The sequence below is a fragment of the Pseudoalteromonas sp. JSTW genome (genome assembly GCF_013423925.1).
In the GTDB taxonomy this organism is placed as follows: domain Bacteria; phylum Pseudomonadota; class Gammaproteobacteria; order Enterobacterales; family Alteromonadaceae; genus Pseudoalteromonas; species Pseudoalteromonas lipolytica.
On sequence record NZ_CP058972.1, the window covers coordinates 3,132,844 to 3,363,529 of the forward strand.

The window sequence follows — 230,686 nt, forward strand, 5'->3', positions numbered from 1 at the left end:
CACTTATCGCAGGTGGTCACAGTTTTGGTAAAGCACACGGTGCGAAAAAAGCGACTTGTTTAGACAAAGAACCCGCCGCAGCCGCTATCGAAGAGCAAGGTTTAGGTTGGAAAAACAAGTGCGGTAAAGGTCACTCAGAAGATACTGTTACTTCAGGTCTTGAAGGCGCATGGACCGTGACGCCAACGCAATGGTCAATCAACTACTTACAAAACTTATTTGCATTTGAGTGGGTTAAAACAAAAAGCCCAGCAGGCGCAACACAATGGATCCCAGAAAATGGTCAAGCGTCTAACCTAGTGCCAGATGCGCACATTAAAGGTAAGCGTCATGCGCCTATCATGTTCACAACTGATATCGCGTTAAAGGCAGATCCCGCGTTTCGTAAAATTTCAGAGCGTTTCTTAAACGACCCGAAAGAGTTCGAACTAGCGTTCGCTAAAGCATGGTTCAAGCTAAACCACCGTGACATGGGCCCACGCGCTCGTTACTTAGGTGACTTAGTGCCAGAAGAAGTGCTAATTTGGCAAGATTACATTCCTGAAGTTGACCACAAGCTAGTTGATAGCAAAGACATCGCGTCACTTAAAGCAAGCATTTTAGATTCGGGTTTATCTGTATCTGAACTGGTACGTGTGGCGTGGGCATCAGCAGCAAGCTACCGCGATACTGACATGCGTGGTGGTGCAAATGGGGCACGTATTCGTTTTGCTCCACAAAAAGATTGGCCAGTAAACAACCCGAAAGAAGTGGCAAATGTACTGAGCAAGCTTGAGAAAATCCAAACTAAGTTCAATAAAAATGCAGCAGGTGGAAAAGAAATTTCACTGGCAGATATGATTGTTCTGGGTGGCGCGGCTGCTATCGAAAAAGCAGCAAGTGATGCAGGTTTTTCTATTGCAGTACCATTCAAGCCAGGTCGTATGGACGCATCGCTCGAAATGACTGACGTTGAATCGTTTGAAGTACTTGAGCCTACGGCAGACGCGTTCCGTAACTACTACAGCTCAGCATGGAAATCACCTGCTGAAATGTTAGTTGAGCGTGCTGATTTACTAAGCTTATCGGTGCCAGAAATGACAGCACTACTAGGTGGTATGCGTGCCCTTAACGCTAATACTAACCAAACACAACACGGTGTATTCACGAAAAAACCTGGCACATTAAGCAACGATTTCTTCGTTAACCTACTCGATATGTCAACGAAGTGGTCTAAGTCATCTGAAGAAGGTGTTTACGAAGGCCGTGACCGTCAGTCAGGCAAGCTTAAGTGGACAGCAACACCGGTAGACTTAATCTTTGGGTCTAACTCAGAGCTGCGCTCTATTGCTGAAGTGTATGCATCTGACGATGCTAAACAAAAGTTTGTTGACGACTTCGTTGCAGCATGGACTAAAGTAATGACGCTAGACAGATTCGACCTACGTTAATACCAATACCAACTTGCTTAATTCAGTATTATTGCGCGTTGGTATTCATTTTTCGCAACCGATTAAGCCGCTTTTACAGCGGCTTTTTTTATTTTGGATAAAATTCGCTCGACAATGCAGCTGATTACGTTAAAAATAACACTTTATTACTAAACAATTTAGCCATAGGCACCAAGGATGATCGCACGTTTATTATTGCTATTTTTTATCAGCCACTCCTTCTTTGCCTTTGCACAAAATAGCCCTACCACATCCGTTGACTCCGTTATATCACTCAACAATGAACAGGTTAACTTAACACGTTTCGATATGAGTTATTTTATTGATAAAACAGAAAAAATGACACTATCGCAAATACAAAATCAAACATTCACAGCCAGTAAAAATGAGCTCACTCTGGGCACCAATGCCAAAACAACGTGGTCAAAAATAACCGTTAAAAACAACGACAGCGAGACCTTACGTTTATTTATTCACAACCCCGATGCTTACCATCTAGAAGAGGTAGGATTTTACGAAACCCACAATGGGCAACTCATTAATCAATCTGAAATTCAACTAGATACATCGGGTCCAAAAGCCAATATGTTTGGCGGCAGTGCCGTGTTTTCGTTCTATATTGCCCCACAGCAGCAAAAAACCATTTATGTAAAAAGCGTTACTTTTTCGCATCAATGGTTTGCTCTAAATATTTATAATGAAGAGCATTCAAAACGCGCCCTAGTTGGCAACGGCAACTACATTGCATTACTGGTTGGCATGATGCTAGCGCTGATGATCTATAACTTTTTCTTGTACTTATCGGCACGTAAAATAGAAAATATTGTTTACGCCCTGTATTTAATATCGGGCACGGTATGGGTGGCGCTTTCGTATGGCGTAGCTGCTAACTTTTTTGGCATTTTTAGTGCTGAAGTACTGCAACTTAATTCTAGTTTGCTCAGTATGCCCAGCTTTTTAGTAATTTTTGTGATGCTAATTTTCGAAACTAAAAAGCATTACCCAAAAGAGCATATAGCCCTGTCGCTCATTCTCGTATTACTGGTTGGCGACTTTATCTACAGTTTATTCGATGTCGTTGGCGCACTAAAACCAGCCAGCACCCTTGCCGCAATGATGATGACCGTCACCTTTGGTGTCTCTATTTCACTGTGGCGAAAAGGGGATTCACTCGCCAAATATTTTTTACTTGGCCATTCACTGTTCGTTATATTCAATATGCTGGCCGTGCTTTATTACAAAGGTATCACCGACGCAAACGTGATAAACAGTCATGGCGTCGGCATAGGTATTTTACTCGAAGCATTAATGATGGCGTTTATATTGTCTTACCGTATAAAAACGCTCGAAAAAATCAAAGCACAGCAAAAAGAATTAACGCGCCTTGTCGATACCGACCCAATGACAGGCCTGTATAATCGACGCTACTTTGATAGAAAAAGTGAAGAGCTCATTGCTACAATGGCAAGCAATCATCAAGAGTTAACGCTGATCATCGCCGATCTCGACCATTTTAAAGCCATTAACGACACTTATGGCCATGATATTGGCGATAAAGTCATTATTGAGTTTGCAAACATACTCACTACACAACAACGAAAAGACGATATAGCCTGCCGCTACGGCGGTGAAGAATTTGTACTTTTACTGCATTGCAGCCTACACGACGCCAAAGCCGTGGCCGAGCGCATCCGCGAAAAAGCAGCAAACACCCGCATCAAAAGCAATGATGCTCAAGCCGTAAAGTTTACCGTAAGCCTAGGCGTTCACAGCGTTGCCCATGCCTCAACCACAATAAAAGAAACCCTATCAATTGCCGACAAAGCCCTTTATAAAGCAAAAAACAATGGCCGAAACTGTGTTGAAGTAGCGGTGTAAGCGAGTTCACATAACGGTAATGAACAAGTTATTCACCGTCGGTCATTTTATACAACTGCACGTTTAAAGCACTTCGCACATACTAAGCCCAACTAATAAGCAAAAGCGGAATTGGCGCAAAGCCGAGCGACTAGAGTCTAGTATCAATGATTTCTCATAATTAGACCGAAGACAATAACAGTACATTGTTTTATATAGAAATAATATGATTTCGTATTATATTCACTTTATTAAATGGTAATCGAATTACTGCAAGAGACTATCTTTTAGCGACATTCTGTGAGCAATATCTTAGAAAAACACAGCTAAGCTATTGCGTAAAAAACTCATGCTCTTGCCAATTGTTGGGAAAGCCCATGGGAAACAGAGGTATTTCTGGATGAAGTAATATTAGAGCCTTTACTTTGTTATGCCACTGGCTATCCGGACTAACCTGCTTCATTAAATGTGCGAGCATTAATAAGATCATGTATATACGTCGACTTGGTTGAACTTGGCTTGGCTCTAGTCTATTTGGTAATTGCCAATTATCACCACGAGGTATTTTAGGCTGGATTGCAAGCTCTCTATTCCAAAGGCGACTATGATGGGCGCAACAGTTTCGTATAAAATTTAAAGTGTGAAGCCAACTTTCCAACACTTCTTGAGGTAATTCAAATCGCTTTGCAATTTCTTTTCGATCAATATCTTTAGCTAAGCCTCTATAGAGGTGTGAGATACTACCAAATGTTAATTCTTCAGCCATCGCCCATCCTGGCATTAATCTGGGTACTTCGTATGTATGATGGTAAAACCGTGGGTAACTTTCTCTAACTCTTCTTTCAATTCGCTGTTGCTTTATCTCTGAGTTCGTTGAACTACGCTCAATTTTATTAATATCCCGTTGAAGATCGTTAAACTCTTTTGCTTGCTTATCTTCGACTTCTTTTAGTAAACGTTTGTGTTGGTAAGAACGTTTAAAAAGATTTTCATTCAAGTACCAATGAGAGCCGCTGCATTCAGCTTCTGTTTGATATTTTATACCCATCACATTATTTAGAGTTGCTCGAATAGCTACTTCTACTCGCTCAACAGCATCCATAATAAGGAGTCTTAATTCCCGATCAAAAGCATATAGATCAACTATCTGTTTGAACTCCACACCTTCTTTGAACTGGTGTTCAACCTCTTGTTGTTCTCTACCTTTTTGAAAAGGACGCATATAAGCACTAAGGCGAAAAAAACTTATAACTTCTAAGTATTTTTCTGCTCGTTCTAGTTGCTGAATATTGAGACCGCGATTTTGAAGAAGGGAAATTTGGTCTGTTACACTGATCGCGGGCTTGTTGAATTGAGTCATTATGTCTTCTTAAATTTTAGAAAAGCAGACATAAAAAAGCCCGCACAATTTGAGCATTAGAAAGAGGCTTGGCGGGCGTGTTGAAGACAATACTAGTCTGAAGAGATCACCCCGTCAACCTATTTTAATGAAAATACGTTTCTATAATTAACTCATAAAGATCATAAACAAACAAGCTACCAAGGTAAAACAGTGACTAAAATGATGTTCTGTAAGCAATATCAAGTGCCCACTCTCATATTAAATACATTTTGTCTATTTAGCAGTTTGGAAATACAAAAAGTAGTTCTAACGATTTCTTAGACTGTAAATTAAAAAATATTTCTGTAAGTCACCAAACCTTTCACCTATAACTAAATCAATAGGTTAAATATACTAAAAGGTGATTATATATTGATTATCTTCGTTTTAATTATATTGGATCATCAACAATACTGCCCTGCTGCAAAGCCACAGCTCCAAGCGTATTGGAAGTTGTAGCCGCCTAACCAGCCTGTCACGTCGGTAACTTCGCCGATAAAGTAAAGGCCGGGTGCTTTTTTGGCTTCGAATGTTTTTGAGCTTAACTCATCGGTGTCTACACCGCCTAGCGTGACCTCAGCTGTGCGATACCCTTCGGTGCCGTTAGGTTTTATTTGCCAGTTGTGGATGTAGTCGTGCAGCGCATCTATTTGCGTATGGGTTAGCTGATTAACATTACAATCAGGAATAGCTTTGGTGTCGTGCAGCATCTCTACAAAACGCTTTGGCAATATCGTCGCGAGGGTATTTTTTAGCGACTTTTGGCCTTGGCTTTGACGCCACTCTTCAAGCTGCTGTTTTAAATCGAGCGCTGGTAATAAATTAATATACACACTCTGCCCTGCGCGCCAAAACGAGCTAATTTGTAAAATAGCAGGTCCCGACAAACCTCGGTGAGTAAAGAGTATGTTTTCTTTAAATTGTGTACCGTCTTCACTTGTTACCACACACGGAATACTGATCCCCGACAGTCCATCAAAACGGTCTTTATCGTGCTGGTGCAAAGTGAATGGCACAAGCGCTGCCATTGTGGGTAAAACCGTTAAGCCAAATTGCTCAGCAATTTTGTAGCCAATGGGCGATGCACCCAGTTTTGGCATTGTTAAGCCACCCGATGCAACCACCAGCGATTCACATTGATAAGTATCTTGCTCGGTTATTACCTCGTACCCTGCATCAGTTTTTGTGACGCTAAGCACTTCGTTGCGCAAGGCTATGTTCACGCCCGCCCACTCACATTCAGTCAATAAAATATCAACAATATCTTGAGCGCTGTTGTCACAAAATAATTGACCCAGTGTTTTATGGTGATACGCCAAACCATGGCGGTCTACCAACTCAATAAAGTCGTGTTGGGTATAGCGACTTAAACACGACTTTACGAAATGAGGGTTTGTACATAAGTAATTATCTGGGCTGGCATTTTCATTGGTGAAGTTACACCGTCCACCACCGCTGATTAAAATTTTACGGCCCGGCTTTTTACCCATATCAAGCACTGTAACCGCTCGGCCTCGGTAACCTGCTTGTGCTGCACACATTAAACCTGCGGCACCGGCGCCAATCACAATTACATCTACTTGGGTCATTACGCATACTCATTAAAAAATTTAGCTGATTATAACAAGTTATTTTATACGCGGTGTTAACAGAAAGGTGTTTTTACAAAAAAGATAAACCTAAAAAACGAAATAAAGCAAAAACTCTAAATAGAAAAATTAAAACTTTAGAATGAGAAAACCACCTTAAAACCCAGTTAAAAGTCAGATTTAGCCATCTATACACTTGTTTATAACTAAAATAGAGACAAACATAACAAAACGATATTTTAACTTAATTTACATTTATTTTACCTTTGTCCCCCTTCGCGAAAAACATTGCGAAGAAACTTATAACAATCTAGGGATCATTATGACAACTAACAATAACTTAAAAAAGTGCGCAATCGCACTGAGCCTCACTGCGTTGTTTGGGACGACGGCAGCGATGGCAACGCCAAACCAAATGATGTCACCGTCTATGGCGGAAACAGCCGCTAAGCTACAAGGCCAAGACGGTTTTGGTACACAATTCATCATTAAATACAAAAATAACAATGATGAAATGATGACTATGTCGGCTGCAGAACAAACGCCGATGCTAATGAATAAAAAAGCGCAGGGCTTTGTTAAAAACTTCACAAGTAAAAAAGGCCAAGTGAAAGCACAATACGTGCGTGCAATGGCAATGAGCAATCACCACGTTATGCGTGCTGATAAAAAGCTATCAGCTGAAGAAGCTCAAGAGTTTATGCAAGAAATGGTTGCAACGGGTAACGTTGAATACATCGAAATTGACCAAATGTTAAAGCCATTTGCAACGCCTAACGATCCACGTTATTCAGATCAGTGGCATTATTATGAGCAAGCTGGTGGTTTAAACCTGCCTACAGCATGGGATACAGCAACAGGGAGTGGCGTTGTGGTTGCGGTACTTGATACGGGTTACCGCCCACACATTGATTTAAATGCCAACATTTTGCCGGGTTACGACATGATCTCTAACCTATCGGTAGCAAATGACGGTGGCGGTCGCGATAGCGATGCACGTGACCCAGGTGACGCAATTAGTGCTAATGAGTGTGGTTATACACACGGCGCACAAAGCTCAAGCTGGCATGGTACGCACGTTGCGGGTACTGTCGCTGCTGTGACTAACAACGGTGAAGGTGTTGCGGGTGTTGCGTATGACGCCAAAGTTGTGCCTGTACGTGTACTTGGTAAATGTGGTGGTTTAACATCAGACATCGCCGACGGTATCATCTGGGCATCAGGTGGTTCTGTATCTGGCGTTCCTGCGAATGCAAACCCTGCTGATGTTATCAATATGAGTTTAGGTGGCAGCGGTTCATGTAGCTCTACAACACAAAGTGCTATCAACCAAGCTCGTAATAACGGCACTGTGATTGTAATTGCAGCAGGTAACGATAACGACAACTCAGCTAACTATAATCCTGGTAACTGTAATGGCGTAGTAAACGTTGCGTCAGTTGGCCGTAACGGTGGCCGTGCTTATTACTCTAACTACGGTAGTAATATTGATGTTGCTGCACCGGGCGGCGCGCAAAGCTTTGCTAACGATTCAGAAGGTGTGTTATCAACTCACAACTCAGGCTCAACTAGCCCTTCAAGCGACAGCTATCACTATTCACAAGGTACGTCGATGGCTGCCCCACACGTTGCCGGTGTCGCTGCGCTTATTAAGCAAGCGAAACCTTCTGCAACACCTGATGAAATAGAAAGCATTTTAAAATCAACAACTCGTGCTTTCCCAGCAACATGTACTAGCTGTGGTACTGGTATTGTAGATGCGGCAGCAGCGGTTGCTGTGGCGTCGGGTACTACACCTCCACCGCCAACAGGTAACGTGTTAGAAGATGGTCAAGCTCTTACGGGTCTTAGTGGTGCGGCTAGCAGCCAAACTTTCTACACAATGGAAGTTCCAGCAGGTGCTACAAACGTAACATTCACGATGAGTGGTGGTACAGGTGATGCCGACCTTTACGTTCGTGCAGGTAGCGCACCAACAACATCAACATACGATTGTCGCCCATACAAAGGGGGTAATGAAGAAGTATGTTCGATTGATAACCCAACTGCAGGCACTTATCACGTTATGCTTAACGGCTACTCTGCTTATTCAGGTGTGAGCCTAGTGGGCGATTTAACAACATCTGGTGGTACAGGTGCACCTCAAGCAGGTGGCGGCACGGTTACTGATATTTCTGCAAGTGCGGGTCAGTGGAAACACTACACACTAGAAGTACCAGCAGGCATGGCAAGCTTCACTGTCACGACATCTGGTGGCACTGGTGATGCTGACTTGTTTGTTAAATTTGGCAGCCAGCCTACAACATCAAGTTATGACTGTCGCCCGTACAAAAATGGCAATGCTGAAACATGTACATTCAGTAACCCACAAGCAGGTACGTGGCACTTAAGCTTAAATGCGTATCGCACCTTTTCAGGTGTAACACTTGATGCACAATATCAGCCTTAATGGTTGAATACTCCCGTTTCCCCTGGGACTTTTAGCCGGACTCTCGTCCGGCTTTTTTGTACTTATAGCTTTTCTAAAATAGCCTCAGCACGACTTACTGCAAACTCTTTATCTTGTTCAACAAATAAGCCTGCTACCGTTTGGTTTTCTACGATCATTGCATAACGCGTCGAACGAATACCACCAAAACTCGCGGTGTCTTTATCTAAACCAAGCGCTTTAGTAAAACTGGCATCACCATCAGCTAACATACGAATGTGTTCAGCGTTGTGCGCCTCACCCCATGCCTTCATTACAAACGCGTCGTTTACCGATACGCAGTAAATAGCATCAACACCTTTCGCCATAATTTTATCGGCAAGTGCCACAAATTCAGGTAAGTGTGCATTTGAGCACGTTGGTGTGAAAGCACCTGGCACTGCAAATAAAACCACTTTTTTGCCTGCAAACAAAGACTCTGTTGAATGCGTTTGCATTCCTTCGCTCGTTAGTTCTGTTAGGCTTGCTGTTGGTAAAGTTTGGCCTTGTTCAATCATCATAATTCCTTGAAATTTTAGTATGAGTTCAGAGTATATACCCAAACGATACATTGCAGCACATGCTTCATTTTACGATACACAAAAGTGCGTGATATCTGCGAAGCCATTTTCGGCTAATTACAATCCTAAGCTACGTTTAATGGTATTCATTTGCTGTTGTAGGCGCTGTTGAATATCGCTCACAAGAACATTTGATTCGCTTACTTGGCCTTTCATGCTGAGCATTGACTGACTAAAGTTTTCGAGCAAAGCATTTTGCTGCTTTGCAAGCTCCATGGCATCAAACGCGACTTTATTGGCGTCTTGTGCTTTTTCGGCAACCCCTTCTGAGTTGCGCTTTAACTCTTGGGCATTTTGCGTTTGTAACTCGGCATCACTCGCAAGCGCACTAATTTGTGTTGATACCATGGTTGAGTTTTCACTTAAGCGATTAAGCTGGCTGTTAATATCATCCAGTGAGCCTTGGGTTTGTCTTGCTAATTTACGCACTTCGTCAGCGACAACGGCAAAGCCGCGACCATGCTCTCCTGCCCGCGCCGATTCAATGGCGGCATTAAGTGCCAGTAAGTTAGTTTGTTCGGCAATATTTTTAATGACTTCGATCACGTGGCCAACATCATTTACGCCACTTAATAGTGCTTTTAAACTTGTTAAACCTTGCTCTACACGTTGCTCAGTGTGTGAGCTGGCTATGAGCATGTTGTCAGCAAACCCTAAGCTTTGCTCCATGGCATCAAATGTGTGCTTGGCATTGTCGGCCACTTGGCTATTTATACTGTTAACTTGCTCGCCGATATGCTGAATATCATTGAGTAAAGCTTGATTTTGCTCGACCTGTGTTCGGCTCGCATCAGTTTGCTGACCAATCGTGTGGAGGTGTTCGCTCATTTCTAGCATAAAGTCATTAATGACTTTAAGCATTTGCGCCCGTTCTTCGGCTTCACCGCGTTGACGCTCAATTAGCTGGTTAAAGTAATGTGCTATTTCGCCCACTTCTGTCTTGGGGTTATTACTTTGAATATTTTTTAGTTCGTTGCTTTCAATTAAAAATGCAAACCCATCACGTAATTGACGCAGTGGATTTAGCACTTGATTACGCTGTACAAAGTACACGCCAGCCGCTAACACCACTAACATGCCAATAGCAAAGCAAAACACAATAAAAACCTGTTGCTTAAGTTGCCCTTGTTGCTCTTTTAATTTTTGCTCGGCACCGAGTACCGTACTAGACAGCGCGTTTATTTGCGCACGTAATGCTTGCATGCCTGTTTGGCGTTGCTCTGCTTGCGCGATGGTCGACGCTAAGTCGCGCGGAAAGCGCTTAGGCCAGCTGCTTAGCTCTGCTTTTATGTCGCCTGCTAAGTCTTCAGCCTCTTCGCCAAAAAATAAGGCGTCTTCGTCAACCTCGCTCATGACCCCTAAATTATCAAGTTGCGCTATTTTATTGGCAAGGGTGTTAAGGTTCGCCACACTTTGATTAAGGCTGGTTTTGGTGTCTTGATCAAAACTAACAATGAGTTTGTAAGTATATAAGGCAAGGGTCGTTACTTCGCTGTAGTAATCACTTGCAAGTTGATAATACTCAAGCGCTAATGCAGTTTGTGGCTTGGCTTGTGTTGCATAACCCACTAACGATGATGCCGACCCTGCCATTTGCCTGAGTGAATTATCAAGCAGCGCCATTTCGTTACCTGAAAGTTTCCCCAGTGCTCGGTATTTACCGTTAATGTCTTTATCTAATTCGCTGAGTTGTGCCGTTAGTTGGCTTGCGAGCTCGTTTGGTAAGCTTGCTAAATGCTGTTTTTTAACATCGCTGATCAGGGTAGAGGCTTGATTTAAATGTTGGCTATCACCTTGCTCTAAATAATCATCAAGGTGGCTTTTTAAATCAATAATAATGGTGTTTTTTAGCTTGTTGTAAGCGTTATCTTGTTGCTCTAAGCCGAGTAAGGTTTGGCTTGCCCAAAACAAGGTGGCCGCCAGTAAGATACTGGCAAGAGTGAGTAAAACGGCTAATAACCGAGTAAATGATGACACGCGCATGAACTACATTCCCAAAAGTCGTTACGCGCGTAGAATATTAACCTTTTATGACAATTTGATGTAAACCATCCAAATTAACGTCAAATGTAATCACAAATTAATACTTAATAACTGCACTACACCATGGCAGCTTTTACATACACATCAAAGCGGTTTTTCTTGGTTTTGATTTGCATGCTGGGGGTTTTGTCATTTAAAAAAGGCGCGTAATCAGGTCGCTTAACAACAACCCGCTTAGTAGCTAATGGATACGCAAATTCGAGTAAATCGTCTGCATCGTTGTCCGCACCCACCAGCTCTTGGAATACACGCATTTCTTTTTTAACCAGTGCCGACTTTTCTCGATGTGGAAACATAGGATCTAAATAAACAACATCTGGTACGTTGTTACACTGAGCCAGTAATGTGTGGCTTGAGCCAAACACTAAGCTCATTTTTTCTTTCATCCATGGACCAATATCAGCATCGTTATAGGCTCGCTCTAGGCCATCGTATAATAACGCAGCAACCACAGGATGACGCTCATGCAAAATTACATGACAACCTAACGACGCAAGCACAAAGCCATCTCGGCCAAGGCCTGCTGTTGCATCAAGCACAACGGGAGTGGCTCCTTTATTTAAGCCCACCGCTTTGGCTATCGCTTGACCTTTACCGCCACCAAACTTGCGACGATGCGCCGCCGCACCACTCACAAAATCAACATGAATAGCGCCCAGCTTCGGCTCATCCTTTTTTTTAAGGCTTAGGCCCTGATCGTCATAGTGCAATGAAAAGCCATCATTATTTTTAGCCCATTCGGCTAAACCGAAACGTTGCTCTATGGCGTCTAAATAAGGACGCATTTCTTTAAAAGGACAATGAATTACCACAATTTACTCCGTGAACCGAATGCAACGCAAGTATATACCCAAACGTATTTAAGATACATGGTTCACAGGTGTGCAAAGTAAAAGTTACGTCACTATTTAAATCGCTAAAATAGCTCGATATCTGTTTGCGAGGTGACATCTTCAGTATGGCGTGGCTCTGCAATTTTTTGCAGGTTTTCTAGTAACTCATTACGCGATTCAATAATGTGTTTAAGCTGATATTTAATAAATGCTAAATCATCATTAAGCGATGCAAATAACAACTGGGTTTGCTGTAACTGCTGAAGGTGAAAGACCACTTCATCACTGCTTGATACGTTACTTTGTTCCACTGACTTAGTTAGCTCAACTAATTGTGCGGCAAACTTTTCGACAGCCCGCTCTCGTGAGTCACTATTTTGATACATCTGTTCCGACAGCTCATTAAAAGCATTACCAATTTGCTGTGCTTGGGCTAACGCGCGCTCGTTCACTTCCATATCTTGTACTTTGGCGTTAGTCACTTCGAGAATATGCGGAAACAAATCTTTGTAACGCCCATAAAGCTGCGCATCGTCTAATGGCATGTTTTTTACTAACATCGATATTTTTGGGTAATTAACAATGGTGCGATGCCCAAAATCAACAAAGCGGTTTGCGTCACGGTGTTTTTCAAGTAGCTCTTGCTCAAGCGGACATACTCCACCTTCTGCACTGCAAAATACGCCGATATCTTGATACCAGAATGCAAGAACCACATCGAGATCCATCGGATTAAAAAACTCAAACATGTGTTCAGACAACGCTTTAATATCATGCGCATGATAACTTTGCCCTACGTAACGCATTATACGCCCCATATCGCCCGAGTCTGTCATGGCTATTTCGGCGGTGATCTGCGCACGTTCAACATCACTTTTTAACTTTTTAGAGTGCTGACGATATTGGTATAACACGCGAATACGCGCCATAAGTTCTTCAGCGTTGAACGGCTTAACAATGTAATCGGCTGCACCGGCATTGTAGCCCTTAACCCGGTCGGGCAATTCGGTTTTACCCGATAAAAACATCACCGGTGTATCTTTCGTTTGTGGGTGTGCTTTAAGTTCAGTGCATACTTCAAAACCCGTTTTGCCGGGCATTTCAATATCCAGCAAAATAATATCTGGATTATATTTAAGTGCCTGTCTTAATCCTTCTTCGCCATTTTTAGCATGGATCAATGTGCAAAAGCCCGAGAGCGACTCTTCGATGACATGATGTACGTATTTATCATCATCAATGGCTAACACCAGTTTTGACATGCTTTATTCCTGTAAATGCTTTTCTAAAAAGCATAGTACGCAAGATTGATTTTGCTAAGATTTATTAATAAAAAAAGCGCCTTACGGCGCTTTCATTCAATAATAACTTAGGCTGCAATGCCACTGTGTCTGAGGAGTGCATCGACTTGAGGTTCACGACCTCGGAACTTTTTAAATAATTCCATCGGCTCTTCACTGCCTCCTTTTTCTAAAATGTTCTTTAAGAAAGCGTGACCCGTTTCTTTATTAAAAATACCTTCTTCTTCAAATTTAGAGAAAGCATCTGCCGACAAAACTTCAGCCCATTTATATGAGTAATAACCGGCACTGTAACCACCGGCAAAAATATGGCTGAAACCATGCTGAAAACGGTTAAAAGCGGGGGCTTTAACAACCGCAGTTTTACTGCGAACTTCATCAAGCGTGGCTTGAATATTACAAGGTTCACCCGCTTTGTAATCATGGTGAATGGTAAAATCAAACAGCGAAAACTCTAACTGACGTAGCATTTGCATGCCCGATTGAAAGTTCTTCGCAGCCAATAATTTATCAAGCAGTTCTTTTGGCAGCGGCTCACCCGTTTCATAGTGACCCGAGATAAAGTTAAGGGCCTCTTCTTCATAACACCAGTTTTCTAAGAACTGGCTTGGCAGCTCTACAGCATCCCATGCCACACCATTAATGCCCGCCACTGGCGCAGCATCAACTTGGGTCAACATATGATGAATACCGTGTCCAAACTCATGGAATAAAGTTGTCACTTCGTTATGAGTAAACAGCGCAGGTTTATCACCCACTGCCTTATTAAAGTTACAGACTAAGTAAGCGACAGGCGTTTGTAATTCGCCATTAGCGCGCACTTTACGCCCCATGCAATCGTCCATCCAAGCGCCACCACGTTTACGGTCACGTGCATATAAATCAAGATAAAAACGGCCGCGTAGCGTGTTACTGCTATCGTAAATCTCGAAGAAGCGCACATCAGGATGATAGCTATCAAACTCATGCACTTCTTTCACGCTAATATCAAACAAGCGGTTTACTGTGGTAAATAACCCGTTTAAGACCTTATCGGCAGGAAAGTATGGGCGCAGTACTTCATCAGAAATTGCGTACTTTTCTTGCTTTAATTTTTCTGCGTAATACGCGTAATCCCATGCTGCAAGCTCGCTTACACCATGTTTTTCTTGTGCGTAGGCTGTTAATTCAGCAAGCTCTTGCTCAGCTTGTGGCTTTGACTTAGCCGCTAAATCTTCTAGAAACGAGAACACTTGCGACTCAGATTCGGCCATTTTAGTTGCTAATGACATTTCTGCGTAGCTGCTAAAACCGAGTAATTCGGCCAGCTCATGACGAAGTGCAAGCTCTTCGCTCATGATATCTGAGTTATCAAACTCACCTGCATTAGGGCCTTGGTCAGACGCACGAGTTACAAACGCAGTGTAAGTTTCTTCACGTAATTTACGATTATCGGCATAGGTCATAATAGGCAAATAAGAAGGGAAATCTAAGGTGAATACCCAACCATCAAGCTCTTTGCTTTTTGCTGTATCGGCACCGAGTGCCAGTGCTGACTCAGGTAAGCCTGCTAATTCACTTTCATCTGTAATGTGTTTTTGCCAAGCGAGTGTCGCATCCATCACATTATTGCCAAACTTAGAGGCAAGCTCTGATAAGCGCGCACTAATTTCACCGTATCGTTTTTGTTGCTCAGGCTTTAAGGCAATGCCCGATAATTCAAAATCACGCAACGCATTAGTAATGGTTTTTTGCTGTGCAGTGGTGAGTGTTTTAAATTCTTCGCTGCTATGTAAAGCATTATAGGCATCGTATAAACCTTGATGCTGACCAACAAAGGTTGAGTACTCAGATAACAACGGCAAACATTGCTCATAAGCTTCGCGTAGCTCGTCGCTATTTACCACCGAATTCATGTGCGATACTGGCGAAAATAGTCGTGATAACTTGTCATCAGCCTCTTCAAGTGGAAGAACTAGGTCATTCCAAGTGTATGACTTACTTGCCAATACCTCATCAATTTTGGCACGACAGTGTGCAATCGCTTCTTTTAATGCCGGCACAACATGGGCTGGTTTAATCTTAGAAAACGGCGGAAGCCCTTCTAATCCAATAAGTGGGTTATTTTCTGCAATTGTCATTTTCGTTCTCAATTTTTATGCGAATATGGTGTTGAAGTTGGGGCGAATTGATGAAATACAAGGGGCTTAACCTCGGTCTTTATTATGCTATTATCAACTTATTAATAAATCGATTAATTAATAAAAAACTATCTGTTTTTGAGGACAAACTATGGCTCAGCATTTTGATTACATTGCAATTGGTGGTGGCAGTGGCGGTATTGCCTCTGCAAACCGTGCAGCAATGCGTGGCGCAAAAGTCGCACTTATTGAAGCAAAACACATGGGTGGCACCTGTGTGAATGTAGGTTGTGTTCCAAAGAAAGTAATGTGGCATGGCGCACAAATTGCTGAAGCAATTAATGCATACGCACCCGATTACGGCTTTGATGTCGAATTAAAAAGTTTTAGTTGGGCTAAATTAGTAGAAAGCCGCGAAGCTTACATTGGCCGTATCCACCAAGGGTATAACAAATACTTATCAAGCAATGGCGTAACGGTAATCAACGGTTTCGCGACCTTTGTTGATAACAAAACCGTTGAAGTTAACGGTGAGCTATACACCGCTGACCATATTCTGATTGCCGTGGGAGGTCGTCCAACGATTCCTAACATCCCAGGTGCTGAACTAGGTATTGATTCAAATGGCTTTTTTGAGCTAGATGCCCAACCTAAGCGTGTTGCTGTTGTGGGTGCTGGTTACATTGCTGTCGAAATCGCAGGTGTACTTCACAGCCTTGGCACTGAAACGCATTTATTTGTTCGTAAAAATAAACCATTACGTACTTTTGACCCTTACATTGTTGATACGCTTGTCGACATTATGGCGAAAGAAGGCCCGACACTTCACACTGACTGCACACCAAAAGAAGTGATTAAAGAAAGCGATGGCAGTTTAACAATTCACTTTGAAAATGGTCACAGCCAAAATGTCGATGAAGTTATTTGGGCAATTGGTCGTACACCAACAACCGATAAACTGAATATCACAGCGACCGACGTTGAACTTAACGAAAGTGGCTACGTAAAAGTTGATGAGTATCAAAATACAACCGCTAAAAACATTTATGCCGTTGGCGACATCATCGAACACGGCATAGAGCTCACACCCGTGGCTGTAAAAGCGGGCCGTATTTTATCAGAGCGTTTATTCAATAACGAATTGCCTGATGATTTAAAAATGGACTACGAGCTAGTACCTACTGTTGTATTCAGTCACCCACCTATCGGCACGATTGGTTTAACAGAGCAAGAAGCAATTTCGCAATATGGTGCTGAAAACGTAAAGGTTTATAAATCAAGCTTTGCAGCTATGTACACAGCAGTTACTCAACACCGCCAAGCATGTAACATGATGCTTGTGTGTGCAGGTGATAACGAAAAAGTTGTTGGCTTACACGGCATTGGCTTTACTGTTGATGAAATGATCCAAGGCTTTGCAGTCGCAATGAAAATGGGCGCGACCAAAGCAGATTTTGATGCCGTAGTAGCGATTCACCCTACTGGCTCAGAAGAGTTCGTGACGATGAGATAAACTCGCGTTGCGAGAAAATATTAAAAACCTTGCGGTGCTGCCGCAAGGTTTTTTTATGCCTTGTAGAAAGTCGGCACAAACCTTGTAGCTACGACGTTATACCAACATTTTGCCATTGTTTACTGTGTTATCGAGTAAAGATTACGCAATAAGCTTGGCATTTTTACAAGGAGGCACTGTGTCTAAGTCTGCAATTTTATATCGCATGGTAACCGATGAGCATATATGCCCATTTGGTTTAAAATCTAAAGATTTGTTAGAGCGCAATGGTTACGAGGTTGATGACCGCCACCTCACTAACCGCGAAGAAACAGATGCATTTAAAGAGCAGCATCAAGTAAAAACCACGCCACAAACCTTTATCGATAATAAGCGTATTGGGGGGTATGATGATTTGCGCGACTTTTTCAATCTGCCCGAAGCGGGTCAACAAGGCACAACTTATACCCCTGTTTTAGCGATTTTTGCGGTTACCCTGCTCTTAAGCTGCGGGTTTAGCTACGCCAGCGGCACAGCTTTACTGTCGATGCAAAACTTAATGCTGTTTGTTGCACTGACAATGGCGGTGCTCGCTATTCAAAAACTACAAGATCTGTACAGCTTTTCAAACTCATTCATTACTTATGATTTACTGGCAATGCGTGTTGTGCCTTATGCCTATGTTTACCCGTTTATTGAAGCCTACGTTGCCATAGGTATGGTGGCTAAGCTGCCAGCTTTAGCTGTCGCGCCATTTTCGTTGTTTATTGGTGGCATAGGTGCGGTGTCGGTGTTTAAGGCCGTTTATATCGATAAGCGAGAGCTAAAATGTGCCTGTGTAGGTGGCGACAGCAATGTGCCGCTGGGCTTTATTTCTCTCAGCGAAAACTTATTTATGATAGCGGCAGGTATCTGGATGCTGAGTACACTTTAGCCATTTATGCTAAAGCTTTAGGTGATAATTTTCAGTGGCTTAATAAGACGTTAAGCCACTGTAATGGGCGTGCTACCCGCCATTGCGTAAGTCACGCTCAAACTCAGTTTCTGTTTTAACCGGATGACACGTCGACGTCACTGAACCTTTGCTGCTGTCATCTTCGTCTGTACTAAAAATGGTATAGCTGTAATCGGTTTCTAGTTCACCGCCTAAACACTCGTGCTCGGCATACACTTCATTTGCAGACCCCTCTCTTACTTCCTGTGATGCACAGCCGGTAAGCATGAGTAGTATTAATAAAATTGGCGTTACTTTCATATTTTCACCTTAAAATTATTATATTTACTGCGAACAGTAACGAATATAGTGGTATTGATGGTACCTATATTGATACATTTTTACTGCAAAGTGAAGTGTTATGAAATGAGGCAGGTTAAAAATTTAACCTGCCTTACTGAAGCGGGAAAAAGAGGGCGACTAAGCCGTACCACCGACCGTTAAGTTGTCAATTTTAAGGCTTGGTTGACCAACCCCTACCGGCACGCTTTGACCGTCTTTACCACATACCCCGACGCCTTTATCAAGCGCAAGGTCGTTACCTACCATCGAAATTTGCTGCATCACTTCTGGGCCGTTACCAATCAGTGTTGCGCCTTTGATAGGCTGAGTAATTTTACCGTTTTCAATTAAATACGCTTCAGAAGCGCTAAATACGAACTTTCCTGAGGTGATATCAACTTGACCACCCCCAAAGTTTGGCGCAAAGATGCCTTTTTTCACAGAGCTAATAATATCAGCTTGGCTGTGCTCGCCCCCCAGCATGTAGGTATTAGTCATACGCGGCATAGGTAAGTGAGCATACGACTCACGACGCGCATTACCTGTTGGGTTTACACCCATTAGGCGTGCATTAAGCTTATCTTGCATGTAGCCTTTTAGAATACCGTTTTCAATAAGCACGTTATACGCAGCAGGTGTGCCTTCGTCATCTACATTCAGTGAACCACGGCGATCAGCAATAGTGCCATCATCCACCACGGTACACAGCTCGGAAGCCACCTTTTGACCTACTTTACCGCTAAACGCAGAGGCACCTTTACGGTTAAAGTCACCTTCAAGACCATGACCCACGGCTTCATGCAGTAACACACCCGGCCAACCTGCCCCCAGTACCACTTCCATGCTACCTGCTGGCGCATCAATGGCTTCAAGGTTCACTTTAGCTTGGCGTACAGCTTCTTCTGCGTATTCCATCCAGCGCGGCTTACCATCAACTAACTCTTTAAAGTAGCCGTAATCTAAACGCGCACCGCCGCCTGCACCACCGCGCTCACGGCGACCATTCTTCTCAAGTAATACGGAACAATTTAAACGAATAAGCGGGCGAATATCGGTGGCAAAGGTGCCGTCGCTTGCTGCAATGAGTACCTCTTCGTACACTGCTGACATAGAGCTAATCACTTGCTCTGCGTCGGGGGCTAACTCGCGAATGTAGTTTTCAAGTTCGCGCAATAGGCTCACTTTGTCGTTATCGCTCATACTTTGAATTGGCTGATGCGGTGCATACTGCTGTTTTGCTGCTACATCGCTAAATACTTGAATCGTTTTGCTTTCGCCTGCGTTAGCAATGCTTCGTGCTGCTGTTGCGGCTTTATTCAGCGCTTCAAGATTGATTGCATCTGAGTACGAAAACCCTGTCTTTTCACCGCTTACAGCGCGCACACCCACACCACGCTCAACGTTGTATGAGCCTTCTTTTACGAGACCATCTTCTAACACCCATGATTCATGGTGGCTAGATTGAAAATACAGATCGGCATAATCCACTTGATGTTGATGAATAAAAGCGAGCGTTTTTTCTAATTCTTCTCTATTTAGCTGGCTGTCATGTAATAAATGCTGTTCAACCGTGTTCATAATAAATGCTCTCTAAATCGTTGCTGAGACTGCACAGGCATGTCTTGGCGAATTGTATTCAGTCGGTTTAAATCAAGCTCATGGCTGATAAAACCAGTGCCTGAGGCAAGCTCACTGAGCGTGTTTCCCCATGGCGAAATAATAATGCTGTGGCCATATGTTTGTCGGCCATTTTCGTGCTCACCCCACTGTGCAGCGGCTACCACATAACATTGCGTTTCAATCGCTCTGGCAGCCAACAAGGTATGCCAATGAGCGGCTCCTGTTACAGTGGTAAAGGCACTGGGTACTAAGATGAGCTCAGCCCCTTGGCGCTGCATCGCAGTGAATAAACCACTAAAGCGTAGATCATAACATACTGCTAAGCCGATTTTACCAAAGGGTGAATCAACCACCACAATATCTTTGCCCGCTTCGGTGGCATCAGACTCCCGATAATTACGCGTGCCATCGGCAACATCGACATCAAATAAGTGGATCTTATTGTACTGCGCAACCACCTCACCTTGGTTATTAAATAAAAACGAGGCGGCTAAATATTTACCGTTAGGTTGTGATACCGGCACTGTCCCAGCAGCCAGCCAAATATTATATTGTTTACATAGCGCAGCCAGTGCAGCTGTATACTGTTCAATGTGTAATCCGAGCTGATAACTTGCTTGAGTGTGCTTGCTAAAAATTAAAAAGCTTTCGGGTAGGCATACAAGCAGCGGGCGTGTCGTGGGCAATTGCGCCAGCGTGTCTGCTAAAAAAGCCAAATTTTGCTCCGCATTCATTCCCGAGCACATTTGCACTGCTACAACCTGCGGCTGAGTATTAACTGTCATTGTTATCGAAGCTCGCTGAGGTGGCTGCATCTTTTAATTTAAGCCTTGTTGATGACTGCGGCTGGCTTTGTGCCGCTTGCGGTAAGGTTACTTCACGGCTCTTACGATCAATTTCTTCAACAACCGGATCATTCATACTGCCTGTCACCTTAAAGTTGATTTCTGAGATCACTCTCGCAGAGTGAATTACTTTATCGATTGCAAGCGCCGCAAGGCCACTTACCGGGTTGACCATCCATGCCACGATCACTGGAATACTTGAGGTAACCTGCGGGGCAACGGCTAGATCGTAGTCTATTTCAAAGGTATTTAAGTTAGTGTGGCCTTTAATCGTTAAGTCGGCAGGCACACCATCAAGCTTGGTATCTTGAGTGTAAGCAATCCCTTTCTCTAACTGCATCGTGCCTTGCATCTTGTTATAAAAGAAGCCTTTTGAAAATACATCTCTAAAATCAAGTTTGAGCTTACGTACCAGTGAGTCGAGACTAAGCAATGAAAACACCCTAGCACCACCGTCACTCACTTCCGCTAAATGCCCTTCACCTAAACGCCAATCTAACTCGCCTGCTAGCGTAGGCACATCAAAATTATACGGCGCACCTTGCCAAGCGAGGGCAAATTTTATGTCGGCATCGGAGTCTTTTACTGTAGTAGTAATATCAAACTCATCAAATAAGTCGCCAATATCATCACTTTGTAGGTGACCGTTAAAACGCGTTGAGCCATCAGCAAATTGCCCTTTTGCTCTCAGTATATGGTCGCCTTTATCTATCACGAGCTCAGTAAATATCAAGCTATTATTATCACCACCAAACGTGGCTTTTACTTTATCAAGTTGGTACTCGGCTAGTTTGCAATCTTCACAGTTAAATTCGATGGCTGGAATACGTGTTAACCAGCTTAAGTCTTCAGGTTGTTCAACTTCGTGTGCAGACTCCGTCGCGGTGTCATTAAAGTTAACCCGTAAATAATCAGTAAATATTTGAATAGGCCTACGTGTATCGCCTGTCGGAATGAGTGCATCAGCTCTGAGCTCTTTGGCATTTAGTTTAAGCTCTAAATCGGCTTGCTTTGGTGCTAGCCTAAACTCAACATCATTAAAATCGATATTTTGAACCGCTAACTTATTAAATTGACCCGTTACATTGTTAAATGCAGGCATTACGCCAGGACCATCTGATTTAGCCTTGGTCAAATCGATAATTTGCTCAATCAACCCAAACCATGGCACAAGCTTAGTTTCTGGTAGGTCAATCGATACCGCAAAACCATCTCGATTAAGGCCTAAATCTTTTGAACCTAAAATAAGGTGTGCGTTATTAAACTGCTTTTTGCCATTATCTAAAATAGCATTGAAAAATAGCTGTTCATTGATATTTGCAGTGATCAAATTAGAAATATGATCGCCCTGCACTACCGCTTTGATAGGCCAAGCATTGTCAGCACTTTTTGTGTAAGGTGCGGGTAATTGACTGGTTATACCCACTAAGTTACCGCTGATATCAGCGCGATAGTTGAAGTCGTTGGGTAAAAAGTTAAGGGAGACATTAATAGCAACGTCACTTTGCCCCGTTAAATAACCTTCGAGCAGACCCTGCCCTTGCTCAATTAATGGTTCTGCATCTAAGGCCAATTTAATCGCGATTTCTGCGCGGTAATTATCAGCCACATTTTCGCTATTAAAGCTGGCTGTTAACGGCATACCTAACCAATCAGCTTTGGCATTTTTTAAATCAATTTTGTCGTTATTAAATTTAACAATGCCTGTCATATGATTAAGTGTGATGCCAGGCTGAGCAAGATAAACAGGTAAATTAGCAAGCTCAACTTCGCCGAGGGCATCAACATGGCCTGAATGTAAATCGACAAGCAAATTAATATTTGCTGTGGCTTCACCTTGCGCTTGTACTACTTCAAAAACACTTGCTAACGGTTTAGCGAGCGGTGTGGCTGCAAAAAATGACTGTAATTTATTGCCGTGGGCACGTTTATTTATCGCTACATTTAGAGTATCGGCATGCATTAAATCAGCAATACTTACGTGTACACTGTCGCCAAGTGATAAGTTTACAAGTGTGCCTGACTTGCTGTAAATATCCATGCGTTCATTTTCAAAATGCAAAATCACATTGGCATTTTCAACGCTGGGCCAACTGGGTGTGAACTGGTATTTGGCATTGTTCACATTTGCCAATACTTCGAACTGCCCTTGTTGCTCTTTAAACGGAAAACCGCTAAACGGCCCCGAAAACAACACCTGTGCTTTATTAACTTCGCCGCCTTTAATGGCGCCGTTTAGGTAGTTAACTAAGTTTTCGCTCATTACCGGTAATGGAAAATAATGCCCCGCCACGTTGGCATCAGGTGCGTACGCTTCGGCATATAAATCAAGGCGCGGCTCTGCAGTTAGGCTAAGCATCATTTCTGCTGCAACGGTTACTTCGTCATTATCAAGCCAAATGTTGTCACTGCTAATACGCCAGCCATCGTCGTAATGACGTAAATCAAGTTCAACATTTAACTGATTATAAGGAATGTCTTGGCTAAAACTGCCATTGGTTAACAAACGGTTATTTTCGCCAAATAACGTTATACGCCCCGCAGCTTGGTTAATATTTCCCTCAACCCGAATGGCTTGCCCACCAGGGATCCCTTGTAAGGATAACCAGTTGAGCTGTTCACCTTTAAACCACAACTGCCAGTTATCTTGCGCACCAAATTCAACATACGCTTCGCTTAATTGGCCATTAGGCTGTCGTTCTAAAAATGGCGCTAATACTTCAAAGTTACTCAATTGAGATAATTTTGATAACAATGCAAAGTCAAACTGCTTGAGCCAAATCTTATTTGTATCTCCAAGCTGGGCTTCAAACTGCAATGTTGGCCATTGTTTTAAATCACTTTCAAAAGCAAGTCCGGTACTTTTTAAACGCCAACCATTCTGCCAAGGGAATAAGTGAAAGCCCCCTTCATTTAAACTAATTTGATGCGCTTCTTGGTTTTGTTGCCAATTTATGTAGCTGGGTAACCATTGCACTTTTACGTCACTGATCAGTCCTTTTTCAAGGCTAAACCAAGTTTGCAAGTTCATATCGGAGTGCAATTGTTGTTTGTCTGTATTGATGTATTGTGCCAACCATTTTGAGACATCGACATTCGCAGCTTGCACATAAATATCGCCAGCCATGGTCTCAAGCGTTGAACCATTAAGTGCCATGCGGGCATCAAAGTTGCCGACAGAAATCCCCGGTAAGGCTAGGCTTCCTGAACCTTGGTGCTGTTCTGGGGTATTTTGCCACACAATGTTTTCAAGAATTAACGTACGCTCTTTGCCATCATTAAGCATAAAATTAATGCTACTGTCTTGAATCGCAAAGTGGCCCGTTTCACCCAAAAACAAGCTTTCTATTAACTCTTTTTGCTCAAAACTGTCTGCTTGCTTGTTGTTGCCAAACTTAAGCATGGTTGGCAAATCAACATCGGCATGAAAACCATTGATCACAAAGTAACTTGATTTAAGTTGACGAGTTTTAATCGACTCCCACAGATTTACCTCTAGGCTGGCTTTATCTATGGTGAGTGCAATCGGTGAAGTCTGGTTGTCCTCAAAGGAAATATCTTCAAGGACTAATGAAGGGCCTTTACCTTGCCAACTGGCTGAGATAGCACCTATTGAAAGATTTACATCGAACTGTTCATACAAAAACGCTTCAATGTCGCCTTTATAGTCATTGGCATATGGCAGGGTATACTTTAAAACAGAGACAATAACGGCCAGCAGTACGATAGTAATAGCAAAAACTTGCCATAACTTACGTAAACAAAAAAAGCAGACCGTTTTTGCCTTCATTACATCATTACCACATCAAACTGTTCTTGATTGTATAAACTCTCTGTTTGAATACTGACCTGTTTACCTATAAATAGTTCAAGCTCGGCGAGGTTATGATACTCATCGTTGATCAACGCTTCGCTTACCGAAGGCGCTGCATACACCATAAACTTATCGGCTGCGTAGGCACGGTTAACCCTGACAATTTCACGCAGAATTTCGTAGCATACCGTTTCAACGGTTTTTTGCGACCCTCGGCCTGAACACGCGGGGCACACGTCACATAAAATATGTTCTAAACTTTCGCGGGTACGCTTACGAGTCATCTCGACTAAACCCAGAGCAGATAAGCCATTGATGTTGGCTTTTGCGCGGTCTTTTGCCAGTGCCGACTCAAGTGAGTGTAAAACGCGACGTTTATGCTCGTCACTTACCATATCGATAAAGTCGATAATGATAATGCCACCTAAATTACGTAATCGCAGTTGTCGTGCGATTGCCGATGTTGCCTCGATGTTGGTGTTAAAAATGGTTTCTTCTAAATTACGATGCCCAACAAATGCACCGGTATTTACATCAACGGTAGTCATTGCTTCGGTTTGGTCAATAATTAAATAACCACCTGATTTAAGTTCAACTTTACGGTGAAGGGCTTTTTGAATTTCGGTTTCGACATCAAACAAATCGAAAATAGGTCGCTCACCTGGGTAGTATTCAAGCGCCCCAGATAAGATGGGCACAAACTCTTCAGTAAATTCTTTTAACTCTTGGTATGTCAGCTTTGAGTCAACACGAATGCGCTCCATGTCTTCGCCAACATAATCACGCAGGGTACGAAACGCCAGCGTTAAGTCTTCGTGTAAGATGCTCTCTTTACTGATTTTTTTGCGTTTATTGACAATTTTTTGCCACAGTTTTTTCAAAAACTCTGCATCGTGACGCAGCTCAGCTTCTGAAGCGCCTTCGGCAGCAGTACGCACAATAAAGCTGCCATCTTCATCGCCATATTCAGCGACTATTTTTTTCAGTCTGGTACGTTCTTCTTCGGTTTCAATACGCTGACTTACGCCAACATGGGTCGCGTCAGGCATGAACACTAAATAGCGTGATGGAATTGTGATATCAGTCGTTAAGCGCGCCCCTTTGGTGCCCAAAGGATCTTTCACTACTTGCACCATGATGTATTGACCTTGGCGCACTAGTTCACGGATATCTTGCACCTTTTTAATGGGCTGCTCATCGACCCCTTCAACAATTGAAGCACTATTTACAATGTCAGATGCGTGCAAGAACGCTGCTTTCTCTAAGCCTATATCAACAAATGCGGCTTGCATTCCCGGTAATACACGGCTGATTTTGCCTAAGTAAATATTGCCAACAATGCCTAGGTTGCCGATTCTTTCTAGCTGGATCTCTTGTAGTACGCCGTTTTCAATAAGCGCAACACGACTTTCACTCGGTGTAACGTTGATCAGTAATTCAGTGCTCATGTTACCCTCTTAAAAATTCATTTAATAACTGCTCAGTCTCATATAAAGGTAAGCCTACTACTGCAAAATAGCTACCAGAAATATGACTTACAAACCGTCCACCTTGGCCTTGAATGCCATAACCACCCGCTTTATCGTGCGGTTCACCAGAGTGCCAATAAGCGTCGATTTCATCATCGCTAAGCTGTTTAAAAGTGACATCGGTAATTACAAGGCAGCTTTTTACGTGCTGTGTATCAGCAATTGCAACGGCGGTCATAACTTGGTGAGTTCGGCCCGACAAACGTTGCATCGTTGCTACAAAGTCGGCTTTATCAAGCGGTTTGCCAAGGGCTGTGTCATCAATAACCACAACCGTATCACTGCCTAACACGGGCCTGTCGGTATAGCCCATTGCAACGCCTGATTGTGCTTTGAGTTTGGCTAAACGTTCTACGTAATGACGTGGCGATTCGTTCGGAAATTGGCTTTCATCTGCATCAACGCTAAATTGAGAAAACTCAACGCCGAGTTGGCTGAGCAACTCTTTTCGGCGCGGTGATGCAGACGCCAAATAAATTGCGGTTTGCATTATCTAATCCTGAAATGACGGCGGTATTTACGCAAAATTAAGAAAATCCACCACCAACACAGCATGCCAGTCAGCACGGGCCACATATAATGAGGGCTGAAGTAAACTCCCATCAAAAAGTGATTAAGCCAAAATTGCATTAAGTGGTAAAGCGTTAAAAACAAAGCAATTAATATACTTTGCTGCCATAAAGAAAAGTTTCTAATTTTTTGAAAGTTACTGGCGGTAATAAAAATACACACCGAATAGGTCAGCGAGTTCACGCCCAGTGGAGAGCCCGATGCTAAGTCCATTAATAAACCCACAACCCACGCTGTGCCAATGTTTAAACGGTGCGGCACCGCTAACGACCAGTACATAAGCACCAGTAACACCCAGTCTGGGCGGTATGGCTCAAATGAGATAGGTAACGGCATTAATGCCATGACCAGTGCAAAAAAGATACTAATTGCAATCAGCAAAGAGTGACGGCTATTCATTGCTTATGCTCTCCTGCTGATTACGCCACAGCACAACCAATAAACGAATTCGGTCAAGTTGGGCAATTGGCTCAGCATACACTTGTGCGAATGGGTGCCCTTCATCACGATTAATTTCGGTTACCACGGCCACAGGATACCCCTCAGGGAAAGTCCCCCCTAGACCTGAAGTCACTAAAATATCACCAATACGTACATCAAGGCTATGCGGCACATGCGACAGCTTCACGACATTTATTTTGCCAATCCCTTCAACCACAGTGCGAACATCATTGCGTAAAATACGTACCGGTGTCGCATGGGTTGTGTCGGTCATAAGCAAAACGCGAGAAGTGGTTGAACCCACTTGTGTAATTTGCCCGACAACCCCCATTTCATCAATCACAGCTTGGCCTTCGCTTAAGCCATCTGTAGTGCCACGATTGATCACAACCTGATGGCTGTATGGATTTGAATGAACAGAGAGCACTTGGGCAATTATTTTACGATTTGATTGCTTTGCAGACGAACCGAGTAACGCACGCAACTTGTCGTTTTCACGCGATAAAAATTGCAGCTGTTGTAGTTGTTCGCTTTGTAAAAGCTGTTTTTTCTTCAGTGCTTCGTTTTCAGTAAGAAGCTGATCGCGAGTATGAAGATTCTTCGCACCAATACTAAATAGCTCATACGGCAAATTGGCAAGATAGATGAGTGGGCTAACCAGTGTATTTAAACTGGTGCGGATTGTTGTACCACCTTGTGTATATCGATCGCCCACAATCAATACGACACTCAAAAGCACTGCGACAAAGAGTCGCAGTTGCAAAGAGATGGTACGACCAAACATTAACTTCATTAGTCGTAACTAAATACGTCACCACCGTGCATATCAATCATTTCTAATGCTTTACCGCCACCACGAGCAACACAAGTTAGTGGGTCGTCAGCAACAACAACAGGAATACCTGTTTCTTCCATTAATAAACGATCTAAATCTTTTAACAGTGCACCACCGCCTGTTAATACCATGCCGTGTGCAGAGATATCAGAGGCAAGCTCAGGAGGTGATTGCTCAAGTGCAACCATAACCGCACTTACAATCCCCATTAGAGGCTCTTGTAATGCTTCTAGGATTTCATGTGAGTTAAGTGTAAATGAGCGCGGCACGCCTTCAGCAAGGTTACGACCACGTACTTCAATCTCAACAGGCTCATCGGTTTTGAATGCCGAACCGATCTGATGCTTGATATTTTCAGCAGTTGCTTCACCAATTAGGCTACCAAAGTTACGACGGACGTAGTTGATAATAGCTTCATCAAATTTATCACCACCAATACGCACAGATGATGAGTAAACCACGCCATTAAGCGAGATAATGGCCACTTCTGTCGTACCACCACCGATATCTACAACCATTGAACCGGTTGCTTCTGATACAGGTAAGCCTGCACCGATTGCCGCAGCCATTGGCTCTTCAATCAAATACACTTCACGTGCACCTGCACCCATTGCTGATTCGCGAATAGCGCGTTTTTCAACTTGTGTTGCCCCACACGGCACACAAATTAAGACACGTGGGCTAGGACGCATAAAATTGTTGTTATGTACTTGCTTGATAAAGTGCTGGAGCATTTTTTCGGTGACATAAAAGTCGGCAATAACACCGTCTTTCATTGGACGAATCGCTTTAATGTTACCCGGTGTACGGCCTAACATTTGTTTTGCTTCCGTACCTACAGACGCAACACTTTTAGGACCACCAGCTCGCTCTTGACGAATAGCAACTACTGAAGGTTCATTTAATACGATACCTTCTTCTTTTACATAAATAAGGGTATTGGCTGTACCCAAGTCGATCGATAGATCGTTTGAAAAAATACCACGAAGTTTTTTAAACATGAGGCTGGATGACCTTTGATAATACGTTCTTATACTAGCTGCTCTCACTCTACCATGCTAAGCACAATAAAGCGCAACTGCCTTTATTAAATTGCTAAAAAAGGAAGCCTGCTTTGCTTCCTTTAAAAATTTTTATCGCTCGCGTACTAAACGAAACCCGATATAGTTTGCACGAAAATCTGGCGCTAAAATTAAGCGTGTTGATACACGTGCTAGGCTCGGAGCGAAATTCCATGCCCCACCACGAACAGTCACATCAGACTGCCCCGGTTTTTTGTTTGTCCATTCCCATACATTACCTACTGTGTCATACAGACCAAATGCATTAGGAGAAAACGACCCGGTTGGTGCAGCGCTTTTGTTTGACCATTCACTACCACACCAGCCACAGTTCGCTAAATTTTTACCTATCTCGTTACCCCAAGGGTATTCAGTTTCTTTACCTGCGCGTGCAGCGTACTCCCACTCAACCTCATTCGGTAAACGAAACAACTGCCCTGTTTGCCCTGATAACCAATCTGCATATGCTTTGGCATCATTATACGTTAAGCAAACAGCCGGGAAATCACTGTCTTGCTCAAAACCTGGGTTGCGCCAGTTTAAGGTCGCTTCCCATACTGGCTCACCATTTAAGTAATAAGCACAGCCACGATTCTTTTCGGCTTCTGTTTTATAACCTGTATTAGCAACGAATTGCTCATATTCACCCACACTGACTTCTTTGCTTTGCATGGCAAATGAGTTAGCAATGGTTTTTTCAACAACAGGGCGCTCATTAGCTAAGCCATTACCGTTAATGTCACCCATTTTAAATGTACCCGCTGGGATAACCACAATACTCGCTGTATTGGTTTTATTAACAATACTTGCCACTGGCGCTGCTGTAGGTTGCTCTGTTGCGACAACGGCAGCGACAATTGGTTCAGGCTCTTTCACTAATTTTGCATTAATAGTTTGAGCTTTACGCAAGTCTAAACGCGCTTTATAGCTTTTATAACCACGCTTGCGTATCTCAATATCATGAAAACCTCTTGGTAATGATGTCGTTAGCTTGGTTGACCCAAAGCTCACACCATCAATAAACACTTCATCATCATAAACATTTGAACGAAGCGTTAATTCAACCATTTTAGATTTTTTTAGATCAGGTAATGGTTCAACCCTTACTGGCTTTTTTACTGAGTAATCACTTACAGGTTGTTCGCTCATACGCGAAACCGATACCACCTGACTATTATCCTGAGAGTCACTGAATGTTAACTGACTATCAGAGTAAGTGGTGGTGTAATTGGGTTGATAGTTTCCAGCAAGCGGTGAACCATAATCTGCGCAAAAACGGTTGTCTAAGTTAAGCAGACTACATAAACGGCTGCTGTTCACATCACCGCGCATCGTTACGCTTAAGTTCACGTTATAGTTACCTTGTCCGCTAAAGGCACTATTTACAACATGACTACTTAAAATTTTAACTTGTGCACCCGCTAAATTGCGTTTCGGCTCAACTAAACGTTCTTCTGTTAAGTTAGCAAAAATTTGATCTACAAAGCGCTTGGTGGCTTTTTGTAATCCCATTTGCTGACCACGTTGCTCACACGCTGCTAATGTTTCAGTGCGCTTACAATTAATCGTATGATTAACTTCAAGTGTGCCTTCACGCGTAAACTCATTGCGCAAACGTTCAACACGTGCTGTTGCGAGTTGCTCTTTTAAGCTCTCTAAGGTGTTTAGTTGGGTATGCTTAGCAACACGAATTTGCTCAATATCTTTTCTATGCGATGCAATTGCCGCCAATTGCATCGAAATGTCATCTTTGTTCTGTTTGTGATCCACCACTGCTTTTTGATAGCGCGTTTGTGCATTGCTAATATCTAAAGTGGGGTCATCAATTAATCGACGATACATCTCGTTCATTGCATCAAGCGCTTGGTTTTTTTCTTTGTCTAGCTCAGCTGAGCGGGCGCGCAATAATTCGAGTTGTTTTTGTAACTGACTTTCTTCTTTTAGGTGTTTTTCGAGTATTAAGGTCGAGTTATCGTATTCGGCTTGTTTTTTACTGATCTCTGATTCAATGCCAGTTACCGTAGCAGTATCTTGTGCAAATGCACTCGATGCTAGCAAACTAACTGAAATTAACAGAGATAAAGGAGCAATTCGCATATATTCCATTCCCAAAAAGCGGCAATTATTTGGTCATTATTATTTTTTATAATTAAACTCTTATGCTATGTACTTGCAAGGCAAAACACAAGCTTTGTTCAATTATTATCTGAGTTTACAACTATTACCTTAGTTGATGCCAGTAAATAACAAAATCATTTTAGTTTAATTGACTAATTTCTATCTCTATGACGACTTTGCTACAATTAAGCGTCTTTTTTAGCGTAAATTAAACCGTGACTATTATTTCTGAATCGCCTGTTCAAACCATCAACCACGAACTGTTATCAGCACAAAAGCTGACATTACAGATTAAACGTGATGATCTTATTCACCCACAAATTAGTGGTAACAAATGGCGTAAATTAAAATTTAATTTACGGGCTATGCAACAACAGGGAAAAACTGAGCTACTCACTTTTGGCGGCGCATTTTCAAACCATATTCATGCCACAGCAGCTGCGGGTCAGTTATTTGGGTTTAAAACGCACGGTATTATTCGCGGACCTGAGCTTGATGAACACAACCCCACATTGCAGTACGCCAAACGCTGCGGGATGACATTGCACCCCGTTAACCGTATTACTTACCGTTTAAGAGGCGAAAGCCGCTATTTGGCAGAATTACAAAAGCAGTTCCCGCATGCTTATATTCTACCCGAGGGAGGCACTAACCCTGCGGCGCTGCTGGGGTGCCAAGAATTAGCGCAAAGCTTACCGACGAGCGATGTCATTATTTGCCCAACAGGCAGTGGTGGCACGCTGGCAGGCTTAATTGAAGGCAGCCCACACTCCACAACCGTGCTCGGTATTGCAGTATTAAAACAGGCCGAATATTTAATTGATGACATTAAGCAACTGAGCCGTAAAGCAAGACAACAAAAAAATTGGCAGCTATTACTTGAACATCATGATGGCGGTTATGGCAAATTCAGTCATGAACTGTGGGAGTTTTGTCAGACATTTACGCAACAACATGCCATCCCACTAGAGCCTATTTATAGCGGTAAAATGATGTATGCGCTGTGGCAATTGATAGAACAAGGTTTCTTTGCAGAAGGCACGCAGATCATGGCTATCCATACTGGTGGCTTGCAAGGGTTAGACGGCTTAAAGTACCGTCGTTTAATCTAACTAAAAGGCGTTATATCGGCAAGCTTTTGTAGGGGTTCAGCAAAGTAAAAACCTTGCGCTGCGATGACGCCTAGGTTTTTTAATGTTGCAAGCTCGTTGCGTGTTTCAACGCCTACAGCATAAACAGGAAAATTAAGCTCATTGCCTTTCGCTATAATCTGTCTAACCACTTTTTGTTGCTGCGTATTAGTATCAATATTATGAATAAGCTCGTATGCCAATTTAATACTACACACATTATTAAGTTGCTTGTATTCAACAAGGTTTTCGGCACTGCGAACATTGTCAATCACAATACCTGCGGATAATTTTTCTAAACAAGCAAACTGCGAGCTTAATTGTTTATGCTGTTTTAAATAATCGTCTTCACTGAGCTCAAATTGTAATTTATTAGCTGCATCAAAGCCTTGCATTTGCGCTTTAAACCAATGCCAAAACTCATCATTAAACCAGTTCATCGCATGTAAGTTTATACTTACCATCATCGCACCTGATTCGTTATCAAGCATTTTTTGTACTTGTGTCACTACGGTCTGATCTAACAATAAAACATCTTTCTTGCTGGTCATCTGTGGAATGAAATGACGAGCAGCAAGTAATCCTAAGCTTTTATGACGAATTCTAATAAGCGCTTCATGCTGTAAAATTTCCCCTGTTTCTAAGTCAAACAACGGTTGAAAGAACAGCATAAAATGCTTTTTCTTAATGTACTCAAACAGGTGCTCATTACTATCAGTGAGCATACTAGATTGCGTATGCCCAAACGGTAAGCGGTGAATGTGTTGCCACGCACTTTGCTTAGCTAAAGTCAGTGCCGATTTAGTAAGCTGATACACCACAGCCTGATCAGCACCAGTACGGTAATTACATACACCTATTTTTATATCACCACGCGATAAATCGCTGCGATAATTAAGGCACGCTTGATATACAACGTGATGCAAACGCTTGGTGTACTTATCAACTTCGGTGGCAGGCACACTGTTTAGTGTTACAGCTATACCGCCCGAGGGAAGTAGTTTTACCGAACGGTTAACAAGTTCCCCAAACCCTTTGGCAATCACTACTTTAAAGTAATTATCGACATCAAGATTCGCCGGAAACGGGGTTTTCCAAAAAAACAGAGCAAATAAATGATTGTAGTTTGTTGGTACCCCATACAAAATATTTAAATCTTGATGAGGCAGCGGCTTTGGCAGCTCTCCTTTTGTAAGTACCGGCTTGACCTGTTTTTCAATAGGCTTCACCGGCGGTGCTGCGGCTACCAATACTTTTTTAGACAGTACCCGCCACCAGCGAAATCCCCAATACCCAGCCCCAATTAGAATTAAGTTTAAAAAGATAAATAAATGACTTTCAACGACCCATGAAGGCCAGTGAAAAAGGCGCAAACTCACAGTGTGATAACTAAATACCTCCTGCTCTAAATCAATAAAGTTGGCAAAATTATGTGGCACATCTGTCACGTTCATAGCAAAACCTTTACTTTCAACTAAGGTTGCAATGATATCTTTTGACGCAATGGGGTCTAAGTTTAAGTCGTATACTTGCCTTGCAAGCTCAGTACCTGTGCGATGCACTTTCTCGTGTAATACGTCACTTAAAAAAATATTAAAAACAACTAATAACAAAAAAGCGGCCGTCACATAAATGACTTCCGGTTGCTTTATTTGTGATGTTAGGTCTTTTTTCATTTCACAAGTTAGTTGCCCAAATATACACAAAGTGTTGTTCAAGAACCCTATAAATACAAGGCTGCAGCGCGATTTAAAGAAATTTCTGATTCATCCCCTGACCAACGCTGTCAAAAGTTACGTAAATTTAAACACCTAGCAAAATGCCTTAATGAGAATTATTTTGTAACCGAAACATATTCGAAGCCATCCCCATTCGTTTATACCATTGTGCTTAATTAAGTGGTCTATTTTGAGCAATAAAAAACCCAGCACCAAGGCTGGGTTCTTAATACAATCTTTATATAAAGTATCTTGCTTAATACTTTAACTTTTCCCCGGTGCTAAAACGGGATATCGTCGTCAAAATCGATTGGTGGTTCCATTGGGTTTGATGCGCCACCTTGCGGTGCATTTTGTGGCTTAGGAGCAAAACCACCTTGCTGTGGTGCGCTGCTTTGCTGTTGGCCATAACCACCGTATTGGTTGTTATTTTGCTGCGGTGCAGGTGCAGGCTGTTGTTGTGGGCGCTGTTGTTGTGCTGGCGCCGGTGCTGGCTGCTGCTGAGGTGCATAGCTGTTGCTTTGCGCTTGCTGCGAACCGCCACCATAGCCGCCACCTTGTTGTTGACCACCTTGGTAACCGCCTTGTGATTGGCCACCTTGATAACCACCACCCTGTTGGTCGCCACCACGGCCACCTAACATTTGCATTTGACCGCCCATGTCTACCACGATTTCAGTGGTAAATTTTTCTTGGCCAGATTGATCAGTCCACTTACGTGTTTGTAAACGACCCTCAATATAAACTTGTGAACCTTTACGAAGGTACTCACCCGCTACTTCAGCTAGCTTGCCAAATAAAACAACACGGTGCCATTCTGTACGCTCTTGCATTTGCCCTGTGTTTTTATCTTTCCAGCTGTCAGTCGTAGCAATGCTGATATTCGCTACACCATTGCCATTAGGCATATAACGTACTTCTGGATCTTGGCCTAAATTACCAACCAAGATTACTTTGTTCACACCGCGTGCCATGGAACTTCTCCTTTAAACGTTAGATTAAACCAGCCGCTTTTCGTGCTTGGTCTAGGTCAAATTCTTTATCATTAATCTTTAAATAGCTGCGATTTTCATCGCAAACAACCGTTGCTTCTATTACGCCCGGTAAAGCAACTAGACGAGAAGCAAGCGCTTGTGCCTGCTGCTCGGAACTTAATTCTGTCATTAAGCTAATAATTTTACTTCTTGGTGGGACTTGCATATTCCAAGCAAGGATAAGCCATATTACCCCAACAAGTGCCGCCGCCGCAAACACTGCTTGCGCACTTAGCGCTTGTGCAACATAGCCCCCCAATAAACCACCTAAAAAGGCACCAAAAAACTGCGTAGACGAAAACACGCCCATGGCAGAGCCTTTCTGGTTTGCAGGGGCAATACGAGACACTAATGCAGGCATAGTGGCTTCTAAAAAATTAAATGCGACAAAGTAAACTAACATACACACACCGATGCCAATCACAGAATCAACCCAGAATGACATCGCCAGCATGCTCAATACTAATAAAGCGATTGAACCAATAAACGCCTGTTTTTCTTTTTCTTTGCGGATAGCCACTATCATCATTGGCGCCATTAAGAAAAACGCTAAAAATAAGACTGGAATATATAAATACCAATGATGATCAGCAATTAATCCATCTTTAATTAATTGACCCGGTAAGGCTACAAACACCGTGGTTAACGTAAGATGAAGTAACATAACCCCAAAATCTAAACGTGCTAATTGCGGGTGTTTAATTAATTGTTTTATGTCATCTAAGGTGGCAAGCGTGTCGCCTTTGGGTGCCTTGTTTACTGCATTTGGAACCAAAAACAAGACAATAAAAATACCTAAAATGGCCAACCCAGCTGTTAGCCAAAAAACGCCAGCAACACCCCAAGATGCCGCAACTATTGGCCCTAGTAGCATCGCAACAGCAAAGCTCATACCAATACACATACCAATAACAGCCATCACCTTTGGACGCTGCTCATCTCGGCTTAAATCTGAAGCCAAAGCAAGTAACGCACTGGCAATCGCGCCCATACCTTGTAATGCACGGCCAAACGTCACCATTTGTACCGACTCGGCGGTGGCAGCAATAACGGAACCAAGCGCAAACACGCACAGGCCTCCAATAATCACTTTTTTACGGCCTATTTTATCCGACAACCACCCCATTGGAATTTGTAACACGGCTTGCGTTAAACCATACGCACCGATTGCAAAACCAATCCATAGCGGCGAAAAACCTTCCAATTGCTGACCATAAATAGCCAGAACTGGCATCAACATAAATAGGCCAAGCATACGGAACGCAAACACGCTCGCTAACGAAACGGCAGCGCGTTTTTCTCGGGAGTTGAGTGAAGATGCTGTCATGAATTACTGAATCTTGCTGTCTATTAAAATGTAAGCGTGGATTCTACCACAAGCGAAAAATAAATAATCACCTGTAAGTGAGGATTTTTTCTTTGATCAAGGATTAATCTTGTCGCGTATTGTGAGATACTGAAATAATCACTTGGTAATAAAACGAGATAGCATGGAAAACATTGAAGTCCGAGGCGCCCGTACGCACAATTTAAAAGACATCAGCCTAACCATTCCCCGTGATAAGCTGATAGTTATCACTGGCCTATCTGGTTCAGGGAAATCGTCTTTAGCGTTTGATACATTGTATGCAGAAGGGCAACGTCGTTATGTAGAATCACTCTCAGCCTATGCAAGACAATTTTTATCGTTAATGGAAAAGCCTGATGTTGATCATATCGAAGGTCTTTCACCGGCTATCTCTATTGAGCAAAAATCAACCTCGCACAATCCACGTTCGACGGTTGGCACAATCACCGAGATATACGATTACCTGCGTTTACTCTTTGCCCGTGTTGGTGAACCTCGCTGCCCTACCCACGACCTACCACTGGCAGCACAAACAATTAGCCAAATGGTCGACACGGTTTTAGCTCTGCCAGAGGGCAGTAAACTTATGCTACTCGCCCCCGTGGTTAAAGACCGTAAAGGTGAGCATGTAAAGCTACTTGAGCAACTAGCAAGTCAAGGTTTTATTCGTGCCCGTATAGATGGTGAGGTATGTGACTTATCAGATCCTCCCACGTTAGAGCTGCACAAAAAGCACACGATAGAAGTGGTTGTCGATCGTTTTAAAGTGAAAGATGGTCAGCAGCAGCGCTTAGCCGAGTCATTCGAAACAGCCCTTGATCTTTCAAGTGGTGTTGCGCACGTCGCTGCAATGGATGACTCACTTAGCGAAGACATGCTTTTTTCAGCAAACTTTGCCTGTCCAACATGTGGCTACGCTATGAGCGAGCTTGAGCCTCGCCTTTTCTCGTTTAATAATCCTGCTGGTGCATGTCAAAGCTGTGATGGTTTAGGGGTTCGCCAGTACTTTGATCCCAATCGTGTGGTGCAAAACCCAGAGCTAAGTTTATCGGGCGGTGCGATTAAGGGCTGGGACAAACGCAGCTTTTATTATTTTCAGATGCTGCAAGCAGTGGCTGAACACTATGGCTTTGACCTAGAAGCCCCGTTTCAAGAATTAAGTAAAGATGCCCAAAAAGTCATTCTTGAAGGATCGGGTAAAACCAAAATCGCCTTTAATTATCGAAATGACCGCGGCGACCTTATTACTCGTAATCACGAGTTTGAAGGTGTATTAAATAATATGAACCGCCGCTACCGCGAAACCGAGTCAAACTCAGTTCGCGAAGAGCTGGCAAAATATCAAACCAGCCAAGCATGTCCAAGCTGTCATGGTTCTCGTTTACGCCAAGAGGCTCGTCACGTATTCATAGGTCAAACTAATTTGCCTGCCATCACCACCATGAGTATTGGTGAAAGTATGGCATTTTTTGAAGGCCTAGCGCTTACAGGTCAGCGTGCTCAGATTGCCGATAAAATCTTAAAAGAGATCCGTGATCGCTTATCGTTTTTAATAAATGTTGGCTTAAACTACTTATCACTTGAGCGCAGTGCAGACACGCTATCGGGCGGTGAAGCGCAGCGTATTCGCTTGGCAAGCCAAATTGGTGCTGGGCTTGTTGGTGTTATGTATGTACTGGATGAACCGTCAATTGGTTTACACCAACGCGACAACGACCGCTTGCTAAAAACCCTTATTCACCTTCGCGATTTAGGGAATACCGTGATAGTGGTTGAACACGATGAAGATGCAATTCGCGCTGCAGATCACATTATCGATATTGGTCCAGGTGCCGGTGTTCATGGTGGTCATGTTATCGCACAAGGTACGCATGACGATATTTTAGCGAGCAAAGACTCTATCACCGGGCAATACTTATCGGGTGTGAAAAAAATTGAAGTACCAACCACTCGTCATCCAACGAACGACAAATGGCTTGAGCTATTCGGCGCAACGGGTAATAACCTAAAGAATGTTGATTTAAAAATTCCATTCGGTTTGATGACCTGTATCACTGGTGTTTCAGGCTCTGGTAAGTCAACGCTTATCAACGACACCTTATTTAAACTCGCTCACACTGAACTTAATGGTGCAACGACCGCAGAGGCCGCACCGTATAAATCGATTAGTGGTCTTGAACACTTTGATAAAGTAATTGATATTGACCAAAGCCCGATTGGCCGTACGCCACGTTCAAACCCTGCCACATACACCGGTATTTTTACTGGTATTCGTGAACTGTTTGCTGGCACCCAAGAAGCCCGCTCACGAGGTTATAAAGTCGGTCGCTTTAGCTTTAACGTGAAAGGCGGTCGTTGTGAAGCGTGTCAAGGTGATGGCGTAATCAAAGTAGAAATGCACTTTTTACCAGACGTGTATGTGCCGTGTGATGTATGTAAAGGTCAGCGCTACAACCGTGAAACACTTGAAGTACAGTACAAAGGTAAAAATATTCACCAAGTATTAGAAATGACCGTGGAAGACGCGCGCGAGTATTTTGATAAAATTCCCGCGATTGCCCGCAAGCTACAAACCCTAATGGATGTTGGCTTGTCTTATATCCGTTTAGGGCAAGCAGCAACAACCTTATCAGGTGGTGAAGCGCAGCGTGTAAAACTGGCACGTGAGCTATCAAAACGCGACACGGGTAAAACACTCTATATACTTGATGAACCTACAACAGGTTTACACTTTGCTGATATTCAGCAATTATTAGTGGTGCTTCACCGTTTACGCGACCATGGCAATACCATTGTAGTGATTGAACACAATCTTGATGTGATCAAAACTGCTGACTGGATTGTCGATTTAGGCCCTGAAGGGGGCTCTGGCGGCGGTGAAATTTTAATTTCGGGTACCCCTGAAGAAGTGGCCGATTGCGAACGTTCACACACAGGCAGATACTTAAAACCACTACTATAAAAAAGGACGTTGGGTGCGTAGGTATTTAAAAATAGCGAAGTGGCGCGCTAATAAACAGTTTCAACAACAGCAGCGTAGCTGGCAACCTCATAAAACAAGGTTGGTTGAACGTATACAAGCCATTTGGTTTAACTTAAGTACCGCACAAAAGCTCTACCTTTTAGCATTAAGCAGCCTGATTGTTCTGCAATCAGGCTGGCTAAGTGCCACCATCACTATCATTGCCCTCGTTATTGAATTTTGGCCTAAGTTTAATCAGCTGTGGCACTCTTTAGCGGGCAAAGCACTCATCTTAATTTTCTATGCCAGTATCGCAAACTTTGTATTAGCTGGGGCCAGTGGCATTGTTAATGACGTTACCCATGTGTCGGCCAACCACTTTAACTATACCCATAACTTTGCCACCTTACTGTATTTGCCCCCTTGGGCAATGGGGATCACATTAGGTACCCTGCTGTTGTTTCAACTTTTTTTACCCTTCTATATCTTCATTTTATTATTAATAAAACCGTTTGGCTCAGAGCGAATAAAATTTATTAGTCAAAGTTATTCACCATTATTAACGGCTATAGTGCGCTTTATATTAGCGTCAGTGGTCTTTATTAATCTGACTTCGTTCATTAATGACAAACCACCTGAAGAGGTGCTTGATAATATTCTTACAAGCTTTGTTGATGGCCAAGCGATAGCAAAAGAGTCACCCTCTGAGCAACAAAAAGCCGTTGAAGAAATCAGTGAAAAAATAGAACAACACCTTCCAAAGAGCAGCGCAGAAACGCCCCCATCTAAGCGCAATGTTGAGATAGACAGTGAGGGTGAGAGTGATGGTGAGAGTGAAACCGTTGAAAACTTACGTCAATTTTTAAATACCAAGGGCTACTTTGAGCGCAGCAAACGTCTCATTGCCATGTTTGCTTTTAGCTTTGAGGCTGATAGTTACTCTCGTTGCTTAAAAGATGAGACGAGTAAAGCTGTGGAATTGAATGATTATGAGATTGTTCAAATTACCCCCGATCACAATGCGCCGTATGGCTATCGCTTTTCGGTGATCGCTTGTGATTCGCCTGGCGTTACGCCCGTTAAAAAATAGCGGCTCAAACACGCTACTCACTTAGCTTACTGCGTTTTTTGAAACCAATGAAAGAAAGCGCAGCTAAAGCAAAGCCTACTAAGCAATAAAAAACACTAAAAAGTACTGATTAAAAGCTTATTTCCTTTCATAAGGTTTAAATATAACCCACTGATAAATAAAAGATATCAATTAAAAAACCTTATCAAACAAATTGCTCATATCTTGATAAGCGACATTCCCCCTCTAAGGCCGTTATTGTAGCGCTATCAACAGGTCACCAACCTTTATACCTGAAGATATACCCAACCAGCTTTGATGAAAATTGAGTCATATTTTAAATGTGATGAGGAACGTAGAATGGAAAAAACAGATAAATATGCTGTGTCACTCATTTGCCTATTTAGCGCCTTAATGGCATTGAGTTTCTGTTAGACGCTTAGATATAAAAATACCGCTTATAAGCGGTATTTTTATATCTTTAAACGCCCTTGTTATATGACTACGGGCGAGGAATAAAACCCACCGCGTCGTACACTGCTTTTAATGTTTTTTCAGCACGAATACTCGCTTTCTCAGCGCCAGACTTCATGATGCTATTAAGTAACGCTTGATCATCACGAATTTCATGAAAACGCGCTTGGATAGGCTCAATCATGCTAACCACGGCTGCTGCTGTATCTTTTTTCAGGTGACCATACATTTTATCTTCGTACTCAGGCACTAAGTCTTCGATTGAGCGTTTAGTGGCAACTGATAACAAGGTAAGTAAATTAGATACGCCTGGTTTTTCTTCACGGTCGAAGTAAATACGTGCTTGCTCGTCTGAATCAGTAACGGCTTTTTTCAGTTTCTTTTCAATCTTCTTCGGTTCATCTAACAACATGATGTAGCCGTTTGGATTTTCATCTGACTTAGACATTTTCTTTAGTGGGTCTTGCAAGCTCATTACACGTGCACCAAATTCAGGAATGTATGGCTCAGGAAGCTTAAATACGTCTCCGTACAGGTTATTAAAACGCGTCGCAATATCACGAGTAAGCTCTAAATGCTGCTTTTGGTCTTCGCCTACTGGCACTTGATCTGCTTGATACAACAAAATATCAGCGGCTTGTAATACAGGGTATGAAAATAAGCCCACGTTTACGTTATTAGCATGCTTTGATGACTTGTCTTTAAATTGCGTCATACGGTTAAGCTCACCCATTTGCGCATAGCAGTTTAAAACCCAACTAAGCTGAGCATGCTCTGGCACTTGAGATTGAACAAATAACGCAGATTTTTCAGGGTCGATACCACACGCCGCATACAATGCAATACCATCTAAAACACGTGAGCGCAGCTGCTCAGGATCTTGACGTACAGTAATGGCATGTAAATCAACCAGCATAAAGAAACTTTCGTGGTCTTCCTGTAGCTTAAGCCACTGGTTAATAGCGCCAACATAGTTGCCTATTGTCATACCACCGGTTGGCTGAATGCCACTTAACACTACTGGTTTACTCATGATGTTCCTTTATTTTACTAAACTAATAAGACTAAATTTAAAATGCACTTACCTTTGCGTAAGAACAGGTATTATATCTAAGAAATTATCACAGAGGTACTCTGGATTGAAATCAGCAAGGTTTTCACCTTGGTTATAACCATAACCGAGCGCGATAACATCAACATTAGCAGCTTTAGCTGCTAATACATCGCTTTTAGAGTCACCGATCATAATGGCTTTTTCTGGGCTTACATTAAGTTGTCTGCAAGCAAATTGTAACGGTTCAGCTGATGGTTTTTTTGTCATATCATCGCCGCAAACAATAAACTGAAAATGATGAGTAAGTGCCAACTTATCAAGTAGTTTTTCAGTAAAGCGGCGTGCTTTGTTGGTTATGATGACTTTGGGTATGCTTGCCAGCGCTGCAAGACCTGTCTCAACGTGCTGATAAAGCGCGCTATAATCACCAACAACCTCATCATAATGCTGATAAAAAAGAGTGATAGCTTGCTGTGCCAACGCATCATCTAAATGCTCGCTTATTTGCATATCACCGCTCAAGCCTCGCTTAACAAGCGTTTCTATGCCATTACCAACCCAACCTTCCACTAATTTTTGTGTGACCACTGGGAACGCTAAATCTGTTAGCGTTAAATTCATGGCAATATACAAATCATAAACACTGTCGACTAATGTGCCGTCGAGGTCAAAAAAGGCAGCATCGTATCTCATGAATTAACGTTTCCTAGCTCTGCACGCATTTTATCGATCACCTCTTTGTAATCAGGTTGGTTGAAAATAGCAGAACCGGCAACAAACATATCGGCTCCTGCCTCAGCGATTTCTGCAATGTTATCCACATTAACACCGCCATCCACTTCAAGGCGAATATTTCGACCTGATTGTTCAATAATTTTACGCGCTTGACGTAACTTGTCTAAGGTATGTGGAATAAAGCTTTGACCACCAAAACCGGGGTTTACCGACATCAATAAGATCACATCAACTTTGTCGAGAACATGCTCAAGGTAGCTCAGGCTGGTTGCAGGATTAAACACCAATCCCGCTTGGCAACCACAATCTTTAATTAGCTGTAAGGTGCGGTCAATATGTTCACTGGCTTCTGGGTGAAAACTAATAATTGACGCCCCAGCTTCAGCAAAATCAGGAATTAAGCGGTCAACCGGCTTCACCATTAAATGCACATCTATCGGTGCGGTAACACCGTAGTCACGTAATGCTTTGCAAATCATGGGGCCAAAGGTCAGGTTTGGCACATAGTGGTTATCCATTACATCAAAATGTACAACATCAGCACCACTGGTTAAGACGCGATCGACATCTTCGCCTAAACGCGCAAAGTCGGCCGATAAAATAGACGGGGCAATTAAATACTTTTGTAATGTTTCCAGCATGAGAGATCCCTTAAAATTTGCTACAGCAATGAAAGTGCGCTTAATGTAACCCAATCGTTAGCTGATTTAAACACCGGCACGAAAGCGCAGCGCCCGACAAAATAATAGAGTCAGTCTTTTAGACTATTGAATCTAGGTAAAAAGAACGAACCCATTGCGTATAACCTCTTTTTTAATAACAACTAAAAACAAACAAAAATTAAACATTTCATTTACTTCAAGCTGCTAATTTTACTAAAAAATCATCTAATTCAGCATTAATTAAGTTTGTTATTTGAACAACTTTTATGTATGCTTGTCTAAATAACACAAACAAAGGTTATTACAATGCGTGCTTTTAAAACTGGGATCTTAATCGCGTCCGCACTTTCAGTTACTGCTTTTGTATCACTTTCTTCAAATGATGAAGATACATTTCTAGCAGCCACATCAGACTGTCAATGCAATACGATTACTGTATCGTCTTCGACTAATCAATGTATTCAAACTAATAAAGAAACGGGTTGGTTTTCGTGGATAACGGGCGATAGCCGTAGTGCTCAATTTCATTACTTAGATTTACTTGAACTGTTAACTAGCAGCGAAGAATCAAAGAAAGTTAGCGGTTTAGGCTCAACGTTCTAAATCGCATGAAAAAATTCTTTAGTGCATTACAAAGTGTCGTTGCGGCATTTTTTGGTGTTCAATCAGAAGACAAACGTCAAGCTGATTTCAAAGAGCATTCACTCAGCTCCCTCGCTGTGATTGCCCTCATCTTATTTATTCTTTTCGTCGCTGCTATCTATTTCACCGTGTCTTTGGTGCTAAGTACATAGCCATTAACTCATTGACTTTATTGCGTGAACCGCCTTTAGGGCTGATTGTTCGCTTAACTTGAATTTCGTCTAATGATGCTTGGCTGTATATTTTACGCGTCCAGACCGTATCATGATTCGAGATAAGCACTGGTGTATTGTTTTCAAAAGCAGCTTGCTCGGCTAAATTTGCTAGGTTTGCTTGATCATCTAAGTTAAACCCCCCTTTGGCATATGACGTAAAAGACGCGGTTTTACTGAGCGGCACATACGGTGGGTCACAGTACACAACAGCGTTTTCAGGAATAAGCTTAAAGACTTCGTCATAGCCTAGGCAGGTAAACGTAGCTTGCTGTGCTTTCTCAGCAAAAAAGCTCATTTCTTTTTCAGGGAAATAGGGACGTTTATATTTTCCAAAGGGGACGTTAAAAATCCCCTTCAAGTTATAACGGCATAGACCATTATAACCATGACGATTCATGTATAAGAATAAAATAGCACGCTCATACACATCGCTACTTTGATTAAACTGCACACGATATTCATAGTAAGCTTCTGGGTGGTTGTTTAATTCAACAAACAACTTTTTAGCGTCGCTAATAAACTCATCTGGCGAGCGCTTTAACTCAGTGTATAAATTGATGAGATCTGCATTGATATCATTCAAAATATAATGCTTAAAATCAGTATTTAAAAACACTGAACCCGCACCAACAAAAGGCTCAACTAAGGTGTCTGCATTCATACTCGCTTGTTTTAAACGGGCGTGAATGTCCTCAACTAGGCTGTATTTTCCGCCTGCCCATTTAAGGAAGGCCCTGGTCTTTTGCTGCATCTGCTCTTAACTTCAATTCAGTGTTGCGCGATTTTACACTAATCAGTTTTAATTTACTGATCTAGTGAAGCGATTTCTTGTTTAATTTTACTTATTTTTTTATAAAAAGGCTGATTTTTACGCACATTTTCAGAAAGTGATAAGGCTGCTTTCTTAGCATCACTTAAGGTCGAAAAACTGCCATAAGTGACAATCCACCATGGCTTGCCACTGCGCATGCTTTTATAAGTATTCACTTGCCCTTGTAAGGTATTTTCAGCGATAAATTTCTCGCTGATCTGTGGGTTCGTGACAGCCAATAGCTGAATAACAAAATTATTGTCTGGCTGTGCTAAATACCAAGCATTACCGCTAAGTAGTGGCGGTTTGTCATTCACAGGCTCTTCTATGAATGAATCAATGTTATCAGTATTTTTCGCATCAGATGTAAGCGCAGCGGCAATTTCATCACTGCTTGGCGTTTCTATTGGCTGTGATGGTTGCTCAATCGTTTTATCTGGCGCGAGGCTATCAACAATTGCAGCAACATTATTTTCATGCTTTTCAGCGGGTTGCTTAATAACCTCTGCGGTTTCAACTGTTGGCGATGGCAGCTCTGGTGCTCGTTCTGGTTCTGGCTGCTCACCGGCGTTAAGTTCGGTGTCTCTTTGCGAGTTAACAACAGCGTCAGTAGAAAGTGCCGTTTCCACAGGTAAGGCGGTATCTTGTTGATAATGCGCTTTCCACCACTGAGTCATATCAGCTTTGTATAAAAAGCCAATAATCAACAGCATGGTCGTTAACAACAATAAAATGATATACAGCAGCTTATAACTTTTTTCTGGCGCACGAATATCAGCAGTTTGTAGCTCAGGTTGCCATTCAAGTAGCAACGCAGGATTGCCCTGTGCTTCTTGTAAAAAAGTACGAAATACAGGGTCTTCCTCAACAGGTAAGTTATCAAAGAACCAGCGCATTAGCTGCTTACTTTCACTTATGTTCAATGCTTCAAGATGAATTTCAACCGCTTGCGTAAACTGCCCCGATGATTGTGAGGCAAGCAAAATATATAAAGTTGTTGGGCTTTGTTTGGCTAACGTTTCTAACTGTTGGATCATTTCATCTGATAAATGACGGCCGCCATCAATCACCCACAAACAATTACCGCAGGGTTGTTGTTTATAAAGCTGATAAAAGTTTTCAGATAAACTGAGGGTGTGATCAATCAGTGGGTTACGAAAGTTTTGTTCGAGTAGCTCAGTGATGAACTGTTGATCAGTCATCTTGCCAGAAAGTTGTACAAATGCTTTGTTGAACTCAAGATATTTGTCGGTAATAAACGTTTCCAACAAATAACTTTTTCCTAATCCTGATGCGCCTAATAAGCATATTAGGTTCTGCCCATATTCGAATTGGAGGGCAATACGATCAACTAGCGCTGCACGGCTAGGCAATATTTGTGATTGCATTAGCGCGCTATTAAATCACAGACCTGCTGATCGGTTACATCACTGACCAGCGCACATTGACCAAATTGTGTAGGAAGAATAAAGCGAATGGTGCCTTTTTTATTTTTTTTATCTTTGCGCATATGAATCAGAAACTGCTCACTGGTCATCTCGCTTGGAATATCCACAGGTAAATCATACTGTGATATTAACAGCACAATACGCTCAACCTCAGATGCTGATAAGTCGCCTCGCGTGTGTGCCAGTCGGGCTGCAAGCACCATACCTGCCGCCACGGCTTCTCCATGCAACCAATTACCGTAACCCATTTGTGCTTCAATAGCATGACCAAAAGTATGGCCCAGGTTTAGGAGTGCACGTAAACCAGCTTCTTTTTCATCTTCTGCAACAATAAGTGCTTTGATTTCGCAGCAACGATAAATCACATGCTGAAGCGTTTGCTCGTCAAGTGACTTTAGCTTTGCGATATTTTGCTCAAGATAAGCAAATAGCTCTGTATCGTAGATTAAGCCGTACTTGATTACTTCTGCCATACCGGCTGCAAACTCGCGCTCTGGCAGAGTATGCAATGATTTGGTATCAATAAACACAGCTTGCGGTTGGTAAAAAGCACCAATCATGTTTTTACCCAGCGGATGGTTAACCGCTGTTTTACCGCCCACAGATGAATCTACTTGCGACAACAATGTCGTCGGTATTTGAATAAACGGCACACCACGCTGATAACACGCAGCTACAAAGCCCGTTAAATCACCTACAACACCCCCGCCTAATGCAATTAAGCAGGTGTCACGACCACAGTTATGCTCAAGTAAAAACGCTGAAATCTTTTCAAACCAATCCAGTGATTTAAATTGCTCACCATCAGGAATAACAAAAGATAACGGATTAAGATCAGCCAACGACGTCATTACATCATCTAAATACAAAGGTGCAATGGTGTCGTTGGTGATAATGATAGGTCGACAATCGCCAATGTGCTCGCGGAGTCGACCTGTCTGTTGAAGTGCAGATTGACCAATATAAATAGGATAACTTCGCTCGTCCAAATTAACAGTTAATTCAAGCATCGCTAATTTCCTTTTTATTATTGGTTTTTAAAAATCTAATTTCTCAATGATTTGATTAGCAACAACTTTAGCGCTTTGCTCATCAGTGCGGACAACAAAATCAGCCACTTCTTTGTATAACGGTTCGCGTTCTTCAGCTAAGCGCTCTAATACATCGCGCGGTGCTTCTTCTGTTTGCAATAATGGGCGACGCTTGTCGCGCTGTGTGCGTGCAACCTGCTTTTCGATCGGTGTCTCTAGGTATACAACGATACCTCGAGCAGAAAGCTTATTACGAACTTCTTTACTGATCACAGAACCACCACCAGTAGCAAGAACAATGCCTTGCATCTCAGTTAAGTCTGAAATAACAGTTTCTTCACGAAGTCGGAAGCCCTCTTCACCCTCAAGATCGAATACCCAAGCAATATCTGCTCCTGTACGACGCTCGATCTCTTGATCTGAATCGAAAAATTCAAGGTGTAATTGGTCAGCAATGTGACGACCAATTGTGCTTTTGCCAGCCCCCATAGGGCCCACTAGAAATATATTACGTTTCTCAGCCATATCTTTTTAGTACAAACGAACTCTAAAATTTGAAATAAAACCCCGCCTAACGACCTGGCCCCAAAATTAAGGAGGGGATTATCTCAGTAATTGATTGGTCATTTCAAGTCAATTAGCGTAAAAAGCCTCATAACGAGCAATTAAACCTGCGAATTGCTCGTTGCTTAAGAAAAAAACACTTAATCTATCTGAATTTTTGGTGTTACGAAGATTAGCAACTCTCTTTTTTCATTAAATTCACTCGTACTTCTAAACAGCACACCTAAATATGGAATGTCACCTAGTAGAGGTACTTTCTTTGTTGAGTTCACAATTTGTTGTTGAAAAATACCACCGAGTACGACGGTTTGGCCATTTTCAACCAACACTTGTGTTTGGATCTGTTGCGTATCAATAGCGACTGCAGGGCCTGTTGGAGTCTGTACCGTATCGCCTCGTGTATCTTGAGTGATAATAAGGTCAAGAATCACCTTGTTGTCTGGCGTGATATGCGGTGTCACTTCAAGGCTTAATACCGCCTTTTTGAAACTCACCGTTGTTGCACCACTTGAAGCAGCCTCTACATAGGGAATTTCAGTACCTTGCTCAATACGGGCTTTTTGCTGGTTTGCTGTGGTAATACGAGGGCTGGCAATGATTTCACCTTTATTTTCTTCTTCAAGCGCAGTCAGCTCGAGATCAATTAAAGTGCCATTGGCAAGTTTCGCAACATGCATACCAATGCTCCCTGCTGGGTTTGAGATTGGTAAGTTAACATTTAGACGATCAGCGACGTTCGGGATCAAACCATTTGAAATCGTTTCAGCGCCTTCAAGTGTTCCCGCTAAGCCATCAGTGCCTTGCTGGTCACTAAAGCCCCAACGCACACCTAAGTCTTCTTGTACGTTATCACGAACCGTCACCATACGAGACTCAATAACAACTTGTCGCACCGCAATATCAAGCGTATCAACCATACGGCGAACACTCTCTATGCTCTTAGCGGTGTCTTTAATTAATAGTGTATTGGTGCGCTTATCAACCGACACGCTGCCACGTGCAGAAATGATGCTGTTAGTGTCGGTTTTTAATAAATCGGCGAACTCTTCCGCTTTCGCGTAGTTAAGACGAATATATTCACTGTATAAAGGCTCTAGGTCTTCAACTTGCTGTTTTGCTTTTAACTCTTTCGCTTCGCGAGCAGCCAATTCTTCAGACGGTGCCACCATTAAAATGGTGCCATCCATGCGTTTGTCTAAGCCTTTCACTTTTAACACCACGTCGAGTGCTTGATCCCATGGCACACCTTCTAGGCGTAATGTGATGTTACCTGACACTGAGTCGCTGGTGACAAGGTTAAACTCGTTATAGCCTGCGATAATTTGCAGCACAGCACGGACCGGAATATCTTGAAAGTTTAAGGTCATTGGGCGACCTTGGTATTCAATACCGCCATCAAGGTATGCGCGTTGTGAGTCATCTTTTTCGACGGTCAAAGTAAAGATATTTTCGATCTGCTGATGCGTAAATTTAAATGCGGCATTAGGTTCAATTACAATGCGCGTCAAATTATCTTCTTTAAACGTTTCTATCGTGCTAACAACAGTGCCAAAATCAAGAACATCTAATTGATATAATAAATCGTCTAAAATGTCTGTATGGTGAAATTCTGCAACAATTTTACCACCGCTTTCATGTACATCGATTGCCGCTTGCGTATCTTGTAAAAACACAAGTAAGCGCGCTTCGCCTTTATCACCGCGACGAAAATCAATTGATTGCACCGTATTAATGTAATTATTTTTTGCTGATAGCGGATCAGCCGACTCATCGGTGGTGATTGGGTTGTCTGATACGTGTAAAGTGACGATGTTATCTTTCGCAGTCGTTTTATAAATTTTTAAACGCTCTAAAGAAACGGTTACTTTCAAGCCTTGTGATGTCATTGTGCTGCTGACATGTTTAATACCCGCCTGATTTATTTCAACATCGCGGACATTGTTATCTACACCGACATCGCTAAATAACATCTCAATGCGTGCAGGCGAATTGTACACTTGCACTTTTGGCTCAAAGGTAAGGGCCTCATCAAACACTAACTGTAATTGCGTTTCGCCTTTCATCAAGGGGTTATAACGCACATCATAGAGAAGAGGAGCAGCAATCGCTGTCTGCGTCATTAAGAGTGCCAATGCCGCCAACATAAATTTGTGCATGTGTACTAACCAAGCCATTCCTTTATGCATCTTATTTTTACCTTTCATACGATTAACTTGCACCATTTGTATCTGCCTCTAACATTTCTAGTTTTGTCAGACGCTCTTTCCAACAACCAGACCCATCAGGAATTAATTCTAATAATTGTATATAATTGTCGTGCACTTCTTTTATTTCACCATGATACAAACCTAGATAATTACCCTCTGTGACACGATATAGCGTGTCGTCAGCGGCTTTGATCAATGCCCAGGTTCTCCCTTTACTACCGATAGTGCCTTTCATTGACAAGTTATCGAGCGGGTATTTTTCAAGTGGTTGACGAACACGGTCAGGGTCTGGGTGTAAACAGTTTTTAACTTGAACCAAGTTATTTTGAATTATTTCTGGTTTTGGAGCGACAAACGGACTACGTAACTCACCTGCACTGTATTCAAAATATTCAAACTTTGCCATTTGAGGAATAGGCTCAACCTCAGGGGTCGTGCTCGCTTTTACCTGATCAATAAACTCTTTTTGTTCTGAAGTATCATCATTACAGGCGCTGAGAAGCAAGCTCATAACAATAATTAACGGGAGCTTTCTCATTTCTTAGGCCCCCCTTCATAACGGTAGGTTTTTGCCACAACGCTAAAGGTTAATTCATTCTCGTTAGACGTTTGAATGGTAAAATCATGCAAACTCACAATACGTGGTAACTGTGCCACTTTGCCAACAAAGTCACCAAACTCATGATAGGTTCCTATTACCTCAATTTTAATGGGTAATTCGGTGTAAAACTCTTTTTTAATTTCCGGCAACCAGCCAATCTTCAAAAAGGTTAAGCCGCTCGTTGTCCCCACATACGATAAGTCGTCAAGGAGCCCCGGTGTTTCATTCGACGTTGGTAAGCGTTTTAAAAGCTGTGAAAACTTTTCTTCCATGTCGACCATTTGTTGACGATATAACTCTAATTTACTGGCTAAAGCGTATTTTTGTTTGTACGTATTGCGCAGTTCGGTTTCTTTTGCAACCGCGGCGTGATAGCTGGTTATTTCGTCTGACACTAACAAGCTATAGCTGAAATACAACACGATTGCCGCAACAAACGCACAACACAGTGCTTTTACAGCAATGGGCCAATCGCCCATGTTTTCGAGTTCTATTTCATTCCAATCTATTTCAGTTAACGATTTGATATCAAGGCTCATTAGGTGCTTCTCCTATTTTATCAAACGGTTTAACGTAAAAATCCATATTAAAATCACTCAATAGCCTAGATGTTTGTTCACCTGCAACAATGCCTTGCATTACGGGTCGCTCTAACAAATAAGAGCTTTGCACTTGTCGTAACATCGTCGATAAGCGATTGTTAGATTCACTGCGACCAATCACATGAATACGGTCATTTTGGCGCTCAAGCTTGGTAAGATAGACACCCGCTGGCACTATTTTTGCCACTTCATCCATAATCTGCGTACCAAGGTTACGACTACTTTGTAGCTCTTCAATGAGTCGCATGCGTTGTTGAAGGCTTTCTTTTTTCTTATCAAGATCATTAATCTCGCGGATACGCTGATTAAGCAAGGCAATTTCTGTATTTAAGAAATCATTTTTTATATTTTGCCCTTCGCGTAAACCACTATAAAAAGAGCTTAATATATACATACTTAAGAAACTGATAACCACAACTGCAAAAAGTACTGTCACAAATTTATTCTGTGATTCTTTACGTTGTTGTTCGCGCCAAGGCAGTAGGTTTATATGTGGCATGATGAAAAGCTCCTTAACGCCAACCCAGTAGCTATCGCAAACTGCGTTCGGTGACGCTGCAGCACATTGCGATCAACTCTTGGAGAAACCTCAATGTTTGCGAAAGGATCAGCAACCACAGTATGAATTCCTAATTCTTCAATGAGTAAGCGATCTAACCCTTCAATCATCGCCGTGCCACCGGTTAAAACGATATAGTCAACATGATCTTTGCCACTTGTGGTTAAGAACATTTGCACCGCACGTCTTACTTGCTGTAGCAACGATGTTTGGAAAGGTGCCAATACTTCAAAGGTGTAATTAGGCGGCAAATCACCGGTTGTTTTGCCGATTTCAGCTTCATCAAAACTTTTGTTGTAGTAAGCAACAATGCTATTTGTATATTGATCACCACCGAACACTTGGTCACGGGTATAAATAGTTTCACCCGCTTGTACCACGCTCACTAACATCAGCACGGCACCAATATCAACCACAGCAACACACTTATTGTACGCATCGCTTGGCAACTGCTGGTAGTACACATCCATCGTTCGACTAAGTGCATAACTTTCTACATCGACCACTTTAGCTTTTAAATTAGCCGTTTCTAAAGCACCAACGCGTGCCTCAACACTTTCTGTACGGGCAGCTGAGAGCAATACATTAACCTTGCTCGGATCGGCCTCATTAATGGCGAGTTTTTCAAAGTCTATATTTACTTCATCAAGTGGGTACGGTATGAGGCTATCTGCCTCAATTGCAATTTGCGACTCTAATTCAGCATCAGTTAATGATACATCCATGAAAATCACTTTGGTGATCACGGTTTGACCAGACACGGCTACTGCCGCAGCCTGAACAGATTTAGGTATTTTCCTTTTTAATTTAGCGATAACATTGCCAATCGCTTCAATGTCTTGAATTGTACGCTCAGACATTGCTCCCTTTGGCATTGGCTCTATAGCTAACGCCTCAAGTCGCAAACCTGTGTCTGTCTCCTGCAACAACACTGCTTTAATGCAGTGCGATCCAATGTCGATCCCTACCATCATAGATGAAGGCTTTTTAAATAGCTGACTTAGCATGTTTGCAACTTGGCCTTTGTTTTAATAATAAACAAGTTATAATTTTTATCTGAAAAAATATTATTCATTTTTTAATCAATATATACTAGCAGTCTCCGATTCTAATTGGGAGTCCATTTAGGGAAAATATAAGTGATTTTATTAAAACGAACTTTACAATTTATTATCATCTGCTCATTTTTAGGACTAATCACTTTAGTCGGTCTATACTATTACGTTAAACCTGATATTCCTAGCGTTCAGGTACTGAAAGACGTTCAATTACAGACACCTATGCAAGTATTTTCTAGAGATGGTTTATTGATTAACCAATTCGGTGAAAAACGCCGCATTCCGGTCACAATCGATGAAATTCCCCAGCCTTTAATCGATGCTATTTTAGCAACTGAAGATAATCGATTTTATGAACATATTGGTATCGACCCTATCGGTATCATCCGCTCAGCCATTGTACTCATATCTACAGGAGAAAAGAAACAAGGCGCAAGTACTATAACAATGCAACTTGCCCGTAACTTCTTCTTAACTCGTGAAAAAGCATACATCCGTAAAGTGAAAGAGATCTTCATTGCTTTGCACATAGAAAGCATATTAAGCAAAGATGAAATTCTCGAATTATATTTAAATAAAATTGAATTAGGTAACCGCGCATTCGGTATAGGTGCTGCTGCACAAGTGTATTACGGTAAAGAACTGAATGAGCTTACACTGCCTCAAATGGCAATGATTGCAGGTCTCCCCAAAGCGCCTTCGGCTTTAAACCCCATTCGTAACCCTGCACGCGCAAAAAGTCGACGAAATGTTGTTCTTGGCCGTATGTTAACCGAAAAATATATTACCCAGAGTGAATACGAAGAAGCCATTAACGCACCAATTACCGCTAAATTTCATGGGGCAGAAATTGAAGTCTATGCACCGTATATCTCTGAAATGGTGCGTGCAGAAATGGTGGCCCGTTACGGCCACGAACGTGCATACAACACCGGTTTTAAAGTATACACCAGTGTTGAGTCTAATATTCAACAAGCAGCCCAAGATGCGCTCGTCGACAATCTACATGCCTACGATATGCGCCATGGATACCGAGGCGCCACCGCGCAGCTTTGGGATAGCAATACGGATAGTCCGCTTAGCGAAGACGCTATTTTAGATAAACTAAAAGACGTGAAAGAGTTTGGCCCTTTACGTGCGGGCGTAGTCACTAATGTTGCTGAGCAATCTGCGCAGGTATTACTAAAAAATGGCGAGCATATAACCCTTGAGTGGGATGGCCTAAAATGGGCACGTAAATACATTACCCGTTATCGCCAAGGTTTTGCACCGAAAACGGCCACCGAAATTCTCAATGCTGGCGAACAAATTTGGCTACGTAAGAATCCAGATGACAGTTATATTTTAAGCCAAGTACCCGAAGCATCAAGCGCCTTAGTATCACTTGACCCTCAAGATGGTCGCATAAAAGCCATTGTGGGAGGGTATAGTTTTGAGCAAAGCCAATATAATCGTGCAGTACAAGCTAAGCGCCAAGTAGGTTCGAATATTAAACCATTTATTTACTCAGCGGCGTTAGAAAATGGCTATACCTTAGCCTCAATCTTAAATGATGCCCCCATTAACCAATGGGACAAAAGCCAAGGTGTTGCATGGCGTCCTAAAAATAGCCCAGCAGTTTACAATGGCCCTATTCGTATTCGTCGTGCTTTAGCACAATCTAAAAACGTTATTTCAGTTCGGTTATTACGCGGTGTTGGTTTAGAGCGCACAGCAGATCATTTATTAAAGTTTGGCTTTTTGAATAGCGACATTAACCGCAGTGAGTCGCTGGCATTAGGGAGTGCCTCTATTACGCCTCTTGAGCTTGCACGCGGCATGAGTGCCTTTGCAAATGGAGGGCACTTAATTACGCCTTATTACATCTCTGAAATTCAAGATTCTGCTGGAACAACTTTATATAAAGCCACACCAGAGCTTGCCTGTGATACCCCAGAGCAAAAGGTCACGCCCGATTTTGCAACACTTGATGATAGCCAACTGGTGGCCACAGAATTAGAACACAATGCTCAGCCTCGCTGCGCGCCTCGTATCATCTCAAAACAAAATGCTTTCTTAATTTCGCAAGCAATGCACAGCGCAATTTGGGGTGGCGGAAGCTGGGCACATAAAACAGGTTGGAGTGGTACTGGCTGGCGTGCACAAGCGCTTGATCGCCGTGATCTAGCAGGTAAAACCGGAACCACGAATGACTCTGTTGATACATGGTTTAGTGGTTTTAATCGCAATGTACTGACCTCTGTGTGGGTTGGCTTTGATAACCCAGGCAACCCACTGGGTCGTTCAACCTACAACAGTAACCTTGATAAGTCACAAATATCAGGGGCTGAATCAGGCGCAAAAACGGCTCAACCAGCTTGGGTTGATTTTATGCGAGTTGCTTTAGATGGTATGCCTGAGGCACCGATTGAGTTTCCTGAAGGCTTAGTGTCTGTGCGCATTGATTTAGCAACAGGGTTACTGAGCCATAAAAATGATTACACCAGTCGTTTTGAGTACTTTATTAAAGGCACCGCTCCGACGAAGTATGTCCTTGAGCAACCGACTAATGTGTTTGAAGAGTCACTTTCTACAGAGGAAGAGCTGTTCTAAACAGTCTTTAACACCTCTATTCGACTAATAAAAAAGCGCCCATTGGGCGCTTTTTGCTTAGCTATTTAAACTAAGATCAGCAAAATTATTTTAAGTTATTCACTAACCAGTAAAGGTCTGAATGAACTCCCGCAGCAGTCACTTCTTTTCCTGCACCAGGGCCTTGAATGACGAGCGCGTTGTCTGTGTACCACTGCGAATTAATCACAAAAATATTATCACCCGGCTTTAAGCTGGCTAATACATCATCGTGTACAACATTCACTAAGCCAACGGCTGCTTTCGCTTTACCATCAACGAGCGTAATTGCACCGGTGTAGCGAACAACTTTATTTTCGGCCTGTGCAATGGCAGCCTTTTCTTCGATGAATGCATCAAGCAAATGCCTGTTCGCAAGGAAGTCTTGCCAACTTCCTGTTGCCAGTTCTTCAGGCATCAATGGCGTTAATGCAATGTCGTCAAGCTCTAAATCTAACCCTAAATCGCGGGCTAAAATAAGTAACTTGCGCTGCATATCTCGGCCAGATAAATCTTCACGCGGGTCAGGTTCGGTGTAGCCCATTTGCTGCGCTTGTAGCACAAGTTCAGAAAACGGAACGTTACCATCATAGCAACTGCACAACCACGACAGCGTCCCCGAAAAAACCCCTTCTATACGATGAATGCTATCACCACTATTTTGTAAGTCTGCCAACGCAAAGTTAATTGGTAAGCCCGCCCCTACGCTGGTGTTATAACGCCACAACAAATTACGCTCAGCTAAATTAGAGCGCAATGTTTGATACCAATCATTTGCCGCTGTGCCTGCATATTTATTGGCACTAATTAAATGGCAATTAAGCTCAACGAGTGCTGGGTATAATTGGCTAAACGCTTCACTGGCAGTGATATCAATCACCACTTTATGTTCATAATCAAGTTCGCTAATACGTGTTAGCAGTGTTTCTTTATCGTAGTGTTGGGCTTCACTTTGCCACTGCGCTTGCCACGTTTCTGTGTTCAAGCCACTGGCACTAAATAGCATTTGCTTTGAGCGTAATAATGCCACGACTTTAATCTGATAATGAGCTGATAACCTAACAAACTGAGCCTGTAACTGTGATAGAAAGACTTCACCAACATTACCCAGCCCCGCCACGATAATAGCCAGTTCTTGACCCTTGTTGACCAATTTATCATGCAACAGGGTCAGCACATCGCTGTCTATAGCTTGATCGTTTAGCAGCAGCACATACTGTTGATCTTGTTGTACAAAGCGTGGATGAATACTTTGCTCTTTAAGGAGCGAAATTGCTTGTTCAGCTAACTGGCTCACATCGCTACTTGGTGCCACAACCGCGCAGCCGCTTAAATTAGATTCAACAATATTAGCCCGCCCAGCAAGGTGACTCACCACTTGATGAGTACTGTGCCCTGGTACCAGCAAATAGGTATCACCTTCTTTCACAAAATGATGCAAACTGTGCTGAATTAGCTGACTCAGCTCCCCCACTTCACCTGTGCTTAGCGTATCAACACGCAGTAAATCGATATTATCTAAGGTCGTAATAAAACGCTTCGCCTTGCTATACCCTTCTTTTACAACCTCAGTTGGACTGGCATCACAATCAAAGCTACTTCTTACAACAAGTTTAATGTCGCTGTCTTTAAGCGGTGATAAGGTTTTTGCATGTAAAACAGGGTTACCTAAGCGAGCCAATAAATTAGCTTGCTCTCGGCACACTTTTGCGTATTTAACGGCGTTTTTCACCTTACGAGGGTCTGTACTGAATACACCTTGGGTATCAGTCCAAATAGACACTTGCTTGGCAAAGGTATAGCTTGCTAACAAGGTCGCACTGTAGTCACTGCCATTACGACCCAGTGTTACCGTCTTACCCTGACAATCTGCAGCGATAAAGCCTGTCACCACATTGATCTTTGCTTTACTGATCGCATCGGTGCATTGCTGTTGATTCTTTTGATGCAATAGTTGGCCATCATTTAATGTAAATAACTGCCGTGCATCCACATCCTGTGCTGCCACACCCAGCTGATTTAGATAGCCCGCTAATAAACGCGCAGACCATACTTCTCCATGTGCTAGCAACACGGCTTCTTGTAGTTGCTGTTTTGCAATAAGTGTATTTAATAGCGCCAGCTCATCTTTTAATTGTGCCAATGCCTGCTGCTTGTTTTTTGCTACTAACAGCTGCTCTATTAAGGCGCGCTGATTATTATCAATCAGCAATAAAATATCACTAACCGCTTGGCTATCTTGCTGTTGATAACTTTGCCAAAGTTTTACCAAGGTGTCGGTTGTTTTGCCCGATGCAGACACCACCACACAATCACCTTGCTGCGTATTTGCTAAAACAATATTTGCCACAGCATGATAACGCTCCGCAGAGCTTAAGCTTGAGCCACCAAATTTATGAACAATATTTACCATTTTTCTACCACAATGCCGTATGTGCTGGCGTTAACTTAAAAGTGCTGCTTTGTTGCGTATTGGCTTGCGTGTGCGTTTGCGTCGCGTTGCTCTGAGTGGCTTGCTGCCCCTGACCTGGTTTAACTAAATTGAAAACACGGTCTAAATCGGCAATTAAATCTTTTACATCCTCAATGCCAACAGAGATACGAATTAACGTATCACCCACCCCTGCTTCTAAGCGTGCTTTTGCCTCCATTCCAGCATGAGTCATGGTCGCAGGGTGGCAAATTAAACTCTCAACGCCCCCCAATGATTCGGCTAAGCTAAACTCTTTAAGGCCTGTTAGAAAAGCCGCAGCGTCATTAATGTCGCCTTTAATATCAAAACTCACCATGCCACCAAAACCGCGTTGCTGTGCTTTAGCGAGCGCATGCTGAGGATGAGAAGCGAGACCGGGATAATATACTTGGCTCACAAACGGTGAATCTTCTAAATATTCTGCAATTGCAAACGCATTCTCTTGGTGCTGTTTTAAACGCACATTTAAAGTGCGTAAACCACGCAGAGTAAGATAACTATCAAACGGTGCACCCGTAATACCAATATTATTTGCCCACCAAGCCAGTTCATCACCCAACTCTTGCGTTGCTGCAATAACAGCACCGCCAACCACATCAGAGTGACCGTTAATGTATTTAGTCGTTGAATGCACGACTATATCAACACCAAACTCAATCGGGTTTTGCAAGGCCGGCGATAAAAACGTGTTATCAGCCGCAACAAGTGCACCGGATTGTTTAGCAATGGCGGTAATCGCTTTAATATCTGTTAGGCGTAAAATGGGGTTACTGGGTGTTTCAATCCAGATCAGTTTAGGTTTTATCGCTAAGATTTCTTGGTGATTTTCAGCTTTTGTTAAATCAAGCACTTTTAGTTTCAGTAAACCGCGCTTCTCTAATGAGGTAAATAAACGATAGCTACCGCCGTAACAGTCATGTGGAATAACCAAGGTATCGTCGCTATTCAAAAGCTGTGTCGTTAAGTGAACAGCCGCCATGCCTGTCGCAGTAATAATGCCTTTAGCTCCGCCCTCTAGTTCAGCGAGTGTTTCGGCTAAAATATCACGGTTAGGGTTACCACTGCGGCCATAGTCATATTGGCGCTTAGTATCAAAATCAGCGAACGAATAGGTGGTTGATAAGTAAATTGGTGGAACGACTGCACCGTGGTGTTTATCGGCTTCAATGCCATGACGAACAGCAATCGTCGCTTTATTTTTTTCACTCATTTCATCACCTACTTAGAATTGGATGTTTAGACGTCTAAAAGGTTAGATGATCAAATATGAGAAGTCAAAGCATTTATCGCCATTACATAGAAGTTTATACATTTACACGACTAGATGGCTAAATAACTAGTATTTGACTATCTTTTTTAAAGCGATAGAATTTCCGCATCTTGCGCTGTGGATAAGGCGTAAACAACTGACAACCGAGGCAACGAAACAACTTATGGCTAAATGGAACGGTGAATACATTCACCCATATGCAGAACACGGTAAAAAATCAGAGCAAGTAAAAAAAATTACCGTATCAATTCCGCTGAACGTATTAAAAGTATTAACTGATGAGCGCACGCGTCGTCAGATTAATAATCTTCGTCATGCTACTAACAGTGAGCTACTGTGCGAAGCCTTTTTACACGCTTTTACAGGTCAACCATTACCGAATGATGACGACCTTCGTAAAGATAACCCTGAAAAAGTACCTGAAGAAGTAAAAAGAATTATGCAAGAAATGGGGTTAGATATCCCCGTACTTGATTCAGAGTAAATATTTCGGCCATCGGATCGTAGCCGATTTCTCAGACATAAAAAAACTCAGCCTTGGCTGAGTTTTTTATTTGCAGTTAGTTATACCTACCCGCTTAATCAAACGAATAGGTACCTAATTATTTAACGCATGTAGTTTTCTGGCATGTCAATTTGCGCCACACCAGACTCAACAGCTGCTTCTGCAACAGCACGTGCAATACGTGGTAATAAGCGTGGGTCCATTGGTTTTGGAATAATGTACTCAGCACCAAACTCAAGTGAATCAACACCCGACGCCTTAAGCACTTCGTTAGGCACAGGCTCTTTCGCAATACTACGAATAGCATGCACCGCTGCGATTTTCATTTCATCATTGATTGATGTCGCACGCACATCAAGCGCACCGCGGAAAATGAATGGGAAACACAATACATTATTAACCTGATTAGGGTAATCAGAACGCCCTGTTGCCATAATTAAATCATTACGTGCACCGTGTGCAACAGCTGGCGCGATTTCTGGATCAGGGTTTGAACATGCAAAAACCACAGGCTTATCTGCCATCAGTTTTAAATCTTCAGCGGTTAATAAGTTAGGGCCAGATACACCAACAAATACATCAGCATCGGCTATCACATCTTGCAAAGTGCGCTTATCGGTATTGTTCGCAAATAGCAATTTATACTCGTTTAAGTCATCACGACGTGTATGGATCACGCCTTTGCGGTCAAGCATATAAATGTGCTCACGCAATGCACCACATTTAATAAGTAGTTCCATACATGCAACCGCTGCTGCACCGGCACCTAAACACACGATAATCGCGTCTTCGATATCTTTACCCTGTACTTCAAGCGCATTTAGCATGCCTGCTGCTGTTACGATTGCAGTACCATGTTGGTCATCGTGGAAAACAGGGATGCTACAACGCTCAATAAGCGCTTTTTCAATTTCGAAACACTCTGGCGCTTTAATATCTTCTAGGTTGATACCACCAAACGTATCGGCAATATTTGCAACAGTATTAATGAAGTCTTCTGTCGTGCGGTGTTTTACTTCGATATCTATCGAGTCTAAACCTGCAAAGCGTTTAAATAAAAGTGCTTTACCTTCCATCACAGGTTTTGATGCAAGCGGACCTAAATTGCCTAAGCCTAAAATTGCGGTACCGTTTGAAATAACCGCAACCATATTACCTTTGCCGGTGTATTTATAGGCATTTGCTGGATCGGCTGCTATCTCACGGACGGGCTCTGCGACACCTGGACTATATGCTAGAGCGAGATCATTAACCGTTTCTGCTGGTTTAGTTAGTTCTACACTAATTTTACCTGGAACGGGGTGAGCGTGGTAATGTAATGCTTGTTCACGAAAATCTGACATAACGCGATAGTATCCTGCAATAAGTTAAAAAGTGAGAGGGCTTGCATCTGTACGATACCTGTAATATATAAAAATTCCAAGTATTATCAGGTCTATCCTGTTATATGCTATATCGCTTAATTTTAAAGGATTTCCCAACAATTTCTGCACATAGTTTTAATTCACAACAGATAAAAATTCATCTATTTGTGGCCATTTAAGCACCTGTTTTTGTATTTTATAGGCACGAACACAGCAAATAACCGAAACTTAGCAAAATGAGCAACTTTAACGAACTTAACAGCATTTATAGGTGAAGTTCATATAAATTGTTACTTTTTACAACTTTTGGAATCATTTATATCATTCAAAATATAGCGAAGGGATCACTATTTGTCTGCATTATTAGCGATATATTGGGCATAACAAGCAGAAATAGTTATGCACATAAAGCGTGTAGGCATGGGATATAAAAAAGAATGGTTCTGAATTTCAGGCATAAAAAAAGCACCCAAAGGGTGCTTCTTTCAACTAAACAGCAGATATTACTTCTTGCTGCTAAGTGCACCGAAGCGCTTGTTGAAACGATCAACACGGCCGCCAGTGTCTAAAATCTTTTGCTTACCAGTGTAAAACGGGTGACACTCAGAACATACGTCTAAGTGGATGTCTTTACATAAAGTAGAGCTAGTTTCGAATTTGTTACCACATGAACAAGTTGCAGTGATAGCTTCGTACTTAGGGTGAATACCTTCTTTCATAGGAACCTCTAGTTAAGGCCGCATCGCTCTCCAAACCCGAAGTCTGGCACCATACGTCGTTAATACAATTAATAGGTCGCGTATTTTATAGCTCAAGCAGCCTCTCGACAAGCTTTAAATTCATCTTTAGCTAAAAAAATAAACAAGTCATCAAACGTTCAGTATTTGTTGGTAGGTTTTTAGCACTAATTTTAGTACATTAGCAGCACACGCTATTTTTTCTATTCTTAATTCAGTTGAGTTGTTATGCACTTTGTAGAAGTTGCCATAAAAGTCCCTTTACAGCGTACCTTCGATTATAAAGTTGAGCAGCTGCTACATAGCCCTGAGCTGCGAGTAGGCATGCGTGTGCGTGTGCCTTTTGGCTCTCAAAAAAAGATAGCTGTCGTACTGGCAGTCAAAACCAGTACCGATGTACCCGAAGATAAAATTAAAGCCATTATTGATGTTATAGACGATGCCCCTATTTTATCTGAGCAACACTTAGCACTGCTAAAATTTACTGCTCGCTATTACTGCTACCCACTTGGTGAAACAATTCATACAGCGCTTCCAGCGGCACTGCGCCAAGGTGAATGCCCAGACAAAACCAGTATAAATATGGTTGAACTGACCGACAAAGGTGCAAAATTACCTTCACTCAAAGCAAAAACACAGCTTAATTTGCTGAAGCAGCTAGCGCAGTCAGGCAAGTCATCCTTAACCGAATTAAAAGCACTCGGCTTTAATAAAAAAACCATTGATAGCTTGCTCGAAAAAGAACTCATTAAACAGTTTATCGAACATGATAACCAATGGCAGCAACGCGCCCCAACAATTGGCAGTAAACCAACTCTAAACAAAGAACAAGCCGTTGCATGCACAACGATTAATCAAGCCAGTGGGTTCACCTGTTTTTTACTTGAAGGCGTTACCGGCAGTGGTAAAACAGAAGTGTATTTACAATGCCTTGAAGAGGTTCTAAAAAAAGGCCAGCAAGCACTGGTGTTAGTGCCCGAAATTGGCCTAACACCACAAACCGTTAATCGTTTTCGCCGTCGCTTTCCCGATACCCCTATTATGCTTTGGCATTCAGCATTAACCGACAACGAGCGCTTGCAAACATGGCGTTTCTGCGAAAAAGGCAGCTGTGCCATTGTTATCGGCACTCGTTCGAGTATTTTCTTACCTTTTTTATCACTTGGTATGATCATTGTTGATGAAGAGCACGACAGCTCGTTTAAGCAACAAGATACGCTGCGTTATCATGCTCGCGATTTAGCAGCCTACAGAGCTTATCAACAGCAAATACCCTTGATACTAGGTAGCGCAACTCCCGCTCTCGAAACCTTACATAAAGCAATAAATAACAAGTACCAACTATTGAGCTTAACGGAGCGTGCGCAAACCAGCACTGATAACCAATTTCACTTAATGGATATGAAAGGCCAACCCGAACAAGCCGGTATTGCCCATGCAAGTTTGACCTATATGCGTCAACATCTTGAGCGCGGCAAGCAAGTCATGGTGTTTTTAAATCGACGCGGCTTTTCTCCCACACTCATATGTCATGAGTGTGGCTGGTTAAGTGAGTGCTCACGTTGCAGTACCAGTGCCACATTCCACAAAGCAATTGGACAAATGATCTGCCATCATTGCTCCGAGCAGCATGCGGTGCCCCATCAATGCCCCGACTGTGGCAGCACACAGATTTTTCCTAATGGTAAAGGCACGGAACAAATTGAAGAGTTTTTAGCAGAAACTTTCCCTGATATACCCATTAGCCGCATTGACCGAGATTCAACTCGTCGTAAAGGCAGCTTAGAAAAAGCCCTCGACGACATAAATCAAGGGGGGGCGCGTATTTTGGTGGGCACGCAAATGCTTGCGAAAGGCCATCATTTTGCCGATGTCAGTTTAGTGCTTATTTTAGATGTTGATAGTGGTTTGTACTCGTGTGATTTTCGCGCTACAGAACATTTAGCACAGCTTGTCACTCAGGTTGCAGGCCGTGCAGGACGCAGTGGTGAACCAGGACAAGTACTGTTACAAACTCACTTTCCTGAGCACCCACTATTGCAAGATTTAGTGAATAATGGCTATCAAGATTTTGCGCGCTATGCCCTTGCAGAACGAGAAGATGCTCAGCTCCCCCCCATAACAAACATGGCAATTGTGCGTGCCGAAGGACATAACATAAATCAAGTCATGGATTTTTTAACTGATTTGGTTCCTGTCCAGAACATATCTGGTATACAATTGCTCGGACCGATCCCTGCGCCATTGGAGCGTGTCGCAGGTAAATATCGGTTTCAGTTACATATTCAAGCGCTGGAGCGCTCCCACTTACACCAATATTTAGCGCAAATGGTTGACTATATAAGCACCAGTAAATTAGCGCAAAAGGTGCGTTGGAGCTTAGACGTTGATCCAATAGATATGATTTAAAGGCCAATAAAAAAGTCATGGCACAACACGATTACATAAATAAAAAACCATCAAATCGAAATAATAAAAAACAAGCCCCGGCAAAAAAGCCGTTCCCTATTGTTCTTGTCTTTGTCGCCCTTATTTTGCTGGGTGGGTTTGGGTATGGTTTATGGTATATCAAACATAATGCCGATCCTGAACTTGTTGAGCAGCAAGCTAATCCAACAAAATCAGAAGAAGAAAAGGTTATTCCAAAACCGAAACCACCCGAGTTTATTAAAGAAATAAAAGAACACGAAATTCAGGTTGAAGTAAAAGAGATTGAGCAAAAAGGCCCTTATGTAATGCAATGCGGCTCTTTTAGAACGCTTGAACAAGCTCAAACCTTAAAAGCGAAGATTGCATTTGCAGGCTTAGTGTCTGAAGTTAAACGCGTAGAAGGCAGTAATGGCATTTGGTATAAAGTACGTTTAGGCCCTTACGAAACCAAACGTCTGGCAGAAAGCGACAAAAACAAACTCAAGCGCATTAAAATAATGGGCTGTGGAATTTGGCTTTGGACTTGATTTTAGCTCATTCACCCATATAAACACCTCATCAATCGCTTTTTACGAGCGGCTTCGCCGCTCGATGATGAGGAATAATCATGACTACTATTGTAAGTGTTCGCCGCGACGACAAGGTCGTTATTGGTGGCGATGGCCAGGTTTCACTTGGTAACACCGTAATGAAGGGCAACGCCCGCAAAGTTCGACGTCTTTATAATGGCAAAGTAATCGCTGGTTTTGCTGGCGGTACTGCTGATGCCTTCACCCTTTTCGAACGCTTTGAAAGCAAACTAGAAATGCACCAAGGTAACCTCACCAAGGCCGCAGTAGAAATGGCCAAAGATTGGCGAAGTGACCGTGCACTCAGAAAGCTTGAAGCGCTACTGGCCGTTGCTGACGAAACCGCTTCGTTGATCATCACCGGTAATGGTGACGTAGTACAACCAGAGAACGACCTTATCGCCATTGGCAGTGGTGGTAACTTCGCACAATCTGCTGCGACAGCCCTGCTTGAAAATACCGACCTAAGTGCCCGTGAAATTGTAGAGAAAAGCCTAACAATTGCAGGCAACATCTGTGTATTCACGAATAATTTCCAAACTATTGAAGAATTGTAATAGGAACTGCCATGTCTGAGATGACTCCAAGAGAAATCGTTCACGAGCTTGATCAACACATTATTGGCCAAGCAAAAGCTAAAAAAGCAGTTTCAATCGCACTGCGTAATCGCTGGCGTCGTATGCAGCTTAGCGACGAATTACGCGCTGAGGTTACGCCAAAAAATATCTTAATGATTGGCCCTACCGGTGTCGGTAAAACCGAAATTGCACGTCGCCTTGCTAAACTAGCTAATGCGCCTTTCATTAAAGTCGAAGCAACAAAATTCACTGAAGTGGGTTATGTTGGTAAAGAAGTTGAGACGATCATTCGTGATCTAGTTGATATCTCAATCAAAATGACCCGTGAACAACAAACCAAAAAATTCAAGCACCGAGCTGAAGAAGCGGCAGAAGAGCGTATTCTCGACGCCCTACTACCACCAGCACGTGATACGTTTGGTGAATCACGTTCAGATGAAAACTCTTCGACACGTCAGTCGTTCCGTAAAAAATTACGTGAAGGCCAATTAGACGATAAAGAAATCGATATTGATGTTGCACAAGCCCAGCCTAACGTTGAGATCATGGCTCCGCCTGGTATGGAAGAAATGACCAACCAGTTACAAAGCATGTTCCAAAACATGGGCGGTGATAAGCGCAGTAAGCGCAAGCTGAAAATCAAAGAAGCTTTCAAGCTATTAGTTGAAGAAGAAGCCGCTAAACTTGTTAACCCTGAAGAGTTAAAAGAGCAAGCTATCTTTGCTGTAGAGCAAAACGGCATCGTATTTATCGACGAAATCGATAAAATCTGTAAGCGTGGCGAAGCGTCAGGCCCAGATGTAAGCCGCGAAGGTGTTCAACGCGATTTACTGCCATTAATCGAAGGCTCAACAGTGAGCACTAAACACGGTATGGTTAAGACTGACCACATGTTATTTATTGCATCTGGTGCATTCCAAATGGCAAAACCGTCAGACATGATCCCAGAGCTACAAGGTCGTTTACCGATTCGTGTAGAGCTAGAAGCGTTAACCGCCGACGACTTTAAACGTATCCTTACAGAGCCACATGCATCGCTTACAGAGCAGCAACGCGAACTGTTGAAAACAGAGCAGGTTAACGTTGATTTCACTGACGACGCTATTGAGCGTATTGCTAAAGCCGCATGGCAAGTAAACGAAAAAACCGAAAACATCGGTGCACGTCGCTTACACACTGTGATGGAAAAGCTAATGGAAGAAATTTCATTCGATGCTTCTGAAAAAGCGGGTTCAACGCTCACAATTGATGCTAATTACGTCGAGCAGCACCTAGGCGCATTGGTTGAAGACGAAGATTTAAGTCGCTTTATTCTTTAATCACTAAATTATCGTTATAATTAAAAGCCTCCTGTTGGAGGCTTTTTTGTTAGCTTAAAAATCAATGATAGGGTTTACTATGAAAGAAGTGACGAAAGTGCATTATCACAGCGTAAGCAAAGTACTAGACGTTTACTTTGACGATGAGTCGAGTGCTTGCTTTAGTGCAGAGTTCTTACGTGTTCACTCACCCTCAGCCGAAGTACAAGGCCATGGTAATGAGCCCATGAAGCTGGTACTAAATAAGCACCATGTAAGCATTAGCAAAATTGAGCCAGTTGGTCATTATGCGCTTCGTTTAGTGTTTAGCGATAATCACAACAGCGGCTTATACAGCTGGCATTATTTAGCCGATTTACAGGCCAATAAAAACTCACTTTGGCAACAATACCAAACCCGTGTCCATGAGCACGAAGCGAATAAAGACAGCGTCCCAATAAAGTTTGTGCCTTAGTTTTATTAGCGCCACCTAAAACAAAAAAGCGCGACAAAATTGCGCGCTTTTAAATTTTTCTGTTACTGAATCCCTACACTTTAAACTTATCAATTGCTTGATACAGCACGCGAGCCTGCTCAGAGACTTCCTCGCTGGTTTGTGCATTAGTGACTGCATGCCCAGAAGCTTGTTGAGCAATATCTCGAATACGTACCACGTTTTTGTTAACCTCAGAAGCCACCTGACTTTGCTCGTCAATCGCCGTCGCAATGTGCGTACTCATATCCATAATCGTTTGCACGTCTTCAGTGATAGAGCGTAGTAACTCACCTGCTTTCGTTGCCTGAGCGGCACTTTCGCCACCTTGATTACGGCACTGCTGCATAATACTGACAACTTCTCGGGTACGCCCTTGCAAGGTCGTAATAATGCTTTCAATTTCTTGAGTTGAGTCTTGTGTACGTTGTGCAAGCGAGCGAACTTCGTCAGCAACCACAGCAAAACCGCGTCCCTGTTCACCGGCCCTCGCCGCTTCGATTGCAGCATTCAGTGCGAGTAAATTCGTTTGTTCAGCAATGCCACGGATCACATCAAGCACCGAGCCAATCGTTTCGGCATCTTTTTCTAATTGCGACACAACACTCGAAGCATTTCCAAGCGATTCAGATAAATGATTAATCTGTACGACCGTTGACTCAACTTCTGAGCGACCTTGTTGGGCACTTAAATTGGTTGACTCTGCTTTTTTAGCCGCTGCTTCGGTATTATGCGAAATGTCTTGAATGGTTGCCTGCATTTCAGTTGCAGCAGTTGCAACCATATCGGCTTCATGCAGTTGCTCTTGCATACCCGAACTGGTTGCTGATGTGGTTTCTGATAAATGTTCAGTCGCGATATTAAGCGTACTCAGTGCCGTGTTAACTTCGTAAATCAGCTTTTTAAAATCACCAATTAAGCTGTTAAAATCAACCGTCATAATCGTCACTTCGTCTTTGCCCGACTGCTCAATCGAAATACTTAAATCGTTACTACGACGAATCTCATTAATTGTATGGTATACACGCTCAATAGGCTGAATAATTGAACGGCTGGTAAAGTAAACCAAAATCATCACAACAGCACTTGCAATAATAAACACTATTAAAGCAATTAACTGTGCTTGCGACGCGCTTGATTCAACAAATGTTTTTGTCTCATCGGTCAGTTCAGAAACAATGGCATCACTCTTCTCAACGCTTTGTTTCATTTTACCCAAGGCACCCGAATCTAAGTCTAGACCGAGTAAGACTTGTGCATCGACGAGTGCTTTAAATTTAGTTTGATAGGTTGTTAAAAGAGCCAGTAATTGACTTTCGTAGTTACCATCAAGCTCAGCTACTTTAATGGCGGACTCAAAATCAGCGACTAATTCATCAAACTTGGTCAGATATTTTGTGTCAAATCGCAGCATAAAATCTTTTTCGGCGCGGCGTAACTGCAACATGTAAGTGAGTAAACGGTAATCTTCGCGCTCACTTAATAGTGTTTCGACTTGATGCACAGCATTACGCAAATCACCATAAAGCGCATCTTTTGGGTGTAAACCTATTTGTTTTTGTAACTCTACAACGCTGTTAAAATCATCGTAGTACACTTTAGCTAGACGTCTAAACTCGCCTAACTTATCTGTGTTCATCGATAAATCGTTTAGCAATTCATCTAATCGCGCCATTTTTGTTTTAAGTTGTGTGTACTCATTTTCAAATAAGCTAAGGCTGTTTACATCTTTGTAAAACAGAAAGTTTTTCTCATGCTTACGCATAGAAAGCTCATGAATATCAAGCTCCTCCGCGTTTTGAATTGTCTCATTGAGTTTTAGCATCGTGCGAGACTCAAAGATAATGACACATAGCATCACAATCATTGCAAGACCAACAACTAACGCGTTTAATTGTAAACGACGTTTTATAGTTAAGTTTTGTAATACATTCATTCAGAGCGCCCTATAGATACATGCATATAAGAGTATAGCTAAACTATTTAAAGCAGCTAATAAAAGTAGCTAATGTTGCCGGGCATTGTCGTTGATACGAATGGTTTAAACAATAACTTTTTTTTCAATATCAACCTGTTGCCACAAGTGGTAGTGCAATTTATCTAGTTGTTGCCATTGTCTTTTTTGTAACCAGTCAACCAAAGGAGCCGGATCGCTAGGAAAATTCAGTTTTCTGTTTTGTGCTGATTGCAGCCAGTCATCCATGGCATAGGGATTTAAATAGCTCATGACATGCGCCGCCCCCATTGACAATAAAGTCTGTGCATTTATGCCTTGCTCAAATTGCTTACCAAGCGGCTTTAACAGCAGCTTTTTACCCAATTGCAAGGCCTCACTGGCCAGTTCAAATCCAGCATTTCCTATCACTCCCCCCGCATTGGCAAGATCATTTAAAAAACCGACGCGTGATGGTGATCTTAAGTGAATATTTCCAATTGATGAGTTTTCTGCATCAGGGTGGTAGCAATAGAATTCGCGCTCGGGAAAGTCTTTTAGGTAGTCGACTACACTGTCTAAGTTTTCGAATGGTAAATAAACTAACACCTTATTTTCAACCATGACAGGATTATTATGCTGATGAGCCGCAATAAACGGAGGAATAATATTTTTTGCATAAGGTTGCCAATGCACACCTAAATAAACATTAGCGGGCGCATAATGACGAATTAACGCTCTTCTGAAAAATGAGCGACCAAACATCGGCACTTTATCTGACAAAAATGCCGCCTGATGACTCATACCAATAACCGGCACCCCCTGCTGTTTAGCCGCCCATGCTGTGATCGGCTCAAAATCATTAAACACCAAATCATAGTGACGTAAATCAAGGCTTTTTATATCTTTGATTAACTGCAATGGCCGAGCATTTTTGAGTGTTTTTAAGCTATCAACTTGCCCCGATTTACTGGTAAACGATAAACCACGAAACGCTCGGTAGTTAGCAAATTCATCCATATCGAAGTAATCGTGCTCACGGCGGCCCGAAAACACATAATCAACATCGACACCTAATGCATTGAATGTTGTTGCCATAACCCGAGCACGTGTTATGTGACCATTCCCTGTACCTTGAATACCGTACAAAATTCTCATATATATTCCACCACCATCACAGCAAGCACAGCACAACTCGACCCTATCACCGCACCAACAATCACATCGGCTGGATAATGCACGCCCACGACAACCCGTGAAGCCGCAACGCCTGCCGCCCAGATAAACCACACAGCCATAAAAGCAGGGAAGTACATCGTTAAAATAGTCGCAACAACAAACGCACCAGCACTGTGCCCCGAGGGCAAACTAAACTTATCACTGGGCACCAGGTAAGCCCCTTGCACTAAACAATCACAAGGCCTGACTCGAGCAATGCGTTTTTTAGCCATAAAATAAATGGGTCGCTCTATAGCAAAGCCAACCAACAGGCTCAAGGCAAACTGCTGGAAATGTAATTGTTCGCTGAACCACCAAAACCCCACAAATAACATCAGGTATAGCCCACCATCGCCGGTTTTTGATAGACCGATTGCTGAGCGTCTAAGCCAATTAGGCGATGCATCGTTAAATACGCTTAAAAACAACTGTTCATCCACTTTTGCTAACTTCGTCAGTATGTTATTTGCCATGGCCAAGCTCCTTGTCATACTTTGTGTCTGTTTTTAATACAAACATGACCTCTTTATAAGAGGGCTACTCATCTCAGCTTAGGTGTTAAAAATAACAATTAGGTGACGCTTTTGAGACACTAATGTTGCGGTGACTTGATTCCTTTGATTTAAAGTAATAAACACGTATTAAGTCGTTGTTATTGAGTTGTATCAGGGTATACTGAGTACTAAACAGACAGTCTCTTTAGAGGATGAAAAAATGGATTACAGCACTTCTGATTTATGCGACCACTTTGCCGATGTGGTTGATGTGCTCGAACCTATGTTTATCAATTTTGGTGGACGCCCAAGTTTCAGTGGTCGAGTTAGAACCGTAAAATGTTTTGAGAACAATGAGCTGATCCGCGAAATATTATCAACCGATGGTACCGACAGCGTACTGTTAATTGATGGTGGTGGTTCAACCCGCCGCGCACTAATTGATATTGAGCTGGCTGAAATCGCATTAGAAAATAACTGGCAAGGTATCATTGTATATGGTGCTATTCGCCATGTTGATGACCTTGAAGAATTAGATTTAGGCATTCAAGCAATTGCGTCTATTCCTGTTGCTGCCGACAGTGAAGGAGCCGGTGAAGACGGCATTGGCGTTAACTTTGCGGGTGTCTCATTCTTTGATGGTGACTTTGTTTACGCTGATAGCACCGGCATTATATTATCTGCTGATGAATTAGAGTTCGACGTAATAGAAGAAGACTAAACTCGGTGACTGACTACCTTAAAATTTATGATGAAGCGGCGGTTAAACATTTATGTGTCCGCCGCGCCAACGAACAGAAAGCGTGGCAAGCCCTCGCCCTCCTCGATACACACACAAACGCACCTCAAGCCCTTATCGATGCAAAACAATTCGGCATTCGCTATGTACTCGTTGGCGTGTGTGAAGATATTGGTCCCCGTGCTAATTTAGGCAATGGCGGTTCGCATCAAGCATGGCAAGCTTTTTTAAAGCGCTTTCTTAATCAAACTCATAATCAATTTCTAAATCATGAACGCGTGTTATTACTCGGCGAAGTGGAACTTGATGATATAAACCAGCAAGCCGCTCACCTCGATAACAAAAACGACGCTGACTTAGCTCAGCTGCGCCAACTTTGCGCAGATATCGACACCCGCGTTGAACGCGTACTGGCGATGATCTTTGCCGCAGGTTTAGAACCTATTGTCATTGGTGGGGGCCATAATAACTGCTTAGGAATTTTACGTGCGTTAAGTAAACACCACGCTAAGCCTGTTAATGCCATTAACTTAGACCCACATGCAGATTTTAGAGAGTGTGAAGGTCGCCACAGTGGTAACGGCTTCAGGTACGCCTATTCTGAAAGTCACCTTGCGCAATATCATGTAATCGGTTTGCACGAATTTAAAAATAACCAAGCAATTCTGAATGCTCTCAAAGATGCGAACTTCTTGTTTGATAGCTACCAAGATATTCAAGTGCGTCGCACTATCGACCTTTCAACGGCCTGCAAACAGGCGCTTGCCCGCTTTGACAGCGCCCCCCTTGGCGTGGAAGTAGACCTCGATAGTATTTCACTCATGCCGGTAAGCGCCTACACAAACTGTGGTTTTAGTGTCAGTGATGCTGAGCATTTTGTGCATTTAGCTGCTAGGCATGTTCATGCCAGCTACCTGCATTTATGTGAAGGTGCACCATCGCAACACCCAGTAGGGTTAGAGGCAGGAATAAACGATGCTGGGCAAATCATTACCGCATTAGTTAATGCTTACTTGCAAGCAAGAGAAAGCCTGTAATAAAACGCGCCAAAAGCCGGGTGAGTAACCTCGTTTTTAGACGCCATGCTTGCATGGCGCGTTTGCGCGAAATGAATTTAACGCCTACATTAAACCGTAGGCGTTATGCTTGCATGGCGCGTTTGCGCAGCAACATCTTTTATAAGATTCACGGCTAAAGCCCTTCCTACAAGTGATACACTTCACACGTGGGAGGCGTTTTAACGCCGAAAAGCAAACCTGTTCAACGGTATTAAACAACCATCTCGATTTAGCTTTACTAGCTCCTATCTCGCCTTTCGTAACTCGTTGCTTGTAACCCTTTCACGCCTACATTAAACCGTAGGCGTTATGCTTGCATGGCGCGTTTGCGCAGCAACATCTTTTATATAATTCGCGGCTACAAGTGATGCACACTTCACACGTAGGAGGCGTTTTAACGCCGAAAAGCAAACCTTTTAACTGGCATTAAACAACCATCTCGATTTAGCTGTACTAGCTCCTATCTCGCCTTTCGTAACTCGTTGCTTATAACCCTTTCGCGCGAAATAAATTTCACGCCTACATTAAACCGTAGGCGTTATGCTTGCATGGCGCGTTTGCGCAGCAACATCTTTTATAAGATTCACGGCTAAAGCCCTTCCTACAAGTGATACACATCACACACGTAGGAGGTGTTTTAACGCCGAAAAAGTAAAGCTATTCAACGACATTAAACAACCTTCACGGTATAGCTCGTATCTCGCTTTTCGTAACTCGTTGCTTATAACACTTTTCGCGCGAAATAAATTTCACGCCGACACTAAACCGTAGACGGCATGTTTGCATGGCGCGTTTGCACTATTCACGTTCTAGCCGCCATTGTTTTAGCCAAGACATCATTCCCACACTGCTCAGCGGGTAGCTAAAATAATAACCTTGCGCGGCATATGTATTAAGTGATTTAACAAACTTCAGTTGCTCAAGTGTTTCAACACCTTCACAAATTACTTTAGCATTATTTTGCGTGTGCATATCGACCATACCCGATACTAAGCTGCGCACTTGGGCTTGATGCGCAAAGTCTGCGGTTAATGACGGTGCAACTTTAATGTATTCAACATTAAGGTTAGGTAACTTAGCCAACCAAACGGGGCTGTCTCCCAAGCCATCAACACACACTTTTATACCAATACTATTAAGCCGCGCGACCATGGCTTTACCTTGGTCATCTAACCCCATGAATAAGTCTAACGGACACTCTATAATTAAATCTCCGGGCTCTAAGCGATGCTCAGTTGCGATGCGGTCTACAAACTCTATAAACTCTTCATGAAGCATTTCAGGGCCAAACACATTGATACTCAATGGTAATTGAATGCCTTCCATACGTAAGGCCATTGCAAGCTCTGCGGCACGCTCAATGACAAACGCAGCAACCGGATACCCAAGCCCCGCAACGCGAATATCATCAATAAACTTATTGGCCGCTAATATGCCTTGTTTAGGGTGTTGCCAACGCAGTAAGAGTTCTAAAAACTCAATATGTTCATCACTATTACGAATCACGGGTTGAAAATACAGTTCAAGCTCACTGGCAAAATCAAGATGAGCAAGTTCACGTAATCGGGCTTGTTGCTCTAACTGTTCGATCATCATTTGTGATTGATACGGCACTATCGCTTTATCTGGGTTTGAATCAAGTGCAAGGTAAGCAAAAGAGATTAAATTATCAAAACTGTGATCAGGGTCGTTACAATTTACATAACTGGCACGCACTTTAACTTCAATGGTGCAATTGGCCACATTGAACGGCTTTAATGTCACTTGCCTTATTTGGCTAATTAATTGTTCATGAAGGTGTTTTTGCTCTTCAACCGCGCAAATAAACGCAAAGTTTAAGCCTCCTAAATGAGCCAGCTTGTCGACGCCACCTGAGCGCCCTTTCATATTCAGAACTGCATCTGAGGTGAGCTGCTGTTTGATACGATTGGCCGATTGAGCCAGTAATAAATCACCAAAGTCACGGCCTATGTGCTGGTTAACGGTTTCGAATCCTTCGAGACGAATCACAACCAGCACACAGTTTTTTGAATGCGCTTCACTGTATACTGCGAAGCTTTTTTCTAATCCTTTGCGATCGGGAAGCTCTTTGAGCGGGGTTTTATCTAAATCGTCGTGGCGGCTAGGCTCAACGGGAACCTCTTCGTCTTCTGCGGGCTCTTCGTAATTAAAAAAGCCTGACACACTGAGTATTACCACCGACAATACTAACCAATAAAAGGCAATATCAAGTAAAAAATGCGCAGAAAATAACACGGCAAAACAGAGTGCTGCCGACACACTGAGTGTGATTGCTAACCAGTTTGTCGTTCTAAATGCTTGCCACAGATGAAAGCACAGGCTTATGGCCAGTAATAAAATAAGCGAAGGTGACCCTACACTCAGGATTGCTAAGCCTAATACGCCATTAACGACTAGGCTTAACCTTAATACGGGATGATGGGTTACACACAAGGCACATATCATTGCCATAAAAACGGCACCAGCTAAAAAAACTGGTACAACATCACTACTTAAATTTACGAGGCTCGCAGTACTGCTCGCTAAACTGGCAATTAATGACATGTAATCCAAAATGCGTAAAAACTCTCTCTAACTTAGTCTACCCAAAATCCACAGATTTAACAGTTTATTTACGCCAAATTGGTAACTTAATTGCGCAGGATGGGATATTTGCCAATGGGCAATATCGGCACGCGCACCAACTTTAAGCACACCACGATCACTGAGGCCTAATGCCCCCGCTGCATTACGTGTTACCCCAGCTAATGCTTGCTCTGGTGTCATACGGAAAATAGTACATGCCATATTCATCATTAAGTGCAATGAACACAAAGGTGAAGTACCTGGGTTAAAGTCAGTAGAAATTGCGATAGGCACGTGGTATTGCTGTAGTAATTCAATCGGCGGGTATTTTGTTTCACGTAAAAAGTAAAAGGCACCCGGCAAGAGCACCGCCGTCGTGCCAGCGCTAGCCATTGCTTTAATACCCGCTTCATCAAGGTGTTCAATATGATCAGCGGATAAGCCATTAAACTCGGCGACTAACGCAGCACCATGTTGATTAGATAACTGCTCAGCATGAAGCTTCACTGGCAGGTTATGCTTTTTAGCCGCTTCAAAAACGCGTCGAGTTTGCTCGTTACTAAAGCCTACATTTTCACAAAAAGCATCAACGGCGTCAGCAAGGTTTCCTGCAACCACTTGTTCTAACATCTCGCCGCAGACAAGCTCAATGTACTCATCGCTTCGGCCTTTGTATTCCGGCGGCAACGCATGAGCACCTAAGAATGTTGTCTTCACATCGACAGGGTGGTTTTCACCTAATAAGCGAGCAACTTCAAGTAATTTAATTTCGTTTTCACAATCTAAACCATAACCAGACTTAATTTCTACGGTGGTCACCCCTTCGCCATACAACGCATTTAAGCGTTCTTTCGCTGCAACAAATAGTGTTTCATGGTCGGCTTCGCGTGTGGCGCGAACCGTACTGGCAATGCCGCCACCGTTTGCTGCAATTTGCTCATAACTCACACCTTGCAAACGTTGTTCAAACTCCTCTGCACGGCTACCAGCAAATACAAGGTGAGTGTGACAATCAATTAACCCTGGGGTTAACCATTGCCCTTTTGCAGATACTGTTGGGGTTGCTAACACATCAAATTGTGGCAAGTCAGCCTGTGATCCTAGCCATGCTATTTTGCCGTCTTTTACAGCAATTGCAGCGTGTTCAAGCGCACCATATGGTGCATCAATTGCAGGGTCCATCGTCGCGATATTGGCATCTGTGATCAATAAATCCCAGTGTGCGTGATCATTATTCGTTGTGTGCATTTTTCACCTATACTGATGCGTCGGGTTTGGTCGTTTGAACCCTGTAACTTGAAATTGTTTAAAGTTTAACAACTCACCTTGTATATACAAGAAAATTATGCCACCTTGAAACACACTAAAAAGTTACCAATAACGTTCTCAGCATGAGTGTTCCTAAGTTTGCGCAAATAAAACAATTTATTCTTGAAAATATCCGCGCTGGTCACTGGCAAGAAAATGACCGTGTACCGTCAGAAAATGAGCTCACTAATCAATTTCAAGTGAGTAGAATGACAGCAAGACGCGCTTTATCAGAACTCACCGAAGCCGGTATTTTAACGCGCAATCAAGGGTTAGGCACATTTGTAGCAAGCTTCAAATCGCAATCTTCATTGCTAGAAATAAAAAACATTGCCGACGAGGTAAAAGCGCGAAATAGTCACTACAGTTGCACTATTTTGGTTATGGAATCGATACGTGCTATCGCCCCTATTGCCATTGCACTGAGTGTTGAAGTAGACAGTCATGTGTATCGCAGTGTTATTGTGCACAATGAAAACGAGCAACCACTGCAAGTTGAAGAGCGTTTCGTGAACCCTTTACTTGCCAAAGACTACTTACAGCAAGATTTTCACAACCAAACACCGCATGAATATTTATCGCGCGTCGCCCCACTCACCGAGGCTCGCCACACGGTTGAAGCCGTTATGCCCAACCCTGAAATGTGTGAATGGCTCAACTTATATAACGAAGAGCCTTGTTTGCAAGTAATCCGCCGAACATGGTCATCACAAGGTATTGTGAGTTTTGCACGTCTTGTTTCACCCGGCAGTAAATACCGACTAGGCGGGCATTTAACCTTTAAAAAATAGCTAAATAGCGTGTTGGTAACTAAAGTTGAGCGCTTTAATGGCTTCACCATCAATAATTCGCTCCCCCACCTCATTGCTGGTAAAAGTAGGCGCTGGATTACCCTTTTCACGGCACTTTTCTCGATAGTAATCAGCTTTAGTTGGGTGAGCAGGGTTAACGACGTTATAAACACTTTGTGCCACAGGCCAATGCGTAATAACACTAAATATTGCGTTAATTACATCTTGCTGATGTACCATATTAACGATTTGCTCACTTGAGCTAGACAACTCTTTACCTGCCACAAATTGTCCCGGTTCACGTTGTGGACCAACTAAACCAGCCAAACGTAATACTTTTCCACCTGCTTTTAATACGGCTTGCTCTGCATCGTATAGCTGTTGCTGACGGTCTGTTTGACACTCAATAATACTTGCTTCGTTGTAAAGCCCATTATCATTAGCATACACCCCTGTTGACGAGCACAAAATAAAGCCTTTGCAATGCAACGAATCGGCAAGAGCCAGTCCTGCATTTAAGGTCTCTAAATAATTACTTTGCTGTTGCCTACTACGTGGAGGAATAGCACATACCCACCATGCATTTTCAAGGCTAACATCATGCTTAACTTTTCCCTGTTCAAGTAAGAATTGTCTATGAAAATCAAATTGATGTTCACTACTTCGATGTGTGCCTTGCACATCCCACTGTAATTTTTTGGCTTCAAAGCAAAGTGCCTGACCAAGCCACCCAGCACCAAGTACAACTATTTTATTATCAAAATTAACCATTTAATAATATCGCCTTATCTATATGTAATATTTTATTAATAAGCTTCGCTATGCAATGTAGCGATTTAGGTGCAAATATGATTAGATAACTAACTCTACCCGATAATAAAAACACGTGCACCTATGTTAAATAACCTTTCTTTACGTAAAAAAATATTATTACTCATCGGCGGAACGATAAGTGTATTACTTATCATCGCGTCTAGTTTTTTTGTTAGCCATATTGCTGACCTATCACGTCAGGCTATCCAACGCGAAGCGGATAGCTACTTACAAAGTGAGCGGCTTTCAATGCAAAGTTACTTTGCCAAATACGGTAAAGTAGTTGAAACCTTTGTAACCAATCCGCACTTAGTAAATTGGTTTGATAATTGGAAAAAGCGCGATCAAAGCCTTGAAAACCAACCCGGATACGACAGCGTTAACCAAGACTTTGTGCGTATTAGTGGCAACGACGACAATATTTTATCTGCCTTCTTCGCATCGGCGACAACCGGTGAGTACTTTAAAGAAAACGAACGCACCACCCACTACAATGGCCAGCCTTATTACGCTTATAAACGTGGCTGGTGGCAAGATGCCTTAAAGATCAACAAATTGTATGTTGGTCCTATTTCTGTTGATTTAACCACAGGCAACGCCTCAGCTGTAGTACAGCAACCTGTTTATAATAAACAAAACAAACTGGTTGGTTTTGGTGGGGTTGATTTACAACTTAACAATATCAACGACATGGTTGAAGATATTCGCTTTAACGGACAAGGGTTTGGCTTTTTACTTGATGGCAACCAAAAGGTGGTTCACTTATCTAAGCGCACCGGTCATAAACTGTCTGTGACAGACGAAGGTCCAAACGGCAAAGAAGGTCTTGATGCCCTCGAAAAACAATTTAGTGACACATCAGGCTTCAGCGAATTAAACCGCACCATGAAAAGCAACAAAGACGGCAGTGGTTTTGTCACCCTAAAAGGCGAGCAATATTACGTTGTATACAACCGCCTTGAATTAGAAAGCCCATACCTTGATTGGTATGTGGGTATTTTAATACCAACCAGCATGATCGAAGAGCCAGTACATGATGCAGTCATGACAACAACGACCTCTGTGATCATCATTTTAGCGATTATTATTGCGATGATCTTCTGGGCTACGCAAATGATCACTAAACCACTGACAAAACTTACTTATATCATGCGTGATATTGCTTCAGGTGATGGTGATTTAACCCAAAAAATCGAAATAAAGAGTCAAGATGAAGTTGGTCAGCTCGCTCACCACATGAATACCTTTATCGATAAATTACGTGCCATGATGCTTAATACAGCAGCCCAAGCTGAGCAGTTAAGCCAAGCGGCTTCACAGCTTAAAATCGTCTCTAAAAAAACCAACGACGAAATTCAGCAAGAAAAGCAACAAGTTGACAGTGTTAGCGCCGCAGTAACAGAAATGGCCTCTACGGTACTCGAAATTTCGCGAAATGCGCAACACACCAACAATGCAGCCGAAGAAGTGCAAAGCATTACAGCCGATGGCACCAAGCGTTCAACGCAGGCGCAATCGGTGATGACCGCACTTGCCAGCCACATCGGTGAGGCATCTAAAGTTGTTGCTGGGCTTGAGCAAGAAAGCGGCAATATTGGCGCTGTTGTCGATGTAATCAACTCAATTGCAGAACAAACCAATTTACTGGCACTCAATGCAGCCATTGAAGCGGCGCGTGCAGGTGAGCAAGGGCGAGGCTTTGCGGTGGTTGCTGATGAGGTACGCTCACTGGCAAGTCGTACACAAGAGTCGACCGATGATATTCGTAATATGATCACGCGTTTACAGCAAATAGCTCAAAAAGCATCCACCATGATGCAGCAGGGTCAAGAGCGTGCAGAAGGCTCTGTAGAGCAAACTCAAATTGTACTGCAAGCTCTGCAAGATATTGCAGGCTCAGTGACGAATGTACAAGACCAGAGTCATCAAATTGCGACCTCAACTGAGCAACAAACGGTGGTTGCTGAGGACATTAACAATAGCCTCGCGGCAATTAACCATTTAGTTAATAGTACAGCAGATCATGCACATGAGTTAGCAGACGAAGCACGCGATCTCAATGAGCTAGCTATTTCACTTAATAAAACAGTTAATCAATTTAAGTTGTGATTAGTCATTGAATTGTTCTAGGTGTGTGTTCTTGCTACTTATTATAAGTAACAAATCAGGCACCATGCAGTCGTTAATAAGAAATTTTTAACGCTGCAAACGACAGGTTTAAATCATTCACACTGATTTGAATTGGTATTGAGATAGATTGCAGATGTAATTAAAAACCCGATGTCACCTGAAGATGACATCGGGTTTTTATCGTCAGCCTTCCTTGTTACCTGTGGCGTAACCGCTTTAGTAAGTTCCATAAATAGTTGCCACTGTTGCTCATTCCATGTAGCAACTCCCTTGTTGTTCAGTCCGTGTAATAATTGCGCTTGTACTTGTTCCATTTTGTCACCTCCTTACGCTAGCTTCATCCATATTTGGCTCCTAGCCTAAACCAAAATCCTTGGTGTTTATCCTTTCACTTTATCCATAAAGCGTTGCCATTGTGCGCTTGTCCATAACGCCTTGTTACTTCCTTGCTGTCCTTTGTGCTGTGTTACATTTTCCATACTGTAAATCTCCTTGCAGTGTTGTCATCCATTATTACGTGTGCATTTCCTTGCCGTAAACTCATTCCTTTGAACCGTGATTATTATCGCTTACCGATAATATACACAGCATGAATCAAACCTGGAATGTACCCTAATAAGGTTAAAATAATATTAATCCAGAATTGTGCCCCCAAACCTACCTGTAAAAATACGCCAAGAGGCGGAATTAAAACCGAGAAAATAATGCGTATTAAATCCATAACTCACTCCTTGAAAAAGATAAGCCCAGCCAAAGCTGGGCTATAGGGCGTGCTATTATTCAGCAACAATCTTAAGTTCATCGATGACTTTACGCACATCTTCAGCATTTTCAGCAATGCTCACTGCTAATTGCTTTTCTGCATCTGACTTAACCGTACCTTTTAGTGTAACAACGCCTTTATCTGTATCGACATCAATATCAGTGCCGCCTACTTCAGAGTTAAATAAATAACGTGTGGTGATCACTGTACTGATCTTCGCATCAGTTAAGTCACTTTCTACTGAGTCACCTTTATCTGCACTCGCTGCCTTAGACTTCATGTTTTTCACAACCGTTAATTTATTATCAACAGCAGTTACTCCGTCTAGGCTAAGTACAAGCTCTTCGGCTAACTCTTTGTCTAATTCACTATCAACTTTACCGGTTAATACAACTTTGCCGTTTTTTACGTCTGTGTTGATATCAAAATTATTTAGGTTAGTGTTCATAAGAAGCACAGTTTCTGCCTTACCATCAATCCAAGCATCTTTACTTTCATTTTCCCAGTTGCTTGCCTGAGCACTCATACTTGTTGCACCAATTACTAACGCAGCAATCATAGTCTTGTTGAATGTATTCATAATCTTTCTCCTTTTGATTAAAGACGAGATAACTAATGCGACTTCGATGCCAAATTTTTATTTTTATATTATTCAATAAGTTAAATCGATATTCAGCCATGATTTATATTCGTTTCGGTAATTATTTACAGACAATTCGGTAAGAAGTTCACTCTGTTATAAAAATGACTAATTAATTGTCAATCTTATTAATCTATGGTTAATTTAACGAATGAAAGCCCACATCAAAAAACATAAACCAATGAATATTAATAAAATAATTTTTGGCCTACACTTTGCTTTGTGATTAACATAACTTTAAAACTCAACAGGGAATTATCATGGCCGTCAAACTCGAAGATCGCCCCATCGAGCAAGTAAGAGAAGAAGTAATCGATCAACTTATCTATAACTACAGTCATGCAGTTATTTCAGCAGAAGCATTTGAACGAAGACTAGACCAAGCAATGGAAGCCACCAGCAATGAAGTGTTAATTGAGCTGGTTTCTGACTTAGAGTTAACAGCAGATATTGACTACAAGTCACATAAACACGCGCAGTTTAAACCTCACTATGCACATGGTAGCGATGCAGAAAGCCTGCAACTACGCAGTATTTTAGGTTCCAACGAGCGCAGCGGCCAATGGCTAGTCCCGAAAGAAATTCACCTAACGAACTGTTTAGGCTCAATTGAATTAGACTTTAGTGAAGCCGTTTTTCAGCACCAGCATGTCACCATCTACGTAAACTGTATTTTAGGCAGCGACGAAATCTACGTGCCAGAGCATGTGAATGTAGTGTCAAAATTGTTTAGTGTGGTTGGTAGCGTTGAAAATAAATCGGTTGCACTCAATAAAGGGCAAGGCCCCACAATTACGATTGAAGGTAATGTTTGGCTAGGCTCAGTAGAGATTAAAGTCAAACGCACCATGAAAGAAAAGTTCATCAGCTTTGCCAACAGCCTAAAAGCCAGTTGGAAAGAAATGAATAGAGTGCAATGACGAAATACGAGTTGCGAAACCCCTTCGCGCACAATAAATTTCACGCCTACCTTAAACCGTAGGCGTTATGTTTACATGGCACGTTTGCACAGCAACGTCTTTTATAAAATTCACGGCTAAAGCCCCTCCTACAAGTGATATACACTACATGTGGGAGGCGTTTTAACTATACAAGCTCGCATCTCGCTTTTCGTACTTCGTTGCTTACAACCCTTTCACGGCTAAAGCCCCTCCTACAAGTGATACACATTTCACACGTGGGAGGCGTTTTAACGCCGAAAAAGCGAACCTTTTCAGCGACATTAAACACCCTTCACGGTTTAGCTCGCATCTCGTACTTCGTAACTCGTTACTTATAACCCCTTCGCGCGAAATAAATTTCACGCCTACCTTAAACCGTAGGCGTTATGCTTGCATGGCGCGTTTGCGCAGCAACGTCTCTTTATAAAATTCACGGCTAAAGCCCCTCCTACAAGTGATACACATTTCACACGTGGGAGGCGTTTTAACGCCGAAAAAGCAAACCTTTTAAGCGACATTAAACACCCTTCACGGTTTAGCTCACATCTCGTACTTCGTAACTCGTTGCTTACAACCCCTTCGCGCGAAATAAATTTCACGCCTACATTAAACCGTAGGCCTTATGCTTGCATGGCGCGTTTGCGCAGCAACGTCTTTTATAAAATTCGCGGCTAAAGCCCCTCCTACAAGTGACACACATCTCACACGTGGGAGGCGTTTTAACTATACAAGCTCGCATCTCGCTTTTCGCAGCTCGTTGCTTACAACCTCTTCACGCGAAATAAATTTCACGCCTACATTAAACCGTAGGCGTTATGCTTGCATGGCGCGTTTGTGCAGCAACGTCTCTTTATAAAATTCACGGCTAAAGCCCCTCCTACAAGTGACACACATCACACACGAGGGAGGCGTTTTAACTATACAAGCTCGCATCTCGCTTTTCGCAGCTCGTTGCTTAGAACCTCTTCACGCGAAATAAATTTCACGCCTACATTAAACCGTAGGCGTTATGCTTGCATGGCGCGTTTGCGCAGCAACGTCTTTTATAAAATTCACGGCTAAAGCCCCTCCTACAAGTGATATACACCTCACACGTGGGAGGCGTTTTAACGCCGAAAAGCAAACATTTTCAACGACATTAAACACCCTTCACCGTATAGCTCGAATCTCGTAATTCGTCACTCGTTGCTTACACCCTTTCACGGCTAAAGCCCCTCCTACAAGTGACACACATCACACTCGTGGGAGGCGTTTTAACGCCGAAAAAGCAAACCTTTTAAGCGGTATTAACAACCATCTCGATTTAGCTCGCATCTCGCTTTTCGCAGCTCGTTACCTATAACCCTTTCACGGCTAAAGCCTCCTACAAAAGATACACACTACACTCGTGGGAGGCGTTTTAACGCCGAAAAAGCGAACCTTTTCAGCGACATTAAACACCCTTCACGGTTTAGCTCGCATCTCGCTTTTCGTAACTCGTTACTTATTTCGCTCGTACTTCGCTCTCGTTTTTTCATCGCTAAAGATCGTTATTTCTTTCACTTGGGATGTCACTGAAATATTCGACAAACTCGACTTCAAAGCCTGCGGGGTCAATAAAATACACGTTTTTTCGGTAAGGGTTTTCAGGGCCTAATTTATCCACTTCGTAGCCTGCATCTACAAGGCGTTCAATCACGGCATTAATATCGTGTGTCACATAAGCAAAGTGAGCAAGGCCCACTTGATGGCCCGATAAATCGCGATTTTCATCTTCACCATTATCGCTGAATGCGATGTACTGGTAATCATCACCAAAGTGCAGCCATTTACGCGGCTTTCCAGACCAGGTGCTGTCGCCTTGGCTTCTTACTCGCCAATGAGGGAACGCGGCTTTATAAAAATGCAGCATGGCGTCAACATTACTTACGACTAGGTTTATGTGTTCTAAATGCATAGCGAATTTCCTTTTAAATTATGAAACTGCCAGTACGATAAAACCTAAAGTTTAGTTGAGGTAAAGCATTGTCTCGTCCTAAAATACGTTGACGGTTTTAATTGAAGGCCAGTAGCTTTTGCTCCTGGTCTTTTTTATGCACTTGGTTTGGGGTTTCCATGCCTAAACTCAAATGCGGCCTCATTTCATTGTATATTACTATTGATTCTTCGACGAGTTCACGTAGCTCTTTCAGATTTTGGCATTTATAGAGTAAGAATTCTTGCTTCAATATGCCATTAATGCGCTCCGCCAATGCATTTTGATAGCAATCATAGCCATCGGTCATCGATGGAGTAATGCCATTTTCATTAAGCTTTACTTGATATACCCGTGAGCAATACTGTAACCCTCTATCTGAATGGTGAATCGTACTGCATTGATACTGACGATTAGCGATGGTCATATCTAATGCCTTAACCACATCTGTCGCCTTCATTTCATCACTGAGTTCATATCCCATAATTTTGCGACTATACGCATCAGTTACCAGCGATAGATAGTGAACACCTTGCGTTGATTGAACGTAGGTTATATCACTTACAAATACCTCTTCTGGCCTCGATGGTTGTCTATCTTTAAGCAAGTTAGGATGCTTTTTCATCCAATGTTTACTAAACGTCGTTTTTGTATAACTACGCTTAGGTTTAACCAATAAATGTTCACTTTTTAAGTAACTAAAAAAAGCATCTCGACCTAAACTTATACCTTGCTCTATGAGTTTGGGTTTCAGTAGAAAATATAATTTCCTTCCACCTAAACGCGGCATAAAGCGTCGTATTTCCAATACCATCGCTTTAACTGGTGCAAGTTCAATAGCACGCAATTTAGCTCTGCTCTCTCGTTGATATATTGCTTGTCTCGTTATCCCAAGCAGCTTGCAAGCACGTTCTAAGCTAACTATTTTTTGCTTTTGAAGGCTTCTTGCTCCTTGGCAATATACTTTTTTCTAAGGTTTGTCCCATGCTCAGCGTCAAGAATATTAACCACTTCATTGAGTAACAGGTTACGTAAGTGCTCATCTTCGAGCTCTCGTTCGAGACGCTTGATTTTTTGTGCGGGGCTTTCTTTGGCTTTAGGTGATTTAGGCATAGTCATCTTAGGTGATTGAGTCCAATCCATCTTACCGTGTTTTCTCAACCAAGTAAGCACAGTTGAGCGACCTTGTATGCCATAAATTTTTTGGGCTTGTTTATAAGTCATATCGCCTTTTTCTACAGCGTCGACAACTTGTAATTTAAAGCCTAATGAATAATCTCGTTGTGTTCGTTTGATCGGTGTATTATTTGACTTGGTCATAATAAGTCCTAAATGTGTAAACACATTTCAGGACGAGACACATTTTTTAATAAAAAAGCCCCACTTTATTAAGTGAGGCTTTATGCTGCTCCGTTGCGTGTTAGCTTCCTGCTATCTGCATTTGTTCAATTAGCACTGAGCCCGTTTGAATCCCGCCACGACGCTCAATATCACCACCCAGTCCGACAACCGCTTTAAACATATCTTTAAGGTTGCCTGCGATTGTTATCTCGCTGACAGGGTATTGAATCTCGCCGTTTTCTACCCAAAAGCCCGCTGCGCCACGCGAGTAATCACCTGTTACCGTGTTGACCCCCTGCCCCATGAGTTCTGTGACTAATAAGCCGGTGCCCATGGTGTTTAACAGCGCTTTTAAATCAGCGTGCGTTTGCTCAACTAACCAGTTGTGGATCCCGCCCGCATGACCGGTTGGTGCCATTGATAATTTACGAGCCGCATAGCTTGCTAATAGGTAAGTTTGCAGCTCACCGCCTTGAATAATTTCACGGTCGACTGTTTTTAAGCCTTCCGCATCAAACGGTGATGAAGCAAGGCCTTTTAATAAATGCGGACGCTCAGAAATATTCACACAATCGCTGAACACTTTGGTGCCTAAACTATCGAGTAAAAAGCTCGATTTACGATAAAGTGCACCACCGCCAATCGCCGACACTAAATGGCCAAATAACGAGTTGGCAATATCTGCTCTAAAAATAACAGGCACTTTCATGGTACCGAGTTTTTGACTATTGAGTTTAGCGAGTGTTTCTGTAGCCGCTTCAAGACCCACTTTTGCAGCATCGTTTAAATCGTCTTTATGGCGAGCAACAGTGTATGCAGAGTCACGCTGCATTTGCTCACCTTCTTTGCCAATCACCATGGTGCTTATACTGTGGCGAGTACGCGGGTAACCAGCAATCATGCCATGGCTGTTACCATATACGCGAAGCCCTTGGTGAGACGAAAAGCTCGCACCATCAGAATTTACAATGCGCTCATCAGCATTCAATGCGGCCTGCTCTGCTTGATGACACAACTCAATACCTTGCTCTGGGCTGACATCCCACGGGTGATATAAATCTAAATCTTGTGGTGCAAATTCAAGTAGTTCTTTATCGGCAATACCGTTGAATGGATCGTCAGATGTAAACTTAGCAATATCAATTGCTTTTTCGACCACAGTACGTAACGTTTTTGGGTTTAAGTCGGCGGTTGATGCCGAGCCTTTATTATTACCCACATACACACTGATACCTAAGCCACCATCTTGGTTAAACTCTATTGTTTCAACTTCTCCCATTCGCGTGCTAACAGACAAACCTGACGTGCTCGACATTGCAGCTTCTGCAGCGGTTGCTCCAAGCTTTTTAGCATGCTCAAGAACTTCGCTTACGGCATCTTTCACTTGTGAAATATGTTGATAAATAGGATCTTTCATCTTCGGTGTCCTAGGCTATGATATTTTTTATAGTGTAGCGAATGCTAACACACTGCGAGACGTGCATCAGCTAATATTAATCATTAACTAAATGACGTATAATAGTGAATAGTTAAGTTTACCGGATGAGCATCCTTATGGCGAAGAAGAAAAAGCCTGCAATTGAAGAAGAAATTATTTACGTATCAAAAAGCGAATTAAAGCGTGAGGCAATGCAATATCACGATCTTGGCGCTGAAATCGCAGGGATGGCTAAAAAGCAACGCGACCGCTTACCATTAAACGACGAGCTTAAAGAAGCCCTCGTCGTTGCAGATAAAGTTAGCGATAAAAGCGATGCTTACCGTCGTAACTTAAACTATATTGCAAAAGTACTACGTACCACTGAAAACGTTGATGAAATTCAAGCCATGATTGACATCATGCTGAACAAGAATAACCAAGCTGACGTATTAATGAATAAAATAGAAAAGCTTCGTGATGACTTGATCAAGCAAGGTGATGACTTAATCAACCCGACTATTGAGCAGTATCCATCGCTTGAGCGTCAAAAAATGCGTCAACTAGTGCGTAATGCAACCAAGGAAGTTAAAGCCGAAAAACCGGCAAAGAGTTACAAAGAGTTATTCCAGTATCTAAAAGATGCGATTATGGTTTAAGTCTCTTTTGTCTCGTCCTAAAATACGTTGACGGTTTTAATTGAAGGCCAGTAGCTTTTGCTCTTGGTCTTTTTTATGCACTTGGTTTGGGGTTTCCATGCCTAAACTCAAATGCGGCCTCATTTCATTGTATATTACTATTGATTCTTCGACGAGTTCACGTAGCTCTTTCAGGTTTTGGCATTTATAGAGTAAGAATTCTTGCTTCAATATGCCATTAATGCGCTCCGCCAATGCATTTTGATAGCAATCATAGCCATCGGTCATCGATGGAGTAATGCCATTTTCATTAAGCTTTACTTGATATACCCGTGAGCAATACTGTAACCCTCTATCTGAATGGTGAATCGTACTGCATTGATACTGACGATTAGCGATGGTCATATCTAATGCCTTAACCACATCTGTCGCCTTCATTTCATCACTGAGTTCATATCCCATAATTTTGCGACTATACGCATCAGTTACCAGCGATAGATAGTGAACACCTTGCGTTGATTGAACGTAGGTTATATCACTTACAAATACCTCTTCTGGCCTCGATGGTTGTCTATCTTTAAGCAAGTTAGGATGCTTTTTCATCCAATGTTTACTAAACGTCGTTTTTGTATAACTACGCTTAGGTTTAACCAATAAATGTTCACTTTTTAAGTAACTAAAAAAAGCATCTCGACCTAAACTTATACCTTGCTCTATGAGTTTGGGTTTCAGTAGAAAATATAATTTCCTTCCACCTAAACGCGGCATAAAGCGTCGTATTTCCAATACCATCGCTTTAACTGGTGCAAGTTCAATAGCACGCAATTTAGCTCTGCTCTCTCGTTGATATATTGCTTGTCTCGTTATCCCAAGCAGCTTGCAAGCACGTTCTAAGCTAACTATTTTTTGCTTTTGAAGGCTTCTTGCTCCTTGGCAATATACTTTTTTCTAAGGTTTGTCCCATGCTCAGCGTCAAGAATATTAACCACTTCATTGAGTAACAGGTTACGTAAGTGCTCATCTTCGAGCTCTCGTTCGAGACGCTTGATTTTTTGTGCGGGGCTTTCTTTGGCTTTAGGTGATTTAGGCATAGTCATCTTAGGTGATTGAGTCCAATCCATCTTACCGTGTTTTCTCAACCAAGTAAGCACAGTTGAGCGACCTTGTATGCCATAAATTTTTTGGGCTTGTTTATAAGTCATATCGCCTTTTTCTACAGCGTCGACAACTTGTAATTTAAAGCCTAATGAATAATCTCGTTGTGTTCGTTTGATCGGTGTATTATTTGACTTGGTCATAATAAGTCCTAAATGTGTAAACACATTTCAGGACGAGACAATACATACAAAAAAGGCTCTGAGCAAACACTCAGAGCCTTCTTTTCAAACCGTGGTTTATTACCAGATCTTCACACGATCTTCTGGTTTGATATACATTTTGTCGCCTTCTTTCACGTCAAATGCCTCATAGAACTCAGGCATGTTTGAAAGAATACCGATTACACGGTAGTGGCTTGGTGAATGAGGGTCTGTCATTAGGCGGGTACGTAACTCTTCATCACGATATTTACGACGCCAGATTTGTGACCAGCCCATAAAGAAACGTTGCTCGCCGGTATAGCCGTCAATCACTGGCGCTTTTTGATCACCAAGTGATAATTGATAGGCTGTATAAGCAACTGTTAAGCCACCTAAGTCACCAATGTTTTCACCAAGTGTCAGCTCACCATTTACGTTTGCATCTTCAAACGGCTTGTACTCATTGTACTGAGCAACAAGTTGACCTGTGCGCTCTTCAAACTGTTTAAGATCTGATTCGCTCCACCAGTTACGTAAGTTACCGTCACCATCATATTTTGCGCCTTGGTCGTCGAAACCATGACCCAGTTCGTGGCCGATTACCGCACCAATAGCACCGTAGTTTACTGCGTCATCGGCTTCTAGGTTAAAGAACGGCGGTTGTAAAATAGCTGCAGGGAATACAATTTCGTTATTCACTGGATTGTAGTAAGCGTTAACCGTTTGTGGTGTCATGTGCCACTCAGAGCGGTCTACCGGCTTACCTATTTTTGCAGTCATGTCTGCAAATTCCCACTCGCTGTAGCGAATGTAGTTACCAACGAGGTCATCACCTTTAATTTCAAGCGATGAGTAGTCTTTCCACTTGTCTGGATAACCAATTTTAGGCGTGAACTTATCAAGCTTCTCTTTCGCAGCCAGTTTCGTTTCAGGGCTCATCCATTCAAGACCTTCAATCGCAACTGCGTAGCCCTTAATTACGTTATCAACCAGCTCTTCCATACGCGCTTTTGCTTCAGGCGGGAAGTTATCTTTAACGTATACTTTACCTAGAATTTCGCCTAACACACCGTTAGACGCATCAACTGCTTTTTTCCACAGAGGTGATTGCTCTGTCACACCACGAAGTGTTGTGCTGTAAAAATCAAAGTTAAGGTCTACTAGCTCTTTATTTAAAAGACCTGCGTAATTGCTCACAAAATGGAATTTAAGGTAGTTCTGCCATGTTGCTAAATCAGTATCGCTATAGATACCTGCGAATTTTTCAAGGTAGCTAGGCTGGCGAACGATTACGTCGTCGGTTTTAACGCCCGATGCATCAAAATACGCAGCTAAATCGAACTCACCCGTCAATTTATTCGCATCAGCAATGCTCATCTTGTTATAAGATTTGGTTGCATCACGGCTTTCAACGCGGCTCCACTGTGCATCTGCAATACTTGTTTCAAGTGCGATGATATTTTTTGCAGCAGCTTCTGCATCAGCAACACCCGCTTTGCTTAAGATAGCAGTAATGTATGCTTCATAGGCTGCGCGAATCTTGGTGAATTTTTCATCATCTTTTAAGTAGTAATCACGGTCAGGTAAACCTAGGCCTGATTGGTAAACATACATCGCGTTTTCGCTTGAGTTTTTCGCGTCGTTATTTACGTACCAACCAAATGGTAAGCTTCCGCCTTTAATACGTAACTCAGCCATTAATGTAACGAGGTCTGATTTATTCTTAACTGCGTCAACACTTTCAAGAATTGGCGTTAATGGTTTGATACCCGCAGCTTCGCGTCCCGCTTCGTCCATATAGCTGTTATAGAAAGCAGCTAATTTAGCTTCGTCAGAGCCTGGCTTAACATTTTTATTTGCTGCGGCTTTTTCGAGTACTTCTTTCATCGCTTTTTGCGAATCATCATAAAGCTGAGTGAATGAACCGTAGTTTGATTTATCACCTGGAATTTCTGTTTTTTCTAGCCATTCACCGTTAACGTGATAGTAAAAGTCGTCTTGTGCACGAACAGACTTGTCCATGTTCGCCAGTTCAATACCTGAATCTAAAGGTGCTTTTGCTTCAGTGACGGTTGCCGTTGCAGGTGTTTTAACTTCTTGTTCTTTTTCACCACAACCAACAAGACCAAGTGCAAGCGCAATACTTGCAGCGGTAAGTGTTACTTTTTTCATGGGAGTCCTGTACTTAATTGTTTTTGAAGTATCTATTGAAAAACCATAATAGCAGGTAGTTTTTCGCTTCCCCCATAATAAACCTCATATGCAAAACAATAAAATCGAATATGTAACAATTTTTATCAAAAAGGGATGAGCTGCATATTTGAACGATGAAACAAAAAATTAGAGGTTAAAAGATAGAAAATAGAAAATAGAAAATAGAGGTTAGAGGTTAGAGGTTAGAGGTTAGAGGTTAGAGGTTAGAGATTAGAGGTTAGAGGTTTGCCACCTTCGCGCGAAATAAATTTCACGCCTACATTAAACCGTAGGCGTTATGCTTGCATGGCGCGTTTGCGCAGCAACATCTTTTATAAAATTCACGGCTAAAGCCCTTCCTACAAGTAATACACACTACATTCGTGGGAGGTGTTTTAACGCCGAAAAAGCAAACCTGTTCAGCAATATTAAACAACCTTCACGGCTTAGCTCGTACCTCGTAATTCGCAGCTCGTTGCTTATAACCCCTTCGCGCGAAATAAATTTCACGCCTACATTAGCTCGCATCTAGTACTTCGTAACTCGTTGCTTATAACCCTTTCACGGCTAAAGCCCTTCCTACAAGTAATACACACTACACACGTAGGAGGCGTTTTAACGCCGAAAAAGCAAACCTTTTCAGTAACATTAAGCAAACGGCTCAATTTAGCTCGCCTCTCGCTTCTCGCAGCTCGTTGCTTATAACCCCTTCGCGCGAAATAAATTTCACGCCTACATTAAACCGTAGGCGTTATGCTTACATGGCGCGTTTGCGCAGCAACATCTTTTATAAGATTCACGGCTAAAGCCCTTCCTACAAGTGATACGCATCACACTCGTGGGAGGCGTTTTAACGCCGAAAAAGCAAACCTGTTCAGCAATATCAAACAACCTTCACGGTTTAGCTCGTATCTCGCTTTTCGCAGCTCGTTGCTTATTTATCTCGTTGCTTATTTAAAACGTTGCTTTATCTTTTCAACTATTTCGACGTTGGCGGCTGGGAACACGTAGTAATCAAGCTCATTAATGGGTACCCACTTACCTTGCTGACCTTCTGCGCCATGGGCTTCGCCTGTAAAGTTATCAACTATATGAACATCTAAACGCACACATTTATCGCCGTAATCGTGTTCGATAACCATTAATTCATCACTGCCATTAACAGTCAGGTTTACTTCTTCTAATAGCTCACGTTGTAACGCTGCAAACACGCTTTCGCCCTGCTCGACCTTGCCACCAGGGAACTCCCATAAGCCACCTTGGTGTTTATCGTCTGGGCGCTTACAAATAAATAATTGTTGGTCTTTATAAATTACACCGACTGCGACATGCACTATTTTCTTAGTCATTTTATATTTCCTCAATCATAAAAAAAGCGACGCAAGCGTCGCTTTTTATCCCAGTGTTTTGGTTACTTTAATTTACCACAACACTGTTTAAACTTTTGACCTGAACCACATGGGCACGGCTCATTACGGCCTACCTTAGGCTCTGCACGGTGGCTAACTACAGCACCTTGTGGCGTTTCGCCGCCAATGTGCTCAGCTTCTTCGTGTTGGTATTCACGTGGTGCATTTTCGCTACGACGATGTTGCTCTTCTACCTTTTCAACATCTTCTTCTGCACGTACTTGAACTTTACTTAAAATACTCACTACGTCGATTTTTAAGTTTTCAAGCATTTCAGAGAATAGCTCGAATGATTCACGCTTGTACTCTTGCTTCGGATTCTTCTGTGCATAACCACGTAAGTGGATACCTTGACGAAGATGATCCATTGCAGCCAAGTGATCTTTCCAGTGTTGGTCTAGGCTTTGTAGCATAATCGCTTTTTCGAATTGACGTAGTACTGAATCGCCCACCATCTCTTCTTTTTGCTTGTATGCTTGCTCAACGGCTTCTTCGATACGCTCACGCAGTTTTTCTTCGTAAAGTTTACTGTCTTCAGCTAGCCATTGTGAAATTGGCAGTTCAATTAAGAAATCTTGCTTTAAGCGTTCTTCTAGGCCTGGAATATCCCACATTTCCGCTAAGCTTTGCGGTGCAATGTATTGGTCAATCATGCCATTAAGAACATCGCTGCGGATTGCAGTGATAGTTTCTGAAATATCGCCTTCTTCAAGTAGTTCGTTACGCTGCGAGTAAACTACGCGACGTTGGTCGTTTGCAACATCATCGTACTCAAGAAGTTGTTTACGTACGTCGAAGTTACGCGCTTCAACTTTACGTTGTGCGTTTTCGATTGCACGGTTAACCCAAGGGTGCTCAATTGCTTCGCCACGTTGCATGCCCAGTTTACGCATCATGTTAGTCATGCGCTCACCCGCAAAGATACGCATTAACGCATCATCCATTGATAAGTAGAAACGGCTCGAACCTGCGTCACCTTGACGACCAGAACGACCACGTAACTGGTTATCGATACGGCGCGACTCGTGACGCTCAGTACCAATGATGTGTAAACCACCAGCTTCGATTACTGCATCATGGCGCTTTTGCCACTCTTCTTTAATCGTTTTGATTTGCTCATCAGTTGGGTTTTCTAGCTTTTCAATTTCGCTGTGCCAGTTACCACCTAACACGATATCGGTACCACGACCGGCCATGTTAGTGGCAATCGTTACTGTGCCAGGTAAGCCCGCGTCAGCAACAATGTCGGCTTCTTGCGCGTGGAATTTAGCATTAAGTACATTGTGCTTAATTTTTTCTTTACGTAAGAATTGCGATAAGTACTCAGAACTTTCGATAGAAATAGTACCCACAAGTACTGGCTGACCACGTTCTTGACAGTCTTTAATATCGGCAAGGATGGCTTCGTACTTTTCTTCTTGTGTTAAATACACAAGATCGGCACGGTCATCACGGATCATCGGTTTATTAGTTGGCATTACAACCGTGTCTAAACCATAAATAGACTGGAACTCAAACGCTTCTGTGTCTGCTGTACCCGTCATACCCGCTAACGTGTCGTATAAACGGAAGTAGTTTTGGAATGTGATTGATGCCAATGTTTGGTTTTCGTTTTGAATGCGTACACCTTCTTTTGCTTCAACAGCTTGGTGTAAGCCTTCTGACCAACGACGGCCTTCCATTGTACGGCCTGTGTGCTCATCAACGATAATTACTTCGTTTTCTTTAACAACGTAATCAACATCTTTTTGATAAAGCTTATGCGCACGCAGTGCTGCGTAAACATGGCTTAATAATGTGATACTTGAAGCTGAATAAAGTGAATCACCTTCTTCGATTAAGCCACGCTCAATCAGTAGTTCTTCAACCTTAATTTGGCCACGCTCAGTTAAATGAACCTGCTTAGACTTTTCATCGATAGTAAAGTCGCCGTCGCCTTCAACGCCTTCTTCGTCTTCTTTTTCTTGCAGCTCAAGTTCTGGCACAATCTTGTTGATTTCGATGTAAAGCTCAGAGCTGTCTTCAGCTGGGCCTGAGATAATAAGCGGCGTACGCGCTTCATCGATTAGGATTGAATCCACCTCATCCACTACAGCGTAGTAAAGTGGGCGTTGAACACGCTCGTCAATGCTAAATGCCATGTTATCGCGAAGATAATCAAAGCCAAATTCGTTATTTGTACCGTAAGTAATGTCGGCACTGTAAGCCACTTTCTTTTGCTGTGGCATCATACCTGGCACATTACAGCCTACGGTTAGGCCAAGGAATTCAAATAATGGACGGTTGGTTTCTGCGTCACGCTTTGCAAGGTAGTCGTTCACGGTAATAACATGAACACCTTTACCCGTTAAACCACGCAGGTATGCAGGCAATGTTGCCGTTAGTGTTTTACCTTCACCGGTACGCATTTCTGCGATACGGCCTTGGTGTAATACCATACCACCTAGTAGCTGTACGTCGAAATGACGCATGCCATTTACACGCTTAGATGCTTCACGTACCACAGCAAATGCTTCTGGTAGAATATCATCTAGGCTTTGTCCGTTATCGTAACGCTCTCTAAATTCTGCTGTTTTTGCTTTTAGATCTTCATCAGAAAGCGCTTCTAATTGCGTTTCAAGCGCATTGATCAGTGCGACCGTCTTTCTTAGGTTTTTAATAGTGCGGTCATTGCGACTACCAAAAATCTTGGTAAATAAATTAGATATCATGATAAAACCGTTACAATATATTCTTTGTTAGCTACTCGTTAGCTAACCCACTTTCTACAATTGATAATTAATATGCGCTTATGCTTATGATGTAGAGCATATTAATTAACAATTTATCTGTACGCTGTTCAAAACACCGCTTATTTCGTGCGCTATCATACCAGAGTCTGCGCAACATCAAACCATCTCAGCGTGAAGATATGGAATTTCAGCAAGAAAATTTAAAAATCAGCCGTAAACTTTAGTTTAACCCCGCAAAAAAACACGAAAATTAAACCACCCGATAGATATGGCGACATTCGAAATAAAATCAAGATGTGGGGTGAAAAAAGGCGATTTGGTTAGTGGTTAGTGGTTAGTGGTTAGTGGTTAGTGGTTAGTGGTTAGTGGTTAGTGGTTAGTGGTTAGTGGTTAGTGGTTAGTGGTTAGTGGTTAGTGGTTAGAACAAAATAAATCCACTTTAATCTCAAGCAAGCTGCGTGATCTAACTTCTAATATCTAACTTCTAATATCTAACTTCTAATATCTAACTTCTAATATCTAATATCTAATATCTAACTTCTAATTTCTAACTTCTAATATCTAACTTCTAATTTCTAACTTCTATTATAAACCTTCGCGCGAAATAAATTTCACGCCTACAAGTTACTTCTTTCGCCCGTGCAATGCCAAGCGCTCAAGTTTTTCTTTCAGCGATGGCGGTGCATCAGCGGCGATAGCCGTTAAGTAATCAGCTGTTTGCTCGCTCATTTTGCGCTTAGAAACGGGTTTATTGTCGTGTTTTGGTGAGGCTGATAAACGTTGGGTTGCTTGCGGATTCGCTGTTATTTTAATTTGCCCGAGCTCTGCCATACCCGCAGCACGAAAGTGCGAAAGCATATCCATTTTTAAATAATTTAAACGCAGCGCAATAGGCGCAGAAACAGCTTCGATCATTAACGTACCATCACGATAGTTACTTACGCGGCATTTTTTAGACAGTATTTCCCCTAAAAACTCATCAAGAATAGCTTGTTGGCTCGAAAGACCTTGCGTTTTTCCAGCATACGACGCAAGACGGCCACTCAAGCCAGCCATAATATCGCCAAGCGCTTTTGGCGCGTATCTATCTTTTGCCATAATTATCTACCTAAACGGTTTTATTACCTACCAAAGAGAATATACCACCGACCGCCAAGGTAAAGCGAGAATAACAAGATGTAGAACCGAGATACGAGCTAAGAGTACCTTCGCGCGAAATAAATTTCACGCCTACATTAAACCGTAGGCGTTATGCTTGCATGGCGCGTTTGCGCAGCAACATCTTTTATAAGATTCACGGCTAAAGCCCTTCCTACAAGTGATACATATTACACACGTAGGAGGCGTTTTAACGCCGAAAAAGCAAACCTTTTCAGCAATATTAAACACCCTTTTCTATGCAAGCTCGCCTTTCGTACTTCGTTACTCGCTTCTCGTAACTCGCTACTTATAAACCCTTCGCGCGAAATAAATTTCACGCCTACAAAAGATACACATCACACTCGTAGGAGGCGTTTTAACGCCGAAAAAGCGAACCTTTTCAGCAATAATAAACAACCATCTCGGTTTAGCTCGCATCTCGCTTCTCGTAACTCGTTACTTATAAACCCTTCGCGCGAAATAAATTTCACGCCTACATTAAACCGTAGGCGTTATGCTTGCATGGCGCGTTTGCGCAGCAACGTCTCTTTTAAAATTCACGGCTAAAGCCCTTCCTACAAGTGACACTCATCTCACACGTGGGAGGCGTTTTAACGCCGAAAAAGTAAACCTGTTCAGCGACATTAAACAACCAGCTCAATTTAGCTCGCATCTCGCTTCTCGTAACTCGCGGCTTATTTATCTCGTTACTTATTTATCTCGCATCTCGCTTTTCGTAACTCGCTGCTTATTTATCTCGTTACTTATAATTTCAAGGTTCAAGCCCCTCCTACGCCGTAAATATTTCTGGTAAACTTTTCCTTTGTTTTTTCACTCTGAATGCGCAATGACACAACACTCTCTAACTTTAATCGTATTGGCGGGCGGGCTTGGTAGCCGTTTTGGTGGAAATAAGCAAATTGCTGAGATCCCAGGCCTTGGTTGTACCATTATGGAACTCAGTATTGCCGATGCAGTAAACGCGGGGGTAAGCCAAGTTGTCATCGTGATTAATAAAAAAATACGTGCAGAGTTCGAGGCTACCATTTTACCTCGCTTACCTAAATCACTCGATATTGTGCTCGTAGAACAAGAAATCACAACGATACCCGCTAAATTTAGCTCTTTAGCCACAACGCGCACTAAACCTTGGGGGACAGGCCACGCACTTTTATGTGCAAAACCGTTTGTTCATAACCCTGCCATTGTGATCACCGCCGATGATTATTACGGTGCTTCATCATTCGAGATTATCGCAGAACATTTTAAACACAACTCGCAGTGGGCAATGGTTGGGTACCCAATTAAAGACACGCTTTCAAAGCAAGGTGGCGTTAACCGAGGGGTATGTAAAGTAGATCAGCAAGGTTATCTTATCGATGTGGTTGAGTATTTAGATATAAAACGTGAGAACAACACGCTTTATGGCAATAACCCACACAGTGAACAATGCGAAATAGCGAATGATGCACTAGGCTCAATGAGCTTTTGGGGAATTACACCACGTATTTTTGAGTATTTAGAGAGTGGTTTTTCTGAGTTTCTAGAAGATAATGACAACGGTGTCACAAAAGAGTATTATTTGCCTGACCAAATCCAAAAAGCAATCAAAAACACATTTCAATCAGTGGCTGTCTACCAAGCTCAATCTGCTTGGTATGGTGTTACTTACAGATCAGAGCTAGAAAAGGTTTCAAAAAAGCTTTATGAATTACATCACGGACGAACTAACAACAAGCACACCTGTTCAAATGCAAATTAAAAGTGAATTTCCTATGAAGTCTAACCCAGTTGCAGCGCATTTATCTGAATGTTTTGGCCTAAACAAAGTGGATGTAAGTCTAAAACCAATTGGCAACGGCCACATCAACACCACAATGCTTTTAAAAACGGATGAACATGCGCTAGTTGTGCAAAAGCTCAATACCGATGTGTTTCCACACCCAGAGCAACTGGTCGAAAATGCACGTTTGATTGAACAGCATTTAACAGAAAAACACCAAAAAGGTGAGTATGATTTAGACATTATTCGCCATGTACCCACAATAAAAAATGACTTTTTGGTTGAGTACGATCACGGTGTATGGCGTGCACTCGAATTTATTGGCGGCAGTTACAGCGAAGATGTTGTTGCAACTATTTCGCAGGCACAAACTGCAGCCAATGCATTTGGACAATTCGCTTTAGCATTGCAAGACTTTGAAGCTGACCAGCTGCATCATGTCATTCCTAATTTTCATAATTTAGCGATGCGTTTTGACGCTTTCAAAAAGGTCATCGAACATGACCCAGCAAGCAGAGTTGCGCTTTGCCAAAGCGATATTGATTTTTGCTTAAACCAATATACGCTAGTCGATGAACTAAAAGAGCTTGAAGGTAAAATTCCACTTAGACCTTGCCATAACGACACGAAAATAAACAACATGCTTTTTTGTAAGCAGTCAGATGATGCCAAAGCCGTTATCGACCTAGATACCTGCATGCCAGGCTACTGGTTGTTTGATTTTGGTGACATGGTGCGTACATTCTGCTCACCAGAACAAGAAGACTCTACGAATTTAAACAACGTGCGCGTTCGCGAAGAGATCTTCGCCGCTATCGTAAAAGGTTATGTAGAACCGTTAAAAGAGGTTATTACCGACGCCGAAAAAGAAAGCTTTTGGCTTGGTACAAAAGTCATGACCTTTATGATAGGCCTGCGCTTTTTAACCGACTTTATCGATGGTGATAACTACTTTGCCACCAAGCATGCACACCATAACCTAGAACGTGCCCGCAACCAGTTTGCCCTATACCGCGATATTCTCGCCAAAGAACATACCCTTAAAGCGATTTTAGAGATAAATGAGGGATGAACTGAAGTAGAGGTTAAAAGTTAGAGGTTAGAAGTTAGAGGTTAGAAGTTAGAGGTTAGAAGTTAGAGGTTAGAAGTTAGAAGTTAGAGGTTAGAGGTTAGAGGTTAGAGGTTAGAGGTTAGAGGTTAGAGGTTAGAGGTTAGAAAGATAGAGGTTAGTCATCTTCGCGTGAAATAAATTTCACGCCTACATTAAACCGTAGGCGTTATGCTTGCATGGCGCGTTTGCGCAGCAACGTCTTTTATAGGATTCACGGCTAAAGCCCCTCCTACAAGTGACACACATCTCACGCGTGGGAGGCGTTTTAACGCCGAAAAAGCAAACCCCTTTAGCAATATCAAACAACCTTCTCGATTTAGCTGTACTAGCTCGCATCTCGTACTTCGTAACTCGTTACTATAACCCTTTCACGGCTAAAGCCCTTCCTACAAGTGACACACATCACACGTAGGAGGCGTTTTAACGCCGAAAAAGCAAACCTGTTCAGTGGTATTAAACATCCTTCACGGTTTAGCTCGCATCTCGCATCTCGCTTCTCGTAACTCGTTACTTATTTATCTCGTTGCTCGTTATGGTTACCTATGCCTTATCATCCGTTGCTCTAACAACCAATAACCTCTATGCTGAAAACTACCCCATTAATACCGAAGGTATATTATGCATATAAAACACCATGGAGCGGTGAACGGCGTAACTGGCTCATGCCACCAGCTATTCATAAACGACTCGGCTTCTTTACTTGTTGATTGTGGTTTGTTTCAGGGAGAAGAGAGCAAACACGATCTTAATATCGAATTTGATATTTCAACATTAAAAGCGCTTCTTGTTACCCATTGCCACATTGATCATGTTGGTCGTATTCCATACCTACTCGCAGCAGGTTTCAGAGGGCCTATTTATACCTCTTTGGCAAGTGCTAAACTATTGCCTATGGTGATTGAAGATGCTTTAAAAGTAGGCGTCACCCGCGATGAAAGCATGATCCGCACTTGCCTTAAATTGCTTAAACGACAAATTATTGCGATTGATTTTAATCAGTGGCATGTTCTCGATGACTTACAGCTAAAAACAAAGTTTCGTTTGCAGCGTGCTGGGCATATTTTAGGCTCAGCTTATATTGAAATTGAACTTGGCAGTAAACCAAATACACATCGCGTCGTTTTTTCTGGTGATTTAGGCGCCCCCTATACACCACTGTTACCTACTCCTAAGCCACCTTATAAAGCTGATACTCTCGTTATTGAGTCAACCTACGGTGATAAGAACCATCAAGGCAGAAAAGAGCGAGTAACAATGCTTAAAAAGGTTATTGAGCGAGCTGTAAGCGACAACGGAGTGGTGCTTATACCTGCCTTTAGTATTGGCCGAACGCAAGAGCTCCTATACGAGCTTGAACAAATTATTCATACCGCTAGTAAACGCTCCATGTGGCATACACTGCAAATTATTGTAGATTCCCCCATGGCGGCAAATTTCACGACTGAGTACCTGCACTTTAAAGAACTGTGGGACGACGAAGCTAAAAAAAGAATAAACCAAGGCCGCCATCCGCTCGATTTTAGCCAGTTACATACCATCGACACTCACCAAGAGCACCAAGCACTTATTAACTTTTTAGATTCTAAACAACAGCCTGCCATTATTATTGCAGCAAGTGGCATGTGCAGCGGTGGCAGAATTGTGAATTATCTAGCTCGCTTTTTACCAGACAAAACAACCGATGTCATTTTTGTAGGCTACCAAGGACAAGGAACTCTTGGGCGCGATATTCAAACCTATGGGCCACGCAATGGTTATGTATTTATAAATAACGAAAAAGTAACCATAAACGCACAAATCCACACAATTAGCGGCTACAGCGCCCACGCAGATCAAACCGGATTAATTAAGTTTGTAACCGGTATGCGTAAAAAACCCCGTTTAATTAAAATCGTTCATGGCGATGAACAAGCAAAACAGACATTAGCAGAAAAACTCGAACAGGTTTTAGGAAAAGAAATAGGAATAGAAATAGTAGCGAGTAGCGAGTAGCGAGTAGCGAGTAGCGAGTAGCGAGTAGCGAGTAGCGAGTAGCGAGTAGCGAGTAGCGAGTAGCGAGTAGCGAGTAGCGAGTTTACAAGAATACGTTAATTATTCTTAATTATGTAAATTAGCTTACCCAACATTTTACCTATTTCTTCACATTCATTTAAAATAAACAAATAGCTATCTTCTTGGAGGTAGCCTAACTCAGAAGCTAGCATGATTTGTGTTTTCAATTCACCAACTGAGCCTTTTGCTATTGAAAGAAAGTGAGCCCTTTCTTTTTGAGAAAAACGCTCATAACCTTCGGCAATGTTGCTCGGTATAGAAACCGAGCAACGACACATCTGATCCTTCAAACCATAATCTTTTAATGCATACAAGCTTTTGTAAACTAGAAGACTTAATTTAAAAGATCTTTTCCAAACATCAAGGTTTTCATAATACATAGCCACTCCTTGGCTTTTTTATTTAGCTCGCTTTTCGTAACTCGTTCCTCGTTACTCTGCGTTATTTATAACTCTCATACGCTTCTTTCATGCGCGCTAGGTTGTTGTAAATGTAGCTTGCATTTAAGCGGCCTTTATTAAACACCGTGTTATCGAGTGTGATTGATGATGTAGGCGCATAAGCTTCATTAAATATCAGGGTATTTACATCATTACCGATACGTGTGCCAACAGAAGTACGCCATGCAGCTTGGCCTTTTAACTGACCATAACGCGTAACATTCATGTCTTTACGTGGAGTAAGCGGAATGCTAATTGCAACACCTACTTTTTGCGATTCAGTATCTTGATAATATACACCTACGTAGCTGTCACCAAACCAAAAACGGCTTTCTAGCTTATAGCCACTGTCTTCGTAAAAATAATTACCGCCGGTGGCGTGTAAAGTAATATCGTGTTCTACCCAGTTGTATTGATAAGAAAGCGTTTGATACTCGCGAGTCGCTCTGTAATCAGCAAAATCAAAATAGCCTAATTTTGCACTTACTTTATGGCGACCTTCAGGGCTGAGCCATGCTGTTTCGTTAATAATCGCTTTGTAATCAAAAAAATCTTTATAAAAACCTATTTGCGTTTGGTTATAAAAACCAAACGGTAACGCAAAGGTTTGATACAAACTTGCATTTACAATGCCTTCGTCAAGGCTGTAATTATCAAATACTTTACGGTCTTCAAAGTCGTCACTTTCTTCAATGATAGTTTGCGCAGCCACATTAATACCCGCTCCTTTCCAAAGCGGTATATCAAGTGTTGCACGTGCACCTACCGAATAATCAAAAACACCAAACTCAGTAGCATATGTTGATGAAAGCACTGGGCTTACTGTTAAACGAGGCTTAAAGTATGGGCTTGCTTGTGCTTTACCTGCCCACACAACCCCCTCTGGGATACTCGCTCGACCATGTTGAATATTTAAGTCAGGGCTTATACCACGCTCTATAAAGGCACGGTAGTTATCAATATTTCCCTGAATGGCGATTAGTGGTAAATCCGACTTAGATAATTGAACACTAAAGTGCTTGTTTTCAATGCTAACATTTTCTGTAATGCGACCAAGTACAACACCTATCGCGTCTACATTGTTGCGGTTAAATACCGAGTTCTCAAAATTAATAAAAATTGTACTGGTGTTAAAACCAACTACCACATTTTCAAAGCCGTCATTTAATAAAGCATCTTTTAATTGCAGAACTTGGTCACCTAAATTTGCATTAGACAGCTCTTTAGGTGCTTTATTAATATTAGCAAGCGTTACTGCCGTAGGTTGCTCTGCAAGTTCTGGAGCCATGGCAGTATGAATAAACCCTACACCATGATCATTCACTTTAGCCATTGGTTTAGTGCTAACCGGTGCAACATATGGCGCTGGTTCAACAGGTTTATAATTACTTTTGGCTTCATCAGACAATGGCAGGCTAAAGTTAACACCCCAATAGGTATCTTTTTCTTCAGAAAAATCGGTACTGCTGTAAAAGCGGCTGGTTAAAGTAAGCTCACCAATATCGTAAAGCCACTTTTTAGGTACTGTAATACGTGCAGCTGCATTTACTGCTTCGGCATCGTACTCGGTTAATACACTAAACCACTCGAGTGGTTGCCACTCAACTCCCGCAAAGGCGCCGTCCATCATACCTGTACGCTTTTCGTTAGTACCAATACCGGCACTGAATCTAAAATCCCATAACTCTTTTGATGCCACTACATAATACGTTTCGTAGTTATTGGCTGCACCACCAATATCTTTAGCACCTACAGCCACACTAAACCAGTTTTTTGGAATATAAGGTAATTGATACTTAGCATTAAATGATAAATCACGTAACTGTCCACGACCTTCGCTTAAAAAAATATTGTCGTGCATTGTTTCTGCGGCAATCTGGCCACTGACTTCTAGGCCATCAAATAGCCCAGCAGAAAATATAAAGTTATGGCCGTCTAAATACTTAACACCTCTTAGATCTAGTTGATTGTTAAAACCAATATCTGCAGTACCTTTTAATTGTACTTCGGCATTAGGGGTATTTATTAAACCTGTGTAGCCAGAGAATGATTGATACGCTTTAATGTCGTCTGCAACAGCCGGCAAGCTTAATGCAGCAGCACAACTTAAAAACAAGGTATTAAATTTAGGCATAGGTGAGTCCGAGTTAAAATTATAAAATCCTTAATTAAAGTAAATATAACATTAGAATCAAAAAACAAGAAGATAGTACGAATTAAATAGTGGCGAGTTGCGTTGAACAAGATTTTGTTGGGGAGAGGATAAAGCAAGTGGTTAAAAGCTATTAACTAACTTCTAACCACTAAATGTGTGTGAATGTGTATGTGATCTGACTGCTGAAATCTAATATCTAACTTCTTATATTTGAAATCTTTTTGTTAAACCGCTTTAAGGTGCCTTTCTGTGGGGTTAACCATTTGTGTTATAAAACCAGTGAATTCAGCGCCTAGTTTTTCATCGCGCATGCTGTATTCAACAATGGCTTTTAAGTAGCCCAGTTTATCACCACAGTCGTGTGCACGGCCGCTCATGTGAAAAGCCTCAACTATTTCGTGTTTCATTAGTTCGTCGATTGCATCGGTTAATTGAACTTCGCCGCCAGCACCAGCGGGGGTTTTAGCCAGTAGTGGCCAAATAGCTTTCGACAATACATAACGACCAACAACCGCTAAGTTAGAAGGCGCATCTTCAGCTTTTGGCTTTTCAACCATGGTTTTAATAGGGGCGCTTTCGCCCGCTTTAATTTTTACACCGTTTATGTCGGCAATACCGTATTTGCTCACATCATCAAAGGCAACAGGTTCAAGCATAATTTGGCTTGCTTTAACCGCTTTAAAGCGCGTGATCATCGCAGCAATATTCTCAGTTTTTTGATCTGCCGTATACGCATCTAAGATTACGTCTGGTAATACAACCACAAAGTCGTTATCGCCAACAATCGGTTTAGCACACATTACTGCATGGCCCAACCCTTTAGCTTCGCCTTGGCGTACATGCATAATGGTTACATCTTCAGGGCAAATAGAGCGCACTTCTTCAAGTAGGGTACGTTTTACACGTTTTTCGAGTGTTGCTTCAAGCTCAAAGCTCGTGTCAAAGTGGTTTTCAATGGCGTTTTTAGAACTATGTGTTACGAGTACAATATCTTTAATGCCTGCAGCGACGCACTCACTTACTATATATTGAATAAGTGGTTTATCTACTAATGGCAGCATTTCCTTTGGAATAGCCTTAGTCATTGGCAGCATGCGAGTGCCCAGCCCTGCAACAGGAATAACAGCCTTCATATCAAATCCTTTATTTGTCGTTCGTTTAAGTCAACGTTAACAACTTAAAGCTTGATAGAAAGTGAATGGTTGTTTGAATGCGAGATGCGAGATGCGAGATGCGAGATGCGAGATGCGAGCAATATTATTCTGGAATATTAAAATTCAAATAAAAAGCGACAAAAACGTAGGCGTTATGCTTACATGGCGAGTTTGCACCAGAAGTTATTTTTTAAAATTCGCGGCTAAAGCCCCTCCTACAAGTGATACTCATCACACATTGTAGGAGGCGTTTTAACGCCGAAAAAGCAAACCTTTACAGCGGCATAAAACAGCCTTCTCGATTTAGCTTTACTAGCTCGCCTCTCGTAAATCGTTGCCTACAAGTGATACATATCACACATTGTAGGAGGCGTTTTAACGCCGAAAAAGTAAACCTTTACAGCGGCATAAAACAACCTTATCTACTTAGTTGTACTAGCTCGTATCTTGCTTTTCGTAAATCGTTGCCTACACCCCCTTCGCGCGAGATAATTTCACGCATACATTAAATCGTAGGCGTTATGCTTACATGGCGCGTTTGCATCGGAAGTTATTTTTAAAATTCGCGGCTAAAGCCCCTCCTACAAGTGATACTTATCACACATTGTAGGAGGCGTTTTAACGCCGAAAAAGCAAACCTTTACAGCGGCATAAAACAGCCTTCTCGATTTAGCTTTACTAGCTCGCCTCTCGTAAATCGTTGCCTACAAGTGATACACATCACACATTGCAGGAGGCGTTTTAACGCCGAAAAAGTAAACCTTTTCATCGGCATTAACAACCTTCTCTATACAAGCTCGAATCTCGCTTTTCGTAACTCGTTGCTTATAACCCTTTCGCCCGAAATAAATTTCACGCCTACATTAAACCGTAGGCGTTATGCTTGCATGGCGCGATTGCGTAGCAACCTTTATTTAAAAAAATGATCAAATATACTTTTTAATTTTTTAAATTAACTACCTTGCCTTGCTCTGCAAAGTCATTGATATTATGGCTTGATATTTGTTTAGCGTTCCAAACTAGGTCACAAATACCATCGGTCGGGTTAAAGCCGGTTGGTGCGTCTAACAATAATTGCCTTATGGTTTCGTGATCAAAGTTATGACAAGCGATATCAAGCGCCTCTAAAAATACGTTTAGCTCTGCTAGAGGCAGCATAACTTCATTTGCTGTCATAATGCGCTCATGCGAAGTTTCGCCTACATTGTCACCAATTAATAGCTCTTCGAACAGCTTTTCACCTGGGCGAAGGCCTGTACACACTATTTCTATATCACCATGCGGGTTGTTTTTATCTTTTACTTCAAAGCCAGATAAACGAATCATTTTTGTGGCTAAATCGATAATTTTTACCGACTCGCCCATATCAAGTACAAATACATCACCCCCTTTGCCCATAGCACCAGCCTGAATTACTAGCTGTGCGGCCTCTGGGATGGTCATAAAAAAGCGGGTAATATCTTGATGAGTTAACGTTATTGGGCCGCCTTCACGTATTTGCCTGCGGAATAATGGCACTACAGAACCACTTGAGCCTAAAACATTACCAAACCTTACCATACAAAACCGCGTGTTATGGTTCTTACCTTTATTTTGGGCCAAGCCTTGTAAACATAGCTCTGCCATACGCTTTGTAGCCCCCATAACATTAGTAGGGCGCACTGCTTTGTCGGTAGATATAAGCACAAAGGTTTCAACTTTGGCATTTACAGCGGCTTTAGCCGTGTAATAAGTACCAAAAACATTATTGCGTACACCTTCAACAACATTGTGTTCAACTAAAGGTACATGCTTGTAGGCTGCGGCGTGATAAACAGTTTGTACACCAAACGCTATCATTACTGTTTCAATTCGGTTAATGCGCTGTACAGAGCCCATAATTGGGATTAGCTCAACATTAAGTTGGTTATTAGCTATATACTCTGCTAATTCTTTTTCTATTGAATATAAACCAAACTCACTTAACTCGAACAACACAAGCTTGGTTGGTTTTTGCTTTACTATTTGGCGGCATAACTCAGAGCCTATTGAGCCACCGGCCCCCGTTACCATAACCACTTTATTTTTAATATTAGCGGCCAATAAATGCGCCTTTGGTGCCACACAATCGCGACCTAATAAGTCTTCTATTTCAACATCTCTAAATTCAGAAAGCTTAGCTTTACCTTCTATTACATCGGCCATACCTGGAATAGAAAGCACCTTAATAGAAAGCGGCTCAAGCTGCGCTAAAATTTGTTTACGACGGGCTCGGCTCTCACTTGGCATAGCCAATAAAACCTTACTTACCTTACCTCTGTTTATTAGGTCGTAAATATCTTTAAAGGCAATAACAGGAATACCTTGAATAATAGAGCCCTGCTTTGTTTCGTCGTCGTCTATAAAAGCGCGAACAAAGTACTCAGGCCCTGCGCCCAGCGCTGTGGCTAATTGGCGACCCGACGAACCCGCACCGTAAATAATAACAGACTCTTTATTTGCTGTTGTTAATTTACCAATCATCGCACGTACAACAATACGTGCCCCACCCACGGTAAGTAAGCACAGCCAAGCAAAAATAAACGGCATAGTACGCGGGATTTCTACACCAATAAAAAAAGCAAAAAGTACCAAAGCAACCGTACTAATAAGGGTGCCAAGCACAATGGCCCACAAAGCTTGCGAGTTCATATAACGCAGCACTGCACGATACAAACCTAAATTAATAAAAGTAAACAGTGCAGTTGGCACAAGTAGTAAAAGTAACATCCAGTTGTCTGCTTTACTAAGCGGTGCAATGCTATCGAGCCTAACTATTAACGCAAGCCAAAACGCTGATATTATAAATAGCGAATCGATAAAAAGAGTAATAATGCGCTTAGTTGCACGCGAAGAATTTAAAATAGAGCGAATAATATTATCCACAACAAGTTCCCTGTCTTGTTTTTGCCGATTAACATACCAACTTAAGCTGACAGCCAGCTTAACAGTTGTTAAATTTTCATGAATTATAGCTGAACTAAATGAATCTAGCTACCAAACTAATACAATATCATTAGCATTTGATTTTTATGAAAATTTGAATTAAATCTTGGGTGCGAGTCCTCTTGCAACTCAGTGGACACCTAAACTTTGGTTACTATTTAACACGATCACCGCTCCCACTCCCCGTAACTGTCATTAAAATATATTTAAAATAACTCGATAGAGTAAGGGTGTCGATCATTTCACGATCCGTTTGTGCGAGGAGTTCTGGGGTAGACATATCAATTTCGTTTACTTGAGCAAGGCCGGTAATACCTGGGCGGACAGAATAAACATTTTTAGCTTCGCGCGCTAGTGTTAGCTCTTCTTGGTTAAATAAACCAGGGCGCGGTCCAACCAAACTCATTTCACCTTTTAGTACATTCCAAAGTTGTGGTAACTCATCTAACTTTGTTTTACGCAAAAAACCACCAAAAGGTGTAATTGAGGCTGTACTTGCTAAATGACTGGCAACAGAAGCTGTATCAACCTTCATTGTTCTAAATTTAACAAGAGTAAATGGTTTTTTATGTCGCCCTACACGCTCTTGTGTAAAAATAGGCGAACCTGTATCAAACAAGCCTATAACGTATAAAATAACTAAAAATGGTAAAGCTATAAGCAAACCAAATAAAGCAAAGAAAAAGTCGAGTAAACGTATCATTTTATAAATCCATTAGTTTCTTGTTAAGAGCGTTTAGCAGCAAGTTTAAAGCCATGTTCGACAGAGTAAGGCGGAGACCAGTTAAGCGTATTTTTTGTATGTGTTATATCTAACTGAAGTGAACCCGTTAGCCTGTCAACAACATCTTTTTTACCAAATAAGCTACCTGCTAATTTAAAGCACCAAACAGGCACTGGAAGCGCCAAGTTTGGCTTGCATTGAACCTTTGCCATTAGCGCGACCATTTCTGCCGTTGATAAATCGTGATCATCACTTACTAAAAACTTTTGATTAGCGGCACTCGGATGGCGTATGCACACTTGTATTAAATCAACTAAATTATAAATCGATACTAAGCTTCGTTTATTATTAATTAATCTAAATGGTAACGGAAACCCTTTACCAACAAATTTCATTAATGAAGCAAAATTAGCTTTGACATTTTCACCATAAACAAGAGGGCTTCTAATAATAACAACCTCAATATCATTATTTTTAGCAACTTGTTGAATATACTGTTCAGATAAAAGCTTGCTTTTCATAGTATTAGGTAAGCTATCAACTTCAATTTGAGAATCAATTTGTATAGTATCTTTACATTCTTTATATATATTCGCAGAACTTAAAAAAATAAACCTTTTTACATTAAGTGAAACTGCACGCTCAATGACCTTTTTAGTTAACTCAAAATTTATATAATTAGCTTCACTGTCAGAGAAATGGTTGTGTGCGGCTCCGACAAGGTGAATAACAGTATCAGCATTTTCATGCGTATTAGTATCAAAAAAATCTGATTCTGATATTGATTTATTCTTACCAGATAGCTCTTCTCTGCATAAAGAATAAACTTTGCATGAATTTTTTAGCAAACTTTCGTGTAAGTGCTGCCCTATAAAACCACTGCCTCCAGTCAGAATTACTTTATTCATCCTACTAAACTTTCCATCAGTGATTCATAATTTTTAGCAAGTTGAGCATAAGAGTGCTGTCTCCGAACAAATTCAGATGAATTTATAGAGAAGTTTTCTTTGTTTTTATGGAAGTCAATAACTTTATTGGCTAACGACAAATAATCATTAGCTGGGAAGTTGATCTCACACCCTGCTTTTTCTAAAGGGTTATTTGGAGAGTCTATTCCATTAAATACTAATTTATCGTGCATCATATAATCAAATATCTTATTTGGTGAAATACCAAATTTATAAAGTTCTTTTGGCATAGCGTTAATAAACATTGCATCACATGAATCTATTACATATGGCACAAAATTTTTAGGAACCTTACCAAAAAAAACTACATTATCTAACTGCAACTCAGCCACTCTTTCTTCTAGCGCTTTTTTCTGAATTCCATCACCAACTAACAAAACACCAATATTATATTTCTTAAATTTTTCAGCTGCATTTATTAAAGGCATTAAATTATTCGGTATACCTAACGCACCAGTATAACCTATAACAGTATCAAAATTTGAAATTGCGATACTAAGCTGTGACTTCAATGATGAATTTTCAGATTCTTTTTCATGCTCACTTGATAACTCAATACCATTTGGAATACAGCTAAACTTTCCTTTTTTAAGACCTTCATTTAAGAAGAATGATTCAGAGTTTTCTAATAACGATACACAGTGATCACATTTTTTATAGCCAAACTTCTGAAACGCATTAATTAAAACACTAAGAGGATGATATTTAGATATTCCAACTAACTCTTGGAGGCTTAAAGGCCAAATATCTCTTACTTCAAGAATTAGTTTCGCATTGTATTTTTTACTGTAATACTTTGCTGCCAACAGATGAAAAGGATGCGCTGTTGAAGCAATAATAACATCAGGGGGATTTATTTTGCTAAAAGTCCTAAAATGCTTCCCAAATAAACCCAAACCAAACATTAGCATATTAAGTAAGCGCTTTACTCCATTGCCCTGATAGTCGATAGAGTTTTGAAGAAAATATTTCACTCCTTCTACATCAACAAGACCTGGTTTTTTAAAAGGTAATGAGCAAAGGTGATGCTTTAATGATGAAATAACTGTTGTGTTATGACCTAACTTGTTAAAGTGTTTTGCGAGATAATAAGGCCTGAAAGACATTCCATACTTAGGGCTGCCCGCATAAGGATGTATATACCAAATATTCATAAAATTAACACATATACTGGCCGCCATTAACAGAGATTGTTTCTCCCGTTAATGACATACCACTTTCAGCGATCATCAAAGCTGCTTTAGCTAAGTCGTCTAATAAAACTAATTGCTTCGTCGGTATATTACCTTTGATTTTTTCAAGAATATCCTCTCTCATACTCTCAACCATAGGTGTCATTGTATAACCAGGGGCTATAACATTTACCGACACGCCCTTCGGTGCTAACTCTTGAGCCAGAGACTTAGAAAAACCAATAATCCCCGCCTTAGCAGCAGAATAATTACACTGACCAAACTGCCCTTTTAAACCATTAATAGAACTAATATTAATGATTCGACCAAAACCATTCTCAACCATTGAGCGCGCAATTGGTTGAGTAACAGAAAACAAAGACGTTAAATTAGTATTTATTACGTTATCCCACTGTTCTGACTTCATCTTTAAAAAAGTTGAATCGGCGGTAATCCCTGCATTATTAATCAAAACATCAACATTGGATTTTCCTAATAAAGCCGATAACTGAAGCTCAACTTCATTTCTATTGTTAAGGTTCAGAGGTAAAAAAGTGATATCGTTTGAGCTAAGTTCATTTTCAAATAACCAACTGTCTAATGTTTCTTTTGTTTTATGAGTATGAGTAACAAAAGCGTGATAACTCTTATTAACAAAAGCTTTAACTAAAGCAGTTCCAATCCCACCCGTACCACCTGTAATCAATACTGTTTTCATCAGCTTCTCCTTATTACTTTAGCAGGCACACCAGCAACTGTATGTCCCGATTCTACATTTTTTGTCACGACACTACCTAAGCCCACAACAGCAAAGTCACCAATGGTTATTTTTTGCATTGTAGAGGAGTTCGGACCCATCCATACCCCTTCTCCTAAAGTTACTCCACCACTTAACTCTGTGCAGGCAGTTAAAATTGAGTTTTTCCCTATTTGACAATTATGAGCAATGTGAACTAAGTTATCTGTTTTAACTCCATCACTTACGATAGTGTTATCGAGCGCACCAACACAAACACTATTTAAAGCACCTATTTCAACATTACTACCAATAATAACCCTACCAAGGTGAGGGAACCGAATCCATGAACCATCCGCATTTTTTTCAAAGCCAAAGCCTTGAGCGCCAATCACGGTATTAGATCTAATAATTGTATTGTCACCAATTACAGAACCTTTGTGAATGGTTACGTTATGTTCAATTACAGTGTTCTTCCCTATATTAACGCCCGGCTCTATAATAGCTGAGTCAGCTATTATAGCTGTTTGATGTATACATGATTTACCTGAATCATTTACAAGTATTGAAACATCAACTAAATATTGTAATGCTCTGCAAAAATCTAAACGAGGATTATCTGAAATAATTAATGACTCTGCGTTGTTATCTATATCACCAATAACTATTCCATTTAGGTACTTGTCTTGGTTCTTAGTTGAAAATTTTAAAACCGATGAGCTTTCATTAGATAAACTACCAACTGTTAAGAGCAATTGAGATTTGCTGCCTTTAAGCTGCAAACCTAAAGCCTCAGCTAACTCTAAGGCTGTTATTTTACCTTCAACTTTGTATTGCATTTGCGTCCCTATAAAAACATTCTTATCACTTCAAAACACTCGGCATACTCTGCACCAACTTGTACACCTCGGGTTTTAGCTAAAGAAAATGTGAAGTCTCTGGCTAAATAATTACGTTTCCCTTGAGACTCATATTGTTCTAAAGCTTTTTGCTTAGCATCAATATGTTTTTCTTCTAATTTTACAAAACACTTAGTATCAAAAGTTAAATTATTCCAAATTAACTCATAGCCTAAAATCGTTGTGTTTTTAAATGCCCTTAAAGTCTCTTGGGCAATCGTTGAGTGATCTTGATGAATATCATGCAGTGATGGGGTGAGAACTAAATCAAATGAAGATCGATTCCTAAGGGCTATCAAATCCTCAAGTATTTGCTGCCTATGATAACTCAACTTCCGAACTTGATAATTAAATATAATTAAATTTTCAGGCTTTATCCCTAACTGAGCAGTTGCTTTTACTACTTCTGTTTTTAATATATCTTTAGGCAACCCATCTGGTACAGACTCTTCAGCTGTAGAAAAAGCAACATATGTAACTTTTGCACCTAACCCAATCAATTTAGCTATTGTTGCACCTGCGCCTAACTCACCATCATCTGTATGTGGCGCTAAGACTAAAACATTCTTATAAAAATCCAACATTTATCAACCCTAAAGAAAAAGATACATAGTATATTTATATCAATTAAAAGATAACTATTAAAACAAAGTTAAGAGGACACAAGAGTAATAAACTGCCATATCAAATAGAGATAAGCAGCCAACCAAAGAAGAACATCTAACTCCCTTTGCTTAAATAACTATAGGCTTCAATCATTTTTTTTAATGACGTCGCCCACGTATAATTTCTGATTACATGTTCCCTACCCTCTCCCCCCATCCTTTCCCTTAATGATTTATCCATAACCAAATTCTTTAACTTTAAAGAAGCTTCATGTGGATTATTTCTAGGAACAACAAAGCCTGTCACACAATCTATTGTAACTTCTTTCGGTCCATCAGCATCAGAAACTACAACAGGTATGCTACAAGCACTTGCTTCAAGTATAGCGACTCCAAAACTTTCAAATCTACTTAGCGCAACATAAATGTCGAAATTATTTAAATAATATGGAACTTGAGAGTGAGAAACTTGACCTAAAAATTTAACTTTATCAGTAATCTCTAATGATGAAGCTAAATCTTTTAATTTACATTCATCAACTCCTCCTCCGACTATTTCGAGCTTTACTTTTAAGTTAGAAGGAAGTTCCATTAAAAGCGATTTAAACGCATGCAAAAGAACATCAATTCCATAATTAAAAGATAAAGTTTTAACAGTACCTATAATAATCTCATCACAACTATTTTTTCGAACTTCTCGAAAAGCTTCAGTATCAATTCCAAATGGGGTTATGAAAATTTGTTTATTTTTATTAAACTTTCTTATTTGAGTAGCCATACATTCACTCGTAGATGCAAGAGCGTTGTATTTTGATAATATAAACTTTAAATAATATTTATGAAAAATAGTTTTAAAAGGGAACTTATAAACATCGCTCCCCCAAATCGATAATAAGGATGGGTAGCGCTTATGAAAAGCACCTAAAGTTCCATAGCCTGTAGCATAATGAACATTTAGCACATCTGGATTTATTTTCTCCAGCAAGCTATTAAACTCAAAAATATTGAGAAAGTAACCAAGTGGTGCTTTAAATGGGAGCGTATAATGTTTAACTCTATCATCATAACCATCCAAAGGTTTATGCATAGATACTAGATGAATATCAACTCCATTTAACGCCAACCCATTAGCCCAACGAAGAGTATGAATTGAATTACTGTCTGTTAATAGTAACACTTTCATATTACCCTTTCCCTTTATTAACTTTGCATATAAAAAGACCAATTAAAAAAAATGGAAACACTTGATACACTAATCCAACTGGCCATAAAAAACTATAAAATGATGATGCTACATAAAAATGAGAGTAAAAAAGACCATAAACACCAATAAAAGTAACCGAGAAAAAATCTGACTCCCTAATACTTTCAAAGAAAGAGTAATATATACCAACAACGAATCCAGAAATAATAACCCCATAAATCCCGAACAACCCATATGCCTCACCAACAGCAAAAGAAGATAAAGCCCCTGATGTCTCTGCATACTCAGGGACATAATAATCAATTAAACGTGCGTAAGGTGATTGAAAAGTCTCACCTACTAAAGCAGCTAAAGAATTCGATATACCTGATAGATACAAAAACTCATGAGTTTCGAAATAATGAACAGCCATCACACTTCCAGTAGCTTGAGTACTTGTCCTATGAAGAATAATATCAAATAAATACTGATTATTAACGATTTTATCTTGATTAACCAAGATATACATTATTGACACTAAAAAAAAGGCTAAAACAGGTGTGAATAGTGTTATTTTTTTGGTGAGTTTACCACCGGAAAAAATATAAATTCCAATCAAGCCAAAAAAATAAAAGAATAGGACCGACTTTTCAAAAAACCAAATAGAACACAAAACCCCTAAAACCAAACTAACCCAATGAAAAACCACATCAATTGATTTATATTCCGCTCTTCTATTTATGTACAAATAAAAACTTAAATAGCTAAGCATTGGAATCCATGACTTCAGAACTAATTTATTAAAAGTAAAGAAACCTCCACCATGTGTGTAATTAGAGCGCAACACTTCTAGTTTGGAGGTAGAGAACTTTAAAAGCCCTATTAACCCACCATCAAAACGAATAGACACAAATATAAAGTATAATGATGATATCAATATTAAAGAATTCAGAGTAAAAAAGGCTCGTCCATAATTTATCTTATAGTTAAATTTACTTACTCCCACGGAGAAAAGTGGCGTTAGCAACTTACAGGTCAGCAGAAAAATAACAATAAAAACAAAAGCAAATAAAGCGGCAATATTAAAATAACTATCATTATTTAACTGCCCTAAAATATAATGATCTTTATACCTTCCATCATAAATATAATATAAATATGGAATCATGGTTAACAAAAGAAAATCTCTATAAAAAGTTAACCTAAATATATCTGGCTTAACAAAGAAACTTTCACTTTTGTAAAAAATAATTTTGCAAACTAGGAAAGAAATAACAATAAATAAAGAAACAGTAATCAAAGAGTTATCTCTCTACTTTTTGAATTAATAATTAAGTCTCGTCGAAGCTCGGAGGTATTGACTCCCTCTAATGAATTACGTGTTAAGCTTGAGCTCATTACATGATCGAATTCCAATAAAAAATTATTTTCATTGTCAAAATAATTAAAAATATATTTACCGCAAAGAATATAGTCAAAAACCTTCGTACCAAACTCGTAATCAGGGTCTCTTACAACAGTTAAACACATATCTGCTTTCAATATCACCTCATACATTTCCATTTTTTCCATTCGCGGTAATATTTGAATAGTTATATTATTATAGTTTTTATCTAACAAGTAGCACTTTATCCAATCATTTCTATCCATTGAAGAACCTATAAGCTGGATTACAATGCTATATTTAGTTCTATTCGCCTCTTCATAAAGCTTATCTAGAATATTAATAACTTTTTCTTTACCATATTCAGAAAATTGACCTGCGCAACATAAGATAAATTCATTTTCTTTTATATCATTTTTATGAACAATCTTCTTTTTAATTTTTGACACTACATCATAATCAACACGTGAAATACCATTTGGTATATAAGTTAAATTTACATTAGAAAGTTGTTGCAAGTAACCAACCAAACCGGGAGTGCATGTAATTCTTCTGTAAGCTAACTTTAAAGCCTGCCGCTCAATCAACTGCCCTATAAAAGCTTTTAACTTATTTGGCCTAGCCATCCCACCATATCCTGTCTTCATAGCTATTGACCAACCATCACGCACATCTAAAATTATTTTTATAAAAGGCAATAAGAACAACCACCAATTTGAAAATGGAGGCATACTAATAAACACATATTTATATCTATATTTAAAGATATATACAAACAGCCTCAACTTCTCAGAGATCGTATTAGGTACATACACTTCATTTATACAATAGCCTGATTCTTTATAATATTCTTTAAATGTTGTAATCCTTTCAAAAGATGGTTGACCTACTTTAATTCCTCGAGGTATTAAAAATAAAATTTTTTCCATTTAAGAATCCAAATCACTAATCATTTTCAAAATAATACCAATATAAATTAAGTAGAATAAAAAGCCACTTAAAGCGTATATCTCACCGACCCAATCAGGGAAGTACAGCAAAGAAAAAATCACGCCCCCACCTCGTAATAACAAACCAAAAAGCTGCAAAAACAAAGCAACCCCCTGCAAGCCGCATATGTGAAGAGAAATTGAAACAGGGGATGCTATAAACTGAATATAGAACCAAGGTATCATCCAAGAAATTAAGAAACCGGTTCTCTGCCAATCCTCTCCAAAAAAAACAGGGACGAGAAATGGTGAACAAACTCCAATTAATAAGAAAGGAATAAGGCCAACCTTAAGTAAATTGAAAATTATTTTTCTAGTAAAAACTTTTAAGTCACCGTTCTGATGTTTAACAGCCGCATCTGAGAGGTAAACTTGTGCCACTGATCCCCCTATAAGACCCATTGGGGCAGACAGCAATCTCATAGCTAGCATCAAAAAACCAGCCTCTTCACCTATCGCAAATGAGGCAATAATAAGCAACGGAAGCTGTATGCCTGCACTATTGAATAGGGCTTCCCAAGTTGATATTTTAGGAAAACGATCATAACGGGTGAAAGTGCCCTTTAACTTAATAATTTTAAAGCTTTTCCAATTAAGCTTATGACTGCTCAGGAAACTCTTTAATAATCCATAAAAACCTGCACCAGAGTTTACTATTTGTCCTATCAATAATCCTATCGGAGCCAATCCAAAAGAACCACAGCCTATTTGAATTGCAACAGCGCTTAGCGATTGACTCATACGAGTTTTCGCAATTAGTTTGTACCCCTTAACTCTTGTAGTCCAAAACTGTAATGCTTTATAAAGCCCAGCAAAAAAAACTCCGATGGGTATTAACCATAGATATTCATTCAATCTATTATTGGTCAAATCATTGATTTGCGATTCGCCAACAAATACAACAACTAGAGAAAGAATCGTTATAAAAACAACACTAAGAATAGAAAGAGCAAGTAACTGTATTGCAGTTTCTTCATCTTTTGGTATTGGTATAGCTATTTCGAATCGCAAGCAAGATACAACCATTAGTATTGCTAATATCGAGCTGAACGTAGCTAACACAGTAAAATCTTCAGGTGTGTATAACCGCGTTAAAATAGGTAGAGCTATTATGCCTATTAATTGGGAGAAAGCTGTACCACCAACCAATATCCCAATATTTTTAACTATTGGGATATTTAGTATTCTCGAAAAATACTGTTTATTTAACATTTAACAGTTCTGTTGAAGAAAGATACCCATGCATAGGCAAACTAAATACTGATTTAGCAAGCTTTTCTGCAATCGGAAAGTCACCAGCTTGATAACCTAAATGACTAAATGCACTCTGCTCATGCATACAGGTTCCATAGTAAACCATCGTCGGTATGCCATGCTCTTTATACTTCGCCATTTCAACATCACGGCTATCTGACACTATCGTATATTGTGCCCATGAACTAACATAACCTAATGGAACTTGAGGCGTTTTGTATTTTGATGCTAATTGAGCCTCGTAATTTGCAGCTGCTTTATTACGGTTAATAAGCTCGGTTGGGAACTCTGCTAGCTTCTCCAGTAAAATTGCCGCTTGAATCGTATCAAGGCGAGAGTTCATACCAATGCGTACATTATCGTACTTGTCTTTGCCTTTTCCATGTACACGGTACGATTTTAGTAACTCTGCATACTCATCATTATTAGTAAAAACAGCACCACCATCGCCATAACAACCCAAAGGCTTAGCTGGGAAGAAACTCGTAGTGGCTATATCGCCAAAGCTACCAGCTCGTTTGCCATCAATTTCACCACCAAACCCTTGCGCCGCGTCTTCAACTAGCTTTAAATTGTACTTATCTGCTATTTTTTGAATCTCGGGGTAATTTGCTGGTAAGCCAAATAAATCAACCGCAATAATCGCTTTTGGCGTTAATTTACCCTCAGCAATCGTCGCCTGTATACGCTTCTCTAAATCGACAGGGCAAATATTGAATGTTGCCTCATCTGAATCAACAAATACTGGAGTTGCCCCCTCGTACGCGATTACTTCTGCCGTTGCAAAAAAGGTAAATGTTGGGCAAAAAACAGCATCCCCTTCTTTGATACCTAACACCATCATAGCAAGCGTTAAAGCATCTGTACCGTTTGCACAGGTAATGGCATGCTTAACACCCACATAGCTTGCAAGCTGGTCCTCAAGCTCTTGCACTTCTGGCCCCATTATATAATGGCCATGGTCTAACACTGTTTGTATACGCTTATCTATTTTAGTTTTTAAGTGCTGGTATTGCGCAGCTAAATCTATGAATTGCATTTATGAGTACTTCTAAAAATTATTGAATCGAAACAAAGCCGTTTTCTAATTTGTATTGCTCACCTGTGTGCTCACATGTAGCAATAGCGTTCCCTTCAAGTGGCAAGTCTAATTGCTCACCATACTTGCTTATCCAGCCTATTTGTTTAGCAGGTACACCTACCATTAACGCAAAAGGCTTTACATCTTTATTAATCACAGCACCAGCACCAACGAGAGAGTATTCACCTATTGTCACACCGCATACTATTGTGCAGTTAGCGCCAAGTGTTGCACCTTGCTTAACAAGCGTATTGCGATATTCTGTTTTACGCTCTATAAATGAGCGCGGGTTATAGACATTAGTGAACACCATACTAGGGCCGCAAAACACATCATCTTCTAGGTAAACATTATCGTAAACCGACACGTTGTTTTGTATTTTAACGTTATTGCCAATGGTTACTTTATTACCAATAAATACATTTTGACCTAGCGAGCAGCCCTCACCAATTTCAGCACCACCACATACGTGAACAAAGTGCCAAACACGTGTATTTTCACCAATTTTTGCGCCATCATCTACAATGGCACTATCGTGTACATGATAATTCATGGTTAAAGTACCTTTGAAAGTAAGGGGTGCGCTTTATCACTCGCAACTGCAATTGGCATTTCACGGATTTTTTCGACTGTTTCAATTGCCACACGATTCTCATCAACACCAAAGCCGTTACCTGCTAAAATATTTTGATAACTTTGTGTATGTAGATCAGTAAAACCGCCCGAAAACTCTAGCTCTTCTGTGTTACTGCCGTCATTTATGGTAATACTACGGTAAGTTAGTTTTTCACCCTTTACAGCGTTTTCAGGTAAGTTATTTGCGTCAATTGACAAAAACCATTTTACGCGCGCACGTTCATATTCAAGGTAACCACTTGACGTTTTTTCGTCTCTAAAATGAACTTCGTTATGCTTTAACTCACCAAAAATAAAATGCAGCATGTCATAAAAGTGAACACCAATATTGGTCGCTACACCACCCGATTTATGGTCAAATCCTTTCCAAGATTTCATGTACCATTTGCCACGAGATGTCATATACGTTAGATCGACATCAAAAACAGTGCCTGCAGGCGCGGCAGCAACTTTTTCTTTTAAGGCTATAATTGATGGGTGCAAGCGTAATTGCAAAATTGAATTCACTTTAGCACCATATTTTTGTTCGTACTCTTTTAAAATATCCATATCTTCAGAATGCAAAACCAATGGTTTTTCGCATATGACATCAATACCATTTTTTAATGCGTACTTCATATGAGGCGCGTGCAAGTAATTAGGGCTACAAATAGAAATGTAGTCAATCTTATTTCCTTGCATTGCTTGGTCTTCAACGTATGCGGTAAAGTCTTCAAACTCTGTAAAAAACTCCGCTTCAGGAAAGTGGCTATCCATAATACCCACAGAATCGTTGATATCCATTGCAACCAATAAGTTATGACCAGTTTCTTTTATTGCTTTTAAATGACGCGGTGCGATATAACCTGAAGCACCAATAAGGGCAAAGTTTTTCATATTATTTTAATTCCTTTATAGTCTGATGTCGGCTTCATGTGGTTTTAGAACGTGCTTAACATCATATAAAACGTGGTTCTCTTTACCTAATGCACGTAAGTTTGCTTCACCCATTTCTTTTAATTCAGAGTGATCAACAGCTAAAACAACACCATCATATTTGCCTTTTTCTAGCGTGGTAATTAACTCCACACCATATTCATGCTTCACTTCAGCCGGGTTTGCCCAACCATCATATACATCTACCGACATATTAAAATCTTGAAGCTCTTTAACAATATCAATAATTTTTGTATTCCGTACATCAGGGCAATCGCCTTTAAAAGTGAATCCTAAAATTAATACTTTTGCTTCATCAATATGGATTTTTTTGCTGGCTAACTTTTTAACTAATTGGGTAGCAACATACTCCCCCATACCATCGTTAATACGACGGCCCGCTAAAATAACCTCGGGGCGATAACCCACTTCTTGTGCCTTATGTGTAAGATAATAAGGGTCAACACTAATACAATGCCCACCAACAAGCCCAGGTTTAAATTTTAGAAAGTTCCATTTAGTCCCCGCCGCATTTAACACTTCTTCTGTATCAATACCTAAGCGATTAAAGATTTTTGCAAATTCATTAATAATTGCAATATTCAAATCTCGTTGCGTGTTCTCAATGACCTTAGCAGCTTCTGCGACCTTGAGTGAGCTCGCTAAGTGAGTACCTGCAGTAATGATAGAGCCATATAGTTTATTTACAAACTCACCAACTTCTGGGTTTGAGCCAGACGTAATTTTCATTATTTTAGTTAGCGTGTTTACTTTATCACCAGGATTAATTCGTTCAGGTGAGTAACCTGCAAAAAAGTCTTCATTAAATTTTAAGCCTGATACTTTTTCGATGATTGGTAAACACACTTCCTCTGTTGCTCCGGGATAAACGGTTGATTCGTATATAACGACATCACCCTTTTTAACAAACTCCCCCAGTAATTCAGATGCTTTACGAAGTGGTGTTAAGTCAGGCGCATTGCTTTCATCGATAGGCGTTGGCACTGTTACAATATAAACGTTGCATTCAGCTAAATTTTGCTTATTACACGAAAACGTTAAATGCTTAACATCTGCAAGCTCTGTATCACTAACTTCAAGCGTTGAGTCATGCCCTTTTTCTAGCTCATCGACTCGTTTTTGGTTAATATCAAAACCTAGCACAGGGTACTTTTTACCAAACTCGACTGCTAATGGGAGACCTACGTAACCCAAGCCTATTATGCCAATCTTTAGATCCGTTAATGAATCGCGCATTTTAATACTCTCTTAAATTTAAAAAATACTTATACTGCCAAAACACAAAACCACCTTTCACTAAACATGAACAGATAATTCATTATCACAACTCAAAAGCAGAGCAGCTTTACTCCAAATAAAACAATTTAACTGCTTAATTACCACCCGATTTATATTCGTAATTGTAATAACCATAGTAACCATATGCATTGCTTGCTTTACGTAATACGCCATTGAATACCACGCCTTTTACGTCAATACCATTTTGCTCAAAGCGGTTACGGGTAAGGTCTATTTCGCGCGCATGGTTTTGGCCAAAACGTGCTACTAGCAATGTTGTGCCCGTGTGGGCACTGACTATCGCTGGGTCTGTTACCGCTAAAATTGGAGGTGTATCAATAATTACAATGTCGTATTTGCTTTTTATTTCTTCGACTAGTTTACTAAAGTTACTGTGCATTAATAACTCAGACGGATTTGGCGGTATTTGGCCCCGTGTAATTACGTCGAGGTCTTGCACTTGCGAGTGCTTTGTTACTTGCTCTAGGTTTAAACGGCCCGACAGGTAATCACTTAAGCCATCGTCCCATTGCATGCCAAATTGGGTTTGCAAATAACCTTTACGCATGTCGGCATCGATAATCAGTACCTTTTTACCACTTTGCGCCAGTACTGTTGCAAGGTTAACCGATATAAACGACTTGCCCACACCTGGACTTGGGCCCGAAATTGCAATCAGGTTATTTTTAGACTCCATCATAGCAAAGTGCAAGCTGGTACGAAGGCTACGTAATGCCTCTATTGATAAGTCAGCTGGGTTATCAACCGCCAGTATGGTTTTAGGTTTGTTACGGCCTTTTTTAGCTTTGCTAAAACCAGTTAGTTTATCTTGGTAGTCTGAATACGGTACGCTTGCGTATACAGGCAGGCCTAGCGCCTCAATTTCGTTAGGGTCTTCGACACCTTTATGTATCGCTTTTTGTATTAATACAATCGCTACACTTAGCATACCGCCCAGCATAGTTGCCATAACAACAATGAGTGCTTTTTTAGGTTTAACCGGTTTTGAGGTATTAACCTCGGCGTAGTCAATTATACGTACATTGCCTACGGTGCCTGCACGCACAATATCGAGCTCTTGCGTTTTACTTAGTAACAATGTGTAAATTTGGTTGCTTACTTCTACATCGCGTTTTAAGCGTAATAACTCTTGCTGAGTTTCGGGTAGGTTGCCTACCTCGCCCACTAGGTTTTGCTTTTGTTTTTCGACCGCTTCAATTTGTTCAAGCACCCCTTGGTACGTTGGGTGGCTGTCTTTAAATTTACGGCTTAGCTCTAAGCGCTTTAGCTCTAGCTCTTGTAATTTAGTTTCAAGCTCTACCACTTGCTCTAGTACGCCTTGCGTTTCGAGTGTAATGTTGATTGATTGGCGCTTTATTTGGTAGTCGTTAAAACGCTGCTCGGCGTATTCAAGCTGCTTTTTAACCTCAGGCAACTGTACTTCTAAAAACTCGAGTGATTTTTGTGCCTCGGCGCTATTGCGCTCTACATTGCGGCGTACATAAATAGCGGCCACTTTATCGAGCACTTTTTCGGCGTAGCCCGCGTTTTCGCTTTGTAAGCTTAAATTAATAATGCCTGAGTCTTTACCTTTTTCGCTTGCACCAATTGCTGCTTGTAAATCTAAAATAGTATTTAAACGATCTTGACGTAAAAGCGTAAACTTGGTGCCAGGGCGGGCGATTAAACTGCGAATTGTTACGTTAAATTTACCATTTGTTAGCTCTTCGCCCACTTTACCTTTTAAAATAACGTCGCCGTCACCATTTAAAAGTGTAAATTGTTTATTATTGCCAGTGCCTTCACCAGCAACTAAGGTAAAACCTGTACCGATTGCTGAACGCGGTACGTCAAACCTAAATACGTTTATGCTCTCGCCACCCCAGGCATAGCTGCTTGCCCCAAAACTAGGCTCCGCTAGGTCACCATTTTCTACTGGAGTAAACTTACGAAACGCTCTGTTACCAATTACAGGAAACAGCTTTGGTTCAGCAATAATATCGAGCTTTAATGTGTCGACGGCTTCGCCAATAACAGAGCGCGATTTTAGTAACTCTATTTCGGTTACCGCAGCAGAGGTACTTTCGAACATACCTGCCATGTCATCAAAGCCTGGTACCGATGCGCCACCATCTTCAACTTGTATCATGGCTGTTGCTTGGTAAACCGGAGTAGAAAAAACCGCGTAAAACACACCTACAGCCATAAACGCTGCCGTAATTGCCGCTATAAAGTATTTGCGGTCAATTAATGCACCTAATAACGCCATTAAATCGATTTCTTGGCTTGCTTGTTCTTGTTGGGTTCTATTTTGTTTATTTGCTGCTAATGCAGTGGGCTGAGCATTCATGTACTAGCCTTTCCTTATAAATACTTTTGCCAAGCGCTACACGCGCTATCGATTAATTCGTAAACATGCTTAAAAGCCTCTTGGCTTTGACGGTAAGGATCGGGTATTTCTTTATCGCCTACCCATTTACCAAGCAAAAATGTTTTACCGCGTGCCTGCGGGTAACGCGCGCATAAGTCATTTATGTGGCGCTGCTCCATCACGAGTATTACGCTATTATTTGCAACAAGGTTTGAGTTAATTTGCCTACCTTGATGCGCGCTCATATCAATATTATGCTCGTTTGCAATTAACTGAGCTTGGGCATCAGCTGGTTTTCCTTCAAGGGCAGTTAATCCCGCTGACGATACAGTTACATTTTTGCCTTGCAGTTTGCTTTTTAAAACATATTCGGCGGTTGGGCTGCGGCATATATTGCCGGCACACACAACTAATACAGAATCAAACATACCATTTAACCCTTAGTTTGTGTTTGCTACGTCGTTTACTGCATCTACAGTGCTAACAGAAGGCAGTAGTAAGCTTATTACACGGTTCCAACGGGCAAGCGGTGCACTTGTTACATATACTATGTCGTGAGGTTGTAACTTAAACTGCTCGGCCAATACTAAAGCCGCCACATTTTTAGCATGCAGTTGATATACATCGGCAATTACACCGTCGGTTTCTAAATTGCGTTTACGTAGTACAAAAACACCGTTAGCATCTGCCGTGTTTTCGTTTAAACCACCCGCATCACTTAATGCTTGCGCTAAATTTAAACCATAACGATTAACACCCACTGTACCAGCGCGCTTAACATCGCCTAATACAAACACTTTTTGCATATCGTTACGGTTTACGTGAACAATATCGCCATGTTTTAACAAACGATTTTGTGAAATATCACCTTTAGCGTAAAAGTCATCTAATTTAATAACTTCGGTTTTATCACCGCGTGTAAATGTCACTGTTCGCCAATCGGCAGATTCAGTTAAACCACCGGCTTGGTTTAATGCATCAATTAATGTAAGTGGAATTTCGGTTACTGGTAGTACGCCTGGTTTATTTACCTCGCCCGTGACATAGGCTTTTTGGCTTCTAAAACCAACTATCTTAATATCGACCTGTGGATCTTCGATAACGCGGCTTAAGCGCTTAACAAGTTCTGCGTGTACTTCTTGTACTGTTCTGCCAGCCGCTTGAATATTTGGTGCATATGCATACGTAATTGTGCCATCGGCTTGAACACGAAAGCCATCAAATTCGGCAGTACGCTGAACAGCCGCTGGTATTGTAAGCTCTGGGTGATCCCATACACCTATCGTTAGTACATCACCAACGCCTAATCTATATTGATAGTCAGAGGTATCAACACCGTCTAAGCTTGTTGGTTTAGTATGTGTAACTTGAGATTGTTTTTGCTGATTAATTAAAGAAGAGTCGATGATTTGAATATTGACTTTATCGAGCTCCTTCTCAAGGTTATCTACTTTTTCACCCGATTCGATTCCTTCAAAATGGCTACCGGGGATGATTGTACAGCCAGTCATTGCTAGTAACGCAAATGACGTCACAATTGTTTTACAGCTAAGCGCCATTGTTATTTCCCAAATAATTTTTTAAAACGTCCAGTTTAAATAAACCCACAACTGTTTATTTTTTTGCTGCCTAATTAAAGCATGGCAACCATTGGTTCGCAAGACTGAGTGTTTAGTAAACGCTCACTTGTGACAGTTTTTTGCAAAATAGTTAATGAATGCATCGAGGTTCTTTAGTACCGATTGCTTTTTCTTTATGTTTAGTGTTTTCGCGCGAAATAAATTTCACGCCTACAAAAGACACGCACTACACACATGGGAGGCGTTTTAACACCGAAAGAGCAAACCTTTTCAGCGACATTAAACAACCAGCTCAATTTAGCTCGTAACTCGCTTTTCGTCACTCGTTGCTATAACCCTTTCACAGCTAAAGCAGTTCCTACAAGTGATACGCATCATACACGTGGGAGGTGTTTTAACGCCGAATTACATTTGACCTTTCGCGCGAAATAAATTTCACGCTTACAAAAGACACGCACTACACACGTGGGAGGTGTTTTAACGCCGAAAGAGCGAACCTTTTCAGCGACATTAAACAACCAGCTCAATTTAGCTCGTATCTCGCTTTTCGTAACTCGTTACTTATAATCCCTTCACAGCTAAAGCAGTTCCTACATGCGATATTCATACACCGTAGGAGGTGTTTAACGCCGAATTACATTTGACCTTTCGCGCGAAATAAATTTCATGCCTACAAAAGACACGCACTACACACGTGGGAGGTGTTTTAACACCGAAAGAGCAAACCTTTTCAGCGACATTAAACAACCAGCTCAATTTAGCTCGTATCTCGCTTCTCGTTACTTATAATCCCTTCACAGCTAAAGCAGTTCCTACACGCGATATTCATACACCGTAGGGGGGGATTAACGCCGAACCACATTTGATACTTTCGCGCGAAATAAATTTCACGCCTACAAAAGACACGCACTACACACATGGGAGGCGTTTTAACGCCGAAAGAGCGAACCTTTTAAGCGACATTAAACAACCCGCTCAATTTAGCTCGTATCTCGCTTCTCGTAACTCGTTACTTATAATCCCTTCACAGCTAAAGCAGTTCCTACAAGTGATACGCATCACACACGTGGGAGGCGTTTTAACGCCGAAAAGGCGAACCCATTCAGCGGTATTAAACAACCAGCTCAATTTAGCTCGTATCTCGCTTCTTGTAACTCGTTACTTATAATCCCTTCACAGCTAAAGCAGTTCCTAAACGCGATATTCATACACCGTAGAGGGGGATTAACGCTGAACCACATTTGATACTTTCGCGCGAAATAAATAAGCTCGCATATCGTACTTCGCGGCTCGGAGCTCTATAAGTCCTTCGGACAGCTTCCGTTCCAGTTCGTCGCAGAGCTCCTCTCGCTCACGCTTGAAAGCAAAACTTTTTGCTTGTCTAGTCCTTCGGACACGCTTCCGCCCCTAGGTTGCAGTTCCTACGTACTGATTTTTTGCTAATTTTTGTCTTTTTACGCGTTGTAGTATAATGCCGACACCGTAGGAGGCGTTTTAACGCCGAACATTTTTATCCTATTCACGGCTAAAGCCGTTCCTACGTTAATGTCGTGTTGAATCACGACTTATAAATTTTTCCACGCCACGCAAGCATGGTCCCTGCGGCCATTCCGACAAGATTACTCGTAGAACTTATAAACTAATCTCTTTGTTATCTACACTTACGGTGACTTGTTTGTTCAATAAATTAACTAACAAAATACTGCGCATGTCGCCATCGGGTTCTTGGTATATGGCTTGAACATTTTTAAATGACTCGGTATTTAAATAAACCACATCACCCGTTTTAGGTAAGTCTGATTTTACTTCGCACGCTGTTTCAAAAGAACGGAGTTGAGAAATTAACTGTTCAGGAACAATTTGAAACTTGCTGCCATAAGCTACAAAACCGCTTACGCCCCGCGTATTTTTTACCGCAGAAAAATTACAATTTTGTGTGTTTAACTTAATAAATAAATAGTTCGGAAAAAGAGGAGATGTTTTAATAGAACGGCGTCCCTTTACAATACGCTCTATTTTATGTTCGGGAAAGAATACCTCAAAACCTTGGTTTTGTAGGTTTGTTTGAGCCCTTAGCTCTTGTTTTGCTTTGCAAAAAAGTAAGTACCAACTTTCCATAGTCACACCTAAAATGCTCATTTTCCTTAAATCCAATCCAAAAGGATTGCTTTTTATGAGTCGGCGATTATACGCATAGAGTTCTGGCGTGTCTATTATAATATTTCATGCTTTTTCTGTCATTAACCTAATCATTTCCGAACAGATCTCGTGTATATATTTTTTCTGCAACATCTTGCAACTCTTTAACCATACGATTTGCAATAATTACATCTGCACTTATTTTTAGTTCATTGAGATCTTGTGTCACTTTAGAGTTAAAAAAAGTACTTTCTTGTAGCTCAGGCTCAAATACAATGACTTGAATCCCTTTAGCCTTAATACGCTTCATTACTCCCTGGATAGCAGATGCCCTGAAGTTGTCTGAACCGGTTTTCATAATAAGACGATAAATACCCACAACTTTAGGGTTTTTAGCAATAATTGACTCTGCTATGAAGTCTTTACGTGTTGAGTTTGCATCAACAATCGCACGAATCATGTTATTAGGTACGTTGTGGTAATTAGCTAATAATTGTTTGGTGTCTTTAGGTAAACAATACCCACCATAGCCAAAAGAGGGGTTGTTATAATGACTACCAATGCGTGAATCTAAACACACACCTTCAATTATTTGTTTGGAATTTAACCCATGACTTTCAGCATAACTATCAAGCTCATTAAAATAAGCCACACGCATAGCAAGGTAGGTATTCGAAAATAGCTTAATCGCTTCGGCTTCGGTTGAGTCAGTAAATAAAATATCAATATTTTCTTTAATGGCGCCTTGTGCCAATAAATTAGCAAACACTTTAGCCCGCTCTGAGTGCCCACCAACAATAATACGCGATGGGTGCAAGTTATCGTAAAGGGCTTTGCCTTCACGTAAAAATTCTGGCGAGAAAATAATGTTATCGGTTTTTAGCTTTTGTTTTATGCTTTCGGTAAAGCCAACTGGTACTGTCGACTTTATCACGATAACAGCATGTGGTTTTATAGCTTGCACATCTGCTATAACTGCTTCAACTGACTGGGTATTAAAATAATTAGTTTCAGGGTCGTAATCTGTCGGTGTTGCTATCACTACAAAATCAGCTGCTTCGTAAGCCAAAAACTTATCTTTTGTTGCCGTAAAGTTTAATTTTTTATTCGCAAGGAAATTTTCTATTTCGGTGTCTGATATGGGTGATTTACTTGCATTCAGTAATGCCACTTTTTCTTCAACAATATCCAAAGCGACTACATTGTTGTGCTGAGCCAACAACATCGCATTTGATAAACCAACGTAACCCGTACCCACAATTGTTATGTTCATAATTGCTCGTAAGTAAAAACAACGCGCTGCTGTATTTACTTACTACGCTAATTTATTTTTGTGACGATTTAATTATCAAGCTACTTTTTTAAAACAACCAGTAAACGTTATTAATTTTAATCGGTAAGTCTATGAACTTGAAATTGCTGAATGAAACCAGTTTAGAAAAGCTAAAAAGAAAGAAGGTAGATTAAACATTGCGGATTAAGAAGAATGTATTTTACACGCGAGACTTAACTGCGTTCACAACATAACATAGGAAATAATACCAAACACTCAAAGGGCCAACCTTATTACTACTCTTAAGTATCTTAAAGTGCCACATTGCGGCCTTAAACTTGTTACTTGATAAGCTATTCGTAGCAACTAAGTAATTCGCAACGGGCTCCTCAATACCTATAGAGTCTGTTTTTTCTATTATATTTAACCACATAGCATAGTCTTCATGCCCTATGTGCTGTTGGTAAAATTTACCAAGCAATTTAGCGTTGTATATGCCTGTTAAGTTACCTATACAGTTTTGTTTTAGCATATCCTTAAGAGTTACACGTGACTTAATTTTTTTTATATTAAGAACATCGCCAGACTCGTTTACGCGATAGTATGCACTGTGTGAAGCGTTTACATTATGTATGTTCATCGCTTCAATTTGAGCTTTTAACTTATTAGGTAACCATGTATCATCACTATCTAAAAAAGCAATGTATTCACCTTGAGCCACTTTTATACTGTTATTTCTAGCTGACCAAGCCCCTGATGCTCCCTTATTCAGGGTATACTTTATACGTTTATCATTAGAGGCAAGCTCTTGTACAATTTTAGCAGTTGAGTCTGTTGAGCTATCATCTGTAACAAGCAGCTCCCAATTTGTATAGGATTGGTTTTGGATTGAGCGAATGCTGTTTTCTATCGTTTTTTCAGCATTAAACGCAGGCATAATAATGGAAACCAACGACATTATTATTTTGCCCCGAAGCCTGTCAGCATAGTTTTTAAAGTCTTGAACACAATATTTACGTCAAGCCAAAAAGACAAATGTTTAATATAATAAAGATCGTAAGCAAGTTTTTCTTTTGTAGAGTCAGTATCATCTGCATAACCATGGACTGTTTGTGCCCACCCAGTAATGCCTGGTTTAACCATATGACGATAACCATAAAATGGGATATCTTGCTCAAATAACCTCACGAAAGACTCTTGCTCGGGTCTTGGACCAATAAGCGCCATATCTCCCTTTAGTACATTAAAAAACTGAGGTAACTCGTCAATTCGAACTTTTCGAATAAATTTTCCAACTTTAGTAATTCGAGCTTGCTCATCCGTTGCAAATTTATCTTTATCACACAACTTTTCAACGGTCATGCTTCGGAACTTATAAATTTTAAAAACTCGACCAGCTTGGCCAACTCGTTCTTGTGTAAATATAATTGGACCGGGACTTTCTAACCTGATCAATATCGCTGTTACTATCATTACAAAAAGTGAAAAAGGCAACGTTAGAATAATAATAGCTGATTCCCATACACGCTTAAAAAGCTGATAAATAGGGTTTGGTTGCAGAGTTCCTATTGAGTTTTCAGAAAGATGATGAACTTGTACTTTACCCTTGATCATTTCTTTTATACTTTCGGCATGAAAAACTGAGATTTCGTTCAAGCTACAATCTGCAATAAACTTTTCTTGATAAGGCGTTAAGTTCTGGTGTAAATCAACAACTAAACCGTGCTTAATCGCAGTTTGATCATAAGGCTCAGATAGTAAGACCGTTTCAATGTTACTATGAGATTCCAAGTCAGAATAATCAAAATTATCAATCACATGCAACATTAACTTTTTATGATTTGTTCTTAAAATCGTTGTTGTAAATAACCAAACAAAGCTTGATGCAGCACCGACAAAAATTAGAAATAAAGAGTAATCAAAACGCAAAATCAATACTAACGAAAGTGCTATGCTAAACACTGAAAAAATTAACGGGATTATGTAGTATTTTCGATCAACTAAAAGATACTTCGCCACTAAAGGCAAAGTGAAGGCTGTCGCTAGGTAACTTCCCTCAACAAGCATTAAAGAGTTTTTTACAGATTCCGTAGAGTAAGGGAATGCAGAAAAAGCTAACACCAAGCATGCCGTAAACAACAATCCCAGTGTGTGACATACAAATGAATTTGATAATAGTTTATACACGTTACAATCTTTTAGTTGAGAAAAATAAAATATAAAGAGAAGTATTTTACACAGTATTGACAAACAACAACCGAGAATTATACAAGAAACAAAAGCTAATGAACAACGAAGCTCTTAAATAATTTGTAATTACTTTTAACTGAAAATACAGTAAATGATACATAAAACACATATATGTATCATTTGGGATTTATTTTTAAGATAACAAAAACTTAAAACAGATAGATTCATCTATACTTTATATAATCTGGCAAAGCTGCCATATAAGTGAAGTGACTGATTAAAATCTAACTTTTGAAGTATGTCAGCTCCATAGGGACACCTGCTTTAATACTTTTAGCAGCGACTTTACCTATTACATCATGTAAATACTTTGGTGCTAAGCCATAGCCTGGTCTAATACTCTTTACATTCTCATGTGTAAACACGTCACCTTCTGCAACATCCTTTACTACATACAATGAACGCCTAAAGATTGCATTCCCTTTCTCGCTCTCTTTTCGCTCATAATTTACTTTTCCTAGCGCCTGCCATGCTATTTTACTATCTCTGCATAGCTGCTCTAACTCTGGCTTCTCTAACGAAAAACTATCATCCGGTCCACCCCCATTTCTGTCTAGCGTAACGTGCTTTTCGATTAAACATGCACCCAACGCGACCGACGTAATAGCTGTTGTATTATCTATTGTGTGGTCAGATAGCCCCGTTAGCACATCAAAACGCGTTGCCATATCTGCAACCGTTGCTAAATTGTAGTCTTCTGCTGGCGCTGGGTAACCGCTCACACAGTGTAAAACAACCAACTCTTTACACCCTGCGTTTCTCGCTGTTTCGACTGCTTCGCGTATTTCTTCTTCGTTTGCCATACCCGTCGAAATTATCATCGGCTTACCCGTTTTCGCCACATACTCAATTAAGGGTAAATCAATGGCTTCGAACGAAGCTATCTTATAAGCTGGCGCACCAAGCTCTTCCAACATATCCACTGCCGTAAAATCAAATGGCGAACTAAAAATTGTAATGCCAAGCTCTTTCGCTTTCTCAAATAAAGGTTTATGCCACTCCCATGGCATGTGCGCCTCTTCATATAGGTCATAAAGCATTTTGCCATCCCATAACCCGCCTTTAATTAAAAACTCAGGGTTATCACTTTTCATCGTGATTGTATCGGGACGGTAAGTTTGCAGCTTAATTGCATCTGCGCCACATTCTTTTGCCATTTCCATTATTTTATAAGCGTTTTCTATGTTGCCATTATGGTTTGCTGACATTTCCGCAATAATATATGGTGCGTAATCTGGGCCTATCTTTCTGTTATCTATCGTAATAAATTTTGTCATTATTCCTCACTCCACAACTGGTCGAGTAAATTGATCTGAATTGACTCTCTGATACCCTGCGCTACTAAAAAGCGCTTGTGATGCCGCGTTTTCTTTTAATACCGTGGCATTTATTATCACATCAGGGTGTAAGTTATCTATTTGCTGTAAGGCATATTTTCCTATGCCCTTGCCAAAATAATCAGCGTCAATAAAAATTGAAATCGTGTATTGACCTTGCGCGCTATTATCAAGGCGAACCACACCCACAGGTGCCGTTTCTTTGTTATTTTCGTAAACAAGTTCAATAATATAAAAATAATCGTTGTTTGCTGCGAGCTTCTTTGTCATCCATGCTTGATGCTCTGAAAAACTCGGCACCGCTTTATTTAATGCATATTTTCGTGTTTCTGGCTTACACTGCCACTCGTAAACTTGTTCAATATCTGAGGTGATAGCGGGCCGTAACTTTAACCTAAACTCACTCAGTCGGTTAATGGCTTTCACCACTCGCTGTACTCCCTGTCCATCACACAGCTGTAAATTAATTCTCCGTATCTCTTCATACTGACTGAGTAATTCATGATACGTCGGCACTAAATCTGTCTGTATTCGAGATAGGTCGACTTGTTTTGCAGCACCTACCAATGCCAAATTACGGCTAATTGTTTGCTGATTTTCAGCCAGGGCAATAATAATGCTTGGTAGCCCAACACATGCTCGCTCCCACGAGGTACTTCCCGGTGCGCCTATTGCAAGTGAATGCTCGGCCATTAATGCTGCCATATCACTTACAAAGTCAATATGCGTTACCCAATGTGGGTGTTGTAACGAAAATGCCTTTACACTTTCATAATTTGGCGCGCGGGGGCTTAATAAAACGGTGACAAGTGGCTTTGTGTCAAGCTGCTGTAAAGCCTGCAGAGCTCGAAGTGTCGCGTTTGGTGCATCAATGCCTCCCATCGAAAGAAGGATGCGAGGCGGCTGTCGCAAAGGCGACTGTTTTTCTACTTGGCACTGTTGGTGATATGTCGCAAAAACAGGCGCAATTAGTGCGTATTGCGTTCCTGCAAGTACCAATGCATTGGCATTTTTTCGGTTATACTCCGCTGCGTGTCGTTGTAATGTTTGATCGATAATTAATTCAGCATCATGCGCTCTCACTAAGTCATCAATTACAACCACTTTACAATCATGCGTTTCTTTTACTCGCTTGTGCCATAAAGCACCAATACCATAATGGTCAACAATGACTAAGTCTGTCGATTTAATTAAATCAGCACACTCTGCTGCATCATCAAGCTCTGGGACTTGAAGCCAGCCTTGATAGTCATCTGTACTAACAGGTTCGACTGGGCACGCTAGCGCTGAAAGTGGGCAAACATTGTGACCGCGCTGCTTAATAAATGATATTAAGTCACCGGCTTGTGGACGAGTCAAAAAAACAACTTGGTGGCCATGGATTGACAGCGCATCCGCCAAAACCAAGCAGCGCATAACATGACCACTACCAATGTGAATGGATGCGTCAACCCGAAAAGCAATTTTTAGCATTTGATAACCTGAAATAACGCTTCAGCTAAATCCCAATCCTCTGGCGTATCAATATCTTGCACTTGCTTTCGTGGCAAAAGTACAGCTTTTGACTTAACCCCAAATATAGGCCGTTTAGCTTTAAATGCGTCCGCTGTGCCCCAATAAAATTGGCCCGCATCATGGTATGCTTCAATTAAATCTTGCGAACGGGTATTAAAGTGCTCCGGTTGAAACATTTCAACCGTGCCTTCGGCATTCAGTTTTAGCGCTCGCTGAATAGGAAATGCATAACTCGTTGCACTAAATGCATAATCCAACTCACCCGATTGCAATGCTTCATACCCTTGTTTTAGGTTACTTGGCAAAACAAACGGCGCGGTTGCATAAAGACAACAGACATTATCAACAGCATCACCCTGTGCCTCAAGCCATTCAAGCGCATGTTTCATAACATCCAAAGTCGTTGCGTAATCATCCGCAATATCTGCTGGTCGCATAAACGGAACCTGTGCGCCAAACTGCTCTGCAACATCGGCAATTTCAGCATCATCTGTTGACACTATCACCTTGTCAAAACACCCGCTTTTGATAGCCGCTTCTATCGAATAGGCTATCATTGGCTTACCATGAAACAGTTTGATGTTTTTTCGCGGAATGCGCTTACTGCCACCCCTCGCTGGAATGATTGCTATATTCACGACTATTCACTCAAAACAGCTGTTAATTGCTTCACAACGTCATCTTGCTGTTCATGGGTCATCCCGTGAAACATCGGGATAGAAATCGCTTCTGCGTAATAACGCTCAGCTTCTGGGTAGTCACCTACGTTAAAACCCATTCGCTGATAATACGGCTGCAAGTGCACCGGAATATAGTGCAAATTGACTCCGATACCCGCTGCTCTTAGCTCATCAAATACCTGTTTGTGTGATTTGGTGATGGCGCTTAAATTCAAACGGATTACATATAAATGCAAGCCAGAATACGTCTCAGGCAACTGATACGGCAAAGTAATCGGTAAATGTGCAAGCTTTTCATTGTAACGATTAGCTAACTGATGGCGAGCAGCGACAAACGACTCTAAGCGTGACATTTGCGACACTCCTAGTGCCGCCTGTAACTCTGTCATACGGTAGTTAAAACCTAGGTCAACTTGCTCATAGTACCAGCCGCCGTGTGATGGATTTTCCATCAAGGCTTCATCTCGAGTGATACCATGACTTCTATACAGTGCCATTTTATCGGCCAGCGCTTTATCATTTGTGAGTGCTGCGCCCCCTTCGGCCGTCGTGACAATTTTAACAGGGTGAAAACTAAAGACGGTTATATCACTGTATTCACACGCACCAATCGGTTGTGACTGGTAACGACCACCAATCGCATGCGACGCATCTTCTATTACTTTAAAACCATACTCGCGTGATAGCGCATGGATAGCTTTCATATCACAAGGTTGACCGCACAGGTGAACAGCCACTAACACCTTTGGTAACGTTCCCGAAACTTTAGCGCGTTGTAACTTCGCCTCTAATGCAGTAGGACATAGGTTGTACGTTTGTGGATCAATATCGACAAAATCAACCGTCGCACCACAATAAAGGCCACAATTAGCTGATGCAACAAATGTGACGGGTGTTGTCCAAAGAACATCACCCTGCCCTAGCTCCAAGGCTAAACAGGCAATATGCAATGCTGAGGTGGCACTATTAACTGCTAATGCGTAATGTGCACCAGTGGCATCCATTAACGACTTTTCAAATGCAGGCACTTGTGGCCCTTGAGTTAAAAAGTCTGACTTCAATACCTCAACAACAGCGTTGATATCTTCTGCTGTGATAGATTGCTTTCCGTACGGTATCATTTATGCGTTCTCTTATACTTCAAACGTAGGATCAACGTGCTCTTTGACTAAGTCGCGCAAACTTTCAACGGTTTCCCACTCGGTGTTTGTACCTGAGTTGTATTTGAAACCAAAAGGAACTTTCTTCGCTTTATGGTGCTCAAGAAATTGCGCTTCAGTGTACATGTAAGAAACTGACGGTAGAATCGCGTACTTGTCACCTAAATCAATGGTATTAATTGAGTCGGTTTCAGTGAGCATTTCTTCATGTAACTTTTCACCAGGGCGAATACCAACAACTTCAGTCTTACACTCTGGAGCCACGGCTGTAGCAACATCTAAGATTTTGTATGAAGGAATTTTAGGAATAAAAATTTCACCACCTAAATGATGGCCAATCGCAAACATAACCAAATCTACGCCATCTTGAAGGGAAATATTAAAACGTGTCATTTCTTCGTGCGTAATAGGTAGAATACCGTCTTGACGCTTATTCAAGAAAAATGGAATAACCGAGCCACGTGAACCCATAACATTACCATAACGAACAACGCTAAATTTAATGTCTTTTGAGCCTTTAATATTGTTCGCCGCTGCAAATAACTTATCTGATGCAAGTTTTGTTGCTCCGTATAAGTTAATTGGGGCACATGCTTTGTCTGTTGACAATGCAACAACGTCTTTAACGCCGCATTCTAGTGCCGCATGAATCACATTCTCTGCGCCATCTACATTAGTACGAATACATTCTGTTGGGTTATATTCTGCTGTATCTACTTGCTTAATTGCAGCAGCATGAATAATCACGTCAACACCTTCACACGCTTGCTTTACACGCTCTTTATCACGTACATCACCAATAAAAAAGCGTAACTGGGGAAACTGTTGTGGCGGATAGCTCATACGAAGCTCTGATTGCTTCAATTCGTCACGAGAAAAAACAATAATCTTTTTCACGTCAGGGTAACGCGCTAAAATTGTCTCTATAAATTTCTTACCGAATGAACCCGTGCCACCCGTGATTAATACTGTTTTATTGTTTAACATAACTTTTCCAACAAAAGACTCTATTTCAGTCTCATTATAATAGTAACAATATACTCATTTTATGGTTTATACTTGTAAACATTAAGTAAACTTACACTCACTCAAACGTTTTAAACCCACATTTACATTGCGAAGAATGTCGATACTTTAAAGAAGTCTCAAACCTTCTAATGTAGTTAAAACTTTATAGAATTAACTTATCTCATTAGCTAAGTTAATCGCATCGAGCATAGAATCTTCTATAGAGCAATATTTCCAGTCTCCATATCGTCCGATAGAATATATGTTCTTTTCAGATAGGATAGCTAATATTTCTTTCTTTGATAAATTGGATTTATCACTTACATGTACATATGCAGGATCCATGATAATAGAACAATATGAAACGAGCTTATGATCATTAATTATACCTACTGTTTTAAGGTTTTCTAATGTTAGCTTTAACTGCTCATCAATATCGACAGGGTCCTCTGGTGAATAACCAATTTCAACATACATACTCAACCTTGAGCTACCGAGGATGTTATCGTAAAAACCAACTCGATAAAAATTGATATCTTTATCTGGAAAGTAAAGCCAATGAGTATCTTCATTTGGTGACTTTTTATCAAAACCTAAATTAAATACCAACACTTTGTTATAACTAAAGTCATCAGCTAAACGATTTACTTTTTCAATGTTAATTTTTTCAGAAAAGCTTTTAAGTGGAGAGCTATTCACTAAGTAATCAAAAGTAATCTGCCGCTTATTTGTAATAGCAACCTTTTCATCGTAGTTTATTTCTAACACTATCTCATTTAAGGATATTTTCGAATCTGGTATTGACTCTGCCAATGCATCAACAAAAATTTTAGCACCCTCTTTAGGATACAAAAAAGTTGAATTATAGCTCTCAACAGACTGCTTTTTGAATGATTTAATAACCTGATCTAGATTGGCGTAAGGAAAAAAGCGACCCATTGCATTCACGTCAAGAGTGTTTAAATCGCATGCATACAATTTTTCGTTATAGGGTTTTAAAAAATAATCAGTTATTGCTTTTCCAAACTTAGCATACAGCATATCAAGAAATGATTCGTATGCTTCTTTATCATTGCGAAAGTATAGATCGTACAAACACTCTTGGAACTTGTCTTTTTTTAGCTGATGAATATTTGACTGGAAAGGGAAATCAATTAAGTCATTATCAAAAAAGATCTTCGTTACTTTAGTCCTTTCAACAAGTTTTTGATCGTCAATTTTCTCTTTAAAAAAGTTTTTAAGCTTTTCTGTCGCGAAATGAAAAAAGTGACCCGCGTAATCCCAAATAAACCCATCTTGATTTATAGTACGACAGTAACCACCAAGCTCTGATTCTTTCTCCAAAATTAAGTAATCATCAGAGTTAACAAAGTTGGCAAATGCTAAACCAGATACACCGCCACCTAAAACTAAATATTTTACTTCTGTAACCATCAGTGTTCCTTCCTATAACTCAAAGTGCCTTTTATCATCAACTTTAAACAATCAAAGAAGCTAAAGACATTTTTATACTCTGAATACTTTTTGAGTGAAAAAGCTAAATCATAAGCAATAGCAGAGATTCCAAACAAGCGATAAAAGGCAGCGCCCTTAGAAAATAATAAGGCTTCATTATAATCTGTACCTGAACTTTCTGGGGGATGCACAACAATAGGAATTGGTACATAAACGCACTTCAAACCTTGACTTAAAGCATCCTTTAGAAAAATAATCTCATCATGAACTCGATATTTACTGCCTAGACCAAACTCTAGATCAAGCTTCAAACCCTTATCGATGATTGATTGTCTTTTAAAAGTAATCTCTATTGAAGCACATTTTAAAATACTCATTTTTGAATGATATCCCTCTTCAACCGGATAATTTGGCTTGAATGGTTTACCTTCAGTCGTTTGTATTTGAAAAGTTATTATATCGGCATCAGGATATTTAGAATAAGCATCCTTAACTATATTTTCATAACCTTCCAAGTAACTTACATCGTCGTCAGCAATAATACAGATATCGCCTGTTGCATTTTCAATTGCTAGATTTCTACTCTTAGATGACCCTCTCTCAGTATTAGATATCATAGTGATATCATCAGAGACTTCTTTACCATTAAAATCTGATTGGTTAATTAATAATAATGGCGAAATAATATTCTTAGCTTGCCAGTCAATATCACTGATCTTAGCTTTAGCCATTGTCGCCATTAAAATCTCAATATTCATTTCAACTCCAAGAGTAAATAACTTCTGCTTTCGACATTATATAAAACTCCCAAAGCAAATAGATAGAACCATAAAAAAGCATAAACAAAAATAACTTGCCTTTACTTTTTGCATACTCGAATAACATTGCAATTATCAAAAACTCTGATATTAAGAAAAGTCGACTAGAGCGTGATGCCAATCTCAAATCAAAGCTAAGAAGCATATATAAGCATGAACCAGTTAGAAAGCTCAGTATAAGAACTCTCTTATAAGGTGATATTTTATCAAATTCAGGGGCAATCAACAAAATTAAAAATGAAATAACGCATATTTTGAAAAAGTCAGGAGTTAGCCAACCACCTTTAACATTTGCATTCTCAAGGTAGAACTGAACTTTCATCAAGATAGGGTTTGAATCGAGACCAATTAAATAAACAAGAAGATTACTGAACACACCTGAAAAGTACAAAGCAACAAAAATAGAAATTACTACTACATAATTTTTCTTTGTAACTTTAAATTTTGTAGCAAGAAAAATAAAGAATAAACCAAATATTGCTACACTGTGAAACATCAATGCAATTAGATTTAAAGAAATATATAAGTTCTTTCTGTCAAAGATATAACGTAAAGAATATATAAAGATCAACATTGCTAATGCTTGCCTTATTTGACCATATGGACCTCTAAAGTAATAAAGCAAGAAGAACATTAAAACAGCTACTGAAGCATAACGGATATCTTTCTTAATAATAGAATAAAGTAGACAACATAAAATTAGCGAGTAAATAATATTAAAGAGTAGAAAGTTACCCCCAATAGATTTCACTGCGATAATGAGCAACTGAAATCCAGGTTCTATCCAACCACCAATTCCAACTTCATTTACATTGTTAAAAATATTCTCATATAACTCTAGATCCCAGCCTTTATCACGAGCAATAAGTAGTATTAATAGTAATAAGATAGCTAATAAAGAACCTGAACTTTTGAAGCTAACTTTACCAAACAAGTCTGAATAGGCTATCAATATTATTGTAATGCTTGCAATTAATAGCAGCACATAATTAGACAGTGAAAAATAATCCATCGCAAGTCCGCTAGTAATATGAGAAAGAATCAAGCATTTAAGTAACTCTTTATTCCATAGTTATACACAAAAAAAAACAGGTTAAGTTAAAGTTCATTTTGAGACTTTCACATAATTCACATTATCATATTTCATATAATGCTCTACACTAGATCCATGATGTAAGACAGTTACGGTTTTATAGTTTTCAGAAAGGGAATGAATCAATATCTCAGCAGGAACTTTGTTATCTAAAATATCAAACCCCTCAAGATCAAGTTTAATACCTTCTTTTATATTAGGATGCAATTTAATTATTTTCTTATCGAATTTTTTTTCACCTGCAGATTTTAAGAAACAACTATCGAAATGCCAATCACTAATATAAACAAAAGATGAATTCCCGCTACCTAATGCGTCAGGGTTAAATCCATAAACATCATTTAAATAAAAAATATTATCCTGACAGTAGCTTTTAATACTCTTTTCTAGTTTTAATATTTTAAAATTTTCTTTTTTTATTTTTATATTTTTTTCATAAACCAGAGGTTCAAAAACATAAACACCATCGCAAAACCAACTTCCACCGAAAACAGTACTGATACCTAAAATGTCAAAAAGCTTAGTTTTAATACTAGGTTTATAGATATCGTTTCTATATGTTCCAATTCCTTCTTCATAAACATATAATTTCCTAGTTCTAGAAAATAGCTTAAAGTAGGTAAGGTAAATAGCGAGTCTTGTGCCTATATCTCCATCGATATAAGTCTTACTGGGCTGTAATTGTGCACCTTTATAGAAAGACATAAATCTATTTTTTACAAATAGGACTTTCCCCCAACAACCTTTCGATTTAATTTTATTGAATACATTTTCAGCATCATGAAACATATCAATAATAATCAAGCAACTTTCATTCATTCGCGTATCAGCAATAATACTTGCTACATTTATTTGTAGAGGTTTAGATGCGATATAAAGTTCCATCTATTTTATTACCTTAACTTTAGAATTAAATGTATAAAAATACATAACAATTAATTGAAGAAGTGACGATATGAATAATGTATAAACCAATAAATCCATCGATATTTTAGAAAACAAGTAAGAAATAATTACATGCACACCTGCTGCGATCACACTTATTGTTGAGATTAATTTATTTTTGGCTTTATAGAACAAGACATTAACCATAATAAAGTAAGGTATCATTAGGGCATAGCCTAACACCAATATACTAGTCCACTTATTTAGATTCATATATTCGTTACCAAAGAAAAAATAGAAGATTTGATCAGGGATCAAATAAACCAAAAAAGGAAAAATAGGTATAATTAAAAAAGATTTTAGAACAAGTTTTTCTATCACTTTGATATTTAAAGAAGAGCTTTTCATTTTTGAGTAAAAATGTGGGACAATAGCTCGATTTAAAGCCAGTAATAAAAGATAGAATATACTTGCTATTTGCATGGCTAGAAAATATTCTGCTAATGCTGTTTTAGAGAAGCTCTCATTAATAAAAAATCTCTCAACATGCCCCTTTAACATCCCAGAAAAAGAATGTAACAAAAGCGGAAGGCCAAAAGAAAATAAATATAATGCATGTTTCATATTTATTTTCTTTCTTATTTTATGCTTATAGGTTTTTAGATTAAAAACAAGCCAAAATGATGGTAAAAACCAAGATAAAGCACTCGCATAAATTCGTGTCTCTGATGTCGCTTCCGAAAATTCAAAAAATAAAATAATACTAATAAGAAGAACAAAGCCACTGATTAGTTGAGCCGCCAAATACTTATCCACTTGTCTAGAAGCCTGAGCTACAGATAAGTTAAGCATATAAATCACATAACAGAATGAGACTAAGCAAGCCATGGCCATATAATAGTAGGAAAAAAGGTATGATATTAAAATGAATATTAAACACAATACCGCACTAATGAAAGAAGCTACGTTCTTAAGTCTCTCAATAGCCCTAAAACCATAGCGGTGATAATAGCGAGCTATAGCACCATCCATTGATAACAAGAGACATATTGATGAAAATGCAATAATAGACTGATAAATAGAATATTCAGCTAATTCATTAACACCCATTTTTTTTGCCATATATGGCAATAATAAAACAGGGATGCCTTTACTTATTATTTCTCCTATTATGTATAAGTAGGATTCTTTTAAAATTATTTTTGACAATTTTTTTCTCAGTAAAATATAAAGTTTATTCTACTTTTTGTTCTTTATATATGTAGGATACTAATACACAGAGAACAGAAAAAAAGAAGCCTATTATAAACCCCATAATACATAAAACAGCTCTTTTGGGTGAAAATTTAATTTCATCTGCTATAGCGGGATCTATCGTTTTAAATATATATTCATCCCGAACCTCTGCAAGCATTTGATTCTGTACTTGGGTTTCGATCATATCAAACATGATCTTTCGCATATCTACATTTTTAGTTTCTTCTATCTTCTGTTGTAAAAAAGCGACACTTTTATTTGCCTCTTCGATGTCTACTTTACGTAATTCATCATTTATAGATATAATTATCTTATCTAAAATTTCTTTAGCTATATATGGAGAAAAATGATTTACTGAAATATAGACAAAACTAGTGTCTTTATCTTCAGAAATATTCAGGTTTTCCTTCATAAAGAATCTATAAGCCTCTATATCACTGGGAACTTGTGTTTTAGGGAAAGAAACTTCGCGTACCCACTTTTGACTTTTTACTTCATAAATTTCAGGGTCATAAACCAATTCATTATTTTTAGGTTCCCAGTCCTTGGCAGCCAAAATGATCGGTTTCAGTTTATTATCATTAATAAACCTTTTAATAAAAGATCTACTTTTTAATGTTTCTAATGCAACTTCACGTTTACTTCCGCTTTGACTCTGTATATTAATGCCAGCAATAGACGCTAACCCCCCAAACTTTGAAGATAAACCACTTAGAGATGAATCTTCATTCTCGACGATACTTACTAAAGCTTCCGATCTATATATATTTGGTAATGACAAAGAGAATAAAACAGTCCCTATAGAAAACAAAATGGTGATGCTAATAATAAAAATTTTTGCTCGCCATAAAATAGCTACTAACGTTCTAAAATCTATTTGAATACCTTCTTGATTATTCATCTTAAACCTTTAAATACTACTAATCGCTGCTACGGCTACACCAAGCTGATAAACAATCTGCGTTGCGGTGCTCCACAAGGTTAAGTTGTCCATGTAATCAGCATTCATTGGTACAACGATAGTGTCGCCCGCTTCTAAGAGCTGTGAATCATTAACTGCAAACCAGCTGCCGCTATTTGGAATTTTTACTGAACCATTTGCTTTAATGATATAGATTCGATCATCAGCGGCACGCTCTTTTAAACCACCACTGAGGCTGATGTAATCTTCAACGTCAATACCGGGTTTAAACAAGTGAGAAGTCGCGTAGTTTACTTCTCCAATAACGCTTATTGAGTCACGTTTGCTTGGGACATAAAGCGTATCGCCATTTTGTAAAACAAGTTTTTGTTTGTTATCAGCAATCAGGGGAAGGTCAATAACTAAACGTCCTACAGCTTCAACATTTGCCAAATCAATAAGTAACTTGTTCATTTCTTCATAAGAAAGGGTGTTACTACTTACGGATTTTTCAAAGCTTTTTGTGGCAATGTCTCGACGTAAGTCTTCTGATAGTTTTGCTAACTGTTGTTGTTCTTGTTTTCGGATTGACTCACGAGTAAAGATAGCAGCATCGGGTTCTGCAAAGTCAGAAAACCCCCCAGCTCTTTCAAGCAGGTTAGTAAGGGTTTCTCCACGTCGAATGGTGTATACACCAGGAAACTTCACTTCACCTTTTAGCTCAACTTTTACGTTTTCTTGCCAATTAGGAATAGAGAAAATATTAATACTATCTTTACTACGCAATATTTTATTTTCAGCTTTTTCACCTAGCATAGCTGCATGTAGGTCAAACTTGATGTGTTCAACTTTTGACGCATCACCCGCAACAATCCGAGTGATTTCAGCTTGTTCTGTATAAGCTGACTCAAGTAAGCCACCGGCTGCTGCAATAAGTTCATTTACTTCGCTGCCAACCGTTAACGGGTAAACGCCTGGGTACGTAACATGACCATTAATTTCAACAAGTTGCATTGCTGTTGTAACAGAGGCTTGCTGTTTAAGCTTTGCTATAATTGGTTTTAATAAGTTATAGCGACTAAAGACTGCGTAATCTTCAGGTTCTAACTCCTGCTCTTCTTCTTTTGCTTTACGCCTCGATATTTCTGCGATGGTGAGTACTTTTTCTTCCTCAAGCTTGAAAGGGTCTTCTTCTTTTAAAACACCAATATAGCGTTCAAACTCTTTATTTTGATATTCGTGCCATTGCTTCATTTTAAATTGCTGTTGCTGTTGCTCTTCGCTTAACGCCATATTTGCAAGTGCAATTTCTTCAGCTTCTCTTTCTTGATAACGGCTAAAAACAAACAGTTTATCGTTTGCTTTTAACTCTAAATCATGACCTTGAGCTTTCACGATAGCTTGGGCAATATCAAATTGGAAAACCTCAATATCACCGGCAACGTTTATTTCACGTACCAGTAAGCCATAACCAAGATCGGCCTGTGGCAGTAAGTCGCCACGCACTGAAGTGAAAATATCTGAAATGCGTTTACCTTGATGCCATTGGTAATGACCAGGACGCGCAACAGCACCAATTAAGCTAACACTATTCTGGTACTGTAAACTGATAGGATTAAAACGAATACGGTCACCATCACGCGGAATATAGCTAATTTGATCTGTGCTGAAGTCAACAGATAATACTTCTTTCATGTTGTGATTGTTAAAGCGCTCAACCAACGCTTTTTTAGCATATGCTTGTGGCTTTAAACCGCCAGCCATTTTTAAAAGCTGCTCTGCCGTTTCGCCTTTTTTTAACTCAAAAATTGCTGGGCGTTTTACAAGTCCCTCAACAGCAACTTGCGAACCAACAGGCGGGATAAAAACAACATCACCTGGCTTTAATATAATATCGTTACTGCTATCACCCTTAATAAGCAGATCGTACAAGTCAAAATTTGCAACAACTTTACCGGCACGTTTAACTTGTATGTTTCGTAATGAGGCTATTTCTGACACCCCGCCGCTCACAAACAAAGCATGCGATACTGTAGTCAGTGATGACACACTGTAACTACCCGGTTTATAAGCTTCACCTAACACTAAAATACGAATACTACGTAGTTTACCGACCGATACAAACGCTTTAATGCCAATAACTTCCTGTTCAACTTTGGCTTTAATGAGCTCTTTTACTTCTGCAAATGTAAGCCCTGCAACTTGGACTGGGCTAAGATTTGGGATACTTATACGGCCTTCACGATCAACCATCACATCGTAGCTTTCACTTTCTTTACCATAAAAGTTAATAGTAAGCTCATCACCACGGCCAATTAGATAAGTATCTGGGACTGCGGCATTTTCGCTGGGCATAAATGTGGTTGGCTCACCAGCAAATAGGTCATAACCAAAAGGTTTTACTTCATCGACTTTCGGCGCAAAACGTTCATCGTCTGTAAGTTCTTCTTGTTCTTTTTCAAAGCGAGGTTGAATTGTTGACTCTTGTTCAACAGATTCTTTATTAGAGGTTTTGCCTGTTATGGTGGATAAATCGACACCATATTGTTTAGCAAGCGCTTCTTGCTGAGCTTTAGGAAGCTTTTTAAATTGCTCAATTTGAGCTGCTGTAGGGGTAAATGCCAATACTGATGCAGAAGTTAATAGCAAAAAAGTAATAAAGAGTCTTTTAAATAACATCACAAGTAGGGATTTCCATAGTTCTACAGTCAAAAAGATTGTCTATTCTACCTGAAATGACAAAAAATAAAAAAGGGACTTTCGTCCCTTTCTGTCATAAAAACATCAATATTCCGGTTTATTTAGTTAAAAACTGTAAACCAACGTTAATGACGTTTCAGTATCTGTATTTTCTTTGTCGTCAGCTACATCAGAGTTGTGAGTAATGTTGTACGCCACTTTCATTTGCAGTGAACCATTAATTTTGGCAAGAATGGCTGATTCAGAACGTGTTTTGGTGTTGGTATCACCGTATTCCACAGAAACGAGCTGAGTGAAACGCGCACTGTCTGAAATTTGCCAATTGTAGTCAAGTTTACCTAACGCAATTACTTCACCTTCGCGTTCACCCGCAAGTGAGTTACCGTTTTCGTCAACTTCTGTGCTTGTGTCTGGGTATTGGAAGTATTTATAACCTGGACCCACTTCTGCATTTAACCACATATCAGAACGGTCGATTAATCGTAAACCATAACCCGCTGAAACTACAGTCTCATTACGGTAAGCACCAAAGTAATCAGATACGTGCGAACCGTAAATGAATAGGTGTGAGTGTTTTTCGTTTAGCTTGTAGTTACCTTGTGCAGAAAAAGAGTACTTTTCGTTAGTACGCTGTGTTTCTTTAACACCGGCATCATTTTCGATCTCGTCTTCTTTATAAAGACCATCAAGCTTATATTCGTTATTCCAGCTCTCAAGGTTATGTAATACCTTTATGCCACCTTTTAGAGTGGTTGTTTCTGTATTACCGCTGGTTATGATGGCACCTAACTCACTCGTAACGTCCCACGTTTTCGTTTCATCGGCTGCGAATGCGCTAGTTGCAGCAGATGCTGCAACTAGAATTGATAAAGCTTTTAATTTCATTAAAAAATAACCTTTACTACTTTTAATTAGACAATTTAGTCTTCTTTGTGCAAATGAACGTCCATTTGCGGGAATGGAATAGTGATGTTTGCATCATCAAGTGCAATCTTAATGTTTTCCATTAAGTCGAAATATGTTGGCCAATAGTCAGCAGAGTTAACCCATGGACGAACCACAAAGTTTACGCTTGAATCGGCAAGTTCAGATACAGCTACTGTGTATGCAGGATCTTTTAATAAACGCGTTTCTTTGTCTAGTACTGACTTAAGCACTGCTTTTGCTTCTTTAAGATCAGCGTCGTAACCAACACCAATTACTAAGTCGATACGACGTGTAGACTCACGTGAATAGTTAACAATTGCATCGCCCATGATTTTTGAGTTAGGCATTACAATTACTTTGTTGTCTGGTGTGCGCATTTCTGTAGAGAAAATTTCAATTTTCTTAACCGTACCCGCTTTACCGCCAGCTTCAACATAGTCACCTGATTTGAACGGACGAAGTAAAATAATTAATACGCCAGAAGCAAAGTTAGATAATGAACCCTGAAGTGCTAAACCAACAGCTAAGCCCGCAGCACCTAAGATAGCAATGAATGATGTTGTCTCGATACCTAGTTGAGATAGAGCCATTAAGATTGTTGCAGCAAAAACGATTGCATAAACAATGCTCGCTACAAATGAACCTACCGCTTTATCTACTTTTTTCTTATCAAATGCTTTTTCAGTTAACCCTTCGCAGAATTTGGCGATGCGGCTACCAATAAAGAAGATAATTAGCGCCAGAACAGCCTGAACGGCGTAATGTATTATTAAATCTGAATTCTCATTGATCCAGTTCATTATTGTATCCATGTTCTCTCCTGAAGTTCATTTTTAGCGTAACGCTGTTGAAATTATATATGATCTTTGGTTAAAAAATCATTAAATAACATGCAGATTAATCAATGAGTGATTGCTTAATTGCAAAAGCGAGAGTCTAGTCCCCGAAACTGAACGCCAGCTGACCAGCGTTAAGTTTCTGAAATTTCTTACTCTTTCAACTTTTTTATCTTTTTTTATATTTAGGGGTTCACAAGCCCACGTTAATTATGTAATATGCGCGCCACACCAAACATGGTGTATCTCAGTGGCGGCTGTAGCTCAGTTGGTAGAGCCCCGGATTGTGATTCCGGTTGTCGTGGGTTCAAGCCCCATCAGTCGCCCCACTCCCCCCCTTTTGTATTTCTTTTGTTGTTCCTTTATAGATTTGTTCTTAGCTTAGTTACCCTAGCATTATTTTATTTCAATTTTTAGCCTTTGTTTTTAACTCTCTGTTTTTATTCAGCACATCTTATACATTTCACCTTGCTTATTTTTAACCATAAAGCTATTTAAAAAGTTGCTGCGCAAACGCGCCATGCAAGCATAACGCCTACGGTTTAATGTAGGCGTGAAATTTATTTCGCGCGAAGAGGTTGTGAGCGACGAGGTACGAGAAGCGAGATGCGAGCTAGTACAGCTAAATCGAGATAGTTGTTTAAGGCCAGTTAAAAGGTTTGCTTTTTCGGCGTTAAAACGCCTCCTACGTGTGTCGTGTGCATTTTTTGTAGGAAGGGCTTTAGCCGTGAAATGGTTTTAAGCTACGAAGTACGAGCAGCGAGGTGCGAGCTAAATCGAGGTGGGTGTTTAATGTTGCTGAACAGGTTTGCTTTTCGGCGTTAAAACGCCTCCTACGTGTGTCGTATGTATCTTTTGTAGGAAGGGCTTTAGCCGCGAAAGGGTTTTAAGCTACGAGGTACGAGATGCGGGGTGCGAGCTAAACCGAGATGGTTGTTTAAGGCTAGTTAAAAGGTTTGCTTTTCGGCATTAAAACGCCCCCCACGAGTGTCATGTGCATTTTTTGTAGGAAGGGCTTTAGCCGTGAAATGGTTTTAAGCTACGAAGTACGCGAAGCGAGATGCGAGCTAAATCGAGGTGGGTGTTTAATGTTGCTGAACAGGTTTGCTTTTCGGCGTTAAAACGCCTCCTACGTGGGTCGTGTGCATCTTTTGTAGGAAGGGCTTTAGTCGTGAAAGGGTTTTAAGCTACGAAGTACGAGCAGCGAGGTGCGAGCTAAATCGAGGTGGTTGTTTAATGTCGCTGAATAGGTTTGCTTTTTCGGCGTTAAAACGCCTCCCACGAGTGTCGTGTGCATCTTTTGTAGGAAGGGCTTTAGCCGTGAAAGGGTTATAAGTAACGAGCATCGAAAAGCGAGATACGAGCTAGCACAGCTAAACCGAGATGGTTGTTTAATGTTGCTGAACAGGTTTGCCTTTTCGGCGTTAAAACGCCTCCTACGTGTGTCGTGTGCATTTTTTGTAGGAAGGGCTATAGTCGTGAAAGGGTTTTAAGCTACGAAGTACGAGCAGCGAGGTGCGAGCTAAATCGAGGTGGGTGTTTAATGTTGCTGAACAGGTTTGCTTTTCGGCGTTAAAACGCCTCCTACGTGTGTCGTGTGCATCTTTTGTAGGAAGGGCTTTAGCCGTGAAAGGGTTTTAAGCTACGAAGTACGAGCAGCGAGGTGCGAGCTAAATCGAGGTGGGTGTTTAATGTTGCTGAACAGGTTTGCTTTTAGGCATTAAAACGCCTCCTACGTGTGTCGTGTGCATCTTTTGTAGGAGGGGCTTTAGCCGCGAAAGGGTTTTAAGCTACGAAGTACGAGCAGCGAGGTGCGAGCTAAATCGAGGTGGGTGTTTAATGTTGCTGAACAGGTTTGCTTTTCAGCGTTAAAACGCCCCCCACGAGTGTCGTGTACATCTTTTGTAGGCGTGACTTTAGCCGTGAATTTTATAAAGAGACGTTGCTGCGCAAACGCGCCATGTAAACATAACGCCTACGGTTTAAATAAGACAAAAAAATGCCACCTTTCGGTGGCATTACACACGGGATTATTTCTATTTACTAGAAATGCTTTACATCAAGTGCAAGGCCGACGATTTACTCGTCTTTACCTCACGCTTTTTAATTACTTCCAACTTTTCATTTTATGCCCTTTTACAGCATAGAAAAGTATGAATAAATAACAAGGCAACATCACAATATAAGCCATTTGTTGCGCCTCGGCACTTTTAACGCCGCCACTTGCAAGGCCCCAAAATAACGGACCAAATGCACCGCCGGCAATACCCATAACAAGCAAGCCCGATCCCACACTGGTAAGCTTACCTAAGCCCGAAAGCGCTAGCGGCCAAACTGCTGGCCAAACAATTGCATTGGCAAAGCCTAGCACAGCAATCAGCAATAAGGTATCAGGAAGTACCGATTTTAGGCCAAACAATGTAGAAATAACGACCGACTCATTACTGCCTGTTACTATCGCAAGCGTTAACACACAGCCTAACAGCGCTGAAATAGTCAGTGCTGCCTGCTGAGACAACACACGTGGAATCAATAAGATACCTAAAAAGTAACCAAGTACCATACAACCCATGGTGTACGATGTCATCACGCTGTATTGCTCAACACCCAGTGACAGAGCAAAGCTACCAATGGTGTCACCAGCTATTACCTCGACAGCCACATACACAAACAACGCTACAATCCCTAACGCAAGGCTCGGATGTGCCAATGCTTTTTTAACTTGCCCAGGCTGCTGTTCATCAGCATCATCAATTAGTTCAGGTAACGGCATTTTGGTCACTGCGAAGCCAAGTATACCAATAAAAAGTGCCATCCCTAAATACGGTAATATTAAGCCATTGGCCATGGCATCGATGTCAGCTTGGCTGAGCTCTTTACCTACAAACCCTTTAAAATCACTCAGTATGAGTGCGGTAAACACAATCGGGGCTACAACCCCTGCACCTTTATTTAAAATACCCATAACACTTACGCGGGCTGCGGCTGATTCCTCGGGACCAATTCTTACCACATACGGGTTCACCGCTGTTTGTAGTAATGTTTGACCCGCGCCCATAACGAGTTGCGCAAATAAAAACAGTGCAAACACTTGTGTTTTTGCAGCAGGAATAAATAACAATCCTGCAACCATCATGGTTGCCATGCCAAGGGCCATACCATTTTTGTAACCCACTTTACGAATAATCATCGCTGATGGAATCGCGGTGAATGTTACCGCGATATAAAACGAGAAAATAATCAACGACGCCTGAAACGGCGAAAGCTGCAAAACTTGCTGCAGGAAAGGCATTAAAGAGCCATTTAACCAAGTAGCAAAGCCTAAGATAAAAAACAGCGTGGCAACGATAGCCATAGGTATTAGGCTGCTTTGTTTATTCGTTTCTGACATGGTAATTCCCATTCATAGCATTGACTCAATTTATCAACGCTATTTGTTCAAGATGATTATAAATACGTTTGATGAAATATTTATAACACTAACGCAACAAAAATGACAGCGCTGCCATTAAACTGACATCAAATTGTAGTCATAATACGATGCCTTTCGTTAAAAGCAAGATAATAAAAAAGGGCCAAAGGCCCTTTTAGTTTGCTTGTAATCTATTAATTTACATAGGTTATTCGGCTTGTTTGCTGCGAATTTAAACGGCTACGCAAGGCTACATTCGCATCATTTTCAACACTGATCGGATCAGCATAAAGCTGCCAATTTTTTCCATTATCTAGGCTGTATTCAATGCTTAAATAGTTAAACGCTGTGTTGGCTTTTAACGTACCATTTTCAATAACAGCTCCCGGCACAGGTAAATGCAAATTGATACCATCTTGGGCCAGCTTTTCGAGCTCTTTTAAACCCACAGCGCTTGAGAATTCAGCCCAGTCTTTCGCTTGCTTTTTGGTATCGACATTTTCACCTTCCCACTCAGCTTTGTGCCACGCACGTTCTGCAACTGACAAAATACGCGGAAAAATCATCGCTAACACCTGATCTTCAGTGCGGATAGTTTCAGACCACACCTGACCTTGCATACCCAGAATATTTTCAGGTTTCTCAAGCTTAGGTAACGGGCGACCAACCAAGGCTTCTAAATTAACAATTGGCTCGCGAGTACGGGTATAGTCTGCGTTCGCGTATACATCGTCTGGCATGTAGTTAAAGGTTTTTTTAGTATCGGTGTAACGGGTTGCCCAATAATAACCACGCTCTTCTGGGCTGGCTTCATAGGGATGATCGAAATATAAGTGCGTACCATGTGATAACACCACTTGGTAGCCGGCATTTGCTAACCGATATGCTCTGTCTGCAACGCCCCACTCCCAAATATTATCCCATGTATTAACCGTAAAGGTTTTATTTGGGAATTCATCACGTTTAAATGAATTCTCACGGTCATACATGATGCCGTCTTCCCAAATTCCCGGGGAAATACCGCGCTTTTCTAATAGTGTCGCGACGCGTTGCGTGAAATATGGTTTAAGATCAGCGGGGCCCGACACGCCATTACTCGGCTCGGCGAATAACGCCTGACAAACAGGTGAGCCAATCCATGAACCAGCCCCCACTTCATCACCACCAATGTGTAGGTTTTTCAGCTGTACGCCTGCTTCGCGGTACATTTGTTGTAATTCATACGTTACTTTATCTAAAAATGCATAGGTTGAATCCATACAGACATTCATCGAATTATCTTTGTAATTTTGTACCGTCATATACACTGAGGTGTCTTTCGGATCGGTCAGTAGATACTGTGTTGCAGGACCCATATCCACTTGTTGTATTTCTTGCTTGGCCGAGCCAGTTTTTATATTGTTTTTAGCTGCTTTTTCGGCTTGTTCGAGCATATTATGATAACGTGCCTCCATCGCTTTTATTGAAGCACGCGCATGCCCGGGTCCCTCTACTTCAGGGATGATCTGAATATGGCGATCTTTTGCGTATTTTAACAGTTCAACAAATTCTTCGCGTTTTAAGTAACCATTACCCGAACCTGTTTTAAATGGTCCCGTACCTAGCTGCGTTAATAAACAGGTGCGCTCTTCTAAATCAAAACAACGGTATCCACCTACCTCGGTAAGCTCCGGTAGGCCAGGTATTTCGAGTCGCCAGCCTTCATCTTCAGAAAAATGCCAATGTAGCTTATTCATTTTATAGCGCGCCATTTGCTCAACGAGCTTAAACATGGCTTCTTTACCGTGAAAGTTACGGCCATTATCGTAATGCATACCACGCCAGCCATAGCGAGGTGAGTCTTCTAATTCAAGCTGAGGTAAGCTTGCTGAGCCTTGGGTTGCTGCTGGCATCAAATTAAGCACACTTTGCATCGCATAAAACACACCTGCATTATCACTGCCGACGATGTTAATGACTTCATCATCAATTTCGAGGGTGTAGCTTTCAGCTTTACCGGCATTCAGTGCAGGGTCGACTTTAAGACGAATAAGTTTCTCTTTACCAAGGTTAATATGGTCAGGCTGCGCTTTAAGGCTAATACCATAGTCATCTTGTAAGTCTTGCATAAACACCATTACTTCGTGCTTGAGCTGACCTTGATAACTAATTTGCCAATCATTATTGATGGTTGTTGTACCCCGGTTAAAGTCAACTTTGCGTGGTTTTGGAATAATGCGTTTTAGTGCTTCTTCTTTACTTACAGCAACGTTATCGGCATTGTTTCTTTCAAAGCGTACTTTAGGCGTTGCAAGCACAGATAAATCTTTCGGCTCGTTATAGCGGTATAATTGGTTATCGCGCGTAAACGGCATTACAAATTGTTTAAAGTCTTCGGTATCTGTATTTGCAAATACCGCTGGCTTATTTTTTCCTGAAACAAAAAATGCACGCGGCATAAAATCGCTGTAAGCAACAACCCATACTTGTGCATCAAAAGGCAGTTCTAGGCTTTCACCCGCTGCTAACCCTTTAAAGCTGCTCGTTGGTACTATACGGTGTAAGTCACCATTAACATGTTCAATATTTAAGCCTGCGACATGTTCGGTCGAAATTTTACGAACAGAGTGAATATAAAGCTGCCAATCACTTTCACCCGCAGGCAAAGCCACGTCAGAGCGATTATTAAGCGTAATTTGACCTAAGAAACCCGCGTCTTTATTACGGAAATTATCTTCTACCGAAAATAGTAATTCAGTGTCTTTAGCAAAGTGATTAACCTGTGATTGCGTCAGTGTCGCATGTGCGACTACAGGTGATGCTACCAGTATCGCGGCGAGTATTGACCTCTTAAAATCCATTACTTTCTCCTCGTTTAAGCCCTGAGTTTACGGTATTTATTCCGTAATATTTGTCATTTTTGTTTATTATTCATACCTATCATATAAAAACTAAAATGACAGCGCTATCATTTTATTAAAAATAAGCGGGTAGCTTCATCGTAGGAAGCGTTTTAACGCTAATTTTATTAAATAGATGTTGCTGCGCAAACGCGCCATGCAAGCATAACGCCTACGGTTTGTTGTAGGCGTGAAATTTATTTCGCGCGAAGAGGTTATAAGCGACGAGGTGCGAGATACGAGTTGCGAGGTGCGAGCTAAATCGAGATGGCTGTTTAATGCCAGTTAATAGGTTTGCTTTTCGGCGTTAAAACGCCTCCTAAGTGTATCGTGTGTATCTTTTGTAGGAGTGGCTTTAGCCGTGAAAGGGTTATAAGCTTCGAGAAGCGAGGTGCGAGATGCGAGATGCGAGCTAATACAGCTAAATCGAGAAGGTTGTTTAATACCACTGAACAGGTTTGCTTTTTCGGCGTTAAAACGCCTCCTACGTGTGTGATGTGCATCTTTTGTAGGAGGGGCTTTAGCCGTGGTTTTATAAAAGAGATGTTGCTGCGCAAACACGCCATGCAAGCATAACGCCTACGGTTTGTTGTAGGCGTTAAATTTATTTCGCGCGAAGAGGTTTAAGTTACGAGGTGCGAGGTGCGAGCTAAATCGAGATGGCTGTTTAATGCCAGTTAATAGGTTTGCTTTTCGGCGTTAAAACGCCTCCTACGTGTATCGTGTGCATCTTTTGTATGAGTGGCTTTAGCCGTGAAAGGGTTATAAGCAACGAGCATCGAAAAGCGAGATACGAGCTAGTACAGCTAAATCGAGATGGTTGTTTAATGCCGCTGAAAAGGTTTGCTTTTCGGCGTTAAAACGCCTCCTACGTGTATCGTGTGTATCTTTTGTAGGAGTGGCTTTAGCCGTGAAAGGGTTATAAGCAACGAGTTACGAAAAGCGAGATGCGAGATGCGAGCTAATACAGTTATACTGAGAAGGTTGTTTAATGCCAGTTAATAGGTTTGCTTTTCGGCGTTAAAACGCCTCCTACGTGTGTGATGTATGTCACTTGTAGGAGTGGCTTTAGCCGCGAAAGAGTTATAGCAACGAGCATCGAAAAACGAGATACGAGCTAATACAGTTATACTGAGAAGGCTGTTTAATGCCACCGAAAAGGTTTGCTTTTCGGCGTTAAAACGCCTCCTACGTGTGTGATGTGCATCTTTTGTATGAGTGGCTTTTTGTAGGAGTGGCTTTAGCCGCGAATTTTAAAAGAGATGTTGCTGCTTAAATGAGCCATGCAAGCATAACGCCTACGGTTTGTTGTAGGCGTTAAATTTATTTCGCGCGCAGAGGTTAAAGCGGCTTTTAAATCTTCATACAAAGATACTTCTCTTCTAGATACTCATCTAAGCCTTGATGACCACCTTCACGACCCAGGCCCGACTGTTTCACACCACCAAATGGGGCAACTGGGTTTGAGATAAGCCCTTCGTTGATGCCTATCATGCCGTATTCAAGTGCTTCACTTACGCGATAAATTTGCTTGATGTTGTCACTGTAAAAATAAGCAGCTAAGCCATAAGGCACATCATTGGCAAGTTTCAGTACTTCTTGTTCGTTATCAAAGGCAATAATGCTGATTACAGGACCAAACACTTCATCATGGTAAATATCCATCTCTGGGGTGACATCAGTCAAAATGAGTGGCGCTTGAAAACTGCCCTCAAGCTCCTTATTATCGCCAATTAAAGAAGCCCCTTTGTTCACCGCATCTTCGACTAAGCTTTGTACTTTCTCTTTTGCTTTTGGGTAAATTAATGGGCCAATATCCACCCCTTCATCAAGACCATTGCCTACCTTTAACTCTGCTACTTTGTCAGTGAGTTTTTCAAGTACGGTTTCAAGCACTGAGCGCTCTACAAAAATACGGTTTGCGGCGACACAGGTTTGCCCTGCGTTTCTAAACTTCGCGCCCATGAGCCCTGTAACGGCGTCATCTAAATTGGCATTTTCAAAAATAATAAAGGGAGCATTACCACCGAGCTCCATCGATGTGTTCTTAATTGTAGAAGCACACTGAGCGAGTAATTGCTTACCGACTCCAGTTGAACCTGTGAAAGTAAATTTACGTACGCGCTCAGACTCTGTCATGATTTCGCCGACCATTTTTGCGTTTTCAGATACCACCACATTTAAGGCACCTTTCACGAAACCGGCTTTATCAGCGAGATATGCAAGTGCAATTGCACACAACGGCGTATGCTCAGAAGGTTTAATAACAAAGCTACAGCCTGCCGCATATGCGGGGGCAACTTTACGCGTGATCATGGCAATCGGGAAATTCCACGGTGTAATACCTGCCACCACACCCACGGGCTGCTTTATTGTTGATAAACGATGCTGACTATCCGTCGCAGGAATACTATCGCCGTAACTGCGTTTGGCTTCTTCGCTAAACCATTTAATAAACCCGGCGCCGTACTCCACTTCACCCAATGCTTCTTTTAAAGGTTTACCTTGCTCTTTGGTCATTAACTCAGCAAGTTGTTGTTTATGCTCAATGACTAAGTCGTACCAACGTCGCAACGTTTCACTGCGCTCAGTCGCCGTTGTTTGCTTTAGTTTGCTAAAGGCTTCGTCGGCACTTTTTATAGCCAGTTCAACCCCGGCTTTATCAATATTAGAGACATGGGTAATCGCCTCTGCGGTTGCGGGATTATCGACACTAAAACGCTGGCTTGTAGAATAAAAGTCACCGTCGATAAATGAATCAGAAAAAACCAAATCAGACATAGAACCTCCAAGTTAAAGACACTAGAAATCAGAAATCTGACGACTATCATCTGAAATCTACTATCTGACAGCTAAAAAACAAAAAACCGCTGTAGAGACCAAGCAACTACAGCGGTTTTTAGGTATTCAAAGCCGTTAAGAATTAATGCTCTTCATTAACGATATTGAGATTATACTTTGGAATTTCAACCACAAGATCTTCATCTTTAATGATTGCTTGGCAACCAAGACGAGACTCTGGCTCAAGTCCCCATGCTTTATCTAACATGTCGTCTTCTAGCTCATCACTTTCGTCTAGAGAGTCAAACCCTTCGCGAATAATTAAATGACATGTCGTACACGCGCATGATTTTTCACAGGCATGTGGGATGCTAATGCCATTTTTAAGCGCAACATCTAATACAGTTTCGCCTGCAGGTGCTTCAATTGCTGCGCCTTCTGGGCATAACTCTTCGTGTGGAAGAAAAATAATTTGTGGCATACCTTACCTCGTTAAACTTCGTCTACTGACTGCCCTTGCAGCGCTTTTTTAATTGATGCGTCCATTCTACGCGCAGCAAACTCGCTACTTGCATTATCTACAGCTTCAATCGCTGCTTTAATTTCTGCCGGTGTTGTGGCACTTTCGCGTACCGCAATAAGTTTAGCAATTTCTGCTTTTAACGCACTTAATTCTTGTTCATCAAGCAATTGGCTATCGGTTGCGAGTGAAGCTTCAAGTGCTTCAACAACACGTAATGCTTCAACTTGCTGCTCTTTGAGCATTCGCGCTTCCATGTCGTCTTTGGCATTTGTCATCGACTCTTTCAGCATATTAGCAACTTGATCATCCGATAAGCCAAATGAAGGTTTTACCTGTATTTCAGCTTGCACACCGGTTGATTTTTCCATTGCTGATACGCTCAATAGACCATCGGCATCAACTTTAAAAGTAACACGAATATGCGCAGCACCTGCCGCCATAGCCGGAATGCCCTTTAAGCTAAATTTAGCCAGCGATCGACAATCATCTACTAATTCACGCTCGCCTTGCAGCACGTGTAATGACATCGCCGTTTGACCATCTTTAAAGGTGGTGAACTCTTGTGCACGTGCCACTGGGATTGTGGTGTTACGTGGAATGATTTTCTCGACCAAACCGCCCATGGTTTCAAGACCAAGCGAAAGTGGTAATACATCGAGCAATAACATGTCTGAATCAGGCTTATTACCCACTAACAAATCTGCTTGCAGTGCAGCACCAAGGGCCACAACACGATCGGGGTCAATTGAGGTCAGTGGTTCTTTATCAAAAAATGCCGCAACTTGAGAGCGTACAATCGGCATGCGGGTAGACCCACCCACCATAACAACTTGCAGTACTTCTTGGTTTTCGATGCCGGCATCTTTTACCGCACGTCGGCACGAACGAAGCGTTTTCTTTACAAGTCCTAGCGCCAATTCATCAAAGGTTTCGCGCGTTACTTCAACTGTGTAGCTTTGGCCATCAAACTCTAAACCAACGTTCACTGTTTGGTATTGGCTTAATGCTTCTTTACAGGCTTTTGCTTTATTGATGAATAAACGTAAAACCGATGCCGATAACTCGTTAACACCCGTTTGCTGCTTAAAGTAGTCAACCAGTAATGAGTCGAAATCGTCACCACCTAGGCTCGAATCACCGCCTGTCGCCATGACTTCGAATACCCCTTGATGCAGGCGTAAAATAGAGATATCGAAAGTACCGCCGCCCAAGTCATAAACGGCAATAATGCCTTCTTGACCTGAGTCTAGGCCATAGGCTACTGCCGCCGCTGTTGGCTCGTTGAGTAAGCGTAAAACATTAATACCCGCAAGTTCAGCTGCGTCTTTAGTGCTTTGACGCTGTGCATCATCAAAGTACGCTGGCACAGTGATCACGGCGCCCATAATATCTTGGCCGGCAAAGCTTTCTTCAGCACGTTGTTTTAAGGTTTTTAATATTTCACTTGATGCCGACACCGGGCTGATTGCGCCAGCAACAGTGCTAATGGCAAGTGAGCCATTATGTTCACAAAACTGATACGGTAATTGACCGTAACTTTGCTCAATTTCGGTTTGTGTTTTGCCTAAGAAGCGCTTCACTGAAATGAGTGTATTTGCTGGGTCTTGTGTAGCCGCTGCAGCCGCTTGTTCACCCACTAATATGCTGTCTGCTTGGTACTGAACAACCGACGGCAGCATTGCATTACCTGCAAGGTCTGTTAGTGTGCGAGCTTCGCCACTTTGGACAGTCGCAACAAGTGAATTTGTTGTACCTAGGTCAATACCCACTGCCAATTTGTGCTCATGTGGTGCCGCGCTTTGCCCCGGCTCAGCAATTTGCAATAATGCCATAATGCTCTTTTAAACTCTTAAATAGCTGTTAAGTTACAACTAACGATTAATCATCAAATAAACTGTCTTCAATTCGCTCAAGTTCTTCGCGTAGCTTATAAACAAACTTTAACTTACGAATATTATCCGCCGCTGCCTGCCATTGCTGTTCATCATTGCTTGCTAGCTGATCAGCCAGTTCGTTGCTGTATTGCGTGTCTAACTGTTTAATTTGCGTTTCAAACTGGGCAATTGCTGCATCAGGATCTGCGGCATTTTCAAGCTCTTCAAGCTCTTCTCGAAGCTCCATTTGCTGCATTAAGAATAGCGGATCTTGTAATGTTTGTTGTTCAGCACGAATATCAACGCCCAACTCACTAAGCATGTATTCAGCACGCTTTACCGGGTGTTTTAACGTTTGTAATGCATCATTGATTTCAGCCGCGTTTTGCACAGCAAGTAGTTTGTCGCGGCTACTAGCACTGGCATGACGATCTGGATGAACTGCACGTTGCAGCTCGAGGTAGTGTTTATTAATAGTCGCTAAATCAATGTTATAGTCTACTGGAATCGCAAATAACTCAAAGTAACGCATTACATAATCCAACTCGGTAAACAGAAAAAGAACAAAGCCCTACACAGGTAGGGCTTCAAGCAAGGAAAACGTGCTAGCTTAAACGGTAAAGCTTTCGCCGCAACCACACTCATCGGCCTGATTCGGGTTATTAAACTTAAACCCTTCGTTCAAACCTTCTTTAGTGTAATCAAGTTCAGTGCCGTCTATGTACACTAAGCTTTTTGCATCAACGATTACTTTCACACCGCGACATTCAAAAACTTCGTCGCCATCTGCTAACTCATCAACAAATTCAAGAACATAAGCAAGACCTGAACAGCCCGTCGTTTTAATGCCTACGCGAAGGCCAATGCCTTTACCGCGATTTGCTAAAAATGATTCTACGCGGTTTGCTGCCGCATCTGTCAATGTCACTGCCATGAATTTATCTCTTACTTCGCTTGTTTGCTTTTGTAATCAGCAATCGCTGCTTGAATCGCGTCTTCTGCTAAAATTGAACAGTGAATTTTCACTGGTGGTAATTCAAGCTCTGCACTGATATCAGTGTTTTTGATTGTTGAAGCTTCGTCTAATGTTTTACCTTTCACCCACTCTGTTACAAGTGAAGAAGAGGCGATTGCGCTACCACAACCATATGTTTTAAATTTTGCATCTTCAATAACACCTTCTGGTGATACTTTAATTTGCAATTTCATTACGTCACCACACGCAGGTGCACCCACCATACCTGTTGCAACAGATGGATCATTTTTGTCTAAAGAACCCACGTTACGTGGATTTTCAACATGATCGATTACTTTATCACTATAAGCCATAATACTATCCTCACTACCTGCTAGCGGCGGCGATCACTGATTAGTGATGCGCCCACTCAACTGAATCTAAATCAATACCTTCTTGATGCATTTCCCATAAAGGAGACATCTCACGTAAACGGCCAATCGAGTTTTTGATTAGTTCGACGGTATAATCAATCTCTTCTTCAGTCGTAAAGCGGCCAATGCTGAAACGAATTGAGCTGTGTGCTAATTCGTCGTTACGGCCTAACGCACGTAGTACATAAGAAGGCTCTAAGCTTGCTGAGGTACAGGCTGAACCTGATGAAACAGCAATGTCTTTAACAGCCATTAATAACGACTCACCTTCAACAAAGTTGAAGCTGATGTTTACAATACCCGGAACTGACTGACTTGGTTCACCATTAAAGTAAACTTCGTCCATATCAGCCATAATGCCATCAACCAAACGCTTACGAAGTGCGCTGATATGTGCATGGTCTTTTTCGAAATCTTCTTTTGCGATTCTAAATGCCGCACCCATACCCACTAATTGGTGAGTAGCCAGTGTGCCTGAACGCATACCACGCTCATGACCACCACCGTGCATTTGTGCTTCTAAACGAGCACGTGGCTTACGACGAACATACAATGCGCCAACACCTTTCGGGCCATAGACTTTGTGGCCAGAGAACGACATAAAATCAACTTTTAACTGTTGCACGTCGATAAGTACTTTACCTGCACTTTGTGCCGCATCAACGTGGAACATAATTTTGCGCTCACGGCACATTTCGCCGATGGTCGCGATATCTTGGATAACACCTAGCTCGTTGTTAACGTGCATGACACTAACAAGTACCGTGTCATCACGCATAGCGGCTTCAAGCTTTTTAAGGTCAAGTAAACCGTTTTCTTCAACGTCCATATAGGTTACTTCAAAACCTTGACGCTCTAATTCACGACATGTATCAAGCACTGCTTTGTGCTCTGTTTTAACCGTGATTACATGCTTGCCTTTCTTTTTATAGAACTGTGCAGCACCTTTAATGGCGAGGTTATTTGATTCTGTAGCACCTGAAGTGAAAACAATTTCACGTGGATCAGCGTTAATCAGATCAGCAATGTCTGTACGCGCTTGATCAACCGCTTCTTCTGCTTGCCAACCAAAACGGTGTGAGCGTGATGCAGGATTACCAAAATTACCGTCCATAGTCAGGCATTGCATCATTTCTTTTGCCACACGTTCATCAACAGGCGTGGTTGCTGCGTAATCTAAATAAATCGGTAACTTCATTTCTCTCTCCGCTTTCGTCAAGCTACAGTTGACAGCTTACTTGAATGTTTTCCAGTTGCTTAATTGCAGTGTTGATGCTGTTATCTTGGCGCGATGCGACTTCTTTCACATCTGATTTTTCTACCAATTCAGCAAGGGTAATACTATTTAAAAAATCTTCGATACGCGCGCTTAAATCTGACCACAATGTATGAGTCAAACAGCGCATGCCACTTTGGCAGCCACCCGTTGCACCATGGCAGCGAGTTGCATCAACAGACTCATCAACGGCATTGATAACATCGCCAACAGAAATTTCATTCGCGCCACGTCCTAATAAATATCCACCACCTGGGCCACGCACAGAAGTCACAAGGCCATTTTTACGTAAACGGGCGAATAATTGTTCGAGGTAAGACAACGAAATTTCTTGTCGCTCAGAAATATCGGCAAGGGGCACTGCACCCACATTTGTATGGAGTGCAACATCCAACATGGCGGTTACTGCGTATCTGCCTTTTGATGTTAACTTCATGGAGCCCCCGATGTTACTGCACGCTAAGGTGTGCAAATTTTAATTACCAGACCAAAATAGTCAAGTATTATCACGTGATAAAAATTGATACTTGCCATTGATAAAACCGAATACCCGACTAAATTGGTCAAGTACTATGTCTATTGTAATTACCTGAGTAATTTAGTCAAGTATTATGCTTATAACCTGTGATTATTTTATAGACTTATTAATTGAAGTCAGAATGCCGCGTAAGATATTCATTTCGGCTTCTTCTGGGCGCGCACGATTAAACAAACGACGTAATTTAGTCATCACCATACCTGGGTGCTGTTTGATGATAAACCCGGTGTCGTTTAATGTTTGCTCTAAATGCTCATAGAACAACTCAGTTTGTTTTGCGTTAGGGTAAGTAACGTCGTCTTGTTCTTGCTGTTTTGGCTGGGTGTTTAAATACGCCATACGTGTTTCATAGCACAGGGTTTGTACTGCCATAGCAAGGTTTAATGAGCTGTATTCTGGGTTCGCAGGAATGCACACATGATAGTTACACTGTTGTAACTCTTCATTGGTTAAACCGCTATTTTCACGACCAAACACGAGTGCAACCGGGCCATTCGCCGCTTCTGCCACTAATTTTTCACCACATTCACGTGGCTCAACCATCGGCCAAGACAAGGTGCGCGAACGAGCACTGGTGCCAATCGTTAAACTACAATCAGCAATCGCATCAGCAAGGGTATCAACAACCACGGCTTTGCCTAAAACATCGGTTGCACCTGCAGCAAGCGCACTGGCATGACTATCAATTTCACATGCAGGGTCAACAAGATAAAGGTTTGATAAGCCCATCGTTTTCATAGCACGTGCTGCTGAGCCAATATTACCAGAATGAGATGTGTTAACTAATACGATACGAATATCATCAAGTGTCATTGCGTTGTTACTTACTGAATGTCAAAAATTGCGCGAATTCTACCATGAAAGCTATTCTGGAGGCTATACAGATCACGCGATCAATCAGTATTGATCACAGATCATGGGCGGTGCTAGGGGTTTTTCTTTTACTAGTACATCCTTATTTTTAGTATCAGATTTATGTATGAAACGCCCCGTATAATTTTTAGCTTTTAAAAATAGTCAGATAGAAATTTAATTTAAAATCAGTTCAGTACAAAAAACAACCAAAAGTATTTCCGCTTTGTTGTTTACTTTGCAGTAAAAACCGCTAGAATACGCCGGCTTAAATATATTCGTTCTTTTACAACCCAAAGGTAATGCTATGCATCCAATGTTAAACATTGCGGTTCGCGCTGCGCGTAACGCAGGCAAAATTTTACTTCGCGCAAGTGAAGACTTATCAAAAGTTGATGTACAACAAAAAGGCACTAACGATTTAGTGACTAACATCGATAAAGAAGCTGAAGCCGCAATCCGTGACACTATTTTAAGATCTTACCCTGATCACTGTATCGTTGGTGAAGAACTAGGTGAGCACAAAGGCAAAGATGCAGATTACCAATGGATTGTTGACCCACTTGATGGCACAACAAACTTCATCAAGGGTATCCCTCATTACGCAGTATCAATCGCACTTAAAGTAAAAGGTCGTTTAGACCAAGCTGTTATCTATGATCCAATTCGTGGTGAATTATTCACAGCGTCTCGCGGTCAAGGCGCACAGCTTAACAGCAAGCGTTTACGTGTATCAAAAACTAACGAGTTAGCAGGTTCTATTCTTGCTACAGGTTTCCCGTTTAAACAAAAGCATCACTTAGACGCATACTCTGAGGCATTCAAAGCTTTATTTATTCACACGGCTGATATTCGTCGTGCAGGTTCTGCTGCTCTTGATATGGCGTATGTTGCAGCTGGCCGTGTTGATGGCTTTTTCGAAATTGGCCTTAAGCCTTGGGATACAGCCGCTGGTGAGCTTTTAGTTAAAGAAGCGGGCGGTATGGTTGTTGATTTCGCAGGCGGTATTAACTACAACCAAAGCGGCAACATTATCTGTGGCGCGCCAAAATTAACACAAGCAATCATTCGTGAAATTCGTCCAGTATTAACTGAGTCACTACTTCGCTAATGACCCATTAATTCTAACGCGTGATTAGCATGACAAAAAGGAGCTACGGCTCCTTTTTTTGTGGCTGAAAATAGTCATTCTCCAACTTTATTTCTATGGCACTCTTTTCTGTAAACGGCAGACCGGCTAAGTCTTCAGCAAAGTAACTGTTGAACAGCTGATCAAACTCACCTGAGCTTTTCATCGCGTTTAAGCCTATTAATAATACCTCGGCTAGCTCTGGCTTGTTATTGCTAACAAAAAAATAAAAAGCGCTCGGGTAGCTAATATAGACATTGGGCACAATCGCCAGTTGCTCACTATTTATTTGCTTAAGCTCTGAAGTCACCTCGATAAATGAACGCGGGAAGTAATCAACCCGGCCACTTATAACTAAGTTAAACATTGCTTGATAATTCGCCAGTGGCCGAACCGCTAAGCCATTTTGCGCCAATATTTTTGTATCAGGCCAGTCATGACCTTGTATAGCGGTAAACGCCATTAAGTCTTGTTTAGTTTTTACCTCTTTAAACCGCGGTAAAAATTCACGTTTTGTAAGCAGTGCGCGTTTACCGATAAACCCTTTAAATAAAGGGACTGGAACAGCAATCGCTAGATGCTCTCGCTCTGGGCTGGTCATACTCCAATAGACATCGGCTTGGTTTTCGTCGAGCATGAGTAATGTGCGCTGTTGATGAGGGTGCACCAGTACTTCGTTTATAACGGTGGGATACTTTGCGGCACGAAACGCTGCAGCTAACAGCGCGTGTAAATAATGATCGCGCTGATACAAGGGACGTTGCTCTATGGCTAAGTTCACCACATTTTTGGCATCAATAGGCAGGCTGCATCCTAGGCTTAGCACAACAAGGATTGCACTACATAGTCGCTTCATTATTATTATTCTTAACGTGTTTTTTTTAACCTACACTGGCTTAGAGTGAGACACAAGTGAAATTGGCCGAACTCAAATTTTCTTCATAACCCGATTTGCAGGGTGTCATCGCTGGCGACACTTAGCCTCACCACTGCCGGGGCCGGACAACGACGCTTACAAACAAATAAGTGACTCGTTTTAAAGCGTTTGGCCTCTTTTTTCGCATCGGTTGCGAGTGCTGCAACTTGGTGGCTATTAATGCATTGCTCAAGGTCAGGTTTAACGAGACCAATCGACAGCGTTAGCAAAGGTACAAACTGTTTTTTACCTTCGCGGTTACTCGCCCAATACCCACCTTGCGAGATGTGTTCTGGGGTAAAAAAGGCGCGTGATTTTTCTTCAAATTCTGAAATGATCGCATGGCACCTATGCTCTGCATCGTCTTTATCGAATACCACCATAAAATCATCGCCACCAATGTGACCAACAAAGCCTTTGCTTTTGCTACAAACATCAACGATCACTTCAGCTAATAATTTGATCACACTGTCGCCACTGGCGTATCCATATAAATCATTAAATTGCTTAAAGTGATTTAAATCGACATACGCTAACGAAAACGCATAACTGTTGCGCAGCCTTAATTCGATAGCTTCATTTATTGCCACATTACCGGGTAGCATGGTCAATGGATTTGCGTGTTGAGCGTGGCGTATTTTTTCTTCGGTGATGTGTTTGAGAATATTACGCAAAGGTGCCAATCCTAAGTAGTCGCCGTTGCGTGTTATGACGATATGGCGGCGAATATCGAATTCAAATTCGGTGATTTGTTGACTAACCGTATCAAGCAATTCGTTTTCATCAACCACTAGCGGTTGCTTATCCATTAGTGCGGTAACAGGCTGCTTATCATAAAGCGCGTGACCATAAGGAGCTGCAAACACCTCGGTAAGTTGATCCCTGTGTAATAAGCCTACGGGACTATTTTGCTCAAGGACAGCAAGACTGGTGAGTGTTTTATCTTGCTCAAAAATACTGTGCGCATCTTTACAACGGGTATTCGCCTCAATACTGGCATGCTCAACAGCAAGCCAACCGATAGCCATTGATTGTTCAAAGCTGCTGCTGTTGTCTGATGATTCAAGGTGTTTTAAGCAATGCAGATTAATTTGGTAGCTGGGCTGTAAACTCGGTCTTTCTAATAAAAAGCCCTGTGCATGCTGCACTCCTAAACTTTCGAGTAAACGTAACTCTTCTACGCGCTCGATACCTTCGGCAATCACTTGGGTATTCGTGGCTTTAGCCAATACAATGATTGATTTTAGAAACTCTTTTTTCACCACACTTTGGTCACAGTGATCAATAAAGTAGCGGTCAATCTTTACAAACTCAGGGCATAACTCAGACCACTGCTTTAACCCCGAATAACCCGCCCCTAAATCATCAATGGCAATTGAAAAGCCTAATTGACGATAATGCGCGATGGTCTTTAACAGTAAACATCCGTCGTCTACTTTTTCTTGTTCAGTTACTTCAATGACAACGCGATTAGCCGCCAGCCCAAAATGTTCAACTAGGTGTAATGTTTCGCCTTTAGGATGACATGGGTCGAGCAGTGTTTTAGGGCTGACATTTAAGAACAACTTACCTTGCAGGTTGAGCTTAACAAAGTTTTCAATGGCTTTACTGCGACACAAAAGCTCAAGTTCTGAAATTTTATTGCAGGCAATTGCAGCAGAAAATAAAGCGCTGGGCATCTCAAGTTCAGAGCTTTTTGGCCCTCGACTTAAAGCCTCGTAACCCAAAATATGTTGATTAGAAACATCAAAGATGGGCTGAAACAGCGTTTTAATGTCACTGTTTTCTAATATTCGCTGTAGTTGTGCACTCACCTTTCACCTAGTTTCTGTCATACAAATAGATGACTAAATTAGCAATCTAGTATGACAATTTTATGGCAAGCGCTGCGCTTCATTCACCTCTTGTTCATTTATTCCCACTAATTCCAATTGCTTAATGCGCGCTAAGCTATCGATCATTTTTAGTTCAGCCTGTTCAATATCAACATGATTCATTTGTTGTTGTGTCGTCATCGCCAAAACGGCTAACGGATTAAGTAACAGCTGTTGTATGTGATAACAGTTAGGCCCTGTAAAATCGGGTAACTCAGGTTGTAAATTAAGGGGCTCATTGTCACTAGAGATTGCTGTAAGCGGTGTGCTTTCAACATATTCAGTAATAGCGTCTAATGTCTGCTTACACTCTGGAAACACCTGATTAAACGCTAAAAATAATCCCTGTGATGAATGAACCAACGACAACAGCATGGATTTAACTTGCTGCGTATCTGACTGCCCTTGCAGTGCTGTCACAACCTGCCACGCCAAACTTTGGTACTCACCTAATTGTTGTTCTGGCGTTATTGTGGGTGGCTTTGGTGCTGACTCAGCTTGCTTGGCAACCTGTTGCTCTTTGCAACCGAGCAGTAAAAAAATAATAAATACATTACTTATTAGATACTTCATAATTTCTTCCATAAAAAAACCGCCCAAACAGGGCGGTTCTTTTTTAAGCATGGCTTATTAAGGCATAGGATCGAGATCCGCACCTTCTTTTTCGATTACTTCTGGAATTAAGTCTTCTTTACTTACACCCATTGCAATCGCCACTGCTGATGCAACATACACAGATGAGTAAGTACCGATAAACACACCAAATAGTAATGCTGTCGCAAAGCCGTGAATAGTTTGACCACCCCATACAAACAACGCAATCAATACTAAAATTGTGGTGATTGATGTTACAAGGGTACGATTCAATGTTTGCGTAAGTGAAATATCAATGATTTCTATGGTGTCATCGATACGCACTTTACGGAAGTTTTCACGAATACGGTCAGATACAACGATGGTATCGTTGAGTGAGTAACCTATCACCGCCAAAATCGCTGCTAAAATCGTTAAGTCAAACTCAAGATCCAGTATTGAGAATAAACCTAATGTGATAATAACATCGTGTAATAGTGCTGATACCGCGCCAACCGCAAAACGCCATTCAAAGCGAAATGCCACGTAGATCAAGATACAAATAAGTGCAGTTAACATGGCCAAGCCACCCTGCTCTTTTAAATCTTCACCTACACTTGGGCCCACAAACTCAATACGGCGCATTTCAACACTTGAATCAGTTTGTTTTAAGGCATCAATGATTTGGTTACCAATGACTTCTGCTTTCACGCCATCACCTTGCGGTGCAAGGCGCACAAGAATTTCTTTACTTGAGCCAAATAGCTGAACAGAGAAATCTTCAAAGCCACTTGCCGTAATTGCTTCACGTACTTTTTTCAGATCTGCAGGTTGTGCAAAGCCAACTTCAACCGCTGTACCACCGGTAAAGTCTAAACCGAAGTTTAAGCCTTTTGTAAAAAACGATACGAAAGAAGCCAAAATCAACAACGTTGATAATGTCATGGCAAACTTGCGGAACTTCATAAACGGGAGTGTTTTACCACCGAGTTTTAAGATTTGCATGCTGACTCCTAAATCGACAACTTATCAATACGCTTACCGCCAATAAACAAGTTGATTACCGCACGGGTACCAACAATGGCTGTAAACATAGAGGTGATAATACCAATCGCAAGTGTCACGGCGAAACCAGCAATTGGACCCGTGCCCACTGCAAACAGAATCACTGCTGCGATTAACGTGGTGATATTTGCATCAAAAATTGTGCTAAATGCGCTGTCGTAACCGAAATGAACGGCTTGTTGCGGACTACGGCCGTCGGCAAGCTCTTCGCGGATACGCTCAAATATAAGCACGTTTGCATCAACGGCCATACCCACGGTCAGTACGATACCTGCAATACCCGGTAAGGTTAATGCCGCACCTGGAATTAATGACATAACACCCACGATTAATACTAAGTTCGCACCAAGGGCAATATTTGCCACCATGCCAAACCCTTTGTAATAAACCAGCATAAATACAAGCACAAATGCAAAGCCTAGTACCACTGCCGTCATACCTGCTTCGATATTTTCTTGACCTAAGCTTGGGCCTACCGTGCGCTCTTCTACAATTTGAATAGGAGCAACAAGTGCACCTGCACGTAGTAATAAGCTCAGATTATGGGCTTCAGCAGGGTTATCAATACCCGTGATTCGGAACGAACGGTCAAGACGTGCTTGAATTGTCGCCACGTTAATCACTTCTTCTACCTTAATTGGAGGAAGTGCTTTACCGTTTTCATCTGTTTTACCCGATGGCTTGTACTCAATGAATACAGTTGCCATACGCTTACCAATCGCGCGCTTAGTGAACGCATTCATTTTTGCGCCACCTTTGCTATCAAGGCTAATGCTTACTTGCGGACGTTGATACTCATCCATTCCTGATTGCGCACCAGTGATGTGGCTACCTTCAAGAATAATGCGTTTTTTTAGTACCACAGGGTAACCGTCACGCGCCATGATCACTTCGGTGCCTGGTGGTACACGCCCTTGTAAGGCTGCACTTGGGTCAGCATCTTCGTCTACTTCACGGAACTCAAGCGTTGCCGTAGCCCCTAAAATTTCTTTGGCACGGGCGGTGTCTTGTACACCAGGAAGCTGTACGATGATACGCTCAGCACCTTGACGCTGAACGTTTGGCTCAGCAACACCGATTTGGTTGATACGGTTACGGATAATCGTTTCGTTTTGCTTGATAGCGTAATCACGAATTTCTTTAAGCTTTTGTTCGCTCATACTGGCGTAAAAAGCGTTATCACTGCTGCTATCATCAATGTACACATTGAGCGGGTAACGGGTTGATAAAAAGCGCTCTGCTGCGTCTTTATCTTCTTCGTTACGCATTTCAACACGTAAACGCTCGCTGCCAGCTACACGACGAATCGTGCGGTAACGCAGCTTTTCTTCACGTAAATCACTTTTAAAATCTTGTTCCATTTGCTCAAGCTGTGTATCAACCGCCGTCGCCATGTCGATTTCCATAGTAAAGTGAACACCACCACTTAAATCCAGACCCAGCTTCATCGGGTTACCACCCAATGCTTTTAACCACTCAGGTTGTGCTGGAGCCATGTTGATGGCAGAGATGTAATCTTCACTAAGGGAATCACGCAGTAGGTCTTGCGCTTTAAGTTGATCTTCAACATTCTTAAAACGTACAAGGATTTGTCCGTCTTCAAGTTTGCTTGATTTAACAGTAACGTTATGTTCTTTGAGGGTCGCATTTACTTTATCGAGTACGCTTAGGTCAGCATCAGTACCTTTAGTGCCCGATACTTGTATGGCCGGGTCACGACCATACAAGTTAGGAGAGGCATATAAAATACCAACGACTAACACAACAAGAACAAGTAAATACTTCCATAATGGAAACTTGTTTAACACGTGTGAGTCCTTATTTTTATTGTTATAGCGACTTCATAGTGCCTTTTGGCAATACTGCAGAAACAGCTGATTTTTGTACTGTTACTTCTGCTTGGTCGTTTAATGAGATAACGATGAAGTCTTTGTCATCAGCGATTTTAGCAATTTTACCAACTAAACCACCTTGCGTAAGCACTTCGTCACCTTTTGCCATCGCGCTCATAAGGGCTTTATGCTCTTTTACACGCTTAGCTTGCGGACGGTAAATTAAGAAATAAAATACCAGACCAAAAATACCCAACATGATTAGCATTTCCATGCCACCACCTGCTGGTGCTGCACCTGCCGCACTTGCGTGCGCGTTTGAGATGAATAAACTCATTACACTTCCTCTTTAATTTTTCTAAAAATTTAATCTGATGTATCTGCAAGCTCTGGCACTTCTTGGCCGCGGCGTGCATAAAAATCTGCAACAAATTCGTCTAGTTTGCCATGACTAATGGCATTACGTAAGCCTTCCATTACACGTTGATAATAACGTAAGTTATGAATCGTGTTTAGACGTGCGCCTAAGATTTCATTACATTTATCAAGATGATGCAAGTACGCACGTGAATAGTTTTTACATGTATGGCAATCACACTCTGGATCAAGTGGACCGGTGTCTGTTTTATGTACTGCGTTACGGATTTTAACAATGCCACCTGTCACGAATAAGTGACCATTACGTGCATTACGGGTTGGCATTACACAGTCGAACATATCGATACCACGACGCACCGCTTCAACCAAGTCTTCTGGTTTACCAACGCCCATTAAGTAACGTGGTTTGTCGGCTGGCATTTTATACGCACAATGATCAAGAATATTGATCATTTCGTTTTTAGGTTCACCCACTGATAAACCGCCCAGTGCATAACCATCAAAACCAATGTCTTCTAGGCCTTTTTGTGATTGTGCACGAAGCTCAGGGTACATACCCCCTTGGATAATACCAAACAGTGCTGCTGGATTATCACCATGGCCTTCTTTTGAACGTTTAGCCCAACGCAGCGAGAGCTCCATTGAGTCTTTGGCTTCTTTTTCAGTGGCAGGATATGGCGTACATTCGTCGAAAATCATCACAATATCAGAGCCTAAGTCGCGCTGAACTTGCATGGCTTTTTCTGGTGAAAGCATGATTTTTTCACCATTCACAGGCGAGCTAAACATGACGCCCTCTTCGGTGATTTTACGCATCGCACCTAAGCTGAATACTTGGAAACCGCCTGAATCAGTTAAGATAGGACGATCCCAATTCATGAAGTCGTGTAAATCACCGTGTTGCTTAATGATTTCTGTGCCAGGACGCAGCATAAGGTGAAAAGTATTACCAAGGCAGATTTGTGCCCCCGTATCTTTTACTTCATCGGGAGTCATCCCTTTTACCGTGCCGTAAGTACCTACTGGCATAAATGCAGGCGTTTCTACAACACCACGCTCAAAAATCAAGCGGCCGCGGCGCGCTTTACCGTCAGTGCGGTCTAATTCAAATTTCATATTATCCTCTAGTGTCGGAAAAACAGTCCAACAAGCTATAATTTAACCGCTCGATTCTAACCTGTTTGCGCATTTATTACTATTAATTGGGCTAAATTCAAAAATAAAAAGCCCGCTAGCTAAACTCTCCCCACGATGCAGAATTCAGTGTTGCACAGAGGCTTCATATCAACGCATAGCTTAGTAATAATGGCTGAAAATAAAAAACCCAGTGAAATGCTGGGCTTTTTACGGGGTAATATAAAAGATGACTAACGCTTATTTACGCGTTAAGAACATGGCATCACCATAACTGAAAAAGCGATACTGTTGCTCAATCGCTGTGTGATAAGCACCCATAATGTTTTCTTGGCCTGCGAACGCGCTCACCAACATAATCAACGTTGATTCAGGTAAGTGGAAGTTAGTGACCATGGCATCCACCACATTGAACTGATAACCCGGGTAAATAAAGATGTCAGTATCACCAAAGTAAGTATCAAGCTTGCCACCATGTACTTTTGCAGCCGACTCTAAAGAACGTACTGAAGTGGTGCCCACCGCAACAACACGCCCGCCTTTTGCTTTGGTTTCGGCTACGGCTTTTACAACCTCATCGGGAACTTCGATATATTCTGAGTGCATAACATGTTCATCAACTGAATCAACACGCACAGGTTGGAATGTACCCGCACCCACGTGCAAAGTAACAAACGCCATGTTAATGCCTTTGTCTTTTAAAGCCGCCATTAATTTATCGTCAAAGTGAAGCCCTGCTGTTGGCGCTGCAACAGCACCGGGTTTCTCACCATACACCGTTTGATAACGCTCACGATCAGCCTCATTATCTGGGCGATCTATGTATGGCGGTAATGGCATGTGGCCAATATCGTTTAAGATATCTAATACATTTTCGTCTTTAGCAAACTCAAGTTCAAATAGCTCACCGTGACGCGCTACCATGGTTGCTTCGGCTTTGCTTTCAAGGATAATTTTAGAGCCCGGTTTTGGTGATTTACTCGCACGTACGTGAGCCAGTACACGGTGCTCGTCCAATACGCGCTCAACGAGTACTTCAAGCTTACCGCCAGACTCTTTTTGGCCAAACATGCGTGCTGGTATCACTTTCGTGTTGTTAAACACTAATAAGTCATTTTCATTTACCAGAGATAAAATATCACTAAACACTTTGTGTTCAACCTGCCCTGTTGGGCCGTCGAGCGTTAATAAACGACTGCTTGTTCGATCTGCTTTTGGAAAACGAGCAATTAATTCATCAGGAAGGTCAAAGCTAAAATCAGCCACGCGCATAGAGCATATCTCTCATTAATAAAAACGCGCCAAGTTTACTCTGATACGCTTGCCACCTCAAGCAAAGCACCTCGGTTCAAGAACAAACAACCTAACCGTGTAAGCTGGTACAGGCTAATAACCGTTTTTAGGTAAAGTTTGCTTGTAGAATAATAGAAATGTCATTATTCTAACCCATTCACTAAGCATGGGTTCAGTTAAGAGGTAGTAGCGCCATGGCAAAGCAGTTGCAACTGCTAATTTTAAACGCTAGCGTTGCTGAGCGTGAAACAATTAAGTTAACACTCAACAAACTTAATGTTTTTACGTTTATTGAAGCCAACGACTCGCAAGAGGCGTTAAAAATACTTAAAAGCCAGCCGGTGGATATTATTATTACGGGCCTTGAAGTCGGCAAAATTGACGGCTGGCGCTTCTCGCGCATGATTCGCTCGGGGTTATTAAAAACCCCAAAAAATACACCTATACTGCTAACTCCCCCTATTTATTGTGAGCGTATCGCTGAAACAACAGCCCGCAGTTATGGTATTGATGCTGTTTTGCCTTTTGAACGCCAAGATATGCTGCCGCAAGTCCTTGCTAATGTCCTGTCGACACACCTAGAAAAAAGCAGCCGCCTTAATTTACTCCTGCTTGAAACGAATAACAGCAAAGCAAATAACATCAACGAACAACTCAAACTCAGTTTTGCTGTTACACACACGACATCGACAAAAGCAGCACTGGCGACGTATCTACAACAAAAGTTTGCAATTGTATTGATTGATGCAACGCAATCGCAATCAGATCCCGCAGGCGCGCTGATTAGCGAAATATTGCAGCATAATCCTAAACAAGCCATTGTTACCATCATTGATAACAACGATGCTGATTATGCCGAGCAACTGTTGCTCTCTGGTGTCACCGATTTTATACGCGCCCCTTATGATCAGTCTTTACTGAGCAAAGTATGTGACCATGCAGCACGCCGTGAAGATTTTATGGTGAGTTATGCAGAGTTTGCACAAAAAGTTGAGCAACTAAGCCAAAGCCAAAGCCGCTATAAAGAACTGTTTTCGGCTCACCAACGTATTTTATTGCATTTAAACACCGTGGTATTGGAGTTTGATCAGCAAGGAAATATTCGCTTTATTAACCCTGCATGGGAAAACCTCACGGGATACGGCATTAAATCAAGTTTATCTAAGTCGTTAACTGATTTTTGTTTGCCTGAGTGTCAGCCCAAGTTACAAGATACGATTCAAAGTATTTTGCACGGGGGGGAGCTACAACAGCAAGTTGAGATACAACTGAGTCATAAAAACGGCAATGCCATTTGGGTTGAATGCCGAATGCAGTTAATAAAAAACAGCCGTAACTCTGCAACGATTACAGCCACTATCGATAACATTCACGAACGCAAGCAAGCTGAGTTACAGCTTCGTCATTTAGCATTGCATGACACGCTAACTGAATTACATAACCGCTATTATTTTGATCAACAATTGCAACGTATTTGCCAAGCCAAATACACCAATGGCGATATAGAACATGCGCTTATTTATATCGATTTAGATCATTTTAAAATCATCAATGACAGTAAAGGTCATCAACAAGGTGATATTGTGCTTAAAGAAGTCGCTCAACTCTTTACTGCCAATATTAGCGACGAGCACTTAATTTGCCGTATTGGCGGTGATGAATTTGCGGTTATTCTGAAAAACACCAATTTGCTTGATGCCCATTTAGTCGCAGAAAGTATTTGTATGGCCATTGAAAAACACCAATTTCATTCAGAAGGCCAAGAATATTCGATTAGCTGCTCCATTGGCCTAACACAAATTACCGCACAAAATAATGATCCCAACGAATGCCTTAAGCAAGCTGATATTGCGCTGTATGTTGCAAAAAGCTTAGGCCGTAATCTGGTTCATTGTTATTCAAAAGAAGACACTCACCACAATAGCCTACAAGCAGGGTTAGAGTGGGGCCACAGCATTCGTCAAGCGCTGCAACACGATGCAATTGAATTACATTACCAACCAATTTGGGACTTTAAACGTGGCCATGTGGCTTACTTTGAAACCTTACTGCGTTTAAAGCTTGATAATGAGCTCATTTACCCGAATCAATTTATTCCCGCATTAGAATTACTAAACGACACATACCTGATGGACCAATGTGTTATTCGTAATGCGATTAAAAGTGTTGCTGATTTTCCTGAGCTCAACCAAGTGGCTATTAATTTATCGGCACAGTCATTTTTAGATGAACGATTATTACCGCATATAGAATCAAGCTTACAAGAGTATAACGTTGAACCCACGCGTATTATTTTTGAAATAACCGAGTCAGCCAGTATCAATAATTTAGTGGCCACCCGCGCAATGATAGAGCGCCTAAATGGCTTAGGCTGCCATTTCTCGATTGACGACTTTGGCACTGGCTTTAGTACATTTAACTACCTTAAACAGCTGCCAGCACAACATGTAAAAATTGATGGCTCGTTTGTTCGCGATATGTTGAACGACCCTATCGACCTTGCGCTCGTGAAGGCGATAAACGATATTAGCCGCTCTTTAGACAAGCGTTCTGTTGCTGAATACGTTGAAAATAAAGAAATATTTTTAGCACTAAAAGAGATAGGCGTCGATTACGGGCAAGGTTACTTTATTGCACGCCCCATGCCTGTTGAAAAAATTAGCAGTGAGCTTGAAAGAATCTCTAACAATAAACTTTTTAGCTAACAACTGACTAGCTAATTCGCCCCGAATATTGATACATTTTTAAACAATTTTATTAACTTTTTATCTACCATCCTGAGAATACTCATCTATAATTAATTCACGCCAAGAGATAATGTCGCGTATTTATAGTGATAATCTAAAAAAAACATGACATTACCTTTTACATTATACATACTGAAAATGACTTAACATCTATACGTTTTTGTATTAGCGGTATTTAGGAGAAAAGTGATGACACAACTAATCGTATTGTTACTGATCGTTAATCTAGGGATAGCATATCAATGTTACCGTAATGCGACCTACAAAGGGTACCCGGTAAAAGTATTTACAGGGTTGGGCTTAGTGCCTTATTTTAATCTGGTTGTTTGGGTTTACTTATTGTTTTTACCCAGCTTAAAGCCTTTTTCAATGGATGAAAAGCAGCCCTTATAGGCTGCTTTTTTGGTTGGGAAATCAATTATTTAAAACACATAGCTTGATGCACGTTCGAGTAGTTGCGACGATTTAATATTCCCCACTACACACTGTTTAATATCTGCTTTTTTAAACACTTTAATGTGATCCTTTTTACTCTGATCGAGTCCGCGAATAACAACACTGACGTGCTCATTATCGGGTAAGCTTCGTAAACCACTGCCATAATCACACAACGATAATGCAATACTGTTATTTACACTGTTTGTTAGAGCCATCATTTGCTGCTGCTGCTCTTTTGCGCGCGCTTGCTTTTTCTCTGCAAGTTGTTTGCGTAACCTTTGCTGCTTCAATGACAGCGTTTGTTGCTCTTTTTCAAGCTCTTTAATAGAGGCTTGTAACTCTTTTTTACGTTGCTCAAGTGCTTGATTTTCAGCTTCCTTATCATGACGACGCTCAAATTCAATATCACGTTTTTCGCGTTCAAGATCACGAATTTCACGGCTAATATCACGCTCTTGCTCAGCCACTTCACGGACTTGCTCTGCACTTTCACGCATCATTTCCATCGCGTGCTGATACGCTTCTTGCGTTTTAACGACCACAGCGTCGCTTATCACCTGCACATGGTCACCAAGAATCTCAATGTCGCTTATTTCGTCAAAATCAATATCTGGCATAGGTGGCAAAGGAGCATCAGGCACCGATGCAAAAATAGTTGACCATCGCGACCCCCGCACGTCAAAACTAAACACCACACCTTGGTGCTGTAAATAACTTGCTGACACGTTGCTCACTTTGTTATCCGTATCTTGCTTTAAAGCAGCCGTAAGAATTTTTTCCATAATTCCCACTTCACGTTGAATTTTATCTAACTCATCACTACTTTGTGCAAACACAGGGTTCACTGTTGCTACACCACATAGCAATAACACCGCACTGGCTATCATGTTCTTTGGCATTTTAATACTCCACGTTGTTGGCAACGGTTGGCATGGGTCGGCCATCCACTTGCTCTGCTAAATCATTCAATTGCATACGCAAGTATGCTTGGTCTTGGGCGCGCTGCGTTTTGATATAAGCAAGCACACTGGCAATATCTTCTTGTCGCTCTACACGACCCGTTTTAATCGCTTCTTTCGCTAGCTGATACATATGCTGTTGCTGTATGTCATTTTGTGCTGTCAGCATGTTTTGCAATTGATCTATTTGTTTTTGTTGTGACTCTAATAAACGAGTTTGCTTAGCCACTTGCTCAAGCAACTGTGAATCTGTTTGTTCTGGGCTGGTTATTAATAACCAGGCACACAATGCGATAGACGCAGCCATCGCCCATAAACCAGAACCAAAATACACAGCCTGCTTTTGCGTTTGTGACATACAAGAACCACGATCCCAGTCAGGTACTGGTAACGGTTGATAGTTAAGACTATGCTGCTGCCACTTTGTCGCATTTTCCATCATCAAGGCATAGTCAGGATTACTTTCGAGCAACCTAATTTGCTCTTCCGTTAAACTTTCACCTTCTAGCCATGCTGTAAATAACGACTCTAAATTAGCCATCTACTGCCTCCAAATGCACTTTTAACTTACCTAACGCACTGTATAATCTTGATTTAGCAGTATTAGTTGAAATACCTAACTGCTCTGCAATTTCCTCAAATGTGCAATGCTGAAAAAACTTTAACTCTACAACCAAACGCTGCTCCCACGGCAAATTGTTCATCATACTTTTAAGCTCATTATGCTGTTGAGATTGCTGTTGATTCGCTTCTATTTCACTACGCTCACAGGCTTCTTCGGGTAAAGCATCTAGGCTTTGGTGGTGCTTACAGCGACGATAATACTCAACACTTCGTCTATGCACGATTTGGTAAAGCCAAGTATTAAAGCTGCAATCTCCCCGAAAGCTAGGCAAACTCTTATACACAGAAATAAACACTTCTTGCATTAAGTCCATTGCATCATCAGGGTGACTCAACATTCGCAAACAATAGTTATAGACCTGCGTTTCATGTTGCTTCACTAATTTCAACCATGCCCGTTTATTGCCTTGTTGCGCCTTGGCAATTAATGTGTCGAGTGATTGAAAAAACACGGTAGCCTCGTCATGTTATTTATCTATCGTAAAAAGGGGTAATGTATAAAGTTAGTCGAGGGAAGGAAAAAAATAGTTTGCTTTAATAATAAAAAACCCCAAATTTTTATTTGGGGCTGCAATTTATTCTGCTGATTGGGTATGTAAGCTGCATTGCTTGGCAAGAAACAGCTCTAACTGTTGACTAAACAGCCTAAAATCGCGGATTCGCCCGGTGGTTTTACGCCACACAATACCAATATCTCGGTATGCGTCGCTTTGTGATGGCGTTGCCACCATGTCTTTTTTCTCTAGAATGCCGGCGTTAATCGCCATTTGCGGTAAAAAAGTAACGCCCAGTTGATGCTCAACCATGCTCAGTAACGTATGTAAGCTGGCCGCTTCAAACGGGTTAATGCAACTTGAGCGATTTAAATGGCAAGCACTTAAGGCATGACCTGTCATACAGTGCTCTCGCTCTAGCAAAAACACACTGGCATCGGGCAACAAGTTAAAGTCTTCGACACCTTTCGCTGGCATATAATCTTTATGGTGAACTAAGCTAAAGTGGTCTTTAGCGAGCACTTGGGTGTGAAACTTTTCGGTATCGAACGGCAACGCAAGCAACGCGATATCAATTTGCCCGTGTTCAAGCTTATCCAGTAACTTTTCACTGGTATCTTCAACAAGTACTAACTCAAGCTCGGTAAATGTTTGCTTGCAAAAGTGATACAACGGCGCCGCGATAAAGCTGGCGATGGTAGGGATTACGCCTAAGGTTAACTTACCACTTAACGGGGTTAAAAAGCTTTTGGTGAGTTCTTTCAAACTTAGCGTATCGTCTATTATTTTACGTGCTTTCTCTACGACCTCTTCCCCAATGGCAGTAAACATTAAGCTGCGATTTTCACGCTCGATAAGCTGACAACCTAAGGTTTCTTCTAAATTTTGAATCGCACTGCTTAACGTGGACTGACCAATAAAGCAGGCACTTGCGGCACGACCAAAGTGTTGGTGCTGATGAACGGCGAGTAAATATTGTAGTTGTTTAATACTGGGTAAGTTATTCATACTCTTTTTTACTACCTGCAAATAAAAAGACCCCAATACCTAGGGCATTGAGATCTTTTCAAGCTAAAAGTCTGTTAGTACTTTTTAAACGCCGAAGGCTGTTCTCAGTACGTAGAAAATAACAATAGCAAGGGCTGCGCCAACTGGCAATGTAATTACCCAAGAAACTACAATGTTTCTTACAACACCCATGTTAAGCGCTGCGATACCACGTGCCATACCAACACCTAATACAGCACCTACAAGCGTTTGTGTTGTAGAGATTGGTAAACCCGTGCCTGATGCAATAACAACCGTTGATGCAGCAGCAAGCTCAGCAGCGAAACCACGGCTAGGCGTTAAGTGAGTAATACCTTCACCGATTGTTTTGATTACTTTCTTACCTAAAATAGCAAGACCAGCAACAATACCCAAACCACCCAGTGGTAGAATCCACCATGCGATAGCGGCTTTCTTAGCAATTTCACCGTTGTGCTCAACAATGTTTACAACAGCAGCTAGTGGACCAATCGCGTTTGCAACATCGTTCGAACCATGGGCGAATGCCATACAACAAGCTGTTAATACCATTAATACCGCGAACACTTTTTCAACGTTATTAAATTGCATTTTCTTGTCAGCTTTAGGATCAATTTTTAAGCGTGAAATAGCAAACTTACCAATAATACCAACCACGACAGCGATCGCGATAGAAAGTGCGTAACCCTCAACAGCGCCTAGATTAATACCAATGTGCTTCAAGCCTTTCTTAATCGTAACTAAAGACATAATGAAGCCCGCTAGACCCATATACACAGGGACAAAGCGCTTAGCGTTTTTAAGTGGAGCATCGGTATCAAAAATAAGCTTTTGCGCACTCATAAAGATAAGGTAAGCAATAAAGCCCGAAATTGCAGGTGTTACAATCCAACTCCCCACAATGCCCAGTACTTTATTCCATTGGATTGCTTCGCTGCCAACAGCCACTAAAGCAAAACCAATAATCGCACCGATAATTGAGTGAGTAGTCGATACCGGCCAGCCAAGGAAAGAGGCGATTAATAGCCAGCTACCTGCAGCAAATAACGCGGCAATCATGCCTAAGATCATAAGCTCAGGTATATCAATAAATGGCGTGGCGTCGATAATTCCTTTACGAATAGTTGATGTAACCTCACCACCGGCAAGGTAAGCACCTGCGAATTCAAACACCATCGCAATAATAATTGCTTGTTTGATAGTAAGTGCTTTTGAACCTACTGATGTACCCATCGCATTGGCAACGTCATTTGCACCAATACCATAAGCCATGAAGAAACCGACTGCTGCGGCAATTAAAACTAAAAAAGTGCCGTAATTTGCAATGATATCCATTGTGTGAAACCTTTAATTTTTCGTATTTGAACTGATTTTAAATTAACGAGCTAACATCAGCTCAAGACGAGAACCTACGCGCTCTGCAATATCAGCTAGATCGCCGACCCACTCAATGATCTTGTACAAGAACATCACATCAATTGGGTTTAGTTCATTTTCAACGGCGCGCAATTGACGGCGTATTTTGATTTGCATGTCATCCGTGTCTTGTTCGATTGCATCCAATTCAACGAGCATTTTTTCTACTAAAGTCACTTCGCGACCTTTGAAGCCCGTTTCAAGTAGCTCATCTAACTCGTTAATTGCTTTTGATGCTTGTTTTGTCGCATCAACACAACGTGTTACATAAGCAAGAAAATCTTCTTGAATTTCTACCGGAATCGTCATTTCTCGACCAATTACACGACCTGCAATGTCTTTTGCTTTATTCGCAATTTTGTCTTGTTGGGTAACAAGCTCTAACAAATCGGTACGCTCAACTGGCATAAATAAGCCGCGCGGTAGTTGAAGGCGAATGTTACGTTTCATGTCATCCGCTTCACGTTCTAAATTACGAATGTTTAGACGGATTTCCTCCGCTTCTTTCCATTCTTCTTTAAAAACGTGATTAAAGAAAGGGATCAAGGCTTTGCTTGCTTGATGTACTTTCTTAATGTGATCTTCCATAGGCTTAATAGGAGATTTAGCAAAAACCCCTAAAAATGCATTTGTAGGCATAACTGACCCTTTATAAATTAGTATGCTTTGGCAGGTTCGAATTTTACAGCATTGTGTACGATTTTGAACGCTTTTTCTGCCTGACATCACCAATAATAGACAAAGCGGCCTAAAGCCGCTCGGTTTAAAAATGAAAAGTGCTTAAAAATTTACAGCGACTTTTCGATATCTGCTTGAGATGTATGACGAATATCTTTACCGTTCACAAAATAGATAATGTATTCTGCGATATTCTGACAACGGTCGCCAATACGCTCAAGTGAACGAACTGACCACACTAAATCCATAATTTTAGGGATTGAGCGTGGATCTTCCATCATATATGTCATAATTTGACGCGTAATTGCTTCATATTCACGGTCAACTTTTGCATCTTCTTTATGAACTTCGAAGGCACATTGCACATCCATACGGGCAAATGCATCAAGTACATCATGAAGCATCTTCGACACTTGGCGACCCATATTTTCAATATTAACAAGAAGATCTTGTTGGTCTTTGGTAAATGAATCAAGCGCCACTTTTGCAATGCGCTCTGCTTCGTCACCAATGCGCTCTAAGTCGGCGATTGTTTTCGCAATCGCAATAACTAAACGTAAATCACTGGCAGCAGGCTGACGACGTGCAATAATGCGTGTGCATTCTTCGTCAATATTGACTTCCATGGCGTTTACTTTGTAGTCGTTTTCACGGACTTTTTGCGCCAATTCTGCATCACCTTTACTGACCGCATCAAGCGCACTATTTAACTGCTGCTCAACTAAGCCACCCATGCTAAGTACATGGTTACGAACATTTTCAAGCTCTTCATTAAAGCGACCTGAAATATGCTTATTAATATTATGTTCCATTGTCTACCTCTATAAAATTCGTTTACGTTACCAAGTGTTTTATTCGACTAGCCGTAGCGGCCAGTGATGTAATCTTCTGTTTTCTTTTTACTTGGTGTCGTAAATAAGGTGTTGGTATCTGAATACTCTATCAATTCGCCCATGTACATAAACGCTGTTTGGTCTGATACACGCGCGGCTTGTTGCATGTTATGAGTAACAATAACCACGGTAAACTTATTCTTTAAGTCGTTAATGAGCTCTTCAATAACTAATGTAGAAATTGGATCGAGTGCCGATGTTGGCTCATCTAACAAGAGCACTTCTGGCTCAATCGCAATTGATCGCGCAATCACAAGACGTTGCTGCTGACCACCTGATAGGCCAAATGCACTATCGTGAAGACGATCTTTTACTTCATCCCACAATGCAGCACCACGTAAAGATTGCTCAACGACTTCGTCTAATTTACGCTTTTCTTTAATTCCTTGTAAGCGTAGGCCATAAACAACATTTTCGTAGATTGATTTTGGAAATGGATTCGGACGTTGGAATACCATACCAACATTACGACGCAGTGCGGCAACATCGACACTTTTATCGTAGATGTTATGACCATGTAGTAAAATTTCACCAGTGATACGACAGCTATCAACTAGATCATTCATACGGTTAATACAACGAAGCAGCGTCGATTTACCACACCCCGATGGGCCGATAAACGCTGTTACCTGACCTTTGGGAATCTTCATATTTACGCCGCTAAGCGCTTGTTTATCACCGTAGTATAGATCTAAATCTTTAATCTCTAACGCAGTTTGCTCTGCGGTTAGATTCTCTAAGTCTAGTTTTGCCGCGCTTTTCGCTTGGTTTACGTGTGGTGCAACTGTAATCATCTCTGTCTACCTATAAAAATTCTGTATTAATGCTCTAGAGCTCTAAACTTTTCGCGTAAATGGTTACGAATACCAATCGCGGTGATATTCAGGGCGATAATTACTGAAACCAGTAAGAATGCCGTGGCATATACCAGCGGACGCGCCGCTTCTACGTTCGGGCTTTGGAAACCAACATCATAAATGTGGAAACCTAAGTGCATAAATTTTCTATCTAAATGTACATATGGGAAGTTGCCGTCTAGTGGCAATGTAGGCGCCATTTTAACCACACCCACTAACATAAGTGGCGCAACCTCGCCCGCGGCACGTGCAACCGCTAAAATTAATCCAGTCATAATCGCTGGGCTGGCCATTGGAATAATAATACGCCATAAGGTTTCAGCTTTTGTCGCACCCAGTGCTAATGAACCGTGGCGAACAGTACTTGGAATACGTGATAAACCTTCTTCTGTTGAAACGATAACCACAGGTAAGGTTAAAATCGCAAGGGTCAATGCCGACCATATCACACCTGGCGTACCAAAAACGGGGCTTGGCGATGATTCAGGGTAAAATAATTGGTCAATACTGCCACCCAACATGTAAACGAAGAAACCCAGACCAAATACACCGTAAACAATAGACGGTACACCCGCAAGGTTGATAACGGCGATGCGAATCATCTTCGTGACAGCATTTTTGGCTGCATATTCGTGCAAGTAAATTGCCGCAACCACACCAAATGGTGTCACAATAACGGCCATCAGTAATACCATGAACACAGTACCGAAAATCGCAGGGAATACACCCCCTTCGGTGTTTGCTTCGCGCGGATCGTCTGACACAAACTTACCTAGCTGTACAAAGTAATGACCTAACTTAGCAAAGAACCCCATGTCATTTGGGAACCACACATCAAGCACTTGATAGAGTGGTAATGTAACAACCTCACCGCGCATATCTTTTACGGTTACTTGGTCACGCTTTGCTTCTTTGCGTAGCGCAAAAAGTTGTTTTTCAAGTACCGAGTATTCTTCACGTAGCTCAGCACGGGCAGTTGCCAGCTCTGCAACACGTTCATCGGTAAGTTCATTATCAAGCTGATACGCTTTTTCTTTTAAACGTAAGCGCTCAAGTTCGTAGTTAATGTGACCAATGTCGCCATTTTGCAGATCAAGTGCTTGGTCATTTAACTCAACAGCACGCTCAACAAGCTCATAGAGTACGTCTATTTTGTTCTCTGTGATAACTTCGCCGTCTTTAATAACTTGGTCAACATAGCCGTAAAAATTACCATTTTTACTGCGTTCAAATACGGCAAGTTCAGCCGGCGCTGTGCGTGATTTGATATCGGTTTCTAATACCCAACGGAAATCTAAATCAACGTATTCACGGTTACCGGTTTTAATTAATAAACGTTCTAACTGCTCTTTGTCGTAATGAGATAAATCAACGCCTGTTGCCTCAATACGTGACTTTGCAACGAGCTCACGATCATAAACTTCACCAATCACAGTTTGTTTTGCAACTGAGCCTTGTAACTCAAGTTGAATAACTTCTGATGGCCAGAAAAAGCTTAAACCTTTCCAAGCAATCATGGCTAACAAACCAAGAACTGAGATTAAACTGATGCTCACCGCACCACCGGTCATCCAAATCCAAGGAGAACCAGACTTAAACCACTGCTTTACCATGTCGTGTCTCTCCACCTACATTGAACTGTATTTATCACGCAGTTGCTGACGAACAAACTCAGCCACTGTGTTGAAAATAAATGTGAATATGAATAGTACAAACGCTGCTAAGAATAGAATGCGATAATGCGAGCTGCCTACTTCTGACTCTGGCATTTCAACCGCGATATTCGCTGCAAGTGTTCGCATACCTTGGAAAATACTCCAGTCCATAATAGGCGTGTTACCTGTTGCCATAAGTACAATCATTGTTTCACCCACTGCACGGCCAAGACCCATCATCACTGCTGAGAAAATACCTGGGCTTGCAGTAAGAAGAACCACACGTACCAGTGTTTGCCATTGTGTTGCACCGAGTGCCAGTGAACCATTCGATAAATGTTTAGGAACACTGAACACCGCATCTTCTGCAATCGAGAAAATAGTGGGGATAACCGCAAAGCCCATCGCAATACCGACAACGAGCGAGTTACGTTGGTCGAATGTCATGCCTAATTCATTGGTGAGGTACTGACGAACATTACCATCGAATACCCATGATTCAATTGTGCCACTCATCGCAAATGACAACCAACCAATAAACAGCACAACCGGAATCAATAAGATTGAGTGCGAACCTTCAGGCACACGGTGACGAATAGAAGCTGGCAGCTTATTCCAACCAAATGCAGTCAGTAAGATACCAATCGGTAGTAACAGCAGTAAGCCCACAATCGCTGGTAAATGCTCTTCAATTAACGGCGCTAACCAAAGACCGGCTAAGAAACCTAAAATAACGGTCGGTAACGCTTCCATAATTTCAACGGTTGGCTTTACGACTTTACGCAGCTCACTCGACATGAAATATGCGGTGTAGATAGCCGCAGATAAGGCAATTGGTACCGCAAATAACATCGCGTATAGTGCGGCTTTAATGGTACCGAATGAAATTGGCACTAACGAGAATTTAGACTCAAAATCATCACTCGCTGAAGTTGATTGCCAAATGTATGCAGGTTCAGGGTAACCTTCGTACCAAACCTCTTGCCATAATGCAGACCACGTTACTTCTGGGTGCTCATTATGGATTTCAATCACTTTCAATGCATCATCAGCAAGAATAAGTGCAGCATTTGAACGCGGCGCAATTGCGAAATTATCAATTGGGCCGTCACTGACTTTACCTTGCCACAGCTTTGCTTCACTGGTGGTGTAGTAAATGCCTAGTTCGCCATTGGCACCCGCAGTAAAGAAAGTGCGGCGATAGAATTCAGTGAAAATACTTAACTTTGATTGTTTGCTGGTTTCAAACGCGCGAATTTTTTGAAACTCACGGCCTTCGTCGGTATTCACCTCAAACCACTGCGAAACTTCGCCATTATCATTGGCAAGCATCAATGAGTTTGCACCAGCAAGTAATTGCGTAGAAACAAGGTTTGCGTTTTCTTCGTTTGCAGCAAGTACTTGAATAAGCTCTACTTCAGACGGATAGCGCGTATCGTAAACATAAATTTGGTTAGCTGAGCGAATAAAGGTGCGCGTCGTATCTGGCGACATTAATAACTCATCAACACGGCCATCAATATCAAGCTCTGTGCGCTCAACGCTCCATTCAACTTCGCCAGTGAACATGTTCTCTTCAGCTAAAAAGCTGCTAAATAAAACACGTTTATCCGCAGTTAACGCAACCACCGCGGTTTTATCTTCGTAATGGCTAAATGCAAACTTCTTAATGGCAGCGCCTTGCTCATCAACTTCTAACGCCACTTTACCCAGAGGGTAATCTAAACGAGGCGTTAATTGACGCTCATTGTTAGGGAATGTGACCAAAAACTTCGGCACCACAACCATAACAGACCCGTTTTCAAGGCCATAAGCGTATTGCCCTTGAAAAGGAGCAGAGCTTGCAAAACTGCTTACATCACTGGGGAGCTCAGTGTTAAGAGTGGTGATTTTTTTACCGAAGTGTTGTTTTTCAACATTGTAGAAATCAACCGTGCCTTTTTCGCCTAGTAAAAAGGCAACTTCGGTTTGTTCTTCAATACCGAGCCCAACAATTTCTGACGCATTTTGTAGTTTGACACTGTTACGTGTCTCTACTTTTGCTGATTCAAAAATAGGTTGCACAACATAAAGAAGGTAAAAGAAAATTAGTAACAGCGCGACAAGCACCATTACACCACCTGCGGAAATACCCCACTTGGCAAACCGATCTTTAAATAGACGGCTTCTATCCGTATGAAAGGTCGGTTTATTCGGATTGGAAGTCATCAAAACACCCTTAAATCTTAACGTTGGGCGCATTATATTTCACCAAGATGACAGTATTGTTACAAACGTCATATTTCAGTGTAATAAAACAGGTATTTTAGATACGGGGTTTATCCCTAAAACATGACCAAAATACTACCAAAAACAATACTCTAAGAATGCCAATGGAATTAAGCTAACAATTTGTTATCGCTAATTTTTTATTACTCTATGGAAAAAATTGGACAAACGTTAAATCAGCATTAATACTCAATGTGACTTATTTTTTTCAATAATAAGAATCATCTTAACCCAACGCCTCCTTCCTTTTTTGCATTTTTCAGAGGCTTTTTATAGAGAATTAAATATGAAGCAGTTAGTAATTACTATTTTAGGTCCCGATAAACCGGGCCTCGTCGAAGACATTTCAGCCACGATTTTAAGCCATCATGGCAATTGGTTAACCAGTAACTTAAGTCATTTAGCGGGTCATTTTGCGGGCATTATTGAAGCCGCAGTTCCTGAAGAACACTTGCAAGAATTGCAAGATGCGCTGCACAGCTTACCGCATTTAGAGGTAAGAATTGAGCGCGGCACTGATACCTTACCTGACGTGCCTTCTGAAGAAATTAATTTTGTGATCACCGGTAACGATAGACCAGGCATCGTGCAAGAGCTTGCCAGTGTCATTCGCCACAAAGGCGCTAACATTACGCATCTCAATTCAAAACAACAGAGTGCGCCAAATTGGGGAGTGCCTATTTTTAGCGCGGTGGCCACCGTTGCGCTACCAGTGGGGATGAACAAAGACGAAGTCATCAGTGCGCTTGAATCGATTACCACCGATCTTATTGTTGATATAGAAGATGCTTAATCAACGACTATAAGGGCACAAATAACCCTTGATACCTAACGACGTGTCACATTAGTGACACGTATGTCACATAACCGTCATCTGCATCCTCTATATTCTAACTAGCCAGAAACGTTGGAAAAACAGATGAACGCAAGTCACTCCTCTTCACACGCCGTCACTTACTTTGCCAAAGAGCTTAGTTGGCTGTCTTTTAATGAGCGCGTACTGCAAGAAGCAAAAGACAAGTCGAACCCAATCATCGAACGAATGCGCTTTTTAGGGATTTATTCAAACAACATGGACGAATTTTTCCGTGTGCGTGTCGCCGATGTTAAGCGTCGTATTCTACTTAACAAACTGCCTGATGCGAATTTTGAAGAAGACGAAATACTGTTACAGCAAATACAAAAAAAAGTACTGCAACTGGGTAAGAAATTTAATCAAATTCATAAGGATATTTTAGCCGACTTAAATGAGCACAATATTCATGTTGAATTACCCGAAAAGTTAAGCGAATTTCATTTAAACTGGCTAGAAAAATTCTTTCACGACAGTGTATTGCAACATATTTTGCCTATTTTGATCACAGAGAAAAAAGACTACTCCGATCAAATTAACGACACAATGACCTACTTTTTTGTCGAAATGAGTACGCAAAAAAGCCATTACGCAATGCTTGAAGTCCCTACCGACCGAGTGCCGCGTTTTATTATTTTGCCGCCAGAGAAAACCCGTCGCCATAAAACCATTGTGATGCTGGATGACATCATCGCTTATTTTATTCGCGATGTGTTTAGCAGCTTTTTTAGTTTTGATGATATTCAGTGCTATGCAATTAAATTAACCCGTGATGCTGAGTACAATCTAGATGATGAACTTGAAGAAGGGTTGCTCGATAAAATGTCGAAGGGGCTAAAACAGCGGATTTATGCAGAGCCTGTACGCCTTGTTTATGATGAAAGCATGCCCGATGACATGCTCAGTGTCATGAAAAAACGCCTCAATATAAGCCAACATGATGCGCTTATTCCTGCAGGACGCTATCGCAATTTTAGAGACTTTATCGCCTTTCCGAATGTGGGTCGCCAATACTTAGAAAATAAACCATTGGTGGCGTTAAAAAGTGCTGCATTTAATCAGTTTTCAAGTGTGTTTGACGCGATTTCAGCACACGATATTTTACTCTACTACCCCTATCACACCTTTAATCATTTATTAGAGTTTGTCCGCCAAGCTGCGTTTGACCCTGATGTTACGCAAATTAAAGTAAATATATATCGCGTTGCGAGCCAATCGCGCTTAGTGTCAACGCTGATTAATGCTGCAAAAAATGGCAAGCATGTCACAGTTATGGTTGAGTTAAAGGCGCGCTTTGACGAGCAAAATAATATTGAGTGGGCGAAAACGCTTAGTAATGCTGGGGTTAAAGTTATTTTTGGTATTCCCGCATTAAAAGTGCACAGTAAATTGTGCGTTATTCACCGTAAAGAAAAAAACACCGTCGTGAAGTATGCTCACATTGGGACGGGGAATTTCCATGAAAAAACCGCAAAAATTTATACCGACTTTAGCTTATTCACCAAACACGAGGGGATCACAGAAGAGTGTGACAGCGTGTTCAAATTTATTGAAAGTAGCTACCGACCTTTTCATTTTGAACATTTAATGATTTCGCCTGTCAATGCGCGCGAAACAATTATGGCGCTCATTGATGATGAAATCGCCCTCGTAGAGCGTGGAAAACAGGGCCGTATTACCTTAAAAGTGAATAATTTAGTTGATAAGCAGCTTGTCGATCACCTTTATTTTGCTGCAAGACGCGGTGTTAAAATACGTATTATCGTTCGCGGTATGTGCTCATTAGTCCCTACAACCACCAGTGCGCATGACAATATTCGTATCATAAGCATTGTTGACCGATTTTTAGAACATCCCAGAGTGATGGTGTTCCATAACAATGGTGATGAAAAAGTCTATATTTCCTCTGCCGATTGGATGACCCGAAATTTAGACCATCGTGTCGAAGTGGCCGTTCCTATTTTTGATGCAAAACTTAAGCAACTCATTATTGATATTCTTGAGCTACAGTTTAAAGACCGAACTAAAGCACGTTTGATCGACAGTGAGCAGAAAAATCACTATGTTCGCCGAGGTAATCGCAAGAAAATTCGCTCGCAAATTGCCATCTACGATCACTTAAAGAAATGGGAAAGTAACTATAATAATGAATGATTATCCTTCAATTGCTGCAGTAGATTTAGGCTCAAACAGTTTTCATTTAGTGGTCGCAAGAGAAGTCGATGGCTCTTTGCAAATACTCCATAAAGAAAAGCAGCGGGTATATTTAGCGGATGGCTTAGATGATAAAAATCATTTGAGCCAAGCGGCAATCGAACGCGCTTTAGCTATCCTTAAGCAGTTTGCAGCCACATTACAGGACTTTCCACTTGAGAACGTGAAGGTTGCCGCCACGTATACACTAAGACGTGCCAAAAACATTCACTCGTTTTTAACCCAAGCCAGTGACGTTTTTCCATACCCGATTGAAGTCATTTCAGGACAAGAAGAAGCGCGCTTGATATACCAAGGTGTCGCGCATTACATTCATCATGATAATAATCGCTTAGTCATTGATATCGGCGGTGGAAGCACCGAATTAATTATCGGTAAACACTTTAAGCATCGCTTACTTTCAAGCCGAAACATGGGGTGTGTCAGCTATACAAAGCAGTTTTTTGCTGATGGACAAATTAATGCCAAACGCTTCGCGAAAGCACAAATACGCGCAGAGCAAGAGCTTGAAGTTATCTTTGCGAACTACATCAACACAGGTTGGCAGTCTGTCGTGGGGACATCGGGTACAATAAAATCAATTTTGGCAATGATTAATGCAAATGACGCAGAGCAAGAGCTGATTACTCTTGAAAGACTGCATGAGCTTAAAACGCAATTTATTGCCGCTAAACAGATTCAAAATTTACACATTGAAGGTTTAACACCTGAGCGACAAGAGAGTATTTGTGGTGGGCTCGCGATTTTAATTGCACTCTTTACGCTTTTCGACATCGATGCGATGCAATACAGTGACTTTTCACTGCGTGAAGGGCTCTTGCATGAAATGCAGCAAAAACTCGCACACAAAGATATTCGCACCAATACCATTCATAATTTAAGCGATCGCAATACCATCGATAAAGAACACGCAAACCGCGTATCTAGCACCGCTGAATGGTTATTTGAACACGTTAAAACACCTTGGCAGCTCAGCCATCCCGATTTTTTAAATTTACTTAATTGGGCGGCACAGTTACATGAAATAGGGCTGGGCATAAACTCATCTGGTTTACATAAACACAGTGCTTATATTGTGGCAAATAGTCAGCTTCCGGGCTTTACACAGCAACAGCAAACGCTACTCAGCTGTATGATCCGCTTTTACCGTAAAAAGATTCGTTTAGACCAATTTCCCACTTTACACACAGTGCAACACCATCAAATTTTACAGCTGATCGTGATTTTGCGTCTTGCCGTGCTTTTAAATCAAAAACGCACACCAGATCAAGGCGTGTCGTTAACGGTAACGGCCAAGCAAAATAGCATGTTCTTAAAATTCAACGACACGTGGCTGAAGGAACATACTTTGCTTTTGGCCGATTTACAGCAAGAACAAAAATACCTTAAAAAAGTCGGCTTTTTGCTCGATTTTCATTAATGATACCGCTCTGCTTAATTAGTGGTCTATTTTGAGGCAATAAAACCGCGTTGATAACAAGGCTAAAATGTCGTTATTTAGTTGTTCTCGGCCATTGCTCTTGCATTGCATTGCTCTGCATCCATGCAGTCGTAAATCAGACATTTTTAACGCAGGTAGCAACTGGTTTAATCACCCAAAATGATTAAGTATTATTGCGGATTAATGGTATTACATATCCCTATGACGATTAGCACTTTGCATCATTTGCTTTAAGCCTTGATGCTCAAGTTCGAGTAAGCGCTCAAGCTTTTCAATCGTGTCTTGGGTTTCTGCTCGCGAAACAAGGTACTCGTATAAATCGATCACCTTTTTATGTTGAGTTGATAGGTAAACTTGAATGGCTGTTTCGTCTATTTGCTGATCAGTGCTGATGTCACTGAATGTGATCAGTTTAGGGTTGTCTGCAAAATATTCATAGCAGTAAGTATCAAGGGTGTTTATTTCGGTAATGGCTTTAAAGCCAACCAAATCTTCGGCGAGCTTTTTCTCATAGTTGAGATAATACTCCACCAGCATTTGATTATGTTCATCCAATAAGTCTTTTACACTATGGAAGTTGGCCGCCATTTGGGTGTGAAATAAAACGGTCCAATCATAAACCTGTTGTATTGTTTTAACTTGCATGTGCATTCCTTATTAAAGTCAATTTAATAAATAAATGCATAAATCAATCCAGATTAAAAACTCTTTTAAATCAATAAATAAACTGTGTTATGTGTAACCTGTACGCAAAAAAAGCGTACAAGTTACACACTGGCTGTAAAATTTATAGGTCTCGTTTACGCCAGATAAAATACAAAGCAGGTAGCACCAGTAAGGTCAGTACCACGGCACTGAACATCCCACCGACCATAGGCGCAGCAATTCGGCTCATTACCTCACTGCCGGTGCCAGTACCGTAAAGCACCGGTAACAAACCAATTATAATAGTGGCTACGGTCATCATCACAGGTCTAACCCTTAATCCTGCACCATTGATGATTGCTTGGCGAAGTTCAACGACACCAAAGTGCTCTGCTTGCTGTTTAGCCTCGAGATAAGCTTGGTTAAGATACACCAGCATGATCACCCCTATTTCTACGGCAACCCCTGCAAGCGCAATAAAACCAACCCCGACAGCAACAGAGAAGTTGAAACCTTCGATATACATCAGCCAAATACCACCAATCATCGCCAGAGGAAGTGTTAGCATGATCATCGCCACTTCAATAAAGCTTCTAAAGTTAAGGTATAACAGCACCACAATGATAGCGAGCGTTAGCGGTAGCACATAACTCAATTTAGCTTTAGCGCGCTCCATGTACTCGTATTGACCTGCCCACGTAATTGAGTAGCCAGCAGGCAACTCTAGCTGCTCATGCAGTGCCTTTTGGGCACGCTCAACATAGCTGCCGATATCACTGCCTTCAATATCAATTAAACTCCAGCCATTGATTCGCGCATTTTCGCTCTTTATCCCCGGAGGACCGTCTTCGATAAAGACATCAGCCACATCAGCCAGTGCAATTCGCTGCCCACTTGCAGTGACAATAGGCAGCAGCTTGAGCTCTTCTGGCGAATCACGGTAATCTTGTGGATAACGTAAATTAACCGGGTATCGCTCTTGTCCTTCAACCGTTTCGGTTACATTCATACCACCAATTGCAGTCGCCACAACCTGTTGTACATCGGCAATGTTAAGACCATAACGCGCAGCCTTGTCGCGATTGATATCCACTTTAATATAGCGCCCACCCGCTACTCGCTCTGAATACACAGACGCAGTACCCGGTAAGTCTTTTAATATCACTTCAATTTGCTCACCAATTTTCTGTATTTCACTCAGCTTAGGGCCCGCTACTTTAATACCCACTGGCGTTTTAATACCGGTGGCAAGCATATCGATACGCGTTTTAATCGGCATAACCCACGCATTCGTTAAGCCGGGGAACTTCACTAAGCTATCAAGCTCTTTTTTAAGCTTTTCGGTTGTCATTCCCTCACGCCATTGTGATTTAGGCTTAAGCTGAATAAAGGTTTCAATCATGGTGAGTGGCGCAGGATCAGTGGCTGTTTCAGCCCGCCCTACTTTACCAAAGACACTCTCGACTTCTGGCACACTGGCTATAAGTTTATCGGTCTGCTGTAAGAGTTCTCGGGCCTTACCGATTGAAATACCCGGATAGGTTGTGGGCATATACATTAAATCCCCCTCATCAAGCGGAGGGATAAACTCACTGCCAATCTTATTAACCGGATAAAAACCGACTACAGCCAAAATGATAGCCATCACTAGCGTGGTTTTTGGCGCTTTAAGAACCGCATTTAATAACGGTTTATAACTTGCCACAAGTAAACGGTTGACTGGGTTCTTTTGCTCAGAAATAACTTTTCCGCGAATAAAGTAACCCATTAACACCGGCACTAAGGTTATTGCTAAGCCAGCGGAGGCTGCCATGGCATAGGTCTTGGTGTAAGCAAGCGGAGAGAACATACGCCCTTCTTGTGCTTCAAGAATAAACACCGGCATAAAGCTGACAGTAATAATTAATAAACTAAAGAATAATGCAGGGCCCACTTCTGAAGCCGAGTCCATCACCACTTGCCAACGGTTTTCGTCGGTAAGTGGGGTTTTTTCCATGTGCTTGTGCATGTTTTCGATCATAACAATCGCGCCATCCGTCATTGCGCCAATCGCAATCGCAATTCCCCCAAGTGACATGATATTGGCATTAATACCTTGCCAATACATAACCACAAATGCGGTTAATATGCCCATTGGTAAAGTAATAATTGCCACAATTGATGACCGAATGTGAAACAAGAACACCACACACACCAGGGCTACAACGATCAATTCTTCAATCAGTTTTGAGGTCAAATTATCCAGCGCTTTGGTGATTAAGTTAGAGCGGTCATAGACAGGCACAATTTCAACGCCCTCGGGTAAGCCTTTTTTCAAAGAGTCTAACTTTTCTTTTACCTGTTTAATTGTGGCTTGTGCATTTTCACCAAAGCGCATCACAACAACGCCCCCAGCCACTTCGCCTTCACCATTAAGCTCAGCAATACCGCGGCGCATTTGCGGCCCTAATTTTATATCGGCAACATTGCGAAGCTGCAGCGGTGTGCCGTTGGCATTAGTCCCCAACGGGATAGCCTCTAAATCGGCCACACTTTTAATATAACCGGTGCTTGATACCATGTATTCCGCTTCGGCCATTTCAACAACAGAGGCACCTCGCTCCTGGTTACCTTGCTTAATTGCTGTTTGAATCAGGCTCAGAGGAATGCCATAAGCACGCAGTTTATCGGGGTCTACATTGACTTGGTATTGCTTAACCATGCCACCGACCGATGCAACTTCTGACACCCCTGGTACAGTTTGCAATTCAAACTTTAAAAACCAATCTTGTAAGCTACGTAGCTGACTAATATCGTGCTTTCCTGTTTTATCAACTAATGCATAAAGGTAAATCCAACCGACCCCTGTTGCATCGGGACCAAGCTCTGGTCGAGCCGACTCGGGTAAGCGAGCACTCACTTGACTTAAGTACTCTTGCACCCGACTGCGTGCCCAGTATAAATCGGTGTCTTCATTAAATATGACGTAAACATACGAATCGCCAAAAAATGAAAAGCCCCTGACCGTTTCTGCCCCTGGTACCGAGAGCATAGCGGTGGTAATTGGAAACGTTACTTGGTCTTGCACTACTTGTGGTGCTTGCCCAGGATAGGATGTTTTAACGATGACCTGTATGTCAGATAAATCAGGTAGCGCATCAACTGGCGTATTCTTCAAAGAAAAAATGCCAAAGCCTGCCAACATGACGGACAGCAGTAATACAAAGAAACGATTACCGACTGACCAGCGAATGACTGCTGCAATCATTTCATCTCTCCTTGCATTGGATGGCTTAAGGTCATGATGTCAAAAATCATAAACTCACCCTCTACCAGCTTAAACGTGAAATGTACTTCGTCATTAGGCTGTAGGTGTGATAAATCGATACGCGGCGAAAAATGAAACTCCACGGTTGCCGCCTCACGGCCCCATTTTGGAATTGCTTCACGGCTGATCACCGCGGTTCTGGCTTTGCGATCAATACTGTTGATCACCCCATTGACCATGGCACTCTCGCTATCAGGCTCTTGCATACGCATAAAGTCAGAGCTTTTGCTTGATTCGGAGTCAATCAAGAATTGCGCTGATGTCACCACGTTATCGTCTTTTAGTAAGCCTGATAAAATTTCAATGTCGTGATTATCACTGCGCCCAATGGTCACAGCGACGGACTTAAAGCGCCCTTCACCTAAATCAACCACCACTCGGTCTTGGCTACCTGTGCGGATCACCGCCTCTTTCGCTATCACTATCTGTGGCTCTGTTGGCTTAGCCGTAATACTGACCTCAGCAAACATATTCGGTTTTAATAAGCCCTCATCATTCACAAACCGAAGGCGCACACGTAATGTCCGGTTTTTCTCATCGAGGGTAGGATAAATATAATCAACCTTGCCGTGCCATTGACGGCCCGGTAAATAATCTAAGGTCATTGTTACAGGCAAACCTTTACTGATAAGCCCTGCTTGGCGCTCGAACACTTCAGCTTCAACCCATACTTCTTCAAGGTGAGCAATGCTCATCATGGTTGTGCCGGGCTTCACATAAAAGCCTTCTCGAATGTTTAGCTCATCCAGTACACCACTTTGCTTGGCATAAAAGGTGATGTTTTGTCTGACCTTCTGACTTTGCTCTAAGCGCTCAATAAAATCATTCGATACATTTAATGAGGCCAAACGCGCTTTGGCAGCACGAATAAGCACACTATTATTTCGCTTTAGGGCAAGTAGTAACTCTTCTTGTGCGTTCACCAACTGTGGAGAATACAAGGTATAGAGGGGTTCACCTTGCTTTACTTGATCACCCGCAGCTTTCACGAACAGCGTTTCAATCCAGCCTTCAACACGTGGATGAATATGCACTAATTGATCTTGGTCGTATTGCACGTAGCCCACAGTATCAACGGTAGTTTGCAGTGACTTAAAACGTACCGGTGCGGTTCTAACACCTAAATTGTTGACAACGGCAGGTGATATTCTAACTGTTCCGGGGCTGTCTTCGGCGCTGTTTTCTTCATACACTGGGACTAACTCCATGCCCATTGGCGACAATCCTGGCTCATCACGTCGGTAGTTGCTATCCATGGGAGCAACCCAATACAGAGGTTTCTTTTCTGCACTTGGCATAGCGGAATGATCAGCAGTAGAAAGCTGATTTACTACGGTTGCCAAAGCGGCACCCACTGCCAAAGCCACTCCTAATTTAACGGTATTATTCATGATGTGCTCCTTGGCTGTGTGCTGCATTAATTTGGCTGTCTTTTGCTGCTGCGTAATAATTTAAACGTGCCAGCGTAATTTGTGTGTCGATATCGATATTTAGGGCATCTATTTTTGCATTTAGCTCACTGATACGAGCACGCATGACTTCTGAAAAGTCCCCATCATCATTGGTATATGCATTTAATGTGGCTTCGGCTTGCTCTGCCATTTGTGGTAAAAGCTGCTCGACATAAAGCGCTCGACGTTGGGCTAGGCGACTTAACTGGCTAAGCTCTTTAAAGTATTGACCTTGCAGTTTTTGTAACGTGATCAGCTTTGTGGTTTTAACTGCTTCAGCATTTGCAATAGCCGCATTGACTTGCTGATCTTGGCGGTTATCTGTAAATAATGGTAAATCAACACTGACCCCTATCGAGAATAAATCGGCGCGCGAACTTCCCATCGGCGTATCATCACGATAACCATAGCCAACATTCATACCAAACTGTGGCTTATAGGCTTCTTTTGCCACTTCGATTTGTGTGCTTTTTGCACGTAAGGCATGCTCAATAGCCACAACAGCAGGATGCCCCATAAGCACTTCGGTCACGCCTGTTGGTTGCATATTTTGGTATGGAATTAAAGCCGCCACATCACCATTATCACTGCTGACAGGACCACTTAGCATGTCAATTGGCAACCACTGTGCTAAGCGCTTTTTCGCACTATCGAATTGCTGCTCAAGCATCACCAATTTATCTTCTAAGCGTGTAAGCTCTAACTGAGCACGAATGATATCTTGCTGGCGCGTAGTCCCTAAAGAATTTGCATAGCTTGCTTCTGTGATATCAATCAATTGGTTGAATAAGGCTTTATCTTGGTTAATTAATTGGATACTTTGCTGAGCTCGGTAGGCATTTAACCATGCTTCAGTAACAATAGCCTTTACTTGCGCTTGTCGGTCAGCACGTTGCCATGGGTATTGCTCGGCCGATTGCCTTAACGCTTGTTGCTGTAATGCCAAGCTATCACCGCGGCTAAACTGTTGTGATAAACCGACCTTAAATTGCGTCATGCCTTCTTGATCAAAGGCAAAACCATCCGTCGGTAAATTCATTAGCCCGACCGTCAGAACAGGGTCTGGCAAGGTGCCTGCGGCAATACTTTGCGATTCAATTGCCTCTTGCTGATATTTGTTTGCTTGTAGCCAAGGCTCATGCGTCAGTGCGTATTCAACCACGCCATTCAGTGTTAATGGATTAGACTGAACCATACTGGAAGTCGTTACTAATACACCAAGGCAAAATGCCTTCAAAAATTTGCTGTGAGTCATCACATGCTCCACTAAAATTCTAGAAAGTTAAAAAACAATAGAGTTAGGGGCAGAATGGGTTGTAAAGCAGCGCTTAGCTGAATTTTTGACAGACCTATCCTGCTTAAGCAGTAATAGGTGGGCGATATAAAGAACTTATAGGATAGCTGCGTTGGCTAACATTAAACAAACGTACTTTTTCAGATTGTTTGTTAGCATTCATCACTGTGCTATTGAGAGGAAGGAGTGAATGCGCAGTACACGCATTAAATGGACACGCACAGTCGGCACTGTCCATGGTATCTTCATGACAACAGTCCATGTCAGACATGTCGTTATCATTGTCCATATCGGCATGATGATTCATAGCCATTGAAGCATGCGGCATGTCGCAGACCATTGACACAGACGCAACTGCCTGACTCACAAATGTGAGCAGCATCATGGCTATTAACATATAGCTTGAAAGTCGCGTCATCAACATACCTTAAATATTAATCGTGTAAATTGTAGCCTGAAAATTACGCCAACTACAAGGGTTTCTCTATTTTTATACTGCTACTAGCGGCTATTGCAAATAAACAGTAGCCAGTAAAATACCAAAAACCCACCCCCAGCTCTGCGTGCATTTTTATCAACTCACCCATTTGACCATCGGCATTGCCTGCTAAATAAGCAACGATTAATGCAATGACAAACACATCAACCATACTCCATTTGCTGAGTTGCTGAATAAGTTGACCGAGTAACTGCTTAAATTTATTCACGGGAAGAAAACAATACAGTAACTGCATCAATAATTTTATTGTCGGGATAACAATCGAAAACACCGCAACGAGTACCGCTACTAAGTAGTTTTTATTGTTAGCAAGCTCGTTCACAGTGCCCCAAATACTGCGCGTTTTTTTGTACGCGTCTATTTCGCCTTCAAGCTTATCAAGACCTAACATACTGGAGGCCATCATCAATACGCTGCGCGTATTTCTGTCACCTTCATCTGCTAACATTTCAATGCCTGTTTTAGCTAACTTAGATTTATCTATTTTACCTTCTAACGTGAGAACGGGCTGAGTAACCCCTGGGACAAGTAAAGCGAGGGCAAAAATAATCGTCACAATTGGAAATATTGAACGCATGGTATAAAAACCTTATCCACTAACAGTGCGAGCATAATAACCAACTCAATGTCATTAGTCTGCAATTGATGACAAGGTCGTCAATACTTCATCTGCGTAAGCACGTGCGCTGTACATTGCTTTAAATACAACGTCCATGTGTGAAGCTGGCCGAATCATGGTTAAAAATGACCGCACGTCTTGCCATTGTTCTTCTTCGATTGCTTTAACAAGTCGCAGGCTAATACCTTGCATACCATTAAAGCTTAACAATGCACTGGAAAGTTCTGCGCCGAGTGAAAACTCTTTTGTAACTCTATCTAATTCCATATCGAGAATGGCATCAAGCACAGACAGCAATCCGACTAAATAACCTTGCTCTGATAGCTCTTTACCACCGGGTTCAAGCATCAACGCAATAAACTTTGCACGTGTAAGCGCAAGCTTGGTTAATTCTTGTGGTTTATCATTCCCCAATTCACTTAATGCTAAAACACGGACAAACTGACGAATCGCATCTTCACCTAAGTAAATAACCGCTTGTGAGATTGATTTTATCGTTTGTTGTGAATTAGGTGAGCGTGCATTTACCAATCTTAAAATACGCGCTGTTAAACCAAGGTCTCGACCAACGCGTTGCTGCACCGCATCAAAGTCAATATCAGGCCTTGCTGTACAGCTTAGTAAATCAAGTACTGCCATTTTCGACGGTTCAACATTACCAAAGCTAAGCACTTCTGGCTTTGCAAAAAAGAAACCTTGAAATAAATCACAACCCGCGTCTTTTAACTGTTTAAAGTCATCATAATTTTCTATGCGTTCAACGATTATGATTGCATCTGGGTAACTGCGTTTTAGCTTTTTGATCATCATATTGGTTTTAATAATAGGATGCTCAACCTCTAACTTGATGAAGTCCATCAAAGGAAGTATGTCTTGCCATTTTTCAGTGCCATCATAATCATCAAGGGCAAAAAAATAGCCCTCTTTTTTGAGCTGTTTAACACGTGTTACAACTTTTGGGATACTTGTCGTTCGCTCAACTATTTCGAGTACTGCACTGCTTGGTTGGAGCAGTCGCGGAAAATCATCAAGAATGGCATCGGTCGATAAATTAATAAACGCGGGTTGAAACCCTGTAAGTTTTTCAAGTCCCATTAACATCAATGCATTAAAAAAGAGTCGCCCAGTGGCTTGGCCATCACTGGTTCCTATCGGAAAAACATTATCGCTCGATTCTCTGTATAACAATTCATACGCATACACACTTCTATCAGCATTAAATATTGGCTGCCTGGCTATATACTGAGTCACGTTTTGACTTTTTTTACCTTCCATATTTAACTCTGACATATTACTTCTCACTAAATGTAACTAAAGCCACATTACAATTGTTATAAGTATAGTGAAAGATGTTTTCCTTGCTAAAAAAGAAAAACCCGACCAAACTAAATTTATGAATAACTTTAAACATAGTCCATTGCACTTAATTTTTTCGTTATTTTTCATAATTTTATACGGTGCTATTTTTAGCTCTGCGCATGCGGCATCGCCCCCTGCGTTAAAGTATAATATTACGGCCTCTGGAAGCTATTACCCATACTATATTGATGACGAAAACTCGCCCGGTATCCTGCCAGAAATCATCCAACATGTGCTAACTCTTTCCAACATTGATGCACAACACATTGAATTGCCAGCCAAACGTACGGTTAAGTATCTTCATTTAGGTCACATCGATTTTGATGTAATCAGTCCTGAATGGCTCAGTGAGAAAGAGCGAGAAAATGATATGTTCCGCTATTCAGATAATTTATTTACCGTCGAAGAATACCTTGTTAGCTTGAGTAAAAATATCAACAAATGGCAAGATTTAGAGGCAATAAAAAAGCACCCTGTTGGCACGGTACTTGGCTATTACTATTATGATGATGAGCGCTTCACGCGCGTTGATTTTCACTCCGAAAAAGAACTGGTTAAAGCATTACAACTCAACAGAATAGAGGTGGCAATTATTGATAAGCTCTCTGCGATATACTGGTCAAACTGGTTCAATATCAATACGCAGCTTGGCGCCCTTCATTCACAAGGTAATTTGAAAATTCGTATCCGAGCAGAACACCAATCGCTCCTCAAGAATATAAATGCAGCTATTGAACAACTTAAAAATAATGGCACGATTGATACCATCATCAATAAATACACAAAAAACATACCCCCACAATAATTAGGGATATTCCGCTTAGGGGCTACATTTGCTATACTGCGCGCTGTTTTTCTTGTTAACTTAAAAGAGCCTCCTATGAGCATTGAACAAGCCCTTATCGAACGCAGTAATAACCAATGTGAACTGTGCGCCGCAACAGAGAATTTATCTGTATACGAAGTCCCTCCTGTCACAGAAGCTCACTCTGATAAATGTATCTATGTCTGTCAGACTTGCAAAGACCAAATCGAAAATAACGCAGAATTAACTGCAACTCACTGGCATTGCCTAAATGACAGCATGTGGAGTCAAACGCCTGCCGTTCAAGTGGTGGCGTATCGTATGTTAAAACGTTTAGCGGCAGATAATGGCTGGGCACAAGATGCTTTAGACATGATTTACCTTGAAGAAGACACACTAAAGTGGGCGCAAACAGCCCTTGCTGAAGATGATGACATTAAACATATCGACAGTAATGGCGTTGTGCTTCAAGCCGGCGATACAGTAACGCTAATCAAAGATCTCGATGTAAAAGGGAGCAGCCTCGTTGCTAAGCGCGGCACCGCCGTAAGAAATATTGGTTTAACCAGTAACCCTGAACACATTGAAGGACGTGTCGATGGGCAACGTATCGTTATTCTAACAAAATACGTGAAAAAATAATTTCTTATTAAAAATGGGCCTTGCGCCCACTTTGACTCAATTAAGCTATGATTAAGTCAGCGAACTTTATGCTAATACAATAATCTCAGTGTATAACACTAAAAACGCAAGGAAAATATCATGGCTTCGGATACCTTTTCATCTTTAAAACGTGCTTCACTTTGCAGCGTAATGATCTTAGGAAGCAGCTTAGTTCTTACCGGTTGTGGCGAAGACTCTGCCGCGCCTCAAGCAGAGCAATCAACAATGAAAACGCTCAATACGCAAATTACTTATTTAGACCGTAGCATGCTGCCACCAGGCTCTGTATTGAAAGTGCAGTTAGCCGATGTATCAAAAATGGATGCAAAAGCAGACGTGATCAGCGAACAAGAAGTTGCGTTAAAAGGGGCGCCTCCTTATAACGTCGCACTTGAGTATGATGAAAGTAAAATTGCTGATCGCCATCGTTATAGTGTCGGCGCTCGAATCGAAAACCAAGGCAAGCTGTTATACATTAGCACCACTCACAACAACCCGTTTGCTGAAGGTGCTCAGAATGATGTGTATAAAGTGACGGTATCTAAAGTGTCGGCGAAAAAGCCCGATGTAACGTTAACTAATACATATTGGAAAGCAGTCACGATTAACGGTGAACCCGTTAAAGTAGAAACAAAAGAGCCTTTCATTCAATTTAAAGAAGATGGCTCAACGCATGGTTTCCTTGGCTGTAATAGCTTTTCAGGCAGCTATGACGTGAATAATCAATCACTCACCTTCAACCCGTTAGCCAGCACTAAGAAAATGTGTATCGAGCAAATGGATATTGAAGCTGCAATGTCAGCTCTACTCACTGCGACAGCGCAATTTTCAATTAATGGTGAGCAGCTTACGCTATTAGATGGCAGCAGCGAACCCCTTGCTACATTTGCAGCAACCTATATGAATTAATGACAGTTAACACGAAAACGCCCCGCAATTGCGGGGCGTTTTTTATTTATACCCTTTATTAAATAGGCACATTGTTGCAGCATTACTCTTCAACTAATTGCTCACTGCGATAAAAGCCACTACTGTCACTTAATACAGAAACAAGCTCAGGTAAAACCGCGTCCATCGTCTGTTTTAGTTTCCATGGTGGGTTGATCACTATCATGCCTGAGGCCGTCATACCATGTACCTCAGTATCTGCTTCGGTGGCTAATTCAAATAATTGAATATTACGCATGCCAGATGCGATTAAACCTGCTTCCATTTTATCTATGCGCTCACGATCAACGACCGGATACCAAATCATGTACGTACCCGTTGCAAAGCGTTTGTGCGCTTTAACGAGGGTTTTTACCACCGTATCATAGTCATCTTTAATTTCGTATGGAGGGTCAATCAGCACACATGCACGACGCGATGGCGGTGGCAGCAGACCAACTAACCCTTGAAAACCATTTTCGCCACGCACACGGATAGAGCGTTTACCTATCATATTCTGCTTAAGTAATGCTAAGTCGCGAGGATGTAACTCAAAAAACCAGCCATTATCTTGGCGACGCAAAAAGTGTTCAGCAATTTTTGGCGAGCCAGGATAGAAATCTAATTCGCCATTCTGGTTAAACGATTTAATCAGCTCTATATACTCATTTAACGGTGCATGCTCACTCTGGTGCTGCCAAAGCTTTGCTATGCCATCTAAATACTCTTGTGTTTTTTGTGCATCACTGCCCGCTAGTTCAAAAAAGCCCGCCCCCGAATGGGTATCAATATAATCGAGAGGCTTATCTTTAATTGTTTGGTATTTAAGAACTTCAGCTAAAACCAGATGTTTAAGCACATCAGCAGGATTGCCTGCATGAAAAGAGTGTCGGTAACTAAGCATATTTATAAATCGCTAAATGCAGTGCTGCATGAAAAATAGATGAAGATATTGTACATGATAAATAGTGAATAATCCTAAAATCTAAGCGCAGAGTGAACCATAAATGAATAAAAATGCAGCTACGCTGAATTACACCTTAATTTTAAATAAAAATACGCTAAAACAGGCGTAAATGCTGGCATATCAACACACTTTCCTTTACATTTGCATGACAATAATCACAGTTTTATGAGCGCATTTATGAATAACGAAACCCTTTCCCAACTCGAACAACTGATCGACAAATTAATCCACCGAAACAGCGAACTTGAAAGCGAAGTGAAAAGCTTAAAAGATCAAACTGCCAAATTAATAGACGAGAACGAAACGCTTCAACTTGAAGTACTCGATAGCGAAGAAAAACAAAAAGAAGCAAGCAGCACATTAACTGGCCTGCTTGAGAAATTACAAAGCGTACATCAGGCTAGCTAATGAGCAGCCCACAAAGTCAGCGGGTCACCGTAGAGTTACTAGGTAAAGAACATGAGTTCTCTTGCCCACCGGGACAAGAGAACGCCCTAGTTGCTGCTGCACAACATTTGAATGACTTAGTGGACCAAATGAAACAACGCTCTTCTGTTCGTAATGAACAAAAAGCGTTATTAATGGCTGCGCTGCACTTAAGCCATGAATTGCTCGAAGCACAATCGCAACAAGCAAAACAAGAGCAACAGCATGACTCTTTAATCGATAAACTTAGCCAGTACTTAGACCAAACTCACTCGACTTAACACGCCGTGAGTGGTATTGGTTATATAAAAAGCGCATCTTGCGCTTTTTTTGTTTACAATGCTCAACCTGAATAATAACCGAGCAAATTAGAATGCGCATATATGCTTTATCAATGTGGGCTTTTTTAGCGCTACTAACAGCAAGTTTCTCATCTAAAGCCAAGGTTACATGGCAGACTATCAGCCCTGAGATTCAATTTTTACAACAACAGGCATCGCTGCGCTTTTACGATTCAAACCAGGTCCTTATTGAAGGTAAAACGTGTGCACTTATGTTTGATGCCAGCGGTGATTTTGCCGCGGTTGAGCAACTCGCACAGCGTTTGAAAAAGCGCTTAAAAACACCTTTATGCTACTTGGTTGCGAGTCATTATCATGATGACCACTTGCTGGGTCTTGCAGTGTTACAAGCCACGTTCCCTGATGCAAAATTGATTGTTCATCAGCAACTAGCGAATGAATTCACCCACTATCAAAAAGCCTTAAACGATAAACTTGATGGCTATGAAAAAAGCATAGAACTAAGTTATCAACGTTTAGCAAGCCAACCACAAGAACAACAAGCCGTTTGGCGAGAAAAACTATCACTTGCTAAAAAACGCCTGTTTCGTTGGCGCGAATTAACACTCAACCCCCCCGCAATCCGTATTGCTAAAGAAACGCATCTCGACCTTGGTGATTACCCGATTACTGTTATGCCGTATCAAGCACACACGCATGGCGACTTAGTATTAACAGCCGATCATGGCCGGGTATTACTTGGTGGAGATATAACCGATTGGTTACCTTACCCAGGGCATGGGCAAATAGATAATTGGCTCGCAGCGTTAACTGAAATTCAACAAAATAGTGCTATCACAACAATTTTACCGGGTCATGGTGCACAACTAACTCCTGCAGAACTTAATCAGCCGAAAACATTTTTATCTGCTATTTTGACACTTGCAAATGCACAGCCCGAGAAGCCTATTGGTGAGTTAATTCCCCTGTTTCCTGAGCAAATAAAACAAGACTATCACCTTGATGAAGTCGGTCAACGCGCTTTCGTCATGTTTCTAGAAGCTGGACTTAAGCAGGCCAAATCGTCAAAATAGCGCTAAAATAGTAAAGGGATTTTATTACATGGCTTTAATGCGTTTGAAATATTTACTATTGCTGAGTTTTTTTATTGGCCTACAAGGATGCCAAACGACTCAGCAAGATACACAACAAGAGCAACAGGCTCGGCCAGAGATTTTTAGCCATTTCAAGCCTGATTTAAGCTTACAAACACAGCCGACTGAGCAACCTGTTGCTACAGCCGATAAGACTGCTGAACCTGTAAAACTTCAACCTTATAAAGATACGCCACTCGCTAAACCGCGAGCGACTGATTTGTGGCAACACATTGCAAATAATCTATCGTTGGTATTTCAAACCAATAAGCATACGACAGCCCGGATAAAGTGGTACTTAAAGCAACCAGCCTACCTTGAAAAAGTGAACCGACGCGCTGCACCGTATCTTTACCATATCGTCAAACGTGTCGAAAAACAGAATTTACCGATGGAACTTGCATTACTCCCCTTCGTAGAGAGTGACTTTAGACCCACTATTCAATCATCAGAGCAAGCTGTGGGAATATGGCAGTTAGTCGGGGCAACTGCCTATCACTTTGGCGTGCAGAGCGACCAATGGTACGACGGCCGCCAAGATATTCTCGCCTCAACCGATGCTGCCTTAGCGTACCTCAGTTATTTGCACAAACGCTTTGATGGCGATTGGTTACACGCAATCGCGGCCTATAACAGTGGTGAAGGGCGTGTTAAGAAAGCCATCGAGAAGAATAAAAAACTCGGTAAGAAAACCGATTACTGGTCGCTGTCATTACCAAAAGAAACCGCTGAATATATCCCTAAATTATTAGCACTCAGCCACTTAATCAGACACCCTGAAAAAGGCCTAAAACGCCCAAAACTCGCTAATAAACCGCTCACAACGGAGTTTAATGTCGGCCAGCAATTTGATTTTTCGGTAATTGCGAGTTTATCTGGGATTGGGCGTAGCCAATTACATAAACTAAACCCTGGCTATTTAAAGAATCAAAGCTCTCCTAATGGCCCCCACACGCTGATATTACCAATAGAGCAGCGTACTTTATTACAGAGTAAACTATTTCGTAATAACTTTATTGGCGAGTACACCGTTCAAAAGGACGATACGCTTTATCGCATCGCAAGACGTTTTAATATGCCTATAAGCCAATTAAAAATGCTCAATAATAAAACCTCGAATCTCATTAAAGTGGGTGAGCAATTGCGCCTAAGTAAACCTCAAACGATGCCTGGATCGTTAATAGTTGATTACAATATCAGCCCGTATTTAGAGCAACAAGAAGACGTTGTTTCAACTGTTGCTGTCGATTATCAAGTAAAGCCGGGGGATTCTATTTGGAGCATTAGTCAGCTTTTTGATGTTCCTCATAAAGACGTGGCTATTTGGAATAAACTCAGCGCCTCTAGCCTACTAAAACCAGGCACCATACTAACTTTACATATCCCTCAAGCAAAGCCACCAGCCCCTCAAACATCAGCCAGCGAGGCTATGCTGTCGGGTATTGAAAGCTCTTTGAAAAAGCCTTGATTGCTGTGTCATTGTGGTTAGCGTAAAATCAGTGTTTATATTCTAAGTTTACAAGAGAAAAAACATGCAAATCAGCAAAGACACTGCCGTTGAGTTCCACTACACATTAAGTGAAGCAGGCGAGCAAATTGAATCAAGCAAAGATGGCGAGCCACTTTCATATATCCATGGTACAGAAGGCATGCTACCGGGTCTTGAAAAAGCCCTTGAAGGTAAAAGCGCTGGCGATAGCTTTAGTGTAACACTTGAGCCAAGCGAGTCTTATGGTGAGCGTGTTGATGACCTTATTCAGCGTATTCCACTTAAGCACTTACAAGGTAATACTAAAGTGTGGAAACCGGGTATGACTGCGATTGTTCACTCAAACCAAGGCCGTCATCAAGTGACGATTGTAAAAGTAGGTCATTTCCATGCAGATTGTGACTTAAACCACCCATTTGCAGGTAAAACACTGACTTTTGACGTTGAAGTACTCAACGTCCGTGAAGCGACACGTGAAGAATTAGCGCACGGTCACGTACATGGTGAAGGCGGTTGTGGTCATAGCCACTAAGGGTAAAAAATGACAAACGTTGCAATTGTCACAGGTGGCAGTAAAGGGATTGGTAAGGCTATTGTTGAGCGCTTAGCACGCGAAGCATACATCGTGTATAACCTTGATATTACACCATCAGAAGGTCACTACCGCTACTGTGATGTCAGTAATGTTGAGCAGGTAAAAGCGGTTATTGCTGATATAGCACAAGAAACAGGCCGTATCGATGCGCTTATTTCTAATGCTGGTCGTCATTTAAGTGCCACCATTGAAGATACTGACGAGGCAACGTTTGATGCTCTTTTTGCGCTCAACGTAAAAGGCGCGTATGCGGCAATTCAAGCAGTTTTACCCAGCATGAAAGCAAAACGGCAAGGTAGTATTGTTTTAATTGCCTCTGATCAAGCGCTTATTGGTAAGCCCAATTCTTTTGCTTACAACTTAACAAAGCATGCACTTGCTTCAATGGCAAAAACAACCGCTCTGGATTATGCCGCATTTAACATTCGCGCTAACGCTATTTGCCCAGGCACCATTGAAACACCTTTATTTCATAATGCAATTGACGCTTACTGCAAGCGAAGCGGCGCCGATAAAACCACCGTCGTCGCAGAAGAAGCAGCATTACAGCCATTAGGGCGCTTAGGTCAACCAGAGGAAGTGGCTGCATTGGTTAATTTTTTAGTTAGCCCTGAGGCAAGCTTTATCACGGGTAGCCTACACAGCATTGATGGTGGGTATACCACGCAATGAGCGACAAGATTATTGACCCCCATGTGCATTTTTTTAACCTCACTGAGGGTCAATACACTTGGTTGCAAGGCGAGAAACCACCTGCGTGGCCTCACCTCGATAAGATCAAAGCTCCTATTAGCATGGCGCAACTAAAATCAGCATGCCCATTTCAATTAGAAGCACTTGTTCATATTGAGGCAGGGTACGATAATAATGACCCTATTAAAGAGCTCAACTGGCTAGCACAGCATTTAAACGGCTACAAATACAAAGCCATTAGTTATAGTCGAATAGACGCTACCTTGAACGAATTTAGTCTGGCGCTTTCGGCATTAACACATTCACACCTTGTGGGTATTCGCGATATTACTGAAGGTAAAGATGCGACTCGTTTACTCGCACCTAATTGCCTTGAAAACTTAGCCTATCTTGCTGCGCAAAACTTGCGATTTGAAGCACAGTTTGAAATTGAAAACCTACACATTACCGAGCAGCTCATAAAATACTGCCATGCCCTTCCCTCATTACGAGTCGTAATTAACCATTTAGGCTTTATATGCGATGAACAACAATGGCTAAACGCGGTTATTAAATTAAGCCGCTGTGATAATATTGCGATTAAGTTCTCAGGCTTAGAGTTCAGCAAACTGGCTGCAAGTAAGCACCAATGGCTGCTTGATACACTGCTGCAATACTTTGGCGAGCAGCGTATTATGTTTGCCAGTAATTTTCCTGTTTGCCAAATAAAGACACACTACGAGACATGCTGGCAGCATTACTTTTCATTGTGTAACCAGCACAGCGTATGGCATCGTCTAAGCTACAAAAACGCCCACGAAATCTATCAAATTGATTAAAAACTAGCTATATTTAGTTAAATAAAAGCGGTTTAGGTTAGTGGTTATGTTTATTTTTTCAAAAGAAGCGGCCATTTTAGGTGCGTGCGTATTTAGTCTTGTTGGGTGTGGCGGCAGTGGGAGTGACAACTCCGATTCAGGCAATCTAGACCCAGCCACCATTACGTGGACACAAGGTGTGTTTGAGCCATCGAGTAAGTTTGATCAACAATGTCAGGCACTCAATGAAAAGCACTGGCTGCGTTCATGGAGCCATGAAACATACCTTTGGTACGATGAAATAATAGACCGTGATCCAGCCCTCACTGATGGGGTTCTCAATTATTTTGCGTTACTAAAAACCGAAAACACCACGGAGTCAGGGGCTAAAAAAGACAACTTTCATTCCAGTTTACCCACCGATGAATGGCGAGCACAAAGCCAGTCGGGACAAACCTTTGGCTATGGCTTTAAAATACGTTTAATAAGTGCCAGCGCCCCACGTCAAGCCATTATAACTTATACCGAACCCAACTCACCCGCGGCAACACAAAACCTAGCGCGTGGTTTTGAAGTGTTAGAAGTGGATGGTGTAGACTTTGTAAATGCCAGCACCCAAGCTGAAGTCGACGTACTCAATGCGGGTCTTTTTCCGTCTGAATCCGGGAAAGTAACGACCTTTGTGTTTAAAGATATCAACACCAGTGAAACCCGCGAAGTCACCATGACAGCCCAAACTATTACGGGACAAGCTGTAGGCAATATTAAAACATTCGCAAATGGAGAAGTCGGTTACTTCCAATTTAATCGCCACAATGCGATTGCAGAAAAGCCCTTATTTGATGCTTTTAATACATTAGCAGCACGTAATGTGAAAGACCTGATTATCGACATGCGATACAACCCCGGCGGTTTCCTACAGATGGCAAGTCAAGTTGCTTATATGATTGCAGGTGCCGAAAATACTGACGGCAAAATTTTCGAAAAGACTATCTTTAACGATCAACACCCAACCTTTAACCCAATCACTGGGGAGCGTTTGGAGCCCGTGCCGTTTACCGATGAATTTGTCGGATTTGCAGAAAACCCAGCAATCAACCCTGGCACACCATTGCCTAGTTTAGACCTAAAACGTGTTTTTGTGTTAACAACAGGCAGTACATGTTCAGCCAGTGAAGCCGTAATTAATGGCTTAAGAGGGGCCAATATTGAGGTCATTCAAATAGGGGAAAATACCTGTGGTAAACCCTATGGTTTTTACCCAACCGATAACTGTGATACGACCTACTTCAGCATTCAATTTACAGGGGTTAACAATAAAGGCTTTGGTGAATATGCCGATGGTTTTGCCCCCCAAAACAGCACTGGCAGTGAGTTTCAACCCGTGCGAGTCCCAGGTTGTGCAGTCGCCGATGACTTTAGCCATCAGCTAGGCGACGAAAATGAAGCATTACTTAGTACTGCACTGGCATACAGAGCGACTGGCACATGCCCTGTAGCAAGCTCAATGACCAGCAAACAGGGTTTTGCACCAGCGCTGTTCACTGATACACCAAAAGTACAGGACAACCGAGCAACAACGCTTATTGAGCAAAACAAAATACTTGAGTATTAGAGGCGTGTATGAACTTTAAAGTAGCCACAGCAATATACTTTGTAACTTTGCTTGGGTGTAGTGCACAAAGCCAAGAGCCGACTCCTAAGCTACAACATGCGGTGTTAACAACACCGCAAAGCACCTTGATTGCACAAGGTATTGCCAGATTAATGCACAGTCAGCCTATTGCAGTCGCCGATGATGCCTTTATCAATAGCAGTATCCTCGTTACTGACAGCATGGGCATCACAGATGCGCAAGGCAATCCAATCATGGGAAAGCAGCTTTCTATGCCCGATCGCTTTGAATTACTCATTAAAGATAAAATGTGCTTTGTTCGTCATTTAGACAGCAAAGCAACAGAGCCACTGCCGCTGGTAAAGTGTAAAGCGGTTAACTAAGCCTCACATATACCTAAACACCTATAAAAAAAGCCCTTACGGGCTTTTTTATTGCTGAATCTATTTATTTTATTTCGACACGTTGCGAACGCATCACAACATCATCGTTTAATTCAATACCAATGCCGGGTTCTTCGGATACTTGGAAAAAGCCATTTTTAGGTTGTGGGTCTTGAATACATAACTCACGATTCCACTTTTTAATCGCGTAAGTGTGATGCTCATGAATTAAGAAGTTAGGAATGGCTGTTTCTAAATGCAACGATGCCGCTGTTGCAACTGGACCGCCACATACATGCGCTTGAATACGCACATCAAAAATATCAGCGTAATCACAGACCTTTTTCGTCTCGGTGAAACCGCCACATAAACCAAGATCTGGCTGAAGCACATCAATGCTTTGATCTTCAAGATAAGGACGTACACCCCAACGATTATACAAGCGCTCGCCACCGGCTATGGGCACTGCAACTTTATCAGCGACTTTGGCATGCAATGAATGGTTTAGGTAGTTCACTGGCTCTTCATAATACATGCAATCGAATTCTTCGGCGATTTCACCAATTTGAATTGCAGATGTTGCCCCTGGCAAACTATGACATTCAAAAATAATATCAACTTCATCACCCACCGCTTCACGAATAGCCTGCATACGCGCGCGGTATAACTTCATTTCACCACGAGAAATAATATTAGTGCGGTCATAATAAGTATTGCCGTGCTTATCGTATTGGATAGGGTCAACTTTCACTGCATCGTAACCTTCAGCAATCGCTTTTAATGCCGCTTCTGCATATTCTTCTGGATGAATAAGTGCTTTAAACTCGCTGTCCCAGTCAAACTGTAATTGCGATGCGTAAGTACGAAGTTTGTCGTTAACTTTACCCCCTAGCAATTGATAAACAGGTAAACCTAATGCTTTCCCTTTGATGTCCCACAGTGCAGTATCAATCGCACTCATCGCAGCGTAGACCACTGGTCCTCCGCCTAATCCCCAAAAGCTCTCGCGTAGCATTCGTGACCATAGCTTTTCAGTTTGAAACGGATCATGGCCTATTAAAAAAGCGTCAGCCATTTCTTTGATCATCGCAGCGGCTGCACTGTGACCTAAGTCATAAGCAAGCCCGGCTTCACCAACGCCACTAATACCTTCATCTGTATGAATACGCACAAACACAGGTGTCCAAGCAGGTCTGTCTGGACAATGAATATCGAACACTTCGACGCGATTAACTTTCATGGTTACTCCTTACTGAGCAAAACTAGGATCAAGGCGATAAGCCTTACGCAGCATCGCAGGCCACGCTAATTGGCCTCCAGTACTGCCGCTATGCACGACATTCGCTTGATTATAAATATTATCGATAATAGGTTGAGGCACCGGAATAGCTGTTTGACCACTGGCTTGAATCGCCAATTGAATTTCACAGGCGCGCTGTAAATCATAGAAGCGCATAAATGCATCCCCCACCGTTGGACCCACAGTTAGACCGCCATGATTTACTAAAAGCATATGATTTGTAGTGCCTAAATCATCTTGTAAACGTTTTTTTTCATCCTTGTTCACGGCTAAGCCTTCATAGCCATGGTATGACAGTGACGGCAATGAAAACATCGAGTATTGGCTTAACGGTTGTAAACCTTTTTCTTGCGTTGCTACTGCAATAGTCTCTTTGGTATGAAGGTGGATAACACAATGCGCATCATCGCGTACTTCGTGAATAGCACTGTGAATAGTGAAACCTGCAGGGTTAATTTTAAACGGTGTATCGTCGAGAATATTCCCTTCTAAATCAACCTTCACTAAGTTTGACGCGGTTACTTCATCAAAGCTTAAACCAAATGCATTGACCAAATACTGATTTGTGCCCGGTAAGCGTGCAGATAAATGGGTATAAATTAAATCACCCCAACGAAAATGCTCGACCAAACGATAGCATGCAGCCAAATCTACGCGAAGCTGCCATTCTTGTTCAGATACTTTATTTTTTAAATCGAGTTTTGGTAAGTCAAACATGGAAAACCTTGTATATGCGACAAGCATAAATAGATGTATAGAAGTCTAAATTACTATTAACCGATGATCAATAGCTGATACAAAAAGGCCACATCAATTGATGTGGCCTTTTTTATTAAATGTAGCGGATTATTTAACTTGTGATAAATAATCTGCAATTGCTGCCATTTCTTCTTCAGATACGTTCGCAACCATTGCTTTCATCGCAGAAGCCATACCGTTATTACGTGCACCAGACTTAATGTCTTTCATTTGTGCAAGTAAGTATTCTTTATTTTGACCATTTAGCTTAGGGTATAGCGGCATAATGGGTGCTTTACCTTCTGCACCGTGGCACGTTTGGCAAAGTTTTGCTGTGTATAGCGTTGCGCCATCAGCAGCCATTGTATTGAAAGATAGGCTTGCAGCCATTGCAAGGCCAGCCCCACATAGAATTTTAGTTATCTTGCTCATTTGTATCTTCTCTTTTTAACGGGTTAGAAAACATTTTCTTTAGTGTAGACCATGATTTAACAATATTGCACCCAAATTGCCCCCGAAAAATTGTTACAGCAACCTAAATGCTATGCAGTTATGCGGGTTACCATATTAAATCATCAGGCACTTCAAAATCAGCATAGGGATCGTCTTCATCCTTTTGCTTATCTTCAGGTTCGACATGGAACACTATATATTCTTCGCTAACTTCAGCGACTTTTCGAGCTGGTTCATCTTCCAGAACAAAAAATTGGCCTTCTAAAACACAAATTGCTAAGCGACCACCCGCTAACGCTTTTTGTGTTTTTTCATTTACGTCGAGCTCTTTCACTTTATTTTCATAAGTGAAATTAAAGGTGCGATCGCCACGGATCTCATCCTGATTATTATGCTCTAAAATTTGCTTAACGCGAGCAACTTGCTCACGTTGTTTTTGCTCTTCCAAACGCGCTTTATTTAGTTCATCTGCTTTTTTCTGCTGCTCGAGCTTGGTTTGCTCAATGTGCTTTTGCAAATCACTTGGATTACTGGTAGCCCCTTTCTTTTTTTTCTTTTGCTGCTTACGTTTTTCAGTTTTAGCTACTTTCGCTTGGTGCGAGGTAGTGAGCCCAGCTTTAAGTAGCTGATCTTGTAATGAACCCATCACTAAATTCCAATAATTAAAATGCGTATAAGGGCTATTTTAATCAGCTATGCAAACAAATAACAGTACTGAACCCATTTGAATCTTTGCTATTTATATTATTACACGCAGATTAACACGCGATGAAATCATGACACTTTGATTTAACGCAATATTTCTTACTTTAATCATTATGATACTTGTAAAATTACTCGCACTCTATAAGCTAATACTTTTTCTTCACGGAGCTAAAAATGCAGCTGCGACATTTGTTACTTTGCTCTGTATTTATTTTCTTTGTTTTATACGCACCCCAGCCCCTACTTGGATTATTTGCTCGCCATTTTTCTGTGTCGCCAGCCGCCGCCGGCAGTTTAATGACAGCCACAATGCTCCCGCTAGCAATCGCTCCATTAGTGTATGGGTTATTTTTAGCAAAGCGTAACCCGCTGGTTATTTTAAAAATCGCTATGGTTATACTGGCTATTAGCTGCGTTATTTTTACCTTTGCGCCGAGCTTTAACGTGTTACTTTTGATACGTTTTATTCAAGGTATTACGCTGCCAGCCGCACTCACCGCGATGACCAGTTATATTGGTGTCACTTACCAAGCCGACCTACTACAGCGTAATATGACCTTGTATATTGGTAGTACGATTGTTGGTGGTTATTTTGGTCGTATGTTAGCGGCCTTATTTACTGATTTTTTAAGCTGGCAAAGCTTTTACTATGTGATAGCGATTGGCTTAGTCTGTCTTGCCTTCGCTATCCCTAAACCCCAAAAGACAACCGCAATTCATACCCCACAATCACCCCTTTTATATTTAAAGCAATTAAAAAGCCCATTAGTTTTGAAGCTCTATGGGGCGGTTTTTTGTATGTTCTTTTGCTTTGCAGCGCTGTTAAATTATTTGCCCTTTATTCTGCAAGATAGCTTTGCCATTACTAACACGCGCGAAATCGGACTTGTTTATACTGGCTACTTAGTCGGTGCACTTGCGTCAATAGCCACCCCTTGGTTACTGAGAAAGTCTTCATCTCCTTGGCGCTTGCTCACTGGGGTATTTTTATTTTATAGCCTCACAATGTTGCTGTTGATGAGTCAACAGCTGCTGTTATTTGTCATCGCATTTACAGGTTTTTGTGGCGCTATGTTTGTGATTCATTCAAGTGCCGCACCATTGGTTAATAAAATTAGCACCGCCCCTGCCAGTGTGACGAATGGCGGCTATGTATCGTTTTATTACAGTGGTGGTGCACTTGGTTCGCTGTTACCGGGGCTGATATACCAGCAACATGGTCAAGTTGCCTTTATGGCAGTACTGCTGCTGGTATGTTTAATAGGGCTCGCGTTGGTTTATTTAGCAGGAAGGAATACGACTCGAGGCTGATGCCCTGTACTGGCAAAGAAGCGTTCTAAGTCGTCTTTTTTCATTAACCAAGTCGCGGTGTTCTCAAACGGATGGCAATGAAAAAGCGCATTAAACCAGATTTCTTGATCAAGCCACAACGTGACATTATTTTGTTTGTCGTTTAAAAGTGCCAGCATAGACACACAGCCAGGCGGCACTTTTAAATAACGTGCAAGTCGCTCATCTGAGGCAAAACCTATCCGCGAAAGTCCTTGCTGCTTTGCAATCGCTTTTAAATCAAGCTGTTTGTCGTGGGCTGTTATCACCAAAAAATGACGTTTACCTTCGTTATCACGCAGAAATAAGTTTTTCAGTCGCGTACCAGGCCTATCAACCATAAACGTATCAGCATCGAGGCTGCCATGTAATGGTGGGTGTTCTATTTCTTCGTATTCAATAGCGAGCTGAGCAAGTGCCGCTGCCAGCTTGGTTTTATCGGCATACATTTACAAACAACGTCCTCGTAATTGCACACTCAAATCACGCCATAATACTTCGTCAATTACATGTTTGTCGTCGCAATACGAACGCTCTTTGAGTTCTTCATTTAATAATTCAACAGCTTGATCTTCTAAGAGTAATTTTAAGTTGCTCGACTCTTCAAAGTACTCTTGCTCGGCAAAATCTTTAAATTGTCGACGCGTCATCGGCTTATCTAAATTAATAGGCTTTCGGCCTTGCGCTTTTACTGACACAACATAAGCAAAAATTTTATTTCCCTGCTCATCATTTTTTCCATAAAACTGTTTGTTATTAATTTCAAAAGGAGGGGCGTCCCCTTGGCTTGCGCAACCAGCTAATAAAACAACCAAAAGCGATGCTATTTTTTTCATTATTGGATAAGCCTTGAACAGTAGATGCGACCTAGTCTATCAAAAATAAAAGCGGAGGGTAAAAATTCGATCATTTTTTAAAAAACACTTGACCGCGAATGTAAAAATAATTAAAGTTCACCCCGCTTAAGACGTAAGACTTAAGCATCCTGTATTTAGGAATGTGGGGCTATAGCTCAGCTGGGAGAGCGCCTGCCTTGCACGCAGGAGGTCAGCAGTTCGATCCTGCTTAGCTCCACCACCTTCCTACTTTTCTTAGGCACTCTGCCAAATTTAATATCAAACTTATCTAAAAAAATTATCTAGTTTATCCGTTATTTTTTGCCGTCTTAATTTTATTCACATAAAAAAAAGCCGAGCAGAGCCCGGCATTTTCATGTTTTATTTTGTAAATAATTACTCGCGAATTTGACCTTCGCCGTTCACTAGGTATTTTTCTGTCGTGAGTGACTCTAAGCCCATTGGGCCATAAGCATGCAGCTTGGTTGTTGCAATACCAATCTCTGCACCTAAACCTAATTGCGAGCCGTCAGAAAAACGAGACGATGCATTAACCATAACCACTGAAGCATCTACACTACGTTGGAATAACTGCGCAGCAGCTTGGTCTTTTGTACAGATCACTTCTGTGTGGTTAGAACCGAATTTAGCAATGTGGTCAATCGCACCCGCGAAATCAGGAACAACTTTAATCGCGATTTCTAAATCGAGGTACTCTTCACCAAACTCATCGTCGCCCAGTACAGTCGCGTTGTCAAAATACGCTGCGGCTATTGCGTCTGCATTCACTTTTACGCCTTCTTGACGCAGTACCACTGCACATAAGTTTAAAAACTCATCAGCGATATCTTGGTGAACAACTAAACCTTCAAGTGCATTACACACGCCTGTACGCTGCGTTTTACCGTTAAGTAATAGATTAATAGCCACATTTAAGTCGGCGTCTTTATCTACATAAAGATGACATACGCCTTTAAAATGCTGAATAACAGGAATCGTACTGTTTTCTGTTACAAAGTTAATTAGGCCTTCACCACCACGTGGAATGATTAAGTCAATGGTGTCACGTTGCTGCATCAGCTCCATGAGTAAACCGCGGTCTGGGTCTGGAATCACCGAAATTAACGCTGTTGGCAGGCCATGCTTTTCTAATACTTTGTGCATCACACTGGCAATCGCTTGCGAGCTTTTAAGCGCTTCTTTACCACCGCGTAATATGACACCGTTACCTGATTTGAAACACAATGCACCCGCATCCGCTGTTACATTAGGACGCGCTTCGTAAATCATACACACCACACCTAAAGGCACACGCATTTTACTGATCTTAATGCCATTCGGGCGCTCAGTAATTTCACGTAGTTGACCCACAGGATCGTCAAGGCTAACAATTACCTCAATCCCTTCAGCCATGGCTTCGATACGCTCATCATTTAACGTTAAGCGATCAATCATTGACCCAGGGAGATTATTATCACGCGCCGCAGCTAAATCGCTTTCATTTTCTTTGATAATGAACGCTTTACTTTCACGAAGTGCCTGTGCCATCTCAGTTAAAACCTGATTTTTAGTGGCTGTATCCAGTAAGGCTAGCTGGGTAGCAGCGTGTGCTGCTTGGCTCGAAATATCCGTAATTAAACTCATGACTTCTCCAATAATGCGATATCTTTCTCTGAAACAACGGGGCCAATTGAATCCTGCATTTTCTCGCTAAATTCACTTTGCTCGTTGTCAGCTATAAAACTTAATAAACAGCTACTGTAATTCGCTGTTGCTTTTGCTAGGCGCGTACCATCGTCACTGCGTACTAAAATAGTATCGCCTACGCCAAATTCTCCGTGTACCGCAAGAATTTCATCACTGCGAATACACCCATTTTCTCGGTTTGATGATTCATTAATTGAACCTTCAACCACAACTTCACCTTGCTCATTGGCAGTGTGAGTCATCCAATGCACCGCTTCTTGCATTGGTTTTTCGTATGGGGTGAAAATAGTGCCTGGATTATCACCTGCTAATAAACGGTTAAATGTTTCTTCTTTAAACCCGTTTAAAATATAGGTGGTGATACCATGTGAAGTCGCTTTTTCTGCTGCTTCTATTTTCGTTTTCATACCGCCAGTACCTACAGCACTGGTTGCACACCCAGCCATAGCATAAATTGATTCATCGATGCTTTCGATTTCAGGTAATAAGACAGCGTCCTCATGTAAATTAGGGTTCTTGTCATATAAACCATCGACATCTGAGAAAATCATCAAGGCATCCGCATCTGCCGCAGCCGCAACCATGGCTGATAAGTTATCGTTATCACCTACTTTTAAATCGTCGGTTGTTACCGTGTCATTTTCATTAATGATGGGCAATACACCGTGCTCAAGTAAAGTAAATACTGTTTCTCTAATACTTGTATAGCGTTCACGGTCTCGCAAATCACCATGCGTTAATAAAATTTGCGCCGATGGGAAATCAAAAAAGCGATCCCACATGGCCATCATTTCTGTTTGGCCAGCCGCTGCCATTGCCTTTTTCATCGTCACAGAGCGTTGCTCTTGCTCTGGGAATAAATGCGAACCAGCAGCCACCGAACCTGACGATACTAAAATAACTTCGATACCTTGCGCTCGACAACGAACGATGAACTGTGCAATGGTCAGTAAATAGCGAGAACGACACCCATCTTGATCAGGTGCGATTAAGGCGCTACCAACTTTTAGTACTATACGTTGCCATTTAAACTTTTGCATAACTGTTCAACTTTCCATTTTACTATCTGTTCAGTGTCAAAATGCCACTGATTAAAAGACTCACGTTTAGCCGAGCTAAACGCACTGATCATAATTAATCTGTCAAACCACTTATCTGAGCACACAGCTAAGCCACGCAAGTAATGCGATTAGATATAGCACAACTTTTATTCAGTCAGTAGACCAAACGGTTATAAACCATAAGTTGTTATAAAAAGATAAGTGTTGTTTATGTATCGCTGTAAAAAGCTGTGTGCGGCTTTTATTAATAACAACATACATAGAGCCTATACAGTCTGGTACACCAACAGATAGGGTGTAGACTGTATGACCGAGATTTAGCAGCCACGATGGGAACTAAACATTGACCAGACAATGAACTTATATTCTATTCAACACGTAATAAATACACACTGAATAGGACCAAGCTCATTTCTATTTAATTAGAAAACAAAGTGTAAAATACACACTTAGCTCGCCAAACAATTGATTAAATAGAGCTTAAGCTCTAAGTAGAAAGGGTTTTCGTTACCAATCATTTAGATATCAAATTGTTTGAACACGAAATATAATACGGTAAACATGGGGGTAAGATCAAGTCTGAAAAGCAATCATACCTTTTATACTTACCATAACCTTGAAAAATAGAGCTCAAATAACAAAAAGTTAAGACCTAGCATTTATCAATTAATGATTTTTTATCAACTTTTAAGGATTTTGTTGTCGAAAGCAGCCCAAAAAGTAGTAATAACGACTAAAATCGTATGTGAAGCAACAAGTTTGCTTGTGTCTATGACGGTGAGTAGGCTTTAATAGGTAAGCAATTTTATTTAAAAGTTAACGACTGTTTATCGTTTTCAAACGCGATTACCTATCTCGTTGGTGTTTTTAAATAGTAGTAACTAAAGGATACTTTATTCTATGTCAGCAATTTATATAGCAGGGATCGCCTTGTGCTCTGTGTTAGCACAGTGGATAGCCTGGGCGTTTCGTGTACCCGCTATTTTATTTTTACTACTAACGGGTTTATTACTTGGCCCATTTAGCGGCATTTTAAACCCCGATGCCTTACTCGGCGACTTGCTTTTCCCTGTCGTGTCATTGAGTGTTGCAGTGATCCTTTTTGAAGGCTCCTTAACGCTTCATTTTCGAGAGTTAAAAGGCATAGGCAAAGTTGTTCGAAACCTATGCTCCATCGGTATGATCACCACCTGTTTAATTATAAGCCTCAGTGCCTATTGGATTTTAGAACTAAACTGGCGTGTTGCAGCAGTTCTGGGGGCAGTATTAGTGGTTACCGGCCCTACGGTTATTGCCCCTTTATTAAACTCAATGCGGCCTACGCAAGATATCGACCGTATATTACGCTGGGAAGGTATTGTTATTGACCCCATTGGTGCCTTGTTTGCAGTGCTTGTATTTGAAGCCGTCATGCTTGTTGGTCAGGGCGAAGTACTCAGCCACACGATCATTGCTTTATTCAAGACCTTAGGCGTTGGTTTAACAATCGGTGTCGTCGCTGGCTGGTTAACAACCCTACTTATTCGCCGAGAGTGGTTACCGTTCGAACTACATAAGTTTGGCATACTAGCCTTAGTGCTCATTAGTTTCACGGTTTCTAACCACTTAAGCCATGAATCAGGACTACTTGCTGTTACCGTCTTTGGTATATGGCTTGCTAATCAGGACGACTTAGAAATAGACTCTGTGCTTGAATTTAAAGAAGACCTGTCGATGATTCTCATTTCATCCCTGTTCATCTTACTGGCTGCACGTTTGCAGCTATCCGACTTAATGATGCTGCACAGCGACGTGTTTATCTTTTTAGCCATTGTTTTATTTGTGGCGCGTCCTGCGTGTATCGCAATTTCGACGTTTAAAAGTGATTTACCCTTAAAATCTCGTCTCGTCTTATCGTGGATAGCCCCACGCGGTATTGTCGCGGCAGCAGTAGGCTCTGTGTTTGCCCTAAGCATGGTCGAAGCCGGTATCGCGGATGCAGAAAAAATAGTGCCACTTATCTTCACAGTCATTATCGTCACAGTGGTTTTACAGAGTTTAACGGCAACGCCTTTAGCTAAATTATTAAAAGTACGTCAGCCGTCACCTAATACGATTCTTATCATAGGTGCAAACCATGTTGCACGTGCTATCGCCTGTGGTTTAAAAGAACAAAACATTCCTGTTCATTTATCTGACCCCGCGTGGGAAAACTGTCGCATGGCGCGCATGGATGGTTTACCCTGTTATTACGGTAACCCGCAATCAGAACATGCTGAGCGTTACTTACCCCTAACCACAATTAGAAACGTGTTGGCACTGTCGCCAAACCGTCATCATAATGCCTTGGGCGTACAGTATTTTTCTCACCTATTGGATGAAAAAAATGTATTTTCACTGCGCTCATCAACCAACCACGCTAAAGCGAATAAAGACAGTGCGACGTTCTTATCACGACAAATTTTATTTGGTGATAACGGGGCCTATGCTCGTTTAAGTAGCTTAATCGCGAAAGGGGGTAAAGTGAGTGCAACGCGTATTTCTGACGAGTTTAGCTGGGAGCAGTACCAAGAAGTCAACAGTGAAGCAATTCCATTGTTTATTCTAAATGGTGAAAAAGATGATGACGATGATTCACCTATACGTCTTCGCCCTTTCACCACCCACATGGAAAAAACACCTCAAGTTGGTGAACGAGTCGTGGCACTACAGCCTCCTAAACTTTCTGTTTTAAAAGATCCGAATAACGGTAAAAATAAAGAGAAAAAAGAAGACTAATAATAACGATAAGGCCAGCATTTGCTGGCCTTTGTTTATTCAGGTAGACGGGCGCGGGCGACAACGCTGTCGGGCATTTTTTCTGCCAATTTAGCCAGTAACTGTTCTACTTTTTTATGCTGTGCTTTGTCAGCCACCATTGAGTGAAATAACCAACGGTAGGCGTCTTCATAGTCACGAGGGCTGCCATAGCCTTGATTGAATAGGTTAACCAAGCGAATTTGTGCTTTAAGGTTTCCCTGTGCCGACGCTTCTCTGAGGTAGGTGACCGCCATGGCTTTATCTTTCTGTACTAATTGGCCGACATCATAGTAACGACCAAGCTGCTCGAGTGCCGCTGCGAAACCTTGCTGTGCGGCTTGGCGCATGTAATAAACACCCAGCTCAACATTGCGGTCTACACACACCGCATACGCTAACATATCACCATACAGGAATTGATACGATGGCAACGCCATTTTATTGGCTCGCGCTTCAATATCTTGTACTAGCTGGCAATCATCAGCCTTTACCCGTGCCAAATGTGCATTTTTATTAATTAAGCCAATTAACTCGCTCTCAGTATACAAAGGGACTGCTGTAATAGGCTCTTCAGCCATGGCTAGGCTTGAAAAGAGGAATGTTAAAGGCAATAAAACACGCATCAAAATCACTTAATGAAAATCTGTCTTAGTAAATAATATACAATTTTCATTCCAGAATAAATTTTAGGCACAAAAAAGCTGCCGAAGCAGCTTTTTTAAACATATCGTGATTATGCAAACGGGTTGCGTAATACCATTGTTTCAACACGGTCTGGACCTGTTGAGATGATATCAACTGGCACGCCAGTGATTTCTTCGATACGTTTGATGTAGTCAATCGCTGCTTTTGGCAGCTCTTCAACTGAAGTAACACCGACTGTGTTTTCAGACCAACCAGGCATCTCTTCGTATACTGGTGTTACTTTCTCGTAGCCTTCAGCAGCTAATGGTGTAACGTTCGTTACTGTGCCATCTTCTAACTGGTAACCAGTACAGATTTTCAGTGTTTCTAAACCGTCTAGTACGTCTAGTTTAGTTAAACAGAAACCTGAGATGCTGTTGATTTGTACTGCACGGCGCATAGCCACTGCATCTAACCAACCTGTACGACGTAAACGGCCCGTTGTTGCACCAAACTCATGGCCTTTCTCACCTAAGTGCTTACCTACTGGGTCTTGTTTATCTAGACCGTCGTAAAGCTCGGTAGGGAATGGACCTGAACCTACACGTGTTGTGTAAGCTTTGATGATACCTAATACGTAATCAAGGTGTAATGGACCAAAGCCCGCACCGGTAGCTACACCACCTGCAGTAGTGTTAGACGATGTTACGTATGGGTATGTACCGTGGTCGATATCAAGTAACGTACCTTGCGCACCTTCAAATAAGATGTTGTCGCCCGCTAAACGTGTTTGATCAAGAAGCTCAGTAACATCAACAACCATTGCTTTTAAGATATCAGCGATTGCCATTGCATCGTCAAATGTCTTTTGGAAGTCCACTGGCTCTACTTTGTAGTAATGCTCTAACGTGAAGTTATGGTATTCCAATACTTCTTTAAGCTTACTAGCAAACTGTTCAGGGTTGAATAAGTCACCAACACGTATACCACGACGTGCTACTTTGTCTTCATAAGCTGGACCGATACCACGACCTGTCGTACCGATTGGCTTATCGCCACGTGCTTTTTCACGGGCTAAATCTAATGCAATGTGGAAAGGTAAAATTAGCGGACATGCTTCGCTGATTAATAAGCGTTCACGTACTGGTACGCCACGCTCTTCTAGCATGCCGATTTCTTTCATTAATGCTTCTGGTGATAAAACAACACCATTACCGATCACACACTTAACATTGTCACGTAATACACCCGATGGAATAAGGTGTAAAACCGTCTTTTCACCGTTGATCACCAAAGTATGGCCTGCGTTATGACCACCTTGATAACGAACTACTAAAGATGCTTTGTCTGTAAGGAGGTCAACTACCTTACCCTTACCTTCGTCACCCCATTGGGTGCCTAGTACAACAACGTTTTTACCCATTGCAAATTCACTTAGAAAAAATTAGGACGAGATTTTACCAGAAAACGAGGTGAAAGATCACCCCGTTTAGCTTATTTTTTCTGCGGCTGAATTTTTATCATCTTATTTAATAGCACAATTACAGGCAGAACAGAGGTTTATAAAAACAGACAGTCTATGTTTTAAGCAATCTCAGAAACAAAAAAGCCCCGCAAAATAGGCGGGGCTTTTAGCAGCGACAGTAAATTACTGTGCTTTAGAACCTTTCATGTAATTAAAGAAATCGCTATCCGGTGATAGAACCATCACGTCTTGCTTATCTTTAAAGGTATTTTTGTATGCTTCTAAGCTACGAACAAAGCTAAAGAATTCAGCATCTTTACTGTATGCGTTCGCGTAGATAGCTGCGGCATTCGCATCACCTTCACCGCGCACAGTACGTGCATTTCGCTCTGCATCAGCAAGCATAACGGTGACTCGGCGATCGACTTCTGCACGAATTGTTTCCGCTTTTTCCTGACCTTCAGAACGGTGCTCTTTTGCCACTGCAGTACGTTCAGCACGCATACGTTGGAAAATAGAGCTACTCACTTCTTGTGGTAAGTTAATTTGCTTAACACGCACATCAAGTACTTCGATACCTAACTCTTGCGCACTTTCTGATGCTTGTACTAATGCTTCTTCCATCAGCTCACTTCGCTCACCAGAGACAATTTCTCTGATAGTGCGCGAACCGAAGTTAGTACGCAGTCCGTTATTAACTTTTTGCTTTAGGAGTGTTTCAGCGTATTGCTTATCACCACGAGCACGCAAGTAGAAAGCGCTAAAGTCGTTAATACGCCATTTTACGTACGAATCAACAATTAAGTCTTTCTTCTCGCTGGTTACAAAGCGGTCTGGTGCACCATCTAGCGTTTGAATACGTGCGTCTAAGCGACGTACTTGGCTAAAAAATGGGACTTTAAGATGTAAACCAGGCCCATACACCACCGCGTTATCACTGTCGTCTTTTTGTACTTTGCTGAATAACAGCACAATTGCCTTTTCGCCTTCTTGCACAACAAATACTGCTGAGAACGACAATACAAGAGCAAGGGCGAGTATGACTAAACTAAAGTTTTTCATCTTGTTTATCTCCCCTCATTAAAACGGTCAGTAGCGAAACGATCACCGCTTGGATTAACAGTGCTGTTTCGTGATGTGTTTATCTTATTGCGAAGGTCCTTGATATCACTTGAGCTTGGAAGTGCAACTCGCATTGCTGTGCCTTGCTTTTCCATGATTTTATCAAGTGGTAAATACAGCATGTTATTGCCACCTTTCACATCGACTAACACTTTAGAGCTGTTACCTAACACTTGTTCCATTGCATCAATATATAAACGCTGACGCGTGACTTCTTTTGCTGCTTGGTACTCAGGTAATAACTTTTCAAAACGTGCCACTTCACCTTGTGCTTCAAGGGTAATACGTTCGCGATACGCTTCTGCTTCTTGTGTCATACGTGTGACTTGACCACGTGCACGCGGTTCAATTTCACGGGCATATGCTTCGGCTTCACGAATAAAACGTTCTTCATCTTCTTGCGCTGCAATCGCATCATCAAAGGCATCTTTCACTTCGCCCGGCGGACGAGAGTCTTTAAAGTTCACATCGCTGACAATAATACCGAGGTTATAAGGCTCGATAATTTTGTTTAGTTCATCCCATGTTTGTTGACGAACTACCTCACGACCTGTTGTGAGTACTTGGTCCATTTTCACATGACCAATGACATAACGCAGTGCACTATCAAGTGCCTGTTGTAAGCTGTGATCAGCATCCGTTACACTAAACTTGTAAAGATGTGGGTCAATTACACGGTACTGAACTTCAAACTCAACATTAACAACGTTTTCATCTTCGGTGAGCATAAACCCTTTTGCTGATAATGAACGAACGGCTTCAATATCAACAGGAATAACACGTTCGATGAACGTCATCTTCCAACGTAAGCCAGGTTCAGCAATACGATCAAATTGACCAAACTGTAGAACCACACCACGCTCGGCTTCTTTTACGGTGTAAATACCACTCAATGCCCATACGATGACGGCAATGATTAAAATGAAAGAAATGCCTGCGCCACCAAGTCCGCCGCCGTTGTTACCTGGTTTGTTACCACCAAATAAACCGCCAAACTTGCCGGAGAACTTACGCAGTACCTCGTCTAAATCAGGTGGGCCTTGATCTTTACCGCCTTTATTATTCCACGGATCTTTATCATTGCCATTATTACCCGGTTCATTCCAGGCCATAGCTATACTCCATTGTTATCTAAATGAATTAGGTTAAATCTATCAAATATACAGCATTTCTCATACTAAAAATGACACATGCTGCTGATTTTTAGTTCGCCGCTACAAAAGAATCGAGGTCATGCCCCATTTCTTTTTTCAAACGATTCCATTCCGCCATAGGCAAACGTACTGACAAAAGCCAATTGCCTTGCTCATCAAATTGCTCTTCATGCACAGCATTTAAATTAAATAATGCGGCACGAATACGCCCGTGTTGTGGCGGTAATTTAAGCTCATCGGCAAACATTTTTTTGGCAAGTAACTCATTAATTGCCTCAGACAACAACTCACAACCGACCCCCGTACGTGCCGAAAGCCAAACGCGAATAGGTTGCCCTTCGTCGTTTCTATCTATACGTGGCGCAACGTCATCTAGCGCATCAATTTTGTTATAAACCAATAATTGTGGCACATCGTCTGCCTCAATTTCTTTGAGTACCGATTGCACCTGCTCAATATTTTCTTTACGGCGAGGGTCTGCCACATCAATCACATGAAGCTGTAAATCGGCTTCACGCGTTTCTGTTAATGTTGCTTTAAAGGCAGCCACTAAATCATGTGGTAAGTGGCGAATAAAGCCCACCGTATCGGCCAAAATAACGGGGCCAATGTCTCCAATGTCCAACTTACGTAACGTTGGATCAAGTGTTGCAAACAGCTGATCCGCTGCATACACATCAGAATTTGTTATACGGTTAAAGAGTGTCGACTTACCCGCATTGGTATACCCAACTAATGACACCGTGGGGATTTCATTTCGAGTACGCGCACGTCGCCCCTGCTCACGCTGAACAGCGACTTTATCTAAACGGGCACGAATATTCTTAATTCTTGCACGCAGTAAGCGTCTATCTGTCTCGAGTTGAGTTTCACCCGGTCCTCGTAAACCAATCCCGCCTTTTTGTCTTTCAAGGTGGGTCCAACCACGAATCAAGCGAGTAGAAATATGGCGAAGCTGAGCCAACTCCACTTGAAGTTTACCTTCGTGGGTACGCGCTCGCTGCGCAAAAATATCCAAGATCAAACTCGTACGATCAAGTACACGACACTGGCAAACGCGCTCTAAATTGCGCTCCTGTGACGGGCTAAGTTGATGATTGAAAATGATGACATCTGCATTGTGGATTTTGACAGTTTCAGCGATTTCTTCTGCTTTTCCGGTCCCGACGAATAGTTTCGGATGTGGTGCTTGACGACTGCCTTGCACAATCGCCAAACTACTAACACCAGCAGAAGATACCAACAACTCTAATTCGTGAAGATCTTCGCGATCCCCCTCTTTAGGTAAGTCGATATGAACTAAAACTGCCTGTTCGCCGGCTTCATAACGGTCAAACAAGCATTACGCTCCTAAATTTAAAAGTTTCCAGCTTCTTGCTCTTCTGCATCATCACTTCCTTGTACACCTTGGAAGTTAACAGATCGCGCTGGAACAACGGTAGAAATAGCGTGTTTATACACCATTTGATTTACGGTGTTTTCTAGTAAAATAACAAATTGGTCAAATGACTGGATTTTACCCTGAAGTTTAATGCCATTAACCAAAAAGATTGATACTGGAATGCGCTCACGACGTAACGCATTCAAAAATGGGTCTTGTAACGACTGGCCTTTTGCCATGTTATTTTCCTTCGTTCTAGGTGTTATTATAATTAAGTAGCTGAACTCATTTAACAAAGCTAAATTTTTTTCAACTACTACTAGCTTAGCGAACTTACTACACGTTGCAAGTTTTCTTCATCACCCGTGGTTAACCAAGTAACATTTGGCCAACCTCTTAACCAAGTTAGCTGTCGCTTGGCTAACTGCCGTGTGGCTGCAATACCACGAAAGACCATTTCATCATAGTCAGTTTCGCCTGCAATGTAATCCCACATTTGTCTATAACCTACGCAACGAATTGATGGCAGATCGGGGTGTAAATCCTTACGTTTATATAGGGATGAAACTTCATTTTCAAACCCCTGGTCGAGCATTATTTTAAACCTTTTCTCAATTCGCTGATGCAATTCACTGCGATCATCAGGTGCAATCGCAAATTGATGGAAAGTATATGGTAACTCAGGCTGCTTTTGTTTTTGCAGCTCTGTCATTGTTTTACCTGTTATACGATACACTTCGAGCGCACGATTAATGCGTTGTGAATCATTTTCACTCATTTTGCTCGCAGCATCAGGATCAATTTTAATAAGCTCTTTGTGCAAATGCGGCCAACCAAACTGCTTTGCTTCTTTTTCAAGCTCAGCACGTACTTCGGGTGATGCCTCTGGTAGCGGTGATAAGCCATCAAGTAATGATTTAAAATACATCATTGTACCGCCAACCAGTACAGGTACTTTACCTTGCTCATGAAATAGATCAATCTTTTCAATTGCATCGCGACGAAAATCTGCGACTGAATAACTCTCTGCTGGATCAATAATATCAATCAAATGATGTGGCGCTCGCGCTAATTCATCAGCATCGGGCTTAGCCGTACCAATAT

190 protein-coding genes and 2 tRNA genes (2 of these 192 running past the window's edge) are annotated in these 230,686 nt (G+C 41.4%); 48 read left to right on the plus strand and 144 right to left on the minus strand.

Annotated elements, in window-relative coordinates; genetic code table 11:
* Together katG and GZH31_RS14175 are read left to right on the plus strand one after the other, a co-directional pair.
* Window positions 1–1,430, plus strand: partial view of a catalase/peroxidase HPI gene (gene katG, locus GZH31_RS14170; RefSeq protein WP_036973125.1) — the 3' portion only. 784 nt of this gene lie to the left of the window's left edge; only the last 1,430 of its 2,214 coding nucleotides appear in the window; its start codon lies off the left edge, out of view; the stop codon is at window positions 1,428–1,430.
* A gap of 177 nt (window positions 1,431–1,607) precedes the next feature.
* Window positions 1,608–3,308, plus strand: coding sequence for a diguanylate cyclase (locus GZH31_RS14175; RefSeq protein WP_180311133.1), 1,701 nt, complete (start codon window positions 1,608–1,610; stop codon window positions 3,306–3,308).
* 310 nt (window positions 3,309–3,618) lie between these two features.
* Here GZH31_RS14175 and GZH31_RS14180 read toward each other — a convergent pair whose 3' ends face one another.
* Window positions 3,619–4,647: an Abi family protein gene (locus GZH31_RS14180; RefSeq protein WP_180311134.1), complete on the minus strand. Its 1,029-nt coding sequence runs from the start codon at window positions 4,645–4,647 to the stop codon at window positions 3,619–3,621.
* 425 nt (window positions 4,648–5,072) lie between these two features.
* Complete coding sequence (locus tag GZH31_RS14185) at window positions 5,073–6,257, minus strand: NAD(P)/FAD-dependent oxidoreductase (RefSeq protein ID WP_180311135.1); 1,185 nt, start codon at window positions 6,255–6,257, stop codon at window positions 5,073–5,075.
* Between the two features lie 322 nt (window positions 6,258–6,579).
* Between GZH31_RS14185 and GZH31_RS14190 the strand changes: the two genes are divergently transcribed.
* Window positions 6,580–8,706: a S8 family peptidase gene (locus GZH31_RS14190; RefSeq protein ID WP_180311136.1), complete on the plus strand. Its 2,127-nt coding sequence runs from the start codon at window positions 6,580–6,582 to the stop codon at window positions 8,704–8,706.
* Window positions 8,707–8,768: 62 nt separating this feature from the next.
* Here GZH31_RS14190 and GZH31_RS14195 read toward each other — a convergent pair whose 3' ends face one another.
* The 5 genes from GZH31_RS14195 to prlC all read right to left on the minus strand — a co-directional run bounded on the left by GZH31_RS14195 (window position 8,769) and on the right by prlC (window position 15,602).
* A complete protein-coding gene (locus GZH31_RS14195; protein ID WP_036973141.1) occupies window positions 8,769–9,242 on the minus strand; it encodes a peroxiredoxin in 474 nt (157 codons plus the stop codon).
* Between the two features lie 120 nt (window positions 9,243–9,362).
* The gene (locus tag GZH31_RS14200; RefSeq protein WP_180311137.1) at window positions 9,363–11,288 is read right to left on the minus strand and encodes a methyl-accepting chemotaxis protein; all 1,926 of its coding nucleotides are present in this window, start codon (window positions 11,286–11,288) and stop codon (window positions 9,363–9,365) included.
* A gap of 116 nt (window positions 11,289–11,404) precedes the next feature.
* Complete coding sequence (locus GZH31_RS14205; protein WP_036973144.1) at window positions 11,405–12,160, minus strand: class I SAM-dependent methyltransferase; 756 nt, start codon at window positions 12,158–12,160, stop codon at window positions 11,405–11,407.
* A gap of 104 nt (window positions 12,161–12,264) precedes the next feature.
* Window positions 12,265–13,443: a two-component system response regulator gene (locus GZH31_RS14210; protein ID WP_036973146.1), complete on the minus strand. Its 1,179-nt coding sequence runs from the start codon at window positions 13,441–13,443 to the stop codon at window positions 12,265–12,267.
* A 107-nt stretch (window positions 13,444–13,550) separates the two neighbouring features.
* The gene (gene prlC / locus GZH31_RS14215; protein WP_036973149.1) at window positions 13,551–15,602 is read right to left on the minus strand and encodes an oligopeptidase A; all 2,052 of its coding nucleotides are present in this window, start codon (window positions 15,600–15,602) and stop codon (window positions 13,551–13,553) included.
* A gap of 151 nt (window positions 15,603–15,753) precedes the next feature.
* Between prlC and gorA the strand changes: the two genes are divergently transcribed.
* Entirely contained in the window at window positions 15,754–17,115 is a 1,362-nt protein-coding gene (gene gorA, locus GZH31_RS14220) for a glutathione-disulfide reductase (RefSeq protein WP_180311138.1), read from the plus strand.
* A gap of 178 nt (window positions 17,116–17,293) precedes the next feature.
* Window positions 17,294–18,028 (plus strand): glutaredoxin family protein, encoded by a 735-nt coding sequence (locus GZH31_RS14225; protein WP_036973154.1) that lies wholly within the window; start codon window positions 17,294–17,296, stop codon window positions 18,026–18,028.
* Between the two features lie 72 nt (window positions 18,029–18,100).
* Here the strand turns inward: GZH31_RS14225 and GZH31_RS14230 are convergent, their stop codons facing one another.
* From GZH31_RS14230 to GZH31_RS14275, 10 genes are all read right to left on the minus strand, one after another.
* Complete coding sequence (locus GZH31_RS14230) at window positions 18,101–18,349, minus strand: hypothetical protein (protein ID WP_051501928.1); 249 nt, start codon at window positions 18,347–18,349, stop codon at window positions 18,101–18,103.
* A 159-nt stretch (window positions 18,350–18,508) separates the two neighbouring features.
* Entirely contained in the window at window positions 18,509–19,948 is a 1,440-nt protein-coding gene (gene tldD / locus GZH31_RS14235; RefSeq protein ID WP_036973157.1) for a metalloprotease TldD, read from the minus strand.
* The gene (locus GZH31_RS14240; protein ID WP_180311139.1) at window positions 19,945–20,775 is read right to left on the minus strand and encodes a carbon-nitrogen hydrolase family protein; all 831 of its coding nucleotides are present in this window, start codon (window positions 20,773–20,775) and stop codon (window positions 19,945–19,947) included. Before GZH31_RS14240 ends, tldD begins: the two co-directional genes overlap by 4 nt.
* Window positions 20,765–24,625 carry a YhdP family protein gene (locus GZH31_RS14245; protein WP_075593956.1) on the minus strand — a complete coding sequence of 1,287 codons (3,861 nt, stop codon included), beginning with the start codon at window positions 24,623–24,625 and terminating at the stop codon, window positions 20,765–20,767. Before GZH31_RS14245 ends, GZH31_RS14240 begins: the two co-directional genes overlap by 11 nt.
* Window positions 24,625–26,097: a ribonuclease G gene (gene rng / locus GZH31_RS14250; protein ID WP_036973165.1), complete on the minus strand. Its 1,473-nt coding sequence runs from the start codon at window positions 26,095–26,097 to the stop codon at window positions 24,625–24,627. Before rng ends, GZH31_RS14245 begins: the two co-directional genes overlap by 1 nt.
* 1 nt (window position 26,098) lies before the next feature.
* Window positions 26,099–26,668, minus strand: coding sequence for a nucleoside triphosphate pyrophosphatase (locus GZH31_RS14255; RefSeq protein ID WP_036973166.1), 570 nt, complete (start codon window positions 26,666–26,668; stop codon window positions 26,099–26,101).
* Window positions 26,668–27,147 carry a rod shape-determining protein MreD gene (gene mreD / locus GZH31_RS14260; protein ID WP_036973169.1) on the minus strand — a complete coding sequence of 160 codons (480 nt, stop codon included), beginning with the start codon at window positions 27,145–27,147 and terminating at the stop codon, window positions 26,668–26,670. Before mreD ends, GZH31_RS14255 begins: the two co-directional genes overlap by 1 nt.
* Complete coding sequence (gene mreC / locus GZH31_RS14265; protein ID WP_174403892.1) at window positions 27,140–27,982, minus strand: rod shape-determining protein MreC; 843 nt, start codon at window positions 27,980–27,982, stop codon at window positions 27,140–27,142. The genes mreD and mreC overlap by 8 nt, the downstream gene beginning before the upstream one ends.
* The gene (locus tag GZH31_RS14270) at window positions 27,982–29,025 is read right to left on the minus strand and encodes a rod shape-determining protein (protein ID WP_036973172.1); all 1,044 of its coding nucleotides are present in this window, start codon (window positions 29,023–29,025) and stop codon (window positions 27,982–27,984) included. The genes mreC and GZH31_RS14270 overlap by 1 nt, the downstream gene beginning before the upstream one ends.
* Window positions 29,026–29,157: 132 nt before the next feature.
* Window positions 29,158–31,182, minus strand: coding sequence for a formylglycine-generating enzyme family protein (locus GZH31_RS14275; RefSeq protein ID WP_180311140.1), 2,025 nt, complete (start codon window positions 31,180–31,182; stop codon window positions 29,158–29,160).
* Window positions 31,183–31,418: 236 nt separating this feature from the next.
* Here GZH31_RS14275 and GZH31_RS14280 point away from each other — a divergent pair, with 236 nt between their 5' ends.
* A complete protein-coding gene (locus GZH31_RS14280; protein WP_180311141.1) occupies window positions 31,419–32,315 on the plus strand; it encodes a 1-aminocyclopropane-1-carboxylate deaminase/D-cysteine desulfhydrase in 897 nt (298 codons plus the stop codon).
* Here the strand turns inward: GZH31_RS14280 and GZH31_RS14285 are convergent.
* From GZH31_RS14285 to GZH31_RS14295, 3 genes are all read right to left on the minus strand, one after another.
* Window positions 32,312–34,009, minus strand: coding sequence for an EAL domain-containing protein (locus tag GZH31_RS14285; protein WP_180311142.1), 1,698 nt, complete (start codon window positions 34,007–34,009; stop codon window positions 32,312–32,314). The genes GZH31_RS14280 and GZH31_RS14285 overlap by 4 nt on opposite strands.
* Window positions 34,010–34,332: 323 nt before the next feature.
* Window positions 34,333–35,025 carry a single-stranded DNA-binding protein gene (gene ssb / locus GZH31_RS14290; protein WP_180311143.1) on the minus strand — a complete coding sequence of 231 codons (693 nt, stop codon included), beginning with the start codon at window positions 35,023–35,025 and terminating at the stop codon, window positions 34,333–34,335.
* 19 nt (window positions 35,026–35,044) lie between these two features.
* Window positions 35,045–36,412 carry an MFS transporter gene (locus GZH31_RS14295; RefSeq protein ID WP_036973178.1) on the minus strand — a complete coding sequence of 456 codons (1,368 nt, stop codon included), beginning with the start codon at window positions 36,410–36,412 and terminating at the stop codon, window positions 35,045–35,047.
* A 163-nt stretch (window positions 36,413–36,575) separates the two neighbouring features.
* Between GZH31_RS14295 and uvrA the strand changes: the two genes are divergently transcribed.
* Together uvrA and GZH31_RS14305 are read left to right on the plus strand one after the other, a co-directional pair.
* Window positions 36,576–39,395 carry an excinuclease ABC subunit UvrA gene (uvrA, locus tag GZH31_RS14300; protein WP_074989346.1) on the plus strand — a complete coding sequence of 940 codons (2,820 nt, stop codon included), beginning with the start codon at window positions 36,576–36,578 and terminating at the stop codon, window positions 39,393–39,395.
* A 13-nt stretch (window positions 39,396–39,408) separates the two neighbouring features.
* The gene (locus GZH31_RS14305) at window positions 39,409–40,485 is read left to right on the plus strand and encodes a hypothetical protein (protein ID WP_074989345.1); all 1,077 of its coding nucleotides are present in this window, start codon (window positions 39,409–39,411) and stop codon (window positions 40,483–40,485) included.
* Between the two features lie 481 nt (window positions 40,486–40,966).
* Here the strand turns inward: GZH31_RS14305 and trpS are convergent, their stop codons facing one another.
* From trpS to rpe, 3 genes are read right to left on the minus strand one after another with little or no spacing between them, the layout of a single operon-like run.
* The gene (trpS, locus tag GZH31_RS14310) at window positions 40,967–41,971 is read right to left on the minus strand and encodes a tryptophan--tRNA ligase (protein ID WP_036973183.1); all 1,005 of its coding nucleotides are present in this window, start codon (window positions 41,969–41,971) and stop codon (window positions 40,967–40,969) included.
* Between the two features lie 48 nt (window positions 41,972–42,019).
* Complete coding sequence (locus GZH31_RS14315) at window positions 42,020–42,685, minus strand: HAD-IA family hydrolase (RefSeq protein ID WP_065978303.1); 666 nt, start codon at window positions 42,683–42,685, stop codon at window positions 42,020–42,022.
* Window positions 42,682–43,368 carry a ribulose-phosphate 3-epimerase gene (rpe, locus tag GZH31_RS14320; protein ID WP_036973185.1) on the minus strand — a complete coding sequence of 229 codons (687 nt, stop codon included), beginning with the start codon at window positions 43,366–43,368 and terminating at the stop codon, window positions 42,682–42,684. The genes GZH31_RS14315 and rpe overlap by 4 nt, the downstream gene beginning before the upstream one ends.
* A 327-nt stretch (window positions 43,369–43,695) precedes the next feature.
* Here rpe and GZH31_RS14325 point away from each other — a divergent pair, with 327 nt between their 5' ends.
* Window positions 43,696–43,992, plus strand: a complete 297-nt coding sequence (locus GZH31_RS14325; protein ID WP_036973186.1) for a hypothetical protein — start codon at window positions 43,696–43,698, stop codon at window positions 43,990–43,992.
* A 5-nt stretch (window positions 43,993–43,997) separates the two neighbouring features.
* A complete protein-coding gene (locus GZH31_RS14330; protein WP_036973187.1) occupies window positions 43,998–44,183 on the plus strand; it encodes a DUF2970 domain-containing protein in 186 nt (61 codons plus the stop codon).
* Here the strand turns inward: GZH31_RS14330 and GZH31_RS14335 are convergent.
* From GZH31_RS14335 to GZH31_RS14375, 9 genes are all read right to left on the minus strand, one after another.
* Window positions 44,155–44,997 carry a Dam family site-specific DNA-(adenine-N6)-methyltransferase gene (locus tag GZH31_RS14335; RefSeq protein WP_036973188.1) on the minus strand — a complete coding sequence of 281 codons (843 nt, stop codon included), beginning with the start codon at window positions 44,995–44,997 and terminating at the stop codon, window positions 44,155–44,157. The genes GZH31_RS14330 and GZH31_RS14335 overlap by 29 nt on opposite strands.
* A gap of 53 nt (window positions 44,998–45,050) precedes the next feature.
* Complete coding sequence (locus GZH31_RS14340; protein ID WP_180311144.1) at window positions 45,051–46,445, minus strand: AAA family ATPase; 1,395 nt, start codon at window positions 46,443–46,445, stop codon at window positions 45,051–45,053.
* Window positions 46,445–47,515 (minus strand): 3-dehydroquinate synthase, encoded by a 1,071-nt coding sequence (gene aroB, locus GZH31_RS14345; RefSeq protein ID WP_180311145.1) that lies wholly within the window; start codon window positions 47,513–47,515, stop codon window positions 46,445–46,447. Before aroB ends, GZH31_RS14340 begins: the two co-directional genes overlap by 1 nt.
* Window positions 47,516–47,542: 27 nt before the next feature.
* A complete protein-coding gene (aroK, locus tag GZH31_RS14350; protein ID WP_036973192.1) occupies window positions 47,543–48,061 on the minus strand; it encodes a shikimate kinase AroK in 519 nt (172 codons plus the stop codon).
* 179 nt (window positions 48,062–48,240) lie between these two features.
* Window positions 48,241–50,322 carry a type IV pilus secretin PilQ gene (locus GZH31_RS14355; protein WP_065978298.1) on the minus strand — a complete coding sequence of 694 codons (2,082 nt, stop codon included), beginning with the start codon at window positions 50,320–50,322 and terminating at the stop codon, window positions 48,241–48,243.
* Window positions 50,309–50,845, minus strand: a complete 537-nt coding sequence (locus GZH31_RS14360) for a pilus assembly protein PilP (RefSeq protein WP_036973194.1) — start codon at window positions 50,843–50,845, stop codon at window positions 50,309–50,311. Before GZH31_RS14360 ends, GZH31_RS14355 begins: the two co-directional genes overlap by 14 nt.
* Window positions 50,842–51,447, minus strand: coding sequence for a type 4a pilus biogenesis protein PilO (locus tag GZH31_RS14365; protein WP_036973195.1), 606 nt, complete (start codon window positions 51,445–51,447; stop codon window positions 50,842–50,844). Before GZH31_RS14365 ends, GZH31_RS14360 begins: the two co-directional genes overlap by 4 nt.
* Window positions 51,437–52,009 (minus strand): PilN domain-containing protein, encoded by a 573-nt coding sequence (locus GZH31_RS14370; RefSeq protein ID WP_074989341.1) that lies wholly within the window; start codon window positions 52,007–52,009, stop codon window positions 51,437–51,439. Before GZH31_RS14370 ends, GZH31_RS14365 begins: the two co-directional genes overlap by 11 nt.
* A complete protein-coding gene (locus GZH31_RS14375) occupies window positions 51,997–53,076 on the minus strand; it encodes a pilus assembly protein PilM (protein WP_074989340.1) in 1,080 nt (359 codons plus the stop codon). The genes GZH31_RS14370 and GZH31_RS14375 overlap by 13 nt, the downstream gene beginning before the upstream one ends.
* A 132-nt stretch (window positions 53,077–53,208) precedes the next feature.
* Here GZH31_RS14375 and GZH31_RS14380 point away from each other — a divergent pair, with 132 nt between their 5' ends.
* Complete coding sequence (locus tag GZH31_RS14380; protein ID WP_074989339.1) at window positions 53,209–55,719, plus strand: penicillin-binding protein 1A; 2,511 nt, start codon at window positions 53,209–53,211, stop codon at window positions 55,717–55,719.
* An 85-nt stretch (window positions 55,720–55,804) separates the two neighbouring features.
* Here GZH31_RS14380 and metL read toward each other — a convergent pair whose 3' ends face one another.
* Together metL and metB are read right to left on the minus strand one after the other, a co-directional pair.
* Complete coding sequence (gene metL, locus GZH31_RS14385; protein ID WP_180311146.1) at window positions 55,805–58,150, minus strand: bifunctional aspartate kinase/homoserine dehydrogenase II; 2,346 nt, start codon at window positions 58,148–58,150, stop codon at window positions 55,805–55,807.
* Window positions 58,151–58,154: 4 nt separating this feature from the next.
* Window positions 58,155–59,420 carry a cystathionine gamma-synthase gene (metB, locus tag GZH31_RS14390; protein WP_180311147.1) on the minus strand — a complete coding sequence of 422 codons (1,266 nt, stop codon included), beginning with the start codon at window positions 59,418–59,420 and terminating at the stop codon, window positions 58,155–58,157.
* Between the two features lie 223 nt (window positions 59,421–59,643).
* Between metB and metJ the strand changes: the two genes are divergently transcribed.
* Entirely contained in the window at window positions 59,644–59,964 is a 321-nt protein-coding gene (gene metJ, locus GZH31_RS14395) for a met regulon transcriptional regulator MetJ (protein WP_036973203.1), read from the plus strand.
* Window positions 59,965–60,086: 122 nt separating this feature from the next.
* Here metJ and GZH31_RS14400 read toward each other — a convergent pair whose 3' ends face one another.
* Complete coding sequence (locus GZH31_RS14400; protein ID WP_065978294.1) at window positions 60,087–61,328, minus strand: malic enzyme-like NAD(P)-binding protein; 1,242 nt, start codon at window positions 61,326–61,328, stop codon at window positions 60,087–60,089.
* 524 nt (window positions 61,329–61,852) lie between these two features.
* Window positions 61,853–62,068, minus strand: a complete 216-nt coding sequence (gene rpmE / locus GZH31_RS14405; RefSeq protein WP_036973208.1) for a 50S ribosomal protein L31 — start codon at window positions 62,066–62,068, stop codon at window positions 61,853–61,855.
* 246 nt (window positions 62,069–62,314) lie between these two features.
* Here rpmE and priA point away from each other — a divergent pair, with 246 nt between their 5' ends.
* From priA to GZH31_RS14430, 5 genes are all read left to right on the plus strand, one after another.
* Entirely contained in the window at window positions 62,315–64,495 is a 2,181-nt protein-coding gene (gene priA / locus GZH31_RS14410) for a primosomal protein N' (protein ID WP_180311148.1), read from the plus strand.
* A gap of 17 nt (window positions 64,496–64,512) precedes the next feature.
* Entirely contained in the window at window positions 64,513–65,043 is a 531-nt protein-coding gene (locus GZH31_RS14415) for an SPOR domain-containing protein (protein ID WP_065978292.1), read from the plus strand.
* An 80-nt stretch (window positions 65,044–65,123) separates the two neighbouring features.
* Window positions 65,124–65,642, plus strand: a complete 519-nt coding sequence (gene hslV / locus GZH31_RS14420; protein ID WP_008115012.1) for an ATP-dependent protease subunit HslV — start codon at window positions 65,124–65,126, stop codon at window positions 65,640–65,642.
* Between the two features lie 11 nt (window positions 65,643–65,653).
* Window positions 65,654–66,982 carry an HslU--HslV peptidase ATPase subunit gene (hslU, locus tag GZH31_RS14425; protein ID WP_065978291.1) on the plus strand — a complete coding sequence of 443 codons (1,329 nt, stop codon included), beginning with the start codon at window positions 65,654–65,656 and terminating at the stop codon, window positions 66,980–66,982.
* Window positions 66,983–67,061: 79 nt separating this feature from the next.
* Window positions 67,062–67,436 carry a gamma-butyrobetaine hydroxylase-like domain-containing protein gene (locus tag GZH31_RS14430; protein WP_180311149.1) on the plus strand — a complete coding sequence of 125 codons (375 nt, stop codon included), beginning with the start codon at window positions 67,062–67,064 and terminating at the stop codon, window positions 67,434–67,436.
* Window positions 67,437–67,509: 73 nt separating this feature from the next.
* On the opposite strand, the gene GZH31_RS14435 is transcribed toward GZH31_RS14430, so the two are convergent.
* From GZH31_RS14435 to GZH31_RS14445, 3 genes are all read right to left on the minus strand, one after another.
* Complete coding sequence (locus GZH31_RS14435; RefSeq protein ID WP_180311150.1) at window positions 67,510–69,390, minus strand: methyl-accepting chemotaxis protein; 1,881 nt, start codon at window positions 69,388–69,390, stop codon at window positions 67,510–67,512.
* 105 nt (window positions 69,391–69,495) lie between these two features.
* Window positions 69,496–70,545 carry an MJ1255/VC2487 family glycosyltransferase gene (locus tag GZH31_RS14440; protein WP_036973219.1) on the minus strand — a complete coding sequence of 350 codons (1,050 nt, stop codon included), beginning with the start codon at window positions 70,543–70,545 and terminating at the stop codon, window positions 69,496–69,498.
* Complete coding sequence (locus GZH31_RS14445) at window positions 70,542–71,078, minus strand: phosphatase PAP2 family protein (protein ID WP_075593949.1); 537 nt, start codon at window positions 71,076–71,078, stop codon at window positions 70,542–70,544. Before GZH31_RS14445 ends, GZH31_RS14440 begins: the two co-directional genes overlap by 4 nt.
* A 241-nt stretch (window positions 71,079–71,319) precedes the next feature.
* Here GZH31_RS14445 and rraA point away from each other — a divergent pair, with 241 nt between their 5' ends.
* A complete protein-coding gene (gene rraA / locus GZH31_RS14450; protein WP_036973221.1) occupies window positions 71,320–71,820 on the plus strand; it encodes a ribonuclease E activity regulator RraA in 501 nt (166 codons plus the stop codon).
* A 5-nt stretch (window positions 71,821–71,825) separates the two neighbouring features.
* On the plus strand, window positions 71,826–72,875 hold the full coding sequence (locus GZH31_RS14455) for a formimidoylglutamase (RefSeq protein ID WP_075593948.1): 1,050 nt from the start codon (window positions 71,826–71,828) through the stop codon (window positions 72,873–72,875).
* Window positions 72,876–73,694: 819 nt separating this feature from the next.
* Here the strand turns inward: GZH31_RS14455 and GZH31_RS14460 are convergent.
* Window positions 73,695–75,368: a GGDEF domain-containing phosphodiesterase gene (locus GZH31_RS14460; RefSeq protein WP_230236444.1), complete on the minus strand. Its 1,674-nt coding sequence runs from the start codon at window positions 75,366–75,368 to the stop codon at window positions 73,695–73,697.
* 120 nt (window positions 75,369–75,488) lie between these two features.
* A complete protein-coding gene (gene hutI, locus GZH31_RS14465) occupies window positions 75,489–76,730 on the minus strand; it encodes an imidazolonepropionase (RefSeq protein ID WP_036973224.1) in 1,242 nt (413 codons plus the stop codon).
* Between the two features lie 143 nt (window positions 76,731–76,873).
* Between hutI and hutC the strand changes: the two genes are divergently transcribed.
* Window positions 76,874–77,581 carry a histidine utilization repressor gene (gene hutC, locus GZH31_RS14470; protein WP_036973226.1) on the plus strand — a complete coding sequence of 236 codons (708 nt, stop codon included), beginning with the start codon at window positions 76,874–76,876 and terminating at the stop codon, window positions 77,579–77,581.
* Here the strand turns inward: hutC and GZH31_RS14475 are convergent, their stop codons facing one another.
* On the minus strand, window positions 77,582–78,352 hold the full coding sequence (locus tag GZH31_RS14475; RefSeq protein WP_180311152.1) for an NADP-binding protein: 771 nt from the start codon (window positions 78,350–78,352) through the stop codon (window positions 77,582–77,584).
* Window positions 78,353–78,475: 123 nt separating this feature from the next.
* Between GZH31_RS14475 and GZH31_RS14480 the strand changes: the two genes are divergently transcribed.
* Window positions 78,476–80,503, plus strand: a complete 2,028-nt coding sequence (locus tag GZH31_RS14480; protein WP_180311153.1) for a methyl-accepting chemotaxis protein — start codon at window positions 78,476–78,478, stop codon at window positions 80,501–80,503.
* 113 nt (window positions 80,504–80,616) lie between these two features.
* Here GZH31_RS14480 and GZH31_RS14485 read toward each other — a convergent pair whose 3' ends face one another.
* The 3 genes from GZH31_RS14485 to GZH31_RS14495 all read right to left on the minus strand — a co-directional run bounded on the left by GZH31_RS14485 (window position 80,617) and on the right by GZH31_RS14495 (window position 81,867).
* The gene (locus GZH31_RS14485) at window positions 80,617–80,838 is read right to left on the minus strand and encodes a hypothetical protein (protein ID WP_036973229.1); all 222 of its coding nucleotides are present in this window, start codon (window positions 80,836–80,838) and stop codon (window positions 80,617–80,619) included.
* Between the two features lie 248 nt (window positions 80,839–81,086).
* Complete coding sequence (locus GZH31_RS14490) at window positions 81,087–81,245, minus strand: YqaE/Pmp3 family membrane protein (RefSeq protein ID WP_036973230.1); 159 nt, start codon at window positions 81,243–81,245, stop codon at window positions 81,087–81,089.
* A gap of 55 nt (window positions 81,246–81,300) precedes the next feature.
* The gene (locus tag GZH31_RS14495; RefSeq protein ID WP_036973231.1) at window positions 81,301–81,867 is read right to left on the minus strand and encodes a BON domain-containing protein; all 567 of its coding nucleotides are present in this window, start codon (window positions 81,865–81,867) and stop codon (window positions 81,301–81,303) included.
* Between the two features lie 320 nt (window positions 81,868–82,187).
* Between GZH31_RS14495 and GZH31_RS14500 the strand changes: the two genes are divergently transcribed.
* Window positions 82,188–82,847 (plus strand): LiaF domain-containing protein, encoded by a 660-nt coding sequence (locus tag GZH31_RS14500; protein WP_074989329.1) that lies wholly within the window; start codon window positions 82,188–82,190, stop codon window positions 82,845–82,847.
* A gap of 1,540 nt (window positions 82,848–84,387) precedes the next feature.
* On the opposite strand, the gene GZH31_RS14505 is transcribed toward GZH31_RS14500, so the two are convergent.
* The 3 genes from GZH31_RS14505 to pmbA all read right to left on the minus strand — a co-directional run bounded on the left by GZH31_RS14505 (window position 84,388) and on the right by pmbA (window position 87,580).
* A complete protein-coding gene (locus GZH31_RS14505; RefSeq protein WP_118844667.1) occupies window positions 84,388–84,804 on the minus strand; it encodes a VOC family protein in 417 nt (138 codons plus the stop codon).
* A gap of 97 nt (window positions 84,805–84,901) precedes the next feature.
* Window positions 84,902–86,142 (minus strand): IS3 family transposase gene (locus tag GZH31_RS14510; protein ID WP_374027183.1). Its coding sequence is split into 2 segments (ribosomal slippage): window positions 84,902–85,785 and window positions 85,785–86,142, totalling 1,242 coding nucleotides; the frame shifts between segments, so codons are not numbered across the junction.
* A gap of 100 nt (window positions 86,143–86,242) precedes the next feature.
* Entirely contained in the window at window positions 86,243–87,580 is a 1,338-nt protein-coding gene (gene pmbA / locus GZH31_RS14515; RefSeq protein ID WP_036973235.1) for a metalloprotease PmbA, read from the minus strand.
* Window positions 87,581–87,717: 137 nt separating this feature from the next.
* Between pmbA and yjgA the strand changes: the two genes are divergently transcribed.
* Complete coding sequence (gene yjgA, locus GZH31_RS14520) at window positions 87,718–88,239, plus strand: ribosome biogenesis factor YjgA (protein ID WP_036973236.1); 522 nt, start codon at window positions 87,718–87,720, stop codon at window positions 88,237–88,239.
* A 36-nt stretch (window positions 88,240–88,275) separates the two neighbouring features.
* Here yjgA and GZH31_RS14525 read toward each other — a convergent pair.
* From GZH31_RS14525 to GZH31_RS14545, 5 genes are all read right to left on the minus strand, one after another.
* Window positions 88,276–89,516 (minus strand): IS3 family transposase gene (locus GZH31_RS14525; protein ID WP_374027183.1). Its coding sequence is split into 2 segments (ribosomal slippage): window positions 88,276–89,159 and window positions 89,159–89,516, totalling 1,242 coding nucleotides; the frame shifts between segments, so codons are not numbered across the junction.
* Window positions 89,517–89,615: 99 nt separating this feature from the next.
* Complete coding sequence (locus GZH31_RS14530; RefSeq protein ID WP_180311154.1) at window positions 89,616–91,688, minus strand: M13 family metallopeptidase; 2,073 nt, start codon at window positions 91,686–91,688, stop codon at window positions 89,616–89,618.
* A gap of 971 nt (window positions 91,689–92,659) precedes the next feature.
* Window positions 92,660–93,058: an 8-oxo-dGTP diphosphatase MutT gene (gene mutT / locus GZH31_RS14535; RefSeq protein ID WP_065979523.1), complete on the minus strand. Its 399-nt coding sequence runs from the start codon at window positions 93,056–93,058 to the stop codon at window positions 92,660–92,662.
* A gap of 62 nt (window positions 93,059–93,120) precedes the next feature.
* On the minus strand, window positions 93,121–95,829 hold the full coding sequence (gene secA / locus GZH31_RS14540) for a preprotein translocase subunit SecA (protein WP_036973239.1): 2,709 nt from the start codon (window positions 95,827–95,829) through the stop codon (window positions 93,121–93,123).
* A 645-nt stretch (window positions 95,830–96,474) separates the two neighbouring features.
* The gene (locus tag GZH31_RS14545; protein WP_075593942.1) at window positions 96,475–96,948 is read right to left on the minus strand and encodes a DUF721 domain-containing protein; all 474 of its coding nucleotides are present in this window, start codon (window positions 96,946–96,948) and stop codon (window positions 96,475–96,477) included.
* 889 nt (window positions 96,949–97,837) lie between these two features.
* Between GZH31_RS14545 and GZH31_RS14550 the strand changes: the two genes are divergently transcribed.
* The 3 genes from GZH31_RS14550 to GZH31_RS14560 all read left to right on the plus strand — a co-directional run bounded on the left by GZH31_RS14550 (window position 97,838) and on the right by GZH31_RS14560 (window position 101,876).
* Window positions 97,838–98,752, plus strand: a complete 915-nt coding sequence (locus GZH31_RS14550; RefSeq protein ID WP_083633656.1) for an NTP transferase domain-containing protein — start codon at window positions 97,838–97,840, stop codon at window positions 98,750–98,752.
* 13 nt (window positions 98,753–98,765) lie between these two features.
* Window positions 98,766–99,845, plus strand: coding sequence for a phosphotransferase enzyme family protein (locus tag GZH31_RS14555; protein WP_180311656.1), 1,080 nt, complete (start codon window positions 98,766–98,768; stop codon window positions 99,843–99,845).
* A gap of 657 nt (window positions 99,846–100,502) precedes the next feature.
* Window positions 100,503–101,876: an MBL fold metallo-hydrolase RNA specificity domain-containing protein gene (locus tag GZH31_RS14560; RefSeq protein ID WP_180311155.1), complete on the plus strand. Its 1,374-nt coding sequence runs from the start codon at window positions 100,503–100,505 to the stop codon at window positions 101,874–101,876.
* Window positions 101,877–101,971: 95 nt separating this feature from the next.
* Here GZH31_RS14560 and GZH31_RS14565 read toward each other — a convergent pair whose 3' ends face one another.
* From GZH31_RS14565 to GZH31_RS14755, 39 genes are all read right to left on the minus strand, one after another.
* On the minus strand, window positions 101,972–102,316 hold the full coding sequence (locus GZH31_RS14565) for a four helix bundle protein (protein ID WP_180311156.1): 345 nt from the start codon (window positions 102,314–102,316) through the stop codon (window positions 101,972–101,974).
* A gap of 61 nt (window positions 102,317–102,377) precedes the next feature.
* Window positions 102,378–104,510, minus strand: coding sequence for a YjbH domain-containing protein (locus GZH31_RS14570; protein WP_180311157.1), 2,133 nt, complete (start codon window positions 104,508–104,510; stop codon window positions 102,378–102,380).
* Between the two features lie 245 nt (window positions 104,511–104,755).
* Window positions 104,756–105,664 carry a UTP--glucose-1-phosphate uridylyltransferase GalU gene (galU, locus tag GZH31_RS14575; RefSeq protein WP_180311158.1) on the minus strand — a complete coding sequence of 303 codons (909 nt, stop codon included), beginning with the start codon at window positions 105,662–105,664 and terminating at the stop codon, window positions 104,756–104,758.
* A gap of 960 nt (window positions 105,665–106,624) precedes the next feature.
* Complete coding sequence (locus GZH31_RS14580; protein ID WP_180311159.1) at window positions 106,625–108,589, minus strand: nucleoside-diphosphate sugar epimerase/dehydratase; 1,965 nt, start codon at window positions 108,587–108,589, stop codon at window positions 106,625–106,627.
* 214 nt (window positions 108,590–108,803) lie between these two features.
* The gene (locus tag GZH31_RS14585; protein ID WP_180311160.1) at window positions 108,804–109,352 is read right to left on the minus strand and encodes a sugar transferase; all 549 of its coding nucleotides are present in this window, start codon (window positions 109,350–109,352) and stop codon (window positions 108,804–108,806) included.
* 23 nt (window positions 109,353–109,375) lie between these two features.
* Window positions 109,376–110,281 (minus strand): NAD-dependent epimerase/dehydratase family protein, encoded by a 906-nt coding sequence (locus GZH31_RS14590; RefSeq protein WP_180311161.1) that lies wholly within the window; start codon window positions 110,279–110,281, stop codon window positions 109,376–109,378.
* Complete coding sequence (locus tag GZH31_RS14595) at window positions 110,278–111,495, minus strand: glycosyltransferase family 4 protein (protein WP_180311162.1); 1,218 nt, start codon at window positions 111,493–111,495, stop codon at window positions 110,278–110,280. The genes GZH31_RS14590 and GZH31_RS14595 overlap by 4 nt, the downstream gene beginning before the upstream one ends.
* A 4-nt stretch (window positions 111,496–111,499) precedes the next feature.
* On the minus strand, window positions 111,500–112,231 hold the full coding sequence (locus GZH31_RS14600) for a 3-oxoacyl-ACP reductase (RefSeq protein WP_180311163.1): 732 nt from the start codon (window positions 112,229–112,231) through the stop codon (window positions 111,500–111,502).
* Window positions 112,231–113,088 (minus strand): UDP-3-O-(3-hydroxymyristoyl)glucosamine N-acyltransferase, encoded by an 858-nt coding sequence (locus GZH31_RS14605; RefSeq protein ID WP_180311164.1) that lies wholly within the window; start codon window positions 113,086–113,088, stop codon window positions 112,231–112,233. Before GZH31_RS14605 ends, GZH31_RS14600 begins: the two co-directional genes overlap by 1 nt.
* 8 nt (window positions 113,089–113,096) lie before the next feature.
* Entirely contained in the window at window positions 113,097–113,732 is a 636-nt protein-coding gene (locus tag GZH31_RS14610; RefSeq protein WP_180311165.1) for a PIG-L deacetylase family protein, read from the minus strand.
* A gap of 136 nt (window positions 113,733–113,868) precedes the next feature.
* On the minus strand, window positions 113,869–114,936 hold the full coding sequence (locus GZH31_RS14615; protein WP_180311166.1) for a glycosyltransferase: 1,068 nt from the start codon (window positions 114,934–114,936) through the stop codon (window positions 113,869–113,871).
* A 1-nt stretch (window position 114,937) separates the two neighbouring features.
* Window positions 114,938–116,236, minus strand: coding sequence for an O-antigen polymerase (locus tag GZH31_RS14620; RefSeq protein ID WP_180311167.1), 1,299 nt, complete (start codon window positions 116,234–116,236; stop codon window positions 114,938–114,940).
* Complete coding sequence (locus GZH31_RS14625; RefSeq protein ID WP_180311168.1) at window positions 116,233–117,249, minus strand: hypothetical protein; 1,017 nt, start codon at window positions 117,247–117,249, stop codon at window positions 116,233–116,235. Before GZH31_RS14625 ends, GZH31_RS14620 begins: the two co-directional genes overlap by 4 nt.
* A complete protein-coding gene (locus GZH31_RS14630; RefSeq protein WP_180311169.1) occupies window positions 117,250–118,521 on the minus strand; it encodes a lipopolysaccharide biosynthesis protein in 1,272 nt (423 codons plus the stop codon). It abuts the gene before it with no gap.
* Window positions 118,511–119,602 (minus strand): DegT/DnrJ/EryC1/StrS aminotransferase family protein, encoded by a 1,092-nt coding sequence (locus GZH31_RS14635; protein ID WP_180311170.1) that lies wholly within the window; start codon window positions 119,600–119,602, stop codon window positions 118,511–118,513. The genes GZH31_RS14630 and GZH31_RS14635 overlap by 11 nt, the downstream gene beginning before the upstream one ends.
* A gap of 19 nt (window positions 119,603–119,621) precedes the next feature.
* Window positions 119,622–120,197, minus strand: coding sequence for an acyltransferase (locus tag GZH31_RS14640; RefSeq protein WP_180311171.1), 576 nt, complete (start codon window positions 120,195–120,197; stop codon window positions 119,622–119,624).
* Between the two features lie 2 nt (window positions 120,198–120,199).
* Window positions 120,200–121,156 carry a Gfo/Idh/MocA family protein gene (locus GZH31_RS14645; RefSeq protein WP_180311172.1) on the minus strand — a complete coding sequence of 319 codons (957 nt, stop codon included), beginning with the start codon at window positions 121,154–121,156 and terminating at the stop codon, window positions 120,200–120,202.
* A 15-nt stretch (window positions 121,157–121,171) separates the two neighbouring features.
* Window positions 121,172–122,452 (minus strand): Vi polysaccharide biosynthesis UDP-N-acetylglucosamine C-6 dehydrogenase TviB, encoded by a 1,281-nt coding sequence (gene tviB / locus GZH31_RS14650; RefSeq protein ID WP_180311173.1) that lies wholly within the window; start codon window positions 122,450–122,452, stop codon window positions 121,172–121,174.
* Between the two features lie 136 nt (window positions 122,453–122,588).
* Window positions 122,589–124,844, minus strand: a complete 2,256-nt coding sequence (locus GZH31_RS14655; RefSeq protein ID WP_180311174.1) for a polysaccharide biosynthesis tyrosine autokinase — start codon at window positions 124,842–124,844, stop codon at window positions 122,589–122,591.
* 14 nt (window positions 124,845–124,858) lie between these two features.
* On the minus strand, window positions 124,859–125,293 hold the full coding sequence (locus GZH31_RS14660) for a low molecular weight protein-tyrosine-phosphatase (RefSeq protein ID WP_118844695.1): 435 nt from the start codon (window positions 125,291–125,293) through the stop codon (window positions 124,859–124,861).
* A 12-nt stretch (window positions 125,294–125,305) separates the two neighbouring features.
* The gene (locus GZH31_RS14665; RefSeq protein WP_075593920.1) at window positions 125,306–126,424 is read right to left on the minus strand and encodes a polysaccharide export protein; all 1,119 of its coding nucleotides are present in this window, start codon (window positions 126,422–126,424) and stop codon (window positions 125,306–125,308) included.
* Between the two features lie 1,653 nt (window positions 126,425–128,077).
* Window positions 128,078–128,563 (minus strand): transcription/translation regulatory transformer protein RfaH, encoded by a 486-nt coding sequence (gene rfaH / locus GZH31_RS14670; protein ID WP_180311175.1) that lies wholly within the window; start codon window positions 128,561–128,563, stop codon window positions 128,078–128,080.
* Between the two features lie 127 nt (window positions 128,564–128,690).
* Window positions 128,691–129,857, minus strand: coding sequence for a nucleotide sugar dehydrogenase (locus tag GZH31_RS14675; RefSeq protein WP_180311176.1), 1,167 nt, complete (start codon window positions 129,855–129,857; stop codon window positions 128,691–128,693).
* 220 nt (window positions 129,858–130,077) lie between these two features.
* Entirely contained in the window at window positions 130,078–130,815 is a 738-nt protein-coding gene (locus GZH31_RS14680; RefSeq protein WP_180311177.1) for a glycosyltransferase family 2 protein, read from the minus strand.
* 2 nt (window positions 130,816–130,817) lie between these two features.
* A complete protein-coding gene (locus tag GZH31_RS14685) occupies window positions 130,818–132,044 on the minus strand; it encodes an exopolysaccharide biosynthesis polyprenyl glycosylphosphotransferase (protein WP_180311178.1) in 1,227 nt (408 codons plus the stop codon).
* A 287-nt stretch (window positions 132,045–132,331) separates the two neighbouring features.
* Window positions 132,332–133,384, minus strand: coding sequence for a pseudaminic acid synthase (gene pseI / locus GZH31_RS14690; RefSeq protein WP_180311179.1), 1,053 nt, complete (start codon window positions 133,382–133,384; stop codon window positions 132,332–132,334).
* Window positions 133,385–133,390: 6 nt separating this feature from the next.
* Window positions 133,391–134,917, minus strand: a complete 1,527-nt coding sequence (gene pseG, locus GZH31_RS14695; protein ID WP_180311180.1) for a UDP-2,4-diacetamido-2,4,6-trideoxy-beta-L-altropyranose hydrolase — start codon at window positions 134,915–134,917, stop codon at window positions 133,391–133,393.
* Window positions 134,911–135,597 (minus strand): pseudaminic acid cytidylyltransferase, encoded by a 687-nt coding sequence (gene pseF, locus GZH31_RS14700; protein ID WP_180311181.1) that lies wholly within the window; start codon window positions 135,595–135,597, stop codon window positions 134,911–134,913. Before pseF ends, pseG begins: the two co-directional genes overlap by 7 nt.
* Before the next feature lie 2 nt (window positions 135,598–135,599).
* Window positions 135,600–136,760 carry a UDP-4-amino-4,6-dideoxy-N-acetyl-beta-L-altrosamine transaminase gene (pseC, locus tag GZH31_RS14705; RefSeq protein WP_075593908.1) on the minus strand — a complete coding sequence of 387 codons (1,161 nt, stop codon included), beginning with the start codon at window positions 136,758–136,760 and terminating at the stop codon, window positions 135,600–135,602.
* Window positions 136,761–136,772: 12 nt separating this feature from the next.
* Window positions 136,773–137,786, minus strand: coding sequence for a UDP-N-acetylglucosamine 4,6-dehydratase (inverting) (pseB, locus tag GZH31_RS14710; RefSeq protein WP_180311182.1), 1,014 nt, complete (start codon window positions 137,784–137,786; stop codon window positions 136,773–136,775).
* Between the two features lie 192 nt (window positions 137,787–137,978).
* Complete coding sequence (locus GZH31_RS14715; RefSeq protein WP_180311183.1) at window positions 137,979–139,241, minus strand: NAD(P)/FAD-dependent oxidoreductase; 1,263 nt, start codon at window positions 139,239–139,241, stop codon at window positions 137,979–137,981.
* A complete protein-coding gene (locus tag GZH31_RS14720) occupies window positions 139,241–140,020 on the minus strand; it encodes a glycosyltransferase family A protein (RefSeq protein ID WP_180311184.1) in 780 nt (259 codons plus the stop codon). Before GZH31_RS14720 ends, GZH31_RS14715 begins: the two co-directional genes overlap by 1 nt.
* 1 nt (window position 140,021) lies before the next feature.
* Window positions 140,022–141,092: an EpsG family protein gene (locus GZH31_RS14725; protein WP_180311185.1), complete on the minus strand. Its 1,071-nt coding sequence runs from the start codon at window positions 141,090–141,092 to the stop codon at window positions 140,022–140,024.
* A gap of 93 nt (window positions 141,093–141,185) precedes the next feature.
* A complete protein-coding gene (locus GZH31_RS14730) occupies window positions 141,186–142,058 on the minus strand; it encodes a hypothetical protein (RefSeq protein WP_180311186.1) in 873 nt (290 codons plus the stop codon).
* Window positions 142,059–143,267: an oligosaccharide flippase family protein gene (locus tag GZH31_RS14735; RefSeq protein WP_180311187.1), complete on the minus strand. Its 1,209-nt coding sequence runs from the start codon at window positions 143,265–143,267 to the stop codon at window positions 142,059–142,061.
* A 25-nt stretch (window positions 143,268–143,292) separates the two neighbouring features.
* Window positions 143,293–144,216 (minus strand): Wzz/FepE/Etk N-terminal domain-containing protein, encoded by a 924-nt coding sequence (locus GZH31_RS14740; RefSeq protein WP_180311188.1) that lies wholly within the window; start codon window positions 144,214–144,216, stop codon window positions 143,293–143,295.
* A gap of 9 nt (window positions 144,217–144,225) precedes the next feature.
* Window positions 144,226–146,895 (minus strand): SLBB domain-containing protein, encoded by a 2,670-nt coding sequence (locus tag GZH31_RS14745; RefSeq protein WP_180311657.1) that lies wholly within the window; start codon window positions 146,893–146,895, stop codon window positions 144,226–144,228.
* A 126-nt stretch (window positions 146,896–147,021) separates the two neighbouring features.
* Entirely contained in the window at window positions 147,022–147,801 is a 780-nt protein-coding gene (locus tag GZH31_RS14750) for a YdiY family protein (RefSeq protein ID WP_036973284.1), read from the minus strand.
* 35 nt (window positions 147,802–147,836) lie between these two features.
* Complete coding sequence (locus tag GZH31_RS14755) at window positions 147,837–148,655, minus strand: mechanosensitive ion channel family protein (RefSeq protein WP_036973285.1); 819 nt, start codon at window positions 148,653–148,655, stop codon at window positions 147,837–147,839.
* A gap of 277 nt (window positions 148,656–148,932) precedes the next feature.
* On the opposite strand from GZH31_RS14755, the gene GZH31_RS14760 reads away from it, so the two are divergent.
* A tRNA-His gene (locus GZH31_RS14760) sits at window positions 148,933–149,008 on the plus strand.
* 1,778 nt (window positions 149,009–150,786) lie between these two features.
* Here GZH31_RS14760 and nagP read toward each other — a convergent pair.
* The 11 genes from nagP to trmJ form a co-directional block, all read right to left on the minus strand.
* Window positions 150,787–152,070 carry an N-acetylglucosamine MFS transporter NagP gene (gene nagP, locus GZH31_RS14765; RefSeq protein ID WP_374027187.1) on the minus strand — a complete coding sequence of 428 codons (1,284 nt, stop codon included), beginning with the start codon at window positions 152,068–152,070 and terminating at the stop codon, window positions 150,787–150,789.
* 215 nt (window positions 152,071–152,285) lie between these two features.
* Window positions 152,286–154,931 (minus strand): family 20 glycosylhydrolase, encoded by a 2,646-nt coding sequence (locus tag GZH31_RS14770; RefSeq protein ID WP_075593904.1) that lies wholly within the window; start codon window positions 154,929–154,931, stop codon window positions 152,286–152,288.
* A 1,392-nt stretch (window positions 154,932–156,323) separates the two neighbouring features.
* The gene (locus tag GZH31_RS14775; RefSeq protein WP_036973287.1) at window positions 156,324–157,751 is read right to left on the minus strand and encodes an NAD-dependent succinate-semialdehyde dehydrogenase; all 1,428 of its coding nucleotides are present in this window, start codon (window positions 157,749–157,751) and stop codon (window positions 156,324–156,326) included.
* 142 nt (window positions 157,752–157,893) lie between these two features.
* A complete protein-coding gene (gene fdx / locus GZH31_RS14780; RefSeq protein WP_036973288.1) occupies window positions 157,894–158,232 on the minus strand; it encodes an ISC system 2Fe-2S type ferredoxin in 339 nt (112 codons plus the stop codon).
* Window positions 158,233–158,243: 11 nt separating this feature from the next.
* Window positions 158,244–160,106 (minus strand): Fe-S protein assembly chaperone HscA, encoded by a 1,863-nt coding sequence (gene hscA / locus GZH31_RS14785; protein WP_180311189.1) that lies wholly within the window; start codon window positions 160,104–160,106, stop codon window positions 158,244–158,246.
* Window positions 160,107–160,152: 46 nt separating this feature from the next.
* Window positions 160,153–160,680 carry a co-chaperone HscB gene (gene hscB, locus GZH31_RS14790; RefSeq protein WP_075593902.1) on the minus strand — a complete coding sequence of 176 codons (528 nt, stop codon included), beginning with the start codon at window positions 160,678–160,680 and terminating at the stop codon, window positions 160,153–160,155.
* 78 nt (window positions 160,681–160,758) lie between these two features.
* Window positions 160,759–161,082, minus strand: coding sequence for an iron-sulfur cluster assembly protein IscA (gene iscA, locus GZH31_RS14795; protein WP_036973291.1), 324 nt, complete (start codon window positions 161,080–161,082; stop codon window positions 160,759–160,761).
* A gap of 11 nt (window positions 161,083–161,093) precedes the next feature.
* Window positions 161,094–161,477, minus strand: coding sequence for a Fe-S cluster assembly scaffold IscU (gene iscU, locus GZH31_RS14800; RefSeq protein WP_036973292.1), 384 nt, complete (start codon window positions 161,475–161,477; stop codon window positions 161,094–161,096).
* 40 nt (window positions 161,478–161,517) lie between these two features.
* A complete protein-coding gene (locus GZH31_RS14805) occupies window positions 161,518–162,735 on the minus strand; it encodes an IscS subfamily cysteine desulfurase (RefSeq protein WP_036973293.1) in 1,218 nt (405 codons plus the stop codon).
* A 22-nt stretch (window positions 162,736–162,757) separates the two neighbouring features.
* The gene (iscR, locus tag GZH31_RS14810) at window positions 162,758–163,249 is read right to left on the minus strand and encodes a Fe-S cluster assembly transcriptional regulator IscR (RefSeq protein ID WP_036973294.1); all 492 of its coding nucleotides are present in this window, start codon (window positions 163,247–163,249) and stop codon (window positions 162,758–162,760) included.
* A 192-nt stretch (window positions 163,250–163,441) separates the two neighbouring features.
* Entirely contained in the window at window positions 163,442–164,164 is a 723-nt protein-coding gene (gene trmJ / locus GZH31_RS14815; protein ID WP_074989227.1) for a tRNA (cytosine(32)/uridine(32)-2'-O)-methyltransferase TrmJ, read from the minus strand.
* 346 nt (window positions 164,165–164,510) lie between these two features.
* Between trmJ and suhB the strand changes: the two genes are divergently transcribed.
* Entirely contained in the window at window positions 164,511–165,314 is an 804-nt protein-coding gene (suhB, locus tag GZH31_RS14820; protein ID WP_036973296.1) for an inositol-1-monophosphatase, read from the plus strand.
* Between the two features lie 43 nt (window positions 165,315–165,357).
* Here the strand turns inward: suhB and GZH31_RS14825 are convergent, their stop codons facing one another.
* The 8 genes from GZH31_RS14825 to queA all read right to left on the minus strand — a co-directional run bounded on the left by GZH31_RS14825 (window position 165,358) and on the right by queA (window position 174,376).
* Window positions 165,358–166,188, minus strand: coding sequence for an ABC transporter substrate-binding protein (locus GZH31_RS14825; protein ID WP_074989226.1), 831 nt, complete (start codon window positions 166,186–166,188; stop codon window positions 165,358–165,360).
* An 83-nt stretch (window positions 166,189–166,271) separates the two neighbouring features.
* On the minus strand, window positions 166,272–168,062 hold the full coding sequence (locus GZH31_RS14830) for a bifunctional diguanylate cyclase/phosphodiesterase (protein WP_036973298.1): 1,791 nt from the start codon (window positions 168,060–168,062) through the stop codon (window positions 166,272–166,274).
* Between the two features lie 60 nt (window positions 168,063–168,122).
* Window positions 168,123–168,695 carry a hypothetical protein gene (locus tag GZH31_RS14835; RefSeq protein ID WP_141687265.1) on the minus strand — a complete coding sequence of 191 codons (573 nt, stop codon included), beginning with the start codon at window positions 168,693–168,695 and terminating at the stop codon, window positions 168,123–168,125.
* Window positions 168,696–168,752: 57 nt separating this feature from the next.
* The gene (gene secF, locus GZH31_RS14840) at window positions 168,753–169,700 is read right to left on the minus strand and encodes a protein translocase subunit SecF (protein WP_036973300.1); all 948 of its coding nucleotides are present in this window, start codon (window positions 169,698–169,700) and stop codon (window positions 168,753–168,755) included.
* An 8-nt stretch (window positions 169,701–169,708) separates the two neighbouring features.
* Window positions 169,709–171,568 carry a protein translocase subunit SecD gene (gene secD / locus GZH31_RS14845; protein WP_036973301.1) on the minus strand — a complete coding sequence of 620 codons (1,860 nt, stop codon included), beginning with the start codon at window positions 171,566–171,568 and terminating at the stop codon, window positions 169,709–169,711.
* Between the two features lie 22 nt (window positions 171,569–171,590).
* Window positions 171,591–171,929 carry a preprotein translocase subunit YajC gene (yajC, locus tag GZH31_RS14850; protein WP_036973302.1) on the minus strand — a complete coding sequence of 113 codons (339 nt, stop codon included), beginning with the start codon at window positions 171,927–171,929 and terminating at the stop codon, window positions 171,591–171,593.
* Between the two features lie 29 nt (window positions 171,930–171,958).
* A complete protein-coding gene (tgt, locus tag GZH31_RS14855) occupies window positions 171,959–173,086 on the minus strand; it encodes a tRNA guanosine(34) transglycosylase Tgt (protein ID WP_036973303.1) in 1,128 nt (375 codons plus the stop codon).
* 258 nt (window positions 173,087–173,344) lie between these two features.
* Window positions 173,345–174,376, minus strand: coding sequence for a tRNA preQ1(34) S-adenosylmethionine ribosyltransferase-isomerase QueA (gene queA, locus GZH31_RS14860; RefSeq protein ID WP_065979563.1), 1,032 nt, complete (start codon window positions 174,374–174,376; stop codon window positions 173,345–173,347).
* 215 nt (window positions 174,377–174,591) lie between these two features.
* Here queA and GZH31_RS14865 point away from each other — a divergent pair, with 215 nt between their 5' ends.
* Both GZH31_RS14865 and GZH31_RS14870 read left to right on the plus strand, forming a co-directional pair.
* Complete coding sequence (locus GZH31_RS14865; protein ID WP_036973305.1) at window positions 174,592–177,102, plus strand: EAL domain-containing protein; 2,511 nt, start codon at window positions 174,592–174,594, stop codon at window positions 177,100–177,102.
* Window positions 177,103–177,333: 231 nt separating this feature from the next.
* Complete coding sequence (locus GZH31_RS14870; protein WP_036973306.1) at window positions 177,334–177,537, plus strand: hypothetical protein; 204 nt, start codon at window positions 177,334–177,336, stop codon at window positions 177,535–177,537.
* A 29-nt stretch (window positions 177,538–177,566) separates the two neighbouring features.
* Here GZH31_RS14870 and GZH31_RS14875 read toward each other — a convergent pair whose 3' ends face one another.
* From GZH31_RS14875 to GZH31_RS14920, 10 genes are all read right to left on the minus strand, one after another.
* Entirely contained in the window at window positions 177,567–178,526 is a 960-nt protein-coding gene (locus tag GZH31_RS14875) for a hypothetical protein (protein ID WP_180311190.1), read from the minus strand.
* The gene (locus tag GZH31_RS14880) at window positions 178,483–179,082 is read right to left on the minus strand and encodes a hypothetical protein (RefSeq protein WP_180311191.1); all 600 of its coding nucleotides are present in this window, start codon (window positions 179,080–179,082) and stop codon (window positions 178,483–178,485) included. The genes GZH31_RS14875 and GZH31_RS14880 overlap by 44 nt, the downstream gene beginning before the upstream one ends.
* Complete coding sequence (locus tag GZH31_RS14885) at window positions 179,075–179,617, minus strand: RNA polymerase sigma factor (protein WP_180311192.1); 543 nt, start codon at window positions 179,615–179,617, stop codon at window positions 179,075–179,077. The genes GZH31_RS14880 and GZH31_RS14885 overlap by 8 nt, the downstream gene beginning before the upstream one ends.
* A 123-nt stretch (window positions 179,618–179,740) precedes the next feature.
* Window positions 179,741–180,667 carry a hydrogen peroxide-inducible genes activator gene (locus GZH31_RS14890; protein ID WP_036973310.1) on the minus strand — a complete coding sequence of 309 codons (927 nt, stop codon included), beginning with the start codon at window positions 180,665–180,667 and terminating at the stop codon, window positions 179,741–179,743.
* An 84-nt stretch (window positions 180,668–180,751) separates the two neighbouring features.
* Window positions 180,752–182,020 (minus strand): inorganic phosphate transporter, encoded by a 1,269-nt coding sequence (locus GZH31_RS14895; protein WP_036973311.1) that lies wholly within the window; start codon window positions 182,018–182,020, stop codon window positions 180,752–180,754.
* Window positions 182,021–182,062: 42 nt separating this feature from the next.
* Complete coding sequence (locus tag GZH31_RS14900) at window positions 182,063–182,740, minus strand: TIGR00153 family protein (protein ID WP_036973312.1); 678 nt, start codon at window positions 182,738–182,740, stop codon at window positions 182,063–182,065.
* Window positions 182,741–182,889: 149 nt separating this feature from the next.
* Window positions 182,890–183,591: a phosphate signaling complex protein PhoU gene (phoU, locus tag GZH31_RS14905; RefSeq protein ID WP_036973313.1), complete on the minus strand. Its 702-nt coding sequence runs from the start codon at window positions 183,589–183,591 to the stop codon at window positions 182,890–182,892.
* Between the two features lie 47 nt (window positions 183,592–183,638).
* Entirely contained in the window at window positions 183,639–184,466 is an 828-nt protein-coding gene (pstB, locus tag GZH31_RS14910) for a phosphate ABC transporter ATP-binding protein PstB (protein WP_036973314.1), read from the minus strand.
* A 26-nt stretch (window positions 184,467–184,492) separates the two neighbouring features.
* Window positions 184,493–186,142: a phosphate ABC transporter permease PstA gene (gene pstA / locus GZH31_RS14915; RefSeq protein WP_180311193.1), complete on the minus strand. Its 1,650-nt coding sequence runs from the start codon at window positions 186,140–186,142 to the stop codon at window positions 184,493–184,495.
* A gap of 15 nt (window positions 186,143–186,157) precedes the next feature.
* The gene (locus GZH31_RS14920; RefSeq protein WP_065979566.1) at window positions 186,158–188,392 is read right to left on the minus strand and encodes an ABC transporter permease subunit; all 2,235 of its coding nucleotides are present in this window, start codon (window positions 188,390–188,392) and stop codon (window positions 186,158–186,160) included.
* Window positions 188,393–188,738: 346 nt separating this feature from the next.
* Here GZH31_RS14920 and GZH31_RS14925 point away from each other — a divergent pair, with 346 nt between their 5' ends.
* The 3 genes from GZH31_RS14925 (at window position 188,739) to ppx (ending at window position 192,939) form a co-directional block, all read left to right on the plus strand.
* On the plus strand, window positions 188,739–189,245 hold the full coding sequence (locus GZH31_RS14925; protein WP_036973316.1) for a glycine cleavage system protein R: 507 nt from the start codon (window positions 188,739–188,741) through the stop codon (window positions 189,243–189,245).
* A 126-nt stretch (window positions 189,246–189,371) separates the two neighbouring features.
* Window positions 189,372–191,459, plus strand: a complete 2,088-nt coding sequence (gene ppk1, locus GZH31_RS14930) for a polyphosphate kinase 1 (RefSeq protein ID WP_065979567.1) — start codon at window positions 189,372–189,374, stop codon at window positions 191,457–191,459.
* Complete coding sequence (gene ppx / locus GZH31_RS14935; RefSeq protein ID WP_036973318.1) at window positions 191,452–192,939, plus strand: exopolyphosphatase; 1,488 nt, start codon at window positions 191,452–191,454, stop codon at window positions 192,937–192,939. Before ppk1 ends, ppx begins: the two co-directional genes overlap by 8 nt.
* Before the next feature lie 210 nt (window positions 192,940–193,149).
* Here ppx and GZH31_RS14940 read toward each other — a convergent pair whose 3' ends face one another.
* From GZH31_RS14940 to GZH31_RS14970, 7 genes are all read right to left on the minus strand, one after another.
* Complete coding sequence (locus GZH31_RS14940; protein WP_180311194.1) at window positions 193,150–193,605, minus strand: hypothetical protein; 456 nt, start codon at window positions 193,603–193,605, stop codon at window positions 193,150–193,152.
* Window positions 193,606–193,747: 142 nt separating this feature from the next.
* Window positions 193,748–196,852 carry an efflux RND transporter permease subunit gene (locus GZH31_RS14945; RefSeq protein WP_180311195.1) on the minus strand — a complete coding sequence of 1,035 codons (3,105 nt, stop codon included), beginning with the start codon at window positions 196,850–196,852 and terminating at the stop codon, window positions 193,748–193,750.
* Window positions 196,849–198,303 carry an efflux RND transporter periplasmic adaptor subunit gene (locus GZH31_RS14950; protein ID WP_180311196.1) on the minus strand — a complete coding sequence of 485 codons (1,455 nt, stop codon included), beginning with the start codon at window positions 198,301–198,303 and terminating at the stop codon, window positions 196,849–196,851. The genes GZH31_RS14945 and GZH31_RS14950 overlap by 4 nt, the downstream gene beginning before the upstream one ends.
* On the minus strand, window positions 198,296–199,618 hold the full coding sequence (locus tag GZH31_RS14955) for a TolC family protein (protein WP_180311197.1): 1,323 nt from the start codon (window positions 199,616–199,618) through the stop codon (window positions 198,296–198,298). The genes GZH31_RS14950 and GZH31_RS14955 overlap by 8 nt, the downstream gene beginning before the upstream one ends.
* A 103-nt stretch (window positions 199,619–199,721) precedes the next feature.
* The gene (locus GZH31_RS14960; RefSeq protein WP_180311198.1) at window positions 199,722–200,075 is read right to left on the minus strand and encodes a hypothetical protein; all 354 of its coding nucleotides are present in this window, start codon (window positions 200,073–200,075) and stop codon (window positions 199,722–199,724) included.
* A gap of 52 nt (window positions 200,076–200,127) precedes the next feature.
* Complete coding sequence (locus GZH31_RS14965) at window positions 200,128–200,733, minus strand: paraquat-inducible protein A (RefSeq protein WP_074989218.1); 606 nt, start codon at window positions 200,731–200,733, stop codon at window positions 200,128–200,130.
* A gap of 54 nt (window positions 200,734–200,787) precedes the next feature.
* Window positions 200,788–202,065, minus strand: a complete 1,278-nt coding sequence (locus GZH31_RS14970; RefSeq protein WP_065979574.1) for an EAL and HDOD domain-containing protein — start codon at window positions 202,063–202,065, stop codon at window positions 200,788–200,790.
* A gap of 52 nt (window positions 202,066–202,117) precedes the next feature.
* On the opposite strand from GZH31_RS14970, the gene GZH31_RS14975 reads away from it, so the two are divergent.
* From GZH31_RS14975 to GZH31_RS14985, 3 genes are all read left to right on the plus strand, one after another.
* Entirely contained in the window at window positions 202,118–202,939 is an 822-nt protein-coding gene (locus tag GZH31_RS14975) for an ABC transporter substrate-binding protein (protein WP_180311199.1), read from the plus strand.
* A 75-nt stretch (window positions 202,940–203,014) separates the two neighbouring features.
* Entirely contained in the window at window positions 203,015–203,581 is a 567-nt protein-coding gene (locus GZH31_RS14980; protein WP_036973325.1) for an alkylphosphonate utilization protein, read from the plus strand.
* A gap of 120 nt (window positions 203,582–203,701) precedes the next feature.
* Window positions 203,702–204,511 carry an META domain-containing protein gene (locus GZH31_RS14985; RefSeq protein ID WP_065979576.1) on the plus strand — a complete coding sequence of 270 codons (810 nt, stop codon included), beginning with the start codon at window positions 203,702–203,704 and terminating at the stop codon, window positions 204,509–204,511.
* A gap of 82 nt (window positions 204,512–204,593) precedes the next feature.
* On the opposite strand, the gene GZH31_RS14990 is transcribed toward GZH31_RS14985, so the two are convergent.
* Window positions 204,594–205,433 (minus strand): 23S rRNA (adenine(2030)-N(6))-methyltransferase RlmJ, encoded by an 840-nt coding sequence (locus GZH31_RS14990; RefSeq protein WP_065979384.1) that lies wholly within the window; start codon window positions 205,431–205,433, stop codon window positions 204,594–204,596.
* Between the two features lie 240 nt (window positions 205,434–205,673).
* Between GZH31_RS14990 and zapB the strand changes: the two genes are divergently transcribed.
* The 9 genes from zapB (at window position 205,674) to GZH31_RS15035 (ending at window position 212,929) form a co-directional block, all read left to right on the plus strand.
* Window positions 205,674–205,904 carry a cell division protein ZapB gene (gene zapB / locus GZH31_RS14995; RefSeq protein WP_036973328.1) on the plus strand — a complete coding sequence of 77 codons (231 nt, stop codon included), beginning with the start codon at window positions 205,674–205,676 and terminating at the stop codon, window positions 205,902–205,904.
* Window positions 205,904–206,203: a cell division protein ZapA gene (locus GZH31_RS15000; protein WP_065979385.1), complete on the plus strand. Its 300-nt coding sequence runs from the start codon at window positions 205,904–205,906 to the stop codon at window positions 206,201–206,203. Before zapB ends, GZH31_RS15000 begins: the two co-directional genes overlap by 1 nt.
* A gap of 92 nt (window positions 206,204–206,295) precedes the next feature.
* Complete coding sequence (locus GZH31_RS15005) at window positions 206,296–207,297, plus strand: MBL fold metallo-hydrolase (RefSeq protein ID WP_180311200.1); 1,002 nt, start codon at window positions 206,296–206,298, stop codon at window positions 207,295–207,297.
* A gap of 28 nt (window positions 207,298–207,325) precedes the next feature.
* On the plus strand, window positions 207,326–208,825 hold the full coding sequence (locus GZH31_RS15010) for a transglycosylase SLT domain-containing protein (RefSeq protein ID WP_176714558.1): 1,500 nt from the start codon (window positions 207,326–207,328) through the stop codon (window positions 208,823–208,825).
* Between the two features lie 64 nt (window positions 208,826–208,889).
* Entirely contained in the window at window positions 208,890–209,378 is a 489-nt protein-coding gene (locus GZH31_RS15015) for a peptidylprolyl isomerase (RefSeq protein WP_180311201.1), read from the plus strand.
* Between the two features lie 9 nt (window positions 209,379–209,387).
* Window positions 209,388–210,113, plus strand: coding sequence for an SDR family NAD(P)-dependent oxidoreductase (locus tag GZH31_RS15020; protein ID WP_180311202.1), 726 nt, complete (start codon window positions 209,388–209,390; stop codon window positions 210,111–210,113).
* The gene (locus tag GZH31_RS15025; RefSeq protein WP_180311203.1) at window positions 210,110–210,952 is read left to right on the plus strand and encodes an amidohydrolase; all 843 of its coding nucleotides are present in this window, start codon (window positions 210,110–210,112) and stop codon (window positions 210,950–210,952) included. Before GZH31_RS15020 ends, GZH31_RS15025 begins: the two co-directional genes overlap by 4 nt.
* A 46-nt stretch (window positions 210,953–210,998) precedes the next feature.
* Entirely contained in the window at window positions 210,999–212,546 is a 1,548-nt protein-coding gene (locus GZH31_RS15030) for a S41 family peptidase (protein WP_036973334.1), read from the plus strand.
* An 8-nt stretch (window positions 212,547–212,554) separates the two neighbouring features.
* Complete coding sequence (locus tag GZH31_RS15035; protein ID WP_036973335.1) at window positions 212,555–212,929, plus strand: hypothetical protein; 375 nt, start codon at window positions 212,555–212,557, stop codon at window positions 212,927–212,929.
* A gap of 64 nt (window positions 212,930–212,993) precedes the next feature.
* Here the strand turns inward: GZH31_RS15035 and GZH31_RS15040 are convergent, their stop codons facing one another.
* From GZH31_RS15040 to GZH31_RS15055, 4 genes are all read right to left on the minus strand, one after another.
* Window positions 212,994–214,169: a mandelate racemase/muconate lactonizing enzyme family protein gene (locus tag GZH31_RS15040; protein WP_036973337.1), complete on the minus strand. Its 1,176-nt coding sequence runs from the start codon at window positions 214,167–214,169 to the stop codon at window positions 212,994–212,996.
* Between the two features lie 9 nt (window positions 214,170–214,178).
* Window positions 214,179–214,946 carry a class II aldolase/adducin family protein gene (locus GZH31_RS15045; protein ID WP_036973338.1) on the minus strand — a complete coding sequence of 256 codons (768 nt, stop codon included), beginning with the start codon at window positions 214,944–214,946 and terminating at the stop codon, window positions 214,179–214,181.
* Between the two features lie 129 nt (window positions 214,947–215,075).
* Window positions 215,076–215,399 carry a c-type cytochrome gene (locus GZH31_RS15050; RefSeq protein WP_036973339.1) on the minus strand — a complete coding sequence of 108 codons (324 nt, stop codon included), beginning with the start codon at window positions 215,397–215,399 and terminating at the stop codon, window positions 215,076–215,078.
* A 127-nt stretch (window positions 215,400–215,526) separates the two neighbouring features.
* Entirely contained in the window at window positions 215,527–216,066 is a 540-nt protein-coding gene (locus GZH31_RS15055; RefSeq protein WP_036973340.1) for a DUF2058 domain-containing protein, read from the minus strand.
* A gap of 233 nt (window positions 216,067–216,299) precedes the next feature.
* Between GZH31_RS15055 and GZH31_RS15060 the strand changes: the two genes are divergently transcribed.
* The gene (locus GZH31_RS15060; protein WP_036973341.1) at window positions 216,300–217,436 is read left to right on the plus strand and encodes an MFS transporter; all 1,137 of its coding nucleotides are present in this window, start codon (window positions 216,300–216,302) and stop codon (window positions 217,434–217,436) included.
* Here the strand turns inward: GZH31_RS15060 and GZH31_RS15065 are convergent.
* Together GZH31_RS15065 and GZH31_RS15070 are read right to left on the minus strand one after the other, a co-directional pair.
* Entirely contained in the window at window positions 217,403–217,903 is a 501-nt protein-coding gene (locus GZH31_RS15065) for a prolyl-tRNA synthetase associated domain-containing protein (protein WP_036973342.1), read from the minus strand. The two genes, GZH31_RS15060 and GZH31_RS15065, sit on opposite strands and share 34 nt — an antisense overlap.
* Window positions 217,904–218,290, minus strand: a complete 387-nt coding sequence (locus tag GZH31_RS15070; RefSeq protein WP_036973343.1) for a hypothetical protein — start codon at window positions 218,288–218,290, stop codon at window positions 217,904–217,906.
* A 165-nt stretch (window positions 218,291–218,455) separates the two neighbouring features.
* Here GZH31_RS15070 and GZH31_RS15075 point away from each other — a divergent pair.
* Window positions 218,456–218,531: transfer RNA gene (locus GZH31_RS15075), tRNA-Ala, on the plus strand.
* A gap of 155 nt (window positions 218,532–218,686) precedes the next feature.
* On the opposite strand, the gene GZH31_RS15080 is transcribed toward GZH31_RS15075, so the two are convergent.
* Both GZH31_RS15080 and proB read right to left on the minus strand, forming a co-directional pair.
* Complete coding sequence (locus GZH31_RS15080) at window positions 218,687–219,934, minus strand: glutamate-5-semialdehyde dehydrogenase (protein WP_036973344.1); 1,248 nt, start codon at window positions 219,932–219,934, stop codon at window positions 218,687–218,689.
* Window positions 219,931–221,037, minus strand: coding sequence for a glutamate 5-kinase (proB, locus tag GZH31_RS15085; protein WP_036973345.1), 1,107 nt, complete (start codon window positions 221,035–221,037; stop codon window positions 219,931–219,933). Before proB ends, GZH31_RS15080 begins: the two co-directional genes overlap by 4 nt.
* A 921-nt stretch (window positions 221,038–221,958) precedes the next feature.
* On the opposite strand from proB, the gene GZH31_RS15090 reads away from it, so the two are divergent.
* A complete protein-coding gene (locus GZH31_RS15090) occupies window positions 221,959–223,815 on the plus strand; it encodes a sodium:proton antiporter (protein WP_036973346.1) in 1,857 nt (618 codons plus the stop codon).
* A 35-nt stretch (window positions 223,816–223,850) separates the two neighbouring features.
* Here the strand turns inward: GZH31_RS15090 and GZH31_RS15095 are convergent, their stop codons facing one another.
* The 7 genes from GZH31_RS15095 to miaA all read right to left on the minus strand — a co-directional run.
* A complete protein-coding gene (locus GZH31_RS15095; protein WP_036973347.1) occupies window positions 223,851–224,459 on the minus strand; it encodes a tetratricopeptide repeat protein in 609 nt (202 codons plus the stop codon).
* A 110-nt stretch (window positions 224,460–224,569) separates the two neighbouring features.
* On the minus strand, window positions 224,570–225,883 hold the full coding sequence (locus GZH31_RS15100) for an adenylosuccinate synthase (RefSeq protein ID WP_036973348.1): 1,314 nt from the start codon (window positions 225,881–225,883) through the stop codon (window positions 224,570–224,572).
* A 225-nt stretch (window positions 225,884–226,108) separates the two neighbouring features.
* Window positions 226,109–226,987, minus strand: coding sequence for a protease modulator HflC (gene hflC, locus GZH31_RS15105; protein ID WP_036973349.1), 879 nt, complete (start codon window positions 226,985–226,987; stop codon window positions 226,109–226,111).
* Window positions 226,988–226,992: 5 nt separating this feature from the next.
* Complete coding sequence (hflK, locus tag GZH31_RS15110) at window positions 226,993–228,159, minus strand: FtsH protease activity modulator HflK (protein WP_180311204.1); 1,167 nt, start codon at window positions 228,157–228,159, stop codon at window positions 226,993–226,995.
* Window positions 228,160–228,250: 91 nt separating this feature from the next.
* Complete coding sequence (hflX, locus tag GZH31_RS15115; RefSeq protein WP_036973351.1) at window positions 228,251–229,540, minus strand: ribosome rescue GTPase HflX; 1,290 nt, start codon at window positions 229,538–229,540, stop codon at window positions 228,251–228,253.
* Window positions 229,541–229,557: 17 nt separating this feature from the next.
* On the minus strand, window positions 229,558–229,821 hold the full coding sequence (gene hfq / locus GZH31_RS15120) for an RNA chaperone Hfq (RefSeq protein ID WP_036973352.1): 264 nt from the start codon (window positions 229,819–229,821) through the stop codon (window positions 229,558–229,560).
* A gap of 80 nt (window positions 229,822–229,901) precedes the next feature.
* On the minus strand, window positions 229,902–230,686 hold the 3' portion of the coding sequence (miaA, locus tag GZH31_RS15125; RefSeq protein ID WP_074989208.1) for a tRNA (adenosine(37)-N6)-dimethylallyltransferase MiaA. The gene runs 133 nt beyond the window's last position; the window shows 785 of its 918 coding nt (coding positions 134–918); its start codon lies off the right edge, out of view — the gene reads right to left on this strand; the stop codon is at window positions 229,902–229,904.

Excerpts from the sequence above, each read along its gene's own strand:
- GZH31_RS14175 (WP_180311133.1), top strand. The coding sequence starts at position 1,608 with ATGATCGCACGTTTATTATTGCTATTTTTTATCAGCCACTCCTTCTTT.
- GZH31_RS14180 (WP_180311134.1), bottom strand. The coding sequence starts at position 4,647 with ATGACTCAATTCAACAAGCCCGCGATCAGTGTAACAGACCAAATTTCC.
- GZH31_RS14185 (WP_180311135.1), bottom strand. The coding sequence starts at position 6,257 with ATGACCCAAGTAGATGTAATTGTGATTGGCGCCGGTGCCGCAGGTTTA.
- GZH31_RS14190 (WP_180311136.1), top strand. The coding sequence starts at position 6,580 with ATGACAACTAACAATAACTTAAAAAAGTGCGCAATCGCACTGAGCCTC.
- GZH31_RS14195 (WP_036973141.1), bottom strand. The coding sequence starts at position 9,242 with ATGATTGAACAAGGCCAAACTTTACCAACAGCAAGCCTAACAGAACTA.
- GZH31_RS14200 (WP_180311137.1), bottom strand. The coding sequence starts at position 11,288 with ATGCGCGTGTCATCATTTACTCGGTTATTAGCCGTTTTACTCACTCTT.
- GZH31_RS14210 (WP_036973146.1), bottom strand. The coding sequence starts at position 13,443 with ATGTCAAAACTGGTGTTAGCCATTGATGATGATAAATACGTACATCAT.
- prlC (WP_036973149.1), bottom strand. The coding sequence starts at position 15,602 with ATGACAATTGCAGAAAATAACCCACTTATTGGATTAGAAGGGCTTCCG.
- gorA (WP_180311138.1), top strand. The coding sequence starts at position 15,754 with ATGGCTCAGCATTTTGATTACATTGCAATTGGTGGTGGCAGTGGCGGT.
- GZH31_RS14230 (WP_051501928.1), bottom strand. The coding sequence starts at position 18,349 with ATGAAAGTAACGCCAATTTTATTAATACTACTCATGCTTACCGGCTGT.
- tldD (WP_036973157.1), bottom strand. The coding sequence starts at position 19,948 with ATGAACACGGTTGAACAGCATTTATTACATGACAGCCAGCTAAATAGA.
- GZH31_RS14240 (WP_180311139.1), bottom strand. The coding sequence starts at position 20,775 with ATGACAGTTAATACTCAGCCGCAGGTTGTAGCAGTGCAAATGTGCTCG.
- GZH31_RS14245 (WP_075593956.1), bottom strand. The coding sequence starts at position 24,625 with ATGAAGGCAAAAACGGTCTGCTTTTTTTGTTTACGTAAGTTATGGCAA.
- rng (WP_036973165.1), bottom strand. The coding sequence starts at position 26,097 with ATGAGCACTGAATTACTGATCAACGTTACACCGAGTGAAAGTCGTGTT.
- GZH31_RS14255 (WP_036973166.1), bottom strand. The coding sequence starts at position 26,668 with ATGCAAACCGCAATTTATTTGGCGTCTGCATCACCGCGCCGAAAAGAG.
- mreD (WP_036973169.1), bottom strand. The coding sequence starts at position 27,147 with ATGAATAGCCGTCACTCTTTGCTGATTGCAATTAGTATCTTTTTTGCA.
- mreC (WP_174403892.1), bottom strand. The coding sequence starts at position 27,982 with ATGAAGTTAATGTTTGGTCGTACCATCTCTTTGCAACTGCGACTCTTT.
- GZH31_RS14270 (WP_036973172.1), bottom strand. The coding sequence starts at position 29,025 with ATGTTTAAAAAACTTCGTGGTATTTTTTCAAACGATCTATCGATCGAC.
- GZH31_RS14275 (WP_180311140.1), bottom strand. The coding sequence starts at position 31,182 with ATGCGAATTGCTCCTTTATCTCTGTTAATTTCAGTTAGTTTGCTAGCA.
- GZH31_RS14285 (WP_180311142.1), bottom strand. The coding sequence starts at position 34,009 with ATGAAAAAAGACCTAACATCACAAATAAAGCAACCGGAAGTCATTTAT.
- ssb (WP_180311143.1), bottom strand. The coding sequence starts at position 35,025 with ATGGCACGCGGTGTGAACAAAGTAATCTTGGTTGGTAATTTAGGCCAA.
- GZH31_RS14295 (WP_036973178.1), bottom strand. The coding sequence starts at position 36,412 with ATGACAGCATCTTCACTCAACTCCCGAGAAAAACGCGCTGCCGTTTCG.
- uvrA (WP_074989346.1), top strand. The coding sequence starts at position 36,576 with ATGGAAAACATTGAAGTCCGAGGCGCCCGTACGCACAATTTAAAAGAC.
- trpS (WP_036973183.1), bottom strand. The coding sequence starts at position 41,971 with ATGAGTAAACCAGTAGTGTTAAGTGGCATTCAGCCAACCGGTGGTATG.
- GZH31_RS14315 (WP_065978303.1), bottom strand. The coding sequence starts at position 42,685 with ATGAGATACGATGCTGCCTTTTTTGACCTCGACGGCACATTAGTCGAC.
- rpe (WP_036973185.1), bottom strand. The coding sequence starts at position 43,368 with ATGCTGGAAACATTACAAAAGTATTTAATTGCCCCGTCTATTTTATCG.
- GZH31_RS14325 (WP_036973186.1), top strand. The coding sequence starts at position 43,696 with ATGCGTGCTTTTAAAACTGGGATCTTAATCGCGTCCGCACTTTCAGTT.
- GZH31_RS14330 (WP_036973187.1), top strand. The coding sequence starts at position 43,998 with ATGAAAAAATTCTTTAGTGCATTACAAAGTGTCGTTGCGGCATTTTTT.
- GZH31_RS14335 (WP_036973188.1), bottom strand. The coding sequence starts at position 44,997 with ATGCAGCAAAAGACCAGGGCCTTCCTTAAATGGGCAGGCGGAAAATAC.
- GZH31_RS14340 (WP_180311144.1), bottom strand. The coding sequence starts at position 46,445 with ATGCAATCACAAATATTGCCTAGCCGTGCAGCGCTAGTTGATCGTATT.
- aroB (WP_180311145.1), bottom strand. The coding sequence starts at position 47,515 with ATGCTTGAATTAACTGTTAATTTGGACGAGCGAAGTTATCCTATTTAT.
- aroK (WP_036973192.1), bottom strand. The coding sequence starts at position 48,061 with ATGGCTGAGAAACGTAATATATTTCTAGTGGGCCCTATGGGGGCTGGC.
- GZH31_RS14355 (WP_065978298.1), bottom strand. The coding sequence starts at position 50,322 with ATGGTGCAAGTTAATCGTATGAAAGGTAAAAATAAGATGCATAAAGGA.
- GZH31_RS14360 (WP_036973194.1), bottom strand. The coding sequence starts at position 50,845 with ATGAGAAAGCTCCCGTTAATTATTGTTATGAGCTTGCTTCTCAGCGCC.
- GZH31_RS14365 (WP_036973195.1), bottom strand. The coding sequence starts at position 51,447 with ATGAGCCTTGATATCAAATCGTTAACTGAAATAGATTGGAATGAAATA.
- GZH31_RS14370 (WP_074989341.1), bottom strand. The coding sequence starts at position 52,009 with ATGCCACATATAAACCTACTGCCTTGGCGCGAACAACAACGTAAAGAA.
- GZH31_RS14375 (WP_074989340.1), bottom strand. The coding sequence starts at position 53,076 with ATGCTAAGTCAGCTATTTAAAAAGCCTTCATCTATGATGGTAGGGATC.
- metL (WP_180311146.1), bottom strand. The coding sequence starts at position 58,150 with ATGGTAAATATTGTTCATAAATTTGGTGGCTCAAGCTTAAGCTCTGCG.
- metB (WP_180311147.1), bottom strand. The coding sequence starts at position 59,420 with ATGAGTGAAAAAAATAAAGCGACGATTGCTGTTCGTCATGGCATTGAA.
- metJ (WP_036973203.1), top strand. The coding sequence starts at position 59,644 with ATGGCTAAATGGAACGGTGAATACATTCACCCATATGCAGAACACGGT.
- GZH31_RS14400 (WP_065978294.1), bottom strand. The coding sequence starts at position 61,328 with ATGTCAGATTTTCGTGAACAAGCATTACATTACCACGCTCACCCCGTT.
- rpmE (WP_036973208.1), bottom strand. The coding sequence starts at position 62,068 with ATGAAAGAAGGTATTCACCCTAAGTACGAAGCTATCACTGCAACTTGT.
- priA (WP_180311148.1), top strand. The coding sequence starts at position 62,315 with ATGCACTTTGTAGAAGTTGCCATAAAAGTCCCTTTACAGCGTACCTTC.
- GZH31_RS14415 (WP_065978292.1), top strand. The coding sequence starts at position 64,513 with ATGGCACAACACGATTACATAAATAAAAAACCATCAAATCGAAATAAT.
- hslV (WP_008115012.1), top strand. The coding sequence starts at position 65,124 with ATGACTACTATTGTAAGTGTTCGCCGCGACGACAAGGTCGTTATTGGT.
- hslU (WP_065978291.1), top strand. The coding sequence starts at position 65,654 with ATGTCTGAGATGACTCCAAGAGAAATCGTTCACGAGCTTGATCAACAC.
- GZH31_RS14430 (WP_180311149.1), top strand. The coding sequence starts at position 67,062 with ATGAAAGAAGTGACGAAAGTGCATTATCACAGCGTAAGCAAAGTACTA.
- GZH31_RS14435 (WP_180311150.1), bottom strand. The coding sequence starts at position 69,390 with ATGAATGTATTACAAAACTTAACTATAAAACGTCGTTTACAATTAAAC.
- GZH31_RS14440 (WP_036973219.1), bottom strand. The coding sequence starts at position 70,545 with ATGAGAATTTTGTACGGTATTCAAGGTACAGGGAATGGTCACATAACA.
- GZH31_RS14445 (WP_075593949.1), bottom strand. The coding sequence starts at position 71,078 with ATGGCAAATAACATACTGACGAAGTTAGCAAAAGTGGATGAACAGTTG.
- rraA (WP_036973221.1), top strand. The coding sequence starts at position 71,320 with ATGGATTACAGCACTTCTGATTTATGCGACCACTTTGCCGATGTGGTT.
- GZH31_RS14460 (WP_230236444.1), bottom strand. The coding sequence starts at position 75,368 with ATGGCAATGATATGTGCCTTGTGTGTAACCCATCATCCCGTATTAAGG.
- hutI (WP_036973224.1), bottom strand. The coding sequence starts at position 76,730 with ATGCACACAACGAATAATGATCACGCACACTGGGATTTATTGATCACA.
- hutC (WP_036973226.1), top strand. The coding sequence starts at position 76,874 with ATGAGTGTTCCTAAGTTTGCGCAAATAAAACAATTTATTCTTGAAAAT.
- GZH31_RS14475 (WP_180311152.1), bottom strand. The coding sequence starts at position 78,352 with ATGGTTAATTTTGATAATAAAATAGTTGTACTTGGTGCTGGGTGGCTT.
- GZH31_RS14480 (WP_180311153.1), top strand. The coding sequence starts at position 78,476 with ATGTTAAATAACCTTTCTTTACGTAAAAAAATATTATTACTCATCGGC.
- GZH31_RS14485 (WP_036973229.1), bottom strand. The coding sequence starts at position 80,838 with ATGGAACAAGTACAAGCGCAATTATTACACGGACTGAACAACAAGGGA.
- GZH31_RS14490 (WP_036973230.1), bottom strand. The coding sequence starts at position 81,245 with ATGGATTTAATACGCATTATTTTCTCGGTTTTAATTCCGCCTCTTGGC.
- GZH31_RS14495 (WP_036973231.1), bottom strand. The coding sequence starts at position 81,867 with ATGAATACATTCAACAAGACTATGATTGCTGCGTTAGTAATTGGTGCA.
- GZH31_RS14500 (WP_074989329.1), top strand. The coding sequence starts at position 82,188 with ATGGCCGTCAAACTCGAAGATCGCCCCATCGAGCAAGTAAGAGAAGAA.
- GZH31_RS14505 (WP_118844667.1), bottom strand. The coding sequence starts at position 84,804 with ATGCATTTAGAACACATAAACCTAGTCGTAAGTAATGTTGACGCCATG.
- pmbA (WP_036973235.1), bottom strand. The coding sequence starts at position 87,580 with ATGAAAGATCCTATTTATCAACATATTTCACAAGTGAAAGATGCCGTA.
- yjgA (WP_036973236.1), top strand. The coding sequence starts at position 87,718 with ATGGCGAAGAAGAAAAAGCCTGCAATTGAAGAAGAAATTATTTACGTA.
- GZH31_RS14530 (WP_180311154.1), bottom strand. The coding sequence starts at position 91,688 with ATGAAAAAAGTAACACTTACCGCTGCAAGTATTGCGCTTGCACTTGGT.
- mutT (WP_065979523.1), bottom strand. The coding sequence starts at position 93,058 with ATGACTAAGAAAATAGTGCATGTCGCAGTCGGTGTAATTTATAAAGAC.
- secA (WP_036973239.1), bottom strand. The coding sequence starts at position 95,829 with ATGATATCTAATTTATTTACCAAGATTTTTGGTAGTCGCAATGACCGC.
- GZH31_RS14545 (WP_075593942.1), bottom strand. The coding sequence starts at position 96,948 with ATGGCAAAAGATAGATACGCGCCAAAAGCGCTTGGCGATATTATGGCT.
- GZH31_RS14550 (WP_083633656.1), top strand. The coding sequence starts at position 97,838 with ATGACACAACACTCTCTAACTTTAATCGTATTGGCGGGCGGGCTTGGT.
- GZH31_RS14555 (WP_180311656.1), top strand. The coding sequence starts at position 98,766 with ATGAAGTCTAACCCAGTTGCAGCGCATTTATCTGAATGTTTTGGCCTA.
- GZH31_RS14560 (WP_180311155.1), top strand. The coding sequence starts at position 100,503 with ATGCATATAAAACACCATGGAGCGGTGAACGGCGTAACTGGCTCATGC.
- GZH31_RS14565 (WP_180311156.1), bottom strand. The coding sequence starts at position 102,316 with ATGTATTATGAAAACCTTGATGTTTGGAAAAGATCTTTTAAATTAAGT.
- GZH31_RS14570 (WP_180311157.1), bottom strand. The coding sequence starts at position 104,510 with ATGCCTAAATTTAATACCTTGTTTTTAAGTTGTGCTGCTGCATTAAGC.
- galU (WP_180311158.1), bottom strand. The coding sequence starts at position 105,664 with ATGAAGGCTGTTATTCCTGTTGCAGGGCTGGGCACTCGCATGCTGCCA.
- GZH31_RS14585 (WP_180311160.1), bottom strand. The coding sequence starts at position 109,352 with ATGATACGTTTACTCGACTTTTTCTTTGCTTTATTTGGTTTGCTTATA.
- GZH31_RS14590 (WP_180311161.1), bottom strand. The coding sequence starts at position 110,281 with ATGAATAAAGTAATTCTGACTGGAGGCAGTGGTTTTATAGGGCAGCAC.
- GZH31_RS14595 (WP_180311162.1), bottom strand. The coding sequence starts at position 111,495 with ATGAATATTTGGTATATACATCCTTATGCGGGCAGCCCTAAGTATGGA.
- GZH31_RS14600 (WP_180311163.1), bottom strand. The coding sequence starts at position 112,231 with ATGAAAACAGTATTGATTACAGGTGGTACGGGTGGGATTGGAACTGCT.
- GZH31_RS14605 (WP_180311164.1), bottom strand. The coding sequence starts at position 113,088 with ATGCAATACAAAGTTGAAGGTAAAATAACAGCCTTAGAGTTAGCTGAG.
- GZH31_RS14610 (WP_180311165.1), bottom strand. The coding sequence starts at position 113,732 with ATGTTGGATTTTTATAAGAATGTTTTAGTCTTAGCGCCACATACAGAT.
- GZH31_RS14615 (WP_180311166.1), bottom strand. The coding sequence starts at position 114,936 with ATGAAAGTGTTACTATTAACAGACAGTAATTCAATTCATACTCTTCGT.
- GZH31_RS14625 (WP_180311168.1), bottom strand. The coding sequence starts at position 117,249 with ATGGAAAAAATTTTATTTTTAATACCTCGAGGAATTAAAGTAGGTCAA.
- GZH31_RS14630 (WP_180311169.1), bottom strand. The coding sequence starts at position 118,521 with ATGTTAAATAAACAGTATTTTTCGAGAATACTAAATATCCCAATAGTT.
- GZH31_RS14635 (WP_180311170.1), bottom strand. The coding sequence starts at position 119,602 with ATGCAATTCATAGATTTAGCTGCGCAATACCAGCACTTAAAAACTAAA.
- GZH31_RS14640 (WP_180311171.1), bottom strand. The coding sequence starts at position 120,197 with ATGAATTATCATGTACACGATAGTGCCATTGTAGATGATGGCGCAAAA.
- GZH31_RS14645 (WP_180311172.1), bottom strand. The coding sequence starts at position 121,156 with ATGAAAAACTTTGCCCTTATTGGTGCTTCAGGTTATATCGCACCGCGT.
- tviB (WP_180311173.1), bottom strand. The coding sequence starts at position 122,452 with ATGCGCGATTCATTAACGGATCTAAAGATTGGCATAATAGGCTTGGGT.
- GZH31_RS14655 (WP_180311174.1), bottom strand. The coding sequence starts at position 124,844 with ATGAATGCTCAGCCCACTGCATTAGCAGCAAATAAACAAAATAGAACC.
- GZH31_RS14660 (WP_118844695.1), bottom strand. The coding sequence starts at position 125,293 with ATGTTTGATTCTGTATTAGTTGTGTGTGCCGGCAATATATGCCGCAGC.
- GZH31_RS14665 (WP_075593920.1), bottom strand. The coding sequence starts at position 126,424 with ATGGCGCTTAGCTGTAAAACAATTGTGACGTCATTTGCGTTACTAGCA.
- rfaH (WP_180311175.1), bottom strand. The coding sequence starts at position 128,563 with ATGGAAAGTTGGTACTTACTTTTTTGCAAAGCAAAACAAGAGCTAAGG.
- GZH31_RS14675 (WP_180311176.1), bottom strand. The coding sequence starts at position 129,857 with ATGAACATAACAATTGTGGGTACGGGTTACGTTGGTTTATCAAATGCG.
- GZH31_RS14680 (WP_180311177.1), bottom strand. The coding sequence starts at position 130,815 with ATGTCGTTGGTTTCCATTATTATGCCTGCGTTTAATGCTGAAAAAACG.
- pseI (WP_180311179.1), bottom strand. The coding sequence starts at position 133,384 with ATGACAAAATTTATTACGATAGATAACAGAAAGATAGGCCCAGATTAC.
- pseG (WP_180311180.1), bottom strand. The coding sequence starts at position 134,917 with ATGCTAAAAATTGCTTTTCGGGTTGACGCATCCATTCACATTGGTAGT.
- pseC (WP_075593908.1), bottom strand. The coding sequence starts at position 136,760 with ATGATACCGTACGGAAAGCAATCTATCACAGCAGAAGATATCAACGCT.
- pseB (WP_180311182.1), bottom strand. The coding sequence starts at position 137,786 with ATGTTAAACAATAAAACAGTATTAATCACGGGTGGCACGGGTTCATTC.
- GZH31_RS14715 (WP_180311183.1), bottom strand. The coding sequence starts at position 139,241 with ATGGTTACAGAAGTAAAATATTTAGTTTTAGGTGGCGGTGTATCTGGT.
- GZH31_RS14720 (WP_180311184.1), bottom strand. The coding sequence starts at position 140,020 with ATGAATATTGAGATTTTAATGGCGACAATGGCTAAAGCTAAGATCAGT.
- GZH31_RS14725 (WP_180311185.1), bottom strand. The coding sequence starts at position 141,092 with ATGGATTATTTTTCACTGTCTAATTATGTGCTGCTATTAATTGCAAGC.
- GZH31_RS14730 (WP_180311186.1), bottom strand. The coding sequence starts at position 142,058 with ATGGAACTTTATATCGCATCTAAACCTCTACAAATAAATGTAGCAAGT.
- GZH31_RS14740 (WP_180311188.1), bottom strand. The coding sequence starts at position 144,216 with ATGAATAATCAAGAAGGTATTCAAATAGATTTTAGAACGTTAGTAGCT.
- GZH31_RS14745 (WP_180311657.1), bottom strand. The coding sequence starts at position 146,895 with ATGTTATTTAAAAGACTCTTTATTACTTTTTTGCTATTAACTTCTGCA.
- GZH31_RS14750 (WP_036973284.1), bottom strand. The coding sequence starts at position 147,801 with ATGAAATTAAAAGCTTTATCAATTCTAGTTGCAGCATCTGCTGCAACT.
- GZH31_RS14755 (WP_036973285.1), bottom strand. The coding sequence starts at position 148,655 with ATGGATACAATAATGAACTGGATCAATGAGAATTCAGATTTAATAATA.
- nagP (WP_374027187.1), bottom strand. The coding sequence starts at position 152,070 with ATGTCAGAAACGAATAAACAAAGCAGCCTAATACCTATGGCTATCGTT.
- GZH31_RS14770 (WP_075593904.1), bottom strand. The coding sequence starts at position 154,931 with ATGGATTTTAAGAGGTCAATACTCGCCGCGATACTGGTAGCATCACCT.
- GZH31_RS14775 (WP_036973287.1), bottom strand. The coding sequence starts at position 157,751 with ATGTCTGATTTGGTTTTTTCTGATTCATTTATCGACGGTGACTTTTAT.
- fdx (WP_036973288.1), bottom strand. The coding sequence starts at position 158,232 with ATGCCACAAATTATTTTTCTTCCACACGAAGAGTTATGCCCAGAAGGC.
- hscA (WP_180311189.1), bottom strand. The coding sequence starts at position 160,106 with ATGGCATTATTGCAAATTGCTGAGCCGGGGCAAAGCGCGGCACCACAT.
- hscB (WP_075593902.1), bottom strand. The coding sequence starts at position 160,680 with ATGCGTTACTTTGAGTTATTTGCGATTCCAGTAGACTATAACATTGAT.
- iscA (WP_036973291.1), bottom strand. The coding sequence starts at position 161,082 with ATGGCAGTGACATTGACAGATGCGGCAGCAAACCGCGTAGAATCATTT.
- iscU (WP_036973292.1), bottom strand. The coding sequence starts at position 161,477 with ATGGCTTATAGTGATAAAGTAATCGATCATGTTGAAAATCCACGTAAC.
- GZH31_RS14805 (WP_036973293.1), bottom strand. The coding sequence starts at position 162,735 with ATGAAGTTACCGATTTATTTAGATTACGCAGCAACCACGCCTGTTGAT.
- iscR (WP_036973294.1), bottom strand. The coding sequence starts at position 163,249 with ATGAAGTTAACATCAAAAGGCAGATACGCAGTAACCGCCATGTTGGAT.
- trmJ (WP_074989227.1), bottom strand. The coding sequence starts at position 164,164 with ATGACACTTGATGATATTCGTATCGTATTAGTTAACACATCTCATTCT.
- suhB (WP_036973296.1), top strand. The coding sequence starts at position 164,511 with ATGCATCCAATGTTAAACATTGCGGTTCGCGCTGCGCGTAACGCAGGC.
- GZH31_RS14825 (WP_074989226.1), bottom strand. The coding sequence starts at position 166,188 with ATGAAGCGACTATGTAGTGCAATCCTTGTTGTGCTAAGCCTAGGATGC.
- GZH31_RS14835 (WP_141687265.1), bottom strand. The coding sequence starts at position 168,695 with ATGAAGTATCTAATAAGTAATGTATTTATTATTTTTTTACTGCTCGGT.
- secF (WP_036973300.1), bottom strand. The coding sequence starts at position 169,700 with ATGCAAATCTTAAAACTCGGTGGTAAAACACTCCCGTTTATGAAGTTC.
- yajC (WP_036973302.1), bottom strand. The coding sequence starts at position 171,929 with ATGAGTTTATTCATCTCAAACGCGCACGCAAGTGCGGCAGGTGCAGCA.
- tgt (WP_036973303.1), bottom strand. The coding sequence starts at position 173,086 with ATGAAATTTGAATTAGACCGCACTGACGGTAAAGCGCGCCGCGGCCGC.
- queA (WP_065979563.1), bottom strand. The coding sequence starts at position 174,376 with ATGCGCGTGGCTGATTTTAGCTTTGACCTTCCTGATGAATTAATTGCT.
- GZH31_RS14865 (WP_036973305.1), top strand. The coding sequence starts at position 174,592 with ATGGCAAAGCAGTTGCAACTGCTAATTTTAAACGCTAGCGTTGCTGAG.
- GZH31_RS14870 (WP_036973306.1), top strand. The coding sequence starts at position 177,334 with ATGACACAACTAATCGTATTGTTACTGATCGTTAATCTAGGGATAGCA.
- GZH31_RS14875 (WP_180311190.1), bottom strand. The coding sequence starts at position 178,526 with ATGGCCGACCCATGCCAACCGTTGCCAACAACGTGGAGTATTAAAATG.
- GZH31_RS14880 (WP_180311191.1), bottom strand. The coding sequence starts at position 179,082 with ATGGCTAATTTAGAGTCGTTATTTACAGCATGGCTAGAAGGTGAAAGT.
- GZH31_RS14890 (WP_036973310.1), bottom strand. The coding sequence starts at position 180,667 with ATGAATAACTTACCCAGTATTAAACAACTACAATATTTACTCGCCGTT.
- GZH31_RS14895 (WP_036973311.1), bottom strand. The coding sequence starts at position 182,020 with ATGGATATCATTGCAAATTACGGCACTTTTTTAGTTTTAATTGCCGCA.
- GZH31_RS14900 (WP_036973312.1), bottom strand. The coding sequence starts at position 182,740 with ATGCCTACAAATGCATTTTTAGGGGTTTTTGCTAAATCTCCTATTAAG.
- phoU (WP_036973313.1), bottom strand. The coding sequence starts at position 183,591 with ATGGAACATAATATTAATAAGCATATTTCAGGTCGCTTTAATGAAGAG.
- pstB (WP_036973314.1), bottom strand. The coding sequence starts at position 184,466 with ATGATTACAGTTGCACCACACGTAAACCAAGCGAAAAGCGCGGCAAAA.
- pstA (WP_180311193.1), bottom strand. The coding sequence starts at position 186,142 with ATGGTAAAGCAGTGGTTTAAGTCTGGTTCTCCTTGGATTTGGATGACC.
- GZH31_RS14920 (WP_065979566.1), bottom strand. The coding sequence starts at position 188,392 with ATGACTTCCAATCCGAATAAACCGACCTTTCATACGGATAGAAGCCGT.
- GZH31_RS14925 (WP_036973316.1), top strand. The coding sequence starts at position 188,739 with ATGAAGCAGTTAGTAATTACTATTTTAGGTCCCGATAAACCGGGCCTC.
- ppk1 (WP_065979567.1), top strand. The coding sequence starts at position 189,372 with ATGAACGCAAGTCACTCCTCTTCACACGCCGTCACTTACTTTGCCAAA.
- ppx (WP_036973318.1), top strand. The coding sequence starts at position 191,452 with ATGAATGATTATCCTTCAATTGCTGCAGTAGATTTAGGCTCAAACAGT.
- GZH31_RS14940 (WP_180311194.1), bottom strand. The coding sequence starts at position 193,605 with ATGCAAGTTAAAACAATACAACAGGTTTATGATTGGACCGTTTTATTT.
- GZH31_RS14945 (WP_180311195.1), bottom strand. The coding sequence starts at position 196,852 with ATGATTGCAGCAGTCATTCGCTGGTCAGTCGGTAATCGTTTCTTTGTA.
- GZH31_RS14950 (WP_180311196.1), bottom strand. The coding sequence starts at position 198,303 with ATGAATAATACCGTTAAATTAGGAGTGGCTTTGGCAGTGGGTGCCGCT.
- GZH31_RS14955 (WP_180311197.1), bottom strand. The coding sequence starts at position 199,618 with ATGACTCACAGCAAATTTTTGAAGGCATTTTGCCTTGGTGTATTAGTA.
- GZH31_RS14960 (WP_180311198.1), bottom strand. The coding sequence starts at position 200,075 with ATGACGCGACTTTCAAGCTATATGTTAATAGCCATGATGCTGCTCACA.
- GZH31_RS14965 (WP_074989218.1), bottom strand. The coding sequence starts at position 200,733 with ATGCGTTCAATATTTCCAATTGTGACGATTATTTTTGCCCTCGCTTTA.
- GZH31_RS14970 (WP_065979574.1), bottom strand. The coding sequence starts at position 202,065 with ATGTCAGAGTTAAATATGGAAGGTAAAAAAAGTCAAAACGTGACTCAG.
- GZH31_RS14980 (WP_036973325.1), top strand. The coding sequence starts at position 203,015 with ATGAGCATTGAACAAGCCCTTATCGAACGCAGTAATAACCAATGTGAA.
- GZH31_RS14985 (WP_065979576.1), top strand. The coding sequence starts at position 203,702 with ATGGCTTCGGATACCTTTTCATCTTTAAAACGTGCTTCACTTTGCAGC.
- GZH31_RS14990 (WP_065979384.1), bottom strand. The coding sequence starts at position 205,433 with ATGCTTAGTTACCGACACTCTTTTCATGCAGGCAATCCTGCTGATGTG.
- zapB (WP_036973328.1), top strand. The coding sequence starts at position 205,674 with ATGAATAACGAAACCCTTTCCCAACTCGAACAACTGATCGACAAATTA.
- GZH31_RS15000 (WP_065979385.1), top strand. The coding sequence starts at position 205,904 with ATGAGCAGCCCACAAAGTCAGCGGGTCACCGTAGAGTTACTAGGTAAA.
- GZH31_RS15005 (WP_180311200.1), top strand. The coding sequence starts at position 206,296 with ATGCGCATATATGCTTTATCAATGTGGGCTTTTTTAGCGCTACTAACA.
- GZH31_RS15010 (WP_176714558.1), top strand. The coding sequence starts at position 207,326 with ATGGCTTTAATGCGTTTGAAATATTTACTATTGCTGAGTTTTTTTATT.
- GZH31_RS15015 (WP_180311201.1), top strand. The coding sequence starts at position 208,890 with ATGCAAATCAGCAAAGACACTGCCGTTGAGTTCCACTACACATTAAGT.
- GZH31_RS15020 (WP_180311202.1), top strand. The coding sequence starts at position 209,388 with ATGACAAACGTTGCAATTGTCACAGGTGGCAGTAAAGGGATTGGTAAG.
- GZH31_RS15025 (WP_180311203.1), top strand. The coding sequence starts at position 210,110 with ATGAGCGACAAGATTATTGACCCCCATGTGCATTTTTTTAACCTCACT.
- GZH31_RS15030 (WP_036973334.1), top strand. The coding sequence starts at position 210,999 with ATGTTTATTTTTTCAAAAGAAGCGGCCATTTTAGGTGCGTGCGTATTT.
- GZH31_RS15035 (WP_036973335.1), top strand. The coding sequence starts at position 212,555 with ATGAACTTTAAAGTAGCCACAGCAATATACTTTGTAACTTTGCTTGGG.
- GZH31_RS15040 (WP_036973337.1), bottom strand. The coding sequence starts at position 214,169 with ATGAAAGTTAATCGCGTCGAAGTGTTCGATATTCATTGTCCAGACAGA.
- GZH31_RS15045 (WP_036973338.1), bottom strand. The coding sequence starts at position 214,946 with ATGTTTGACTTACCAAAACTCGATTTAAAAAATAAAGTATCTGAACAA.
- GZH31_RS15050 (WP_036973339.1), bottom strand. The coding sequence starts at position 215,399 with ATGAGCAAGATAACTAAAATTCTATGTGGGGCTGGCCTTGCAATGGCT.
- GZH31_RS15055 (WP_036973340.1), bottom strand. The coding sequence starts at position 216,066 with ATGGGTTCATTACAAGATCAGCTACTTAAAGCTGGGCTCACTACCTCG.
- GZH31_RS15060 (WP_036973341.1), top strand. The coding sequence starts at position 216,300 with ATGCAGCTGCGACATTTGTTACTTTGCTCTGTATTTATTTTCTTTGTT.
- GZH31_RS15065 (WP_036973342.1), bottom strand. The coding sequence starts at position 217,903 with ATGTATGCCGATAAAACCAAGCTGGCAGCGGCACTTGCTCAGCTCGCT.
- GZH31_RS15070 (WP_036973343.1), bottom strand. The coding sequence starts at position 218,290 with ATGAAAAAAATAGCATCGCTTTTGGTTGTTTTATTAGCTGGTTGCGCA.
- GZH31_RS15080 (WP_036973344.1), bottom strand. The coding sequence starts at position 219,934 with ATGAGTTTAATTACGGATATTTCGAGCCAAGCAGCACACGCTGCTACC.
- proB (WP_036973345.1), bottom strand. The coding sequence starts at position 221,037 with ATGCAAAAGTTTAAATGGCAACGTATAGTACTAAAAGTTGGTAGCGCC.
- GZH31_RS15090 (WP_036973346.1), top strand. The coding sequence starts at position 221,959 with ATGTCAGCAATTTATATAGCAGGGATCGCCTTGTGCTCTGTGTTAGCA.
- GZH31_RS15095 (WP_036973347.1), bottom strand. The coding sequence starts at position 224,459 with ATGCGTGTTTTATTGCCTTTAACATTCCTCTTTTCAAGCCTAGCCATG.
- GZH31_RS15100 (WP_036973348.1), bottom strand. The coding sequence starts at position 225,883 with ATGGGTAAAAACGTTGTTGTACTAGGCACCCAATGGGGTGACGAAGGT.
- hflC (WP_036973349.1), bottom strand. The coding sequence starts at position 226,987 with ATGAAAAACTTTAGTTTAGTCATACTCGCCCTTGCTCTTGTATTGTCG.
- hflK (WP_180311204.1), bottom strand. The coding sequence starts at position 228,159 with ATGGCCTGGAATGAACCGGGTAATAATGGCAATGATAAAGATCCGTGG.
- hfq (WP_036973352.1), bottom strand. The coding sequence starts at position 229,821 with ATGGCAAAAGGCCAGTCGTTACAAGACCCATTTTTGAATGCGTTACGT.